Here is a 230,686-nt window from a genome sequence, read left to right on the forward strand (position 1 = left end):
TCGGTGATCTCCGAACCCTCCAACTCCGCCACGACCTTGCGGTATTCGTCCGCGGTGACCAGGCCGTCCCCGTCGAGGTCGTAGCGCTCGAAGACCTTCCGCGCCGCCGTCTCCATGATGTCCGCCATGTTCTCCGCCCTTCTGCGATCTTCGCTGACGGGCCCAGATTATCCGTCCGCCCGGAGCGGCGCGGAGGCCGCCCAAGGGCGGCGGTCAGACGCTTCTGGTCTTGCGAGGATCGTCGGCGCGGCGTTCCGGCTTGCCCGCGATGGTGACCTCGACGTCGGCGACCCCGAGCAGTGGGCCGCGGCACTGACCGCGGTGGTTCGCACCGCTGGATCTGACCGCCGCGTACGCCTCGACCAAGTCGGCCCTGCTCGGCCTGTCGAAGGCCGCGGTGGGAGAGCTGGGCCCGCTCGGCATCCGCGTGAACATGGTCCACCCCGGCGGCGTGGCCACCGAGATGGGCGCTCCGGGCGGCGCGGTGCCGCAGGAGTATTCCAAGGCGCCGCTGGGACGCATCGGCCAGGCCGAAGAAATCGCGTCGGTCGCCGCGTTCCTCGCGTCCGGATCGTCGTCCGTGTGAAGAAAAGAATTGGACCGGATGACGCCCGGGCTTGTAGCTTGCGATGGACCGCGACACCGCCCGAGGAGGTGAGACCCATGAACGCTGTATCCGTGTGGGTGCTCCCCCTTCCCGTCACGGTCGGGCGATTGAGGTAGGTGTCGCCGGGAGCGCCTCGACAACAGGCACTCCCGAAAGGCAACACCTCATGTTCGATGTGATCATTGCCGGATGCGGACCGACCGGTGCGATGCTGGCCGCCGAATTGCGGCTGCACGATGTGCGGGTACTCGTTCTGGAGAAGGAAACCGAGCCCGTGTCGTTCGTCCGCATCGTCGGTCTGCACATTCGCAGTCTCGAGCTGATGGCGATGCGCGGACTGCTGGATCGCGTCCGCGAACACGGAAGGCAGCGGCCGGCCGGCGGGTTCTTCGCCGCCATCAACAAACCCGCGCCCCAGGGCCTGGATTCCGCGCACGCCTATCTGCTGGGCATCCCGCAGCCGGTCATCGTTCGACTGCTCGAAGAACATGCGACCCAACTGGGTGCGCAGGTCCGGCGGGGTTGTGCGGTGGCCGATTTCGAGCAGGACGACGAGGGTGTGACCGTCGAGCTGGCCGACGGCGAACAGCTGCGTTCGCGCTATCTCGTCGGCTGTGACGGCGGGCGCAGTACGGTGCGCAAACTGCTCGGCGTCGGCTTCCCCGGTGAGCCCTCGCGAACCGAGACCCTGATGGGCGAGATGGAAGTGGGTGTGCCGCAGGAGGAGATCGCCGCCAAGCTGGCCGAAATCGGCCAGACCAATGACCGATTCTGGCTCAGGCCCTTCGGCGGAGGGGCATACAGCGTCGTGGTCCCCGCCGCGGGAGTCAGCGATCGCGCGGAACCACCCACCATCGAGGACTTCGGACAACAGCTGTGCACCATCGCCGGAACCGATTTCGGCGTGCACTCCCCGCGCTGGTTGTCCCGCTTCGGGGATGCCACCCGGCTGGCCGAACGCTATCGGGTCGGGCGGGTGCTGCTGGCGGGCGATGCGGCGCACATCCATCCACCCACCGGCGGACAGGGCCTCAACCTGGGCGTTCAGGACGCATTCAACCTCGGCTGGAAACTGGCCGCACAAATCCGCGGCTGGGCGCCGGAAACACTGCTGGACACCTACCAGGCCGAACGCCATCCGGTCGCCGAGGACGTGCTGGACAACACCCGCGCCCAGATGGAACTGCACTCCACCGAACCGGGCCCGCGGGCCGTGCGCAGGCTGCTCACCGAACTGATGGACTTCGACGAGGTGAACCGCCATCTCATCGAGAAGATCACCGCGATCGGCATCCGCTACGACTTCGGCGAAGGCCCCGACCTGCTCGGCCGCCGCCTGCCCGACATCGACGTGAAACACGGCCGCCTCTACGGTCTGCTGCATCGCGGCCGCGGCCTGCTGCTGGACCGCACCGAACGCCTGACCGTCGGCGGCTGGTCGGACCGGGTCGATCACCTCGCGGATCCCACCGCGGCACTGGATGTTCCCTGCGTCCTGCTGCGCCCCGACGGCCACGTCGCCTGGATCGGCGACGATCAGCAGGACCTGGACGGCCACCTAGCCCGCTGGTTCGGCAGGCCCACCGGCTGATTTCGCCCGAGCGACCGAGAAGGCCCGTACGGAGGGTCGGCCCCCGAGCGACGACCGGCAGACGGCGGTTGCCGCACGCACCCAGCGGGGGCCGCCCGGCGAAGTACGGCCACAGCGGGGTCCGCATGGTCAGTGCTTGGGCGACGTCGAGCGCCCGAAGGTGCGGCGGTAGGCGGTGGGGGTGGTGCCCAGTGCGCGCCGGAAGTGCAGCCGCAGGTTGGCCGGCGTGCCCAGTCCGCAGTCCCGCGCCACCCGATCCACCGGGTGGTCCGTGGTTTCCAGCAGCTCCCGCGCCCCGCTGAGGCGGGCGTTGAGCAACCACTGCAACGGGGTCGTGCCCGTCTCCTCGGTGAACCGGCGCATGAAAGTACGCTGCGAGAGACCCGCGTGCCGGGCGAGTACGCGCAGCGTGAGCGGCTCGCCGAGCCGGTCCAGGGCCCATTCCCGGGTAGCGGACAGCGACGCGTCACCGGCCACCGCGACGGGGGCCGGCACGTACTGGGCCTGTCCGCCGTCCCGGTGTGGGGCGGCCACCAGACCGCGGGCGATCTCGTTCGCCACCACCGCCCCCAGGTCGCGGCGCACGAGGTGCAGACAGAGGTCGATGCCGCAGCACACCCCGGCCGAGGTGAGCACGTCGCCCTCGTCGACGTAGAGCACGTCGCGGTCGACCGTGACGGCCGGGAAGCCCCGCTCGAACTCGTCGACGTGCTTCCAGTGGGTCGTGGCGTGCAGCCCGTCCAGCACGCCCGCCGAGGCCAGCGCGAAGGCGCCCGTACAGATCGACACCACACGTTTGCCCCGGTCGCGGGCCTCGGCCAGCGTGCCGAGCACGGCGTCCGGCAGCGGGAGGATCGGTTCGAATCCCGGCACGATCACGGTGTCGGCACCGCGCACCTGCTCCAGACCCCCGGCGGCGATCAGGGCGAAACCCGCGGTGGTGGCCACCTTCGCGTCCAGCGCGCACAGGGCCATCTCATAGGGGGTCTCCGGCCGGGTGGTGAAGATCTGCGTCGGGATCGCCAGGTCGAGCGGGGTGACCCCGTCCAGCGCCAGGACCGCGACTCGATGGACTGTCATGGCAAGATTCTATCGAAGTGAGGTAATTTTGCCTCTCGCCAGGTCAGGGCGGTCGCGGCCAGGCTGAAGACATGACCGGACCTACCCGCGAGGCGACCGCCGCCCTGATCACGCTGCCCGGCACACCGCTTGCCGGCGCCGTCATGGATCTCATCCGGCCGGTGGAAACGCCGTCCGTGTTCAACCACAGCATCCGCAGCTATCTGTTCGCCCGGCTGGTGGCCGGCCGCCTCGGCCTGGCCGTCGGCCACGACTACCACGACGACCTGTTGTTCGCCGCGTGCGCGATGCACGACCTCGGCGTGGCGCCGGACGGCCCGCACAGCCAGCGCTTCGAGGTCGAGGGCGCCGACCGGGCCGCCGCGTTCCTCATCGACCGCGGAGTGCCCGCGGCCGACGCCGACCAGGTCTGGCAGGCCATCGCCCTGCACACCTCGCCGGGTATCGCGGAGCGCCGCGGCACGCTGTGCGTGCTCGTCCGCCAAGGCGTCGCCCTCGACTTCGGCGGCCCACTGGGTGCCGACCACGTCGAAGCCGTCACCGATGAGCAGGCCGACGCCGTGCACACCGCCTATCCACGGCTGGACATGATCCGCTCACTCACCGACGCGATCGTCGCGCAGGCCGCGAAAAGCCCGAAGAACGCTCCCCGGTACGCGATTCCCGGCGAATTCCTCCGCGAACGCGAGACCTTCGGCCGGACCCGGCTGGAGCACGCCTGCCGTTCGTCCCGCTGGCGCGACTGACTCCACGGACTCCACGGCCCCATCAACAGAGAAAAGGAACCACCACAATGACCCTCCACACCGTCGAGATCCCCGAGGACAACGCGGTCTTCGGGCAAACCACCAGCGCCTTCGCAAGCTTCGGCTATTCCGCCGCGGTCCGCGCGCACGGCCTCCTGTTCATCGCCGGAACGATCGGTCGCCGCGCCGACGGAACCATCCCGGACACCATCGAGGAACAGACCGAGATCGCCATCCGGAAGATCGAAGAGATCCTTCGGCTGGAGAACCTCGATCTGTCCGCCCTCGTCGACGTCACCAGCTACCACGTCGACATCCGCCAGCACCTGCCCGGCTTCGTCGAGGCCAAGCAGCGCCTCGTCGAAGCGCCCTACCCGACCTGGACGATCATCGGGGTCAGCGGCCTCGCCAGCCCGGGACTCCTCGTCGAGATCCGCGCGACCGCCGCGCATCCATGATCAGTGTTCCGGCGGTGGCGGCTCCCGCACCGAATCGCGGGCGCCGTCTTCCAGGCGGGAGAGCCAGGTCGTGAGCAGCGCTTCGAGCGTCTCGGCCTCCGCGGGTGCCAGTAGGTTCAGCAGGTGGCGTTCGTTGCGCATATGGTCGGTGAACGCCTGGTCGATCAGTTCGCGTCCGGGTCCGGTGAGGGCGACGATCCTGCCACGCTGGTCGTCGTCCGAGCGGCGGCGGGTGACGAGTCCGGCTCGCTCGAGGCGATCGATCCGCTTGGTCATCGCACCGGTGGTGACCATGGTGTGCGCGGCGAGTTCGCCAGGAGCGCGTTCATAGGGTTCGCCGGCGCGGCGCAGTGCGCACAGGACGTCGAACTCTCCCTCGGTGAGGTCGTAGCGGCTGTATACGCGGCAGAGTTCTTCGGTGAGTTGGCCGGCCAGGCGGTGCAGCCGGCCGATCACTCCTTGCGGAGAGGTGTCGACGTCGGGCCGTTCGCGGCGCCAGTCGGCCTGGATGCGGGCCACGCGGTCCAGCGGTTGCCGATGTTCCATGGAAGACAAATATAGCTTCCCGGGAAGCTGTATCTGGCTATATTTACCTTCCATGGAAGCTAATGCGCGTTGGGTGGCGCTGACCGCGGTCGCGCCGGTGGCGTGGGGAGCCAACTACTTCGTCACCCACGAGTTCCTCCCCGCCGGGAGCCCGCTGTACGGGGCCGCTCTGCGGGCACTGCCCGCGGGGCTCGTCCTGCTGGCCTTGTGCCGGTGGCGTCGGCCGCACGGTGCGTGGTGGTGGCGGTCCGCGGTGCTCGGATCGCTCAATGTGAGTGTGTTCTTCGTCCTCGTCTACGTCGCCTCCCAGCTGCTGCCGACGAGCGTCGCGTCGACCGTCATGGCGGTGTCCCCGCTGACGATGACGCTCATCGCCTGGCCCCTGGTGTCCGAACGGCCCCGGCCCGCGCACCTGTCCGGTGCCGTGGTCGGGCTCGCCGGGGTGTGCCTCATGCTGCTCACGGGGGCGGAAGGGGTGAGCGTGCCGGGAGTTCTCGCTTCGGCCGCCGCCATGCTGGTGTCGTCCTTCGGTCACATCCTGACCAAGCGGTGGAGCGCCGGTACCGATGTACTCGCCTCGACCGCCTGGCAGCTGACCGCCGGAGGGCTGTTCCTGCTTCCGGCCGCCGCGGTGGTGGAGGGCCCTCCGCCCGCACTCTCCACACCGGCGCTCATCGCCTTCGGCTACGTCTCCCTGGCCGCCACCGCGCTGGCCTTCACCGCCTGGTTCACCGGGCTGCGGCACCTGCCCGCGGGGACCGTGGGTCTGATCGGGCTGCTCAACCCCGTCACGGGTGTGCTGCTCGGCACCACGGTCGCCGCGGAGGTCCTGACCGTTCAGCAACTGTGCGGACTGGTCCTGGTCCTGGCCGGAGTCGTCCTCGGCCGGCCCACCCGTGCGGGCCGACGTGGCACCGGCGGGACGCCCGGTCAACCTGACACACACCCGCACTCCGCACGGGATTCCTCACCCTCTCACCCCCAACACCGGTGAGGACACTGGGGGTTTGGCCAGGGTGCGCCCGAAAGGCAGCGCGGGGAAGCACTCATGAGGTACGGGTGGCCCCATGCCACGCACGTTGAGTTCAACGAAAACCCGCGCCGCGCTCCGCGTATCGGCGCGTATCTCTCTCGAATTGCTGCTGATCCTCGTCATGGCCGCGGCGGTCCTGTGGGCCCTGGGCCAGATGTGGTCGGTCATCTGGCCGCTCGTCGTCGGCCTGCTCCTCACGACGCTGACCTGGCCCCTGGCCCGCCTGCTGCGCGGGTGGGGGTGGCCTCCCGCGCTGGCCGCCTCGGTCGTGACCCTGCTGTTCCTCCTGGTCGCCACGGGTATCGTGGCGCTGATCGCGGTGCCCGTGGCATCCCAGTCCGGTGAACTGGCCGACGGTGTGACCGAAGGCATCCAGCGGGTGCGCGAATGGGCCGCCGGGCCGCCACTGAACATCGACGATGCCCAGATCGCACAGGCCACCGACACCGCGGCCGCCCGGCTGCAGAGCAGTGCCGGCAGCTTGGTCAGCGCTGTCGTCGCGGGTGTGAGCACGGTGGTCGACGGTGTGATCACCGCCGTCCTCGCGCTCTTCCTGATGTTCTTCTTCCTCAAGGACGGCCCGCGGTTCCTGCCGTGGCTCGCCCGTCAGCTCCCCGGCCGGCTCGCCACCGACATCCCCGCCGTGGCCGAGCGCAGTTGGGACACCCTCGGCGCCTTCGTGCGTTCCCAGGCGCTGGTCGGTCTGCTCGACGCCATCCTCATCGGACTCGGGCTGTGGGCTCTGGGAGTACCGCTGGTGCTGCCGCTGGCGGTCCTGACCTTCATCTCCGCGTTCATTCCCGTCGTGGGGGCCCTGTTCGCGGGTGTGGTCGCGGTGCTCATCGCGTTGGTGTTCAACGGTCCGACGGACGCGCTGATCGCGCTGGCGATCATCATCGTGGTGCAGCAGCTCGAGGGCAACGTGTTCCAGCCCATGATCCAAAGCCGGGGCCTCGGCCTGCACGCGGCGGTCGTCCTGCTGGCGGTCACGCTGGGCAGCAGCCTGGCCGGGATCGTGGGCAGTCTGCTCGCCGTACCGGTGGCCGCGCTGATCGCGGTGGCCTGGAACTACGTGCGCGAACAGCTCAGCCAGCCGCCACAGGAGCCGGAGAACGACGAGCAGCCCGCCGGTGGCGCCATCGTGTCGTAGCGCCTCGGCGTCGTGGGCCGCGGGGCATGGCCCCCGGCGCACGACGGTGAGCGTGGGAGCGGTTCACCATTCGCTGAGCCAGGACTCCCCGGTCATGACCCGCGCGCCTCGGCCGGGGAAGATTCGCGCCATGAGGAAGTCATGGACGTCCGCCTCGGCATCCGCGCAGGCGTCGCTCAGGACGGTGGCCCGGTAGTCGCGATCCAGGGCGTCGTAGAGCGTTCCCGCGACCATGGCGCTGGTCGCCACGCCCGTCAGCGCGATCGATTCGACGTGGTGGGCGCGCAGCACCAGTTCGAGTTCCGTTCCGGCGAACGCGCTGGTGCGGCGCTTGGTGATGACGACATCCTCGGGTTGCGGTGCCAGTTGCGGAATGATGTCCGTCTCCCCGGATCCCTCGTGAAACAGTGGGCCGGCTTGGTGAAACGCCGTGAACAGGGTGTTGTTCTCGGAGACGTCGGCTCCTGAGGCCCGCAGTTCTGTACGTACGAAGACAACGAGGATGCCGTGCGCGCGAGCCGCGTGTACCAGCGACCGCATGGGGGGCACGGGCGCTCGGCTGAACGCGTAGTTGGCGAGGATGCCTGTCTGCATGTCGCCGATGATGAGTGCGGTGTCGGTGCGGCCGGTCACCCGATCTTCTCCGTGTCGTGGGGCTGGGGCAGTGGATCCTGGGCGGTTGACTGTTCCGCCTTTCGCCCGGCCGTCAGCAGGATCACCAATCCGGCCGCGAGCATGAGGGCGATGGCCAGGAGGGCGTAGGTGAAGTCGCCGGTCGCGTCCGCGATGGCGCCGGTCATATAGGGGCCGATGAAGCCGCTGACGTTGCTCACCGAGTTGATCAGCGCGATACCCGAGGCCGCGGCGGCACCGGTCAGACACAGCGGCGGCAGTCGCCAGAACTGCGGCATGGCGGTGAAGACCCCGGACACGCTGACGCAGAACGCCCCGATGAACAGGACGTCGTTGCGGGTGAAGGTGGCCAGCAGCAGGCCCACGGCGCCGAAGGCCAGGGGTACCGCCGTGGAGAACACCACGGACCTGCGCGCCGCCACCTTGGCCCAGGCGAGCATGGCGACGATGGCGATGGCCGAGGGGATACCGGCGAGCAGCACACTGCTGACATCCGAGATCGTGGAGGCGTTCCCGGTGAGCGTGGAGATCATCGTCGGCAGGAAGAAGGCGATGGGGTACAGCCCGAAGACGATGGCGAAGAAGGCGAAGGACAGCATCCACACGCGGCCGCTGGAGAGCGCCTGGCGCATCCCGGTGAGCGCGCCATGTGCGTTCTGCTGGGCGGTTTCCAGGGTGAGCCGATGCTGGATGGCGTCCTTCTCCTGGGCTGTCAGCCACTTCGCGTCGGCGGGCCGGTCCGGCAGCAGGCCGTAGATCAGGGTTCCGGACAGGACGGTGAACAGGCCCTCGGTGAAGAACAACGACCGCCACCCGGCGTACCCGGTGAGCTGTTCACCCCAGGACAGCATGGCCGCGGCGAGGGGCGATCCGATGATGCCGGACAGCGGAATCATGATGAAGAAGATCGACATGGCCCAGGTCCGCTGTCTCCTGGGAAACCAGAAGGTCATGTACAGCAGGATTCCGGCGGCCAGCCCGGCCTCCGCGAAGCCGAGCAGGATGCGCATGAGGTAGAGCTGGCCAACGCTCTGCACGGCCGCGGTTCCCATGGTGACGAAGCCCCAGGAGACCAGGATGCGGGTGATCCATTTCCGCGCCCCGAACCGGCGCAGCATCATATTGCTGGGGATTTCCACCAGGATGTAGCCGATGAAGAACAGGCCGGAGGCCAGGCCCAGCTGTCCGGCGGTGATGCCGAGGCTCTTGTTGAGCGACTGTGCCACGTAGCCGAGATTGGCACGGTCGATATAGCTCATCACGTAGGCGAGGCCGATGAGCGGGATGATGCGGATGCCTACTTTGCGCCATACGCGGCGCATGTCATCGTCTGTCTTTGTCAGGGCGGTGACCTCGGCCATGACGGGGTCCTCTCGGTGAGCGGGGTCCGAGGATGGTGAGGTGGGGGGTGAGGTGCGTGGCGGGACGGTGCTAGTGGCGCCCGGCGGTGCGCCGGCGCTGTGTTGCCGCCGTGTCGATCTCGCCGTCGGGGGTGACGACGACTCCGTAGTCGCGGATCGCTCCGGAGGCGGTGACCTTCCCGTCGAGTACGTCCTGGAGGACCCGGCCGGGATCCCGGGTGAAGGGGTCCCCGTGGCCGCCTCCGCCGGCGGTGACGTGCCGGTGGCGTTCACCGGCGGCGAGGAGCTGGACGACCTTGGCGGGGAGTGTCTGCTCCCGTGGAGTGCCGGGGTTGAGGATGTTGGACGACGGCGTGCCCTGGGCTCCTCCTTGGAGGCCGTAGGGCAGGTGGGTGCGCCGGTCGGAGCGGATCTGCACCGAGACCGTGGGGGCGAGGACCGTCATGTCGCGGAAGGTCGACAGACCGCCGCGCCACCGGCCGGGGCCGCCGGTGTCGGGCAGGTAGCCGTAGCCGTCGATGCGCACATGGCCGGATTGTTCGAGTTCCTCCACCGGTACGTTGGCCAGGTTGGCGCCGAGCGGGCTGACGCCGTCCACGCCGTCGCGGTCCGGACGGGCTCCCCAGGCCCCGCACAGGATGTCCCACAGGACGTTGGTGGTTCCGTTCTCCCCGGTGATGCCGATGGCCACGGAGTCCGGGCCGCCGTCGCCCGCGGCCGGGACCCGGTCGGGGAAGACGGGAGCCAGCGCCCCGAGGACGGTGTCGATGATGCGGTAGGCGACCAGGCCCCGGGCGCCGCGGGCCGAGGGCCTTCGGCCGTTGAGGATGGAGGCCTCGGGGATGGTGAAGGTGAGGGGCCGGTAGAAGCCGCTGTTGGCCGGGATGTCGGAGCCCAGGGCGCCCTGGATGGCCGCGTAGGAGGCGGACCGGGTGAAGGACGCGGTGGCGTTGAGGGCCGAGGCGACCTGGGGGGAGGACCCGGAGAAGTCCAGGTGCAGGGTGTCCCCGCTGATGGTGACGGTGACGCGGAAGGGGATGGGCGGCGAGCCCATGCCGTCGTCGTCGATGAAGTCCTCGAAGGCGTAGGCACCGTCGGGGGCTTCGGCGAGCGCCGCGCGCAGCAGGGTCTCGGAGTGGGCGAGGAGTTCCTCGTTGAGTGCGGCCAGCCCGTCGGTGCCGTGGCGTCCGGCCAGCTCCTTGAGTCCTTCCCCGCCCGCGTGACACGCGGCGAGCTGTGCCTCCAGGTCGCCACGGAGAAGGTCCGGCTCGCGTACGTTGCGCAGGATGAGCGCGAGGAAGGTCTCGTTGAGCGTGCCCGCGTCGTACAGCCGGGACGGCGGTATCTGCACGCCTTCCGCGAAGATGCTGGTGGACTGCACCGCCATGGATCCCGCGGCCCAGCCCCCCACGTCCACGTGGTTGACGACGGTGACCGAGTAGCCGAGCAGCTCCTGCCCCGAGGTGAACACCGGGGCGATCGCGAAGATGTCGGGCAGGTGCATGCCGCCCAGGTCGGGATCGTTGAGAAGGTAGACGTCGCCCGGGCGGACGGTGTCGCCGAAGGCCGTCAGCACGGCGCCCATGGCCTCGGGGATGGAGCCGAGGTGCACCGGACAGGTGTTGGCCTGCGCGATCACCCGTCCCGAGGCGTCGCACAGCGCGGCCGAGAAGTCCATGCTGGAGGCGACGATCTGGGAGTGCGCGGTGCGCAGAATGGTGATCGCCATCTCGTCCGCGAGTCCGGTCACCGCGTTCCGGTAGACCTCGAACGTGGCGGCGTCGCTGATCGGGCGCGGGCTCATGAGGTTGCCTCCGGGGCTGTGGTCGTCCAGCTGATGACGATGTTGTTGAAGCGGTCGCGGTGGGCGGTGGCCGCCGGTGGTACGAGGGTGGTGGCATCCATGTCCTCGATGACGAAGGGGCCTTGCCGGGGCTCCGGTGACAGTGCGGCACGGGTGATGACCGGGGTCGGCTCGGTCCGGTCGAATCGGCACTCCCGAGTCGTTTCGGCACGGGGCGCCGAGGGCGGCAGGCTCAGGAGCCGCTCGACGCCGACGGGATTGCGCACCCGCCCGCGGACACGGAGGTTGACGATCTCCACAAGCTCGTCGGTACCGGCGCGGCCGTAGGTGCGGTGGTGCTCGGCGTGGAACCGCTGCCGCACGGAGGCCATCAGGCCGGAGTCCAGCTTCCCGTCGGGCACGGTGACGGACAGCTCGAACCGCTGACCGCGGTAGCGCATGTCGAGGACCCGCTGTACCTCGGTGTGCGCCGAGGGGGCGGCCTCCGCCAGGGCCTCGGTGACTTCCTTGGCCATCCGGTCGAACTCCGCGCCGAGCAGGTCGAGCGCGTCGAGGTCCGTCCGGTGGGGCACCACCGCCTGCCGTTCGGTGTCGGCGACGAGGAGTCCCAGACTGCTGAACAGCCCGGTGTGCACGGGGACGATGACGGTGTCGATGCCGAGTTCCCGGGCGATGGCCGCGCCGTAGAGGGGCCCGGCGCCGCCGAAGGCCACCATGACGGCCTCCCGCGGATCGCGGCCGCGTTCGCTGGTGACGGCCTTGACGGCCTTGGTCATGCTGGACACGGCGACTTCGTAGGCTCCGCGCGCGGCCGCCGGGATGTCCACGCCGAGGTCGTCGGCCACCGGGGCGATGGCCTGCCGGGCGAGGTCCGGCTCGATGGCCACCCGTCCCCCGGCCAGGGCCTGCGAGCTGAGGTAGCCCAGGACCACGTTGGCGTCGGTCAGCGTGGGGCTGGTCCCTCCGTTTCCGTAGCAGGCGGGACCGGGCCGGGAGCCGGCGCTCTCCGGTCCGACCCGCAGGGATCCGGCGACGTCGGTGGAGATGACGCTGCCCCCGCCCGCACCCACTTCGGCGATGTCGATGGAGGGCACGCGCAGCGCGTATCCCGCCCCCTTGCCCATGCCGCGGGTGATGTTCATGCCCCCGCCGACCTCGTAGTCACCGGCGACGAACGGTTCCCCGTTCTCGATGAGGGATGCCTTGGCCGTGGTGCCGCCCATGTCGAAGGCGACCACCGAGTCGATCCCCATGAGCTGGGCGAGTTTCCGTACGGCGATGACACCGGCGGCGGGCCCCGACTCGATGATCTGTACCGGGCGCGCCACCACTGAGGGGGCGTCGAGGAGGCCACCGCTGGACTGCATGATCATCAAGGGCGCGGAGACGCCCGCTTCCCGCAGATCCTCGCCGAGCGCCGTGACATAGTCATGGACCTGGGGGCCCACATAGCTGTTGACGACCGCGGTACTGGTGCGCTCGTACTCCTGCATCTGAGGCGTGATGTCGACGGAGGCGGTCACATACGTGCCGGGCAGGAGGGCCCGCAGTTCGGCGGCGGCCCGGCGCTCCTCCTCGGGACGGACATAGGAGTTGATCAGACACACCGCCACCGCCTCGATGCCCGCGGCCCGGATCTCGTCTGCCACCCGCGCCAGTTCAGCGGAGTCCACCGGGGGTTCGAGGTGGCCGTCGGCGGTGATGCGCTGGTCGATCTCGTAGCGGTGGCGCCGGGGAACCAGCGGGGTCGGCCGCTGCCAGGAGAGGTCGTACAGCAGGGGGCGGCGCAGGCGCCCGAGTTCCAGAACGTCCCGGAATCCCCGCGTGGTCACCAGGGCGGTACGGGCTCCCCGCATCTCCAGAATGGCGTTGGTGGCCACCGTGGTGGCGTGCAGCATCGCCGTGACCTGGTGCGGGAACGCGTCCGCCGCGGAGAGCGCGGCCCGGGTTCCGCCGAGGACGCCGCTGCCGAAGTCCGGCGGTGTGGAGAGGACCTTCACCGGGACGACCCGGCCGCCCGGGCCCAGGGCGATGACATCGGTGAAGGTCCCGCCGATGTCGGCGGCGACTCGCCAGCTTCCGTCGAGATCGGTCAAAGCGGGTCCTGGCATGTTCGGCTCCTTGAAAGGCGGCCCTGAAGGGGCTCCCTCGTGCCACCCCTCCGGCAGTTGCGATGACCATAAGGCAGATCTGAGATCTCAGCAATGGGTACGTAAGATCCTTACTCCCGGTCCCTGTTGCCCGCGCGACACCTCGCCGTACCGCGTGCGTCGGCTTCCGTTCCCGCTATTCCACGACGGGCGGGCGGGCCGCCACGCCGCCCCCGCTCCCCCGGCTCAACTCCCCGAGCCGCCGCCCCACTTCCTCGAGGTCGGCGGCGGATCCCCCGTACACCATGCGGACGTGTGTGTCCGGCCCCGCGAAGGCGTCTCCCGCGATGGCCGTCAGGCCGTGATCCAGCAGCAGCCGCTCCAACCGGCGGCCACGGAATCCGAGCGGGGCACAGTCGACGAAGACGAAAACGCCGGCGTCGGGGCGTACCGAGGCGAGACCGGCACGCTCCAGTCCGCCGCGGAGAATGTCACGCCGGGCCCGCATGGTGGCGAACTCTTGTTCGATCCAGTGTTGTGGACCGGTCATGACGGCACGCGCCGCGGCCTGGGCCACGTCGCCGACGTTGATGGCGTCCCATTCGAAGGCATGGTGTATCGGCTCCAGCAGGTGGGCGGGAGCGTGCACATATCCGACCCGCCAGCTGGTGAAGGCGTAGTTCTTACTGAGGCTGGTCACGGTGACCAGGTCCGGATGGTGATCGCGCAGCAGCATTTGCGGCACATAGCCGGGCCCGTCCCATACATACCGCTCGTAGGACTCGTCGGAGAAGACGGTCAGACCATGGCGCGCGGCGATGGCCAGGAGCTGACGCAGCCGCTCCCGGCCGGGCACATAGCCGGTCGGATTGTTGGGGTTGCAGATCAGCAGCGCCCGGGTGGCGGGAGTGACCGCGGCCTCCACAGCCGCCGGGACATGGTCCCAGCCGCGGCTCTCGTCGGACGGTACGTACACCGGGCGGGCACCCGCCAGGCGGATCATGCCGTCGAAGAAGTAGCTCGGAGCGGGGACCACGACTTCGTCGCCCGGTGACAGCAGGGCCCTCAGCGCCACGCTCATCCCGTGCTGGGCGCCATGGGTGATCAGCAGTTCGCGCCCCGGGTCCACCGCGAGCCCGTACGCGGCCCCGAGACGCGAGGCGATCGCCTGGCGGAGCTCTCCGGAACCGCGACTGCTCCGGGGGAACACCTCGCCCGCGGCGGTCCGCACCGCCTCCACGACGTGTTCCGGCATGGGCAGCGTCGGCACGCCGCGGAAGGGGACCATGGCCGCCCGGCCCGGCGGTGCCGTCCGGGCACGGTCGGCGAGTTCAAGGGCCGGCAGACGTTCCAGCTTCATCGGATTCCCTTCACGGATCTTGGTACGCCGGGCAGCCGGGCCCAGACGGTCTTGCCGTCGGGATGCCGTTCGGCCGTGAGGCTCCCGCCGAATTCGGTGAGCAGTGCGGCGACGATCGCCGTCCCGCGGCCATGGGTGGCCTCCGGGGAGGCGGCTGTCGGCCTCGGAACGTCGCGGGAGTTGTCGCGGACACCGAGTTCCAGCGTTCCGTCCTCGCCGATCCTGAGGATGACGACGATGCTCGGCGTACACACGCCGGCGTGATGCACGGCGTTGGTCACCAGCTCCGAGGCGATGAGGCCAACGCCGTGGACCAGTTCGCCGCCCTCGGGGATTCCCCACTCGAGGAGGGTCTCCACCAGGGCACTCCGGACCACGGGCACGTCGGCGGCGGAAGGCGGCAGGGAGAATGTCCGGTCGGCCCGGCAGAGCGCTGTGGTGTTCATAGTGATCATCTCGATGCGGCAGAAGGCGGGAGACTGAGATTCCACCCCCCATCTAGGATCTTAGATGTTCTCTACTGAGATCTTACACCTGCTCGGAAAATCGCTTCAACCCCCCGGGGAACGCGAAATGCGTCCGGCCCTCCGAGGTCAGGTGACGCTGATGCTGACCTCGGCGAGCGACGCATGGGACACGAGCTGGTCGATGATCTGTTCCTGGGCGGTCCGCGTCCTGGCGCCCATGGCCGCACGGGCCGCGGCCGGATCACGGGCCCGGATGGCGTCGAGGATCTCCCGCCGCTGATGCGCGGCAGGTTCCGAGAAGGGCAGGGACTTCAGCGTGATCCGCAGGACTCGCTCCAGCTCGTCGAAGACCCGGATGACCGCCTGCGCCAGCATGTCATTGCCGCACCGGTTGGCGATGATCGCGTCGAACTCGAGATTGGCGCGGAGGAACGCGTCGAGACTGGCCGGGTCCCCCGTCTCGTACGTGACCGACAGGAGCTCCGCCATCCGGGCGAGATCGCGCTCGGGGCAGCCGAGCTCCGCCGCGAGACCCGCCGCCTCGACCTCCAGCAGCCGACGGAAGGCACAGAGATCACGGGTCCCCTTGAGGGTGACCGGCAGGATGCGGTAACCCGAGCGGGGCAGCGCCTGCACCAGACCGTCCCTCTGCAGCCGGGTCAGAGCCTCCCGGGCGGGCATCGTACTGGCACCGGCCCGGCGCGCGAGGGTCGACTTGGTGACATGAGCGCCAGGCTCCAGTTCGAGTTCGATGATCTGGCGCTTGATGGTGGCGTATGCGCGCTCGGTGGCGCTGAGGCTCGGATGGTCTTCACCCAGGATGGCCGGCAAATACTTCACATGCCCATCCTAGCGCAATTGCGATCTCACACCTCCCCATCCGAGATCTCAGTCCGCTGGCCAAAGACCCGCCGCCACGCGGATCAGAGCGGCGACCCCATTGCCCATGGACCCAGGGTGAACCCGCCGCCTCCCGGCCGGACCTCCACGGCGCCCGCGGCACCGGCGAAATGCGCGGGAACGAGCAACTCCCGCTGATCGGCCGCACGTTGGAGGATGCGCAGGCGGCTCGCCACCGCTTGTTCCGAGTCCAGGCAGGCGTTGCTGTTGCAGCAGGGCCGGAGGATCTGCACGGGGCTGTGCAGCAGGTCTCCGACGAAGACGGCCCGGTCGCCGCCGGAGGCGAGCCGCAGCACGGACGAGCCGGGGGTGTGACCGGGCGCGGACTCCAGGGTGAGGTGCTCGTCGATGCGGTGGGAACCGTCCCACCGCACGGCCTGTCCGGCCCGGTGGATGGGCGCGACGCTGTCCTCGTAGATCAGTCGGCCGTCCGCCTGCGAGTCGTTGCCGTATCCGCCGTCCGGGCCGAAGTGGAAGTCGTCGGCGGCCGGGATGAGGTACTGGGCGTTGGGGAACGCCGGTATCCACTCCCCGTCCGCCTCGACGGTGTTCCCGCCGACATGGTCGATGTGCAGGTGGGTGTTGACGACGACGTCGACGTCCCGCGGGCCGACACCGGCCTTCGCCAGGCCGCCGAGAAGATCGCCCTGCCAGTGGTGGAACGGCGGCGAGCCCGGCCGTTCGCGCCCCTTGCCCACTCCGGTGTCGACGAGGACGGTCCGCCCGCCGCTGCGCAGCACCCAGGTCTGCAGCGCGATCACCACCCGGTCGGTATCCGGCTCCCAGTGGTCCGGCGCCAGCCAGCCCGCATTGTCCTTCCACACCTCGCCTGCGGTCTCCGCGACCAGGCCGGAGACGGGCACGAACGGGCCCTGCCATTCCACGACCCGGATGACCTCGACATCGCCCAGCACGAGGCGGTGCACACTCTCGTTCGTCATGCGCTCGACCCTAGGAAGGCCATAAGAGCCTCTCAATGCGCGTCCAGCTCACTAGGATACGCATCCGTCTCATCTCTCATACGGCGGATACCCTGCATGGATGGATGTGGTGAGCGACGCGATCTCCGCCATGCGTCTGGGGCAGCCCTCGTCCCACCGGTTGCGGGTGGACGGCGGTGGGCGCACACGGCTCGACCCGTTCGGCGGCGCGGGCTTTCACGTGGTGCTCAAGGGCGGTTGCCGGCTGCTGCCCGACGGCGGTGACCCGGTGTCCCTCGGCGTGGGTGACGCGGTGCTGCTCCCCCATGGCACAGGCCATGTGCTCGCCGAGTCCCCGGCCGAGACGGAGCTCCTCTGCGGCCAGTACCTGCTGGACTGCAGCCGCATCCACCCGCTTCTCGCGGAGATGCCCCGGGTCGTCCACCTTCCCAGCCGCGTGGGCGACCACCTCGAACTGCGCGCCGCGATCGACCTGCTCGCCGGTGAACTGGACGAACGCAGGCCCGGTTCCTGCATCGCGCTGCCGAACCTGCTCGACCTGCTCCTCGTCTACATGATCCGCTCCTGGATGACCGAGGCCACCAGCGGAGCCTGGCCCCGCGTCCTGGGTGATCCGGTGACGGCCGCCGCGCTGCGGGCGCTGCACTCGGATCCGGCCGCCCCGTGGACCACCGAGCGCCTGGCCGCGGAGGTGGACGTCTCCCGGCCCACTCTGGCGCGCCGGTTCAGCACCCTGGTAGGGCGCCCTCCGATGGCGTACCTCACGTGGTGGCGCATCATTCTCACCGCCACCCTACTCCGGGACACTTCGGACACTCTGGCCTCCATCGCCGGCCGAGTCGGCTACGGCAGCCCGTACGCACTCTCACACGCCTTCCAGCGGGAGTTCGGTACCACCCCGGGCCGGTACCGCAAGGCCACGGCCCGGGGTGGCGAGGGGCAGGGGGTCAGCGGCCGCAGTTGAGGGCGCGGAGGGAGATGGCGTCGCTCATCACGCGCATACCGGTGTCATTGGGGTGGAGGTGGTCGCCGCCGTCGTAGGCGGGGAGCATTCGGGTGGGCGCCGCGGGGTCCCTGACGGCCTCGTCGAAATCGACGACCGCGTCGAACTCGCCGCTGGTGCGGATGAAGGCGTTGACCTGTTGGCGGACCGTCTCGTCGGCGGGCTCGTACTCCCGCCAGCCCTCGTACGGCATGACGGTCGCCCCCACCACGCACACGCCACGCGCATGGGACCTGGCGATGATCTGCCGGTAGCCGGCGATGAGGTCGTCGGCCGTGGGGCCGGGCGTTGCCTTGATGTCGTTGATGCCCTCCAGCAGGATCGTCGTGCGCACTCCGGCCTGGGAGAGCACATCCCGGTCGAGTCGCTTCAGCGCGCTCTCGGCCGAGCCGTCGGCGAGGATCTTGTTGCCGGAGATTCCCTCGTTGGCGACGCCCTTGAGCCGGGAGCGGGGGTCGGCGAGCAGCCGGCCGGCGAGGAGGTCCGGCCAGCGGCGGTTGGTGTCCTGAGTGGAGGCGGAGCCGTCGGTGATCGAGTCGCCGAAGGCGACGACGGCGCCGGTGCGGGGCCGGGGCCGCACGACGGCCGCGTCCAGGTAGTACCAGGAGGTGATCTGCTGGGTGTAGGCGGTGGGACCCTCCTCCGCGGCGTGGTCGCCGGCCGGTGCGACGTATTGGGTCGCACGGGCCCCCTTGTGGCCGGTCGCGAGCGTGCCCGCACTGCGCACGTAGAGGCTGATGGCGAGGTCCGACTGGGGCCGGACGCGGCCCGGCAGCGGATCGCTGTACACGACGCCGCCCGCCGGTACGGTCACCGACGACGCGCCGCGGAAGGTCAGCCGTCCGTTGCTGCCGGGCACGACCGCCGCCCCGGACTCGCGTACCCCGGCGTAGGCGTGGCCGAAGGTCACCGGCTGGTCGCCGTAGGCGTTGGAGAGCCGGATGCGCAGGTCCCGGCCGCCGACGCTGGTGTGGACGACGAATCGGTAGGTCAGGTCCTGGGTGGCGGTTCCCGCCGGGTAGGCGCTGGAGGCCCAGGTGACGACGGAGGAGCGGGGGGCGGGGGGCGTCGCGGGCTGGGCGGCGTAGGACTCGGTTCCGGTGGCCACCAAGGCCCCGAGGGCGGCGGCGGTCGCGGCCAGGAGGCCGAAGGCGCGTGCGGATAAGCCCGGTCTCTGCATGATGCGGCCTTTCCTTCTCGACGGTTCAGTGATCGGATGAATTGATACGCAATTCCGACCCGGCTGTCGAGAGAGAACGCCAAACTGCCCGGGATTAGCCGCTCGTCACCTCATGGTCATCGGATCTATTCAATGGACGTATGTACGGCGTCGTCATCGCACGCGCGTGTACCGGTACACACCGCCGTCGTGGGCCGCCGTCACCTGCCCCCGCAGCACGAGGACATCCAGGTGCGCGGCCGTCTCATGGACCGCGAGCATCTGGTTGAAGTCGGTCAGCTCCCCGAACGGCACTGCCCGGCGCGTCCATGCGAGCTTCCGCGCCACCGCGTGGGCGTCGAGCGTGTCCTCGCCCAGCGCGGCCAGACTCCTGGCCAGCCGGTCGTCGTGGTGGGCGAGCAGTTCGGCGACCCGGGTGTGGGCGGAGTCGGCGACCGGTCCGTGGGCGGGCAGCAGGCTGGCGTCGGCGTAGCGGGTCATCAGCCGCAGCGAGTCCAGGTAGTCGGCGAGCGGGTGGCCGCCCGGCTCGGCGAGTTCGAAGCCGATGGACGGGGTGATGTGCGGCAGGACATGGTCCCCGGAGAACAGCAGTCCCCGCTGTTCGTCCAGGAAGACCACATGCCCCTTGGTGTGCCCGGGAGTGGGCACGACCCGCAGTTCGCGGTCGCCGAAGCGCAGGGCTCCGGCCCGCAGCCAGCGATCGGGGGCCTCCCATACGCTCGGGTCGTAGCCGCCGTGGTCCATCGCCTCGATGCGGTCGGCGAGTTCCCCGGCGCCCGCCGCGCGCAGGGTCCGCAGCGAGCCGACGGGCTGGTCGCTGCGCAGCCGGTCGAGCATCTCCAGGCCCGGGCGCTCGCCCGCGCCGAGGTAGACCCGCGAGCCGAGCAGCCGGCGCAGCTCCACCGCCTGGGTGTAGTGGTCGCGGTGGATGTGGGTGACCAGGATGTGGCTGATGTCGGTGAGGTCGCGGTCGATGGCGGCCAGGGCCTCCTCGAGCGCCTTGCGCGCCTCGGGGATCGCCCAGCCTCCGTCGATCATGACGATGCCACTGTCGGCCAGATCCTCCAGGAGGTAGACGTTCACGGCGTGCAGGCCGTCGTTGGGGAGCGGCAGCGGCACACGGTGCACTCCGGGCCGTACGGTCTGGATTCCGGCCTCCGCCCAGGGAGCCTGGTCGAACCGTGCCGTCATGATCCTCCTTCACGGGTGTGCAGCCGGACGGCCAGGTCCCGGGCCCCGCCCCGGTCGAGCTTGCCGACCTTCGTCTGGGGCAGCTCCTCGACGTCGTAGACGTACTCGGGCCACTTGGTCTTGGACAGCCCGACGCTCTCCAAGTGGCCGGTCATCTCGCCCAGTTCGATGTCGCCGCCGTCCTCGGCGACGACGAGCAGCGCCACGCGTTCGCCGAGGACATCGTCGGGGACCGGCGCGACACAAGCTCTGGCCACGCGTGGATGGCTGGCGACCGCGCGCTCTATCTCGGTGATGTCGATGTTGCGGCCGCCGCGGATGATGATGTCCTTCTCACGGCCCATGATGGTGAGGGTGCCGTCCTCGTGGACCATCAGCAGGTCGCCGGTGGGCAGGTAGCCGTCCTCCGTCAGCGCCGGTGGATCGGTTCTGCCCTCGCGGGCGTATCCGAGGAAGAGCGAAGGGCCGCGGACCTGCGCCCGGCCGGTCACGCCCGGACCGGCCACCTCGCCATCGGGGGTGAGCGCTCGCACGTCCGTGCCCGGGAAGGGGCGGCCGTCCCTGCCGAGCCGGATCTCCTCGGGGTCGTCGGGGCTCGGCGAGGTGTGGCCCAGACACTCGGACATGCCGAAGACGCGGAGGATCTTCGTGCCCAGCGACCGCTCGGCCCGGGCCAGTGCGCCGCGGTCCATGGGGCCGCCGCCCACGGTGATCGACCGGACGCCCCGGAGGATGCCGGAACCGGCCGCTTCCGCGCCCATCTGCAACGCCATGGTCGGTACGCACATGGTCCAGCGGACACCGGCGTCGGCCATCCGCCGCAGCGCGACCGCCCGGTTCCACTTGCCCGTGAGGACGAGCGGCCCGCGCAGCAGAAGGGAGAGATACGCCCCGAAGCAGTACGCCGCGGTGGACGACAGCGGCACGATCGCGGCGACGGCGTCACCCGGCGCCAGGCCGTTGGCGGCGATGGTACTCGTGGCGGCGTACCGCAGGGCCCGCTCGGACTGTACGACGCCCTTGGGCCGCCCGGTGGAACCGGAGGTCAGGCCGATGAGGACGCCGTCCGACCACCGCGACACCTCGCGCCGGTGGGGTGCCGACCGGCAGGTCCAGCCGTCGAGGACGGTCCGCGCCGGGCCGGGGAGCCGGGTGCGTACCTCCCACTCGTCCATCGCCGAGGGCTCGGCGACGACGGCGTCGGGGCGGATGTCCTCCCACGCGGCGGCGAACTCGACGGGGGTGGTGTGCCGATTGACCACCGCGAGGACCCCGCCCCGCAGGCCCACGGCGAGGGTGGCGGCGATGGTACGCCATGAGTTGTCGGCCTGGACCAGGACGGTGCCCACCGACCCGCCGCCCGCCGGTCCGTCCGGCGGCGCGTCGGGCGCGTCGGCGGACAGCGCCTCTGCCAGCCGTACGGCCTCCTCGAGCAGTTCCCTGGCCGTATGGCTGCCGGTGTCGTCGATCACGGCGATGAAGTCGGCTTCGTCCGCCTGCTGCTGGAACTCCCGCACTACCTGTCGCATCTGGCCCCTCGTCGCCCTGTGCCTACGCCGTCCACCCGGATGACCGGGAATCCTCAGGCGGTGAACATCTCCGCCTCGTGCCCCATGACCGCGATCCGGCGGCCCTTCATGTCGCCGACCTGGGCGACGGCATCGGCCCACTCGGCGCTCGCGAGGGCCTTGCTCAGGTCCTCGGGCGAGTCGAAGCCGAGCACGGACATCCCGTCCCAGCCTTCGGAGCGCGGCTCCAGGGCGGCGTCGATCTCGGTGTGCCGCCACGAGCGCAGCCCGGGCAGCCGGCGGGTCAGCTCCGCGTGGTCGCCGCGCCACCAGGTGATGAACCGCTCGTGGGTCCACTCCGGTGGCCGGGCCGCCAGCAGGACGAGGTTGTACATGACGGTGTTCTCCATGGGGTCGGGGGTCAGGTGAAGCGGATCTCGGACGAGCGCCCGATCAGCAGGCGCCGCAACCGGCCGTCGCCGTTCACCTGTCCGGCGGCGACGAAGCTGGCCTCGGGGACGCCCGCGCGTCGCACCTCGCCCAGGAAGAGCTCGTCCTGGCCGAGGGTGGTCGCCGACAGCAGATGGTGGGTGCGGGTGCCCTTCTCGCGCTGTTCGAGGTAGCCCACCAGGGCGGCACGGTCCCCGGCGAAGTCGGTGGCGTTGCCGTCGCCGGTGGAGAACAGGATGGAGAGCGAGAAGTCGTCGCTGATCAGGTCGAGGATACGGGACGGCTCGTCGCCGTCGAGGATCTCGAACCACGCGGTGAGGAAGGGGGCCGTGGCCGGGTTGTCCGTCATGCCCGGCCCCCGTCGCCCTGTCCGGTGTCCTGCCGGACCCAGTCGACCAGCTCGAACGAGGTGGTGAAGAAGGACTGGTAGCGCGACAGGAGCCCGCCGGGCGAGATCACCGCGGCGGAGAGGAAGGAGCCGGTGTACCGCCCGCCCTCCGTCACCACCCCGTACACGGTCTCGACGTCGCCGTCCCGGCTGTGGCGCAGGATCTCATGCGACCGGTCCTTGGGATTCCGGCCGGCGATGTAAGCGGCGAAGTCCTCCCTGGATTCGCCGGTGGCCTCACTGCCCGGCAGGGCGATGAGGAAGCGGAAGTCGGGTTCGAGCAGGTCCAGCGTCCGTTCCGGATGGTCGCTGTCCATACTGGCCATATACGTGCGCAACGTCATGACTGCGCCCTTTCGATTGGTGGCCGAGCGCTCCCGGGGACCCGGGGCCGCCACGACGACCCTCAGATCAACCTGAGTTCAGTTCAATTCAAGTTGGATGCTAATCCCGGGGAAACACAGCTGACAAGAGCCTGTACGAAACACGAAACGGCCCCCGGCGGATGTCCGCCGGGGGCCGGAAGCGGCAAGGGCCGCTCAGGGGGTCACGTGGCGACCATGCGCACGCAGGCACCCTCGATCAGTTCACTGACCTCTGACAGCGGCGTCGGCCCCGAGGGCCGGTACCACCGCCAGACGCTGACGATCAGGCCGAGCACGCCCGAGCCCAGCAGTTGCGCGTCCCGGAGCGGGAAAGCGCCCATGGACATGCCCCGGACCAGCAGATTCGTCCAGTTCCGCTCGACGAGCTGGACCAGCTTGCGGGCCTCGACGCGCTCGGCCTCCTCCCGCTTGGACTTGCGCGTGCCGGAGAGCAGATCCATGTGGTTGTGCAGGATCCGCATCTGCAGGACCTCTTGGTCCGAGACGTCGTAGGCCGCGCGGACGGCCGCCCGGAGCGCCTCCGTCGGCTCCTCGACGCCCTCCGTCGCCTCCATGAACTTGTCGTGGGAGCGCTGGAGCTCCAGCCGCATGATGGTCAGCAGGCAGTGCGTCTTGGACTCGAAGTAGTGGTACAGCGCCGTCTGCCCGATGCCGACCCGCTCCGCCACGGTGGACCACTTGGTGGCCTCGAACCCTGTCTCGCCGAAGCAGTCGACGGCGGCCGCCAGGATGGCGGCGCGCTTGGACCTCGGTCCCGCTTCCGGTTCAACGATTCTCGTCGCCATGCCTCGTCTCCTGGCTGCAGCCCACCGTGTCCGTACCCGAGAGTAGCCCCAAGCTGAACTCAGTTGCCAATCGACGTGAACAGGCCGAGGTCAAAGGCGCTCCAGCACGGTCGCATTCGCCATGCCGCCGCCCTCGCACATCGTCTGCAGACCGTAGCGCCCCTGGGTCCTGTGCAGTTGGTGGACGAGCGTGGTCATGAGCCGGGCGCCGGTGGCGCCGAGCGGATGTCCGAGCGCGATGGCGCCGCCGAAGGCGTTGACCCGCTCCGGGGCGACGCCGATCTCCTTCTGCCAGGCCAGGACGACGGAGGCGAACGCCTCGTTGATCTCCACCAGATCGATGTCGTCGATCGACAGCCCGGCCCGGTCCAGGACCTTCTCGGTGGCGGGGATCGGACCGGTCAGCATGTGGATCGGATCGGAGCCGACGACGGCCATGGTGTGCACGCGCGCGAGCGGGGTCAGGCCGTGGCGGCGCACCGCCTCCTCGGAGGCGATCAGCAGGGCGGCGGCTCCGTCGGAGATCTGGCTGGAGACCGCGGCGGTCAGCCGGCCGTCCTCGGTGAGGGTCTTCAGCCCGGCCATCTTCTCGAGGGTGGTATCGGCGCGCGGGCCCTCGTCGGCGGTGAGTCCGAAGGCCGGGGTGATCTCCTCGTCGAAGGCGCCGTCGGCCTGGGCGGCGAGGGCGCGCTGATGGCTGGTGAGCGCGAATTCCTCCATGTCCGCCCGGGAGACGCCCCACTTCTCGGCGATCAGTTCGGCCCCGCGGAACTGGGAGACCTCCTGGTCCCCGAAGTGCTCGCGCCAGCCGTCCCCCGCGTACGGGCTGCCCATACCGGCCTGTTCGCCGACGGTCATGGGGCTGGCGATGGGCACCAGGCTCATCACCTCCACCCCGCCGGCGACCACCAGATCGGCGGCCCCGGAGCCGACCGCCTGGGCGGCGAAGTGCACGGCCTGCTGGGAGGAGCCGCACTGGCGGTCGATGGTGGTGCCGGGGACGTGCTCCGGCAGCCCGGCCGACAGCCATGCGGTACGTGCGACGTTTCCGGTCTGCGCGCCGATCTGGCTGACGCAGCCGAAGTACACGTCGTCGACGGCGCCCGGGTCGGCCCCGGCGCGCTCCAGCAGGGCTCGCAGCGCATGGGCGCCGAGATCGGCGGGGTGCACGCCGCTGAGCGCGCCCTTGCGGCGGCCGACGGGGGTACGGACGGCTCCGACGATGAATGCTTCCGACACGATGGGGCTCCAGGGGTTTCAGGGGGAGTCAGGTGCTGGGGCGGCACGGGTGAAGTCGGGCGCCCGCTTGGCCAGGAAGGCGGCGACGCCCTCACGGCCGGCGGCGGAGGCGGCCGCGGCGGCGATCGCACGGGCCTCGCGGTCCAGGTGCGTGGCGAGGCCGTCGGTCTGCCCGGCGGCGACGAGACGGCGGGTGGCGCCGAAGGCGGCGGTGGGCCCGTCGCGCAGCGCCTCGGCCATACGCAGCGCCTCGGCGGCCAGCCGGTCGGCGGGGACGACCCGGCTCACCAGTCCGATGGTCTCCGCTTCCGCCGCCGCGATACGGCGGTTGGTCAGCAGCAGGTCCATGGCCCGCTTGGGACCGACCAGCCGGGGCAGGAACCAGCTCACTCCGGCGTCCGGTGAGTAGCCGATCCGGGTATACGCGGTGGTGAACGAGGCGTTGTCGGCGGCCAGGGTCATATCGGCGGACGCGGCCAGGCCGATGCCCGCACCGGCGACGGCTCCCTGCACGGCGGCCACCACGGGCGCGTCGCCCGCCGCGAACGTGCGCAGCGCGTCGTGGAGCGCGCCGGTCACCGCGATGAGGTGCCGCTCCAGCGGCTCTCCGGAGAGCCGGGAGAACTCCCCGAGATCGCCACCCACGCAGAAGGACTTCCCCTCGCCGGTCAGCAGCACGGCCCGGACGGACTCGGTGGCGCAGGCCCGCGCCGCGTGCAGCAGTCCGCGTGCCATGTCCAGGCCGATGGCGTTGCCCGCCGCGCCCCGGCGCAGGGTGACACGGGCCAGACCGTCGTCGATCTCGATGCCGACGCTCATCGCGCGGTCCATCCGCCGTCGACGGTCAGGACCTGGCCGGTGCAGTACGAGGAGGCGTCCGAGGCGAGGAACAGCAGTGCGCCGTCCAGTTCATGGGCCCCACCGCCGCGCCGCAGCAGGGTGTTGCGCTCGACCCAGCGGCTGGAGCGCTCGTCGCCGAAGAGGTCCGCGGTCATCTCGGTGCGAAACCAGCCCGGGGCGAGCGCGTTGACGCGGGTTCCGCTCGCGCCCCACTGCCCGGCCAGCTCCCGGGTCAGCCCGATCAGCCCGGCCTTGGACGCCGCGTAGCTCGCGCCGCCCAGCGGGGCGGCGGTGACCAGGCCGAGGATGGAGGAGACGTTGATGACGCTCCGGGGCGGGTCGCCGTCCACGGCGGGGGCCTCCGCCACCAGGCGTGCCAGGTGGAAGGGGGCGGTGAGGTTGACGCCGAGGACGTCGTCGAAGGCGTCCGGTGATTCGTCCTCGGCGCGGGTCTCCCCGGATGTGGCCGCGTTGTTGACCAGGATGTCGACGCGGCCGGTGGCGCTCAGCGCCGTCCCGGCCAGCCGCGCGCGGTCGGCGGCGAGGGAGACGTCGCAGGCGACCGGGTGGATGCGGGTGTCGGAGTCGGCGAGTTCGTTCAGTTTGTCGATCCGCCGGGCGGCGGCGAACACGGTGGCCCCGGCCTGTGCGAGGACGGTGGCGAAGCGTGCGCCGAGCCCCGCGGAGGCGCCGGTGACCAGGGCCGTCCTGCCCCGGAGCGAGAACAGCTCGGCGGCGGGTCCAGGCACACTCATCCCTCCACCCCGATCGGCAGGGCGGTCGCGCCGCCGTCGAGCACCAGGGTCTGGCCGGTCATCCAGGAGGAGGCGTCGGTGGCCAGGAACAGCGCCGCGTGTGCCACGTCCTCGACCGTGCCGAGGCGCCGCAGTGGCAGCTTGGCGGTGAGGATCGGCTCGCGGACCTCCCACACCGCCCGTGCCAGCTCCGTCTTGATCAGTCCGGGGGCGATGGCGTTGACGCGGGCGCGCGGCCCGAGTTCGTAGGCGAGTTGCCGGGTCATGTGCAGCATGGCGGCCTTGGTGGCGTTGTAGTAGCCGATGTGCGGATCGACGACGAGCCCGCCGACGGAGGCGATGTTGACCACCGCTCCCCCGTGCTCGGCCATCCAGGCCCGCCAGGCGCACCGGGTCCAAGCGATCATGCCGTACTGGTTGACCCGGGCGGTCTTCTCCGCGCGCGGCAGGTCCAGATCCAGCAGATCGCCGTGGTACGGGTTGGTCGCCGCGTTGTTGACGAGGACGTCGAGGCGGCCGAGGCGGGCCATGGTCTCCTCGACGCACCGCTCGGCCTGGTCCGGTTCACCGGCGTTCGCCACCACCGTGTGCACAGCGCCGTCGCCCTTGACGCGCAGCAACTCCTCGCGCGCCTCGGCCAGTCCGGCCGGTTTACGGGCCGCGATCACCACATGGGCACCGGCCGCCCGGTAGGCGGTGGCGATGCCGAGGCCGATGCCGCGGGATCCGCCGGTGATGACGGCCACCTTGCCGTCGAGGCTGCTGGCGCTCACGCCGCCCCCGTCTCCGAGTCGGTCTTCTTCTTGTATTTCGCGAGTTCCTGGCGGGCCACCGTCCGCAGATGTACTTCGTCGGGGCCGTCGGCGATCTGCAGCGCCCGTGTGATGGCGTACAGCCGGGCCAGTACGGTGTCGTCGCTGACCCCCGCCGCGCCGTGCGCCTGCACCGCCCGGTCGACCACCTTGTGGGCGACCTCCAGTGCCGCGACCTTGATGGCGGCGACCTCCATGCGGGCGGCGGCGTTGCCCACCGTGTCCATCAGCCAGGCCGACTTGAAGACGAGGAGACGCAGCTGCTCGATCTCGATGCGGCTGCGGGCGATCCACTCCCGGACCACTCCCTGGTCGGCCAACGGCCCGCCGAAGGCGGTGCGTTCGGTGACGCGTTCGCACATCAGCCGCAGGGCGCGCTCGGCGAAACCCACGGCGCGCATCGCGTAGTGCATCCGTCCGGGACCGAGCCGGCCCTGGGCGAGCGCGAAGCCCTCGCCCTCGCCGCCGAGGATGTTCTCCGCCGGCACGCGGACGTTCTCGAAGAGCACGTCACCGTGTCCGAGCCGGTCGGTGTAGCCGAACATCGGCAGGTCGCGCAGGACCGTGACGCCCGGGGTGTCCCGGGGGACGAGCAGCATGGACTGCTGCCGGTAGGTGGGCGCATCCGGGTCGGTCTTGCCCATCAGGATGATCAGCTTGCAGTCGGGGTCGAGGATCCCGGAGGTGTACCACTTGCGGCCGTTGACGACGTAGCTGTCGCCGTCGCGGGTGATGCGGGTGCGGATGTTGCGGGCGTCGGAGCTCGCCACCTCCGGCTCGGTCATGGCGAAGCATGAGCGGATCGACGCGTCGAGCAGGGGGCGCAGCCAGCGTTCCTGCTGCTCGGAGGTGCCGTACAGCGCGAGCAGCTCCATGTTGCCGGTGTCGGGCGCCGAGCAGTTGAACACCTCGGGGCCGATGATGGAACGGCCCGCCAGCTCCATGAGCGGCGCGTATTCGAGGTTGCTGAGCCCCGCGCCCCAGTCTCCGTGCGCCATGAAGAGGTTCCACAGGCCCTCGGCGCGGGCCTTCTCCTTCAGCTCGGCCATCACCGGCGGCAGGGCGTGCGGGTCGTCCCCTTCGGCCAGCTGCCGGTCGTACGTCGCCTCCGCGGGGAAGACGTGCTCGTCCATGAACGACCGCATGCGGTCCTGGAGTTCACTCGCCCGTGGCGAGTATCCGAAATCCACGAGTGCTCCTGTTCGGTGGGGGCGTACCGCTGCCGGGTCAGCCGAGGATGTCGCGTGCGGTGCGGATCATCGCGGCGATGGTGGGTGGCAGGCGTTCCTGGTCCGGGTCGTGGTGTTTGCCCTCGCGGTGGCGACGCAGGTTGTGGCCCATGATCGCGGCCATCTTCATGCGGCCGAGCGCCCGGAACCAGTCCATCGCGGGCAGCGCGGGCCGCCCGTCGAGGTAGGCGTCCAGCAGTTCGGCCTCACCGGGCAGGCCGGGCACCGGGTGTCCCAGCCGGGGGAAGTTGTGGTGGTCGGCGAAGAGCAGGAACCACCCCAGGTCGATGCGCGGGTCGCCGACGCTCCAGATCTCCCAGTCGACAACGGCCACGGCTCGCTCGCCCACGCACAGCACATTGCCGAGCCGGAAGTCCCCGTGCAGCAGCACCGGTGGGAGGCCGCGGGGTACGCCGTCGGCGAGACGCGCCAGCAACTCCTCTCCACCGGGCCGCAGTTCGGGGGGTACGGCACGCAGGGTGCGGCTCCATCGCTCCAGCTCGCCGGCGGCGTCCAACGGTGCGGGCGCGTCGAGCCCGGGTGTGTGCACATCGGTGCCGTGCAGTCGCCGCAGGACGGAGGCGATCTCCAGCATCCGGGCGCGGGCCGTCGCGGGGTCCAGCTCGTGGTCGTCCAGTACCGGCTCGACTGCCTCCCCGGCCGCGAAGTCCATGACGAACCACGCGGGTTGGGTCTCGTCGACGGCCAGGACGCCCGGTACCGGCACCGCGGACCCGGCCAGGGCGCCCAGCACCCGTGCCTGGCGCAGGACGTCGTTGCGTCCGACGGGCCGCTGTCCCGGTGGCACGGCCTTGACGACATACCGGGCGTCCCCGGCCGCGACCTGGTACGTCAGCCCGGAGTGGCCACCCGGCAGCACCTCCAACTCGCCGATGGCCGCGCCCGGGTGGTGGCGGGCGAGCCGGTCGCGGACCCGCGCGGCCAGCTCCGGTACCTCGGTGGCCATGCTCATCGGACGGGCTCCTTGGGCAGGCCGAGGACGCGTTCGGCGAGGATGGTGCGCTGGATCTCGTCGGTGCCACCCGCGATGCTGTAGCCGGGGGCGCCCAGCAGGTGCTCCGTCCAGGCGTAGGTGCCCCACTCCCCCGTGTCCGCCACGAGGCGCGGCCCCAGCAGCTCGGACACCAGGTCGCTGGTGCGCCGCATGGTCTCGGTGGCGTACAGCTTGCCGACCGACGCCTCCGCGCCGGGCTCACGCCCGGCGACGAGGGCGGCGGTCACCCGCAGTCCCATGAGCCGCTGGACGAGGGTGCGGATGTGCAGGTCGGCGGCCCGCTGCTGTTCGCCGCCGGTGAGGGGGCGCGACAGGTGCCCGGCCAGGTCCAGCGCACGGTCGGCGTTGTCCAGGCCGAGGCTGCCGGAGTCGAGCCGTTCGGCGGCCAGCACGCTGAGCGTGACCCGCCACCCCTGGCCGACCGGCCCGAGCCGGTCGGTGTCGGGCACCCGCACACCATCGAGGTAGACCTCGTTGAAGCTGGTGCCACCGGTCATCTGCCGGATGGGCCGTACGGTCACGCCCGGCGCGTCCATGCGCACCAGGAAAACGGTGATGCCGGCGTGCTTGCGGACGTCCGGATCGGTACGGCACACCGCGACGCCCCAGGTCGCCACGCGGGCCCCGGAGGTCCACACCTTGTGCCCGGTCAGCACCCAGCCCTCGCCCTCGCGCACCGCTCTGGTGCGCACCGCGGCGAGGTCGGAGCCCGCCTCGGTCTCCGAGAACAGCTGGCAGGCCAGCTCATCGGTGCGCAGCATGGGCAGGAGCCAGCGGCGCTTCTGTTCCTCGGTGCCCCACAGGCCGATCGCGGGGGCGACGAGCGCTTGCGTCACGGGGAAGATCTCGGGACGGTGCGGTACGTCGAAGGCCGCCTCCTCACCGCGGTAGAGCTGCTCGTAGTACGCGGGCAGGTCTCGTCCGCCGTACTCCTGCGGCCAGTTGATCGCGGACCAGCCCTGGTCGTAGCGGGTGCGTTCCCACTCCTGGACGCGGGCGGTGTGCTCGCGCTCCTGCTCCTCGGTCCAGTTCTCGAACACGGCGACGGAGTCGGAGCCACTGCCCCACTCCCCGTCGGCGGCGCGGGGCCGGGCCACGCCGGCGAGCCACCTCCGGGCCTCGGCGCGGAACTCATCGGGTTCCGGGATACCGCTCATCTCTTCCTCCACCTCCGATCGGGGGCCGTTCAACGGGACGTTCGGCGGGACTTTCAACGGGACAGGACCGTGCAGGCGCTCACGCCGGGCGCGCCGTACACATGCGTGAAGCCGATCCTGGGACGGTCCGGGACCTGGCGTTCGCCGGCCCGGCCGCGCAGTTGCTGGACGACCTCGTAGACCTGGCGCAGTCCCGAGGCGCCGATGGGCTCGCCGTTGGCGATGCAGCCGCCGTCGGTGTTGACCGGCAGTGTCCCGCCGATCCCGGTGGCACCGGAGGCGATCAGCCGTTCCTGCTCGCCGTCCTCGCAGAACCCGCACTCGGCCATGTGCATGACCTCGGCACCGCTCTCGGTGTCCTGCAGCTGACAGACGTCGATATCGCCGGGGCCGAGCCCCGCCTCCTCGAAGGCGGCGGCCGAGGCGTCACGGCTGACGCTGGTCAGTGTGCCCCCGGGAATCCACGGGCTGAACACCTCGAACGATCCGAAGCGCCGGGTGCGTACGGCCGCCGAGCGCAGGGTGACCGGCGTGCCGTCCATCGCGCCGGCGGCCTCGGGCGAGCAGAGGACCAGCGCCACCGCGCCCGCTCCCGGGGAGCAGAACATGTAGCGGGTCAGCGGATCGCTGACCATGCCGGACTCCAGGACCTCCTCGGCGGACAGCGGTTCGCGCCGCCATGCCTCGGGGGTCAGGGCGCCGTTGCGGTACGCCTTCTCGGCGACCAGGGCGAGGGTCCGCGGGGTGATGCCGTGGTCGTGCATATAGCGCTGGATCTTCATGCCGAAGAACTGGGTGGTCACCATCAGCCCGTCGCTGCCGTACTCCGCTCCCAGGCCCCAGTCCTCGGGCCTCGGGTCGAAGGCGCCGCGCGGGTGTTTGTCGAAGCCGACGGCGAGGACGACGTCCGCCATGCCGGAGCGGATCGCGTTCACGGCGGAGACCAGCGCGCTGCCACCGGTGGCGCAGCCGTTCTTGACATTGACGAACGGCAGCCCGGTCAGGCCGAGTTGGGCCACCAGGGTGTCCGCGAGACCCGCGCTGTCGCTGCCGCCGAAGGCGGCCCGCACCCGCGACCACGCGATCCCGGCGTCCGCCAGCGCGGCGTTCACGGCGGCGACGGCCAGCTGCCGGCCGGTCGTCTCCGACCGGCCGAACGGGGTGCGCCCCGCGCCGCAGATCAGCACATCGGTGCTCAAGAGCCCTCCTCGCTCAGGGGTGTGGGCCTGGCCCGGGGCACCCCGGGACCGGCGGTCACGGAGAGAGGCATGCCGATGCGGATCTCGTCGAGGTCGTCGACGTCGAGGACGGCGGCCACCCGCACGCCCTCCGCCAGTTCGACGTAGCCGAGCGCGAACGGCTCGAAGCCTCCGGGCGGGACCTGGTAGGGCGGCGACTTGGGGGCGTACCGCTGCACCGTCCAGGTCCACAGCGTGCCCGTGCCCTGGAGGGCCGCCGGATCGGCCGGCCCTCCGCAGCGCGGGCACGTGTCGTCCGCGGGATACACCGTCACCGAGCAACCCGGGCAACGTGCGCCCTGGAGCCCGCCGGCGGCCGGGCTCCGCGGATCCGTGGTCATCCGGATCAGCGCCCCTGCCACTTGGGTTCACGCTTCTCCAGGAACGCCGACACGCCCTCGTTGGCGTCCTCGGAGTTGAGCGCCACGCCCACGGCGAGGTGCTCCATCACCATCAGCGACTGGGTGTCGGCGTCCAGGCTGCGGTCGATCGTCATCTTCGTGAGCCACATCGTGAAGGGGCTCTTGTCGGCGAGGTGGCTGATGAACTCCTCGACCGTCGCGTCCAGCTCATCGGCCGGGGCCGACTTGTTGATCAGGCCGAACTCGGCGGCCTCGACGCCGGACAGGAGCTTGCCGGTGAGCATCAGCTCCTTGGTCTTGCGGATGCCGATCATGCGCGGCACCCGGTAGATCGGGCCGGCCCCGCCGAACAGCGCGCGACGGATGTGAAAGTCACCGATCTTCGCGTCGTCGGCGGAGATGGCGAAGTCGCAGGAGATCATGATCTCGAAGCCGCCGGCGGTGACATGGCCCTCCAGGACCGCGACCGAGGGGGTCTTCATCGAGTACAGGCGGTCGCACACCTTCGCGGACTTCACCGCGACGTCGATGGCGTTCGACTTGCCGACGTACTCGGCCTTCAGGCTGTCGAGGTCGAACCCCGAGCAGAACGTGCCGCCACGGCCGCGCACCACCAGGACCCGAAGCTCGGGGTCCTCGTCCACCTCGGTGATGATCTCGTCGAGCCGGTCCAGGATCGGCACGGTGACGCAGTTCTTCTTCCAAGGACGGTTGAGCCACACCCGGGCGACGTGTCCGTCGCGCTCGAACTGGATCTCTTCTTCCGTTGTCATCCCTCACCCCTTCGAAACTGAACTGAATTCATTACAACTTTGATTCCAGAGCCGCACGGTGTCAAGCCCTTGATCGAGACATACCTATTCGGGTTCAGGCAGCGGGGCGGATGGTGAGGCCGACGAGCCCGGCGAGCCGGGTCCGGTGCTGGTCCGCCGTGCCGAACAGGACCTCGGCGCCGCGCGCCCGGCGTACGTACAGATGAGCCGGGTGCTCCCAGGTGAAGCCGATACCGCCGTGCAGCTGGACATACTCGGCCGTCGCCAGGCGGAAGGTCTCGGAGCAGACCACGGCGGCGGCGCAGGCGGCCACCGGCAGCTGCGGTGAGGCGATGGCGGCGCAGGCGGTCGCGTACGCGGACCCCGAGCGCGCCGCCTCCAGCGCCACCAGCACATCGGCCAGCCGGTGCTTGACGGCCTGGAAGGACCCGATGGGGCGGCCGAACTGGTGGCGCTGGACCACGAAGGCGACGGTGGCCTCCAGCGCGTACCCGCTGCCGCCGACCTGTTCGGCCGCCAGCGCTGCCCGCCCGATGTCCAGCGTGGCCGAAACCGTACCCTCGGCCTCCTCCGCCGTGCCCACGGCAGTGCCCGGGGCACCCTCGAACTCCACCAGCGCCTGGCGCCGCGTCTCGTCCAGGACACGGCGCGGAGTCCGCCGGCAGGTGCCGGGGGCGGGCTCACAGGCGAAGAGCCGAGGCCCGGCGGGCGTTCCGGCCCGTACCAGGAGCAGATCCGCACAGGCCCCGTCGAGCACGAAGTCCGCCCGGCCGCGCAGCACCCAGCCGTTGCCCCCCTGTTCCGCGGTGACACCGGGCCCGCCAGGCCCACCGGGCGCATCGGGGCCGAACCCGGCCACGGTGGCGGTGAGCGTGCCGTCGGCGATCCGCGGCAGGTAGCGCTCGCATGCCGCACGGTCACCGCTGAACAGCAGGGCGTGTGCGGCCAGGACCACCGTGGGCAGCAGCGGCGCGCAGTACAGGGCGCGCCCGGCTTCCTCCAGGGCCACCGCCAGCTCGGCGAAGGTGAAGCCCGACCCGCCGTACTCCTCCGGAATGGCCAGGCCGTGGACGCCGATCTCGCCCGCGAGCCGCGCCCAGAGCGCCGCGTCGTATCCGCGCGGGGTGGCCAGATGCTTGCACACCTCCTCGACACCACTCGCCTCGGTGTAGAGGTCCCGCAGGACGGTGCGCAGTTGCCGCTGTTCGTCCGTTTCGGACAGCAGCTGGGGGTCGATCTCGGGGTGGCGAGGGTGCATGGGATCTCCATCGTGCCCGTACGACGGGCGAGGAATCAGAGAATTGAACTCAATTCATGACCGTAGGCATAGGGCTCCGGACAGGCAAGACCATCCAGCGCCAGGATCGGGGCGGACCCGGATCGGGGCCGGCCCCGGCGGGCCGCATGACCCGCACCGCGGCGCGCAGCACATGGAAGGTTCCGTCCAGGTTCACGCGCGGGACCCGCCGCCAGGAGGCGCCTTCGAGGGAGTCGGTCAGCTCGACCGAGCGACCCTCGACGGCCGCGTCCGCGATGCGCCGTTTCGCCTCGGGATCGCCGACCCCTTCCATGGCCGGCTGCCGAGCGACCGCCGCGCCCACGCCGGAACCGGCTCCCGCCACCATCGCGACACTGTCGGCGAAACCGCCCATCCGGACGTCTTCACGCGTCACGCCGAACCTCCTTCATTGCCCTGGGCATCTATTGAACTGACTTCACCTCTGTTACCGTGGCAGTCGCGGCGCTGACAAGACCCGGGACGGTGAAGATGAGGGCACTGCGGCTGACGGACTGGGGCGGGGCCCCGGCACTGGTCGAGGTCGAGCGACCCGTCCCTCACGGCGCCGAGGTGCTGGTGCGGGTCGAAGCCGCCGGGCTGTGCCGCTCCGATCTGCACGTCATCGACGCTCCTCCGAGAGCGCTCCCCTACCGGCTGCCGTTCACCCTCGGCCACGAGGTCGCCGGGCAGATCGCGGCCCTGGGGCCCGATGCCGACGGGGTGGAGGCAGGTGACCGCGCGGTGCTCTACGGGCCATGGGGCTGTGGCTCCTGCGCCCGGTGCGCCGCGGGCTCCGACAACTACTGCGACCGGCGGGACACTCTCGGCTGGCACGGGGCCGGACTGGGCCGGGACGGCGGAATGGCCGAGTATCTCCTCGTCCCCTCCGCCCGCCATCTGGTGCCGATCGGCGATCTGCCGGCCGACCAGGCCGCCCCGCTCTCCGATGCGGGCCTGACGTCCTACCACGCCGTGGCCGGGCTCCGGCACGCACTCGACGAGGGCACCACCGCCGTCGTCATCGGTGTCGGCGGGCTCGGCCACCTGGCCGTCCAGGCCCTCCGCGCGACCACCGCGAGCCGTGTACTGGCGGTGGACGTCCGGGAGGACGCCCTGGCTCTCGCGGACCGCTCCGGCGCGGACTTCGGCACCCTGATGCGACCGGACACCGCCCGCGTGCTGAGGGCACGCAGCGGTGGCGTGGGAGCGGACGCCGTATTCGACTTCGTCGGCGCCCCACAGACGCTGGAACTCGCGACCAGTGTCCTGCGCCCCGGCGGCGAACTCGCCATCGTCGGAAGCGGAGGCGGCAGCCTGACCGTGTCCAAGCCGGGGGTCCTGCCGCCCGGCTTCCGACTCTCGCTGCCCTTCTGGGGAACGCGCCAGGAACTGGCCGCGGTCGTCGCGCTGGCACATTCGGGGGCGCTTCACGTCGAGACGGAGCGCTTCCCGCTGTCCGCCGCTCCGGAGGCGATCGACCGGCTTCGCCGGGGCCGGGCGCGGGGCCGGACCGTGCTCGTACCGGACTGATCACCTTCGCGGTGGCCTGATGGCTCCGGCTCATGGACGCGGGGCTCACGGGCGCGCGGGCGTATGGGCGCGCGGGCTCACGGATGTCGGCAACTCACGGATGCGGAAGGGAAGTTCAGCATGCGCTTCGACGGGAAAGTAGCGATCGTCACCGGCGGTGCCCGGGGCATGGGTGCCACACACGCACGGGGGCTGGTCGCGGAGGGCGCCCGGGTCGCCGTCTGCGACCTGCTGGACGACGAGGGAACGGCCCTGGCCGATGAACTCCCCGACGCACGGTACTGCCACCTCGACGTCACCGACGAAGCGGAGTGGCGGTCCGTCGTCCGCACGGTCGAGGACACCCTCGGCCCCGTGGACGTCCTGGTCAACAACGCGGGGATCATGCACTACGGCGGGGTGGAGGAGCAGTCGCCCGAGCACTTCCGCCGGATCATCGACGTCAATCTGGTGGGCGCCTTCCTCGGCATGCACACCGTCCTGCCCGGCATGCGCGAGCGCGGCCACGGGGCCGTCGTCAATGTCTCCTCGGCCGCCGGCATGACGGGGTTCGCCGGTGGCATCGGCTATGTGGCGAGCAAGTGGGGGGTGCGCGGGATGACCAAGGCCGCCGCACTGGACATGGCGGGCAGCGGGGTGCGGGTGAACTCCGTCCACCCGGGTGTCATCCGTACGTCCATGGGTGAGACCGCCTCACCCGCGCTCTTCGCCCATCAGCCGGTGCGGCGCATCGGGGAGCCCGAGGAGGTCACCCGCATGGTGCTCTTCCTCGCGAGCGACGACGCCTCGTACACGACGGGCGGGGAGTTCCTCATCGACGGCGGTCAGACCATCGGCCACGGCAGCCACTCCGCCGCGGATTAGAGCGGCGCCGGGCTCGCGGCCGTGCGTGGCGGCCTGCCGCCGCCACGGCCGAACGCCTTCTAGACATCCTTGCGGACGGTGAGCAGGGAACCGATGCCGATCAGGCAGACCAGCATGACGAAGAACGCCGGGGAGAGCAGGTTCCCGGTCCGGTCGACCAGGAAGGCCGCGATGTACGGAGCCGTACCGCCCGCGAGGACGGTGCCGACGTTGTACCCGATCGCCATACCGGTGTAGCGGACCCGGCGTTCGAAGAGATGCGGCCACAGACTCGCCGCCGGGACCTGCACGAACGCACTTCCCAGCATCAGGAGCAGATACGCCAGACCGGCCAGCGCCAGACTGCCCTGGCCCATCAGCAGCATCGCGGGGTAGGCGGTCACCAGGAAGCCCAGCAGCCCGCCCATCAGGACGCGCCGACAGCCGTATCGGGCGGAGAGCCGGCCGGCCGGCACCATGAGCAGCACGGTGACGAGCACGACACCCGCGGACAGCCAGTACACCATCGTGGCGTCGTATCCCAGGTTGGTGGTCAAGTAGATGCCGATGTACGTCAGCCCGAGGAAGATGGCTCCGCCCTGTGCCATGGCCAGGCCGATGGACTGGAGCAGCGCCGTACGGTGAGTGGCCAGGACCTCTCGGATCGGAGCCGCTGGGATGTCGGCTCGCTGTGCGGCCTCCTTGAATTCCGGGGTGTCCTCGATCCGCAGCCGGGCCCACAGGCAGAGGAGGGTGAGCGGCACGGCCATCAGGAAGGGCAGCCGCCAGCCCCAGTCGCCCATCTGTTCCTTGGTGGTGAGGGCGGAGATCGCTCCGGCTGTCGTGGCCGCGAACATGAACCCGAGGTTGGACCCGATGGGCGTGACGGAGCCGAGGAAAGCCCTGCGCTGGGGTGGCGCCGACTCGTAGATGTAGGTGTAGGCGCCGACCGACTCGCCGCCCGAGGAGATGCCCTGCGCCAGCCTGGTGATGAACAGGAGCACCGCGGCGAACACGCCGATCTGGCTGTAGGTCGGCAGCAGTCCGGTGAGGCTGCTGGCCACCCCCATGCACAGTACCGAGGAGACCAGCGCCTTGCGACGCCCCCAGCGGTCGCCGATCCATCCGAAGAAGACACCGCCGATCGGCCGCACCACGAGGCCCGTGGCGAACACCGCGAGCGCCGCCAGCGTCGAGGCCGCCGGATCGTCGCCCGGGAAGAACTGCGGAGCGATCGCCACGGCGAGATAGCCGTAGACGCTGAAATCGAAGTACTCGATCAGGGTGCCGATGCTCCCGGCGAGCATCGCGCGCCGCACCGTACGCGGATCGTACGACGCCGACTCCTCCTGCGGCGCGGGCTCCTCCCCCGGCGGCGCGGGCTGCTGTGTGGTGCTCATGATCCGGCTCCCTTCCCCGCGGCACGGTCCGGTACCTTGCCGACGCCCGGGACGCTACAGAACTGAACTCAGTACAGCTAGCCGTCGAACACGAGTTTTCTCCGGGGCGCGGCAGAGACCATGGACGCGATCAGGCACACGGGCCGGAAGGGCTTCGTGCATACGGTGCACGACCTGCGGTTCAGTCGGCGGAGGAGCACCGTGCGAGAGAGTCACCGCATCGACACACGTCCGACCGGTTGATGATCTGAATTGGATTCGGTTTACTCGTAGCGGGCGGGGCGTGCCGTGTGCGGTGCCCGCGCTTCGGACCAGCTTCGCGCCGAGGGTACGCGGTCGCGCGCCCACAAAGCGAAGTGTCGCCGTACAAGTAGGCAGTAGCCAAGCTCGGGAGTGCAACGTGCCCATCGGGTTCGAGATCGAGGAACGGGTCGCCGGGATCGCACGGCGCACCACCGAGTTCGTACGGGAGGTGGTGATACCCGAGGAGCAGGCGTGTGACGGCAACGTCCATGCCGGGCCGGAGCCGCTGCGCCGCCGCCTTCAGGACGCGGCTCGCGAGGCGGGCGTGTTCGCCCCGCACGTCGGCACCGAATGGGGCGGACTCGGACTGGACCTGTGCGGACAGGCAGTGGTGTTCGAAGCGGCCGGGTACTCGCTGCTGGGGCCGCTCGCGCTCAACTGCGCGGCTCCCGACGAAGGCAACACACACCTGCTCGAGGTGGTGGCCACGAAGGAGCAGAAGGAGCGGTATCTGCGCCCGCTGGCGGCCGGTGAGGCGCGCTCGTGCTTCGCGATGACCGAACCCGCGCCGGGCGCCGGCTCAGACCCGCGTGCCCTCACGACGACCGCGACGAAGATCGACGGCGGCTGGCGGCTCGACGGTCGCAAGTGGTTCATCAGCGGCGCCGACGGGGCGGCCTTCGCCATCTGCATGGCCCGCACCAGCGGCGGCCCCGGCGACCCGGGCGGCGCCACGATGTTCCTCGTCGCCGCCGACAACCCCGGCATGAAGATCGTCCGGAATATCGACACCCTGGACCAGGGACTCTTCGGCGGGCACAGCGAAATCGCCTTCGAAGGCTGCGAGGTCACGGACGAGGCCGTACTGGGCGAGGTGGACCAGGGCTTCGCGTATGCCCAGGTACGCCTCGGGCCCGCGCGCATGACCCACTGCATGCGCTGGCTCGGCGTGGCCCGGCGGGCGCAGGACATCGCCCTGGAGCGCGCGGCGGACCGTTCGGCCTTCGGCAAGCCGCTGGCCGAACTGGGCATGGTGCAGCAGATGCTGGCCGACTCCGAGATCGACATCGAGACCAGCCGGGCGGTGCTGTGGCGGGCCTGCTGGGAGCTGGACCAGGGCCGCCCGGCCGCCCAGCACACGTCGATCGCCAAGACCTATGTCTCCGAGGCGGTGAACCGGGTGGTCGACCGGGCCGTCCAGATATGCGGTGCGCTCGGCATCTCGGGGGACGCCCCGCTGTCGCGGCTGTACCGGGAGGTGCGTCCGTTCCGCATCTACGACGGCCCCTCCGAGACCCATCGCTGGGCCATCGCCAAACGCGCGGTGCGGGCGGCGCGGGAGCGGAAGGCCACCCGATGACCAGCTCCGGGACGCCGGTGGCCGGTGTCGACGTAGCCGCGTTGCAGCGCTACTTCGAACGCCACGTACCCGAGTGCGCGGGCCCGCTCGGGATCACACTCCTCCAGGGCGGACGCTCCAATCTCACCTACGCGGTGACCGACGGAACACACCGGTGGGTGCTGCGCCGGCCGCCACTGGGGGTCCTGACACCGACCGCGCACGACATGGACCGCGAATACCGCGTCGTGGCGGCGCTCGGCGACACCGCGGTGCCGGTCGCCCGGACCGTACTGTCATGCACGGACCCGGAGGTGATCGGAGCGCCGTTCTGCGTCGTCGGCTTCGTGGAAGGCCCGGTGCTGCGCGACGGCGACGAGGCCGCCGCACTCCCGCCCGACGACGCGCGGCGCGCCGCCGACGCGCTGGTGGACGCCCTGGTCACACTGCACTCGGTGGACGCCGCCAGCGTCGGGCTCGACAACTTCGGCCGGCCCGACGGCTATCTGGAGCGCCAGGTGCGGCGATGGCGTGGGCAATGGGAAAAAGTCGCCACGCGGAGCCTGCCCGACCTCGACGAACTGCACGGCAGGCTGACCCGTTCCCTGCCCGCGAGCGGCGCCCCGGCCATCGTGCACGGCGACTACCGCCTGGACAACGTCATCCTGGCACCCGGCGACTTCGGGCGGATCGCCGCCGTCCTCGACTGGGAGATGGCCACGCTCGGCGATCCGCTGGCCGACCTCGGGATGCTGCTCATGTACTGGGACCGGACCTGCGAACCGGTCCTCGCGGCGCGCCACGTCCCGACGGCCAATTCCGGTTTTCCCTCGGGCCGCGAGGTGGCCGAGCGATACGCCGAGAAGTCCGGACGGGACATCGGCGGCCTGCCCTTTTACCAGGCGCTGGGTTGTTTCAAGCTCGCCGTCATCGCGGAGGGCATCCACGCCCGCTATTCGGCGGGACAGACGGTCGGAACGGGATTCGAGCGGGTCGGCTCCGCGGTGCCCGCGCTGCTGCGCTCAGGGCTGGAGCTGCTGTCGTGACGACTGACACACGAGACGCCGGGCGCGACACCACGCCAGGTATCACGCGAGACGGAGGAGAGCCCGTGCGAGACCGACTGTCCGGACAGATCGCCCTGGTCACCGGCGCGACCGGCGGCATAGGAGCCGCCATCTCACGGCGGCTGGCCATCGAGGGCGCCACGGTGGTGGTGACCGACGTGGACGCCGGCCGCTGCGACCAGCTGGCGGAGGAGCTGACGAAGGAGCTGGCGGCCGACGGAGCGCAGGCGCTGGGCCTCGCGCTGGACGTGAGCGACGAGGAGGCGTGGCGCGGCGCGGTCGAACGCGTGGTCTCCGAACTGGGCGGCCTGTCCGTGCTCGTCAACAACGCGGGTATCGCCCAGATGCGCACCGTGGAGACGGAGACCCAGGAGTCTTGGGACAAGGTCATCGCGGTGACCCAGGGCGGTGTCTGGCTCGGGATGAAACACGGTGGACCCGCGATCGAACGCTCCGGCGGCGGCTCGATCATCAACATCGCGTCGATCTTCGGCACGGTGGGGGGCTTCGGCAGTCAGTTCTCGTACCACGCGGCGAAGGGCGCGGTCCGGCTGATGACGAAGAACGCCGCGCTGCACTGGGCCACGCGCGGCGTCCGCGTCAATTCGATCCACCCCGGCTTCATCGAGACCCCGCTCTCCCGCGAACTCTGGCAGGGCACACCCCGTCACACCGCGATGGTCGAGGGCACCCCCATGGGGCGGCTCGGCACGCCGGAAGAGGTCGCGGGGGCCGTCGCGTTCCTCGCTTCCCAGGACGCGAGCTTCGTGACCGGCTCCGAGCTGTACGTGGACGGCGGCTGGACGGCACGCTGACGGGACACCATCCGCCACGGCGGATGAGCCAAGCGCCTGGGTCGTCCGCCGCGGCGGACGACCCAGGCGCTTCGTGGGTGAGCCCTCAGTCCGTCGCCGGTGCTGCCGTCGCGGTGGCGGTGTCCGCGGCGGTCAGCCCGAACACCAGGGCCGAGGCGATGCCGCCGGCGTAGGCGCGGTGCCACAGGCCACCGGTGTCCGACCCGGCCGCGAGGAGCCCGGGGAGCGGTTCGCCGTCCCTGCCCAGTACGCGGGCCCGGTCGTCGATACGGACACCGTGAAAGGGAAAGGTGATGGCCGGCACCGCCTCGATCACGTAGTACGGCGGTTCGTCGAGCGGGAGGCGGTCCAGCTCCCGGCCGGGCGCCGGCTCCAGCCCCGCCGCGGCGTGTTCGTTGAACAGCCTGACCGCGTCGCGCACGGCATCGCCCCGGTACCCCCATTCCTCCGGAAGGTAGGCCAGTTCGTCGAGGTCTTCGGCGAATCCCACCCGGCCGCCCCGCTTGCCGGCCAGAGCGAACTTGTCCACGGCGACCGCGCCCTCGACATACGAGCCGACGACCCAGTCACGGAACACCCGGGCGTCAGCGATGAGCAGGCCCCGGCCTTGGGGCTGCTCCAGCAGGGCCATGGCGGTGAGGTGGTCCCCCAGCGTCTCGTCGACGAACCGGTCGTTGTCCACGTTGAACAGCAGGGCGTGCTCGCTGTAGTAGAGCGACAGGTCGACGAAGTCCGCCGGGTCGGCGAAGGGGATGCCGCTGGGGATGAGATGGCCGTAGAAGCCCGCGTCATCGTGGCCGGTGGCGGCACCGGCCCCGGTGGCCAGACGGTAGCCACCGCCGCGGCTGAAGGGGTTGGAGCGGAGCCCCATGTCCCCGGCACGGGGGTGCACATGCGTGGCGCGGAGTTCCGTATCGCCCTGGAACCCACCGGTCGCCATGAGTGTGGACCCGGCGCGCATACGCATGTGGGTGCCATCGGCCAGTCGCAGCTCCGCCCCCGCCACGACACCGTCCTCGACCACCAGCCTTTCGGCGCGGGTCTCCAACAGCAACGTGCCACCGCCTCGGCGGATGGCCTGATGACAGGTGGCGACGTACTGATGGGTGTCGAACTGGTGCCCGCGGCCGAAACTGAGAACGCGCTGCGCGTCCTTGATGTCCACGCCGAGGGACCGGATCCATGAGATGCCCTCGGGGAACCGATCCACGAGGGCTCGCTTGAGCGCGGTGTCTCCGTACGGATTGTGCTGGTCCATGATGTCGTGGCTCGGCGCGGTCCATGCGTAGCCCGCGAAGAGCGCGGAACCACCGACGCCCGCACCGATCTCCACGACCGTGACGGACAGACCATTGCGAACCGCGCGGGCACCGGCGGTCAACCCCGCCATACCCGCACCGATGATGAGCAGATCGACTTCTTCCGCGCGCACGCGACTCCCCTCCGGTCATGGGACGACTCTCCCAGCAAAACCGAATCCAGTTCAAAGAACAAGCACTGCACCGACATCAGCCAGCCAGGGTCGACATCACCATGAACGAAGTGGGTTCGGCCATGGGTAGCTGACGCTGGAGCGCTGAAGGCGGTGGGGCGGGGCGCCGGGCACGCGGGGGCGCTGAGAGTGCGCGGGGGGCTCAGCGCTCCTGTAGTGCGGTCAGCGCGTGGACGGTCGCAGCGGTGTCCGGGTACAGCCGCCGGTAGAGGGCGTACAGCTCGTCGTAGCGTCCGGTGTGTTCGGCGCGCGGCGTCACCGTCTCGCGCACCGGGTTCCAGTCGTCGATGGAGGCGTCCCCGACGAGCTGGGCGGCCAGCAGCGCGTCACCGTAGCCCGCGCCGATGGTGATGGCGCGCAACTCCTGTGGGCGTCCGGTGATGTCGGAGACGATCTGTGTCCACAGCGAGCCCTGGGTGCCGCCACCGACGGCGACCACCCGGCGGATGTCGCCGCCGGCCGCCTCGATGACCTCGACGTTCTGGCGGACGGCGAAACCGGTGGCCTCGAGTGCGGCCCGGTAGAGGTCGCCGCGGGTGTGGGACAGGGTCAGCCCGGCGATCACTCCGCGGGCGTCGGGGTCCATGATCGGGGTGCGCTCGCCGGAGAAGTACGGGAGCATCAGCAGGCCGTTGGCGCCGACGCCCGACTCCGCGGCCAGCGCGGTGAGTTCGGCGTGGTCGCCGTCGGCGAACAGGTCCTTCAGCCAGTTGGCGACCGCGCCGGAGGTGGCCATGCCACCGGCCAGATTCCGGGTCCCGGGCAGGGCACCGACCGTGCCCCACAGGGACGGGCTGGTCAGCGGCTTGGGCACGGTGTGGATGAGGAACATGGTGGTGCCGTACATCAGCATCAGATCGCCGATGTTCTGCGCACCCACGCTCAGCGCCTCGGCCCAGGCGTCGATGGTGCCGGTCGTGACGGGGATACCGGCGGGCAGACCGGTCGCCGTGGCGGCCTCGGGGGTGAGGACGCCGGCCGGCTCGCCGGGCCAGCGCAGCGGCGGCAGTTCGATCCCGGGGGCGACCTCGGCGGCCCAGGGGGCGTACCACCCGCCGGCGAGCGTGTCGTACAGCGGAGTGCACTGGCTGGCCGAGTGGTGGTCCAGGACGTAGTTTCCAGTGAGCTTACCTACCAGCCAGGAGCTCGGCATGTACAGGCGCTTGGCCCGCGCGTAGAGCTCGGGTTCCGCCTCGGCGATCCACGCGATCTTCGGCCCGGCGGCCTGGGTGGTCAGGGCGGAGCCGCCGCGGCGGATGATCTCGTCGGCGCCGAGCCGCGTCTCGATGCGCTGGATCTGCTGGACCGAGCGGGTGTCCACACCGTAGAGCACGGCGGGGCGCAGCGGGGTGTCGTGCTCATCGGTCAGCAGGACGCAGGGGCCCATGCCGCTGACCCCGACGGCGACCACGGTGGTGTCCTCCGCGGCGGTCAGTTCGCGGGCGAGTTCGGTGAACTCGCGCCACCAGACGGCGGCGTCCATCTCGAAGTGGCCGGGACCCGGTCTCGCGGGGGTGTGCTCCCGGGTGGCCGAGCGGATCAGTGCGCCATCGAGACCGACGAGGACGCCCTTGGTGCTCGAGGTGCCGATGTCCACTCCGATGACTGCGTTGCGAGGCATGGCGAGCACGCTGGCAGAAAACGATTTCAGCGTCAAGGGCGACCACACGAATGGCCCTTGCCCTGGAGAAGAGGCATATCAGCGGCGCGCATCGGCACCCCGCGATCGACCGCATGACTAACCCTCTGCCTCCCCTGAAGCCCGCTCTACGTAGTGGTGAAATGGATTTCAAGCATGCTCACCATGGCGGTGCTGTTCTTTCACTCGACGGCCGCCTACGCACTGGCGCGGCTGCGCTTCCCGGGGCGCGAGAAGCTCTTCGGTGCCAGCTTCGCGACGCCGCCGGTCACCGTGCCGGTGGTGCTGATTCCGCGGTTCCTGGTCGCCCGTCGGCTGGGGGCTGCCGAAGGAGTTGGAGGAGGAGGTCATCGACGGCTGCGGCCACTGGCGGGTCCACTGGGACATCGTCCTGCCGATGTCCCGGCCAATCCGCCCGGCCTCGGCGATCTCCCTCATCCTCGCCAACTGGAACTACATCCTGGCGGCGACGCCTGCCCGACGGGTCAGGGGCCCCGTCAGGTCCGGGCAGGGCCGGCCGTGCTCTCCCTGACCTGCAGCTTTGTGCGCAGCACCACGGTCTGCACCGGCGACACGCTGCCGTCCATGCGCTGCAGGAGGAGGTCGGCGGCGGTGCGCCCCAGCTCGTACGAGGGCAGTTCGACCGCGGTGAGGGACGGCCGTACCAGCGACGCCCAGGGAACGTCACCGAAGGAGAGCACACCGACCTCGGGTGGGGTGCGGCCGGCCTCGCGGAGGGCGTCGAGGACACCGATGGTCATGAGGTTGTTGGCGACGAACACGGCATCGGGCGGCTCGGGCAGCGCCAGCAGTTCACGCATCGCCGCGCGGCCCCCGTCCACCCGGAAGTCGGCATGCCGTACGTAGGTGTCGTCGGCCGCGGCCGGACCGCCCTGGGCGGCCCGCAACGCCGTACGGTGGCCCGCGAGTCGTTCCTCGGAGGTGGAGGCCCCTTCGGGTCCGGTGATGCAGGCGATCCTGTGGTACCCGGCCGCCAGGAGGTGGCGGGTGGCCACCTCGCCACCGTGGTGGTTGTCCACCCGGACCGCGTCCACCTCGGCGTCGCGCGGCCGACGGTCGACGGCGACCACGGGCACACGCCGGTCGGTCAGCGGCCCCAGGTCCGTCTCGCCCTGGGACGCCGCCGCCACGATCACGCCCGCCATCTGCTCACCGAGAGCCACCTCCAGGTAGCGGCGCTCCTTGTCGGTGTCCTCGTCGGAGTTGCACAGGACGACGGAAAGGCTGGTGCGCTGCGCGGCGTCCTCGACGCCACGGGCGAGCGAGGTGAAGAACGGGTTCTCGATGTCCGGGATGATCAGCGCGATCACGCTGGACCGCTGCTTGCGCAGCGACCGCGCCACCCGATTGGGGGCGAACCCGAGGGCCGCCGCGGCCTCTTGTACGGAGAGGGCACGTGCCGGTGTGACCTTGCCGCCGTTGAAGACACGCGAGACGGTCGCCGGAGAGACACCGGCGGCTCGCGCCACGTCATGGATCGTCACCAACTGTGTCCGCATCCTTTCACCGTGTACGGTCAGCCTTCACCCTACCCCGGGCTGAAAAGGATTTCACCGGCCCCCGTCCGGACGTCAGTCGTGGGTGCGGGAGGCTTCCCGGTGGGGAGTGTTCCCATGAGTGGCGGGCCCGGGCCATGACGGCGGCGTATCGACGATGTGGCCGAGGAGGTGGAGCGGCGCGGCGCCGACCCCCGCCGCCTCGACCGCGTCCCAGTAGGCATGCGCATGGGAGGCGTCGACCAGCCCGTGGACCAGTGGCAGACCGGACACGGCGGTGTGCAGGAGGGATTCGAGGCGGCAGGAGGCGACCGTGCCCGGCAGCCAGGACCGTTCCGCGTAGCCGGAGGCGGCAGCCGGTGGCAGGTCGTCGGCGATGTACCGCTCGGTGCCGCCGACGGCGAGCAGTCCGCCCCCGACGGTCAGCACATCGCGCTGCCCGCGCATCCTGGCGAGGGCGCGTGCGGTGTCGAAGCAGTGCGGGAAGGAGTCGTCGACCACGACGGTGCCGGGGCGTAGCCGGTCGATGTCGAGAACGGCCGTGCCACCGCTGCCACCGCTGCCGCCACTGACGGCGCTGCCACCGCTGCCACCGCTCACGGCGGTGACGATCAGGTCGGCCTCGTACACCGCGGCGGGAAGGGCCGGTGCGGACTCGGCCGTCGCCACCGACCCGGCCGGCCCGTTCCCGCGCAACTCCGTGGCGAGCGCCCGCAGGCGGGCCGCGTTCCCCGCGACATCGCACAGCAGCAGGTGAGCGGGCGGGCGCGGAGCGCGGGTAAGGAGCAGGTTGAGGGAAGAGGTGCCGATCGAGCCGAGTCCGACCATGGCGACGGTCAGGTCACTCAGGTCGCGTCCGGTCGTGGCGAGCGCCGCGTGCACGGTCTTGACCACGGACACCGCTGTGGCGGCGTGGCCGGTGGTGACAGCCGGCGCCCCGTCGGTGGCGCGTACCACCTCGAAGCCGTAGCCGGTCAGCGCGGGAATCATGCCCGCCAGGGAGACACAGCGGGCGCCGAGGGAGGCGGCGTGGCTGACGGCGCGGGCGGTGTGGCCGGTGAGCCCGCTTCCCGCGGCCAGTTCATCCGCGAACAGCGGCAGCGCGACGAACGCGGAGCGGCCCAACGGCGTGCCGATCTCCTCCAGGAGGCGGGGACCGCCGTCCGGGAAGAGCAGCTGCCGCATGTGTTCGCGGGGCAGGTCCGCTTCCGGGATCCCGGCGAGCGCCGCGAGGTGGCCGGGGGCGGGGAGGTAGCCGATGAGGGCGGCGTCCGTACGGGATGTGCGCGGGGCAGGGGCCAGGGCAAGGCGCGGACGTGGGGTGGCCGCCTGGGTGAGCTCGTCCCGCAGGAGACGGGTGAACGCGGCGAAGGCGGGGGTGTCTAGGGCAGCGGCCGAGGCCCGCAAGGTGACCCGCAGCTCGTCCCCGACCGGCCGAACGGCCAGGAACACATCGGTTCCCACCGGCGGCGGGGCGAGTTCCGTGTCGTGATGGTCCCAGTCGAGGGTGAGGGTTGCTCCGGTGGGTGAGCCGAGGGCGGAGAAGTCCAGGTAGCTGAAGAGGAACTGGGCGGCCCTCGGCAGACCGAGCGGGGTGGGTGGCGCAGTCGGGACGGGCGTGCTGTCGGGGGGCTCACCGCCGGTGGCACGGCCGACACCGCCGTCCGCGCCGCCGGTTTCGGGGCCGGTGGCGCCACCGGTGCCGTACGTCCGTGCGGCCACAGCCTCCTCGGTGATCCGGAGCAGGTCCTCCCGGAAGGAGTGGAACGAACGGCCGGGCGTGGCCTCGGCACCCGCCTCCGCCGCGGCAGGGCGCAGCGGTACGGCAGCCGCCAGGGGGCCGAACAGTCGGCTGATGTCGGGCAGTTGGTGGTCGCGGCCGGTGACCACCAGGCCGAGGACGAGGTCCCGCCGGCCGGTGAGGTCCGCCAGGGCCCGGTAGTAGGCGGTCAGGACGGGGGCGTACGGCGTGGCGCGGACGGTGGTGGCGAGGTCGCGTAGCCCGGCGGTCAACTCGGCGTCGAGCGTGAACCCCGCCGACCTGAACTCCGCGGAGCCGGTCCCGGTGGCCCCGACGCCCACTGGCTCGCCGCTCCGTGCACCCGAGCGGCGCAGGTCGGGCCGCTGGTACGGGATGGCGTGGCGGGCCTGCCAGGTGATGGCCGCCGGGTCCGGGCAGGGGCCCGTATCCGGCTGCTGGAGCAGGTCGACGTAATCGCGGAAGGTGCCGCGCAGCGGTGGCAGCCCGATCGGCTCGCCACGGCTGAGCCGGTCGTAGATGGTGATCAGTTCCCGGCCGAACAGGGCCGCGCTGTAGCCGTCACCGATGAGGTGGTGGGCATGGACGACGAGCGTGTGCTCGTCGGGGTCCGTGGTCAGCACGCGCAGACGCAGCAGTGGCCACGCCCACGGTTCGAACCGACGACGGCGTTCGTCGGCGACCCGCTCCTGGACCAGGTCCGGCGATGCCAGCGTCTCGAAGTCGACCGGGAGCCGCAGCGCGGGCGGCAGTTCCTGTTGGACGGGCGGGCGGGCACCCGCGGGGAAGACGGTGCGCAGCATGGGGTGGCGGACGACGAGGGCATCGACCGCACGCTGAAAGAGATCAGCCCGCAGCGGACCACGCAGGCACAACTGAGCAAGCCACGCGGACCCGGAGCCCGGCGCGATGGCCTCGGCGACCAGAAAGCCGCGCTGGGTGGGGGTGAGGGGGTATGGCGTGAGGTCCGCACCGGCGAGGGCGGCGGCCTCGTCCGCGACGGATGCCTGACCAATCGCGGCGGTCTCGTCCGCAGTGACGGCCGCATCCACGCTGACGGTCTCGTCCACGCTGACGGTCTCGTCCACGCTGACGGTCTCGTCCGCGGCGGTGGCCGTATCCACGGCCGTGGCAAGGGCGGTGAGTGTGCTGTGGTCGTAGATGACCGTCGGCCTCGGCAGGACAGCCCCTGGCCGTTCCCCCTCGTACGCCTTCTCCAGTCGCGCGAACACTTCCAGGACCAGGATGGAATCGCCACCGAGCGCGAAGAAATCGTCCTCACGGCCGACCTCCCCGACGCCCAGCACCTCGGACCAGATTCGGGCCAAGGTGCGCTCGGTCGGTGTGGCCGCCAGGGTGTCACTGGTCGGCGGCGAGGTCGTACCCGTCCCCGCTCCCGTGTCCGCGTCACCGGCCGTCGCGTCGAGTCGGCGGCGGTCGACCTTGCCCGTGCCCGTGAGCGGCAACGCGTCCAGGAATCGGAATCGGCTCGGGAGCATGTAGTCCGGCAGGGTGCCGCGCAAGTGGGTGCGCAGCTGTGCCGGATCGGGGCCGAGGCCGCCCGGTAGGGGTTCCACGAAGGCGGTCAGGCGGCCGTCGCGGTGCAGTACGGCAGCCTGGGCGACCCGGGGATGGGTCTGCAGCACCGCCTCGATCTCCCCCGGTTCGACCCGGTGGCCGCGGATCTTCACCTGATCGTCGACACGGCCGAGGAACTCCATTACGCCGTCGGGGCGTTGGCGGACCCGGTCGCCGCTGCGGTACCAGCGTTTGCCGTCGCGCTCGGTGAACGCCGCCGCTGTGAGCGTGGGATCTCCGAGGTATCCCGGCGTCAGCCCCGTTCCACCGATGAGGAGTTCACCTGGCTCGTCGGCGGTGCGGGGGCGCCCGTCCTCGGCCACCACCGCGACCTCGGTGCCGGAGATGGGACGGCCGATCGGCAGCCGCCGCACCTCGTCGCCGGGGCGGTCCTCGATGAGGTGGCAGGTGGCGTTGATGGTGGTCTCCGTCGGCCCGTACAGGTTGGCGATGCGGTGGCCGGGCCCGAACAGGTCGTACCAGCGACGGACATGCGCGGCGGGCAGCGCCTCCCCGCCGACATGGATCCAGCGCAGTGCCGACAGATCGGGGCGGGGGGCGCCGCGCCGCACCCGGGTCTCGGCGGCGGTCAGCAGCCGTTCCCACAGCGTGGGCACCGAGCTCCACACGGTGATCCGGTCCCGTACGACCCGGTCCAGCAGCGCCTCGGGGTCACGGACCAGATTCCGCGGCAGGGTGTGAACGGTGGCTCCGACCAGCAGCGGTGCCAGCAGTTGGCGTACGGACGCGTCGAAGCACACGGAGGCGGTCTGGGCCAGCCGGTCGCCCGCGCGGTAGCCGAAGGTGTCCACGGCCCAGTCCAGGTAGTTCATCATCGCCCGGTGGGTGATCGGTACGGCCTTGGGGCGGCCGGTGGACCCCGAGGTGAAGATGACGTAGGCGACGGCGTCGGGGTCGGCTACGGGAAGTGGCGGCAGCTGCGGTGGCGGTGAGGGGTCGTCGGTGGCCACCGTCGTGACGTCGTCGAGCGTGTCGGCCGTCGCTCGGGTGGCCTCGTGGCACACCACGTGTCGGGCCGTCGACCGGTGGAGCTGGTCGGCCAGGCGCGCGGCGGGGTGGGTGACATCCAGCGGCACCCACCCGGCCCCGGCCCGCAGGATGCCGACGACACCGACGACGGTGTCGGCACCCGGCTCGGTCAGCAGACCCACCAGGTCCCCGGGAGCGACGCCACGGGCGCGCAGCCGGTCGGCGAGTGCGGCGGAGGCCCGGTCGAGTGCGCCGTAGGTCATGGTGGCGTCGCCGGTCGCGACCGCGATCTGGTCGGCGGCCGTCCGGAATCGTGCCGACAGGCGCTCGACGATCCCGCGCCCGGCTGCGCGGGCCGGGGTCGGTGTCGATGCCGGTGCCGGTGCCGGTGCCGGTGCCGGTGCCGGTGCCGGAATATCCGTTCGGGCGGGCGTGGCGAGTTCGGCCAACTCCACCAATTCGGCGAGGTGTTCGCGTGCCAGGCGCTCCACGGTGGTCCGGTTGAACAGCCGGGCCGGGAAGTTCCAGGAGAAGTGCAGGGCTCGTTCGCTCTCCCAGCACAGCAGCCCCAGGCGCGTGGCGGCGGACGCGGTACGCGCCGCTGCCGGGCGCACCGTCACCGGGCAGTCGGGGTCGGTCGTGGCGGGGAAGCGGGCGAAGCTGAACCCCGCCGGGGAGGCGGTACGCGGCCGGGACCCGGTGGTGGGGAGCAGCCGGGCGATGTCCACGCTGGTGAGCCGGGCGTGCCGCTCCGCGTCCAGCCAGATCGCGTGCAACCGCTGTGCCAGGGCGGGCACGGGCTCGTCCGGGTCGACGGTGGCCGACAGCGGCAATGTGTCGGCGAGCGGGCCGACCAGCCGCTCGATACCGGCCAGCCTGAGTTCGCGACGGGCGCGCGCCACGTTGACCGCGATGCCACGCTGCCCGCTCCACCGCGCCAGACAGCGCACGTACGCGGCCAGCAGCAGGTGAAAGAGCGAAACGCCGTGGGCGGCGGCGCACTCGCGCAGCGCGGCGGTGAGGTCGGGGCCGGTGGCCACCTGGTGTGCGGTGAGCGGCGCGGCGGGCGGCCCCTCCGGGTCGCCGTCCCAGGGCAGGTCCAGGGGCCAGGGGTTGGCGTGGGTGTGGGTGTGGGTGTGGGTGTGGGCGGTGAGTACGTCATGCCAGTACCGTCGGTCCTCGGCGAACTCCGGCGAGGAGCGTTCCGACTCGACGGCGGCGGCGTAGTCGGCGAAACCCGCTTCCAGCGGAGGCAGTTCGGGTGAACGGCCGTGCGCGAGGGCGGTGTAGACCGACCACAGCTCCTCGCCAAGGACGTTGAGGCTGAATCCGTCCGCGGCGGCGTGGTGCAGTACGAGCAGAAGGTGGGCGAGGTCGGGACGCTCGCGCACCAGCACCGCACGTACCGGCGCCTCGGTGGCCAGGTCGAAGGGGCGATTGCACAGCGCCTCCTCCAGGTCGGTCAGGGGGCCGTCGGCGTGGCGGATCTCGTACCAGAAGGGCATGGTGTGCGGTTCGGGCGGCGCCACGTTCTGGGCGGGCGCCGTGCCGTCGGTCTCGATCCTTACGCGCAGCATCGGGTGGCGCTCGGCGAGCAGCGCGAGCGCCCGGCCGAGCAGACCGGCGTCCAGGGGGCCGCTGATGGTCTGGCGCACATACGCGTACGCGGTGATCTCGGGGTGCAGCCTGCCGCTTGTGTGGAAGGCCAGTTGTACGGGTGTGAGGGGAAGCGGGACCCCGTCGCCGAACGCGGTCGCCCTGCCGGTGTCGGCAGGGTGCGGCTGAGGCGCGGGCTGCTCCGTCCCCACCTGGTCGGTCGACAGATGGGTGGCCAGCTCGCCGATCGTCCGGTACTCGAAGAACAGCGTGGGCGGCAGGGCCCGGCCCAGCTCCGACTCCAGCCTTCTGACGAGGTCCACGGCGGAGAGCGAGTCCAGCCCCATGGTCAGGAACTGCTCGTCGTCGCCGATCTCGGCGGGCGAGCGGTGCAGAGCCTCGGCAAGGAGGCGGCACAGAACGCCGGTGATGTGTGCGGGGGCGGGGTCGGCCGTGCCGGTCGCGGGGGCGGGAGCGGGGGACCCCGGCGCCGGTGCGGTGGTGGGGGACGGGTCGGATCCCGGCGCGGTGCGCCCCTGTGCGCCGGGGACCGACACGGAAGTTCCGGACCGGCGGGTGGTGGAGGCGCTGGTCCCGGACATGTCCGTGGCGGAGGCGACGTGCTCGGACCCGGCGGCGGTCGACGCTGCGGGCCCCAACCCGGCGGTCCCGGACACCGCGGCGCCGGGCCGGACAGTGGCAGACTCGGCGGTCATCTCGGCAGTCATCTCGGCAGTCATCTCGGCCGACAACTCAGCCGTCGTCTCGGCCACCACCAGCTGCGCGGCGTCGATGCCGCATGCCGCGTGCAGCGCGGCGAGGCCCGCGCCCGGCGGCAGTGGCGCTACGCCACGGGTCATGGCGGGGACGGTTCGCGACGGGGCACCGGCGGCCAGGCCGGTTTCGGCGAACGCGGCGAAGTTGAGCGATTGCCACGGGCGGCCTGTCGCGCGTTCGGAGGCGGCGAACGCGTCGAGGAAGGCGTTGGCCGCGGCGTAGTCGCCGAGCGCACCGGCCAGGCCGGGCAGTACCGAGGTGACCGAGGAGAAGGCCACGCACACCGCCGGGTGGTGACCGTGGCGCCACAGGGCCCGGGACAACAGGTGGCTGCCGCGCACCTTGGCGGCCATCACCTCGGCCATCTCCTCGAGCGACTTGGTCCGCAGCGTGCCGGGGCGCACCACTCCGGCGGCGTGGAACACCCCATCCAGCGGCGGCAGATCTCCGACCAGGGCCTCGACATCCGCCTCGACGGACACATCCGCCACCCGGTACGCCGCGGTGACGCCGAGCGCGTCGAGTTCGGTCATCAGGCTGTTCGGCGGACAGGCCGAGCGGCCGGCGAGGACCAGGGTCGGTTGGCCGCGTCCGGCCAGGTCGCGTGCGAGGGCGGCGCCGAGCCCGCCCGCACCGCCGGTGATCAGATAGGTGCCGTCGGGCGGCAGCGGCGAGGACGCGGGCGCCGCGTCGGTCGCCACCGCCACGGGGATACGGACCAGACGGCGGCCCGCCCGCCACGCCACAGCGCCGCCGCCCGGCGCGTTGTGCCCGAATGCCTCCCGCTCCAGGGCGTCGAGCCGGGCGCCCAGGGAGTCGTACGAGGACAGGTCGACGCCGTACGCGGTGAGGCGCGGGAACTCCTCGGGGAGCGCGAGCGCCAGGCCGGTGAGCAATGCCTGGGCGGGGCACAGCCGTTCGGTGGTGGCGCCGGTGGCGTGCACGTCCTCGGTGACCGCCAGCAGACGGCCACCGCCCTGGCCCATCGATGGGATCAGGTCCAGCAGGGTGGACAGTACGGTGTGGGTCGCGGCGTCGAGGTCCGCCACGGTCGGGCACTCGGCGGCCGGTCCTGCGAGCCAGAGGGTGAGTTGCGCGGGTGGCTCGGCGAGGGCGGCCTCACCGTCCCGGCGGACCCTGATACCGCGCCGCTCCAGGCGGTGGGTCAGCGCACGGGCCAGCTCCGAGTCCGGCCCGGCCAGCCGGACCGTGTCCGGTGTGTCCGGTGCGTTCGGTGTGCCCCCGTCCGGTGCGGGATCCGGTGCGGGAGGCGTCTCGCGCCAGGTGAGGCGGTGCAGTGGCGCTGACGCTGCGGGACCGGGGTTGTGCTTCTGGCGGTGCTCGGGCCCGTGCTCGTGTCGGTGCTCGTGTCGGTGCTCGGGCTGACGCCCAGGCCAGTGCTCCGGGCGGCGCTCTTGTCGGTGCTCCGGCCGGTGCTCGGGCCGGCCCTCGGGGCGCTGCTCGGGCCGGCCCTCGGGGCGCTGCTCGGGGCACTGCTCGGGCCGGTGCTCGGGCCAACGCTCTGGCCGGTGCTCGGGCCGGTGTTCAGTCCGGCACTCAGGTCGTAGCTCTGGCCAGTGGCGGCGGCGCTGGAACGGGTACGTCGGCACGGGCACGCGCGCCCGTCCCTCGCCCAGTGCCGAGTGGTCCAGGTCCACCCCGCGCGTCCACAGCCGCCCCAGGGCGGTCAGCAGAGCCTGTCCGGCGTCGGCACCAGTGTCGGCTCCGGTGCCCGGGGCCGCCAGCGCGAACACCTCCGGCGACGGATCGCGGTCGGCCGCCACGGCGCGGACCGGCCCCAGCAAGGTGGCTCCAGGCCCCAGCTCAACGAACGTGTCGTAGCCCTCGTCCAGCAGCCGCCCGACCGCGGCGCCGAAGCGCACCGGCCGCAGGGCGTGTTCGCGCCAGTGGTCCGGGGCCAGGGACGGCTGCCACTCGGCGGTCAGCGTGCTGAGCAGGGGGATCGCGGGCGGGAGCGGGGTCAGTTCGGCGGCCGCGGTGGTGAGCGGGTCGGCCACCGGGCGCATCGCCGGGGAGTGAAAGCCGTGGGATACGGGGAGTTCGCGGACCGTGACCCCGTCGGCGGCCAGCCGCCCGACTGCCCGGGCGACGGCATCCGCCGCTCCGGCGATCACCACCTGACCGGGGGCGTTGACCGCGGCCACGCACAGCGCACCGGCCGACTCGGCCACCACCTCGGCGACGGCGTCCTCACCGCCGCGTACGGCCGCCATGGCACCCGGTCCGGCCAGTTCGCGCATCAGACGGCCCCGTTCGGAGGCGAACCGCACCGCCTCGGCCAGGGTCAGCGACCCGGCGACGCAGGCGGCGGTGATCTCGCCGACGCTGTGCCCGGTGACGGCTTCCGGGGTCACGCCCCAGACCCGCAACTGTCGGGCGAGCGCGACGCCGAATGCCACGAGCAGCGGCTGGGAGACCTCGGTGTGGGCCAGATCGGCGGGCGAGGCGCCGGGGTCCAGGCACCACTGGGCCAGGGTGCGTCCGCGCACCTCGCCGACGAGTGCGGACGCCTCCTCCATCACACGGCGGAACTCCGGTGCGGTGCGGTACAGGGCGCGGCCGAGCCCAGGCCGCGCGGTGCCCTGGCCGGGCAGCAGGAACGCCAACCGGGGGCGGGAGCGGGCCACGGCGGGGGTGGTGTGGGCTTCGAGGCGCTCGGCGAGGTCGCCGCGGGACACCAGCGCCAGGCGGTGGGGGCCGTGGTCGCGGGCGGTGTTGACGGTGGCGCACACATCGCCCTCGTCGAGTTCCGGGTGAGCCCGCAGATGGGCCGCGAGGTCCCGGGCCGCGGCCGCCAAGGCGTCGGCGCCGCGCGCCGACAGAGTCAGCAGGTGCGGACCGTCCTCGACACCCGAGCCGCCGTCGCCCGCGGCGTCCGCGCCGCCCGCGGCATCCGGCTCACCCCGTCCGGCAGTGACCGGCCGCCCGCCACGACGTGGCAAGAGCCGGGGCGCCTCCTCGAGGATGGCGTGGGCGTTGGTGCCGCCGAAGCCGAAGGCGTTGATCCCCGCCACCAGCGGGCCGGTGGCCGTCCATGCGCGGTGCTTGGTGACCACCCGGAAACCGGCCGTGCCGTCGTCGGGGAGGGAGGCGGCGGGTGGGTCGTGGTGCAGTGAGGCGGGCAACTGGCGGTGGCCCAGGGCCAGGACCACCTTGACCAGGCTCGGCATGGCGGCGGCGTTGAGCAGGTGGCCGAGGTTGGTCTTCACCGAGCCCAGCAGTCGGGGGCGGCCGTCGGCGCGGGGCGGGAACGCCTGGGTGAGGGAGCGTAGTTCGACGGGGTCGCCGAGGGCGGTGCCGGTGCCGTGGGCCTCGATGTAGGACACGTGGTCGGGGTCGACGCCCGCGTCGCGGTACGCCTGGACGATGATCTCGCGCTGGGTGAGCGCGTTGGGGGCCAGCAGGCTCAGCGAACGCCCGTCGTTGTTCACCGCGGTACCGCGCAGCAGGGCCAGGACGGGGTCGTTCGCGCGGTGTGCGTCGTCCAGCCGGGCCAGGACGATCGCCGCGCCGCCCTCCCCGGGGACGAAGCCGTCGGCCGCGGCGCTGAAGGCGCGGCAGCGGCCGGTCGGCGAGAGTACGCCCGCCTGCTCCAGCAGCCGGTGGCCGGTCGGGGCCAGCGCGAGGTTGACTCCGCCGACCACGGCGAGGTCGCACTCCCCCGCCCGCAGACTGCGGCGCGCCAAGTGCAGCGCGACCAGCGCCGATGAGCAGGCGGTGTCGACGGCGAGGGCCGGGCCGGTCAGATCGAGGCTCTGCGCCACGCGGGCGGCGACGAGGTTGGGGAGGTTGCCGACCAACGCGGCGGGAGGCAGCCCGCCGTCCGGGCCGGAGGCCCGGGACAGCAGTTCGCGGTAGCCGCTCTCCCCGGTCGCGGCGAACACACCGATGCGGCGGCCCGTCCGCCGCGAACCCGCGTAGCCCGCGCGCTCCAGGGCCTCGTGGGCCAGTTCGAGGAAGATGCGGGCCTGGGGGTCGGTCGCGGCCGCCTCCTGGCCGTCCATGCCGAAGTACGTGGCGTCGAAGCGGGACGGGTCGTCCAGGAAGGCGCCCCACCGGGCGGTGGCCTCCGGCCGGGGCGTCCAACGGGCGGCCGGTACGGGGCCGACGGCGTCGTGGCCGGCCACGAGCCGGTCCCAGAAGGCGTCCGGGGTGTCCGCGCCGGGGAAGCGGCAGGCCATGGAGACGACCGCGATCGCTCCCGGGTCGGTGTCGCCCACGGCCGGGTCGGTGTCGCCCACGGCCGGGTCGGTGTCGCCTACGGCCGGGTCGGTGTCGCCCACGGTGTCGCGGGGCCGAGCGGCCTCCGGCGGCCCGGCGCGCCGCGCCGCCACCACGTGTTCGGTCAGGGCGGCCACCGTGTCACGGTCGCGCAGCACCGCCGGTGGCACGGTGACGGCGAAGGCGTCCTCCACCTCGGCGAGCACCTCCATCGCCTTCAACGACGAACCGCCGACGGCCAGAAACCGGTCATGCGGGCGGATGGCGTGCTCGGGCATGCCCAGCACCCGTGCCCAGATGGCGGTGACGGCCCGCGCAACCTCCCGCCGCGAGCCCAACGCCCCGGGGACGTCCCCGGCGGCCCCGGTAGCCCCGGCAGCCCCAGCGGTCGCAGCGGTCGCAGCGGTCGCAGCGGTCGCAGCGGTCGCAGCCAAACCCCCACGCCCCCACCGCCTCTCAACCTCGGCGTAGGCCCCCGCCTCATAGCGCTCGCGCATCGCACGTCGCCGCAGCTTGCCGCTTGTCGTTCGGGGAAACGCACCCGGTGGCAGAGGCAGCACCCGTACGTCGTCGTGGGCCAGGGCCTGCCGGACCCGCGCCGCCGCCTCCGCCAGTACGGTGGCCGCCGCGATCGGCGGACCGGGCCAGCGTACGAAGACCACCACGCGTTCCGTGCCGTCGGCAGGGTCGGTGGAGCCCACCGCCGCGGCCAGGGGCGGTGTCGGCAGGCCGGGGGTGGCCGCCGCCACTTCCTCCAGGTCCGGCGCGTGGAAGGTGCGGCCGGACACGAAGAGCACGTCCTTGTGGCGGCCGGTGACACACAGTCGGCCGTCGGCCAGGAAGCCCAGGTCGCCGGTGCGCAGCCAGCCACCCACGTACATGGCGGCGGTCGCCTCGGGGGCGTTGCGGTAGCCGCGCGCCACCTGGGGTCCGCGCACCTGGATGTGGCCCACCCGCCGGTCGTCCAGCGGACGGTCCGCGTCGTCCACGATGCGCACCTCGCACCCGGGCACCGGCAGACCGACGTCCATCAACTCCACGGCGTCCGGACCCCGGGCGGTGTCCACCGCGTGGCCTCGGCTGAGGGCCGCCCGGTCCAGTACACGCTCCACCGCCACCTCCTCCAGGGGCGGGAAGGTGACCGCCAAGGTGGCCTCGGCCAGGCCGTAGACCGGCAGCGGTGCCCGCTCGTCGAGCCCAGAGGCTCGGGTCTTCGCCACGAACCTCCGCCACACCGCCGGGGCGATCGGCTCGGCACCGACCAGGACCAGCCGCACGGAGGTCAGGTCGAGGCGGGCGAACACCTCATCCGGGATCCGCCGTACGGCCAGGGCCAGGGCGAAGTTCGCGGCGGACAGGAGCGTCGCCCGGTGGCGGGCCGCCGTCTCCAGCCACAGCGCCGGACGCTTGGCGAACGACAACGGCTCCAGCCGCACCTGCTTGGCGCGCGCGGCGAGCGGGGCCAGGTGGGTGCCGATGAGTCCCATGTCGTGGAAGTACGGCATCCAGCTCACCACCACATCGTCGGGCGTGATGGCCGCGGCGAGCCGCATCTGTTCCAGATTGGCCAGCACGGCGGCATGCGTCAGCTCGACGCCCTTCGGGGCTCCGGTACTGCCCGAGGAGAACTGGACGAACGCCATATCGCCTGGCGTGGCCTCCGGCAGCCGGGCGGGTGGGCGGCCCTGCCGCAACTCGTCCAGCCGCAACAGCCGCAACGGCTCGACACCGTCGGGCAGTTCGCCCAACCGCCTCTCCGACGTGGCCTCGTCCACCGCCACCGGCGGGCGGCCGAGCGATTCCCACACCGGCGCCACCCGCCGGACGTCGGACGCGAGCGGCACCGGGACGAGACCGGCCAGCGACGCACCCCAGAACAACGCCTGGAAGTCGTCGCCACGGTCGGCGAGCAGCGGGACACAGGTGCCGGGCGCCACCCCGGCCGCGAGATAGCCACCGGCGACGCACAGCGCCTCGTCCCGCAGCTCCGCGAAGGTGACGGTCCGCTCGCCACCGTCGCCTCGTACATGCACCAGCACCTGGTCCGGGGCCGCCTCTGCCGCGCCCATCAAGACCTGCGGGAGCGTGGTCTCGCCATTCGGTCCGGTCATCGAGCTCCCCAACTCACTTGCCCTCCTCTAGAGGGAGGCGCGGACGGAGCGGCGGGTTCCAGCGGAACGGCAATCCCTCACCTCGGCATTCGCCCCAGGCCGCTCAGCGTTCATGCCCTTCGCTCCCGGCCGCCACCTCGGTGAGCCGGTCCACCACGGCCTGGTAGTGGGTCAGGCCGTGGTCGACCCATTGCTGGGCGCTCTCGCGTCCCGTCCTGCCATAGGTGCCCGGCCGGTCACGCACCCCACGGCTCACCATGATGTCGATGAGTTCGACGAGGTAGTCGGCGGAGAGCTCACGCTCGTAGTAGCCCGTTACGGCGAGCAGAGAGTCCAGCGGATGGTCGTACGGCGCACCGGTGTCCAGCAGGAAGCGGACGTGATTGCGCAGGATGCGCAGCTCGTCCTCGTAGCCGTACGGCACCCTGCGGACGAGCCAGTCCACGGACACGTCGTTGAGTTCGCTGCTGACGGCTCCCCGTTCCCGCAGCAGGCGCACCTGTCGCTCCGGGTACGGATCGGCCCGGATGGCCAGGTCGAGCAGGGTCTGACCGCCGGTGCTCACGGCGTTGACGTCGGCGCCCGCGTCGAGCAGGGACCACAGGATGCTCCAGTGCTCCTCGCCTTCGACCCGGGGGGTGGGGGGGGGGGGGCGCCCGGGACCCGCGGCCGTGAACTGGGGTGCGTTGCCGAAGGCCGCCTGGGCGCGCGGATCGGCGCCCGCCGCGAGCAGCGCGCCGACGGCCGCGGCCGAACGCGCCGCCACGGCGTGGTGCAGGGGTGTGGCGCCGTACTCGTCGAGCGTGCCGACGTCAGCGCCCTCGCCGAGCGCGGCACGCAGCGCCCCCACGTCCCCGGCGGCACACGCCCGCAGCAGGGCACGGCCGGCCGGGTCGGGCGTACCGCGGGGCGGGAGTTCGAGGATGGCGAAGGCCACTTCCTGGTGGGGCGGTGCGGCGCTGGCCAGCATGACGAACCGTGCTCCGGGGAGCCGCGTCGCCACGCCGCCCAGATAGACGTCCTTCGCGAACTCCTCCGTAGGGAAGTCCATCGGGCCGAGGACACCACAGAGCAGCTGGACCACGGAGCGCCGACGGGGGTCCTGTATGCCTCGCAGGAGGCTTTCCGCAGCCGTGCCGAACACGTCCTCGCCGAACTCGGCCGCCTCCGCCGCCCACTCCTCCTCGTCGAGTTCCGTCAGCCACTCCTCGTCGGGGAGTTCGTCGCCGAGGAGGTCCAGCGCCTCGTACAGAGAGGGCGCGACACCGATCACGTCGAAGGAAGCGTCGTCCTCATCTTCGAGCTCCTCGAACTCCTCGCTCTCCCCGTCCTCCTCTTCCTCACAGTCTTCGTCCGCCGCACCGGCGGCGAGTGCGGGTGCGGGGGCACCGAAGAGTTCCGCGAGGTCCGCGTCGTCGAAATACGTCCCCTCGGGGTTGTACTGCACGACCACATAGCGCCCGCCGGTCAGCTCCTCCCGCAGCTCACCCGACTCGGCCTCCGCGAGACACCGCAACAGCTCGTCAAGATCCATGGCCGGAGTCTCGCAGGTGGGTCCGACAGCCACCGGGCCGCCGGACCCACCGCGAGCGACCGGCGTCTCAGGCGAACACCGACAGCAGCAGGGCCATCGCCAGGCCGAGCACACTGACCAGGGTCTGCACGGCGGTCTGGGTCTTGGTGGCCTGGGTGAGGTCCATTCCGAACGACTCCTTCACCAGCCAGAACCCCGCGTGGTTGACGTAGTTGAGGCCCAGCGAACCGGCGCCGATCGCGACCACGAGCAGGGATGCCTCCAGGCCCCCGCCGTCGCCGATCAGCGGGGCCACGATGCCGGTGGCGGAGACGATGCCGACGGTGGCGGAGCCCGTGGTCAGTGACAGCAGCAGGGCGATGAGCCAGCCCAGCAGGATCACATTGATGTGGGCGCCCTCGGCGGCCGACGCGATGGCATCGCCGATGCCCGAGTCCTGCAGCACCTGCTTGAACGCCCCTCCCCCGCCGATGATGAGCAGGATGGCGGCGATGGACTTCAGGCTGTCGGTCAGGGAGGCCCGGGTCTCCTCACCCGAGCGGCCGGAACCGCCGGAGCGGCCGGCGCGGGCGGAGCCGACCATCGTCACACCCAGGGCGAAGACGAAACCGGCGAGCATCGCCACCAGTGGCTCTCCGGCGAACACGAGCGCCGCGCCCAGCCCGCTCGACTCGTCCAGCACCGTCTCGGCCAGGGTGCGCAGCAGCATCAGGACGACGGGCACCAGCACGGCCGCCACGGCCAGCCCGGTGGGCACGCCGGTCCGGCGGGGCACCTCCGCGCTCGCCTGCGCACCGGGCGCCGAGGTGCGGGCTTCAGCGGGCTGCGGCTCGGCCCCCGTGAACTGCGCCACCAGTTCGGCGTCCGGAGCGACGTCGGGAAGCCGGGGTGCGATCCAGCGGGCGTAGACGGGCCCGGCCAGGATGACGGTGGGCACGGCGCAGACGATGCCGACGCCGAGGGTGAGGCCGAGGTCGGCGTGCAGACCGGTCATGGCGGTCAGCGGGCCGGGGTGGGGCGGCAGCATGCCGTGCAGGGTGGACAGCGAGGCGATGGCGGGCACACCGAGGAGTACGTACGGACTGCCCTTGGTCCCGCCGTGTTCCTCCATCCTGCGGGCGACGCTGAAGATCAACGGCAGCAGTACGATCAGGCCCACCTCGAAGAACATGGGCACGCCGATGACGAACGCGGCGGCACCCACCAGCCAGGGCAGCCTGCGGGGCTCGGCGCGGGCGACGAGGGCGCGGGCGATGGCGTCGGTGGCGCCCGAGTCGGAGAGCAGACGGCCGAGCATGGCGCCCAGGGCGAGGGTGACACCCACGTCGCCGAGGGTGCCGCCGGCGCCCTCCTCGATGGATCCGGCGAGTTTCGCGGCGGGCTCCCCGGCCGCTATCCCCGTGCCCACGCTGACCAGGATCAGCGCGACGAACGGATGGACCCGCAGCCGGGAGTTGATGAGATAGATCAGTGCTGCGATCGCCACCGTGAGGATGAGCAGCAGCCACCAGGTGTGTGCGGTCATGCGGTGCCTTTCCAGGACATATGGGTTCCTACCAGGGCATGCGGGGGGTTCGTACGCCACCAGGGCATGGGTGGGTCACGGATGGGAGCGGGGTGGTTCAGCGGCGACAAGGGCGTGCGGCGGCCGCCCCGGCGGAGTGTCCGGTCAGTCCAGTCCCAGGTGTCCGACCAGCTCCGCCACGTTCTTGTCCTGCCGGGCCAGATATGTGGCGAACGCGCCACCCGTGGTGAACGCGTCGGTCCAGCCGTGGCGGGTGAGCTCGGCCTTCCACTGCCGCGAGGTGTGCAGCGCGGTCAGCACCTCGATCCAGCGTTTGCGGTCCGCGGAGCTGATGCCGGGCGGGGCGACGATCCCCCGCCAGTTGTCGAAGACCAGGTCGATCCCGGCCGCCTTCAGCGTCGGCACCCCGGGGAGCGCGGCCACGGGCCGGTCGCTGGTGACCGCGAGCACCCTGAGCTGCCCGGCCGCGATCTGGTCGAGGAACTCGCCGATGCCGCTGGTGGCGAAGTCGACCCGGCCGTCCAGCAGGGCGGGGAGCAGATCGCCGCCACCGCCGTCGTAGGCGTCGTAGCGCACGGTCTTCGGCTGGATGCCGACGGCGCGGGCCAGCGCCATGGGCAGCAGGTGGTCCGGGCCGCCCAGCGACGAGCCGCCACCGACCGTGACGTCTCCCGGGTGCTTACGCCACTCGGCCACCAGGTCCGCGATGCCGCGGTACGGCGAGTCCTTGCGGACCACCACCGCCTCGGGCTCCTCGATCAGGCGGGCGATCGGGGTGGTCCGCGCCACGGTCACCTTGGCGTGGGCGACATGCGACGCGCCCAGCACGCCGAGGCCCATCTGGAGGGCCAGCCGTCCGTTGCCACGTTCGTCCACGGTGCGCTGGAGACCGACCGTGCCACCGGCCCCGGGCAGGTTGAACACCTCCATGTCCGAGGTGGTCCCGGTCTCCTCCAGCACCCGGGCCACGGTCCGGGCCGTGGTGTCGTAGCCGCCTCCGGGGGTGTTCGGCACCAGGATCCGCAGCCCGTCGTCCCGGGCGTCGCCGGTGCCCGGCCAGGTGCCGCAGGCGCCGATGAGCAGGGACAGCACGGCGGCCAGAGCGCCGGACAGGACGCGGGTGCGGGTGCCGTTGCCGGTGCGGCGTCTCATGGCACCTCCCTTTCGCTTCCCATACGGCGGACGCCATGATTGTGCGGCCTGGTGGACAATGCGCCCAGGTTGTGTCAGCAGGAGAGATTGAGTTCATTGTGGTCGCCGCGTTCCGTCGCCAAACACTCGCAGGCGAGATGCTGCTGCTCCAGCTCGCCATCGTCGTGGTGGTGCTGATGGCGGTGGCGGCGGTCTCGCTCGCGCAGTCGGAGGCCACCTTCAACCGGGTGGAGGGCCGCCGGGTCGGTGCGCTCGCCGAGCAGCTGGCCGCCCAGCCGCTGGTGCGCAGCAGGCTGGTGGGGCCGTCACCGGCGGAGGCGCTGGCCCCGCTGGTGTACTCGGCGCGGGTGCAGTCGCGGGTGACGTCCGTCACGGTGGCCGACCGCCGCGGGCGTGTCGTCAGCTCGACGAATCCCACCGTGCTCGGCGACCGGCTGCCCCTGGGCGAGGGGGTGGGCGCGGGCCGTGGCTGGTCGGGCACGCTGGCCTGGGACGGCAGCCGGGAGCTGGTGGCGCAGGTGCCGGTGGTCGGCGCGACGGGGGACGACCTGGGGCGGCATCTGGGCACCGTCATGATCGGCGAGGCGTCTCCCACGGTGTGGCAGCGGCTGAGCGGCGCGTCCTCGTACCTCCCCGTCTACCTCGGCGTGGCGAGCGCGCTCGGCGTCGTGGGCTCCTGGCTGCTCGCCCGGCGCGTCAAACGGCAGACGCTCGGCCTGGAGCCGCGCGAGATCACCGGGCTGGCCGAGCACCGCGAGGCGATGCTGTACGGCATCGCCGAGGGGGTCGTCGCCCTCGATCCGCAGCACCGGGTGACCCTCGTCAACGACATGGGCAGACGGCTGCTGGAGCTGCCCGAGGACTGTGTGGGCCGGAACCTCGCCGAGCTCGGCATCGAGGGACGGCTGCTGGACGTCCTGGCCGGGGCGCGGAGGGAGTCGGCGGACCCGAAGGACGAGGTCGTGGTCCGGCACGGCCGGGTCCTGGTCATGAACCGCATGACCGTGGTCAAGGACGGACGGCCGCTCGGGTCCGTCACCACCCTGCGGGACCGCACCGAGCTGGCGAGGCTGGAGCGCGAGATCGGCTCCTTCCGCTCCACCTCCGAGCTGCTGCGCGCGCAGACCCATGAGTTCGCCAACCAGTTGCACACCATCTCCGGGCTGATCCAGATCGGCGAGCAGGAGGAGGTGGTGCGCTACATCCGGGCGCTGAACCAGCGGCGTCAGTCGCTCGACATGTCCATCGGCCGCCGGGTCCGGGACACCGCCATCGCCGCGCTGCTGATGGCGAAGGCGTCCCAGGCCGCCGAGCGGAAGGTGGCCCTGCGCCTGTCGGACCGCACCGCGCTGGACCGGCTGACGCCCGAGGACGCCGCCGATGTGGCGACCGTGGTCGGCAATCTGGTCGACAACGCCATCGACGCCGCCACGTCCGAGCACGGCGGTGGGAACAAGGATGGCGACGGGGAGGGCGACGAGCCGTGGGTGGAGGTCGAGCTGCGGCAGGACCACACCAGTGTGGAGATCGTGGTGCGCGACTCCGGTCCCGGCGTCGCCCCCGGACTCGCCCAGGAGGTCTTCGCCCACGGCTTCACCACCAAGGCCGCCCGGGAGGGCGAGCGCGGCATCGGACTCGCGCTCACCCGGCTCGTCTGCGAGCGCCGCGGCGGCGAGATCGCGGTGACCAACACCAGCCAGGGCGCGATGTTCAGCGCCCGCATGTCCGTCAGCCACCCCGCCGGCGCGGTGGCGGAAGGAGCGACCCGATGACCGAGTCGGCCGGCACGATCGATGTGCTCGTCGTGGACGACGACTTCATGGTGGCGCGCGTCCACCGCACCTTCGTGGAGCGGGTGGCGCCGTTCCGCGTCGTCGGCACCGCCCACACCGGTGAGCAGGCGATCGAGGCGGTCGACGCGCTCCGGCCCGACCTGGTCCTGCTCGACCTCTATCTGCCGGACCTCTTCGGCCTGGACGTCATCCCCCGGCTGCGCACCGCCGGGCACGACTGCGACGTCATGGTGATCACCGCGGCCCGGGAGGCCGACGCGGTGCGCGGCGCCGTCCGCCAGGGTGTGGTGGACTACCTCCTCAAGCCCTTCGACTACGAGGACCTCCAGCCCCGCCTGGAACGCTATGCGACCCAGCGCGGGCGGCTGCTCACCACGGTCGTCCGTGGCCAGGCGGATGTGGACCGCGTCCTGGCCGGGGCGTTCGCACCCCCGGCGGGCGGCGCCCTCCCGAAGGGCCTGAGTGTGGAGACCGCCCAGCTCGTCGAGCGCGCCCTCCGCGAGGCGGACGGCACCGTCTCCGCCGCCGAGACGGCCACCGCCATCGGCATCTCCCGGGTCAGCGCCCGCCGCTACCTGGAGTACTTCCACACCACCGGCCACGTCGATGTCTCGCTGCGCTACGGCACGGCCGGGCGCCCGGAGCGCCGCTACAGCCGGCGGGCGTAGGCGGGCCAGTGGCGCGGGGCCCAGCGGCCGCTGACGGGTCCGCGGGTCCGGCCCGCTCCGGGCCGGGCGGGCGACCACTGGCTGAGACGGCCGAACGAGCCTTGTGAGAACTCTTGACTCGGGTGGGACCGTCTACCAAGATCCCCGCTGGAATCGATTCCATGGAATCGATTCCGAAGCCCGCCGTCCCTGCCGTCATTCCCCCAACCTCACCACCAGGGCGGCGACTTCGCCGTACCCGCACGAGCACGCCCCAGTGAAAGGCCGCATGTGGACGCCACCGTTACCCTCAAGGACGTCGCAGCCCGCGCGGGTGTCTCCGTGGGGACCGCGTCGCGGGTGCTCTCCGGCCACGCGGCCACCTCGCCCGCGGCCCGGGAACGGGTGCGGGCGGCGGCCACCGAGCTCGGCTACCGGGTGAACGCCCGGGCCCAGGCGCTGCGTTCGGCCCGCAGCCATGCGGTGGGGCTGCTCGTCTCCGACGTACGCAACCCGTTCTTCGCGGACATCGCCCACGGCGCCGAACAGACCGCGCTCGCCTCGTCGTGTGTCACGCTGCTGGCCAACGCCAACGAGGACACCGCACAACAGGACACCTACCTGGATGTGTTCCTCACCCAGCGGGTCGACGGCATCATCATCGCCCCCCAGGGTGAGGGCTGCGGCAATCTGCGCGCTCTGGAACAGGCGCGGGTGCCACTGGTCTTCGTGGACCGCACCGTCGACGGGTTCGATGTGCCGAGCGTGACCGCGGACAACGCACAGGGGGTCGAGCTCGCCGTCGCCCACCTCGCCGAACAGGGCCACACCCGCATCGGATACATCGGCGGACCGCCGTCCGTGTCCACCGGGCGGGCGCGGCTCAGCGCGTTCCTGGCGGCGATCGCCCGCCACCGCCTGGACGGCGACCCCGCGTTGATCACGGCGGGGGACTTCCGCCGGGCGAGCGGTGGCACGGCGGCCGCGAAACTCCTCGCGCACCACCGGCCGCCGACCGCGCTGCTCGCCGCCGACAGCCTGATGGCGGTCGGCGCCCTGACCGAGGTGCGCCAACGGGGCTTGCGGATCGGCGAGGATCTGGCCCTGGTCGCCTTCGACGACATCGAGTGGTTCGGCGAACTCGACCCCCCGCTCACGGTGGTGGCCCACGATGCCCGCGCCTTGGGAGCGACCGCGATGCGACTCCTGCTCGATGTCATCGAAGGCGGCACGGCCGAGTCGGTCGTTCTGCCGATGCGGCTGATCCCCCGCCGGTCATCGGCGGCGCGACCGCACATCACTGCCGGTCATCCGTCCACCTGACGCCCCGACCCCGACCCGTCCATAACCCGCGGTCCATAACCCGCAAACCACAACCCGCACACTCCGCGGACCCGCGCACCCGGCGGTCCCGCCGCCTCGGCGTGGCGTTCGCGGAGCGCCCTACCCTGCCCGACGCACAGACGAAAGGCTGACCATGCGCATCGCACTCGGCAACGACCACGCGGGGCTGACCCTCAAGGAACACGTCCGCCAGGTGTTGCGACGCCTGGGACACGAGGTGGTCGACTTCGGTCCCGACACCGACACCCCCGTCGACTTCCCCGACATCACCTTCGCCACCTGCGACGCCGTACGCACCGGGGAAGCCGACCGCGCCGTGCTGGTGTGCGGGACGGGCGCGGGGGCGCTGATGGCCGCCAACAAGATCGCGGGCATTCGATGCGGTCTCGGACATGACGTGTACTCCGCCCACCAGGCCGTCGAGCACGACGACGCCAACGCGCTCGCCATGGGCGCGTGGCTCATCGGACCCGCCATGGCCACGGAGGTCCTGGAGGCGTTCCTGGGCGCGACGTTCGACGACGACGCCGACACCGTACGCCGCGTGGCCAAGCTCCGCGAGCTGGAGCTGCGTTCGGCCCGCGAGCTCGCCGAACACCTCTGATGTCCGCCGACCGCGTCTGACCTCCCCGGAACACCCCTTCCCTGGCACACCTCCTCCCCACACACCACTTCCCCGGCACCTCGTCCCCGGCACACCTCCGCTCGAAGGGCACCGGTATGACCGCTCCTACCTCACCCTCGTCGTCCCCGCCCCCGCCTCCCGCACGAGGACGCGTCAGGACCGCCCTCGCGTCCGCCGTCGGCACCTGCGTCGAGAACTACGACTTCATCGCCTACGGCACCGCGTCCGCCCTGTACTTCGGCGACGCGTTCTTCCCCAACTCCGATCCCGTGGTCGGCACCCTGCTGGCCTTCGTCACCCTCGGCGTCGGCTTCCTGATGCGCCCGATCGGCGGGGCCGTCGGCGGCTACCTCGGAGACCGCCATGGGCGTAAACCGGTCCTGGTCGGCGCCCTGCTGACGATGGGCATCGCCACCGTCCTGATCGGCATGCTGCCCACCTATCAGCAGGTCGGAGTGGCCGCGCCGGTACTGCTGGTGGTCATCCGCTGCGTCCAGGGGCTGGCGTTCGGCGCCGAGTGGGGCAGCGCCGTGATGATGACGTACGAACACGCGCCCCGCACCCGCCGCGGCCTGTACTCGGCGATACCGCAGGCCGGTAACCCCCTGGGCATCGCGCTCGCCAACATCGCCTTCCTGCTCTCCTCCACCCTCGACTCCGACTGGGCCTGGCGGCTGCCCTTCCTGGCCAGCGCCCTGCTGATCGTGGCCGGAGTGGTCATCCGGATGAAGCTCACCGAGTCCCCGGAGTTCGAGGCGGCCCGGGCGAAGGGCACCACCGTGCGCAACCCGCTGCTCAGCGTGGTGCGCGAGGACTGGCGCAATATCCTGCGCATCATCGCCCTGCGCGTGGTGGAGTCCTGCGCCTACTACCTGACGGCCACCTACCTCCTCTCCTACATCACCGACCGCGACGACGGCGACCGTGGCGTGGCGCTCGCCGGTGTGGTCACCGCCAGCCTGCTCGCCACCGCCACCACCGTGCTCTCCGGCGCGCTCACGGACCGCGTGGGCCGCCGCACGGTGTACCTGGTGGCGTGTGTGCTGGCCGCGGTCTTCGGCTTCCCGATGTATCTGATGGCCAACACGGGCGCCCCGGTGCTCATCGTGCTGATCTTCCTGATCGGCATCGGGGTGATCCACGCGGCACTGACGGGCACCCAAGCCGCCTGGTTCGCCGAGCTGTTCAACACCGCTACCCGTACGTCCGGAGCTTCGCTGGGCTATCAGACGGCGGCGTCGGTGGCCGGTTTCGCGCCGTTCCTCGCCGTACTGCTCGCGGAGTCCTTCGGCTGGGCGGGCCCGGCCGGACTCTATGTGTGCATCGCGCTGGTGGGACTCGTCGGGGTGCTGTCCACCCGCGAGACCTGGAGCCCCGAACAGCGCACGGTCCTCCCGGCCGGTCAGCCACGGCGAGCGGCCGATCGCGAACGGCATCCCTCCCGCTGAGCCGAGGGGACGGCATCCCTCGCGCTGAGCCGAGGGAACCGTCCCCCTCCCGCTTGGCCCGAGGGGAAGTCGGCCGGTGGGCCCGGACACGGTGCCGGGCCCGCCGGCCAACGAGGTCAGGGCTTGCGGGCCACCGCTCCGTACATCGCGATGTCCTCGTCCTTGATGTCCTCGGTGACGGTGGCGTCCGGGCGCCACTTGTGGACCTGGGTGAGGCCGGGCTCGACCAGTTCGAGGCCGTCGAAGAACCGCTCCGCCTCGGCCTCGGTGCGCAGCCGCATGGGCATGTCGCGGGCCGCGTACTCACGGGCGACCCGGGCCACCTCGTCCGGTGCGAAGTCGGCGGTGCCGATGGACATCGCCAGGTAACTGCCGGAGGGCAGCGGCTCCAGGAGGCGGTCGACGATTCCGTAGGCGTCGTCCTTGTCCAGGACGAAGTGCACGATGGCGATCACCGTCAGGGCGACCGGCCGGGTCAGGTCGAGGGTCTCGCGGAGCTCGGCGGCCTCCAGGATGGTGGCGGGGTCGCACATGTCCGCTTCGACATACGCGGTCCTGCCCTCGGGGGTGCTGGCGAGCAGGCCCTGGGAGAGCGTGAGGACGATGGGGTCGTTGTCCACGTAGACGACCCGGGAGTCCGGGGCCACCGCCTGGGCGATCTCATGGAGGTTGGGCGAGGTGGGGATGCCGGTGCCGATGTCGAGGAACTGCCGGATGCCCGCCTCCTCGGCCAGGTAGCGCACGGCCCGGTTCATGAAGTCGCGGTTGGCCCGCATGTGGATCGGCAGGGCGGGCCACTCGCGGGACATGGCGATGCCCGCTTCCTTGTCGGCCGGGTAGTAGTCCTTGCCGCCGAGGATGTAGTCGTAGATACGTGCCGAATGCGCGCTCTCGGTGTCGATGCGGTCGGCCGACCATCCGTTGTCGCTCAAGGCGTCCCCTCCCAGTGGATCGTCAGTTCGCTGTTGATGTGCCCCCGGTCGCGCGGGCCGGGACGGGCCCGCGCGACCGGGAAGGATGCGGTGCCGTGGCGCTAGCAGAGGAAGTCGGCGTCGCCGTCCTTCACACCCGCCAGGAACCGGGTCATCTCGTTCGTGGTGAAAACCAGTGCGGGGCCGTCGGGGTCGGTCGACTGACGCAGCGCCACCCGTCCGTCGTACAGCTTCTTGGCCTCGACGCAGGCGCCGCCGGCGTCGTCGCTCCACGGCTTGGACCAGCCCAGGGTGCCGAGGACGTGGGAGGGCATGCCGCTGCGTATGTGGTGGTGCACTTCAGAGCTCCTTGCGAATTGCGCCGAGGACGGCCTCGGTTTTCCTGGCGGGCACCGACTGGGCGCCCATCCGGTCCAGGACCTCGCGATACACCACCACGTCGTCCTCCTTGTCCAGATACACCGCGCCAACCAGGCCGCTGAGGTAGACGATGTCGGGCAACTCCGGAGCCCTGAACCGGAAGACGTGAAAAGCACCGGCCCGCATGGCCGGATGCGGGCCGCTCCCGAACGGCATGATCTGCACGGTCACCTGGGGAAGGGCGCTGACCTCGATCAGATGGTCGATCTGGGCGCGCATCACGGCCGGGCCCCCGACCGGCCACCTCAGCACCGTCTCGTCCATCACGACCCACAGCCGGGGAGGGGATTCCCGGGACAGCAGTTCCTGGCGCTGCATGCGCAGGGCGACCCTGCGCTCGGTGGCCTCCGACGGAGCGTGCGGGTTCCCTGCGCTGAGCAGCGCACGCGCGTAGTCCTCGGTCTGCAGCAGCCCGTGCACGAACTGCGCCTCGTAGGCGCGGATCTGAAGCGCCGCCTGTTCCAGATTCAGATACGCGGCGAACCAGTCCGGCATCACATCGCGGTAGGTGTGCCACCAGCCGCGCTTGTTGGCCTCGCGGACCGACTTCAGGAAGGTGTCGAGCTCATGCCGGTCGGTGATGCCGTACGTCTGGAGCAGCTTCTCCACGTCCGCGAGCCTGAGCCGGGCCACCTTGGCGGCTTCCATCCTGCGAATGGTGGAGTGGCTGACCCCGATCGCCACGCCCGCCTGGTCGTAGCTCAGTCCGGCGCGCGTCCGCAGCTCCTCCAGCTGCCTGCCGAGGATCATGCGGAGGACAGAGGGGGCATCGCCCCATGCGGTTTCCGCCGCCAACGCTCTACCTCCCCATACCGGGCTACGGCTGCAGTCTGTCACGGTCGCCGGCCGCGCGAACGGCATCCCCCCGATGGCAACTTGCAATTTTCAACTTACCGCTTGCAAGTCGTTCGTTGCACCTGTCACAGTAGTCACACCGTCCGATCACGGTGGGAACGCTTGCGTGGGTACGTCCGTAGGCACTGCGCAGTGCGGGAACGGCACGGTCATGATGCGCAGGCAGACGAAAGGCGGCCGCTCGTGGCTCCCCTCGCCCTTCCCCTGACTCCCCTTCGGACGTCCCGGGAGCAGGACACCCACCCGGGATGTGCTTTACGGCTTCCGGCCACCGCCTCCTCGGTGAGCACGATCCGCGCGGCCGTGTTCGAGCGGCTGCGCGCCTGGGGCGTGAGCGCCCAAGTGTGCGACGACGCGCTCCTCGTGGTCTCCGAGCTGGTCACCAACGTGATCACGCATACGGTCAGCGATCACCTGGAGTGCAGGCTGAGCGTCGGCGCGGGACTGCTGCACCTCGAGGTCGAGGATCAGGTCCGGGCCCGCACCCTCCCCGCGCCACGCACCCCCGACCCCGATGAGCACTGCGGACGAGGGCTTCTGCTGGTCGGCGCGGTGAGCAGCGCCTGGGGCGTCAGGGACGCCCCGCACGGGCCGGGGCGGATCGTATGGGCCGAGCTGCCGTCGCGTACGGAAGAGTGTCACTGACTCATGGACCGACAGTTTGTTGCCCCCGAGGCACCTGAGGCACGTGAGATGCCCGAGGCCCCATCGCTCGGCGCGGCGAGCCTGTGGAGAGGCCACCGCGGACGCCTGCGGCTCCCCGACGGACTTCCCGCCAGACTGGGATACGACGCGGTCGGGATGCCCACGGACATCGGCAGGCGGGTCATGAAGTGCCTGCCCCGCATCGGCTGTGTCTTCGCCGACGACCAGCGGTGGTGGTGGATCGTGCCGTCGGGGTCGAACATCGATGTCGCCTGGCCGCCGTTCACCAGCTACGCGGTCGGGGCGCGGATGACCGACCTGAGCGGCGAGTACTCCGGGCGTTCCCGGCTCCCCCGCCTGATCCATCACCCCCAGGACGACTCGCCGTACACGCCGCCGATTCCGCTGTACTTCATGACCTGTCATATCGCGGGGATCCGGCCCCGCTGGTCACCCGGGGACGCCTCGGGGCCGTCCCAGGCCGTCTAGGACCCTCCCGCACGCTGCTGCTCCGCACGAGACCCTGCCCGGCCGACAACGTTGTCCCAAGGTATGGACAAACACTGGAGTGAGTGCTCTGGTAATGCGTGCAGCAAGTGTTCCCTGTGGAAGAGTTCCGCCGTCCTCCGGGCGGCGGCGCCAACCGGACCATGGAGCAGCAGCGTGCTGAGACACTTGTTCCTTCGCTTCCCGTCCCTCCTCCGCCCAAGACGGACCTGGCGGCGGCGGGTGGCCGCCGTCGTGGTCCCCGCGCTGGCCGCCACCGGTCTGCTCGTCTCCGGCGCCGGTCCCTCCCACGCCGCCCAGGCCTGGGATCCCAAACCCGCCCCGATGACGACCCCGTGGACGAACCAGGTCCCGGTCGACAACCCCCTGCCGGAGTATCCGCGTCCCCAGCTCACCCGGCCCGACTGGTCCCCGCTCAACGGGATTTGGGACTTCGCGGTCACCTCCCGCGACGCCGGGCAGCCGGCCACGTTCGGTGAGCAGATCAGGGTGCCGTTCGTGCCCGAGTCGGCGCTCTCCGGCGTCCAGCGCAAGATCACCCAGAATGACAAGCTCTGGTACAAGCGCACCTTCACGGTCCCCTCCGGCTGGAACGGCCGCCGTGTCCAGCTCAACTTCGGCGCGTCCGACTGGGAGACCACGGTCTGGGTCAACGGCAAGCAGGCCGGCGCCGCCCACCGCGGCGGCTACGACGCCTTCTCGTACGACATCACGCCCCTGCTGAACGGCGGCACCAACACCGTCGTCATCTCCGTGTACGACCCCACGGAGACCGGCGGTCAGGCCATCGGCAAGCAGCGCGTCCAGGACGTCACCCCGCACCCCGGCAAGAGCATCGTCTACACCGCCTCGTCGGGGATCTGGCAGACCGTGTGGCTGGAGCCCACCGCCCCCGCGCACATCACCCGCCTGGACATGGTCCCGCGCCTGGCGGACAACACCCTGCGGGTCACGGTGCGCGGCGCCGGAGGAGCCGACGGCGCGGGCGTCAAGGTCACCGTCTCCAGCGGCGGTACGACGGTCGGCAGCGCCACCGGCACCGTGGGCGGCGAGCTCTCCGTACCGGTGCCGAACGCCCGCCTGTGGACGCCGGAGGACCCGTTCCTGTACGACGTCACGGCCGAGCTCACCGGCGCCGCCGGAGGCGACAAGGTCGGTGGCTACACCGGTATGCGGTCGATCGCGGTGAAGGACGTGGGCGGGGTCCGGCGGCCGGTGCTCAACGGCGAGTTCGTCTTCCAGACCGGCACCCTGGACCAGGGCTACTGGCCGGACGGCATCTACACCGCGCCCACCGACGAGGCCCTCAAGTACGACCTGCAGAAACACAAGGACCTGGGCTTCAACATGGTCCGCAAGCACATCAAGGTCGAGCCGCAGCGCTGGTTCTACTGGGCGGACCGGCTCGGGCTGCTGGTGTGGCAGGACATGCCCTCGATGGACAGCGGCAAGACCCCGGACACCGCGGCCCGCGCCCAGTGGGAGAGCGAGTACCGCGCCATCATCGACCAGCACCGCAGCTCACCCGCGCTCATCCAGTGGGTGGACCAGAACGAGGGCTGGGGCCAGTACGACCAGGCCCGCATCGCCGACATGGTCAAGGCGTACGACCCCTCGCGGCTGGTCGACAACATGAGCGGCGTCAACTGCTGCGCCGCCAAGGACGGCGGCAACGGCGACGTCATCGACAACCACAACTACGTCGGGCCCGGCAACACCCCGGCGGAGCCGGTGCGCGCCTCGGTGCTCGGGGAGTACGGCGGCCTCGGCTACCGGGTGCCCGGCCATGAGTGGTATCCGGGCGGCGGATTCAGCTACGAGGACCAGCCGAGCATCTCCGCGCTCAACAACCGGTTCGTCGGCCTGCTCGACGGAATCCGGCAGAGCGGCATGCCCGCGGGCGGTCTGTCGGCCTCCGTCTACACCCAGATCACGGACGTGGAGAACGAGGCCAACGGGCTGATGTCCTACGACCGCCAGGTGGTCAAGGTCGACCAGGCCCGGGTACGGGCCGCCAACCAGGCCCTCATCGCGGCCTCCCGGTCGGCCGGCGCCACGGTGAAACTGCCCGTCGGGCAGAACGTGTCCATCCGGGTCACCACCCCCGGCTACACCGACCGCTACATCCGCCACTACGACGGGCTGGGCTTCACCGAGGTGGTGAACTCCGCCAGCGCCGATCTGCTGAAGCGGGACGCCACCTGGACGGTCAGGCAGGGTCTCGCGAACAAGCTCTGCTACTCCTTCGAGTCCCGCAACTACCCCGGTGAGTATCTGCGCCACCGCGACTTCCGCGTCCGGCGCGAGGCGGGCGACGGCTCCACCGTGTACAAGGAGGACGCCACCTGGTGTCCGACCCAGGGCAGCGGTGGCATCCGGATGTCGGCCGCCAACTTCCCCGGGCAGTATCTGCGGCACTTCAACGCCGAGCTGTGGCTGGCCCAGTCGGGCTCCACCCACGCGTGGGACAACCCGGCCGGCTTCACCGAGGACACCACCTGGGCGATCGAGTCGCCCTGGGCCCCGTAGCACGACCGCCGCGGGCCCTGATCGACGGGCTCGCGCCCTCCGGCGGCCGCCCCCGCGCGGGCGGCCTCCCGTCTCTTCTCCCCCACGCGTCAGCGCACGGCCCCCCACGGAAAGGCGGGTACGTCATGTCAGCGCGGCTCCACCGTGTCCTCCACGGACTCCTGACCCTGGCCATCGCCCTGGCCGGTCTGGTCGCCCTCCCCACGCCGTCCCGTGCCGCCACCCCGGTCTGCGCGCTGGCGTGCGACACCCTCGACCCCTCGAAGGCGCAGCGCGAGACCTTCCCCGTACCGAATGTCACCTTCTCGGCCGTGAACGGCCGAGCGTGTGCACTCGGTCGTTCACACCTCGTCGCGCTCCCGACTGCCCCCTACGACAGGACGGTCACGGGTCGCATCCACTCGTCCCCCCGGTCAGGGAGAGGGTGCGGGTGCGGTGACGAACACCCACGCCGAGCGCGCGCGGTCGCGCACGTTCACCCCGGCGACGACGTCGGCCGGGCCAGCAAGCCCGCACCGACGACAGCAGAAGTGGTTCCGGTCGGGCCGGTTGGCCCGCTCGGTGTGCCCGCAGCGCGGACAGCGCTGCGAGGTGTAGGCCGCATCCACCTCGAGGAACGGCACCCCGGCCTTCTTCGCTTTGTAGGCGAGGTGCTGCCCCAGCTGGTGGAAAGGCCAGGAGGAGAGGGTGCCCCGCTGGTCACGGCGTAGCCGTACCCGATCCCGGATCCCGCCGAGTTCCTCGACGGCGATTCCTCGACCGGTGCGTTGCGCGACGGACACGATCTCCTTGCTGATCTGGTGGTTCACGTGGGTGGCATGGCGCTTCTCTTTCTTCGCCCGGCGGACCAGACGGCGGGTCGCCGAACGGGTGTTCTTCTTCTGGAGGTCGGCGCGTTTGCGGGCCTGCCAGCGCCGGTAGCGGCCCAGACGGCGGCCCTGGTGGCTGGTGCCGTCGGACGTGGTGGCGAGGTTCACGATGCCCCGGTCCACCCCGATCCAGTCGACCGGCTCGTACACCTCGGGATCCGGAATGTCACAGGTGGCGATCAGATACCACGTGCCGCCGCGCCGGACGAGATCGCTCTCGCCCCTGCGGTAGATCACCAGCGTCTTGAGCTGGTCGGGGGAACAGGCGAAGCGGACACCCTTCATCCGCCCGTCCACCGTCCAGATGGAGACAGTGCGCGCGTCGTACTGCCAGGACAGGCAGCGGTCGTCGAACGGCTGGGCCGCCCCGGGCCGGAAGACGACCGGGGTGCCGACCGCCGTGCGGTACCGCTTCGATGTGGACGGGCCCAGATTCCCGGCCCGCAGATTGGCCTTCAGTGTCGCATAGGCGTCCACGACCTTCTTCACCACCCGCACCGCCGGCTGAGCCGACAGCCCGAAGTCCGCTTTCAGGCCCGCGTACACCTCCTTCTGCAGACCGTTGCGGTCCTTCAGGCCCTCGGCAAAGGCGACAGCGGAGGCATGGGTGGCGGCCCGGTTGCAGGCCCGCAGGGTCGCCTCCAGCGCCGACGCCTGTCCGGGCGTCGGCAGCAGTTTCACCTGGACCACCAGCTTCATGACATCGGACCGTAGTACGACCACCGCACACACGAGCACCCTTCACCCGGCGACCACCACAACCAGTGACCCACAGGACGATTGTTCGCATTCCCCGGCTCCACCGGGCAGCCGCGTGGGCGCTGCGCGCCCCACAAAGCCGATGTCGCGACGCTCCGCATCGCGACAACGAGAGGCGATTCCTCCCTGGCGTGAACCGCCGGGGCATCCTCGCCAGCCAGCGCTGGGCGGGCACCACCCCCAACCAGGTGGACTGGCGCACCCAGGCCAGTGCCCTGGGCGCGCTGACGGCCGCGGACGGCCTGTGACACCTCCCCGCAGACCAACCCCCACGAGCGCCGTACCCGCATCGACGCAAGGAAGCGCCCATGAGGCCTCGCACCGCCCGCCGCCACGCGGCACCGCTCACCGCCCTGCTCGCCATCCTGTGGGGCCTGATCTCCGGCCCGCCCGCCGCCACGGCGGCCCCGCACACCGCAGCCGCGGCCTCACAGACCGCCGCCGCGGCCCCGCACACCGCCGCCGCGGGCACCTTCCGCAACCCCCTCAACACCGGCCCCGACCCGTATCTGACCACCTGGAACGGCACCTACTACCTCACCACCACGCAGGGCGACAGCATCCGGATGTGGCGCTCCACCTCCCTGGGCACCCTGCTCGACGCCGACCCCATCACCGTGTGGACGGACACCGACGGCTCCCGCAACCAGCACATCTGGGCGCCGGAGTTCTACCGCTTCGGCAACCGCTGGTACCTCTACTACACCGCCGATGACGGGGTCGACGACCACCACAGGCTCTATGTGCTGGAGTCCGACCGCGACGACCCGGCCGGTCCCTACCACTTCAAGTCCCGTCTGACGCCGCCCAACCACACCGCCGACTTCGCCATCGACCCCGGCATCCTCGAGCACAACGGGCGTCTGTACCTCGCCTACTCCGGTATCAACCAGTACCAGCACAACGGCCTCAACATCGCCCCGATGTCCAACCCGTACACCGTCTCGGGCAACGCGGTCGCCATCAACGGGGCGGGCGGCTGCCCGGAGGTGCGCGAGGGCCCCGAGTTCCTCTACCGCAACGGCCGCACCTGGATGACGTACTCCACCTGCGACACCGGCAAGCCGGACTACCAGGTCTGGATGATGTCCCTGCCGTCCACCGCCGATCCGCTCGTGCCCGGCGACTGGACCCAGCACTCCGGTGCGGTGTTCTCCCGCGCCGACGACCACGGCGTCTACGGCCCCGGCCACCACGCGTTCTTCCGCTCGCCCGACGGCAAGGAGGACTGGATCGTCTACCACGCCAAGAGCACGTCCGTGAACACCTACAGCAACCGCACCACCCGCGCCCAGAAGATCACCTGGAACGCCGACGGCAGCCCGAACCTGGGCCGCCCGCTCGCCATGGGCGCCACCCAGGACCTGCCGTCCGGCGACCCGGGGGCGGGCACGTACTGGATCAATGACGACGGCCGGTCCAGCGGCGACGGAAGCGTGTCGTACACGGGCACCTGGAACTCCGGGACCGGCTGCGCCACCCAGTGCTTCTGGAGCGACGACCACTGGAGCGACCGGGCGGGCAACACCGCCACCTTCTCCTTCACCGGCACCCGGATCGCCCTGCTGTCGGTCCGCGACACCGGCAACGGCATCGCCGCCCTCAGCGTCGACGGCGGCCCCGAGCAACGCGTGGACTTCTACGGCGCGATCCGCACCGGCGAAACCTTGCAGTACCTCAGCCCCCGGCTCGCCTCCGGCCGGCACACCCTGCGCATCCGGGTGACCGGCGAGCACAACGCCCAGTCGGGCGCCTCGTTCGTGAGCGTGGACCGCGCCGAGGTGTACACCCGCTGACACCGGGCACATCCGCGGCCCCCGCCCGCCGGACGGGGGCCGCACACGCCGCGGGTCACCCGAGACATGACGCCGCGCGCAACCCCGCCCGGGCCTGCCTTACCGTGTCGCGGGTGGATCTCAACTTGCTCGTGGCGCTCGACGCGCTGCTGGAGGAGAACAGCGTGACCGCCGCGGCGGACCGGCTGAACCTCTCGCCACCGGCGATGAGCCGGACGCTGGCCCGGATCCGTCGCGCGACCGGCGACGACATCCTGGTACGGGCCGGCCGCACCATGGTCCCGACCCCGCACGCCCTGGAACTGCGCGAGGAGACCCGCGACCTGGTCCGGCGGGCCACCGCCGTGCTCACTCCCGTACGCCGACTCGACCTGGCCGCCCTCAACCGGCACTTCACCGTGCGGGGCCATGACGCGCTGCTGGCGGCCCTCGCCGCCCCGCTGATCGCCAGGGTCGGCGCCACCGCCCCGAACATCCGTCTGAGCCTGCTGGCCGAGTCCTCCGCCGACCGGCCCGACCTCGCCCGGGGCCAGGTCGACCTGGAGCTCGGCGCGAACGAGCCGCGCCGCCCGGAGCTCTCCTCCGAGGTGGTCGGCACCGACCGGGTGGTCCTGACGCTGCGGCGGGCGCATCCGCTCGCCAAGGGCCGGGTCGACCTCGACAAGCTCGTCCGCATGACGTTCGTGACCGTCTCACGCCGGGGCCGGCTGCACGACGCCATCGACGAAGCCCTCGCCGAACGCGGGCTGCGGCGGCGGGTGGTCGCGTCCCTGCCGACGAGCGCCGCGGCGCTGGACGTGGTGTCCCGTTCGGACACCGTGGCCGTGGTCGCCGAGCGGGTCTGCCGACCCGCCTCGGCGAGGCTCGGCCTCGTCACCCGGCGGCTGCCGCTGGAGCTGCCGCCGACCCAGATGGTCCTCACCTGGCATCACCGGCACGACAGCGACCCCGCCCACGCGTGGCTGCGCGGCCAGGTGCGGGCCGTGCTCCGCGAGGCGACCGACGGCACTTGACGCCTGCGGCGGGCTGTTCCCCTCCCCGCCCCTTCCCTCAACTGGGGCTCCGCCCCAGACCCCGCTCCTCAATCTCCCCCAGCTACCGCTGGGAGGTGCCCCCTGAGGGGTTGGAAGGCGGGAAGGGGCGGGGTGCGGCTCCGCCGCGTGGTCCGTCGGACACCCCCAGGTGAGTCGCTTGGCACACTATTCTTCGTATTGTCAGATGGCGAGGGTCGCGCGCAGCGTCGGTTGCAGCCACTCGCCGTGTGCGCGCACCATCTCGTCGCACAGCTCCCAGATCTGCTCGACGCGCAGGGCGGCGGCGGTCGCCGGGTCGGTCATGGCCGCGTGCCGGATATGGCGCGGTTCGTCCTCCAGGGCGGCGCGCACCACCAGGTCGTTCATGCTGAGGTAGGTGCGGTTGAGCGCGGCGAGCTGCGGGGGCAGCGCACCGGCACGGGTCGGCCGCACCCCGGACCGGTCGACCAGACACGGCACTTCGACCACGCCGTGGGCCGGAAGGTTCTCGATGAGCCCGTGGTTGGGCACATTGCCGTAGACGGTCCTGGGGGTGCCGGTCACCACGGAGTGGATGATCTGCGGGGCGTACTCCATGGTCCCCTCGACGTCGATATCGGCGCCGGTCGTGAGGGCGTCGCGGGTCCGTTCGTATTCGGCCACGTTCTCGTCCACGATGCCGAGGTACGCGCCGACGGGCAGCCGCAGCCGCTCGATCTCGCTCGCGTGGTGCAGATACCAGGGCACGTACTCGGAGGAGTGCTCGCTGGTCTCGGTCGGGTAGTAGCCGAGCCGCCGGTACATGTCGACGCGGACCCGCCGCCGCAGCTGCTCGTTCTCGGCGATCAGCGCGTCCAGCCGGGGGTACAGATCGGTGCCGTCGTGCTCCAGACGGAGCACCCACGCCTGGTGGTTGACCCCGGCGGCGCGGTAGGTGACCTCGTTGAAGGGGACCTTCAGCAGCTCGCACAGGTCATGGATGGTCCAGTGCACCGAGTGGCACAGGCCGACCACCCGGGTCAGCCCGGTGGCCGCCACGAGGTACTGCACGTTCATGGCCATCGGGTTGGTGTAGTTGAGCAGCCATGCCCCGGGGCATACGGCGGCGATGTCCTCGCCCAGCGCCTTGAGGAACGGGAAGGTGCGCAGGGCGCGGAAGATGCCGCCGACGCCGAGGGTGTCGCCGATGGTCTGCCGCACACCGTGGCGCGCGGGGATCTCGAAGTCGACGCGGGTGGCCTCCCCCATGCCGATCTGGACGAGGTTGATGACGAAGTCGGCGCCGTCGAGTGCCTCGCGCCGGTCGGCGTGTGCGGTGATGTGCGCGGCGGCGCCCCGCCGCCCGGCGATGTAGCGCGCGGCGGCCTCGGCGGTGGCCAGGCGTTCCGGGTCGATGTCGTGCAGGGCGATCCGCGCGGACTTCAGCTCCGGGAAGGCGAAGAGATCCGCCAGCAGGCCCTGGGTGAAGACGACGCTTCCCGCGCCGATCAGCACGATCTTGGGGTTGATCATGACGGGATGTCTCCGTTGGCGGTGAGGTGGGTAAGGGCTTCGTCCCAGGTGGGCTGGGCGGTGGTGCCGCCCGGGGCGCGGGTGGACAGCGCACCGCAGGCGGCGGCGAGGTCGAGTGCCTCGGCGATGGGCCGGCCCGTCAGCCGTCCGGCGAGGAAGCCGGCGTTGAAGCTGTCGCCCGCGCCGACGGCGTCCTGGGGTGTGACATGGATCCCCGCGGTGGTGAGCAGGGTCCGGCCGTCGTGGCAGAGGGCGCCGTCCGCCCCGTTCTTGACGGCCACCAGGGGGACCTGCCGTGCGAGGAGTTCGGCGGCGGCCGCGACGGACGTGCCGTCGGTGCCCGCCAGCCGGTGGGCCTCAGCGGCGTTGGGCAGCAGGAGGTCGGTCCGGGCGAGGACGGGCGCCAGCGCGGCGCGGTCCCATCGGCCCGAGGGGTCGTCGTTGGTGTCCAGCGAGGTGGTTGTGCCCGCAGCGCGGGCGGCGTCGAAGAGGTCCGGCAGATCGGCGGCGAGCCCCGGCATGAGGAAGTAGGACGCGGCGTGGAGGTGGCGGGCCGAGGTCAGCAGGTGTGGGGGTATGTCGCGGCCCGTGGTGGCGGCGAGCGTGCCAGGCGAGGTGAGGATGGCCCGGTCGTCGCCGCGGGTCACGATGACCGTGAGCGGTGTCGGCAGGGCGCTGTCCAGGTGCAGTCCTTGGACGTCGACGCCGTGCGCCGCGAGCCGGTCGCGCATGTAGTGTCCGGCGCCGTCGTCCCCGACACGTCCGGCGAAGGCCACGCGCAGCCCCAGCCGGGCGGCGCCGCACGCGGTGATCGCGGCGGATCCGCCGAGGGTGAGCGCGCCGCTGTCGACGAGCTGTTCGCGCTGGCCGAAGGCGAGCGGGGTGTCGAGCGGTCCGACGATGACGTCCGGGTTGGCGTCCCCGATGACGAGCAGGTCGAAGGTGGGTGGCATACGGGTTCCTGAAGGTGAGGGAGAGGCTGGGCGGTGCCGGTCAGCCCTTGAGACCGGTGGAGGTGATCGACCGGACGAAGGTCTTCTGGGCGGCGAGGAAGGCGAGCAGCACCGGCAGGACGGTGATGACGTTCCCCGCCATCACGGCCGACCACTGGGTGTGGTGCTGCCCCCGGAAGGTGGTCAGGCCCAGCTGGAGGGTGTAGTTGGCGTCGTGGTTCAGCGCGATGAGCGGCCACGACAGGTCGTTCCAGGTGGTGAGGAAGGTCAGGACGGCGACCGTGCTCAGCGCCGGGCGGGACAGCGGGACGACGATCTGGAACAGCACCCGCAGCCGCGAACACCCGTCGATCCAGGCGGCCTCCTCCAGCTCCCGGGGCAGCGAGAGGAAGAACTGCCGCAGCAGGAACACCGCGAACGGCGTCACCAGCGAGGGCACGATCAGCGCCCCGAGGGTGTCGACGAGCCCCAGCTTCCGCATCACCAGGAACGTCGGGATCATCGTCAGCTGGAACGGGATGGCCATGGTGGCCAGCATCAGCACCAGCAGCACCCGGGACCCGCCGAACCGCATCCGGGCGAAGGCGTATCCGCCCAGCGTCCCCAGCAGCAGATTGGACACGACCGCGACCGCCGAGACGATCAGGGAGTTGGCGAACCAGCGCGGGAACATCGCGTTGCCGAGCACGAGGCGGTAGCCGTCCAGGTGGATCCCGGAGGGCCAGAGCGCGGGCGGGAAGCGGTTGATCTCCGCGTCGCTCATCACCGAGCTGAGCCCCAGCCAGATCAGCGGTACGGCGAAGAGCAGCGCCAGTGGCGCGAGCAGCAGATGCCACGGGCTGAACGGCAGCCTCGGCCGCCGCCGTGGGGACAGGTCCGTCATGACGTGGCTCCCTCGATACGGCGGTCGCCACGGCGCCGGACCAGCCGCAGCGCGGCGGCGGCCACCAGCAGGGCGACGCCGAGGACATAGGCCGCCGCGGCCCCGTAACCGGCGGTGAAATTGCGGAACGCCTGCTCCCAGACGAAGTAGACGATCACGGTGGTGGATCCGAGCGGACCGCCCTTCGTCGTCACATACACCAGGTCGAAGACCTGTAGGGCGCTGATCGTCTGCCACAGCAGCAGGAACACGCTGACCGGCGCGATGGTGGGGAGGGTGACATGGCGCAGCACATGACGGCGTTCCGCGCCGTCCAGGGTGGCGGCCTCGATCAGTTCGCGGGGCACGTCCTGGAGGGCCGCCAGATAGATCACGACGCAGAAGCCGGTGCCGCTCCACAGCGAGATGCCCACCAGGACCAGCAGCGCCTGGCCCGGGTCGGACAGGAAGCCCTGCGGGGAGACCCCGAGACGGTGCAGCAGCGAGTTGGCCGCGCCGAACTCCGGGTCGAGGATGAAGGAGAACAGCACGCCCTGGGCGGCGGCCGAGACCACGAACGGCACGAAGAGCAGCGTGCGGTACAGACCGGCGAACCGGATCCGGCGGTTGAGGACCAGCGCGAGCACCAGCCCCAGACCGATGCTCAGCGGTACGTACAGCGCCGTGTACTCCAGGGTGTTGCGCACGGCCTGGGCGAACTGCGGATCGTCGGCCAGCTGGCGGTAGTTGTCCCAGCCCACCCAGACGCTCGGCGTGAGGAGGTCGCTGTACTGGAACGACAGCAGCAGGGACCACAGGACGGGGATGACGCTCAGGCCCAGGATGACCAGGACGGAGGGGAGGACGAACGCCCAGGCGGTCGCGGCCTCCCGGCGGCCCCTGCGGCGTGCGGGACGGGCCGGTGTGCGGGGCGCCGGACGGGTGATGGGGGTGGGCAGACGGGACATGGGGAACTCCTCAACGCACCTTGGCGATGGCCGCGTCGGCCTCGTCGGCGCACCGCCGCAGCGCCTTCGCCGGTGTGCTCCTGCCGAGCAGGACGGCGGTGATGGCCTCGCCGAACGGCATGGAGATCTTGGGGTAGGCACGGTCGACGGGCCGTACCCGGGCGGTCTCCAGCACCTCGGTGAAGACCGGCAGACCGGGCACCTCGGCCGCGTACGCCCGCCACTGCGGACGGCGTTCGGCCGGGCGGCTCTGCGGCAGGCTGCCCGCCTGGGTGTCCCACCGATACGCCTGCGCGGGCTCCATGAGCCAGCCGACGAACGTACGGGCGGCCTTCAGCCGCGCGGAGCCGTTGTCGAACACGCTCCAGGTGTCCGGGCCGGAGATGGTCACCGACCGGCCGCTGAAGCTCGGCAGCGGTACGACCTGATAGTCGATCTTCGCCTGGCGGATGTCGGGCAGTTGCCAGGGACCGGTGGCGACCATGCCCAGCCGGCCGGAGGCGAATGCCTGGTACATCTGCTCGCCGCCGGGTTTGGGATCGACGTAGACGCTTCTGTCCTTGGCGAGTGCCGCGAGCACCTCGAGGGATCGGACCCCGGGTTCACCCGCGAACCCGATCTCGCGCTTGCCCTCGGCGATGACCTCGCCGCCCAGATCCCAGATCATGGGCCACATCCGCCACACCGTGTCCTCGTCGCCCGCGGCGGGCCAGCCGGTGCCGAACGTGCCCCTGCCTCGGTCGGTCAGCTTCCTGGCCGTCTCGATGAAGTCCCGCCAGGTCCAGCCGGGGCCGGGCAGCTCGAGACCCGCCCGGCGGAAGAGGGCCTTGTTGCACACCACGGCGAGCGAGTCCAGCACCGCGGGCACCGCACGGACCACACCGTCGACCGTGACGCCCTCCCGGGCGGCGGGCCAGTACTGCTTCCAGGGCACCTGCCCGGATTCCACGACCGTCGTCAGATCCGCCAGTTGGGGGCTTCTGGCGACGCTGGCCAGGTCCGAGCCGAAGATGTAGGCGACATCGGGCGGGGATCCGGCGACGAGACCGGCCATCACCTTCTGCAGCATGTCGTCCGCCAGCACGCCGCCGCTCAGGTCGATCCGTATCTTCGGGTGGCCGCGGTGGAAGTCGGCCACGAGCCGTTTGACCGCTCGCAGGGCGGTACTGGTCTGCCCGTGCCACACCTCGATGTGCACGGTTCCGTGGGAATCCACCCCCAGGCCCGTCCCGCATCCCGCCACGGCGGCACCCATGGCGCCGGTGAGCGCCATCGCCCCGCCGCCACGCAACACCCCACGCCGGGACGGACCGCCGCGCACAGGTGGAGGGATACGCGAACGGTTCAGGCTCATCGCTGAGAGCTCCATGATCCGAGGGCACGGCCCCGCCTCGGTCACGGACCGCGACCTGGCGACTCGGGCCGGACTCACGGCGGAGCCGCATACCGGCTGGGCGTACCTCTGCCGCCGAGGATTCGACATCGGCGTGCCAGGGAGTAAACCGATCAGAACGAATCACGTCAAGAGCGTGAAACTGCTCAGTGTTGGCTTTGAACGCGCACAAGCAATCAGCGGGCGGGCGCCCTCCGGTGCACATCGCACACAGAAGTGGGCATACCGCCGCGCGGGGATCTGTCGATTCCCGCGCGGCGAAGCCGCTACGGGGTGTATCCGGCGGGCCTTTCCCCTCCCCGCCCCTTCCCGCAGCATCGATATGCGGCTCCGCCGCGTGGCAGGGGCTTCGCCCCTGGACCCCGGGGTCTGGGGCGGAGCCCCCCCCACGCGGCGGAGCCGCATATCGGCAGGTGTCGGGAAGGGGCGGGGAGGGGAGCAGCCCGCCGCGGGCGCCAAGCTCCGCCGGACACCCCCTAAATCCGCCGAAGCCCCACCAGCACGCGCTCCATCAGGGAGACGTCCGGTACGTCGCCCTCCTCGGAAGCCGTCCGGTGGACGGTGATCAGTCCGTGCTCGGCCATGTCGCCGAGCAGGACCTTGGCCACCCCCAGCGGCACCGAGAGCATGGCCGCCACCTCGGCCACCGACCGCGGCTCCTGACACAGCGCGATCACCGGCCGGTGGTCCGCCTGAAGGGTGTCCATCGAGCGGTGGCCCAGCTCGGTGGTGGTCACCAGCGTCTCGACCTCGAAGTGATGGTCGGACCTGGTCCGGCCGCCCGTCCACGAGTAGGCGCGCACCAGCGAGGCCGGGCCCTGGCTCCCGTCGTGCTCCGTATCCCAGACGCCCGACCGCTCCGGCTCCGACGACCCCCGTGGGAAGGGTCCCCCGGGCTCCTCGGGCCGGCCGTCCCCGCCCCGGCGGCGGGACCGGGCGCCCTCCGGCGCCCCGTCGGACCGCGGCGGCTTCCGCCCGCGTCGCCCTTTGCCGAAGCTGAAGGCGTTGAGCACGTCGGCGAAGGTCTGTTCGTCCTCCGCCCCCTGTTCTCTCCCAGGTCCCTGCCCGGAAGGGCCTTCACCGGTGCTCATCATCTCCCCGTCCGGCCTATTGGGCTGCTGTCCGCTTTATGCCCTGCAGATTCAATTCCTGCAGCTCGGCGCGGAGTTCCGGGGTCAGCATCTCGCCGACCTGATCGACCAGTACCGTCATCTCGTACGCCACCTGACCGATCTCGCAGTCCGGCGCCGCCAGCACCACGAGGCACGAGCCGTCCTTGACCGACATCAGGAGCATGTTGCCGAGCTCCATCTGGATCACGGAGGACCGCACATCACCGGTATCCATGCACTGGGCAGCGCCCTGGATCAGGCTGATGGCCCCGGCGGCAATGGTGGCGACCTGCTCGGCCCGATCGGCCGCCAGCCCGTCCGACGCGGTGAGCAACAGCCCGTCGGCCGAGACCACCACGGCGCACGCCACATTGGGCACACGCTCGGTGAAGTTGGTGACCAGCCATCCGAACTGGCTCACCTCCCGCAGCTGGGGTGAGGTCATTGGTTCTTCCTGTCCATCTTCGCTGAGACCTTATGTCTCGTCGCGTCCGTCGGGCTGAGCCCGCCGGATGCCCGACTGGTAATTGCTGAGGAACGAATGGGTGCGGCCGGCGGTCCGCCGCGCGGCGGCCTCGTCCGCGGTGGCGCGCGGCGCGGGCCGCTCTCCGGTGGCGCGCGGCTTGTCCCGGTCCGCCGCCTGGCCCTGGCGCGGCACCCGCCGGGGCAGCCCGGCCTGGGTGACCCCGCCCGCCTCCGCGGCGCCGGGCCGCTCGTGGACGATCTGGCCGGGCTCGTCCGCGGGGTCCGGCCGACTCTCGTCGGGGGGTCCGGACGGAGCGGGGTCGGGCCGCCGGGAGGCGGCGGCCGCTGGAAGGTCCGCGGGCTTACGGGCGTTGGGCGGCCCCTCGCCGTTGGAGCCCGCCGGTGCCGTCTCGTGCGACGCGAACCATGGCGAGGGGGCGTCGTCCGGGGCGGCCGGACGAGAACGCCGCGGTGGCACCGTGGGCCGGCCCGGCGGCTGTGCCGTACGGCGGTCCGCGAGCGGTCCGCCGTCGCCGGGCAGGGGGCCGGTCTTCTCCGGTGCGCCGTCTCCGGCCGGTACGCCGTTGCCAGCCGGTATGCCGTCGTCGGCCGGTATGCCGTCGTCGGCCGGTATGCCCTCGCCGACCGGGGCGGGATGGCCCGGCTTGGCGGGGTGGCCGGGTTTGGCGGGGCTCCGCCGCGGCAGTCCGCCGGTCTGCTGGGGATCCGTGAACGTCCGCGAGGAGCTGGGGCGGGTCGGCAGGGAGCGGCCCGCGTGCTCGGACGCGGCCGGGGCATCACCGGCGCGGAGCGAGCGGGGGCCGTCGGGCACGCGGCGCGGCAGAGGTGCCGCCGGGGCGGCGCCGAGCTCACGGCGCGGCCGCGCCGCCTCGGACGTCCTGGCGGCGGTCCTCCGGATGGGCAGCGAGCTCTCCCGGCCCGCGATGGCGGGCTTGTCGCCGAGCATCAGCCTGGCCGGCACCAGCACACCCGCGCGCAGTCCGCCACCGGTCTCCCGCTCCGAGATCAGTTCCACGGAGACGCCGTGGCGACGGGCCAGCTGACCGACGACGGTCAAGCCCATCTGCCGGGACGTAGGTACCTCCACGGATGCGTCCCCCGCTACGCGCCGATGAGCCTTGGCCAGTTCGGCACCGCTCATCCCAAATCCCTCGTCGCGGACCTCGATCAGTGCGGAACCGTCCAGCCGTAGTGTATTGCTGACGGTCACCTGGGTCTCCGGCGGGGAGAACGCGGTGGCGTTGTCCAGCAGCTCAGCGACCATTCGCGCCAGGTCACCGGCAGCGTACCCGATCACCTCGGCGGTGGGAACGGGCTCCACCACCACCCGCCGGTAGTGCTCGATCTCGGAGACCGCGGCGCGCAGCACACTGTCCAGCTGCACCCGCTGCTCGGAGGGGCGGACCGGAGTGCTGCCGCACAGGACCATCAGGTTCTCGTTGTTGCGCCGCATACGGGTCGCCAGGTGGTCCAGCTTGAAGAGGCTGGCCAGCTGGTCCGGGTCCTCTTCGTGCGACTCGAGCTGCTCCATCAGGCGCAGCAGCCGGTCCACCAGGCTCTGGCTGCGCCGGGAGAGGTTGACCAGGGTGTCGCGCAGATCGCCGCGGAGCGCGGCCTGTTCGGCGGCCAGACGCACGGCCTGACCGTGCACCGCGTCGAACGCCCTCGCGAGCTGCCCGAACTCCTCGGTGGTGTGGACGGGTACGGCGCTGATCGCGGTGCTGGACGCCTCGCCCTCGCGGATGCTGGACACCGCTTCCGGGAGCCGTCGCTCGGCCACGTCGAGCGCGGTGGAGCGCAGCACGGTCAGCGACCGCAGCAGATGCCGGGCGATGGCGATACCGATGGCGAAGGCGAGCAGGAGTACGGCGAAGAGCAGCACGGACTCCGCACCGGCCCGGTCGCTGGTCTCGTCCTGGAGCTCGGCGGAGGTCACGCGGAGCCGGTCGGCGAGCCGCTTCTCCACCTTGTTGATGAGGCTTCCGTGCGCCTCCGAACTGCGGTGCCAGGTGCGGTCGGAGAACGGCGGGGCATCGGCGCCGTTCTGCCCGGCGTTCAGCGAGCCCGCCTGGGACAGCACGCCGTCCAGCAGCTTGGTGCGCCGATCGACCTCCGGGCCGGTGACCGTGCGGTCGTAGGCGCGCTGGTCGCCCACGGTGGCCACGGCGCGGAAGTCGCTCAGCTTGTCCCGCATGCGGATGTCGGACTCCTGGAGCGCCCTGATGAGCTTGGGGTCCTCCAGCGTGCCGGGCCGGGGCGCCACCATGACGATCACATGCTGGAGGTGCACCTGTTCCTGGACCATCTCCAGGTCGTACAGCGCGCTGGCCGGTCCGGACAGCTGGGCGTCACCGAACCCGCTGCCCAGCGCCTGGTCCAGGTCGAGCAGACTGTTGATGATCTTGCTGTACTCGGTCATCGCGGTCCATGAGCCCAGGTCCTTGGACGTCACCCGCCCGCGCAGGCCGGGCAGTCCGTCCAGGAGCTTGGACGCGTCGCGGTAGCGGTTGGCCGAAACCCCCTTCAGACCTTGGGTCCGCTGCGTGATGCGGGCGACGGCGGCCTGAGCTCGGTCCACGCGCTGGGTCTGCCGGCGGAGCATGGCCGGATCGGCGGGCCCGCTCTCGCCGAGCCGCTCGGCCGACAGGGTGCGCTCCATCTGCAGGTCGCCGATCAGCGGCCTCAGTCCACCGCGCAGCTTGACCAGCCGCTGCACGTCCGCGTACGAGTTGGCGCGCTCGACGTCGCGCTGGATCTGTACGACGCCCAAGGCCACGGCGAGCAGAGCGGGCACCACCAGAACGGCACCCAGCTTCACCGGCAGCCGCCAGTTGCGCCACTCCACGACGCCGGCCCACCACGACGGCGAGCGGTCGCGCGCGGCCGCATGCCTGCCCGGGGTCATGAGGCGCGCTCCGCGCTCGGACCGGCTTGCCCACAGGGATGTATCACGATGCCGTTTCTCCTGGGATTTCCCCGGATGGGGAAAGTCGAACGCCCGGCGGGCGGGCCGGTCCATCGCTTCGGCGATGCGCCGGCGCGCCTGCCTTTACTCGAACAACTTGCTGCTTTTCTCCGCCAGTTGATAGAGGCCGTAAAGAAACGGCACCGCCACCCACAGCCATGCCACGACCATCACCACGGGGGAACCCGTCTTGGTCGCGTTCGGCGAAGGGCCGTCTGCGTCAGTCACCGGTTTACCGCCTCTCTGCCGGAATGGGATCGGGGGTTTCCTCCGGGGGTGCCGACTCCTCGCGGGCCGCCGGCTCCGGCTCATGGAACTTCGGATTCACCGGACGTACCAGTTCGTTCGCGATGAAGCCGATGACGAGCAGTCCCATCATGAGCGAGAACGAGAAGGTGTAGAGAGCCGGGCCGGAGCGCCCGTCCTCATGTGCGGAATCCGCGATGGAATCCACGATGAGCGGTCCGGCGACTCCGGCGACCGACCACGCGGTCAGCAGCCGGCCGTGGATCGCGCCGACCTGGTAGGTCCCGAACAGGTCCTTGAGGTAGGCCGGGACGGTGGCGAATCCACCGCCGTAGAACGACAGGATCACCATCGTCGAGCCGACGAACAGCGCGGTGCTGCCGTCCTTCTCGAGCATGATGGTGAGGTAGAGCAGGGCACCGGCGCCCAGGTACAGCCGGTAGATGTTCTTCCGGCCGACCACGTCGGAGACCGAGGACCACACGAAGCGACCGGCCATGTTGGCCAGGGACAGCAGCGCGACGAACCCGGTGGCGGCGCTCGCGCTCACCGGACTCGCCGTGTCGTGGAAGAAGTCCTGGATCATCGGGGCGGCCTTCTCCAGGATCCCGATACCAGCAGTAACGTTCATGCACAGTACGACCCAGAGCAGCCAGAACTGCGGCGTCCGCACCGCGTTCCTGGCCGATACGTTCGCGGTGGTGACCAGCCGCTTGCCCGCGTCGACGCGGGGCGTCCAGCCGGCCGGCCGCCAGCCCTCCGGCGGCACCCTCACCAGCACCACGCCCAGCGACATGAACACGGCGTAGGCCAGGCCGTGCACCAGGAACGTCTTGGCGATGCCACTGGTGTCACTGCCGAACGCCTTCAGCATCTCCGTCGACCAGGGAGAGGCGATCAACGCGCCACCCCCGAAACCCATGATCGCCGTACCGGTGGCCATGCCCGGCCGGTCCGGGAACCACTTCATCAGGGTGGACACCGGGGCGATGTACCCGATGCCGAGGCCGACTCCGCCGATGCCGCCGTAGCCGAGGACGACCAGCCAGTAATTGCGCGTGGCGACGCCGAGCGCGGCGACCAGGAAGCCGGTCGAGAAGGCCACGAGCGACACGAACATGGCCCAGCGCGGCCCTTTTCGCTCCACCAGCGTTCCCCCGAACGCGGCAGAAAGCCCGAGCACCAGAATGCCGATCTGGAACGGGAGGGCGCTAGCCGTTCCCGAGATGTCTAGGGAATCTTCCAGGGGTATCTTAAAGACACTCCAGGCGTACGCCTGGCCGATGGAGAAGTGGATCGCGAGCGCCGCCGGCGGAATCAGCCAACGATTCCAGCCCGCGCCTGCGACGATGCGAGAGCGGTCGAGGAAACCCACAGATCAACCTACCTCCGGCTTCTTGGGAGCACCCCCGCAGACTGCGTTCCTTGGCCTATCCAAACACCCCGGGGGAGGGAGTGGCGAGCCGGGAGCTGCCGTCATATGCCAATGGCAGACGCGCTGCCCAGACGGCACGCTCACCGCACTCATGCTCGCGCACGATGGGACGTTCTACCCGGTGAGGTTCTACCAGTGGCGACACTTGGGACACAACGCCGGGTGCCGAAATGTCCCCCAAGGCGCAACCCTGGGCAGCCGTCGCCAACCTGACACCAAGTCAAAATGGACAACACGGGAAGGTGAGACAAAGTATCGGTTCGGCGACCTCTCCCGTCATATTCGAGATGGCGCCGAAGCCGGACGCACCCCCTGACATGTGCCCACCTGCCCCGGTGAGGAGCAGGGTGCGACGTTGACTGCGTCCGGTGCCTTACTACACTTGCCGCGTCAAGGGCCCGCCGGTTGCCCTCCCCTGACGCCCGAGCGCGGGCGCCCCCGAACCGACGTTTTCGTCAGAAAAACCCCGGAGAAAACCATGAATAAATCGGTGCGATCACCCGCTTCCTTGCCATCCGAGCGGGCCACCGGAACGGGGTTCGCCGATCGCGGTGACGATATCGGGGAGCCCGACTTCGAGGCGATCCAGCAGAGCCCGGAGTTCAAGCTCCTGCGCAAGAGACTGCTCTGGTTCATCTTCCCGATGAGCGCGTTCTTCTTGTGCTGGTACATGACTTTCGTTCTCTTCTCGGCCTACGACCACGACTTCATGAGCCGCAAGGTGTTCGGCGCCGTCAACACCGGCACCCTTTTCGGTCTGCTGCAGTTCGTGACGACCATGGCGATCGTCCTGACATACCGGCGCTTCGCGCGCAAGAAACTTGATCCCCAGGTGGACACGATCCACGAGCTGGCGGGAGTCGGCAAGGAATGACAGTGCAGATCGCAGCCCGCGCGACCGGCAGCCCGATAATCAACCTGAGCGTCTTCTTCGCTTTCGTCGTCATCACGCTGTTCGTCGTCTACAAGGCCACCAACAGAAATTCGACCACCTCCGACTACTACGCCGCGGGCAGCGCCTTCAGCGGCGTCCAGAACGGCATCGCCCTCTCCGGCGACTTCCTCTCCGCCGCCTCCTTCCTCGGCATCTCGGGGGCGATCGCGGTCCACGGCTACGACGGGTTCCTCTACTCCGTGGGGTGGCTGGTGGCCTGGCTGGTCGCCCTCCTGCTGGTCGGTGAACGGCTGCGCAACACCGGGCGGTTCACGGTCGGCGATGTGATGGCCTACCGCATGAAACAGCGCCCGGTCCGCGCGGCGGCGGCCAACGCCACCCTGGTGATCACGTTCTTCTACATGCTCGCCCAGATGGCCGGCGCGGGTGGTCTGATCGCCCTGCTGCTCAATGTGCACAGCAAGGGCGGGCAGGCCCTCATCATCACCGGCGTCGGCCTCGTCATGGTCTTCTACGTCCTGGTGGGCGGCATGAAGGGCACCACCTGGGTGCAGATCATCAAGGCGGGCCTGCTGCTGATCTGCGTGACCTTCATGAGCGTGTTCCTGCTCGGCAAGTTCGGGTTCAGCCTCTCGGCGATCCTCGACCAGGCGTCGCAGAACAGTCCGCTGGGCGGGGAACTGCTCAACCCGGGCGGCTGGTACGGCAGGAACGCGATGGACCAGCTCGACTTCGTCTCGCTCTCCCTGGCGCTGGTCCTCGGCATCTCCAGCCTGCCGCACGTGCTGATGCGCTTCTACACCGTGCCGGACGCCAAGGAGGCCCGGCGCTCGGTGGTGTGGTGCTCCTGGTCGATGTTCATCTTCTATCTGTCGATCCTGCTCGTCGGGTACGGCGCCACCGCGCTGGTCGGTTCGGACAAGATCGTGAACGCGCCCGGCGGCGAGAACTCCGCGGCTCCGCTGCTCGCCTTCGAGATCGGCGGCGCGATGCTCCTGGGCATCGTCTCCGCGGTGGCCTTCGCGACGATCCTGGCGGTCGTCGCCGGGCTGACCCTGGCCGCCTCGGCCTCGTTCGCCCACGACGTGTACGCCAATGTGATCCGGAACGGAAAGGCCGATCCGCGGTCCGAGATCCGGGTCGCCCGGCTGACGGCGCTCGTGATCGGCTTCCTGGCCATCCTCGGCGGCATCGTGACCAACGGCCAGAACGTCGCCTTCCTGGTGTCGCTGGCCCTGGCGCTCGCCGCGTCCGCCAATCTGCCGACGATCCTCTACACGCTGTTCTGGAAGCGTTTCAACACGACCGGGACGCTGTGGAGCATCTACGGCGGGCTGGTGTCCGGCCTGGTGCTCATCATCTTCTCCCCCGCCATCTCCGGCAGCTCCACGTCGATCATCAAAGGCGTGGACTTCCACTGGTTCCCGCTCACCAACCCCGGCCTGGTGTCCATTCCGCTCTCCTTCCTCTGCGGCTTCCTCGGCACGGTCTTCAGCAAGGAGCCCGCGGACCCCAAGAAGCAGGCGGAGATGGAAGTGCGGTCGCTGACCGGCATCGGTTCGAAGGCGTAGCGCGACAGGGCCGTGGGCGGCCGGGGCCGCCTACGGCCGTCGCGTCGTTCCGGGGGTCGCTTCGGTGTCCTTCCGGACCTCCGACGGAACGACCCGCGCCGAGGAGCTCGGCGCCGCCGACCGTCCGCGGGCGGGCACCCTCGCGCCGTCCCGGGGGCTGGACGTCTCGCTCCCGGGCCCGCGCCCGGGGCGCTGAACGGCGGACTCGGACGGCGCCAAGGGGCTGGGCGACGCCGAGGGACCGCCGGAATCCGAGGGGAGCGGGGGCGTCGTACGGCCGGTCGCGGGCGGCGGGGCGAGCGGGACCGTAGGGCGCGCGGGGGGCTCGGGTGCCGCCGCGCGGAGCGGCAGCGCGATGAGGGCGGCCACGGCGCAGGACACCCCCACCCCGGCCGCGGTGCGGAGCAGCTTGCGGCGGACCGCGGCGCGGCGGACCGCCTCGTACCGGCCCGGGGGCGGGCCGAGGTAGTCGGAGGGGGGCCGCAGGATCACCGCGAGGGGGTCGTCGGGCTCCCGCTCGGGGCCGATGTGCTCCGGGCCGTCGTCACAGCGTGGGGTCAAGGCTTCTCCTCAGGTGGACGCGGAGCAGTTCCCGGGCCGCGTGGAGGTCGGCCTTGACGGTTCCTTCCTTGCGCCCGGTCAGTACGGACACCTCCCGGATGGGCATGTCAGCGTAGTAGTGCAGCAGGATCGGGACGCGCAGCCGTTCCGGCAGCGACTGTACGAGCAGGCGCACCGACGGGTCGGACTGTTCGGTGTGGGGGCGGACGGCGGCTTCCGTGGTGGCCCGGCGCATGGCCCTGCGCTCGCGCTCCACCTTGCGCCAGTGGTCCCGGACGAGATTGGCCGCGGTGACGTAGAGGAAGCCGCGGGGCTCCTCCACGGACGTCCAGCGGGCCCAGAGCCGGGTGAACGCCTCGGAGGCGATCTCATGGGCCGTCTCGTCGTCGTCGACGAGACGGCGGCACCAGCCGGCCAGGCGCGGGTAGAGGGCGGCGAACAGCTCGGACGCCGCCCTGTCACGGGACCGTTTCAACGCACTCCATGGTCGTGGCGGCACTCGGCCGTGCGGGCACTTCGTCAGAGGAGGATCCCGGGCCGCCGGTGTGGGTTCCATGGGCCCGGGATGCTGGGTGGGTCAGGGGCCGGCGGACGCCGGCGTGGCGAAGACGATCACATTGTCGAGGTAGCCGTCGCCGGAGCGGGGGCCGCCACAGGTGATCAGCCGCAGCTCCGGGCGGTCCACGTCCCCGTAGACCTCGTCCGCCGGGAAGTCCGCCTTGGCGACGGTCCGTACGGCGCTGACGCCGAACCGTGCCGCCGTGCCGTTCTCCAGGCGCGTCTCGACCCGGTCGCCCCGGCGCAGCCGCGCCAGGTGACGGAAGACCCCGTCGCCGTAGGCGCCGACCGTGACGTGGCCGAGGATGACCGACGGGCCGAGCTGCCCCGGTGTCGGCGAGTGCCGGTACCAGCCCGCGCGGTCGTGGGCCGTGACCGGCGGGACCGCCACGCTCCCGTCCGGCGCCAGCCCCAGCCGGATGACCGGGGTGTCGACGCCGATGGCCGGGATCCGCAGCCCGACCGGGACCGAACGCCCGAGGGGACGCGCCGCCTTCGCAGGGGTCGGCGGTGGCCTCCTCCCGGAGGTCGGTGCGGCCGTGGTCCGCCGGTCCGGGTGGCCGCCGCAGCCCGCGAGCAGCGAGGCCATCGCCGCGGTGGCGAAGGCGCGCCTGGAGAACGGGGTCATGCCCCGGTCGCCCGCCGGCGGCGGACGACGAGGACCGCCGCGCCGCCCGCGGCGAGCACGGCGGCGGCTCCCCCGCCGATCAGCGCGCTCTCGGTCCCGGACGACTCGGAGGAGTCGTCCGTCACTCCGGTGTTCGGCGCGCCCTTCGGTACGACGGCGACCTGGCCGCGGTCCCGCTTCTTGGCCGGTTCCTCCCTCGGGGCCTGGGCGGCGGCGGTGGGCTTGCGGGTCGGCGCCTCGCTCGGGACCGGGCTGGCGGAGGCCGCGGGGGTGCGGCGGGGGGCGGGGGTCGCGTCGTCGGCGAACGCGGGCACGGTGGTGGCCAGTACGGCGGTGCACGCGAGTGTCATCGCGCTGAGGACAGTGCGGCGCATGGAGTCGCTCTCTTTCGTCGGTCCGCCCGGCGGTTCGGCGGGCTGGGTTACGGATCGAGCGGAGAGACGAGGCAGCGGCGCGGCGCGTTGTAAAGAGATGGCAAAGCGTGTCCGTCGGCCCTGCCGGGGCCGGTCCCGGGGCAGAAAAGCGTCCAGGCCGGTCCGTGCGGACCGGCCTGGACGTGGTGCTCGGAGCGGATCAGACGAGGTCGAACCGGTCCAGGTTCATGACCTTGACCCACGCCGCGACGAAGTCGTGCACGAACTTCTCCTTGGCGTCGTCGCTCGCGTAGACCTCCGCGAGGGCGCGCAGCTCGGAGTTGGAGCCGAAGACGAGGTCGGCACGGGTGCCGGTCCACTTGACCGCGCCCGAGGCGTCACGGCCCTCGAACGTGGTCTGGTCCTCGGACGTGGACTTCCAGGTCGTGCCCAGGTCGAGCAGGTTGACGAAGAAGTCGTTGGTGAGCTTGCCCGGGGTCTCGGTGAGGACGCCGTGCTTGGAACCGTTGTGGTTCGCGCCCAGCACGCGCAACCCACCGACCAGGACGGTCGTCTCGGGGGCGCTCAGGGTGAGCAGGTTCGCCCGGTCCAGCAGCAGGTACTCGGCCGGCAGCCGGTTGCCCTTGCCGACGTAGTTGCGGAACCCGTCGTACGTCGGCTCCAGCGCGGCGAACGACTCGGTGTCGGTGTGCTCGTCGCCCGCGTCGACGCGGCCCGGGGCGAAGGCCACCTCGACGTCGACACCGGCGTCCTTGGCGGCCTTCTCCACGGCGGCGGAGCCACCGAGGACGATCAGGTCGGCCAGGGAGACCTTCTTGGCACCGGAGTTGAACTCGCCCTGGATGGTCTCCAGGGCGCGCAGGACCTGCGCGAGCTCGTCCGGGTTGTTGACCTCCCAGCCGCGCTGCGGCTCCAGGCGGATCCGGGCGCCGTTGGCGCCGCCGCGCTTGTCGCTGCCGCGGAAGGAGGCGGCGGACGCCCACGCGGCGCCGACCAGCTGCGAGACGGTCAGACCGGAGTCGAGGATCTTGGCCTTGAGCGCCGTGACGTCGGCGGCGTCGATGGCCTCACCCTGGGCCTCGGGCAGCGGGTCCTGCCACACCAGGGTCTCCTCCGGGACCTCCGGGCCGAGGTACAGCGACTTCGGGCCCATGTCGCGGTGGGTCAGCTTGTACCAGGCGCGGGCGAAGGCGTCCGCGAACTCCTGCGGGTTCTCGTAGAACCGGCGGGAGATCGGCTCGTAGATCGGGTCGAAGCGCAGCGACAGGTCGGTGGTGAGCATCGTCGGGCGCTGCTTCTTGTTCGGGTCGAAGGCGTCCGGGACGATCTCCGGGGCGTCCTTGGCCACCCACTGGTTGGCGCCGGCCGGGCTCTTGGTGAGCTCGTACTCGTACTCGAAGAGGTTCTTGAAGAACCCGTTGCTCCACTGGGTGGGGGTGGTGGTCCAGGTGACCTCGAGGCCACTGGTGATGGCGTCCTTGCCCGCGCCCGTGCCGTGGGTGCTCTGCCAGCCGAGGCCCAGCTGCTCCATCGGGGCGGCCTCCGGGTCCGGGCCGACGGCGTCCGCGGGGCCCGCGCCGTGGGTCTTGCCGAAGGTGTGGCCACCGGCGATGAGGGCGACGGTCTCCTCGTCGTTCATCGCCATCCGGCGGAACGTCTCACGGATGTCGCGGGCCGCGGCGATCGGGTCCGGGTTGCCGTTGGGGCCCTCCGGGTTGACGTAGATCAGACCCATCTGGACCGCGCCGAGCGGGTTCTCCAGCTCGCGGTCGCCGGTGTAGCGCTCGTCGCCGAGCCAGGTGGTCTCCGGGCCCCAGTAGACGTCCTCCTCGGCCTCCCAGACGTCCGCACGGCCACCGCCGAAGCCGAAGGTCGTAAAGCCCATCGTCTCCAGGGCGACATTGCCGGTGAGGACCATGAGGTCGGCCCAGGAGATGCTCTGGCCGTACTTCTTCTTCACCGGCCACAGCAGACGGCGGGCCTTGTCGAGGCTGGCGTTGTCCGGCCAGCTGTTGAGCGGGGCGAAGCGCTGCTGACCGGCACCGGCGCCGCCGCGGCCGTCGCTGATGCGGTAGGTGCCGGCGCTGTGCCAGGCCATACGGATCATCAGCGGGCCGTAGTTGCCGAAGTCGGCGGGCCACCAGTCCTGCGAGGTGGTCAGCACCTCGGCGATGTCCTGCTTCACCGCAGCGAGGTCGAGGGCCTGGAACGCCTCGGCGTAGTCGAACTCCGCACCCAGCGGGTTCGCCACCGGGGGGTTCTTGGCGAGGATCTTCAGATTGAGCCGGTCCGGCCACCACTGACGGTTGCCGCCGCCCTGCGTGGGGTGGGGAGCACGCCCATGCGCGACCGGGCAGCCCCCCGCTTCCTCTGTCTTCGGGTCTACGACGATTGCCTCATGGTTCTCGGACATGGAAATCCTTCCACGCTAGGGCGGATCATGGTGCTCAGGAACTGGTGGCGGTGGAACAGGCGGGGCACTGGCCCCAGTAGATGACCTCGGCCTCGTCAACCGAGAAGCCGTGGTCATCGGACGCGGTCAGGCAGGGTGCCTCACCGGCGGCGCAGTCGACATCGGCGACGGCACCACACGACCGGCATACGACGTGGTGGTGGTTGTCCCCGACGCGTCCTTCGAACCGGGCCGGGTTCCCGGCCGGTTCGATGCGGCGTACGAGGCCCGCCGCCGTCAGTGCGTGAAGGGCCTCGTACACGGCCTGGAGGGAGATGTGGCCGACACGGTCGCGTACCCCGGAGGCGATCGCCTCGACCCCGAGGTGATCACCGTCCCGGACGGTCTCCAGCAAGGCGACACGGGCGGCCGTCACCCGCAGGCCGACACCGCGCAGCTCCTCGGCAGTGGTCGGAGTCTGGGATGCGGTCATGGCGCAGAACCTACCCGCACTAACGCGAACGGTACAAGGAAACGAGCCGTTAAGGTCTAGCGCCGCGGGTAAAATTTTTGTCCTGGTTCAGCCCGATTTTCCTACTACCTCAGAGGCGCTTGGCGCTGCGGAAGAGCCCGGCGTAGAAGCCGTTGCCGTCGATCCGGGAGACACCGCCGTTGTCGCCGATGGTGGGGCCGTTCTGCTCCTTGCGGCTGGAGACGAACACGCGGTGGCCGTCGGTGTCCAGCCCCAGGTACAGGGCGACATGGTCCATATGGTCGCCGGTGCGGTGATCCATCTTGAAGAACAGCAGGTCACCGGGTTGGAGCACATCGATGTTGGTGGGCCGGGTGTACCAGGGGCCGGCGCCCTGGATCTTGATCACATCGACGCCGACCTTGGAGCGGGCCATGCCGTTCGCGGTGCGCGGCAGGCCGTCGCCGAGGGCGTTGCTCGCCATCAGGGGGTAGCGGGCGCGGTAGCCCATGACCATGCGGATGAAGCCGGAGCAGTCCAGCGCCCGGTAGCGCTCCTTGCGCGCGGCCATCGTGGTGCCGTCGCGGAAGGTGTAGGAGATGCCGAGGTAGTCGTAGAAGTCGTTCTGCTCCAGCCGGTCCACGCCGTCCGGTTTGAACGGCCCGAAGACCGCGTCGCCCGCGTACGGGATGCCCTGGGCGTCCTTCTTGACCGGCGCGCCCGTCACGTACTGGAAGGCGATCGCGAAGAGGTCCTCCTTCTTGCTGCCGTAGTTCTCCTTGAACCAGTCCTTGAACCACTGCTTCTTCTCGGCGCCCTCGGCCCACGGCTCCGGCATCAGCCGCACCCAGTCCTCGGTGATCACCTTGGACTTGGTGTTGGCGGGCTCGCTGAAGGTGCGGGAGGGGCCGCGCAGGGTGGCGGTGCGGGCGCGGTCGGTGAAGGTGGCGAGGATCTGGCCGTTGCCGCCGCGCAGGATGGTGCGGGCGGGGTTCTTCAGCCGCTCCCAGGTCTGCTTGCCGCTCTGCTGGCCGGTGCCGTTCTCCAGGTTCGGCTCGTCGATGACGGCCTGGGTGGCCGGCGTCTTGTCCTGCTCGTCCTTCCTGAGCTCCACGGTCAGATAGCCGCTGGCGCCGAGCAGCGCGAGCACGGTGACGGCGTGCAGTACGGGGCGTTTCTTCTTCGGTGGCATGGGATCGGCTCCGGTGGTGGGTCAGGCGGACGGCATGACGCCGAGGAGGATTCCGGCGGTGAGGACGACATAGGCCATCAGCGTCACCGACCCGGTGGACAGCAGGGTGGCCCCCCGGGGCTGGCGGACCAGCTGGTAGGCGATCAGGCCCGGGACGATGAAGCCGAGGGTCTGGTTCGCGTACATCAGCGGGAACTCGATCGACAGGATGATCATCACGGTCGCCTGGAGGGTCACGCCGAGCAGGACGACCGCGGCGAAGAGCCGCTTGCCGTAGAGGATCACGTACTTCTGCATCAGCAGCGTGCCCACGTAGGTCAGCACCGTGACGCCGACGACCATCGCGGCCCGCTGGAGATCCTCGACGAGGGTCAGCGCCAGCCAGCCCGGGGTGATCATGCCGCCGGGCGAGAGGTTGGTGGTCAGGTAGCAGACCAGCGAGAAGAGCAGCCCGATCGCGATGCCGATGGCGGCGATCTCAGGGGTGAGGACGGAGGGGATCAACGGTGCTGCTCTCCTGGGTTCTGCCACTGCTGGGAGTCGTCGGCGGGCGGGGCGGGCGGGACCCGCGGCTCGAACAGGCCGCGGGGCCGCGGGGCGTCGGAGGCCGGTGCGACGGCGGGCCAGGGCTCCCGGGAGCCCTGGTCGGGTGCCGTCTGCGGGTACGGCCGCTCGGGGGTGCGCTGATGCGGTACGTGCGCCTGGTGCGCGTACCGGGTCTCGTACGCCTCCGGGTAGCCCTGGTAGGGGTCCAGGCGGGGCGCGTACAGCTGGACCGTGTCCACGTGCTCGACATGGCGCTCGCCGCCCGCCGGTGCGGTCGGTGCCGCCGGGGTGTCATCGGCGCTCTCGTCGGGCGGCAGCTCGGCGAGGTGCTCCAGGAGGATCTCGCCCTGGCCGTGGATGTTGCCGATGGCGACCAGGGAGGAGTCGGGGCCGAGGCGGCCGAGCAGCTCGGCCATGAACTCCTCGGGATCCCGGCGGTCGCCGCCGAGGTCGACCGCGCGGTCCCGGTACTGGGCCGGGATGGCGTCGATGGCGGACTTGGCCGGGTGGCCGATGACGAAGACCTGCTCGGGGTCGAGATCGGGGATGATCTCGCCCATCTGGCCGTTGCGCTCGACCCGGTCGGGGCGGCAGTTGATGACCACGTTGAGCGGGCGGTGGATGGCGCCGAGGTCGAGCAGCTGGTTGATGTTCATCAGCGTCGACTCGGGGTCGTTGGCCGCGAAGACGTTGGCGAAGCGCAGCTTCTTGCCTTCCTCGGTGGCGTACCGCTCGACGGAGAGGACGCCGGGGTCCGGCGGGGCGTCGTACATGCCCTGGAGGGCGGTCGCGCGGTCGACGCCCACCAGCTCGGCGACGGTGAGCGCGATGGCCACGTTCTCCTTGAAGGTGAACCAGCTGAAGCCGCGCAGCTCCTCGTCGCTGACCGTCGCGGGGTCGGCGTAGATCAGCCGGCAGTTCCGGGCGTCCGCCTCCTCCTGGAGGATGTGGAAGCGGTCCTGCTCGGCGGTGACGCAGATGCCGTTCTCCGGCATGGACCGGCACAGCGAGCGCGCCACGTCGTCCAGCGTGGGGCCCATCTCGGCGAGGTGGTCCTCGCGGACGTTGCACAGCACGCCGATGGTGGAGCGGATCAGCTTGGACTGGTTGATCTCCTGGAGCGCCGGCATGACCGCCATGCACTCGATGACGAGCGCGTCCGGCTCGTAGGCGGCGGCGCGGCGCACGATGCCGATCTGCTCGACCACGTTGGCGATGCCGAACTTGCGGTAGACGGGCTCCTCGGTGGCGTCGGGGTGGATGAAGCGGGCCGCCGTTCCGGTGGTCTTGGCCACGGTGGTCAGCCCGCCGCCGCGCAGGGCGCCCGCGCACAGCCGGGTGATGGAGGACTTGCCGCGGATGCCGTTGACCAGGACCCGGGTGGGGATCACGTCGAGGTTGGTCTGGTGCCGCCGCTGTTCGACGATGCCGGCGATCAGCAGGACGGCCTCGCACACCACGAGCACGGTGTAGAGGAAGAGCACGGTGGGGCCTCAGTTCCTTCCGACGCCGGCGGGGGTCCGGCTGCCGCCGTCCCGTTTGCGGGGCTGCCCCTGGAGCTGCTGCCGGATCAGCTCCAGGCTCCGGACCACGGCGCCGACCTCGTCGTGGTGGCGTGGGAACAGCACGGTCTTGCGGTCGCCCGCGGCGAGCGCCTCGGCCTGTCCGGCCAGGGCGCGCAGGGGCCGTACGACGACGATGTGCAGCCAGCCCAGACAGGCGGCCGCGGCGGTCAGCCCCAGCAGTCCGGCCAGCACGGTCCGGTTCTGCAGGCTGTACTCGGGGATCGCCAGGCCCGAGGCGGGCTGCCAGCTGGCCAGGCTCCACTGGAGCGACTTGGCCGCGCCCCCGCCGCTGAACGGCGCGACGGCCGCTACCCGTACGGTGCCGCCGCGCTGGACGGTGGCGCTCGCCTGCTTCGCGGCGAGCAGCGAGCCCATGTACGAGGGCGCCTTCTCGAAGGCGATGTAGCCGGAGTCGCCGCCGATGACCCGGCCCTTGGCGTCCACGACGCGGACCTCGCCCAGGCCCTGGCGGCCCAGCAGCGCGTTGACGAACTCGATGCGGAACTCGCCGACGACGGCGGCGCCGCCGCGGCCGGGCGCCTGGGCGGTCGCGGTGACCACGGGCTTCTTGCCGCCCTCGCCGGTCACCTCGATGGCCTGCTTCGAGGGGCCCTTTCCGTCCTCGTGGTGGGGGCCGTCACCGGCCCGCGCGAGGATCTCGCCGTCGGCGCCGAGGACGTACATCGACTGGTAGCGGTCGTGGTCCTGCATGGTGCGCTCCAGGACCTTCTTCATGTCCTCGGGCGTGGTGCGGTCCCCGATCAGGGCGGCGACCGCGGACAGGTCGGCGTGGCCCTCGTTGAGCGCGCGGCGGACCCGGTCGCTGAGGGTCACGGTGCGGGACTTCTGGTCGTGGACGATCTGGGCCGGGACCTTGACGGAGGAGTCGGCGCGGTTGAGCACCAGCATCAGGGGGACCGACCAGACCAGCAGCAGGACGGCGCAGACGGCGAGCAGGGCACGGGCGCCCAGGCCCTTGCGCACGGCCGGGCCCGGGGCGTCCACGGGCTCGCCCTGGAGCTGCCGGCGCAGCCGTTCGAGGGCGGCGCCGACCCGGGCCGCCTCGCCCGCCCTGGGCACGCTCACCGGGCGGGCGAGGTCGCCGCGGGTGAGGCGGCGGCTCTCCAGAAACAGCCGGATCAGCGGGCGCTGCACGGTGCCCAGCAGCACCATCACCGCGAGCCCGCCGATGAGCAGCAGGGCACCGGCGGCTGCCACGCCGAAGGCGGGGCGGGTGATCTGGGAGACCTTGGCGGAGACGTCGACCTCGGTGACGACGGTCAGCCCGAGGCTGCTGGCGGTGGTGGGCTCACCGGGCTGGGGCGGGGTGAGCGTGGCGTAGCCGCCGACGGTGCGGACGTCCTCGGCGGCGCCACCGGTGAGGTGGCCGCTGACGCCGGTGTAGCCGCCCGCGCCGGGCTCCTTGGCCTTGATGGGGTGCTGCCGGCCCTTGCGCGCTGCGGTCTTGGCGAAGGAGGCGAGCTGCTCCCCGGCCCGCTCGCCGTCCAGGGCGCCGTGGCTGGAGAGCAGCCGGCCGGTGGAGTCGACGACGCCGATGGCGCGGCCCGGCCCGAGGTCGACACCGGGGAAGCTGAGGGTGCTGGAGGCGACGAGCAGTTGCTGCGGCCGGCCCTTCCAGGACAGCAGGGCAGGGATGATCAGCCGGGTCTGGCCGTTCTCCAGGCGCACCATGCGCGGGGCCAGCCCGTCACTGCGGGAGAGCTTGCTGAGATCGATCGCGGTCAGCGGGACGTTCTCGCCGCGGGCGGCGAGCATCTTGCCCGACTTGATCTCGATGACGGCGGTGCCACGCCACTTCTGGTAGACCTCGCCGACCTTGTCCAGGACGGTGTCGGCGGAGACCGGCTTGCCCTCGTTGAAGAGGGTCGCGGTGCCGGTGAGGTCGGTGACCGACTCGTCGAGCGACGCCCGCAGCGCGATGGCGCCGTCCTCGGCGACGTACTGCTGCGAGGTCAGGACCGCCTTGGAGACCAGGGCGTTGTCCGGTTTGCCCAGGGTGAGGGCGGTGATTCCCGCGAGGGAGAGAAGCAGAACCGACAGCACGGCTATGGGGGGACGGATACCGCCCACAAGCGACATGTCGGCCCTTCGGCGGACCTTGTGCCGCCGCTTCGAACGCGAAGCGGCCACGGATGGGCTCCTCTCATGCAACTCACACCACACAGAGCGCACTCGAGTGCGATCCGGACCGTCAGACAGCCAGACGGATCAAAGGGTTGCACATCTTAAAGAAAAAACGAGAAAACCTGTTTGGTCCCAATCAAGACTGGGCAAACAGCGGTCTTGCATTCTTTGCCGGTCGTTCACCCAGAGGTCATTCTTCGCCCGGCTCATCCTGATATGCCCCCGCAAAGCGGGTGGTTACGATGAGGCGGTCATGGCGAAGGTACGAGCGAAGGCGATCATCGTGGCGGCCGTCACGGTCGCGTTCGGCCTGCTCCTGGCGGCATTGAGCACGTATACGATCGCCCGGTCCTCCGGAGACGACAACGGCCGTACGTCGGACGGCGCGTGGGCCCCCGAGGTCCCGCTGGAGCGCCGGATCACCGACTTCACCGCCGGGCTCGACCCCGACGGCGACTACCGGGAGCCGCGCCGCGCCGAACGCCGGGACATCGCCCACGCGGTGGGCCTGATCCTCGACGGACACCCGGACCGCGCCCGCCCGCTGCTCGCCGACGTCGGCTTCCGCCTCCGTACGCTCACCGACACCGGCATCGGCCGCCGCTACGCCGAGCTGTCCGACCGCACCGGGGACGGGCCCGACCCTCGCGGCTGGGCCCGGGTCTACGTCGACCTCTCCGCGCCCGTCCGCTGGTCGGTCCAGGTGCCGCACCCGGTCTCCGACGCGGACACCGAACGGCTCGGGGCGCGCGTGCTCCTGGACTCCCCCGGCGGCGTCCTGGTGCTCGCGGGCGCCCACCGCAGGGCCGGGGACGACGATGCCGCCGACGCCGCCCACCGCACGGACTCGGTCTTCGACGCGGTCTGCGACGAGCTCGCCCGGCGCGGACTGCCCGGCGTCCAGCTCCACGGCTTCGCCGACGACTCCGCGCCGGGCCGGGACGTCGTCGCCTCCACCGGCGAGGGCCGGGCGGGCCGCCCGGACGCCCGCCGCCTCGCGGCCGCCCTGACCGCGCGGCACTTCTCCGTCTGCCGCGCCTGGGTCCGCGACTGCCCTCTGGAGGGGCGCGACAACGTCCAGGGCCGCAGGGCCGCCACCGGACATGTGCCGTTCCTGCACATCGAGTTCGCGCGGTCGGTGCGCGCGAGCGACAGACAGATCGGGCACGCGGTGGCGGCCATCGGCACGGTGACCGCGCGGTGGGCGAAGGACGATTCGGGCTGACCACCCGGCGGACCTTTTTTCCCCCCCACGCGGCGGAGCCGCATATCGTCAGGTGTCGGGAAGGGGCAGGGCGGGGAACAGCCCGCCGCAGGCGTCCTAACGGCGGGCCGCGGCCACCGTGAACGCGCTCTTCACCGTCTGCGCCACACTGTTGCCGTCCGCGTCGGTCCCGGTGACGCGCAGCGAGGCGTCCCGGCCCGCCGCGGTGTCCGGAGTGGTCCAGTCCGCGCGGAACCGGCCCTTGCCGAGCGCCGTGATCGCCGCCGCCGTCCACCGCTCGCCGCCGTCGAAGGACACCTCGACCCTCGCCTTGGTGACCGCGGGCGCGGCCGCCACGCCCGGCACGTGCCCGAAGCCGACCACGAGATGGTCGTCACCGGCCGGGCTGGTGCCGTCCGGCGCCGCGTCGAGCCGGTAGTGCGGGACGACGACCGGCAGCGCCGAGCACTCGGCGGGCCCGTCGTACTCGCCCGCCTCCGACACGCACGTCCAGTTGTCCGGCACGGTCTGGTCGCCCGAGTGGCCCGAGGCGAAGGTCCACTCGGTGTGCGTGGTCAGCGACTGGTGGAACTCGCCGTTCGTCCTGGTCTGGTCGTACACCACTGTGTACGGGGCCTTCCGCGGCGGCACGGTCAGGACGCCACCGGAGACGCCGTCGCCCTCGTACAGGGTCGTGCCGCCGGAGACCACCGCGAAGTGCGAGGAGGTGATGTCGGACGGGAACGCGAGGACGTGGTGACCGGCCGAGTCCACGACCGTGGCCAGGGAGAAGGTGAGGGCGTCGCCCTTGCGGCATGCCGCGCAGTACCACGTCTCGTCGGCGGCGGCGCCCCGCGCGGGCTCGGTGAAGCCCGGGGCCAGCGGGCCGCGCAGCCAGTCGACCGTGGTGGTCCGGCCGGGCCGGAGGGTCTGCTTCTCGGACACGAAGCGCCGCTCCCCGGCCTTGAGCCAGTCCTGGTAGGAGGCGCCGGGTGAGCCGCCCACGTACTCGATCCGCCGCGCCGGTGTCTTGAACGGCTCGGACAGCGCCTCGCCGCTCGATTCGTACGGCAGATACATCAGGCGTGCGACCTCCTGGGCGCGGCCGGGCGTATCGCTGTGGTAGGTGGTCCGCAGGGTGGTCAGTTGGCCGCCGGTGACCTTGTAGTGCTGGTTCTTCGCGATCACACCGGCGGGGTTGGCCAGCTTGAGGTCGTAGGAGTAGGGCGTGGCCGCCTCCGCGGGCGCCTTGCGGTGGGTGTAGACGTTGAAGCGCAGATCGCCGGTGGTGACGGGGCGGTTGGAGGGCTGGACGTAGACGGGGGCGCCGCTGGTGACGCCGACGCCGCCGTTGACCGCCACCTCACCCTTGGTGTCATCGCGCAGGTAGTGGAGGATCAGCTGGTGCTCCTCGGCCGGCCGCGGGGTCGAGAAGGTGACCCGCTCGGTGGCCTTGCGCAGGTCGAGCACCACGTCGGTCCCGGTGGCGCCGTCGGGGACGGTGAACTCGGCGGTGGCCATGCGGATGCCGGTCGACTCGCCCGCGCCGTCGAAGGTCGGGGCGGAGACCATGGCGCTGTAGCGGCCCGCGGGCACCTCGGCCTTCGCCTCGCCGTCGACGGCCTGGAGGGACGGCTCCCGGTAGAGGGCCGCGTCGTCGACGTTGGCCAGCGCGAACGGCGTGGTGCCCGGGAGGGGTTTGCCGTCCGTGCCGAGCACGGTGACCCGCACCGGGTGGTCGGCCCGGGTGTGGTCGGCCGGTGTGTCGCCCGCCCGCGTGTGGTCGGCCCGTGCGTCGTCCCCCCGCGTGTCGTCCGCGCGCGCCGGCGGGCGCGGGGCGGCCCGCCCATCGGCCGTGGCGACCGCCGGTACGACGGAGGTGACGCCGCCGAACAGCGGACCGCCGCCGACGGAGCCCTCCGCCGCCTCGCGCCCGGCCTGCTTCGCCAGCGCCGCGCCGAAGGCCGGGCCCGGACGCGGCGCAGCGGCGCCCCCGGTGGTCTCGACCCGTACCGGAGTGGTGGTCACCCCGGCCTCGGCGAGGGCGGAGACATTGAACAGGGCAGGGTCCAGGGTGCGGCCCAGATACGGCAGCGCGGTCAGCGGAATGACGAAGACATCGTTGTCCAACCGTCGGGTGACATAGTCCGCCTCCGCTCCCGGCCGTGGCGCCACGACGACGCTCCCGTCCGCGCCGAGCGTGACGCGCTCGCCCGTGACCAGCGTGACGGTGTGCGCCGTGGCGTCAGGAGCCGGTGCGGGCCCGGCGGTTGGGGTGCGCTCCGCAGGGGCGGCCAGGGCGCCGGGAGCCGGGCCCGCCGTCAGCCCGAGGGCGGCGAGGACGCATCCGGCCGCGAGGGCGCGGGCGCCGCGCGCTCCGGCTCCGCGCGCCGCGGTCCGTCTGATCTGTCGGTACCACATGAGGCAGATCCTTCCGTGACGGGGATCAAGGACGTTGACGCCCACAGGTTCGTCCCCAGAAGAGATCACTTACAGGTACGGACCAAAGCTGGCCGAGAAGTGCCCCTCTGAGGCGTTAACCGAGCGCCCGCCACCGCCCGGAGCCCGTCGCCGCCCGCGACCCCCGGCCACCTCGCGCCACCTCCCGAAAGATTCAACGCGGAGGAGCCACGCTGCTGAAGGCGGCCGGAGCTCGTTGCGTTCCCGCCCGCGAAAGGCTTCTTGACCCGCCTCCGATCCGGAACGCTGAGCTGACACCACGACTCGTGATCACCTGGCGGTTGGAGCCGCACATGCGGCTCACCATCAGGTTCAACGGGCCATCCGGCCTGCACCGCCTGGACGAGGTACGGCTGACCCTCCGTGACGACCGTGACCGAAGCCAGGATCCGGTTCTGGGCAACGGAGAGAATCAGGAAGAGGTACGGGCCACGACATGGGGGCCGGTGCGCTTCCGCCCGGGGATCGACGGCGCCGACCAACTGGGTCGCACCGTTGAGCCGTTTTCTCTGGAACTGAGTGAGCCACGGCCCTTCGCGCTTGATCCTTCGGTCCCACCGTCCTGGTATGAGGGGGCGGAGGGAAGGCAACGGTGGAGAGAGCTCAAGCTCGGATATCCGGCTCTGGATCGACATGCAGGACGCTGGCCACAAGCCCTGGCGGCTGGCCTGGGACGTTCCTCGACCCGGATCTACAGCGGTGTGAGATGGGCGGTGCGGACCAGGGCGTGCGGCAGCTCCGGTTCTCGTCCGGCGGGAAGTCGAGGGTCCCGAACCGGGCGACACCCGGAAAGTGACCCTGCCTGAGGCACCGTGGGGCGTGCGGGAGCAGGGCGGTCGACCGGCGCGGCGTTCCGGGGTCGGTCAGCAGGTCGCGGGCCGCGAGCCGACCCCACGGGTGGCGTCACTCGGTGTGGGCGGTGAATTGGTCGGTGCCCAGCACGGTGAGCAGGTCGAGTTTCTCGTGGCTCTCCGTACCCGGCGTTGCGGTGAAGACGAGAAGCGGGCGTTGCCGGTGTACTGGGTCTGGTCGCCGAGCAGTGCCACCGCGGACGGCGTCTGCAGCAATGTCTCGCCCAACGGGCCCATGACCTGGGCGGTGATGCCGGCCAAGCCGTCCATGACCCGCATCAGCCCGGGGCTCACATGCTGGAGCCGCAGGTCACGGCGGGCGGTTCGATAGCCGGCGAGGAGGAACAGATGATCGCGTTCATCCGGGGTCAGCCGCAGGCCGCGGGCGATGGCCGCGATCATCTGCTCCGAGGGTTGCGGCCCGTCGCCGCGTTCCAGCCGGGCGAAGTAGTCGGCGGACATGGTGCACAGCTCCGCCACCTCCTCGCGGCGCAGGCCCGGGGCGCGCCGGCGTTGCCCGCGGCGCAGTCCGACGTCCTCCGGTTGCAGCGCCGTACGCCGGGTGCGCAGGAAGGCGCGCCCCGAACCGCGAACCACGGAGCCAGGACCATGACCAGTTGCACGACGACCAGTTGGACGGCGAACGACCTCCCGGAGATGACCGGCCGTACGGTGGTGATCACCGGCGCCGGGCGTGGCCTCGGCCTGATCACGGCACGTGAGCTCGCTCGGGCCGGTGCCCGCGTCGTGCTGGGGGTACGCGACCCCGGCAAGGCCCGCCGGGCCGTCGTCGGCCTGCCCGGCACCTTCGACATCCGGCCGCTCGACGTGTCGGATCTGACCTCGGTACGCGCCTTCGCCGACTCCTGGTCCGGCGACATCGACATCCTGGTCAACAACGCCGGTGTGATGGACATCCCCGCCGCGCGCACCGCCGACGGCCTCGATCTGCAGACCACCACCAACCACACCGGTCCCTTCCTGCTGACCACCTCGCTGCTCGGGCACATCACCGACCGCGTGGTGCACGTCACCAGCGAACTGCACAAGCAGGGCAGGATCGATCTGGCCGACCTCGACTGGCGGACGCGCAAGCACAACGGGATGCGGGCCTACCAGGCGTCGAAGCTCGCCGTCGTCCTGTTCTCGCTGGAGCTCCAGCGCCGGCTGACCGCCACTGGCAGCCCGGTCCGCTCGGTGCTCGCCAGCCCGGGGATCGCCCGCACCACGCTGGCGTCCCACTCCCGGTCGAACGTCATCAACCGGCTCACCTTCCTCACCAACGACCCGGAGCGCGGAGCGCTGTCGCTGCTCTACGCCGCCACCCAGGATGTCCCCGGCAACTCCTACATCGGGCCGGACGGGCCTGGCGGCTTCCGGGGCTCCCCGGCCGTCCGCCGGCCGGGCAAGGCCGGTCTCGACCCGGCCATGGCCGGCCGGCTGTGGGAAGCCACCGCCGACCTCGTCGGGACGGTCGCCCGATGAGCTATCCGCAATGACCCGCTATCAGGGAGAGCGGCGGGATTTTCCAGTGCACCGTACACACCGGAAACTGCCGTTAACTGGACGGTATTCACAAAGGGTTTTTCTCAGGGCCACTCAGCGCAATGGACTGTGACTTCTCACAACACCGGCGACATTTGGCGTCGCGGCACTGTCCTCTTACGACATGACTGCTTTACGTTTCTCTTTTCTCGCACCACCACGCACAGCACCACCAGGCACACTTACAGGGGAACCGTGCTCACTCAGGACTCGACCACGCAAGGCGCCTCGAGCGCACCGGATACGGGGGCACCACAGACCGGTGAGCGGCCCAAAGCGCCCGCCCGGTCCAAGAGGGCCGCCATTCTCGGCTGGGCCGTCACGCTCAGCCTCAATGTCGTCGCACCGATCGTCACGTACAACGCACTGCGCGACCACGGCTACAGCGAATTCGCCGCGCTGCTGATCAGCAGCGCCTGGCCGGTGGTCGACGGCGCCGTCCACCTCGCCTGGCGCCGCCGTCTCGATGAACTCGCCATCGTCACCCTGGTGTTCATCGTGATCACGGCCGTGGTGTCGACCGTCGGAGCGCATTCGGCCCGCGCGCTGCTGATCAAGGACTCATGCGTCACCGGGCTGTTCGGGGTGGTGTGCCTGGCGACGCTGCTGGCGCCGCGCCCCCTGATGTTCTACCTGGGGCGCAAGTTCGCCACCGACGGCACCGAGGCGAGCACCGCCTGGTGGAACGGCCTGTGGCACGTCGACGGCTTCCGCAAGGCCATGATGACGATGACGACCGTCTGGGGCGTGGCCTACTGCATCGAGTCCGCGGTCCGGGTCGTGCTGTCGTACACCCTCAGAACCGACACCATGGTGGTCCTGAGCCCGGTCCTGATCTACGCCGTGCTGGGCTCCCTCGGCACGTGGACGGCCCTCTACGGCAAGCGGTCGCGCCGCAAGGGCCAGGCCCGCGCCGCCGCGGCGGCGGCAGCAGCGGCGGAGGCGGAGGCGGCAGCGGGGGCGACCGCGGACGCCGAGTCCAAGGCGGAGCCGGCAGCGGCGGCCGAGGGCTGACCTGGCCGTCCGACACCGGAAGGCCGGACGCGGAGAACTCCGGCGTCCGGCACCGGGGTTGGTATGGGAAGCTGTTCGCCAGTCGAACGCGGGCGGGGGCCGTGACGGTCGTCGAGAGGAGACTTGCGTTGACGGAGAACGGCTTCCGCGCCGAGGAGATCGATACCAGCAGGCCGCATCCTGCCCGGATCTACGACTACCTGCTGGGGGGCAAGAACAACTACGAGGTGGACCGCGAGGCCGGTGACCGGCTCGCCGCCGCGGCGCCCGAGGTGTGGAGCGGTGTACGGGCCAACCGCGACTTCCTGCGGCGCGCCGTGCGCCATGTGGTCGACAGCGGCATCCGGCAGATCCTCGACATCGGCACCGGGCTGCCCAGCTCCCCCAATGTGCACGAGATCGCCCGCGAGCTGGCGCCGGACGTGCGCGTCGCGTACGTCGACAACGACCCGATCGTCAACACGTACGCCAATGTGCTGCTGCGCGGCTCGGCCGCGACCAGCATCGCGCTCGCCGATCTGCGCGACCCGCGGGCCGTCCTGGACCACCCCGAGGTCCGCCAGGTCATCGACTTCGACCAGCCGGTCGCGGTGCTCCTCGTGGCCATCGTCCACTTCCTCACCGAGGCGGAGCGGCCCGAGCGGGTCGTCGCCACCCTGCGCGACGCGCTGCCCGCCGGGAGCTTCCTGGTGCTCTCCCACGCGACGGACGACTTCGCCGACCGCAGCGCGGCCTCGGCCGTGTACGACGATGCCACCGCCACCTTGAGCCTGCGGTCCCGCGACCGGATCGAGCGGTTCTTCGACGGCTTCACCCTGGTCGAGCCCGGTCTGACCGAGGTCCCGTTCTGGCGCCCGGACGCCCCGCCGCCGACCGGGCCCGGGGAGATCGGCTACTACGGCGGGGTCGCGCGCAAGACCGGCTGAACCCTCGCGGGCGGTCGGCGTCAGGAGGGGCAGGCGTTCTTGGAGCCGTTCCGGTAGGTGCGGTAGAGGCCGGGCGCGCCCGGATCGCCGGAGTGGACGCTCGGCGGGAACTCGACCACGGGCACGGGCTTGCACACGGCCCATTGGTCGTTCTTGCCCGGGCCCTCGAACCCGTACGTCCCTCCGGCGCCGACCAGGCAGGAGCTGCACTCGTCACCGGCGATGCTCGGAATGATGAGGGTGTTGTACACATCGTCCTTCGTCGGGATGCTCAACGCCTCCGGCGCCTTCTTGCCGCCCTCGTTGATCTCGGTGAAGGTGCGGTCCACGGCGCCCGCGAGCAGCGTGAAGGCATCGTGGTACATCACGGCGTAGCCGTCGTCGAGGGGCTTCTCCCCCAGCTTGTACTGGGTCCGGATCTCCTTGAAGCGGTCCAGGAAGCGGCCGAGCGCCTTCTTGGGCTCGCCCGCCCACCAGGCGGGGTCGACGGCGGAGGCGTCGACGATCGTGGCGCGTGCCTCGTCCAGCCATCGGCGGGGCGCGTCCCCGGTGAGCGTGGGCTCCAGGCCGATGCCGACCTTCAGGATGCGCAGCGTCGTGGTGCGCCCGCAGCTGCCCTCCTGCGCCATGCGCTCCATGAAGGCGGGGAGGTCCTGGTCGCGGCCCGCGAAGAAGACGGTGTCGGACTTCTCGTTGCAGATCTTCTGGACGGCGTCGGTGAACCGCTGGGGGATGCCCTTGTCGGTTCCGGAGGTGCCGGTGAAGTTCGAGTTGTGGTTGGTCAGGTCGTACGCGTCACCGAACTGCCGCTCGAAGACGCTGCGCAGGTTCTGGGAGTAGACGTCCTCGCTGCGGTTGTCCCAGACCAGGAAGCCTCTGTGCCGGGCGGGCTTGCTGTCCAGGTAGAGCTTGAGGGCGCGGGCGAACTGGTCGTTGTTGGGCGAGGTCTTGAAGAAGTACGGGGAGTTCATGTTGGCCGCGGTGATGACCGGGCCGACGGTGGGGATGCTGTGCCTGCTGAGCGCGGCGATCGCCTTACGGGTCTCCGGTGTGCTGCTGGGGATGCCCGTCACGCCGACCAGCGGCGCCCGGGTGTCCTTGGTCAGCTCGGCGAGACGGTCGACGACGGGCTCCCACTGGTCGAGGTTGCGGCCGTCGGGGGCGAGCAGCAGCTGGTAGTGCGGTCCGCCGAAGCGGTTGGCCTGCCGCTGGGCGGCCAGGGCGCCCGCGATGCCGCGGCGGATCATGTCCGCCGTCATGGCGCTGTGGTCGTCCGCGGTGAACGGCATCATCAGCGCGATCCGTACGTAAGGGATCCTGGGTCCGCTCGGCGGGTCCTCCCAGTCCCGCTTCACCCGGGCGTTCTCGTCCGCCACCGCCCCGATGAGGCCTTCGATGCCCGGGTCCGCCTCGAAGGCGTCCTCGGTGACGCCCACGCAGTCCCCGCCGATGTCCCGCAGGTCGTCACCGCACCTGCCGGGGCCCTGCGCCACGTTGACGGCGATGGTGATCGCGGCGGCGACCAGGGCGCCGATTCCGACGACGGCCAGCCATTCGAGCGGCCCCCACTCGCGAGGATGACGGCGGAACAGACGGAGCAGCATGCTTCCTCACTGACCGGAGATAGGAAAGGGGCGCTTCTTCCGCGCCGCCGCGGGCCAGTTGCGGGCCGCCTGGCCCAGGACGGCGTGCCAGGACGGATGGCGCGGTGAGAGGTAGGCCAGCTCCTCGCCGACCGCCTTGCACATGTCGGGGTCCGGCTCGGCGTGCGGCTCGGAGACATGCCACAGGGCGTGCAGCAGCCGGTTGACGCAGCGCTCGATCTCGTGCAGTTCGGCGTACCGGCCGTCGTGCGCGCCGAGGGCGATCTGCATCCGTTCGTCGGTCCACTCGTCGGCCGGTGGGGTGGGCGCGGTGGCGGCGTACTGGAGGCACAGCAGCCAGTGGGCGGCGGCGTGGGCGTCCTTCTCCGACTGGAACTCCTCCGTCAGCATGGCCACCACCGTCTCGGCGTTTCCGGCCGCGAGGGTGTGCCGCAGGGCGTCGGCCTCGCCGCTCTCACCGCGCTGGGCGTGGTGCATCCGCAGGAAGCGGTGGATGTCCTGCCAGCTGCGGCCGTCCTCGGCCCGCGAGGAGGTGCGGCGCGCCTCGTGCACCAGCAGGGTGCGCAGCAGCGCGTCGGTGACCAACGGCTGGTCGGGCGGGGTGAGTTGCTGCCACTGCTGCTCTTCGAGGTAGTCGGTGGCGGAGTTGGCGGGCAGCTGGTCCGGGCCCTGCAGCCGCAGATGCTCGGCCAGCGCCTCGGCCGCGGTGCTGTCGCGGGCGAGCGAGAGCAGGGTCAGCCGGTCGCGCTGGCGCCGGTCCGGGAGCAGCCGCTCCAGGAGCGCCTCGGTGACCGGGCGGCCGTCCTTCGCGTTCAGTTCGAGGAGGTCCCGCGGCTCCACGCCGCGGCCCCGCTTGGTGGCGTCCAGGACCGCGGCGCACAGCACGGTGGTCACCGCGGGGTGCCCGCCGGTCAGGGAGTGCACGGCGGAGGCCAGATAGGGGTGGAGCGGCCGGGCGGGCCAGCCGGGCACCAGGAGGGGCAGGATGTCGTCCCGGCTCAGCGGGGTGAGCGGGACGGCGAGCAGCCCGGCGGACGGGGCCAGGCCCCTGCGCTGCCAGCCGGTGGACTTCACCAGGTCGGGCAGGTCGCGGCGGACGGCGTCGGACGCGTCCTCCGGTAAACCGCCGAGGCGGGTGGCCACGACCACGAGCTCCTCGTGGTCGGGGCGCTCGGGCAGCGCGCGGTGTTCGAGCAGCAGATCGAGGAAGTCCTGCCCGGGCGGGCAGTGGGCGTCGTCGAGCAGGATCAGCGGCCACGGTTCGCGGTTCCACCGCTGGAGCCTGCCGTAGGAGGAGGCGACATCGTGGAGGAAGGCGGCCATCAGGCTCTGCTCGGCCGCGTGCCGGTAGTCGCCGCCCCGCTGGAACCACTCCCCCAGCAGCACCAGCGGATCCTGGCCGTCCGCGCCCCGCGGAAAGCGCCCCCGGTACCACTCCTGTGCCGCGGCCGGCTGGTGCCGGTCGGTGTACTCGGCCACCACGGCGGCGGTGACCGCGTCCCGGCCCCACTCCGCGTCGGCCTCCGCGTCGATGGTCTCCAGACGGCCTTCGACGGCGGTGGCCCAGGCGTGTCTCAGCGCGTTCTCGTCCCCGCCGGCGAGGCGGCAGGCGAGCAGCAGCCGGGCGAACCACAGACACGCGGCGTCCCGCTGCTCGCCGTTGCCGTGGTACCAGCCGGAGACGGCGAACAGGCCGGGCACCAGGACGGGGAAGCGGCGGCGCAGCGCGGGCGCGAGCCCGCACACCAGCTCCGCGAGGATCTCCACCAGGGTGGAGGCGGTGGGGGCGCCGCCCTCGGCCGGGGCGGACGGGAAGGGGGCGGACTCGGTGGCCACGGCCCGTACGTGGGCCAGCGGCAGCCGGTCCCGATAGCGCGCCGCCAGCTCCTCGAGGACCGCGCTGCGCCCCATGCCGTGGTACCCCGTCAGCAGCACCACGGGCAGATCGCCCTGGTGCTCCCGGCCGGCCCGGGAGCGCTCGTCGTAGGCCAGGCCGGTCAGCCGCGGAACGAGCGAGCGCAGCACCGGGTCCCGGCCATAGAGCGGTGACCCTTCCGATACGCCCATCCCGTTGCGACCCGCCTCAGTCGTCCTCTGCTGCCCGGCAGCCCTGACCTCGGAGACGGGCGGCACCGCTCCCCCGAGACATCAGCCGCTGACATCCGTACCAACTACGCCTACAATCCTGAATTTACCCCTTGGGTAAACATCCCACCAGGTGAACGCGGCACTGTCGGAGATAGTGCCGGTCAGGGGTGTGGATATATGTCGAGGTCGACGCTTTCGGGGAGCGAGTCCGCGCCGCGGACCTCGCCCGGGTAGACCAGCCGCACCCGGCGCAGCCGGCGCAGTCCGGCGAGGGAGGCGAGGTCCAGCTCCGCCACCTGCGACAGATGGATCTCCTCAAGTCCCGGTAGCCGCCGGGCGATCCGGCGCAGCGGAACCGCGACACCGGCCCTGGCCCACACATCCAGATGGGTGACCTGGGGTATCTCGGTGCGGGGCGCGAACAGCAGCATGCTCAGCTGCTGCGGGGAGAGCGTCAGCTTGCGCAGCTGGGGCAACTCGGCGATGAGGGCGCCCCATTCGTCCGGCGCCAGCCGTTCGCTGGCGTCCTGGAGTCGCAGCTCCTCCAGCTCCCGGCACTCCACGATGCCCGCGAGCTGCGCCGCCGACGACGGCAGTGAGAGCAGCCGCAGCTCGGCGGGGCGGGGCAGGTCGGACAGGCCGCGCCAGGGCACCTCCGGCCCGATGAGGAGCCCTTCGAGACGTGGGCAGTCCGCCAGCTTCAGCAGCGGCTCGAACTGTGGCAGGTCCCGCAGCTCCAGCCGCCGCAGCCGGGGCAGCCGGGCCAGCGGCCCGGGGTCCCGCACGTTCCGGCAGCCCTGGAGGGCGAGGGTCTCCAGCCCGGGGTAGGCGGAGAGCAGATCGAGGTCCTCCAGCTGGAGGGTGTTGCGCAGGCGCAGCTCGCGCAGGTGCCGCGGGTCGAGCGCGGCGCGGATCGCGTCGGGGGCGAAGTCGCCGTGCAGGCCGACGCGCTGATAGCCGGACATGGTGCGCAGGGCCTCCAGCTCGGCGTGGGAGCGCACCGTGACGATCTCCTCGGGCGCGGTGTCGAGGAGCGGCCGTACGATCTCCTCGGCGTACACCTTGGTGTCGAACCGGTCCCAGTGGGCGAGGAGTTGGGCGCGCACCGCGGGCTGGCCGGTGCCCAGGAACTCCCGGAGCCTGGGGATGGCGGCGTCCCCGCCGATCTGGCAGATCGCGTGGACGGTGGCCAGTTCCTCGTCGCCCCCCAGATCCTTGGCGTCGGGCAGCAGACCCAGCAACAGCGGGCCGGTCTGCGCCAGTGACCTGGCCTCCCGCAGGCTGCGCGGCGGAAGCAGCCGCGCGGCCCGGTCCTCGATGGCCTCGCGGACCGTGGGCTCCAGGCGGGTGGCCTGTTCGAGGGAGGCGAGCGCGAGGAGCCGTAACCGCGCCTGGACCGTCGCGTCCTGCTCCCGGTCACCGCGCTCACGCAAACGGGTCAGCAGGTCGGCACGCTCTTGGTGTCGAGCCTGTGCGACGGCCATCTGCACCACGTCCTCCCACTGGTCCAGGTGTGCGTTGTTCACCAGCATGCCCATATCGCGCTCTTCCAGCACGGCCCGGGCGCCCAGGAAGTCCTGGAAGGTGCGGTGGATGAAGTTGACCGCGCCCGGGGCGGGTTCGCGCAGCAGACCGGAGCGCTCCAGCAGGTGCTGAAGGGTCTCCTCCGCCGTGCCGACCTCGGCGAGGCGGGGCACGGAGGGCTGCAGCCGCCGCACCACGTTCACCGCGTCCGGGCGGTCCAGTTGGGTCCGCTCGTTGCGGATCAGCCAGTACGCGAGCCTCTGGAGCGGCTCCGTGGCCGACTTCTGGTCCAGGACGGGCTTACGGCTGCGCCCGTAGACCTCGCGCTCCAGGTCGCGCCGCTCCAGGAGCATGGACAGCGCCGCCTCGTACAGGGAGGCGCGGCCCTGGGGCAGGAAGCCGCGCCGCTCCCGGTGCAGGGCGCAGATCAGGCCGCACATCAGCGGATTGGTCGCCAGGCGGCTCAGCTCGGGGCTGCTGCGCAGCGACTGGGTGAGCGAATCGCCGAGTTCCTGCGAGGCCCCGGCGGCCGTGTGCCAGCGCCGGATGAACTGCTTCATGTCGGCGGGCCGCATCGCGGCGAGCGCGAACTCCTGGAAGCCCTCGCGGGCCAGCCAGCCCCGCTCGAGGGCGGCGGGGCGGGAGGTGAGCAGCCACAGATTGCCGGGGAAGACGGCGAGCAGCTTCCTCAGCCAGGCCCGTACGCGGGTGCGGTCGTCCTTCGGGATCTCGTCGGCCCCGTCGATCAGGAGCACTCCGCGCCCGTGCCGCAGCACCCGCGCGGCCCAGCCGTCGGGCTCGGTGCCCACCAGCGGGCAGCCGATCCAGCGCAGGAAGTCGTCGGGCATCGGCAGCTCGGAGTCCTTGCGCGCCAGGGTGCGCAGCGGCAGCACGAAGGGGACCCGCCCGAACAGCTGGGACAGCCCGCCCGGCACCCGCTCCTGCTGCGCGGTGGAGAGGGCCAGCCACTGGACGAGGGTGGTCTTGCCGGTGCCGGCGACGCCGCGCAGCAGGACCCGCTCCTGGGTGGCGAAGACCGCCTCGGCCGGGCCCGGGGCCCGCTCGGTCTCGGTGTCCCGGTCGGCGCCGGGCTCGCCGTTGACCACCGGCACCCGGTCGGTGCCATCGCGGTACGGCCTGGCCTGGAGGCTCAGATACGCGGTCTCCAGCGGCCAGTCCTGGCCGTCCGGTTCGCGCAGGTCCACGCCGTAGATGGTGAGCCGGCCGTGGCACTCGACGACGTAGCGCGCGTACTCCTCCTCGAACTGTTCGTCCTGGCGGCTGATGTCGGGCAGCCGCCGCAGGATGGCGTCCAATTTCTCGCTCTGCTCCCGGATTTCGCGGCTCTGCTCGATCTGGGCTCGGGCCGCGAACCCGGGCCGCTGGCTGAAGAAGCGCATGAGGTGGACGCAGGCCGTCTCCAGGAGCCGGTCGTGGAAGCGGGCGGCGTCGTCGCTGAGGAGCCTGCGGGTGTCGGGGCCCGCGCGCCGGGACAGCTCCGCGGCCAGCCGCTCCGGGCCGAGCGCGAAGGCGTGCACATCGTCCATGTCGAGATCGCCGAGCGCGTGCAGGGTGCGGGTCAGCGCCTGCCCCACGGAGTCGTGCTCATCGGCGCCGATCGGCGGATCGTGCGGCCCGGCGGCCCGCACGGCGCGGCGGACCAGCTCGCGGGCGAGCTTGTGCAGATCGTCCTCGGTGAGGGTGCGGTGCTCCCTGGCGAAGGAGACGAGCCGGCGGATCGGTACGGGCCGTTCGCCGTACTCCGCGCCGGGCGCGCTCGCGGGCGGCAGCAGCAGTCGTTTGACCACCGGCACGACCACTGCCGAAGCGATCCGCAGACCCACCGTGCCGCCGTCCACAGCAGCCCCTCCCTCGCGGCGCGGCGCGCGTCCCCCGCCGAGCCCGTGCACCCGCTCACATCCCGCTCACCATAGCCGCGAAGGCCCCTCCGGGGTCAGGGTTCAGGTCAGGGTCCGCGCGGCGCGAAGTGCCTTGGCACCGGTACGGTTCGGCCCATGGATGTTTCCGGAACAGGTTCCGCCGACGACAACTCCGGGGCGCGGGCGGTCATCACGGCCACCGCGCGCCAACTGCTGGTGAAACTGGGCGCCGGAGGACTGTCCCCGGCCGCCGTCGCCGGTGAGAGCGGTCTTCCCGTCAGCGAGGTGGAAGCCGTCTTCCCGCACCGGGACGATCTGCTGACCGCGCTGCTCATCGACGCCTACAACGACTCCGGTGCCGCGATGGAGGAGGCCGACCGGGCCGCCCGGGACGCGGGCGCGTCGGCGGGTGCGCGGCTGCTCGCGGTCACGCGGGCGCTGCGCCGGTGGTCCTTCGCCAGCCCCGGCGAGTTCACGCTGGTCTACGGCTCGCCCGTGCCGGACTACCACGCCCCGCAGGAGACCGTCCCGCCCGCCTCGCGCACCCCCGCGGTGCTGGCCGGCATCGTGCGGTCGGCGCTGGAGGCCGGTGAACTCACCGCGCCCCGGCGGGAGGTGCCGGGGCCGCCGCTGCTGCTGCCGGAGGCCGTGCACCTCTTCGGCGGCACGCCCGAGGCCCCGTTCTCGGACGTCATCGAGCGCGGCATCGTGCTGTGGAGCAGCCTGATCGGGCTGCTGGTGTTCCAGGTCTTCAGCCGCACCCATGACAGCGTCCGGGACGAGGCCGCGTTCTTCGACTACGCCGTCGCCGTCGCGGCCGAAGGGATCGGACTCGTGGTTCCCTTGGGCGACAACACCGACTGAATCGTTCGCCGCGTGCGCGGCACCTGTGGGGGAAAGGGCCGTGAACACCATCAAGACTCTCTGCTTCGTCATCGCGGCGCTGTCGTCGTACGCGGCGCTCGTCTACCGGCTGTTCCAGGTCAGACGCGGCTGGCGGGACAGCGCCTACCGCACGCTGTTAGTCACCCTGCTGCTGCAGTGCCTCACCTTCACGATGGGTGCCGTCGCCATGGGGAGCGATCGCTTCCTGGGCGTCGGCAACCTCGCGATCCTGGTGATGCACCTGTCGGCGGTCGCCTTCTGCGTCAGCGCGCAGATCATCCTGCTGCGCTGGGCGACCGGCGCCGAGGAGTCGGGGCGCAAGGCCCGCTACTGGCTGATCACCGGCATCGCCCTCAACGCGCTCCTTACGGCGCTCTTCCTCATCGCCGACGGCCCCGGCAGGCCGGCCGAGGACTTCAACACCGGCAGCGGCCGGCCGCTGATCCTCACCTACCTCCTGGTCTTCATGGTCTCCCAGGCGGTTCCGTGCGTCACCATCCTGCGCCAGTGCGGGCCCTACGCCCGTATGGCGAGCAAGACCTCGCTGCGGCAGGCCCTGCGGCTGCTCTCCGTCGCCGCGGTGATCCTCTTCCTGTACTGCCTGGCCCGGGTGGTCAACGTCGTCACGGCCGCGTGCGGGCTCGACATCGGCGCCTGGACCCTGGCCGCCTCCGTCTTCAGCGCGCTGGGCATCGTCACCCTCTCGCTCGCCCTGACGATCTCCTCCTGGGGGCCGTCGGCCACCAAGCTGCTGGAGTGGGCGCGCGGCTACCGGTCCTACCGGGCGCTGTATCCGCTGTGGCGGGACCTGTACGAGTCCTCGCCGGACATCGTCCTGGAGCCGCCCGGGGCCGCGGTCTCCGACCTCAACTACCGGTTACACCGGAGGGTCATCGAAATACGGGACGGATGGCGGGAGTTGCGCCCCTACATCGACCGCACCACGAACGGCGACGCCGGGGCGGGCCCCAGGGGGAGCGAGGAGTCCCGGCAGGCGTTCGCCGAGGCGGCTCAGATCAGGCAGGCCCTGCACGCCAAGCGCACCGGCACCATTCCCGACGACAACGCGGACACCGGTGACTTCGGGGACCGCGACACGGACAACTTCAGCGCCGAGGTCGTCTGGCTCACCAAGGTGGCCTCCGCCTACCGGCGGCTCGGCAAGGCGGGCTGACGGCCGGCGCAGCGCGCCGACCGTAGGCGCGTTCGCCGCCCAGGGTGGATCCCGCCCGGTCTGCCCCCGTCAGGCCGAGCGGGACTTCCCCCGTGTTTCCCCCGTGCCTCCCGTTTCCTTACTTCCGGGCCGAGTGGGTGGCCCCACTCGGTCCGGCCCGGGCCCGGCCCCGGAAGGCCGGGCCGGACCAGGCCGATAGGACTGGCAGCCAACTCGGCCACCCCCGTGAGCGGAGTTAGCTAGCAGCTATCGACGAGGTCCACGGTGGCGGAGTTACGTCTGATTGTCAACTGACCGCTAATCTGCGAAACTGACGATTAGCCGGGGGCAAAGCCGAGGAGGTGAGGGAGGGAGATTCGTATGTCCGAGACTGACGACCGGCCCATGCTGGCAGTGCGTCTGGACAACCTCTTCAAGACGGTTCGTCCCAAGGGCAAGCACTGGACCAACGCCGAGGTGGCGGAGGAGCTCAAGCGGGCCAACCCCGAATTGAAGGTCGGGGGTGTGTATCTGTCGCAGTTGCGGACGGGCAAGCGCTCCAATCCCTCCCCGGACCTGCTGGCCGCCCTGGCACGCTTCTTCGGCGTGTCGGTGGCCTACTTCTTCGACGACCAGGTCGCCGAGTCGGTGCTCAGTGAGATCGCCGGCATCGAGGCGCTGCGCCAGGCCGGGGTCCGTGCCGTGGCGATGCGCGCGGCGGGGATGAAGAAGGAGAACCTCGAGGCCATCACGACCATCATGGATCAGTACCGGCAGCTCCAGGGCCTTCCGCCGGTCAGCGACACCTCGGACTCGGAATGACACAGGCTCTGAGGGGTGCGGCTGGGTGAGGGGCGCAGGCAGGGGGCGGTCGGCCGATCACGACCGCCGCAGTCAGCTCAAGAAGCTCCGGAAGGCCGGTGCGCGGCGGATCGCCGACCTCGACCTGCCGGAGGTGGCCGATGTGGCCGAGCTCTGCCGCCATCTCGGCGAGGTCCGCGGCCGCCCGATCACGCTGGTCCCGATGCCGATGCCGGCGACGCACCCCTGCGGCATGTGGGTCGCCGCCCGCGACGAGGACCTCATCTTCTATGACGCCAACACGACCAGCGCGCATCAGGAGCACATCATCTTGCACGAGCTGGGCCACATCATCTGCTGCCATCGCGGGGCGGGTTGGCTGGACGAGGCGAGCGCCCGCCTCCTCTTCCCCAACCTCGACCCCGACCTCGTGCGTGACATGCTCCTGCGCGCGACCTACGACGACGTCCAGGAGCAGGAAGCGGAGATCATCGCCTATCTGCTCTCCCAACGGGTGGGCGGCACCGAGGAGCGGCACGGCGCGCCCGCGGCCGGGGACGCCGGGGCATCCGGGAAGGACGCCATGCTCAGCCGGATCGAACGCACCCTGATCTGAGGTTGATCCGACGGTGCCTCACTCATCCCCCGGTGGCCGCCACCTCCTCGGCCAGGATCGCCACGGTGCGCCGGATGTCGTCCTCGCGGTGCTCGCTGGTGACGAAGAACCGCAGCCTGGCGAGCCCCTCCTCCACTGCGGGGTGGAAGATCGGATCGGCGATGACACCGCGGTCGAACAGCCGGTCCGCGATGTGCAGGGTCCTCGCCGAGTCGCCGAGGAGACACGGCACGATCGGCGTGTGGGCGCTGGTGCCCGTCGCAAGGCCGGCCGACCCGGCCAGGCCGAGGAAGAGCTCGGCGTTGCGCCGCAGGGCGCGCACCCGGTGGGGTTCGGCGACGATCAGCTCGGTGGCGGCCAGCGCCGCGGCCGCGTTGGCCGGGGTCAGACCGACGCTGTAGACAAAGCCCGGCAGCGTGTGCCGCAGCCACCGCACCATCCGGGCCGAGCCGCCGAGATAGCCCCCGCAGCTGGCGAACGTCTTGGACAGGGTGCCCATCCACAGGTCCACATCGGTCCGGTCGACGCCGAAGAACTCGCCGACGCCACGGCCGCGTTCGCCCACGGTGCCGATGCTGTGCGCCTCGTCGACCATCAGCAGGGCGCCGTAGCGCCGCTTCAGCTCGATCACGGCGGGCAGGTCCACCAGGTCGCCGTCCATGCTGTAGGCGCCCTCGACGACGATCAGCACCCGTCTGAACCGGGACCGGTTGCGCCGCAGCGTGTCCTCCAGGGCGCCGACGTCGTTGTGGGCGAACGGGCGCCGCGCCGCCCCGGACAGGGCGCAGCCCTGGAGGATGCTGTCGTGGGCGAGCGCGTCGTGCACCACCAGGTCCCGCGCGCCGACGAGGTGCCCGATCGCGGTGACGTTGGTGGCGTGGCCGCTCACCAGCGCCAGGCAGTCCGCGGTGCCGAGGAAGTCGGCCAGCGCCCGCTCCAGCCGTACGGTCAGGTCCCGTTCGCCGGAGAGCACCCGGCTGGCCGAGACCGAGGTCCCGTACCGGTCCACCGCCTGGTGCACGGCCTCGTTGACCGCCGGGTGGCCGGAGAGCCCCAGGTAGTTGTAGCTGCCGAAGGACAGATACGGCCTTTCGCCGATCATGGTCGTATCGCGGATGGTGCCCTGGTGGACGCGGAAGTACGGGAAGTCCGCGCCGCTGCCGGTGATCGTGCTCAGGCGCTCCTCGAACTGCCGCACCTCGGGGAAGTCATCGGCGCACGCGGTCGCCGCGTCCCAGTCGGCCCGTGTCTCCCGGGGCGGTGGCTCGCCGAGGACGGGCTTTCCGGTGAGATGCGGATCGACCAGCCCGACCAGCCGTTCCACGGTGAGGTCGGGCGAGAAGATCTCCTCGGTGCGGAATCCCGGTATCCGCTTGCCGATGTTGACCTCCAGCTCCTGGAGCATCAGGGAGTCGAAGCCGAGGTCGGTCACCAGCTCCATCCGCTCGGTCAGATCGGCGAGCGGGAAGACACCGGTCCGCGAGAGCTCTTCGAGCACGATGGACGCGGCGGATCCGCCACCTGCCCGCGCGTCCACCGGCCCGGTCCGGCCCTCCCCCACCGCCGCGAGGGCGGGCGGGGCCTCCTCGGGCGCGCGCGCCGACTCGTCCACCGCCCAGTGGTGACGCGGGGCGAGCGGACTCGGTGGCAGGGTGCAGGGGGGTATGTGCTCCACCACCGGGCGGAGCCCCGCGCCGGTGACCGCCCGCTCGGCGAGCCGGGCCAGCGCGGCCGGACGCTCCCCGGCGGGCAGCGAGCCCGGCGCGGGCACGGCGGCCTCCGGCCGCTCACCGGGTGGTACCGTCCCGGCCATCTGCCCCGGCCCGAGCCGCCCGGTGCGGCCGGCCGCCCCCGCCTCGGCGGCGGCGGTCAGCTTGGTGACGGCGTCGGCGGTGTCCTCGGCCACCAGGGCGAGGCGTTCGGCGAGCGGAGCCCGGCGGGCCAGGGTCTCCGCCACCCCGGCCAGCGGCGGACGGTCCTCGGCGAGGGTGTCGGCCAGCTCCCGGGCGTAACGGACCAGCCCGGCCCGGTCGCGGGCGCTGAGCACCAGCAGCCGCGGCCCCTCCTCCGGTGCGGGACGGGCCGGTGCGGTGGCGCACTCCTCGACCACCAGATGGACACCGGTGCCACCGAAGCCGAAGGCGCTCACCCCAGCCCGGCGCGGCTGCCCGGACTCCGGCCATACGGTGGGCTTCGTCGGGACGATCAGCCGTGCGGCGTCGAGCCCGGAGCGGTCGGCGAGGTCGAACTCGGGCTGCGGCGGTATCACTCCCCGGTGCACGGCCAGCACCGTCTTGACCAGACCGGCCATCCCGGCGGCGTTGAGCGCGTGTCCGACCACCGCCTTCACCGCGCCGAGGAAGGCGGGCGCGCCCCGCTCGCCCCGCAGTTCGCCCAGGACACCGACCTCGACCGGATCGCCGACCGTGGTCCCGGTGCCGTGCGCCTCGAGGTAGCCCACCGAGTCCGGGGTCAGATCGGCGTCGCGGTAGGCCCGGCGCAGGGCCCTGAGCTGACCGGCCGCCTGGGGGTGCATCCCGCCCTGTACGGTCCCGTCGTTGGCCGTGCCCACGCCCCGGATCACCGCGTAGACCCGGTCGCCGGCGGCCAGCGCGTCGGCCAGGGGGCGCAGCGCCAGGACCCCGGCGCCCTCCCCCAGGACGAAGCCATCGGCCTCGGCGCCGAACGGCAGGCATCTGCCGCTGCGCGAGATGGCGCCGATCCGACACAGCCCCACCAGCAGGTCGGGGGCGAGGATCAGCTGGGCGCCGCCCGCGAGGGCGATGCGGCAGCGCCCCGCGCGCAGTGCGAACACGGCGTTGGCCACGGCCATGAGGCCACCGGAGCACGCCGAGTCCAGCGCGTAGCTCTCGCCGTGCAGATCGAAGACCGAACTGACGGTGTTCGGCCCCATGTTGAGCAGCAGTCCGGCCACGGACGAGCCGTGCAGCCCGTCCACCGCGCGGACCGTCTCCGGCCACCGGGGATCGGTGGCCCGCGCCCCGAACTCGCCGCCGGTCAGCTGGCGCATCCGGATGCGCATCGTGGTGATCTCGCGGTAGCCGCTCTCGGTGAGCGCCGTGATCACCGAGGTCTCCTCGCGGTCGAAGCCCTCGGCCTCCCATCCGGCGTCCTGGATCGCCTCCCGGGTCAGGTCGATCAGCAGCCGCCCTTGCGGGTCCATCGATCTGGCCCGGCGGGGTGGGATGCCGTAGTGCGCCGCGTCGAAGTGGCCCACGTCCGGCAGCAGAGCCATGGTGTCCGTGTAGGTCGAGGATGTGTCACGTAAGTTGTCGCTGAGGAAGGTGGCGGTGCGCCATCTCGAGTCCGGGACGGTGGCGAACTGCGCCCGCGGTTCATTGAGGAGCCGCCAGTACTGGTTGACGTTCCACGCCCCCGGGAACCGGCAGGCCATTCCCACGATCGCGACGTCATCGCGCCGCGTTCCGCTTGCGCCCACTGTGGATTCCTTCGCTGTCACGGCCGTCACCGGGCGGTGGCCAGTCGCTCGCGCCACCACTCCACCGTCGCCTTGACCTGCTCGTCGACGGGGGTGGCGCGCACCGCGAACTCGGCTTCGTAGGCACTCGCGTCCATGATGAAGGGCCGGTCGAACTGGTACCGGACCTCCTTCAGTTCGCGGAGCAGCGGGGAGACCAGCGACGCGAGTCCCAGCACGGCCGACGGCAGCCTGCGCACCGCGACCGGCCCGGTCTCCGCCTCGGTGGCGAGGCGGTCGACCATCTCGCGGGTGGACAGCGCGGGCGCCGTCGGCACGTGCCAGGCCCGCCCCCAGGCCCGCTCCTCGCCCGCCACCTCGGCCAGGGCGGCGGCCACGTCGGGGATATAGCTCCAGCTGTGCGGGGTGTCGGGGTCCCCGAGCGAGGAGACCGACTTGCCGCGCAGCACAGCCGGCACGACCCGCCCGGCAAGGTGTCCGCCGTCGGTGACCCCGGGCCCGAAGAAGTCCGACGCCCGCACCTCGACCGCCTTGATACGGCCCTGCTCATGGAGGGCTCGCGCCTGCTCCCACCCGGCGGCGCGCACCCGCCCCTTGGTGCCGGTGGCGGCGAGCGGCAGCTCCTCGGTCATGGGGCCGTCCACCGGGCCGTACCCGTAGAGGTTACCCAGCATGACCAGGACCGCCCCGGTGGCCTCGGCGGTCGCGCGGAGCGACGAGGCCAGGGACGGCCATTCACTCGCCCAGCGGTGGTAGGGCGGTGCGCCGCAGCTGTAGAGGGCGACCGCGCCCCGCACGGCCTCGGTCAGTCGCTCACTGTCCGTCGCGTCCAGCGCGACATGCTCGATACCCGGTTCCGGGCTGCGGCCCGACCTGGTGATGACACGTACCGTATGGCCTCTTTCGGCGAGCAGCCGAGCAGTGGCCGCCCCCGCGGGCCCGAATCCTATGACGACATGAAGGTTCACGCGCGCACACTAGCGCGAGTATCTGTGGCTTTTGCGGCAGACGTTCCGATGGGCCGGTCACCGGGAGGCGTCGGTTTGCGCTGACGGCAGGTAGCGCGGCGCTCGCCAGGCGTGAAGCCGGCGCTCCACCGCGGCGCCCAGCGACAGCAGTTCGGTGTCCTTGCGGTCACCGGCCATCAGGAGCACACCCACGGGCAGCTCGTCCACGAACCCGGCGGGCACCGACAGGGACGGGTATCCGGCCACCGCCGCGGGGGTCGAGGACGGGATCACATCATTGTCGCCGCGTGCGCAGTCGGTGGTCCAGGCGGGCGGGTTCGTCGGCGAGGCGATGGCGTCCAGTCGATGGGTGGCCATGGTCTCGTCGAGGGAACGCCGCGAAAGGTCCTTCAACTCGGCGCGCATGGCCCGGTATTCGGGGTCGGTGGTGGGAGGCGCGGCAAGCGCCTGCTCGAACAGCTCCTGGCCCGCGAAGCAGCTCTGCTCCGCCGGGTGGGCGCGGTTGAATTCGATCAGCTCGGCGAGGTCTCGCGGGCCCTTGCGGGTGGCGAGGTAGGCGTCGATGTCCCGGTGGAACTCGCTCAGCAGCGCGGGGAACTCCAGCTCGGCCAGCCGGTCCTGGTACGGCGGTGTCACCTCGACGACCTCGGCCCCCGCCGTACGCAGTCGCTTCGCGGTACGGGTCATCACGGCGTCCACCTCGGGCCCGAGCGAGGGCAGCCGCCACAGGCCGATGCGCTTGCCGCGCAGACCGGACGTCTTCGGAAGGGCGGCGGGATCGCCTGGGAGTGCGGTGTCGCTGAGCACCGAGAAGGTGAGCGCGGTGTCGATCACATTGCGCGCCATCGGCCCCGCGGTGTCCTGCTCGGCGGAGATCGGGACCACTCCGGACTGGCTGACGAGGCCGAGGCTGGGCTTGTGGCCGACCACCCCGTTCATCCCGGCCGGGCACACGATGGAGCCGTCGGTCTCGGTGCCGATCGCAACCTGCGCAAGCGACGCGGCGAGCGCGGCGCCCGAACCGGCGGACGACCCGCAGGGATTCCGGTCCAGTACGTAGGGGTTGCTGGTCTGCCCGCCCACCGCCGACCACCCCGAAGTCGGCTTGGCAGCACGGAAGTTGGCCCACTCGGACAGGTTGGTCTTGCCGAGGATCACCGCCCCCGCGTGGCGCAGCCGCGTCACCAGGGCGGCGTCCGCGTCCGGCGGACTTCCGGCCAGCGCCAGCGAACCGGCGGTCGTGGGCAGGTCGCGGGTGTTCACATTGTCCTTGAGGAGGACGGGGATGCCGTCGAGCGGGCCACGGGTGTGGCCGTCGCGGTGCCTGGCGTCGCTGGCGGCCGCCTGCCGCAGGGCGGTGGGGTCGGTGCGCAGCACCGCGTGGATCGTGGGGTCGATGGCCTTGATCCGCCGCAGATAGGCGATGGTCAGGGCGGCCGAGGTCAGCGAACCGTTCGCCATCCGCGTCTGGAGTTGCGGGATCGTCACCGTGTCGAGGTCGAAGCCGAGTTCGGTGGGGGAAGCGGCCGACGGCGACGGGATGCCACCGCCGGTATCGGCGGCCTCGGCCCGCGGTTGCGGTGCGCCCGCGCAGAGGGAGCCCGCCACCAGGGCGGCGACCAGCGTGGCAAGGCTCGGCTTCCTCATGACCCTCATGCTCCTCATGACCCTCATGAGGGTCAGCGCACTACAGGCCGGTGACCCCGCGCAAGGGGCTTACGCGCCGAGCTTGGGCCCGGGGGCCCCGGGGTGCCCGGCGGACCGCGCGGCGGAGCCGCACACCGAGGGCTTTCCCCTCCCCGCCCCTTCCCGATACCAGAGGCTCCGCCCCTGGACCCCGGCCCCCGGGCCGGAGCCCCGCCACGCGGCGAAGCCGCATACCGATGCCGCGGGAAGGGGCGAAGCCCTGGGCCGGGGCCTGGAGCGGAGCCCCGCGCCGGAGCCCCGGGCCGGGGGCTGGGGCGAAGCCCGCGCCGGAGCCTGGAGCGAAGCCCCGCGCCGGAGCCTCAGGCGAAGCCCCTCGCTGGGGCCTCCGACCCGAGGCCCGAAGCGGAGCCCCAGCCCGAGGCCTGGGGCGAAGCCCCACGCCGGAGCCCCGGGCCGGGGGCTGAGGCGAAGACCCGCTCCCGGGTCTCGGGCGAAGCCCCTCACCGGGGCCTCGGGCGCAGCCCCGCGCCGGAGCCTCAGGCGAAGCCCCGAGCCGGGGTCCGGGGCGGAGTCCCGGTTTCGGGGGCTGGGGCGGAGGCCCGGTTTCGGGGGCTGGGGCGGAGTCCCGGTTTTGGGAAGGGGCGGGGAGGGGAATCGCTCGCCGCAGGCGGCATGGTCCGTCCGCGGACATACCCCCTAGCCTCGGCGCAGGCTCGCCAGGAAGCGCCAGAGCGCGGAGCGGGGCCGTTCCGGCTGGGCGGGAGCTGGCGTCGTGTGGGCGGATGGCGCGGGCTCCGGCAGCGGCGGGGGCGCCGCGGCTCCGGCGGCCGGGGGCATCGGGGCCTGCCCCGTCCGCATCCGGTACCGGACCGGGAAGGACTTCAGGCCGCGTACATGTGTGGACGAGCGCCACGGCAACTGGTCCACGGGCAGACCCAGTTCGAAGTCACAGCGCTCGAACAGCTTGCCCACCGCCGTGGTGACGATCATGTCGGCGAGCCCCCGGCCCGGGCACTGGTGCGGCCCCGCGCCCCAGGCCAGATGGGCGCGCGAACTCACCGACGCGTCCTGGCTGCCGGGCGGGGCGAACATCGGATCGCCGTGCGCGGCGGCGATGGAGGGCACCACCACATCGCCCGCGGCGAGCCGGAAGTCCCCCAGGTCGGTGTCGACCGCGGGGAAGCGGAAGGTGAGGTTGACCCACGGCGGCGAGGCGATGTGCACGCGGTTGACCAGCTCCTCGACCGGCCCCGCCATCAGCCCGGCCCGCGTCCCGGACTCCCCGGCCAGCACCTCCAGCACGCTGTTGGTGATGGCGTGGCTGACCAGCTCCGACAGGATGACGATGATCGCGTACAGCTCCAGGCCGATCTGCTCAACCGTCAGCGGGGGCTCGACGGCGAGCAGCCGGGTGGTCAGGTCGTCACCGGGGTGCTGCCTCTTGTACGCGGCGAGTTCGGACGTCGCGGCCACGAGTCGGCCCACGGCGGCCGCGGCGTCCGGGCCGCCGTCCACCATGCGCCACGAGTCCATGAACACGTCGTCGCCCTGTTCGACGGGGAAGCCGAACAGCCGGTTGACGGCCATCAGCGGCAGCGCCCGCGCGAACTGCGCGCCGAGGTCCACCCATCCGCTCTCGCTGCCGTCCGCGAAGAAGGTGATCAGCTCGTCGGCGTGGCGGGAAACGGCGTTCGCCAACTCCCAGGACTGGGGCGTGTCGGAGTCCTGGAAGGGGGCGAGTGCCCCCTCCACGGCGGCGCGTGTCGCCTTGTGCCGCTGGTCGTCCTGGACCAGCAGATGGCTGACCTGGTAGCCGGGCAGATGCGGCCAGTCGGACGGCACCCGGCCCTCGCGCAGCCACCGCCAGTTCTGGACGTCCTTCTTCCACGCGCTCTCGTCGCGCAGCACCTCCCACACCTCGCGGTAGCCGAGCACCAGCCAGACCGGCACCCCGTGCAGATCGACGGGTGCCACCGGCCCGTACCGGGCCCGCAGGCGTGCGTAGACCGCGGCGGGCCGGGTCTCGAAGTCCCGTGTCATCAGCGGCTCGACCGCCAGGGACTCCAGCTCGGACGGCGCGGAGGCGGGAAAGTGCATTTCGATGTCCTTAGTGCGACAGCTGGGCCATTCCGGCCGGGCCGCGGGGTCCGTGTGGGGGAAGCCACACGGCATCTGACGCGCGGCACGGAGCGAGAGTCGGCCCGCTACGGCGCAGGCCACACTAGCGGCCGTTCGGCGGGCTGAACAGCGTCACCAACTTCTCCGGACAGCACAGTTAGAGCGTGGAGCGGGCTAAGGCTTGTGGCCGACCGCCTCCGCGTAGAACGAGCGGTCCACGACCCGGTCCTCGGGCAGGGGGTCGCCCTCGACCACCCCGGCGGTGGCGTACGCCTTCTGCAGGCGGTCCACGGTGCCCGCGCGAATCTCCCAGTCCATGCGCAGCGACGGCACGGCGGCCAGCGTGTCCGGCTCGGTCTTGAGCACGTCGCCGAGGTCGTCGAGGAATGCCTTGTCCTTCTTGTAGTCCCCGGCGAAGTAGGTGTTGACGGTGCGGATGTAGGCGCGCAGGAACGCCACCCCCGCGTCCGGGTCACCGGTCAGCAGATCGGGTCCGAACAGGAGCCCGCCGAGCGGTTCGCCCTTCGGCTGACCGCCGAGGAAGGCGTAGCCCGCGTCGCCGTCCACCTGGCGCCACACCGGGTCGAGCAGCCAGGCCGCGTCCACTCCGCCGTTCTTCAGTGAGGCGAGGACCTCGGCCGGGCCGAGCTGCTGGAAGCGGACGCTGTCCACGTCGGCCTTGTGTGCGGAGAGCACCTCCTCCATCGGGTACGTGATGACCGAGCCCTTGCCGATGAGGGTGCCGACCGTACGGTCCTTGAGGCTGACCCCGCCCGCCGTTTCCCCCGGCCGCAGCCTGGCCCAGAATCCGCTCTTGGAGCCGGGCGCGGGCGTGAAGTTGCCGGCGACCCAGCGAATGTCGAACCCCTGCCGGATGCCGTTGAGCACGGCGGCCTCCGGCGCCGCGTACTGGACGTCGATATCGCCCTTGGCGAGCAGCGGAAGCGCGTCCGGGGTGGGCAGCAGCTTCACTTCGACGTCGAGCTTCTCCTTGCTGAACTCGCCCTTCGCCACGCCGATCCGCAGGGGTGCCAGATACTCGGCGGTCAGCGTGGAGGCGGAGACGACGACCTTCGTCCTCTTCTGCAGCGGCTTCGGCGCGGGCGCGCCGGGCGCGCAACGGGCGGGCCTGCGGGCGGCGGACGTGTCGGAGGGGTCGGTCCAGCCCTTGGCACAGCCCGCGACGGGGGTGATCGGGCGGGGCTTGCTCCGCTTGCCCGGGCCCGCCGAGTCCGAGGTCTGCGCGTCGCAGGCGGCGAGGGAGCCGAGGACGCCCAGCAGGGTCACGCCCGTGAGCAGGGCGCGGGCGAGGGAGGGAGTCCGTGCCATGGGTGCCGCCTTCCGGGCCATGGGTGCCGCCTTCCGGGGGCCGGGGGTCGGAGCCGAGGTGGGGGTCAGGACTGGGGCCGGCCGCGGTCCCGCGGCGCCCAGGGGGTGAGCCGGCGGCCGATGAACCGGACGAGTTCGGAGAAGACCACGCCGAGCACGGCCACGCAGACGATGCCGACGAACATCACGTCGTTCTGGAACAGGGTCCGCGAGTCGAAGATGAGGTGGCCGAGGCCGTCGTTCGCGGCGATCTGCTCGGAGGCGACGATGACGAGGACGGCCACTCCGGCCGCGACCCGCATGCCGACGAGGACCTGCGGCAGCGAGGCGGGCAGCAGGACATGGCGGAACATCTGCCAGGGGCCGGCGCCGAATACCTGTCCGGCCTCCCGGTGGCCCTCGGCGACGCCCATCACGGCGGCCATCGTGGAGATCCACACGAAGAAGAAGACGGTGGTCGCGACGAGCGCGATCTGCGGTCCCTCGCCGAGGCCGAACATGTTGAGGAACACGGGGAGCAGTGCGAGCTTGGGCACGACGTACAGGGCGTCGAGCAACGGTTCCAGGGCCGCGCGGACCATCCGCAGCGCGCCCATCAGCAGCCCGAAGAGATAGCCCGCGGCGGTGCCGAGAGCGTATCCGGCGATCACCCGCTTGAGCGTGGCCCATACGTCAGGCCACAGCTTGCCGTCGGCGGCGCGCTGCCAGCCGTCCGCCGCGATCGTGGACGGCGCGGGGTAGATACGCGAGTCGATCCAGCGCTGATCCGCGGCGAGCTGCCACAGCAGGATCAGCGCGGCGGGCACGGCGAGGGCGAGGGAGAGTTCGATGGCGCGGCGACGCCGGTGGGCGCGGACCGGATCGCGCTCCCCCGGTCCGGGGCGCCGCACCAGCAGCGTCGTCTCGCCGGACCCGGCATCCTGTCCACCTTCGCCGAGGGGTTCACCGGGCCGCGCGGCCGGGGCCGAGGCCGCGGTGTTCTCGCCCTTCATGAGGGCTTCCCCACCGGGTCCGCCGGAGCGGCGGCACCGGCCCCGCCCCGCTGGACCTCGTCGCGCAGGAGTTCCCACAGCTCGGACCGCAGGGCGGCGAACTGCGGAGCGTGGCGCATCGCCCCGGTGCGCGGGCGTTCGAACGGCGGGTGCCGTTCGGCGATCACCCTGCCGGGTCTGGCCGACATCACCACCACCCGGTCCCCGAGCACGATCGCCTCCTCCAGACTGTGGGTGACGAACAGCGCGGTGGTACGGGTCGCCTGGCACACCGCGAGCAGCTCGTCCTGGAGGATGGTGCGCAACTGGGCGTCGAGCGCGGCGAACGGTTCGTCCAGGAGCAGCACCTCCGGCTCCACCGCGAGCGCGCGGGCGATCGCCACCCGCTGCCGCATCCCGCCCGACAAGGTGGCCGGGTAGGCGTCGGCGAAGTCGGAGAGACCGAGCCGGGCCAGCCAGTCCCTGGCCCGCGCGTCGGCGGCCTTGCGTGGCACACGCCGCACATCGAGTCCGAAGCGGACGTTGGCCAGCACGGTCTTCCAGTCGTAGATGCCGTAGTCCTGCGGGATCATCGCGGCCGGGTGCCGGCGACGCGCGCGAATCTCGACCTCGCCACCGCTGGGGCGGGCGAGTCCGGCGACGATGCGCAGGAACGTGGACTTGCCGCAGCCGGACGGGCCGACGATGCAGCAGAACTCCCCGTGTCGAATGTCCATGTCGAGTGGTCCGAGGGCGTGCACCTGCCGGGCTCCGTGCCCGAAGGTGCGGGTCACCGCGCGGGCACGTACTTTCGGCGCGGCCCCGGGTGTGGTGTGCGGCTCCACCCCGTAACTCCTGATCCGGTTGAGCGGGTGTCGTGCGACAACGGCTGCGCGCACCGCTTCAGAATATGACGGACCGTCAGATCCGGGCAAGGGTCGCGGGGCGACTGGCGGCTCAGGGGCAGGTGGCGGCGCGGGACGGCGGACGGCTCAGGACAGGCGGCGGCACAGTAGCGCGTCCGGGCCGCCGGAGCTGCCCACCCGCGTGGTGAAGGCGATACCGGCGGCGTACTCGCCGTCCGCGCACTGGCCCTTGTAGGCGCCGTGGGCGAAATCGCCACCTGCGGCGTCGGCGGGCCGGTTGTCGGAGCGGTCGAACCAGACCGTACGTCCCGTCGCGCCCAATGGGGTGCGGGCCGGAGCGCACAGCGCGGCGGACACCCGGCTGCCGCGGCGGCTGTAGCCGATGAGGAACTGGTCCGAGGGGCACTGGAACTTGGTGTAGCCGGAGGCCCAGTCGCCACCTGCGGGTACGTACCGTTCATCCGTGACGACCGTATGGGCGGTACCGGGGGCGCGCGGATCGTCGGCGCCGGTGTCGGTGCACAGTCCGCGTCCGGCGGTGTGGCTGAGGCCGATCAGCCGAAGCCCGTCGGGGCAGGCCGCCTTGTAGGCGCCCTGATCCCAGTCGCCCCGGCCCCGCTCGATCAGCGACTGCACATGGTCGCCGTGGTCGGTGACGAGCATGCGCCAGGCCGGGACGCGGTCGACGGGACCGGTGTGTTCGGGCGCGGTCATCAGCCGCTGCCACGCCGTACCGCGCCAGTCGCCCTGGTCGAGGATTCCGAATCTGCGGCCCGTGGAGTCGTAGCGCAGCAGCGCCCAGTTGTCGTGGCGTTCCCATCCCACGAGTGGCCAGTAGGCGAAGTCGGCGTCATGGTCGGCGAAGTAGTCGGTGATGTTGGTGAACCAGGCCCGCGGCGCGGCGCCCGCCTCGGCCGATCCGATGCCGAACTCGCTGATCCACACGGGCGCCGTGTAGTGCCGCCCACTGTCCTCGGCGACGAAGAACGCCTGGTCGGTGAGGATTCGATACAGCTCATCCCGGCTGAGGTCCTGGTACCGGGGGTCGTGTGTCTCGCCGACGCCGGTGGCGCCGCTGTGGCGCGGGCCGGTGTATCCGTAGAAGTGGGCCGAGTACACCAGCTTGTGGGTGTTGACGAGGGTGTGCGAGAGGGTGCGTGCGGGGGCCAGGGTGGGGCGCTCATGCGGCAGCCCGTCCACCGGAATGCCGGTCCAGTTGATGCCCTCGATCACGATGAGGAGGTCGGGGTCGGCCTCGGTGAGGATGCGGTCGGCGGCGCGCTGCGCGGCGGTGTACCAGTCGTGCTCATCGCCGAGACCCCAGTTGGGGTCGTCCAGGACATCGCGGCGCACCTCGTTGTAGAGGTCGGCGCCCACGACGCGTGGTTCGACGGCGTAGCGGCGTGCCATGAAGACCCAGTCGTCGATCCACGCTTGCGTGGACTGGCCGCTGTTCCACCGTTCGTTGCCGTCGATGCCGCAGCACCACCGGGTGGTGTTGGTGTGGTTGTTGAGGATGACGGCGAAGCCGTCCCGGCTGAGAGCGGACACCACGGCGTCGAAGACCTGTAGGGGTGTCTTTCCGCGCAGTTGGGTGTTGGCGGCCACGGCGCTGTCCGAGACGGTCGCGGTGGCGTGGATCATCTCGTTGGAGAACGGCAGCCGGATGCTGTTGACGCCGAGCCGATGGAAGTCGGCGAGCAGCGTCGGCAGGGGAACCCGGTCCAGGCCGAGGGGGATGCCGGAGGAGTTCTGCCCGGAGTGGTGGTTGGCGGGGTCGTCGACACTGCCGCTCCCCGTCCACGAGCCCTGCGCACCGTCCCAGTTGGCCGACTTGAGCCGGAAGCGGTCGCCCTTGGCGTCCACGATGTACCGGCCGCGGGTCGACAGCGGCGGCTGCCAGGTGTCGGCCGTGGGGGCGGTGGCGTAGTCGGCCGTGGCAGAGGTGGCGGGGGCCGTCGGCGCGGCGGGCTGCTGGGCGGTGGCGACCGGTCCCGGCGCCGTGGCCAGCAGGGCGAGGATCGACGCGATTCCCGTCAGGTACCCGAGTGTTCTCCTGGTCGGCATGCGGCCTTCCCGTGGGTGAGCGATGGTGCCCGAACGCGGCTCCGCCGGACCCGGCGCGCCCGGGCACCATACTGACGGCCCATCACATAACCGTCCAGACGGCGTGCGATCAGCCCGGCGGCTCGATCACCAGCCGTGCCCCCTGCGTTTCGCCGGACGAGGGCCCGGTTTCCAGCAGCAGTTCGCCGGGTTCGACGGCGAGGCCCAGGTCCCGGGTGACGGAGGCGAGGGTGTCGGCGTCGATCGCGAACACGGCGTCGGCCTCCTCCCCCGGCCGCAGATCGAGGCGGACGAAGCCGCGGAGCTCGCGGACGCGGGGCCACGAGTGGCCGCCCGACAGCCGGCGCACGTAGAGCTGGACCGTCTCGCGCACCGGCCGCTCACCCGTGTTGCGCACGGTGACCCGGCAGACGAGGGTCGGGTCGTCCGGGGCGAGGCGGGCGCGCGAGAGCCGTGGCGGCGCGTAGCCGACCGTGGTGTACGACAGTCCGTGGCCGAAGGCGTAGCGGGCGGTGGCGGGCTGGTCCACATAGCCGCGGTACCGGTGGTCCTTGGCGTTGTAGAACACCGGTAGCTGCGCGGCCGACCTGGGGATGGACACCGGCAGCCGCCCCTGGGGCCCGGCCGCGCCGAACAGTACGTCGGCGACGGCCCGGCCGCCCCACGGACCCGGGTACCAGGCGCTCAGCACCGCCGCGGCCTTCTCCGAGAGGTCGGGCAGGGCGTGCGGACGCCCCTGGACGAGGACCACGACGACCGGCACACCCGTGGCCGCCACCGCGCCCAGGAGTGCCAACTGCCCGTCGGGCAAGCGTAGTTCGGCCAGGTCGACACCCTCGCCACAGGTCATACCGGCGGGGTTGGCGGAGCTCACGACGGCCGCGCCGTTGGTGTCGAAGGTGGTGTCGCCGGATCGGGCGCTGGACCCGCCCAGGACGAGCACCGCGATGTCCGCCGCCGCCGCCAGCGCGACCGCCTCGGGGACGCCGGAGAGATCGCCGCCGACCAGTTCGCACCCTGGCCCGTAGGTGACCTCGGTGTCCGGCGGGGCGGCCGACCGGATGCCGTCCAGGATCGTGACGTGGTGGGAGCCGGGGCGCTGTGGCGCGGTGTAGTCGCCGATCTGCTGGGCGATGGAGTCGGCGTTCGGGCCGAGGACGGCGATCCGGCGGGCCGAGGGCGTCAGCGGCAGCACGCCCCCGTCGTTGGCGAGCAGTGTGATGGACGCGCGGGCCACACGTTCGCTCAGCTCACGCGGGTCGGAGGGCCGGTCCGCGGCGGGTGCGTAGGGCCGTTCGAAGAGGCCCAGGCGGAACTTCAGCGCCAGCACCCGGGCCACGGCGGTGTCCAGGGTCCGCTCCGCGACGAGCCCCTGGGCCACCGCCTCGGCCAGCCGCGGAAAGCAGGCGTCCCAGAGGCTCAGGTCGCATCCGGCGTTGAGGGCCAGGGCGCCCGCGGCCACCGGGTCGCCCGTGAGCCGGACCAGACGGTCGATGGCGCCGCCGTCCGCCATGACGATGCCGTCGAACTCCAGCCGCTCCCGGAGGAGTTCGGTCAGCAGCGGCCGGCTGGCGACACAGGGCAGACCGTCGAATTCGTTGTAGGCCGCCATCACCCCGGCCGCACCGGCGCGTATCCCGGCCCGGGCCGCCGCCAGATGGATCTCGTGCAGTTCACGCGCGCCCAGTTCGGTGGCCGCGCTGTTGCGTCCGCCGACCGTGGCCCCCTGCCCGGCGAAGTGCTTGAGCACCACGGCCACGTCCGCCGTGCGCATCCCCCGCACCAGCGCCTCGGTGAGCCGGGCCGCCAGATACGGGTCCTCGCCGAAGCACTCCTCCGCGCGGCCCCAGCGCGGGTCGCGCACCAGGTCGAGGGCGGAGACCAGCGCCACGTGGCCACCGCGTGCCCGCACCTCCGCGCCGACCGCGGCCACCGCGGCCTCGTAGAGCCCGGGGTCCCAGGTGGCGCCCACGGCGAGGTTGACCGGCAGCACGGTGCCGTCCAGGGCCTGGTGGCCGTGCGGAACCTCCTCCACGAACAGCACGGGTATGCCAAGACGGGTGTTCTCCACGACATGCCGCTGTACGGCATCGGCGACCCGCGCCCCGTCCGCCGCCGTGATGCCGTCGGCGAAGCCGACACCGGACCAGGCGTCGGCCCGCTGGAGCCCGTACAGGGCTCCCATCCCGCCGTACGTGGCGACCTCGGCGCGGAAGGCGTCGGTGAGCCGGTGGCCGCTGTCGGTGCGCTCGTAGGCGTGCCAGCCGTACATGCGCTGGTTGACCTGGCCGACCTTCTCGCTGAGCGTCATGCGCCCCAGCAGATCGCGGACCCGCTCCGCCACCGGCGCGGTGGGGTCCCGGTAGGGCTGGCCGGTCACGTCAGCTCCAGGACGCGCACACCGTACGGGCCGAGGGTCACATCCGCCGTCGCCGCGCCGGACGCCAGGTCGCGCAGCGTCCCCTCGGCGACGGGGCGGACGGTGACCTCCTCGGGGCTCTGGCTGACCAGCCATACGAAGCGGCGCCCGTCGTCGTGGACGAGGAGGTCCGCGCCGACGTGGGGGCTGTCGACCGTCACCGGGCGGTGGACCCCGGCCACGTCGGCGAGCGCCGCGTACAGCCGGTGGGTCTCCTCGGGGTTGGCGCGGGCGGTGCGGGCGGCCATGTGCTCCAGGGGGTAGGTGGCCAGGACGGTGCGGCCGCGCCCGGTGTCGCGTACCAGGAGGGCGGGCCGCCCGTGGGCGTCGACGGCCACCACCCGGGCGTCACGCGGGACGACCGGCAGATACGCCCGGCTGTCCTCGTTGCCCGCGACCGGGAAGCGCAGCGAGGTCCCGGCCGTCAGCCCGCCGAAGTCCTCGGTGAACGTCATCTCCAGGACGTCGTCCTCGATGGGCTCGGCCACGCCGTAGGACAGCTGCAGTTCGACGCCGAACAGCCCGTCCAGGTCGTCGAACCACGGGCCGCGGGTCCCCGGGTGCTCGCCGGAGCAGAACGAGAGGTAGACGGTGGCGCCCGCGTGGGCGCGGCGTTCGAGCTCACGCCGGGTGCGCGTGGTGAGCTGGCGGGTGGCGGGGAGCAGATACAGGGCCGCGTCGCCGGGCAGCCCGTCGGCTTCCCGGGTGAAGCCCACCGGCAGGTCGGCGGCGCGCGTGGCCACATAGCCCTGATGCAGCGATGTGAAGATCAGCGGCCGGTCGGCGGGCCTGCTGTAGGGGTAGCCGCGCTCCAGGAAGGCGGGCACGACCAGGGCCGCGTCCGCGTCGGCGCGTCGGCAGTGTGCGAAGTCCACGGCCTTCAACACCTCGGCGAACGCGGCCAGTTCGAGCAGCGGGGCCTTGGGGGCGCCGGTGTGGTCGGTGATGCCGAAGTGCATCTCGAAGGGGTGGTGGTCGTACGGCGAGCGGTCCCACAGGTCGTCGTAGTCGGTGTTGTTCCAGGCCATCCAGCCCGTGGCCCCGCCGAGCAGCGAGTTGTGCAGGGTCTGCCGGTAGTAGACCGCCGCGTTCCGATCGGACACGGTGTCCGTGGAGAGCCCGAACTCCTCCAGGACGACGGGCTGTCCGGTGACCGACGCCAGTTCGCATTCGAAGGCGGCGCGCAGGTGCTGACGCGGCCGGTCGGTGTCCGAGCGGTAGACGTGCGGTCCCACGAAGTCCACGTACTCGGCGGTCTCGCGCAGTGAGAAGCCGTTGTCGCGCCCGGTGACCTCGATGCCCCACGCGCCGTCCCCGAGGGAGACGGGCTGGGTGCCGCCGGCCGCCCGTACGGCGTTGCACATGGCCTGCGCCCAGGCGGTCACCACCTCGGAGGAGGGCGGATCCACCTGGTAGACGCGGCCGTAGCCGGGCATCTCATTGGTGATGAGCCAGCCGGTGACCGCCGGGTGGTCCTTGAAGCGGCGGGTCATCTGGGACACGAACCAGGCCTGGCGGCCGACCATCCACACGTCCTCGTAGAGGTCGCGGCCGCCGCGCCAGACGGGGTCCCAGTTCTCGCCCGACATGTGGCCGACGATGAAGGTGGGCACCGTGCCCATGCCCGTCTCGGTGTGGGCGTCGAGGAAGTCGCGGAAGCGTTCGCACAGCGTCTCGTCCACGCGGTCGGGCTGTGGGTGGAAGTCGGGCCAGTAGAAGAACGACCGGGTCATCGTCAGGCCGTGCTCGCGCAGCACCCGCAGTTCCGCGCGGACCGTCTTCGGGTCGTAGTCGCGCCACATCAGGGGCCCGCCGGTGCGGGACCAGAAGTTGGCGCCGAGCCAGGGCAGGACGGCGGGGTGGTGGGTGAGCTGGGCGCTGTGGCGTCGCATGGTCCTTCTCGGATGTCGGTGGTACGGGTGGGGGGTGGCCCGGCACGGGGCCGGGATTTCGGCGTCAGCGGGAGGGCGTCAGCCAGGGGCGGGTCCGGTGGACTCACGGACGACCAGCCGCGGCCGGTCGTCGAGCGCCGCCTCCTCGACGTCCTCGCCGCAGCGCGCGAGGAGCAGCCGCGCGGCGGCCGCGCCGACCCGCTGCACCTGCTGGTCCACCGTGGTCAGCCGGGGGTGCAGCCAGCGGCCGAGCGGCAGGTTGTCGTAGCCGACGACCGACAGATCGTCGGGGACGCGCAGCCCGGCGCGCTGGGCCGCGCCGATACCGCACATCGCCATGGAGTCGTTGGCGTAGACGATCGCGGTGGCGCGGTCGGCGGCGTCCAGCAGGGCCTGGGTGGCGGCGACGGCGGACACTTCGGTGAAATCGGTGTGCAGGACCGCGTAGGGCCGCAGGCCCGCCTGCCGGAGGGCGGTTTCGAAGACACCGCCGCGCAGCCGGGTGTGCTTCAGGTCCGCGGGGCCCGCCACATAGGCGATCCGCCGGTGTCCGAGCCCGAGCAGATGGCGGACGACCTCCTCGACGGCGGCGGCCTGGTGGCCGAGGCCGACGCGGGGCACGGCGGCGGCCCGGTCAGGGGGACCGAGCAGCACGGCGGGCAGGCCGAGGCGGGCCAGCAGGGCGGGGCGCGGGTCGTCGGCGCGGGCGTCGGTCAGGACGGCGCCGTCGACGCGGCCCTCGGCCGCCAGCCGCTTGTAGAGGGCGTTCTCCTCCTGGGCCCCGGCCACCAGGTGCAGCAGCAGACCGTAGCCGCGCGGGGCCAGTTCGCCCTCGATTCCGGTGATCAGCTCGCTGAAGTGCGGGTCCGCGCCGAGCACATCGGTGGGGCGCCGGACGACGAGGGCGAGGGTGCGGGTGCGGGCGCTGCGCAGGGCGGCGGCGGACGCGCTCGGCGACCAGCCGAGCTCCGTCGCGGTGTCGAGGATGCGCTGCCGGGTGGCCTCCGACAGCCGGCCCTTGTCGTTGAACGCCTGGGACACGGCGGCGGTGGACACACCGGCGGCGGCCGCCACCTGTTTGATGGTGGGGCGCCGTCCGGGTTTCGCGGCGGTCGTGCGCACTCCCTGACCGGTGGTCGTGCTCACTCCTTGACCGGTGGTTGCGCTCACGCCTTGACCGCCCCGTTGATGAGCGCCTGCTGCATGCGCTTCTGGAGCACCGTGTAGACGACCCATACGGGGATCAGGGTCAGGACGGTACCGGCGGTGAGGACCCCGTAGTCGGTGCCGGTGATGGCCTTGAGAGTGGGCAGGGCCACCTGCACGGTGCGCTGTTCGGGATCGGGGCCGATGATGATCAGCGAGTACAGGTATTCGTTCCAGAAGGTGAGGAAGTTCAGCAGGAGCACGGTGGCGATGCCGGGCAGGCACATCGGTATGTAGATGTGGCGCAGCACCGTGTAGGTGGACGCCCCGTCCATCCGGGCGGCCTCCTCCATCTCCCTGGGGATGGTCCGCATGAACTGCACCAGGATCACCACCGACAGTGGCATCGCCGTCGCGGGCAGGAAGAAGACCATGAACAGCCGGGTGTGGAACAGCCCGGTGGCGGCGGCGAGCAGGAAGGTGGGGAAGAGCGCCGCGAACGTGGGGATCAGGAAGCCCAGCGAGAAGACCTGCTCCATCGCCGAGGCGAGCCGTCCCGTCGAGCGGGCGAGCGCGAACGCCGCGGGCAGCGCCAGCAGCAGGGTCAGCGCCAGGGCGAGGACCGTCACCAGGGCGGAGTTGACGACGGCCGTGCCCAGGTCGGCGCTGTCGTAGGCGGTGCGGAAGTTGCCGAAGCCGAACGACTCGGGCAGTGCGAAGGGATGGGCGAAGATCTCCTCGTTGCTCTTGAACGCGGAGGCGAGGAAGTAGTAGAGCGGCACGATCAGCAGTACCGCGTAGGTCCACACCAGGATGTGTGCGGGCAGCCAGCGCTTGCCGAGTTTCATGGTGAGCCGCCTTAGGATCAGTAGTTCTGGCGGAACGCGCGGCGGATGGCGAGCAGTCCGACGAGCCCGGCCAGGAAGAGGATGACGCCGACGGTCTGGCTGTAGCCCAGGTCGGCCGCGATGAACGCCTTCTGGTAGACGAGGAACGACAGCGTCGTGGACGAGCTGCCGGGGCCGCCCTGGGTGAGCAGCAGCACGTGCTGCGCCGAGCCGAAGAGGGTCCACAGGAACTGCAGCATGGTCACGACGCCGACGTAGTCGCGGATCACGGGGAAGTGGATGCGCCACATGGTCCGCCAGTGCCCGGCCCCGTCCAGCTGGGCCGCCTCGCCGAGGTCGTCGGGGACGCTGTCGAGCCGGGCGGCGAACAGGACGGCGGTGAAGCCGATCCCGCTCCACACGTCCAGGGCGATGAGACAGGCCAGCGCCGTGGATGGCGAGGCGAGCCAGGCGTCGGTGAGCGAACCGAGCCCCACCGACTGGAGCGCGCCGTTGGCCAGCCCGTCCGGGGAGAGCGCCGCGTAGAACACCATGGCCTTGGCGGGGGTGGAGATCAGTCCGGGGATGAACAGCAGATAGCGGATCACCCGGTGTCCGGGCGGCTTCTGCGCCACGTAGTAGCCCAGCATATAGGCGCACACGATCATGATCGGCAGCGCCACCGCCAGCTGGACGGCGGTGTTGCGCACCGCGTCCCAGAAGACGGGGTCGTCCAGGACGGTGCGGACGTTGCCGAGCCCGGCGAACGACACCGGCTGGAGCATGCCCGGCCAGTGCAGGGCGGCGATCACGAAGATGGCGATCACCGGGCCGATCATGAAGACCGCGTACCAGACCAGTGCCGGGATGGCGAGGATCGTGCCGCCCTGCCTGGGTGTGCCGGTACGGCCTGTGGTGGCGGGCGGTGCGGGGTGGCGGATCGCGGCCCCGCCCGGGGGTGACGTCAGCGTCGTCATGAGGTGGCTCCCGTGGAGTCGGGCTCGGGATATGAGCGAACGGGCGGGCGGTTCACGCGGAGCGGTACGCGGTCTCGAGCGTGGCGCGGACCTTCGCGGCGCTGGTGCCGCGGGTGAAGGAGGTGCTGGTGGCGGTGATCAGCGGCTGGGCGGCGGCGGGCGGGACGTACACGTCGGGCAACAGCGCCTGGCTCACCGTCGAGCCCAGCCGCTGGGCCGCGGCGACCAGCGGGAAATCGGTGCTGACGGTGTCGGAGCGGAGCGCCATGTCGCGGCCGCTCTCCTTGATGAACCGGGCGACGGTGTCGGGCCGGTACATGAAGCGCAGGAACTTCTCGACGGTGTCGATCTTCTTGGTGCCGTTCGGGCTGATCCAGAACCCGATCAGGGTGTAGGTGCGCAGGATGGTGGGCTTGTCGTGCGCGGCGCCATCCGCCAGCGGCCACCCGCCGACCTCGGTGTGCCGGGCCACCTTCGGCGGCACCTTGGCCAGCGCCGAGGACATCGCCGACTCGATCGCCGCGGCCTGCGTGTTGAACTGCGTCATCATCGTGTCCGAGATGAGGCCCTGCGCCTTGTCGGCGAAGACGCCCGCGTCCCGCAGCGTCACGAAGTACTCGATGCCCTCCCGGGCGCCCCTGCTGCCGAAGTCGCCGGTGGTGTAGGTGTGCCGGGCCTCGTCCTCGGTCAGGAAGGTCTGGATGATCTGGGCGAGCAGCTTCTGCCCGGTCCAGTCGTTGCCACCGACGGTCACGGGCGCGATCCCCTTGGCGCGCAGCTTGCGGGCCGCGGCGATCAGCTCGTCGCCCGTGGTGGGTATCGCGTCGACGCCCGCACGGTCCAGCAGGGCCCGGTTGTAGGCGATCGGCCAGTTGGTGGCGAAGTAGGGGAAGGCGCGCACCCTGCCCTTGGCGTCGGTCCAGTCGGCGAGCGCCTGCGGGAGCACCCGCGTCCGCAGCCCCCAGTCGTCCAGATAGCCCTTGACGTCGACCGTGGCGCCGACGTCCGTCCACGCCAGCGTCTTGTCGTAGAGGTTGACCATGACGACGTCCGGCTCCTTGCGGGCCAGCCGCGAGGTCTCGTAGACCTGCGCGAGGTCGTCGCCGTTGATGAGGTTCTTGACCTTGAGTCCCGGATTCTCCTTGCGGAACCGGTCGAGGGCCGCGAGGTAGGTGGGCGATCCCGGCGCGGTGGTGCCCAGCTGGCTGTGCACCACGAGCGTATCGGGATCGGAGTCCGCCCCGGTGAGTGCGGAGCAGGCGGAAAGGCCGGGCAGGACGGTCGCGGCGGCGAGGCCGGAACCGGCGGCGAGGAAGCCGCGCCGAGTCAGCGGTGAGTGCACTGCGGGGGTCTCCAACCAGGCGGTTAACGAGTGGTTAATCGATCTACCTCGAGGGTGTGAGGAATGTAGGAGCCACTTCGCCTCCGGTCAAGCCCTTGCCGGGGCCCAAAACACATCGGACCCGCGGAACCCCATCCGCCGCCGAGAGCGGATGGGGTGCGGGTCGTCCGTGGTGGTGGGCCCGTGATGACGCGCCCGTGATGGCGCTATTCCCAGGCCAGCCGCACCCGGGCGCCGGGGTCCGCCACCTGCGTCCATGTCTCGGCGATGCGCATGGTCGTCCTGCGCGCGCCGTCGTACGGCGGCCAGCCGGGGTCGCCCGTCCTCGCGAACCGGATCCAGGTGGAGTGGACCCGGGAGGCGAGTTCGGCGGGCGGGTCGGCCGGGCCGAGGATCGCCTCGGGACCGTGCAGCCGCGCCGGCCCGGTGCGGTCGAACACGAACGGCAGCTCCATGACGTGCGAGGCGCCGAGCCGGCCGTCCAGCGCCGCCGACCGCCACGCGAACTCGTAGACGTGCGTACGCGACGAGGGGTGCTGGGCGTGGGCGGTCGCGAGCCGCCGGGTGCCCGCGCCGAACAGGGCATCCGTCATGATGGCGGCCCGCAGCTCGCCCGGGGACGCCCCGGGCCGTTCCCGGCGGTAGACCTCCACCAGCTTCTCGGGGGCGGGGTGGGAGCGTGCCGCCGTGGTGTGGACGTCCTCCTCGGTCGAGGATGTGAGGTGGCCAGACGGGACCAGATAGAGGTTGCCCTCCTCGGCGGTCGTGCCGAGCAGCAGATCGATGCCCGCGCCACGTCCGGCGGCCACGGCCTCGGCCGGCTGCTGGTCCAGGACGAGGCTGAACGCGCTCAGGCCGATCAGCGGGTCGAAGCGCCCGTCGGCCGTGAGGTCGATCCCGGCGAGTTGGGGCATGGCCTCGACGAAGCGCTCGTCGGGGACCGGCGCCAGCGCCTCCGCGGTCGCGGCGGTCCCCAGGAGACGGGCCAGGGCCTGGGTGACCCGGCTCGCCTGGGCGCGGCTGAACGCCCCCAGGCCGCTGCCGCTCTGGATGATCGCCCGCCGGAAGAGCCCTTCGGCCCGTGGGTCGGCCACCACCGCGCCCACGATGGTGGCACCCGCCGACTGGCCGAAGAGCGTCACCCGGGACGGGTCGCCCCCGAAGGCCGCGATGTTCTCCCCGACCCAGCGCAGCGCAGCGATCACATCCAGCAGGCCCCGGTTGTCGGGGGCGTCGGGGAGATGCAGAAAGCCGGGTATCCCGAGCCGGTAGTTGAGGGTGACCAGGACGACGCCGTCCCGGGCGAAGGCGGTGCCGTCGTAGAGCTCCGACCGGGTGGACCCGGCCACGAAGCCGCCGCCGTGCACGAACACCATCACGGGCAGGTCGTCGCGTGTGGTGTCGGGCGTCCAGATGTTCACCGCGAGGTAGTCCTCGCCCGGGACCCAGCCCTCTCCGAAGTACGGGGACATGTCGAGGCGGCCGAACGCGTCGCGCCTCGGCTGCGGTGCCGTGGGGCCCGCGGCGGTGGCGTCCCGGACACCGTCCCAGGGCGGGTGCGGTGCGGGCGGGGCGAACCGGGCCGCGCCACGTGGCGGGGCGGCGTACGGGATGTGCCGGAAGACGGCGGCGTGCTCCTCCTGGCGGCCGCGGACCGCGCCATGGGAGGTCGCGACGACGGGGGCGGTGGTGTGGTTCGTCATGCGTGGTCTGTCTCTTCCTCAGGTTAGCTCCGGCCGCCGGTCACAGGCGTGCGAAGGCTGCCCATTCCTTGACGGCGAACGTGCCGCCCTCGCGCCGTACCTCGGCGGCGCCGTGGCCGCCCAGGTGGGCCGGGAAGACCAGGGCGTGTCGATCGGCTGCCCGGCCGAGGACCCGGCGGCGGGTGGCGCGGGATTCGGCGGGGTCCTCGCAGAAGCAACTGTTGGTGTCGGGGTCCGCGATCTGCACCGGGCTGTGCAGCAGGTCCCCCACGAAGAGCGCGCGATCGCCTCGGGAATCGAGAGCGAGCACGGAGGATCCCGGTGTGTGTCCGGGGGCGAGCTCCAGACGCAGATTGGCGTCGATATCGAGGCTGCCGTCCCACAGCAGCGCCTTGCCCGCTTCCCGGATGGGGGCGACGGAATCCTCGAAGACGTTCTGATTGCCCCTGCCGAGCAGTGGCTTGTGCTCATTCTCCGGATTCCAGAACTCGAAGTCACGCTCGGGGATGAGATACGTGGCGTTCGGGAAGGTCGGCACCCACTGCCGACCGTCGAGACGGGTGTTCCAGCCCACGTGGTCCACGTGCAGATGGGTGTTGACCACGATGTCCACGTCCTCCGGCCGCACCCCGGCCCTGGCGAGATTCCCCAGGAAGTCGGTGTTCAGATAGCTCCACACCGGTGCGTAGGGCCGGTGCTTGTGGTTGCCCACCCCGGTGTCGACGAGAATGGTCTTGCCCTCGCTGCGCAGGACCCAGGTCTGGATCGCGGAGCGCACGTTATCGGTGCCCGGGTCGTAGAAGTCCGGGACGAGCCAGGAAGCGTTGTCCTCCCAGAGCTCCTCAGAGCTTTCCGGAAAGAAGGTCCGGAACGTCAGGTCGACGGATCCGAAGTATTCCTCGACGCGTGTGACGGTGACGTCGCCCAAGGTTATCTGCTGCATGGATATTCGCCTTGCTCATGAGAAGTCCGATTCACAGCAGAATCCTCGTCGGGGTGGGTCGAGGACGGTATCCGTCACCTGACTGCAGTCACTGACGGTGGCGGGCAGCACGCCCGAAAACACGTCATCACGACACCGAAAACTTTTCGGAGACTGGTGAGGTGAGATCCTTTGTGCTGTCGATGACCACGTACGCTCACTGAAACGTCGCAGATCAAAGCCGAAGCGCCATCAGCATCAGCGAGAGTTTCTACCGGAATCATTCCGGAAGAAGCGTTGACGTTGCGTCGGCCGCGCAGCATACTCCGCATCGATCGTTGCCCATCGGCACACCACTGCCACCCGCCCCCGGAGAAGGGACAGCAATGGTCATCGATTCCCGTCAGGCCCGTCAGGAGCGCGGAGAGCGCCGACCTCGGTTACGCGTCCGAAGGGCGTTCAGCCTCGGTGTCGTCGGCCTCCTCACCGCGGCCGGTGTCCTGGCCCTGTCCGGTCCCGCCAGCGCCGCGAGCACCCTCGGCGGCGCGGCGGCGGCCAAGGGCCGCTACTTCGGCGCCGCCGTGGCCGCCAACCACCTCGGCGAATCCCCGTACGCCGGCACGCTGGACACCGAGTTCAACGCCGTCACCCCCGAGAACGAGATGAAGTGGGACGCCGTCGAAAGCTCCCGGAACTCGTTCAACTTCGGCAGCGCCGACCAGATCGTCGGCCACGCCCAGGGCAAGGGCATGAAGATCCGCGGCCACACCCTGGTCTGGCACTCCCAACTCCCCGGCTGGGTGGGCGGTTTGAGCGCCACCGAGCTGCGCTCGGCGATGAACAACCACATCACCAAGGTGATGCAGCACTACCAGGGCAAGATCTACGCCTGGGACGTGGTCAACGAGGCGTTCCAGGACGGCAACAGCGGTGCGCGGCGCAGTTCGCCGTTCCAGGACAAGCTCGGCGACGGCTTCATCGAGGAGGCGTTCCGCACCGCGCGTGCGGCCGACCCCGGTGCCAAGCTCTGCTACAACGACTACAACACCGACGGCCAGAACGCGAAGAGCAACGCCGTCTACAACATGGTGAAGGACTTCAAGGCGCGCGGTGTGCCGATCGACTGCGTCGGCTTCCAGTCGCACTTCAACAGCCAGTCCCCGGTCCCCGGTGACTACCAGCAGAACCTCCAGCGCTTCGCCGACCTCGGCGTCGATGTGCAGATCACCGAGCTGGACATCGAGGGCTCCGGCTCGGCCCAGGCCGACAGCTACCGCCGGGTCACCCAGGCGTGTCTGGCCGTGTCCCGCTGCACCGGCATCACCGTATGGGGGGTCACCGACAAGTACTCATGGCGCGCCAGTGGCACCCCGCTGCTGTTCGACGACAACTACGCCAAGAAGCCCGCTTACACCGCGGTGCTCACCGCGCTGGGCGGCACCAGCGGTGGCGGCGGTGGCGGAGGCGGCCAGTCGTGCACCGCGTCGTACTCCGAGACGCAGCGGTGGGGCGACCGTTTCAACGGCAAGGTGACGGTGACGGCCGGATCCTCCGCCATCAGTGGCTGGACGGTGACGGTGACCGTGCGTTCCGCGCAGACCGTCTCCACCACCTGGAGCGGCACTCCCAGCTGGGACAGCGGCGGCAAGGTCATGACGATGCGGCCCAACGGCAACGGCAACCTGGGCGCCGGAGCGGCCACCAGCTTCGGCTTCACGGTCATGGCGAACGGGGACTGGTCGGCCCCCACCATCGGCTCGTGCACCGCCTCCTAGCCAACCGGCAGGGAACCACACCCGCACTTCAGGAGGGACCATGACCGGACGCGGAAAGACCGCTCCAAGACGAGCGGGGACACGGAGCACCGGGAGAGCGCGGCGGTTCGCGCTCGTCGCCGCGGCCACGGCCGCCCTCGCGGGGTTCTCCGCCGCCCCGTCGCCCGCGGCCACCCACGGCGCGGCGCACACCGAGCGGGCCTGGGCCGCCTGCCCCAATGGCTACGTGGGTCTGACGTACGACGACGGGCCGAATCCGGGGTCGACGCAGGCGCTGCTCAACGCCCTGCGGGCGGGTGGCGCGAAAGCCACCTTCTTCATCTGGGGGCTCCACGCCGACCAGTATCCGGACCTGCTCAGGGCCGAGCAGGCGGCGGGTATGTGGATCGCCAACCACACCACCTCACACGCCCATCTCACCCAGATCGGCGAACCGGCGGCGTACAACGAGATCTCGGGCGCCCAGAACACCATCCGGCGCATCACCGGACAGACACCCACCCTGTTCCGGCCGCCCTACGGGGAGACCAACGCGCAGGTCAGGACCGATGAGGCCCGTCTCGGGCTGACCGAGGTGCTGTGGAGCGTGGACTCCCAGGACTGGAACGGGGCCGGCACCCAGCAGATCGTGCAGGCCGCCGCCACCATGCGGGCGGGCAGCATCATCCTCATGCACGACGGCGGATACCAGACCACGGTCGCCGCCGTGCCGCAGATCCTCAGCGGGCTCGCGGCACGCGGACTGTGCCCCGGCAGGATCACGGCCGGAGCGGGTGGCGGCGCGGTCGTCACGGCTCCCTGAGCGCGGTATCCGGCTGACCGCTTCCGGCCGCGTCGCGCGGCAGCGGCCGCGGACCCGCCCCGGCATCCGCCGCGCCACCGGCGCCCCCGTGTTCGCCACCGCGGTAGGCGGTGCGTGACGGGGGCGCCGGCAACAGGCGCTGCAGCAGCGGGCCGGTCATCATCGTGGTGACCACGGCCATGGCCACCATCACGGTGAAGACGCGGCCGTCGATGACACCGAGGCCCAAACCCACGTTGAGCAGGACGAGTTCGGTGAGCCCGCGCGCGTTCATCAGCACGCCGAGGGTGATGGCCTGCCGTGGAGTGGCCCCGGTGAGCCGGGCGGCGGCCGCGGCGCCGATGAACTTGCCCGCGCAGGCCGCGACGAGCACGGCGAGCAGCATGGCCAGGCCCTGGCCGCCGAGCCCCTGGAAGTTGACGGACAGCCCGGTGACGGTGAAGAAGACCGGGAGCAGCAGCAGGCTCGCCTGCTCGATGCGCGCGGGCACCTCCGGGGTGTGCGCCTCGAGCAGGCGGCGCGGTACGACGGCGCCGAAGACGAAGGCGCCGAACACGGTGTGCAGTCCCATCGCGTCGGTGGCCCAGGCCGACAGCAGCAGACCGCTGAAGACCACGCCTTGGACCACTGTGCTGTCCCGGTTCCAGGACCGCTCGGCCGCCAGCATCCGATGCAGCGCGGGCTTGACCACATACAGCATGGCGAGGACGAAGAGGGCGGACAGCAGCGCCATCCGGGCCAGCGGCCAGGAGCCGTCGGCGTTCACCACGACGACCACGACCGCGAGGATGCCCCACGCCAGCAGGTCCTGGAGGGCGGCGCAGGCGAGCGCCATGGTGCCGATGCGCTCCCGCGCCAGACCGTGGTCGGTCAGGATGCGGGCGAGCACCGGGAAGGCCGTGATGGACATGGCCGCGCCCAGGAACAGCGCCGGGCCGAGCAGCCCCATCCGCCCCCGCTCGGTGAGACCCCAGGACGCGAAGGCGACGGCCAGGCCCGTGCCCAGGGCGAACGGCAGGGCGACGGAGCTGAGCGAGACCGACACCACCTGACGGCCCCGGCCGCGCAGTTGCGCCACGTCGAGGTGGTATCCCACGCCGAACATGAAAAGCACGAGGCCCAGTTGGGCCAGCAGCTGGAGGAAGGGCCGGGCCTGGTCCGGGAACAGGACGGCGGTCGGATTCCCGGGCAGCAGCCCCAGCAGACTGGGCCCCATCATCAGGCCCGCGGCGATTTCCCCCAGCACCGCCGGCTGCCGCAGCCGCTGGGCGATCCGCCCGCAGACGACGGCCGCGGGTACGACCACGGCAAGGCCGATCAGCACATCACGGATGGTCTCTTCCAGCGCACTGCCACTCATGGCCATGGCCCTCCCCCGTCACCGGCTCCGCCCAGTCTCGGTGAGCCAACTCCCATGCAGAAATGCGCACTTGGACGATTGGACATAGCGGGCCAACGCCGGGCACGGTTGCCGTGGACGTACGTGTTTCCCCCGTACCGGGCAGCCCGAAGCCCGGCACCGGGACGGGGGATCCACGGTGCCGGGCGGCTCGGTTCAGACCGTACGCAGCGCCTCCGTCGGTGGCATCCGGGCCGCCCGCAGGGCGGGCAGCAGCCCGGCGATGGCGCCGATGGCCACGGCCGCGCCGAGTCCACCCGCCCAGGCGAGCACCGGGACGACGGTCTCCCAGCCCTTGACGCCCGCGTAGACGAACGTCGCCAGCGTGCCCAGCACCACCCCGACCGCGCCACCGAGCATGGCGAGCAGGATCGCCTCGGAGAGGAACTGCAGCCGGATGGTGCCACGGGTGGCGCCGAGCGCCCGCCGCAGGCCGATCTCCGAGCGGCGTTCGAGCACGGAGATCACCATGGTGTTGGCGACGCCGATGCCCCCGACGAGCAGGGCCACCGCCCCCAGCCCGAGGAAGAGTCCGTCCAGCGCCGACCGCGCGGCGGCCCGGGCCTCGAGCGCGGCCGACGGCTGGGTGACACTGACCTCGCTGGGGTTCTGCGGATTGGCCGTGGCGGCCAGGACGTTGCGGACCTCCTTGACCTGGTCGGTGTCCGACCGTACGTACACCGTGGAGGGGTGGCCGTCGAAGTCCAGGTACTTCTCCGCGGCCTCGTAGCCCACCAGCACCGCCGAGTCGATCTCCGGTGTCAGCTTGGCGGGCTTGAGCACCCCGGACACGTAGAACCACTGGCCGCCGACCCAGACGCGCATGCCCGGGTGGATGCGGGAGATGCCCAGCCGGCTGGCGGCGTCCCAGCCGAGGACGGCCACCGGCTGCCGCGCGGTGGCGGCGTTGAGGTATCTGCCCTGGGCCATCGAGGTGCGCACCGCGGCCGGGAGGCGCAGGCTGGCGGCGTTCACCGAGAGCGAGTTGGTGTTGAGGCTCGGGATGTGCGGGCTGCGGTACGCCTCGGCGTCGGTCTTGCCGGTGCTCTGCACCGCCTCGACCGGGCCGATCCGGGAGATCATGCCCGGCGCCTCGACGGGGAGCTTGGCGTCCCCGCCGCCCAGCGACTGGCCCGGAGTGACCTTCAGCAGATTGGTGCCCAGCTTGTCGATCTCGGCGAGCAGTCCGGCCTGCGAGGAGGACGACAACCCGAGCACCGCCACCATCGCGGCGACGCCGATGGCGATGCCCAGCGCCGACAGGGCGGCCCGCATCCGGCGGGTGCGCAGGCCCACGCTGGCGGTCCGGCTCAGGTCGGCGGGGTGGAGTCGGCCGGGGGCGGGGGCCGTGGAGGTCATGGCAACCGCCTCTCGACGTCCAGCGGGTCCTCCGCCGACATGACGTCCGCGACGATATGGCCGTCGAGCACCTCGATCCGGCGCGGCAGCCGGGCGGCCAGCTCCCGATCGTGGGTGATCATGACGATGGTGGTGCCCTCGGCGTTGAGCTCCTTGAACAGCTTGAAGATCGCGGCACCCGCGACACTGTCGAGGTTGCCGGTGGGCTCGTCGGCCAGCACGATCGCCGGGTCACCGGCCAGGGCACGGGCGATCGCGACCCGCTGCCGCTCGCCACCCGACAGCTGCGACGGCCGGTGGTGGATCCGGTGGCTGAGGCCGACCCGGTCCAGGGCCACGGCGGCCGCCGACAGCCGGGCCGGGCGCCGGACGCCCGAGTACAGCATCCCGTCGGCCACGTTCTCCAGCGCCGTGGCGTGTTCGGCCAGGAAGAACTGCTGGAAGACAAAGCCGATCCGGGTGGCGCGCAGCCCGGCCAGCGCCCGGTCGGACATCGCGGCCACATCCTCCCCCACGACCCGTACCGTTCCGGAGGTCGGCCGGTCCAGGGTGCCCATGACCTGCAGCAAGGTCGACTTGCCGGAGCCGGAGGGGCCAACGATGGCCACCAAATCGCCCCGGTGGATGGTGAATCCGGCCGCGTCCAGCGCCACGACCGGGGAGGCGCCCGGATAGACCTTGGTCACGTCCTCCAGTTGCAGCACCGCCTCGCCGGTGGTCCGCACGTCGACCGGCCGCGTCTCGGTCTCCACGCCGGTCATGACGCGGGCACCGCGATCTTCTGGCCGACCTCGAGTCCGGCGCCGCTGACCTCCACCTTGCCCTCGCTGTCGTCGAAGATCCCGGTGCGCACCGAAATCAGCTTGTGTTTGCCGCCCGCGTCGACGGTCTCGACGGCGTAACCGCCTCCGGCGAGCGCCAGCAGCGCGTTCACGGGCACCGACAGCACGTCCTTCACCGTGTCGGAGACGATGGCCACCTGGACGGGCGCCTGGTCGAGCCCGCCCGTCGCCTTCGGGTCCTTCGGCTTGATCTGCACCTCGATCGTGGTCTTGTCGTCGACCTGTTTCGCCACCTTCCCCACCGACGACACCTCGCCGTCGGTCGACTTGCCGTTGGGGAGGGTGACGGTCACCTTGTCGCCGACCGCCACTCCGGTCTGCTGACTGGCGTTGAGCTCGACGGTGACCTGCCGCTTGGTCGAGGAGACCTGAAGGACGTTCTGCCCCTGCCCGGCCGGGCCGCCGCGTACGGCCCCGGACTTGATGACCCGGACCTCCTCGGCGGGCAGGAACACCGCCTGCCCGAGCGACAGTTCACCCGTCTCCTTCAGCCCGACGTCCTCCTGCAGCTCTTTGAGGGCGTAGAAGGTCTGCATGCTGAAGTAGTCCGAGTCGGGGTCGATCTGCGTCTTGGTGGCGTACTTGAGGCTGACGAGCGCGGCGTTGAGCTGCCGCACATCGGAGCCCTCGGCGCCGTAGGCCAGATCGCGGTACACCGGCTCGGCGGCGCCCTGGAGCATCACCACCGGCTTGCCGCTCACGCGGTAGAGCACCTCGCCCTGACTGATCACATCGCCCACGGCGGGCAGCCTGGTGATGGTGCCCTTGGCGTTGTTGACGACGTCGTACGAACCCGCGTAGCCGAGCGTCCCGTTCTCCAGGGTACGGGCCGACAAGGACCCCTGGGTGACCTTCGCCAGCCCGGTGGGGGCGCTGGTCCTGGCCGACGAGTCCTTCTCGGACTTCTTGAACGGATCGGCCACGACGACGCCCGCGCCCGCCGCGACCACGATCGCCACGACGACGACCGCGGTCAGCCCGCGCCGCTTGCGCCGCGCCGGTGGCGGCGCGCTCTGCCGCTCCGGGGGGCTCGCTTCCTCGTCCTCGGTCGGGGTCTGCGTCGCACTCACGCCGAGCCCCCACCGGGCTTGTTGGGCTCCATGTTGCGCAGGGACTCGGGCTGGTACTGCTTGCAGGCGTCCTCCGCCTTCTTGAACTGCGGAGTGGTCGGGTCGACCTCCAGCTTGAAACCACCGCTCTCGTCGGGATCGGGGAAGCTGGGCACGCCGTTCTTGCGCATGCACTTGGCGTACTTGAGCTTGTCCTCGGTCGGCCACACATCGCCCGGACCGCCGCCACCCTCCTGCGGGGGCGGGGCCGGCATGTACTGCTTGCAGGCTTTCTCGGCCTTCTGGAACTCCTGTGACTGCGGGTCGATTCCGGCGCCCATGCCCTCACCGGGCTTCGGGTCCTTGAAATCGGGCAGACCGTTCTTCCGCATGCACTCCGCGAATTTCAGCCCGTCCCCTTGTGTACCGGCCTCGGGCTTCTTGGACTGCGAGCCCTTCCCGGAGCCCACGCTGGCCACGCTCTTATCGGGTTCGTCGCTGTCGCCACAGGCAGTGGCGAGCAGGGCGACCCCGGTCAGCAGCGCCGCCAGTGCGGTGGTGCGCCGCAGCCTCTTCTTGGGTGCGGCACTGCCATCCGACGGCCGCTCCGTGATAACCACCATGCCACTGTCCCCATTCCTTCGGGATTTCCTGTACCTCCTGTTTTAGCGAGGGGGCGGTTTCGCTGAGGTTTCAGTGGGGGTTACGGCCCGAGGTGTAGAGGTCCCGGCGCGCCGGGCATGCGGAAGCCCGGTCTGACGGGCATGCGGAAGCCCCGGGCTACCGGGCGTACGGAAGCCCCGGGCCGCCGGACGGGTGGTCCGGCGGCCCAGGGCAGAGGCGGCCACCCGGCAGGGCACCGCGCGCGGCACGCGCAGAGGGCCGACATGGGCCTACGCGAGGCCGGGCGGGACCGCCCGGGGTTACGCCGGGCCCGGCGCCCCCGCGGGCAGGTGCCGCTCGCAAGCCTTGTGCGCGTCCCGGAACTCGGGCGACTTGACGTCGATCCCGGCCTCCTCGGGGGCGAAACCGCCGCCCTTCGGATCGGGGAAGTCGGGCACGCCATTCTTCCGCATGCAGTCCACATACTTCGTCAGATCGGGCATCCCACCGGGCGGCGGGGAAGCCCGGCGCCCTTCGGGCATCAGCCGCTCGCAGACCTTCTCCGCCTTCTTGTACGCATCGCCCTTGACATCGATACCGCTGCTGGGGTCGAGCAGAATCGAACCGTCCGCGGCGGGATCGGGAAAGTCCGGCACACCATTGTCCCGAAGGCATTCGACGAAGGCCATGCTTTGGGCCCTCTTGTCCCCCGCCCCGGCGCTGCCGGAGGACTTCGGGGAATCGTCGGAGCCGAGCGCGAAACCCAATCCGCCGGCCACCATCGCGATCGCCAGAGCAGCCCCAAGTGAAACGAGCAGAATGACTAATCTGCCCTGTCGGCGCGTGCCCTCGGGCGGCCCGACCGCTGCCGCGTTCTCCTTCTCGTCCATACTCTCTCTCCACCCTCTCCCTAATTCTTCGTCAGCAGCTGCGCGGAAATGAGCCGACCGATCGTTTCGAGGGGCTCTCCGGTGAGCATCCCGTCGTGATCGGAGGCGATCCGGACCGGCTCGACATGCCCGTCGACGTACGGCGCCCAGCTGTCCGGAGCCAGCTGCGCCGGGGTCGACGCGGGCCGACCCTCCGTGGCGACGAGGAGCAGCAGTTCTCCGCGGAAGACGCCGGGCGCGTGGTGCTGGAGCAGGCGGTTGTTGTTCGCGTTGACCCTCTGGATCTCGGAGAGCATCCGCACCCGCTTGCGCCGCCCGCCGCGGGGACCTTCGGCGGGCTCGCCGGGCTTGTCGGGCTCGGCGGACGCCTCGGCGGGCTTGGCGGCCTCGGCGCCGGGTTCGGCGGCCTCGTCGGCGGGCTCCCCGGTCGGTTCCGCCTCGGCGGCGCCCGGGTAGCCATCGAGGCTGACCAGGAGGTCCACCGTTTCGCCCTGCTGCTGCAGCAGCGCCGCCATCGCATGGGCCACGGTGCCACCGAACGACCAGCCGAGCAGGTGATAGGGCCCGGCCGGCTGCACCGTCCGGATCCTCGCCACGTAGTCCGCGGCCATCTCCTCGACCGTCCGCGGCAGTGACTCATCCATGCCGAAGCCGCGGGCCTGCAACGCGTAGACCGGGCGGTCCGGCGGCAGGTGGTCCGTGAGTTCCGCGTAGCAGCGCCCCAGCCCGGTGCTCGGGTGGACGCAGAACACGGGCGACCGGTCGCCTTCGGTCCGGAGCGGCAGCAACAGGCCGGTGTCGTCGGAGTCGGTGCGGGCGGTGTCGTCCTCCGAACTGTCGAGCAGCCGGGCCACGTCGGCCACCGTCGGGGCGGTGAACAGCGCACGGATGCTGACCTCGGCGCCGAGGACGGCGCGGATCTGGGCGATCAGCTTCATCACGAGAATCGAATCGCCACCGAGCTCGAAGAACGACGCCTCGGCACCCACCTCCTCCAGGCCCAGCACCTCGGCGAAGAGGGCACACAGGCGCTCTTCGGTGGGTGTCTCCGGACCACGTCCCGCCGTCGCCACGCCGGTGAAGTCGGGAGCGGGGAGGGCGGCGCGGTCCAGCTTGCCGTTCACCGTGATGGGCAGCGCGTCGAGCGTCACAAACGCGGCCGGGACCATGTAGTCGGGCAGTCGGTCAGCGAGGAACGTCCGCAACTGGGACACATCCAGCGAGTCATCCGGCACGACGTAAGCGACCAGCCGCTTGTCCCCGGTACGGTCCTCCCGAGCGATCACCGCCACCTGGCCGACGCTCGGGTGGGCGGCGAGAGCGGTCTCGATCTCACCCGGCTCGACCCGGAAGCCACGCACCTTCACCTGGTCATCCGCACGGCCACCAAAGACGAGCTGTCCGTCCGCGGCCCACCTGGCGAGGTCACCCGTGCGATACATCCGCCCACCCGAGAAGGGGCACGCGACAAAGCGCTCCGCAGTCAGCCCGGGACGGCCGAGGTAGCCACGCGCGAGGCCCGGACCCGCGACATACAGCTCACCCAGCACACCCACGGGGACGGGGTGAAGACGCTCATCGAGGACGAACGCCCGGCTGTTGGTGATGGGCCGCCCGATGGGCACCGGGCCCGATCCGGACGCTTCCAAGGGCTCGCTCATCGTCGCGCACACGGTCACCTCGGTCGGACCGTACGCATTGACCATCCGCCGCCCCGGCGCCCACCGCTCCACCAACCCCGGCGGGCACACCTCGCTGGCCACCACCACCGTGCCCAAGCCCTCCGGCAACTCCCCCACCGTGGCCAGCACCGACGGCGACACCGTCACATGCGTGACACCCAGAGCCGTGGCCGTCGCGCCCAGCGAACCGTTGGGCGGAAGCCTGTCCGGGTCCGCCACCACCAGCGCGGCACCCGAGAGCAACGCCATGAACAGCTCCCACACCGAAGCATCGAAGCTCAGCGACGCCAACTGCAAAACCCGCGCACCAGCACCCACCCCGAACCGCTCGATCTGAGCACCGACGAGGTTCCCAATGCCGCGATGCGTCACCGCCACGCCCTTGGGACGGCCCGTCGACCCCGACGTATAGATCACATACGCCACGTCGTCCACGCTCACGGAGACCACCGGGGCCGGGGCCGGGGCCGGAGCCGGAGCCGCGTCCGCGGATTGAGCTGCGGACGGATCCCACATCAGGCACTCCACCCCGACCGGGACAGACCCCCGTGTCTCCTCGGAGCACACCACCAGCACCGGCCCGGCATCCTCGACCATCCACCCGATCCGCTCCACCGGATACGCCGGATCCACCGGCACAAACCCCGCCCCGGCCTTGGCAATCCCCAGCAACACCGCCACCACATCAACCGACCGCTCCAACACCACAGCAACCAGGTCACCGCGCCCCACACCCCGCGCGGCCAACACCCCCGCCACCCGCTCCGACCGCACCCTCAGCTCCGCGTACGACCACACCTCACCACCCGCCGCAACCACCGCCACCGCCTCCGGCGACAGCTCGGCCCGCTCGTCGAACAACTCCGCCAACGGCCGCACGGGAACATCCCGTTCGGTGTCGTTCCATCCCTCCAGCACCCGCTCCCGCTCCGCGCCATCGAGCACCTCGAACTCGCTCACCCGAGCGGAAGGGTTGGCCGCCACCTGCCCCAGCAACCGCACCAGCCGCTCGGCCAGCGCCTCCACCGTCCGCTCGTCAAAGAGGTCGGTGGCATAGAGGAACGCGCCGCGGATCCCGCCCGGATTGCCGTCGCCATCGCGGTGCTCGGCCAAATCCAGCGCCAGATCCACCCGTGCCGAGGCCTCCGCGCCCGACTCCAACGGACGCACCCGCAACCCCGGCAAATCCCACAACCGCCCCTCCCCCGCAGACGCCCCCTGAAGCCCCAACGACACCTGAAACAGCGGATTACGCCCCAACGACCGCGCAGGATTCAAGTCCTCCACCAGCCGCTCGAACGGCACATCCTGATGGGCATACGCATCCAGATCCGCCTCCCGCACCCGAGACAACAACTCCACGAAACTCGGGTCGCCACTCACATCGCTCCGCAACACCAGCGTGTTGACGAAGAACCCCACCAACCCGTCCAAGGCCGCATCCCCACGCCCCGCCACCGCCGTACCGACCGGAATGTCCTTCCCCGCACCCATTCGCGACAGCAGTGCGGAGATGGCGGCGTGCATCACCATGAACATCGTCGCCCCGCCCCGTTGGGCGAGCTCCGTGAGCCGGGAATGGGTTTCCGCGGTGATGGCGACCGGCACTTCACCACCGCGGAAGGACGACACCGCCGGCCGGGGCCGGTCCGTCGGCAGGAGGAGTTCCTCCGGCGCACCGGCCAGCGCATCACGCCAGTAACCGAGCTGGCCACTGATCACACTGTCCGGGTCATCGAGAGAGCCCAGCACCTCACGCTGCCACAGCGCGAAATCCGCGTACTGCACCGGCAACGGCTCCCAGCCAGGCGCACGACCCGCCCGCCGCGCCCCATACGCCACCCCGATCTCCCGACCCAACACCCCCATCGACCAACCATCAACCGCGATGTGATGCGCCACGATCAACAGCACATACTCCGACGGACCCGTCTTCAACAGCCGCACCCGCCACGGCAGATCAACGCTCAGATCAAAGCCCCGGGCGGCATAGCCGCCGAGTACCTCCCGCAGGTGTTCCTCCGCGGTCTCCACCACGATCAGCGGCGGCCGACCCGCCTCGCCCGTCAACACATGCTGGCGCGGTTCACCATCGGTCTCGGGAAAGACCGTACGCAGACTCTCGTGCCGGTCGGCGACATCCCCGAGCGCCGCCTCCAGAGCAACCCTGTCGAGCTCGCCGGAAAGCCGGAGCGCCAGCGGAAGGTTGTACACCGCACCGTCGCCGACGCCTTCGAGGCGGTTGAGGAACCACATCCGCCGCTGGGCGTACGACAGCGGCAGCACCTCCGGGCGCGGCCGAGCGGTCAGCGCCTGCTGTGCGGTGCCGTCCTCCGTACCGTCGAGCAGCCGGGCCACGTCGGCCACCGTCGGGGCGGTGAACAGCGCACGGATGCTGACCTCGGCGCCGAGGACGGCGCGGATCTGGGCGATCAGCTTCATCACGAGAATCGAATCGCCACCGAGCTCGAAGAACGACGCCTCGGCACCCACCTCCTCCAGGCCCAGCACCTCGGCGAACAGCGCGCACAGGCGTTCTTCGGTGGGTGTCTCCGGACCACGTCCCGCCGTCGCCACGCCGGTGAAGTCGGGAGCGGGGAGGGCGGCGCGGTCCAGCTTGCCGTTCACCGTGATGGGCAGCGCGTCGAGCGTCACGAACGCGGCCGGGACCATGTAGTCGGGCAGTCGGTCAGCGAGGAACGTCCGCAACTGGGACACATCCAGCGAGTCATCCGGCACGACGTAAGCGACCAGCCGCTTGTCCCCGGTACGGTCCTCCCGAGCGATCACCGCCACCTGGCCGACGCTCGGGTGGGCGGCGAGAGCGGTCTCGATCTCACCCGGCTCGACCCGGAAGCCACGCACCTTCACCTGGTCATCCGCACGGCCACCAAAGACGAGCTGTCCGTCCGCGGCCCACCTGGCGAGGTCGCCCGTGCGATACATCCGCCCACCCGAGAAGGGGCACGCGACAAAGCGCTCCGCAGTCAGCCCGGGACGGCCGAGGTAGCCACGCGCGAGGCCCGGACCCGCGACATACAGCTCACCCAGCACACCCACGGGGACCGGGTGGAGACGCTCGTCCAGCACATAGACAGCGGTGTTGAGGTTCGGCCGCCCGATGGGCACCGGGCCCGATCCGGACGCTTCCAAGGGCTCGCTCATCGTCGCGCACACGGTCACCTCGGTCGGACCGTACGCATTGACCATCCGCCGCCCCGGCGCCCACCGCTCCACCAATCCCGGCGGGCACACCTCGCTGGCCACCACCACCGTGCCCAAGCCCTCCGGCAACTCCCCCACCGTGGCCAGCACCGACGGCGACACCGTCACATGCGTGACACCGAACTCCGCCACCACCCCGCTCAACGACCCATTGGGCGGAAGCCTGTCCGGGTCCGCCACCACCAGCGCGGCACCCGAGAGCAACGCCATGAACAGCTCCCACACCGAAGCATCGAAGCTCAGCGACGCCAACTGCAAAACCCGCGCACCAGCACCCACCCCGAACCGCTCGATCTGAGCACCGACGAGGTTCCCAATGCCGCGATGCGTCACCGCCACGCCCTTGGGACGGCCCGTCGACCCCGACGTATAGATCACATACGCCATATCATCGACGTCCACCGAAACCGCAGGCGCGGGCTCCGCCACCGCATCCGACGGATCCCACACCAAGCACTCCACCCCGGCCGGGACAGACCCCCGTGTCTCCTCGGAGCACACCACCAGCACCGGCCCGGCATCCTCGACCATCCACCCGATCCGCTCCACCGGATACGCCGGATCCACCGGCACAAACCCCGCCCCGGCCTTGGCAATCCCCAGCAACACCGCCACCACATCAACCGACCGCTCCAACACCACAGCGACCAGGTCACCGCGCCCCACACCCCGCGCGGCCAACACCCCCGCCACCCGCTCCGACCGCACCCTCAGCTCCGCGTACGACCACTCCTCACCACCCGCCGCAACCACCGCCACCGCCTCCGGCGACAGCTCGGCCCGCTCGTCGAAGAGCTCACCCAACGGCCGTACGGGAACATCCCGTTCGGTGTCGTTCCACTCCTCCAGCACCCGCGCCCGCTCGCCCGGGCCCAGCACGGCGACCTCACTCACCCGAGCCGCAGGATCCGAGGCAACCTGCTCCAACACCCGCACCAGCCGCTCGGCCAGCGCCTCCACCGTCCGCTCGTCAAAGAGGTCGGTGGCATAGAGGAACGCGCCGCGGATCCCGCCCGGATTGCCGTCGCCATCGCGGTGCTCGGCCAAATCCAGCGCCAGATCCACCCGTGCCGAGGCCTCCGCGCCCGACTCCAACGGACGCACCCGCAACCCCGGCAAATCCCACAACCGCCCCTCCCCCGCAGACGCCCCCTGAAGCCCCAACGACACCTGAAACAGCGGATTACGCCCCAACGACCGCGCAGGATTCAAGTCCTCCACCAGCCGCTCGAACGGCACATCCTGATGGGCATACGCATCCAGATCCGCCTCCCGCACCCGAGACAACAACTCCACAAAACTCGGGTCGCCACTCACATCGCTCCGCAACACCAGCGTGTTGACGAAGAACCCCACCAACCCGTCCAAGGCCGCATCCCCACGCCCCGCCACCGCCGTACCGACCGGAATGTCCTTCCCCGCACCCATTCGCGACAGCAAAAGCGCCAGCGCCGCCTGGACGACCATGAACATCGTGGCCCGCCCGCGCTGGGCGAGCGCCACCAGCCGGGCGTGAACCTGCGGGCTCACCCGGACCGGCACGGATCGGCCGCGGAAGGAGGAGACGACCGGCCGGGGCCGGTCCGCGGGCAGGAGGAGTTCCTCCGGCGCACCGGCCAGCGCATCACGCCAGTAACCGAGCTGGCCACTGATCACACTGTCCGGGTCATCGAGAGAGCCCAGCACCTCACGCTGCCACAGCGCGAAATCCGCGTACTGCACCGGCAACGGCTCCCAGCCAGGCGCACGACCCGCCCGCCGCGCCCCATACGCCACCCCGATCTCCCGACCCAACACCCCCATCGACCAACCATCAACCGCGATGTGATGCGCCACGATCAACAGCACATACTCCGACGGACCCGTCTTCAACAGCCGCACCCGCCACGGCAGATCAACGCTCAGATCAAAGCCCCGGGCGGAATGCGCCGCCAGGGCCTGCGGCAACTCCTGCTCCGCCGTTTCCACGACCACGAGCGACGGTCGGCCGGCGCCACCCGCCAGCACGTACTGGCGCGGCTCGCCATCGGTCTCGGGAAAGACCGTACGCAAACTCTCGTGCCGGTCGGCGACATCCCCGAGCGCCGCCTCCAGAGCAACCCTGTCGAGCTCGCCGGAAAGCCGGAGCACCAACGGCAGGTTGTAGCCCGCGCCTTCCCCCACGCCTTCGAGGCGGTTGAGGAACCACATCCGCCGCTGGGCGTACGACAGGGGTACGGAGTCCGGCCGGGGGCACGGCACCAGAGCGGGGCGGGCCTGACCGTCCGCGTTGCCTGCTTCCTCGATACGGCGGGAGAGGAGGGCGACCGTAGTGGCGCTGAAGAGCTCACGGATGGTGATCCGGGTGTCGAGCACCGCCCGGACCCTGGCAATGAGCCGCATCGCCAGGAGTGAGTCGCCGCCGAGCTCGAAGAACGAGGCATCAGCGCTGACCCGCTCCACGCCGAGCACCTCGGCGAAGAGCCCACAGAGGATCTCTTCGGTCGGGGTGGCCGGACCCCGGCCCGCCACGGTGGCTGTGGCATCCGGCGCCGGGAGCTTCGCCCGGTCCAGCTTGCCGTTGACCGTCAACGGCAGCGCGTCCAGCAGAACGACGGCCGGGACCATGTATTCCGGCAACCGGTCCGCCGCGAACTCCCGCACGACCGCCACGTCCAGCTCCCCGCCGGGGACCACGTACGCGACCAGCCGCTTGTCCCCCGGCCCGTCCTCGCGGACCACCACCGCAACCTGACCCACACCCTCACAGGCGGCCACCACGGCCTCGATCTCGCCGGGCTCGACACGGAAACCACGGACCTTGACCTGCTCATCGCCCCGACCAGCGAAGACCAGATCACCCTCGGCGGTCCACTTGGCCAGGTCCCCACTGCGATACATCCGGCCGCCCGGGGCGGCGAACGGGCAGGCGACGAACCGCTCCGCCGATAGCCCCGGCCGACCGATATAGCCCCGGGCCAGACCCGCACCGGCGATATGGACCTCGCCGATCACGCCAACAGGCACCGGCCGGAGGAACGGATCCAGCACAAACACCTTGTTGTTGGGCAGCGGCCGACCGATAGGCGGCGCAGCCTCCAGCCCGGTCTCCAGTGCGGTCGTGGTAGCGGTGGTGATGACGGTGGCCTCGGTCGGCCCGTACGTGTTCCACACCCGCGCACCAGCCGACCACCGACCAGCCAGCTCCGCACTCAACCGCTCCGCGCCCAGCACCCAATTGCTCACCCCGGGCACGGCATCCGGATCCAGCACCCCCAACAGCGACGGAACCACACTCGCCACCCGCACGCCACACCGGCCGATCATCTCCGCCAGCGCCTGCGGATCCTTACGCTCCGCCGCACTCGCCACCGCCAAAGTGCCCCCAGCGGCCAGCGTCACGACGACGTCGAGAACGGCGGCGTCGAAGCTGAACGAGGCGAACTGCAACGCCACCACACCCGCGTCCATGCCCAGCACCGGACGCATCGCCTCGGCCAGATTCACCACGCCACCATGGGCGACGGCCACGCCCTTCGGCCGTCCCGTCGAACCCGACGTATAAATCACATACGCCAACTGCTCCGGAACGACGACCGTCCCCAGCGCCTCCGCCGAGAACGCCTCGGCACCCTCGAGAAGGACCCCACGCGCACCGCCGAGCGGAACACCATCAAGGCAATCGACCGTCCCCAGGACCACCTCGGCACCACTGTCCGCGATCACAAACCCCAACCGCTCCGCCGGATACTCCGGATCCAACGGAACGAACGCCCCACCCGCCTTCCACACCGCCAACTCCGCCACCACCATGTCCACCGACCGCGCCAAACACAACGCAACCCGCGACTCCCGACCGACACCAGCGCCGCTCAACAACCGCGCCAACCGATTCGCCCGCCGATCCAACTCCCCATACGACACCGACTCACCACCACACCGCACCGCCACCACATCCGGCGCCACCCCCACCCACGCCTCAAACCGCTCGACGATCGAACCACCAGACAGCGCAGCCTCCGTGGCATTCCACTCCGCCACCACCCGAGCCCGCTCCACCTCCCCCAACACGTCCAGCCGACCGACCAACGTCTCCGGATCGGCCGCCATCTGCCCCAGCACCCGTAGCACCTGGTCGACCAGTCCCTGGGCCGTCTCCTCGTCGAACAGGTCCGGCCGGTAGCTCAGCCGCATGCCCAGGCCGCCACTCGGGCCGACCACCAGGCCGAGCGGGTAATTGATCGACTCCCGGAGTGCATGCTCGGTGAACTTCAGGCCGCCCGGTCCGCGTCGTTCGGCCTCATCGCCCGATGGCTTGCCGCCCGGCGGCTTCCGGGCGTTCGTGCCCGAGGGGAAGCTCTCGAAGGCCATGATGGTGTCGAACGTCGCCCCGGGCCCGGCCTGCCGCTGGATGTCGCTGAGGCTCAGGTACTGGTAGTCCACCAGCGTCGCCTGCTCGGCCTGCAGCTCCGCCAGCAGTTCGGCCACCGACCGTGCCGGGTCGAAGCGGACGCGTACGGGCACGGTGTTGATGAAGAGCCCCAGCATGCTCTCCATGCCCGGCAGGTCCAGCGGCCGTCCGGCCACACTGGCGCCGAACACCACATCCCGTCGGCCCGTCAGCTTGCCGACGACGAGAGCCCAGGCGGCCTGAACGACGGTGTTCAGCGTGAGGCCGTGGAAGCGGCGCGTCAGGTCGCGCAGCGCCTGGTCCAGCTCCTCGCTCGCCCTGCCGGACACCATGGCGGAGTGGGCCGGCGCCCCGTTGTACTCGGCCGGGGCCACCAGCGTGGGCTCTTCCGCCCCGGCCAGCGTCTTCCGCCAGGCCGCCATGGCTTCTTCCTTGTTCTGGCGGGCGAGCCAGGCCAGATACTCGCGGTACAGGGTGACGGGCGGCAGCCCGTGTGCGCTGCCCCCGGCCTCGTAACACGTCCACAACTCCCGCATCAGCACCGGAAGCGACCAGCCGTCCAACAGGATGTGATGCAGCGTGACCATCATCCGGTACTCATCCGGCCCGACCTTGACCAGAAGCACTTTCAGCAACGGCGGCACCGCCAGGTCGAAACGCCGCTCCCGCTCCTCGATCCCCAACCGCTCCGACTCCGCACGGGCGGTATCCGCGTCCAGCCCGGACAGATCCTCCTCCCGCCACGGCAGGGTCACCCGGCGCATGATGAGCTGGACCGGGGCTCCGGAGGCGCGCCGCTGGAATCCGGCGCGCAGGCTCTCGTGGCGGTCGAGCAGCGCCTGCCAGGACGCCCGCAGCGCCGCGGAGTCCAGCTTGCCCTCCAGGCCGGTGATCATCTGCTCGACGTAGACGTCGATGCCCTCTTCGTCGTACACCGCATGGAACAGCAGGCCCTCCTGCAGCGGCGACAGCGGCCATACCCCTACCAGAGCGGAGTCGGTCATCTCAAGCTCCTTCGTCCATCTGCTGCGCTGTCGCTTCGAACTCGTCCAACTCGCTCTGGCTGATGTCCACCAGCGGGAAGTCGGAGGGGGTGTAACCACCGATACCGGTATCGGCGTCGACGTCCGTGGTGTGCGTGGCCAGTCCGGTGAGCATCGCGGCCCAGCCGTCCAGCAGGTTCCGGGCGGCCGACTCCGCCAGCAGTTCGGACGGCCAGGACACGATGAGGGTGAGCTGCGGGCCGTCGGGCAGGTCGTGGACGACGCCCATGACCTCCAGGGCGTGCATGACCGGGATCCGGTCGTTGGCGCCACCGCCTCGACCGCCATCGCCGACGGTCTGCCAGGCATGTTGTTCGACGCGCTGCTGACCCTGTTTGCCCTGGTTCTGCCGGCCGGGGAACCGACCCAGGTAGTTGAAGCCGATCTGGGCGGCGGGCAGGGAGGCGAGCGCGGGCGCGGTCTCGGGGTTGAGATACCGGAGCATCCCGTAGCCGAGCCCATCGCCGGGGACGGCGCGGAGCTGTTCCTTGATGCGCTTGATGGCCCGTCCCGCCACGGCCCCGCCGGAGCGCAGCTCCATGACGTCGGCGACGCCGACGTCCAGCCGCACCGGGTAGCTGCTGGTGAACCAGCCGACCGTGCGCGTCAAATCCACGCCCTCCGCCAGCGGGACCCGGCCGTGGCCTTCGAGATCCAGCAGTACCCCGGCCGTGTCCTGGCCCTGGCGGCGGCGCCACTCGGCCAACGCCGCGGTCAGGCCGGTGAGCAGTACGTCGTCGACGCCCGCGTGGAACGCCGTCGGCACGCGGGTCAGCAGCGCCGATGTGACCTCCGTGGACACCTTCACCGACAGCTGCCGGACGGTGGCGCCGAGGTCCCGCTCCGGGTCCACGGGCCGCGAGGTGAGGAGGGGGTCGTGGCCGTCCAATTGTTCGGTCCAGGCGGGGAGTTCGGCCAGCCGTTGCCGACCGGTGGCTTCGGTTCGCAGGGCGCGGGCCCAGTGCCGGAAGGATGTGGGCACCGGCTCCAGCACGACCTCACGACCGGCGGCCAGCTCGGTGTACGCCTCGGCCAGGTCCGGCACGAGGACGCGCCAGGAGACACCGTCCACCACCAGGTGGTTGAGGAGTATCAGCAGCCGTCCGGGTGTGTCCGGGCCGAGGTCGAACCAGACCACCTGCAGCATCACACCCGCTCGCGGATCGAGCCGCTCCGCGGCCGCCCGCGACTGCTCGGCAATCAGGCCCTCGAGGTCAACCCCGGCCGCGCCGGCATCGATCCGGTGCACCCAAGGGGCCGCGGACACGGTCGAGGGGACGAGGAGGCGGGCGGCGGGCTCGGTCTCCAGCCGCGCCCGCAGAATGTCGTGGTGATCGACCACCGCCTGAACGGCAGCGGTCAGCGTCTCCAGCCGCGTCCCCGCCGGGGCCGCCACCACCGTGGACTGGAACACCGCGCCTATACGCTCTGCTCCGGCCCGGTCCAGCAGCTCATGCATCACCGGGGTCAACGGCGCCTCACCCGTGCCCGGGTCGCCACTCCCCTCCAGGCCACCGGGAGCAGAAGCATCACGGGCCACCAGCGCCAGCTCGGCCGGGGTCCGTCGCTCGAACACCTGCCGGGCGCTCACCACCAGACCGGCCTTACGCGCCCTCGACACCAGCAGCATCGACATGATCGAGTCACCGCCGAGCTCGAAGAACGACGCATCGGCACTCACCTCATCGAGGCCGAGCACCTCGGCGAAGAGCCCACAGAGGATCTCTTCGGTCGGGGTGGCCGGGCCCCGGCCCGCCACGGTGACTGTGGCGTCGGGGGCGGGGAGCGCGGCGCGGTCCAGCTTGCCGTTGACGGTGAGCGGCAGCGCGTCCAGCAGGACGACGGCCGGGACCATGTATTCCGGCAACCGGTCCGCCGCGAACTCCCGCACGACCGCCACGTCCAGCTCCCCGCCGGGGACCACGTACGCGACCAGCCGCTTGTCCCCCGGTCCGTCCTCGCGGACCACCACCGCAACCTGACCCACACCCTCACAGGCGGCCACCACGGCCTCGATCTCGCCGGGCTCGACACGGAAGCCACGGACCTTGACCTGCTCATCGCCCCGGCCCGCGAAGACCAGATCACCCTCGGCGGTCCACTTGGCCAGGTCGCCACTGCGATACATCCGGCCGCCCGGGGCGGCGAACGGGCAGGCGACGAACCGCTCCGCCGATAGCCCCGGCCGACCGATATAGCCCCGGGCCAGACCCGCACCTGCGATGTACACCTCGCCCGTGACGCCTACGGGCACCGGCTTGAGGAACTGGTCCAGCACATAGACACGGACATTGGGGAGGGGACGGCCTATCGGCGGGGCCGTGCCCAGTCCGGGATCGAGAGGCATGGCGGTGGCCGTGGTGATGACGGTGGCCTCGGTCGGTCCGTACGTGTTCCACACCCGCGCACCAGCCGACCACCGCCCGGCCAGCTCCGCACTCAACCGCTCCGCGCCCAACACCCAATTGCTCACACCCGGCACGGCATCCGGATCCACCACCCCGAGCAGCGACGGAACCACACTCGCGACGCGTACCCCACACCGGTCGATCATCTCCGCCAGGGCCTGCGGATCCTTACGCTCCGCCGCACTCGCCACCGCGAGAGTGCCACCGGCGGCAAGGGTGACGACGACGTCGAGAACGGCGGCGTCGAAGCTGAACGAGGCGAACTGCAAAGCCACTACGCCAGCGTCCATGCCCAGCACCGGACGCATCGCCTCGGCCAGGTTCGCCACGCCGCCATGGGCGACGGCCACGCCCTTCGGCCGTCCCGTCGAACCCGACGTATAAATCACATACGCCAACTGCTCCGGAACGACGACCGTCCCCAGCGCCTCCGCCGAGCAGACCTCGGCATCCTCGAGAAGGACCCCACGCGCACCGCCGAGCGGAACACCGTCAAGGCAATCGACCGTCCCCAGGACCACCTCGGCACCACTGTCCGCGATCACAAACCCCAACCGCTCCGCCGGATACTCCGGATCCAGCGGAACGAACGCCCCACCGGCCTTCCACACCGCCAACTCCGCCACCACCATGTCCACCGACCTCGGCAGACACAGTGCGACCCGCGACTCCGGACCGACCCCCACTTCGGTCAAAAGCCGCGCCAACCGATTCGCCCGCCGGTCCAACTCCCCATATGACAACGCCTCTTCACCGCAACGCACCGCCACCACATCGGGCGTCGCCGCGACCCGCGCCTCGATGCGCTCCACGATCGAACCGCCGGGCAGCGTGGTCCCGGTGGCATTCCACTCCGCCACCACCCGAGCCCGCTCCACCTCCCCCAACACATCGATCTCACTGACCCGCACCCCCGGATCCGCCGCCACCGCCTCCAACACCCGCACCAACCGCCCCACCAACCCCCGCGCCGTACCCTCATCAAACAAATCCACCGCATACAGCAACGCCCCACCCAACCCCGCCGGCGCCCCCACACCATCACGATGCTCGACCAGCGTGACCGACAGATCGAAGCGGGCCACGGGGTCCGCGGTCGACGGCAGCGTGTGGACCTCCAGGCCGGGCAGCTCCCACGTCTCCGGCGCGGCGCTCTGGAGCGCCAGCATGACCTGGAACAGCGGGTTGCGCGCCAGCGACCGCTCCGGGCTCAGCACATCCACCAGCCGCTCGAACGGCACATCCTGATGGGCGTACGCGGCCAGATCGGCCTCCCGCACCCGGGCCAGCACCTCGCTGAACGTCGGGTCGGCGCTGACGTCCGTCCGCAAGACGAGCGTGTTGACGAAGAACCCGGCCAGGGCGTCCATGGCCTCGTCACCACGGCCGGCGATCGCGGTGCCGATGGGGATGTCCGTGCCCGCGCCCAGCCGAGTCAGGAGCACGGCCAGTGCGGCCTGGGCGACCATGAACATGGTGGCGTTGCCCTGCTGGGCGGCCGCCACCAGCCGGGCATGGGTCTCGGGGTCCACGTGCAGGGGCACCGTGCCGCCCCGGAAGGAGGACGCGGGCGGGCGCGGCCGGTCGGTCGGCAGCGTCAGCTCCTGGGGCGCGTCGGCCAGGGCCGCGCGCCAGTAGTCCAGCTGGCCGCTGATCACGCTTCCCGGGTCCTCGATGTCGCCCAGCACCTCGCGCTGCCACAGCGCGTAGTCCGCGTACTGCACCGGCAACGGCTCCCACCCCGGCGCGCCACCCGCCCGACGGGCGGCGTACGCCACGCCGATGTCCCGGGCGAGTACGCCCATCGACCAGCCGTCCACCGCGATGTGGTGCGCCACGAGCAGCAACACGTACTCCATGGGCCCGGTCGCCAACAGCCGGATGCGCCACGGCAGATCGGCGCTCAGCTCGAAGCCACGCCCGGAGTGCGCCGCCACGGTCGCGCCGAGTTCGTCCGGTGTGGTCTCCACGACGATCAGCGGCGGCCGGCCCGCGTCGCCCTCCAGCACCTGCTGCCGGGGCTCGCCGTCCGTCTCAGGGAAGATCGTGCGCAGGCTCTCGTGCCGGTCGGCGACATCGCCCAGCGCGGCCTCCAGGGCGGCGATGTCCAGGTCTCCCGATATCCGTAGCGCCAGCGGCAGGTTGTAGCCCGCGCCTTCGCCGACGCCTTCGAGCCGGTTGAGGAACCACATCCGCTGCTGGGCGTACGAGAGCGGCAGCACCTCCGGCCTCGGCCGTGGCGTCAGCGCGGCCCGGGTGGTGCCGTCCTCGGGGGCGTCGAACAGCCGGGCGACCCCGGCCACCGTCGGCTCCGTGAACAGCCTGCCGATCCCGATGTCGGTGTCCAGCACCGACCGGATCCGGGCGATCAGCCGCATGGCGAGCAGAGAATCGCCGCCCAGCTCGAAGAACGAGTCCTCCGCGTCGACCCGCTCCAGGCCCAGCACCTCGGCGAAGAGCCCGCAAAGGATCTCCTCGGTCGGAGTGGCCGGGCCCCGGCCGGAGGTGGTAGCGGCGAAGTCGGGGGCGGGGAGGGCGGCGCGGTCCAGCTTGCCGTTGGCGGTGACGGGGAGGGTGTCGAGAGGGACGAGAGCGGCCGGGACCATGTACTCGGGCAGCCGCTCGGCCACGTACTCCCGCAGCCCTGCCAGACCACTTTCGCCATCGCCATCGCGTACGACGTAGGCCACCAGACGCTTGTCGCCCTGCCGGTCCTCACGCACGACGACCGCGACCTGACCCACGCTCTCATGCGCGGCGAGCACGGCCTCGATCTCACCCGGCTCCACCCGGAAACCACGGATCTTCACCTGCTCATCCACCCGACCCGCGAACACCAACTCACCACCGGCCGTCCACCGCGCAAGGTCGCCCGTGCGATACATCCGCCCACCCGTGAACGGGCACGCTACGAAGCGCTCCGCCGACAGCCCCGGCCGACCGAGATAGCCGTGAGCGAGTCCGGCTCCGGCGAGATAGAGCTCTCCCTTGACGCCCGGGGGCACGGGGCTGAGGTACTCGTCGAGGACGAACGCCTTGGTGTTGTCGCGCGGCCGACCGATCGGCAACACCGCCGGAGCCACCGACCCTGGAGCCACCGCGTACGTCGTGGCACACAAGGTGGCCTCCGTAGGCCCGTACAAATGCCGGACGACAATCCCCGGGCAAGCGGCCTTGACCTGGGCCACCGCACCCGCGGGCACCACATCGCCACCGGTCAGCACCTCCGCCAGCCCCGACAGACACTCCGGCGACTCCTCCGCCAACACACCGAACAAACCAGCCGTGACATGCACAGCCGTCAACCCATGCGCCTTCACCAAACCCGCCAACACCGTCGCGTCCACCTGGCCCGGCGGCGCCACCACCACTCGACCACCACTGACCAACGGCACCCACACCTCAAACACCGCCACGTCAAACGCATGCGGCGCATGCATCAACACACGACCCCGCGCCGCCTCACTCCAACACCCATCCGCCACCAGCGCGGCCACCGCACCATGACTGACCGCCACACCCTTCGGCACCCCCGTCGAACCAGACGTGAACATCACATACGCCACATCCCCCGCCGAAACCACCACCTCCGGCGCACCCTCCCTCCCACCGAACAACTCATCCACCACCACCGCACCCGGCACACCCAACCCCCGATCCGCCACCACCAAACCCACCTGCCCCAACACCAACCCCCGCCGAGCCACCGGCCACCCCACATCCACCGGCACAAACCCCGCCCCCACCCTCACCACACCCAGCCACACCGCCACCAACTCCACCGACCGCTCCAACACCACACCCACCAGATCCCCCCGCCCCACACCCCGCGCAGCCAACGCACCCGCCACCCGATCCGCACGCTCGGCCAACTCCCCGTACGACCACTCCCGGCCGTCCGCCCCCACCACCGCCACCGCACCCGGACAAGCAGCCACCCGCGCCGCGAACAACTCCACCAACGACACCCCGGACACCGAACGCCCAGTGGCATTCCACTCCCCCACCACCCGCGAACGCTCACCCTCACCCAACACATCAATCCCGCTCAGCCGCACCCCAGGATCAGCCGCCACCTGCTCCAACACCCGCACCAACCGCCCCGCCAACAACCGCACCGTGCGCTCATCGAACAGATCGGTCGCGTACAACAGCCCACCCACCAGCCCGGCCGGATCGCCTTCGCTGTCGCGCCGTTCGGCCAGGGTCAGCGACAGGTCGAATTTCGCGGTGGACTCCTGCGAGGTGGCCTCCAGCGGCCCGACCCGCAGTCCGGGCAGATTCCAGCGGCCCTGGGACGCGGGCAGGTTCTGGAGGACGAGCATGATCTGGAACAGCGGGTTTCGGGAGAGCGATCGGGTGGGGTTGAGGTCCTCGACCAGCCGCTCGAACGGCACATCCTGATGCGCGTACGCCGCCAGATCGGCCTCCCGCACCCGGGCCAGCAGCTCATCGAAGCCCGGGTCGGCGCTCAGATCGGTGCGCAGCACCAGCGTGTTGACGAAGAAACCGGCCAGCCCGTCCAGCGCCGCGTCACCGCGACCCGCCGTCGCCGTGCCGACGGGGATGTCCGTACCCGCACCCATCCGCGACAGCAGAACCCCCAGCGCCGCATGGACGACCATGAACATCGTCGCCCGGCCGCGCCGCGCCAGCTCCACCAGCCGGGCGTGGGTCTCCGCGTCCACCTCCACCGGCAGGGTGCGCCCGCGGAACGACGGCGCGGCCGGTCGGGGCCGGTCGGTCGGCAGGTCCAGCTCCTCCGGCGCACCGGCGAGCGTCCGCCGCCAGTGGTCCAGCTGCCCGCTGATCACACTCCGCGGATCGCCGAGGTCACCGAGCACCTCACGCTGCCAGAGCGCGTAGTCCGCGTACTGCACGGGCAGTGGCTCCCAGCCCGGGAGTCGGCCCTGGTGGCGTGCGGTGTAGGCGGTCTCCAGGTCTTGTCCGAGGACGCCCATCGACCAGCCGTCCACCGCGATGTGGTGCGCCACGATGAGCAGGACGCAGTCCGTGGGGCCGGTCCTGAGCAGCCGGATCCGCCAGGGCAGATCGACGCTGACATCGAAGCCGCGGCCCGCATGAGCCGTGAGGGCGTCGGCGAGCTCGTCCTCGGTGGTGTCCACCACGGCCAGCGGCGGCCTGCCCGCGGCGCCTTCGAGTACCTGCTGACGCGGGACGCCTTCGCTCGCCGGGTAGATCGTGCGCAGGCTCTCATGACGGTCGGCGACGTCGCCCAGCGCGGCCTCCAGCGCCACGAGGTCCAGTTCGCCGGACATCCGCAGGGCCAGGGGGAGGTTGTACGCCGCGCCCTCGCCCGCGCCTTCGAGCTGGTTGAGGAACCACATGCGCTGCTGCTCGAACGACAGCGGCAGCACCTCCGGCCGGGGCCGCGCCGTCAGTGCGGCGGCGTGCGGCCGGCCGGTTGCCGCGTCGACCAGCCGGGCCAGGCCGGCGGCCGAGGAGGCGGCGAAGAGCTCCCCGATGGTGAGCTCCGCCCCCAGGACGGCGCGGATACGGGCGATGAGCCGCATGGCGAGCAGGGAGTCGCCGCCCAGCTCGAAGAAGGACGCCTCCGCGTCCACCCAGTCCAGCCCGAGCACCTCGCCGAAGACCCCGGCGACGATCTCCTCGACCGGGGTAGCGGGGCCACGGCCGGAGGTGGCGCCGCCGAACTCCGGGACAGGGAGGGCGGTGCGGTCCAGCTTGCCGTTGGCGGTGACGGGGAGGGTGTCGAGAGGGACGAGAGCGGCCGGGACCATGTACTCGGGCAGCCGCTCGGCCACGTACTCCCGCAGCCCGGCAGCATCCACATCCCCGTCGGGGACGACGTAGGCCACCAGACGCTTGTCGCCCTGCCGGTCCTCACGCACGACGACCGCGACCTGACCCACGCTCTCATGCGCGGCGAGCACGGCCTCGATCTCACCCGGCTCCACCCGGAAACCACGGATCTTCACCTGCTCATCCACCCGACCCGCGAACACCAACTCGCCGTCAGCCGTCCACCGCGCAAGGTCGCCCGTGCGATACATGCGTGCGCCCGGGTCGGCGAAGGGCGCGGCGACGAAGCGCTCGGCCGTGAGACGGGGGTGTCCCGTGTACCCACGGGCGAGTCCGGCTCCGGCGAGATAGAGCTCGCCCCTCACCCCGACGGGTACGGGCTTGAGGTACTCGTCGAGGACGAACGCCTTGGTGTTGTCGCGCGGCCGACCGATCGGCAACACCGCCGGAGCCACCGACCCTGGAGCCACCGCGTACGTCGTGGCACACAAGGTGGCCTCCGTAGGCCCGTACAAATGCCGGACGACAATCCCCGGGCAAGCGGCCTTGACCTGGGCCACCGCACCCGCGGGCACCACATCGCCACCGGTCAGCACCTCCGCCAGCCCCGACAGACACTCCGGCGACTCCTCCGCCAACACACCGAACAAACCAGCCGTGACATGCACAGCCGTCAACCCATGCGCCTTCACCAAACCCGCCAACACCGTCGCGTCCACCTGGCCCGGCGGCGCCACCACCACTCGACCACCACTGACCAACGGCACCCACACCTCAAACACCGCCACGTCAAACGCATGCGGCGCATGCATCAACACACGACCCCGCGCCGCCTCACTCCAACACCCATCCGCCACCAGCGCGGCCACCGCACCATGACTGACCGCCACACCCTTCGGCACCCCCGTCGAACCAGACGTGAACATCACATACGCCACATCCCCCGCCGAAACCACCACCTCCGGCGCACCCTCCCTCCCACCGAACAGCTCATCCACCACCACCGCACCCGGCACACCCAACCCCCGATCCGCCACCACCAAACCCACCTGCCCCAACACCAACCCCCGCCGAGCCACCGGCCACCCCACATCCACCGGCACAAACCCCGCCCCCACCCTCACCACACCCAGCCACACCGCCACCAACTCCACCGACCGCTCCAACACCACACCCACCAGATCCCCCCCCCCCACACCCCGCGCAGCCAACGCACCCGCCACCCGATCCGCACGCTCGGCCAACTCCCCGTACGACCACTCCCGGCCGTCCGCCCCCACCACCGCCACCGCACCCGGACAAGCAGCCACCCGCGCCGCGAACAACTCCACCAACGACACCCCGGACACCGAACGCCCAGTGGCATTCCACTCCCCCACCACCCGCGAACGCTCACCCTCACCCAACACATCAATCCCGCTCAGCCGCACCCCAGGATCAGCCGCCACCTGCTCCAACACCCGCACCAACCGCCCCGCCAACAACCGCACCGTGCGCTCATCGAACAGATCGGTCGCATAGAGCAACGAACCCATCAGCCCCGTCGGCGTGCCCTCCTCGTCGCGGCGCTCGGCCACCGTCGCCGACAGATCGAACCGGGCCGCCGGAGAGGCAGCCGGGAGACCGCTCACCTCCAGCCCGGCCAGCTCCCACGGCCGACGGCCCTGCGGCAGGTTCTGCATGGTGAGCGACACCTGGAACAGCGGGTGCCGGCCCAGTGACCGGGTGGGGTTGAGGTCCTCGACCAGCCGCTCGAACGGCACATCCTGATGCGCGTACGCGGCCAGATCGGTCTCCCGCACCCGGGTCAGCAGTTCGGTGACCGTCGGGTCGCCGCTCAGATCGGTGCGGAGCACCAGGGTGTTGATGAAGAACCCGGCCAGCCCGTCCAGCGCCGCGTCACCACGGCCCGCCGTCGCCGTGCCGATGGGGATGTCCGTACCCGCACCCATCCGCGACAGCACAACCGCCAGCGCCGTGTGCATCACCATGAACATCGTCGCCCGGCCACGCTGGGCGAGCTCCACCAGCCGGGCGTGGGTCTCCGCGTCCACCTCGAACGGCATTTCGCAGCCGGTGAAGGAGGACACCGCGGGTCGGGGCCGGTCCGTCGGCAGGTCCAGCTCCTGCGGGGCACCCGCGAGCGCCTGCCGCCAGTAGTCCAGTTGCCCGCTGATGACACTCCGCGGATCGCCGAGGTCGCCCAGCACCTCGCGCTGCCACAGGGCGTAGTCCCCGTACTGCACCGGCAGCGGCTCCCAGCCGGGCAGTCGGCCCGCGCGCCGGGCCGCGTAGGCGGTACCGATGTCGCCCGCGAGGATGCCCATCGACCAGCCGTCGGCGGCGATGTGGTGGACGGCGCCCATGAGGACGTACTCGGCGGGGCCGGTCACCAAAAGCCGTACGCGCCAGGGTAGTTCGGCGCGGACGTCGAACGGCTGGTTCGCGTACGCCGCGAGCTGCCCGGGCACCTCGTCCGCGGCGGTGTGCACCACCGTCAGCGAGGGACGGCCCGCCGCTCCGTGCAGGATCCGCTGGCAGGGGACGCCCGCGGTCTCCGGGAAGATCGTGCGCAGGGTCTCGTGCCGGTCGGCGACATCGCCGAGGGCGGCTTCCAGCGCGGGGATGTCGAGGTCGCCGGAGAGGCGGAGGGCCAGGGGGAGGTTGTACGCGGCTCCCTCTCCGGTGGTTTCGAGCCGGTTGAGGAACCACATCCGCTGCTGCTCGAACGACAGCGGCAGCACCTCCGGCCGTGGCCGCGCCGTCACCGGCGCCCGGGACTCGCCGCCGAGCTCGCCCACCAGCTGGGCGACGCCGGCGACGGTGGGGGTGACGAACAGATCGCCGATGCTGACCTCTGCGTCGAGGACGGCGCGGATGCGGGCGATGAGCCGCATGGCGAGCAGGGAGTCGCCGCCGAGCTCGAAGAAGGAGGCGTCGGCGCCGACCCACTCCAGGCCGAGGATCTCGCCGTAGAGGCTGCTGAGGATCTCCTCGGTGGGAGTGGCCGGGCCACGCCCTTCGGCCGCGTCGGTGAAGTCCGGTGTGGGGAGGGCGGCGCGGTCCAGCTTGCCGTTGACGGTCACCGGGAGCGTGTCCAGGGCGACGACCGCGGTGGGCACCATGTACTCGGGCAGCCGCTCGGCCACGTACCCCCGCAGCCCGGCAGCATCCACATCCCCGTCAGGGACGACGTAGGCCACGAGCCGCTTGTCGCCGGGGCGGTCCTCCCGTACGACGACTACGGCCTGTCCGACGCTCCGGTGTCCGGCGAGGACGGCCTCGATCTCACCCGGCTCCACCCGGAAGCCACGCACCTTCACCTGCTCGTCAGCCCGGCCACCGAAGACGAGTCGGCCGTCCCCGGTCCACTTGGCCAGGTCACCGGTGCGATACATCCGCCCGTCCGTGAACGGGCAGGCCACGAACCGTTCCGCCGTCAGCCCCGGGCGGCCGAGGTAACCGCGCGCGAGCCCCGGCCCCGCGACATACAACTCACCCAGCACACCCACGGGGACCGGCCGCAGTTGCTCGTCCAGTACGTAGACAGCGGTGTTGGCGATGGGCCCGCCGATCGGCACCGGCCCGGACGGCTCCAGCGGCGCACTCATCGTCGCGCATACGGTCACCTCCGTCGGCCCGTACGCATTCACCATCCGCCGCCCCGACGCCCACCGCTCCACCAACCCCGCCGGACACACCTCACCCGCCACCACCAACGTCCGCAAACCCTCCGGCAACTCCTCCACCGTCGCCAACACCGACGGCGGCACCGTCACATGCGTAACCCCGAACTCCGCCACCACCTCACTCAACGACCCCCGCGGCGGCAACCTGTCCCCACCCGCCATCACCAACACAGCACCCGACAGCAACGCCATACAGATCTCGGACACCGCCGCGTCGAAACTCAACGACGCCAACTGCAACACCCGCGCACCAGCACCCACCACAAACCGCTCGATCTGCGCAGCCGCCAGGTTGCCAATACCACGATGCGTCACCACCACACCCTTCGGCCGACCCGTCGAACCCGACGTATAAATCACATACGCCACCTCATCGACACCCACCGAAACCGCAGGCACGGGCTCCGCCACCACCTCAGACGCACCCCACACCAAGCACTCCACACCAGCCGGAACCAACCCCCGCGTCCCCTCCGAGCACACCACCAGCACCGGCCCCGCATCCTCAACCATCCACCCAATCCGCTCCACCGGATACGCCGGATCCACCGGCACAAACCCCGCCCCCGCCTTCACCACCCCCAACAACACCGCCACCACATCCACCGACCGCTCCAACACCACACCCACCAGATCACCCCGCCCCACACCCCGCGCAACCAACGCACCCGCCACCCGATCCGACCCCCCCTCAACTCCGCATACGACCACTCCTCACCACCCGCCCCAACCACCGCCACCGCCTCCGGGCACCCAGCCGCCCGCGCATCGAACAACTCACCCAACGACCCCACCGGCACCACCCGGCCAGTGGCGTTCCACCCCTCCACCACCCGCTCCCGCTCCCCACGCCCCAGCACCTCGACCTCGCTCACCCGCCGCGCCGGGTCCGCCGCCATCTGCTCCAGCACCCGAACCAGCCGCTCCGCCATCGCGTTCGCGGTTGCCTCGTCGAAGAGGTCCGTGGCATAGAGCAGATCGCCGTCGATTCCCGCCGGGTTGCCCTCGCCGTCCCGGTGTTCGGCCAGGGTCAGTGACAGGTCGACCCGGGCCGCCGCGGCCCCGGGTGTCATCGGCCGCACCTCGACGCCCGGCAGTTTCCACTGCTGGGGCGGCATCGTCTGCACGGAGAGCATCACCTGGAACAGCGGGTGCCGGGCCAGTGAGCGGGTGGGGTTGAGTTCCTCTACGAGGTGCTCGAAGGGCAGGTCCTGGTGTGCGTAGGCGGCCAGGTCGGTCTCCCGCGCCCGGGACAGCAGCTCCGCGAAGGTCGGGTCACCGCTCACATCGGTCCGCAGGACCAGCGTATTGACGAAGAAACCGGCCAGCCCGTCCAGCGCAGCGTCGCCACGCCCCGCGACCGCCGTGCCGATCGGAAGGTCCTTCCCCGCGCCCATCCGCGACAGCAGCATCGCCAGCGCCGCGTGGACGACCATGAACATCGTGGCGTCGCCACTTCGGGCGAGCTCCACGAGCCGGGCATGGGTGGGCACATCGATCCGTACCCCGCCCGCCCCGCCACGGTGCGAGGACACGGCGGGCCGGGAGCGGTCGACCGGAAGTGCCAGCTCCTGGGGCGCGTCGGCCAGCGTCCGCCGCCAGTGGTCCAGCTGGGCGCTGATCAGGCTGTCGGGGGTGTCCAGGTCGCCGAGGAGACGGCGTTGCCAGAGCGCGTAGTCGGCGTATTGCACCGGCAGCGGCTCCCACACCGGCGCCCGCCCCTCCCGACGGGCGGCGTACGCCACTTCCAGATCCCTGAGCAGCAGGTCCATCGTCCAGCCGTCCACCGCGATGTGGTGTGCCACGATCAGCAGGACGTACTCCGCGGGAGCGGTCTTGAGCAGCCGGATCCGCCACGGGAGGTCGGCGCTGAGGTCGAAGCGCTCCTCGGTCTGCTCGGCGAGCACCTGCTCGACCCGGTCGGCGGGGGTGTCGAGGACGGCCATGCGCGGGCGCCCGGCCGAGGGGTCGAGGACGTGCTGGCGCGGCACGCCGTCCGTTTCGGGGTAGACCGTGCGCAGGCTCTCGTGCCGGTCGGCGAGGTCGCCCAGGGCGGTTTCGAGCGCGGGCAGGTTGAGGTCGCCGGAGACGCGGTGGCGCAGCGGCAGGTTGTACGCGGCCTCGCCACCCTCTTGGGCCTCCTCCATCTGGTTGACGAACCACATCCGCCGCTGCCCGAACGACAGCGGTACGACCTCCGGCCGGGGCTGTGGCGTGAGCGGAAGCCGCACACCGCCCTCACCGGTGAGCTGCCGGGCGACCCCGGCGACGGTCGGCTCGGCGAACAGCTGCCGGATGCTCAGCTCGGTGTCCAGGACGGCGCGGATCCGGGCGATCAGCCGCATGGCCTGCAGCGAATCGCCACCCAGCGCGAAGAACGACGCGTCGACGCCGACCTGGTCGAGGCCGAGGATGTCGGCGAACAGTCCGCACAGCGCCTCTTCGACGGGAGTGGCGGGGGCGCGGCGACCGGTCAGACCCGCGTAGTCGGGGGCGGGCAGGGCTTCGCGGTCGAGCTTGCCGTTCACCGTGACGGGGAGGGAGTCGAGCGTCATCACGGCGGCCGGAACCAGGTGGTCGGGCAGCCGTTCCGCCACGTACTCCCGCAGTCCGGCCGTGTCCGCGTCCTCGCCGGGGACGACGTAGGCGACGAGCCGACGGTCCCCGGGGCGGTCCTCGCGGACCACGACGGCGGACCGGCGGACGGCCGGGTGGGTGGCGAGCACGGCCTCGATCTCGCCCGGCTCCACCCGGAAGCCGCGGATCTTGATCTGGGTGTCGGCCCGTCCGACGACGACGAGTTGGCCGTCGGGGGTCCAGCGGGCCAGGTCCCCGGTGCGGTACATCCGCCCGCCGGGGGCGCCGGGTTTATCGGCGGCGGCGAACGGGCAGGCCACGAAGCGCTCGGCGGTCAGCGCCGAGCGGCCGAGATAGCCGCGGGCCAGGCCGGGACCGGCGAGGTAGAGCTCTCCCGTGACCCCGGCGGGGACGGGCTGCAGGAACTCGTCCAGGACATACGTCCGCCCGTTCTCGAGCGGCCGCCCGATCGGCACCGGGGCGTCGGCGTCGGCCGGGGTGAGCGGGTCGCTCAGGGTGACGCAGACGGTGGCCTCGGTGGGGCCGTACGCGTTCAGCATCCGCCGCCCCGGCGCCAGCCGTGCCACCAGCGCGGGCGGGCACACCTCGCCCGCGGCGGCGACGGTGCTCACGGTGGCGGGAAGCTCGTCGGCGGCGAGCACGGACGGCGGCGCGGTCAGATGCGTGACGCCGAACTCGGCGGCGACGCCGGCCAGCGACCCGTACGGCGGCAGCATGTCCCGGTCCGCCATGACGAGGGTGGCCCCGGCGGGCAGGGCGGTGCAGAACTCGGCGAACGCGGCGTCGAAACTGGGCGAGGCGAACTGCAGGACGCGTGCGCCGGGCCCGGACCCGAACCGGGTGATGTGGCTCGCCGCCAGGCTGCCCACTCCGCCGTGGGTGACCACGACGCCCTTCGGGGTGCCGGTGGAGCCGGAGGTGTAGATGACGTACGCGGGGTGCCCAAGCCGCTGCGGCCGGACGCGGTCGGCGTCCGCGGGGGCGGTGGCCGGGCGTGTCGCCAGCGCGGCGGTCACCTCCGGGGCGTCGAGAACCAGGCGGGGCGGCGTGTCGGCGCCCAGCACCGCCTGGCTCTCGCCAGTGCCCAGCACGGCCTGGCTCTCGCCAGTGCCCAGCACGGCCTGGCTCTCGCCAGTGCCCAGTACGGCCTCAGGTTCACCGACGCGCAGCACGGCCTCGGTCCCGCCCGTGCACAGCACCAGCTTCGGCCGGGCGTCGGCCAGCATGAAGGCGATCCGCCGCGCCGGATACCGGGGGTCTATGGGCAGATAGCCCGCGCCCGCCTTGACCACGGCCAGCAGTACGGCCATCAGCTCGACGGACCGCTCCATGGCCACGCCGACCAGATCCTCGGGGCCGATGCCACGGGCGATCAGCTCGTGTGCCAGCCGGTTGCCGCGCTCCTCCAGCTGTGCGTACGTCAGGCCACGCTCCGCCGCTCCGACGACGGCCAGGGCATCGGGGGTCCGCCGCACCTGTGCCTCGAACAGCTCGGCCAACGTGCCCTCCGGCACGCTGCGGGCCGTGTGGTTCCAGTCCTGGACGACGGTCGCCCACTCGGCCGGGTCGAGGATCCGCAGCCGGCTGAGGGACACGGTGGGATCGGCGGCGATCTGCTCCAGCACCGCCGCCAGCCGCCGGGCCAGGGCCTGGGCGGTGGCCTCGTCGAACAGTTCGGTGGCGTAGAAGATGTCGCCGCCGATTCCGGCCGGGCTGCCGTCCCGGTCGCGGTGTTCTGACAGGTCGACGGACAGGTCGAAGCGGGCGGCGAGGGAGCCGGGCGGCGTGGGCCGGACCTGGAGGCCGGGCAGGTCCCACTGCGCGGGCGGCACGTTCCGCAGCGACAGCATGACCTGGAACAGCGGGTTGCGGGCCAGCGAGCGCGAGGGCGCGAGGTCCTCGACGAGCTGCTCGAAGGGCACGTCCTGGTGGGCGTAGGCGGCCAGGTCGGTCTCCCGCACCCGGGCCAGGAGTTCGGTGAAGGCGGGGTCGCCGCTCAGGTCGGTGCGCAGCACGAGCGTGTTGACGAAGAAACCGGCCAGCCCGTCCAGCGCGGCGTCGCCACGCCCCGCGACCGCCGTGCCGATGGGGATGTCCGTGCCCGCGCCCATCCGGGCGAGGAGCGCCGCAAGCGCGGCGTGCACCACCATGAACACCGTGGCTCCGCCGCGCTGGGCGAGCCCGACGAGGCGGGCGTGGGTGGGGGCGTCGATGCGGACGGGGACCAGGCCACCCGCGTACGACGACACCGCCGGGCGCGGGCGGTCGGCCGGAAGCGCCAGCTCCTGCGGCGCGTCGGCGAGGGCGTGGTGCCAGTAGGCGAGCTGGTCGCTCAGCAGGCTGTCCGCGTCGCCCCGCTCCCCCAGCAGCCGCCGCTGCCAGATGGCGAAGTCGGCGTACTGCACCGGCAGCGGCTCCCACACCGGCGCCCGGCCCTCCCGACGGGCGGCGTAGGCCGTGCTGAGGTCCCGCGCGAGGACACCCATCGACCAGCCGTCTGCGGCGATGTGGTGTGCCACGATGAGCAGCACGTACTCGGTGGGCCCGGTGACCAACAGTCGTGCCCGCCAAGGCAGTTCGGTGCTGAGCTCGAAGCCGCGGCCGGCGTGCGCGCTCAGCTCCGCCTCGACTTGGTCCGCGGGGAGGTCGACGACCACGAGTGGCGGATGCGCCGCGGGGCCGTCCAGCACCCGCTGCCGCGGTATGCCGTCGGTCTCCGGGAACACCGTGCGCAGGCTCTCGTGGCGGTCGGCGACGTCGGCGAGGGCGGTTTCCAGCGCGCCGGTGTCGAGGCGGCCGGAGAGGCGTAGCGCGAGGGGCATGTTGTAGACGCCCGCGGCGGCCCCTCCATCCTCCGTCCCCTCGGCACCCCCGGCGGCCTCCGCCCCTTCGGCATCCCCGGCGTCCCCTGCGCCCTGGCTGGTGGTCACGAGCCGGTTCAGGAACCACATCCGCTGCTGCCCGTACGACAGCGGCAGGTGCTCGGGGTCCTTGGGGCGCGGCTGTGGCTCCAGCGGTGGCCGTGCGTCGCCGTGCTCGGCGTCGATCCGGCGGGCGGTGTCGGCGACGGTCGGGGTGGCGAACAGATCGGCGATGCGCAGTTCGCTGTCGAGCACGGGGCGGATGCGGGCGATGAGCCGCATGGCGAGGAGGGAGTCGCCGCCGAGTTCGAAGAAGGAGGTGTCGGCGCCCACCTGGTTCAGCCCGAGGACTTCGGCGAAGAGCCCGCAGAGGATCTCCTCGGTGGGGGTGGCGGGCGCGCGGCCCTCGGGGGCGCCCGCGGTGTCGGGGGCGGGGAGTGCGGCGCGGTCCAGCTTGCCGTTGACGGTGAGCGGCAGCGCGTCCAGCACGACGACCGCCGGGACCATGTACTCCGGCAGCCGGTCGGCGGCGAGGCGGCGCAGGGCCGCCGGGTCGAGTTCGCCGGTGGGGATCACATACGCGACGAGGCGCCGGTCCCCGGGACGGTCCTCGCGGATGACCACGGCTGCCTGGGCCACGGCCGGGTGGCCGCTGAGGACGGCCTCGATCTCGCCGGGCTCGACGCGGAAGCCACGGACCTTGACCTGCTCGTCAACCCGGCCCGCGAAGACCAGATCACCCTCGGTGGTCCACTTGGCCAGGTCGCCACTGCGATACATCCGGCCGCCCGGGGCGGCGAACGGGCAGGCGACGAACCGCTCCGCCGATAGCCCCGGCCGACCGATATAGCCCCGGGCCAGACCCGCACCTGCGATATAGACCTCGCCCGTGACGCCTACGGGCACCGGCTTGAGGAACTGGTCCAGCACATAGACACGGACATTGGAGAGGGGACGGCCTATCGGCGGGGCCGTGCCCAGTCCGGGATCGAGAGGCATGGCGGTGGCCGTGGTGATGACGGTGGCCTCGGTCGGCCCGTACGTGTTCCACACCCGCGCACCAGCCGACCACCGCCCGGCCAGCTCCGCACTCAACCGCTCCGCGCCCAACACCCAATTGCTCACACCCGGCACGGCATCCGGATCCACCACCCCGAGCAGCGACGGAACCACACTCGCCACCCGCACACCACACCGGCCGATCATCTCCGCCAGCGCCCGCAGGTCGTTGCGCTCGGCGGTGGTGGCGACGGCGAGGGTGCCACCGGCGGCGAGGGTGACGGCGACATCGAGGACGGCCGCGTCGAAGCTGAACGAGGCGAACTGCAACGCCACCACACCCGCGTCCATCCCCAGCACCGGACGCATCGCCTCGGCCAGATTCACCACGCCACCATGCGCGACAGCCACACCCTTCGGACGCCCCGTCGAACCCGACGTATAAATCACATACGCCAACTGCTCCGGAACCACGACCGTCCCCAGCGCCTCCGCCGAGAACGCCCCGGCACCCTCGAGAAGAACCCCACGCGCATCACCGAGCGGAACACCGTCAAGGCAATCGACCGTCCCCAGGACCACCTCGGCACCACTGTCCGCGATCACAAACCCCAACCGCTCCGCCGGATACTCCGGATCCAGCGGAACGAACGCCCCGCCCGCCTTCCACACCGCCAACTCCGCCACCACCATGTCCACCGACCTCGGCAGACACAGTGCGACCCGCGACTCCGGACCGACCCCCACTTCGGTCAAAAGCCGCGCCAACCGATTCGCCCGCCGGTCCAACTCCCCATACGACACCGCCTCTTCACCGCAACGCACCGCCACCACATCGGGCGTCGCCGCGACCCGCGCCTCGATGCGCTCCACGATCGAACCGCCAGGCAGTACAGCCTCCGTGGCATTCCACTCCGCCACCACCCGAGCCCGCTCCACCTCCCCCAGCACATCGAGCCGACCGACCAACGTCTCCGGATCGGCCGCCATCTGCGCCAGCACGCGGACCAGGCGGTCAAGGAGCCCCTGAGCCGCCTCGGGGTCGAACAGGTCCGGGCGGTAGTCCAGCCGCAGCCGCAGCTCCTCCGTCGGGTGGACGCCCAGCGAGAGCGGGAAGTTGGTGGACTCGCGCATCGCCGTGCCGGTGATCCGCAGCCCAGCGGCCGCCGCCGTGGAGTCGCGCGTGCCGATGGGGTGGTTCTCGAACGCCATGATGGTGTCGAAGGTGGCGCCGGGCCCGGCCTGCCGTTGGATCTCGGTGAGGCTCAGATGCTGGTGGTCCAGCAGCGCCGACTGCCGTTCCTGTAGCTGCGCGAGCAGCTCGGCGACCGTACGGGCCGGGTCCAAACGCACGCGTACGGGCAGCGTGTTGATGAAGAGCCCCAGCATGCTCTCCATGCCGGGCAGGTCGGCGGGGCGCCCCGCCACCGTCGCGCCGAACACCACATCGCGGCGGCCGGTGAGCCGACCGAGCACAACGGCCCAGGCGGCCTGGATCACGGTGTTCAGGGTCAGGCCATTGCGGCGGGCGAGGTCCCGCAGTCGGCCGGCGAGTTCCGCTCCGGCGTCGGTGGCCGCCTTGCCGGAGGCGACCGGGGCGGTGGACGGTCCGCCCGGTGCCACCAGCGTCGGTTCGTCCGCGCCCGTCAGCTCCTGTCGCCATGCGTCCCGCGCGGCTTCCTTGTTCTGGCGGGCGAGCCAGGCGAGGTAGTCGCGGTACGGGGTGACGGGCGGGAGGCCACGGGCGCTGCCCCCGGCCTCGTAACACGCCCACAACTCCCGCATCAGCACCGGCAGCGACCAGCCGTCCAGCAGGATGTGATGCAGCGTCACCATCATCCGGTACTCATCCGGCCCGACCCTGACCAGAAGCACCTTCAGCAACGGCGGCACCGCCAGGTCGAAACGCCGCTCCCGCTCCTCTATCCCCAACCGCTCCGACTCCGCACGGGCCGCATCCGCGTCCAGCCCGGACAGATCCTCCTCCCGCCACGGCAGCTCCACGCCCCGGGCGATGACCTGCACCGGCTGCGCCACCCCGGCCAGCTGCCGAAAGCCCGCGCGCAGGCTCTCGTGCCGGTCGAGCAGGGCCTGCCACGCGTCGCGCAGCACCGCGGGGTCCACCTTGCCCGCCAGATCCAGCACGAGCTGCTCGACATAGACATCGATGCCACGCTCGTCGTACACCGCGTGAAAGAGCAGGCCCTCCTGCAGCGGCGACAGCGGCCAGACGTCCTGGACTCGCATCTGAGTCATCGTGCTCCCCCCTTGTCCGCGAGTTCCGCTTCGAGCGCGTCGATCTGGCTCTGGTCGAGCGTGATGAGTGAGAAGTCCGACGGTGTGTGGCCGCCGCCGGAGCCGGTGGTGTGGGCGGCGAGGCCGGTGAGCATCGCCAGCCAGCCGTCGACGAGCCGTCGCATGTCGTCCGGGTGGTGGAGGTGCTGGGGCCAGGCGAGTGTCAACGTGAGCAGCGGGCCGTCCGGCAGGTCGCGGACCAGGCCGACGGCCTCCAGGGCGTGGGCCAGCGGGACCTCGTCGCCCACTCCGCCGCCGAGGCCGCCTTCGGGGGCGGCGGACCAGGCGGCAGCCGTCGGCTTCGGTACAGCCGTCCGCTCCGGTGCAGCCGTCCGCTCCGGTGTCCCGTCGGCGAGGCGGCCCAGGTAGGTGAAGCCGATCTGGGCGGTGGGCAGGGTGGCGAGGGTGGGCGCGGTCTCGGGGTTGAGATGGCGGAGCAGGCCGTGGCCGCGGCCGTCGCCCGGGACGGCGCGGAGCTGTTCCTTGATGTGCTTGACGGCCCGTCCCGCCACCGGCCCGCCACCGCGCAGCCCGGCGAAGTCCTGTGTCGCGGCGTCGAGTCGTACGGGGTACGTGCTGGTGAACCAGCCCACCGTACGGGCCAGATCGAGACCGCCGGACGTCCGGCCATGGCCTTCCACATCCACGAGGACCCCGCCCTCCGTGCTCTGCCCGCGGTGCCGCCGCCACTCGGCGACGGCGGAGGCGAGGGCGGTGAGCAGCACATCGTCGATCCCGGCGTGGAAGGCGGCCGGGACCGCGGTCAGCAGGGTCGCGGTGAGCTCCGCCGACGCCGTCACGGAGACCCGCCGCAGCGTGGCGCCCACGTCGCGGGCCGGGTCCAGGGGGTGCGCGCCGAGTGGCGCGTCGGAGCCGCGCAACAGTCGGCTCCAGGCCGGGAGTTCGGCGAGCCGCGGTTGGCCGGTGGCCTCGGCCAGCAGGGCGCGGGACCAGTGCCGGAAGGAGGTGGGGACGGGCTCAAGCACGACCTCACGGCCGGCGGCCAGGTCCGCGTACGCCTGGGCGAGGTCCGGGATGAGGACGCGGAGGGAGAGCGTGTCCACGGCGAGGTGGTGGACGGTGAGCAGGAGCCGTCCGGGGGTGCTCGGGCCGAGGTCGAACCAGACCACCTGCGCCATCACCCCGGCCCGCGGGTCGAGCCGGTCCGCGGCGGCCCGCGACTGCTCGGCGATCACGCGCTCGAGGTCAACCCCGGCCGCGCTGGCATCGATCCGGTGCACCCACGGGGCCACGGACACTGCCGGGGGGACGAGGAGGCGGGGTTCGGGCTCGATGTCCAGTCGGGCCCGCAGAATGTCGTGCTGATCGACCACCGCCTGAACGGCGCCGGTCAGCGTCTCCAGCCGCGTCCCCGCCGGAACCATCACCACGGTCGACTGGAACACCCCACGTATGCGCTCCGCTCCCGCCCGGCCCAGCAGCTCATGCATCACCGGGGTCAACGGCACCTCGCCGGTGCCCGTGTCGCCGCTTCCCTCAAGGCCATCGGCGGTGGCCACATCACGGGCCACCACGGCCAGCTCCGCCGGAGTGCGCCGCTCGAACACCTGCCGGGCGCTCACCACCAGACCGGCCTTACGCGCCCTCGACACCAGCAGCATCGACATGATCGAGTCACCACCGAGCTCGAAGAACGACGCATCGGCACTCACCTCATCGAGGCCGAGCACCTCGGCGAAGAGCCCACAGAGGATCTCCTCGACGGGCGTCTCGGCGGCCCGGCCCGCCACCATCTCGGCGGTGTCGGGAGCGGGGAGCGCGCCGCGGTCCAGCTTGCCGTTGACCGTGAGCGGCAGCGCGTCCAGCGCCATGACGGTCGGGACCATGTACTCCGGCAACCGGTCCGCCGCGAACTCCCGCACGACCGCCACGTCCAGCTCCCCGCCGGGGACCACGTACGCGACCAGCCGCTTGTCCCCCGGCCCGTCCTCGCGGACCACCACCGCAACCTGACCCACACCCTCGCAGGCGGCCACGACCGCCTCGATCTCACCCGGCTCGACGCGGAAACCACGGACCTTGACCTGCTCATCGCCCCGACCAGCGAAGACCAGATCACCCTCGGCGGTCCACTTGGCCAGGTCCCCACTGCGATACATCCGGCCGCCCGGGCCAGCGAACGGGCAGGCGACGAACCGCTCCGCCGATAGCCCCGGCCGACCGATATAGCCCCGGGCCAGACCCGCACCTGCGATATAGACCTCGCCCGTGACGCCTACGGGTACCGGCTTGAGGAAGGTGTCGAGCACGAACACCTTGTTGTTGGGCAGAGGGCGGCCTATTGGCGGGGCCGTGCCGAGTCCGGGGTCGAGGGGCATGGCAGTGGCGGTGGTGATGACGGTGGCCTCGGTCGGCCCGTACGTGTTCCACACCCGCGCACCCGCCGACCACCGCCCAGCCAGCTCCGCACTCAACCGCTCCGCGCCCAACACCCAATTGCTCACACCCGGCACGGCATCCGGGTCAAGCACTCCCAACAGCGACGGCACCACGCTCGCCACCTGCACCCCGCACCGGCCGATCATCTCCGCCAGCGCCTGCGGATCCTTACGCTCCGCCGCACTCGCCACCGCGAGAGTGCCACCGGCGGCAAGGGTGACGGCGACATCGAGAACGGCGGCGTCAAAGCTGAACGAGGCGAACTGCAACGCCACCACACCCACGTCCATGCCCAGCACCGGAAGCATCGCCTCGGCCAGATTCACCACGCCGCCATGCGCGACGGCCACGCCCTTCGGTCGTCCCGTGGAGCCCGACGTATAGATCACGTAGGCCAACTGACCGGGGACGACGACCGTCCCCAGCCGCTCAGCGGAGAAGCCGTCCGCCTCCTCCATGCGCACCACACGAGCACCACCGACCGGCACCTCGGCCAAGCTCCCCGACGTACCGAGGACCACTTCGGCACCACTGTCCGCGATCACAAACCCCAACCGCTCCGCCGGATACTCCGGATCCAGCGGAACGAACGCCCCACCGGCCTTCCACACCGCCAACTCCGCCACCACCATGTCCACCGACCTCGGCAGACACAGTGCGACCCGCGACTCCGGACCGACCCCCACTTCGGTCAAAAGCCGCGCCAACCGATTCGCCCGCCGGTCCAACTCCCCATATGACAACGCCTCTTCACCGCAACGCACCGCCACCACATCGGGCGTCGCCGCGACCCGCGCCTCGATGCGCTCCACGATCGAACCGCCGGGCAGCGTGGTCCCGGTGGCATTCCACTCCGCCACCACCCGAGCCCGCTCCACCTCCCCCAACACATCGATCTCACTGACCCGCACCCCCGGATCCGCCGCCACCGCCTCCAACACCCGCACCAACCGCCCCACCAACCCCCGCGCCGTACCCTCATCAAACAAATCCACCGCATACAGCAACGCCCCACCCAACCCCGCCGGCGCCCCCACACCATCACGATGCTCGGCCAGGTCCAGCGACAGATCGAAGCGCGCCGGGACCTGGGCGGCCGCCGGTATCCGCCGGACCCGCAGCCCCGGCAGGCCCCATTGCGGCGCCGGTACGCTCTGCAGGGCCAGCAGGATCTGGAACAGCGGGTTGTGGGACAGCGAGCGTGACGGGTTCAGGTCCTCGACCAACCGCTCGAACGGCACGTCCTGATGCCCGTACGCGGCCAGATCGGTCTCCCGCACCTGGGCCAGCAGCTCGGTGAAGGACGGATCCTCGCTGAGATCGGCGCGGACGACCAGGGTGTTGACGAAGAACCCGGCCAGGTCGTCCAGCGCCGGGTCGCCACGGCCCGCGATCGGCACACCCATCGGAATGTCGTCGCCCGCACCCACCCGGCTCAGCAGCACGGAAAGGGCGGCGTGCACCACCATGAACATGGTCGCGCGGCCACGGCGGGCCACGTCCAGCAGCCGGGCGTGGGTCTCCGCGCTGATCCGGATCGGCACCTCGCCACCGCGGAACGAGGACACCGCGGGCCGGGGCCGGTCAGTCGGCAGCGCGAGCTCCTGGGGCGCACCGGCCAGCGCCCCACGCCAGTAGCGGAGTTGGCCGCTGATCACGCTGTCCGGGTCCTCGGGGTCGCCCAGCACCTCGCGCTGCCACAGCGCGTAGTCCGCGTACTGCACCGGCAGCGGCTCCCACACCGGCGCGCCACCCGCCCGACGGGCGGCGTACGCCGCCCCCAGGTCCCGCGCCAGCACACCCATCGACCAGCCATCCACGGCGATGTGATGCGCGACGATCAGCAGCACATACTCCGACGGCCCCGTCTTCAACAGCCGTGCCCGCCACGGCAGATCGACGGTCACGTCAAAGCCACGGTCCGCGTGCACCCCGAGTTCGGCCGCGAGGAGTTCCTCGCTGGTGTCCACGGCGACGAGACGCGGTCGGCCCGCCTCGCCCTCCAGCACCTGCTGGCGCGGCTCGCCATCGGTTTCCGGGAAGACCGTGCGCAGGCTCTCGTGCCGGTCGGCGACATCGCCGAGGGCGGCTTCCAGCGCGGTGACATCCAGATCGCCGGAGAGCCGCAGGGCCAGCGGCAGGTTGTAGACCGCTCCGGCTCCCGGGTTGGTCTCCTCCAGCTGGTTGAGGAACCACATGCGCCGCTGGGCGTACGAGAGCGGCAGCGTCTTCGGCCTCGGCCGTGGTGTCAGCGCGGCCCGGGCGGCCGTACCTCCTGCCGCCGCGACGAGGCGGGCGACTCCGGCCACCGTGGGGGCGGCGAACAGCTCGCCGATGTTGAGCTCGGTGTCGAGGACGGCGCCGATCCGGGCGATGAGCTTCATGGCGAGGATCGAGTCGCCACCGATGGTGAAGAACGACACCTCGGCGCCGACCCGTTCGAGCCCGAGAACCTCGCAGTACAGGCCGCAGAGGATCTCCTCAGTCGGCGTGGCGGGGCCACGCCCGGTGGCATCGGAGAGGTCCGGTGTGGGGAGGGCGGCGCGGTCCAGCTTGCCATTGACGGTCACCGGGAGCGCGTCCAGGGCGACGACAGCGGTGGGCACCATGTACTCGGGCAGCCGCTCGGCCACGTACTCCCGCAGCCCGGCAGTATCCACATCCCCGTCAGAGACGACGTAGGCCACGAGCCGCCGGTCCCCGGGGCGGTCCTCCCGTATGACCACGGCGGCCTGTCCGACCCTCCGGTGTCCGGCGAGGACGGCCTCGATCTCACCCGGCTCCACCCGGAAGCCACGCACCTTCACCTGCTCGTCAGCCCGGCCACCGAAGACGAGTCGGCCGTCCCCGGTCCACTTGGCCAGGTCACCGGTGCGATACATCCGCCCGTCCGTGAACGGGCAGGCCACGAACCGTTCCGCCGTCAGCCCCGGGCGGCCGAGGTAACCGCGCGCGAGCCCCGGCCCCGCGACATACAACTCACCCAGCACACCCACGGGGACCGGCCGCAGTTGCTCGTCCAGTACGTAGACAGCGGTGTTGGCGATGGGCCCGCCGATCGGCACCGGCCCGGACGGCTCCAGCGGCGCACTCATCGTCGCGCATACGGTCACCTCCGTCGGCCCGTACGCATTCACCATCCGCCGCCCCGACGCCCACCGCTCCACCAACCCCGCCGGACACACCTCACCCGCCACCACCAACGTCCGCAAACCCTCCGGCAACTCCTCCACCGTCGCCAACACCGACGGCGGCACCGTCACATGCGTAACCCCGAACTCCGCCACCACCTCACTCAACGACCCCCGCGGCGGCAACCTGTCCCCACCCGCCATCACCAACACAGCACCCGACAGCAACGCCATACAGATCTCGGACACCGCCGCGTCGAAACTCAACGACGCCAACTGCAACACCCGCGCACCAGCACCCACCACAAACCGCTCGATCTGCGCAGCCGCCAGGTTGCCAATACCACGATGCGTCACCACCACACCCTTCGGCCGACCCGTCGAACCCGACGTATAAATCACATACGCCACCTCATCGACACCCACCGAAACCGCAGGCACGGGCTCCGCCACCACCTCAGACGCACCCCACACCAAGCACTCCACACCAGCCGGAACCAACCCCCGCGTCCCCTCCGAGCACACCACCAGCACCGGCCCCGCATCCTCAACCATCCACCCAATCCGCTCCACCGGATACGCCGGATCCACCGGCACAAACCCCGCCCCCGCCTTCACCACCCCCAACAACACCGCCACCACATCCACCGACCGCTCCAACACCACACCCACCAGATCCCCCCGCCCCACACCCCGCGCAACCAACGCACCCGCCACCCGATCCGACCACCCCCTCAACTCCGCATACGACCACTCCTCACCACCCGCACCCACCACCGCCACCACACCCGGGGAGACGGCCGCCCGCGCATCGAACAACTCACCCAACGACCCCACCGGCACCACCCGGCCAGTGGCGTTCCACCCCTCCACCACCCGCTCCCGCTCCCCACGCCCCAGCACCTCGACCTCGCTCACCCGCCGCGCCGGGTCCGCCGCCATCTGCTCCAGCACCCGAACCAGCCGCCGTACCACGCCCCGGGCGGCGTCCTCGTCGAACGCGTCCGGGCGATGGTCCAGCCAGAACTTCAGCTCGTCCGCCGGGTCCACCCCCAGCGTCAGCGGGAAGGTGGTCGCCATCCGGGTCGTGCTGGCGCTCAGCCGCAGGGGGGCGGCCGGTCCGGTCTCGCCCGCGTGGAAGTTCTCGAAGGCCATCAGGGTGTCGAACGTGGCGCCCGGCCCGGCCAGGCGCTGGATCTCCTTGAGGCCGAGGTGCTGGTGGTCGAGCAGCGCCGACTGCTGGGCCTGCACCACCGTGAGCAGGTGGGCGATGGAGTCTGCCGGGCGCAGCCGGACCCGTACGGGGATCGTGTTGATGAAGAGCCCCAGCATGTCCGCCATCCCCGCCAGTTCCGGCGGGCGTCCGGCCACCGCGGCGCCGAACACCACATCGCTCCGGCCGGTGAGTTTGCCGACGACCTGGGCCCAGGCCACCTGTAGCACGGTGTTCAGCGTGACGCCGTGGGCGCGCGCGAGCTCCCGCAGCGCACCGGCCAGATGGTCGCCGGTCTCGGCGAGAACCTTGCGGGTGAGGACGGGTTCGGCGGTCGGGTCGAGCGCGGCGACCGTCGTCGGTTCGGACACGCCGTCCAGCGCCCGCTGCCAGGCGGCGCGCGCCGCCTCCCGGTCCTGGCGGGCGAGCCAGGCCAGATACTCGCCGTAGGGCGTGGTCGGCGCCAGTTCGCGGGTGACGCCGCCGGCCGTGTAGGCGGCCCACAGCTCGCGGATGAGGATCCGCAGCGACCAGCCGTCGAGCACGATGTGGTGCAGGGTCACGACCATGCGGTGGCGGTCGGGGCCGGTCTTCACCAGCAGGATTCGTGCCAGGGGCGGGGCCGCGAGGTCGAAGCGGCGGGCCCGTTCGGCGCTCTCCAACCGGTCCGCCCGGTCCCGCGCCGCCTCCGTACCGAGGTGCGACAGGTCCATCTCGCGCCAGGGCAGGGTGACGCGGCGGGCGATCACCTGGACGGGTTCGTCCACGCCGACGAGGCGGCGGAAGCCGGTGCGCAGGCTCCCATGCCGCTCCACGAGCGCCTGCCAGGTGGCCCGCAACTTCCGTGCGTCCAGAGGCCCTTCGAGCTCCAGGACCTTCTGCTCCACATAGATGTCCCGCTCCCGCTCATCGAACATCGCGTGGAAGAGCAGGCCCTCTTGGAGCGGTGACAGCGGCAGTACGTCGACCACGCCGCCCGCCACCTCGGCCTCCAGCTCCTCGATCTGGGTCTGGTCGAGCGCCATCAGCGGGAAGTCGGACGGCGTGTGGCCACCGCCGGAGTGTGCGGCGAGGCCGGACAACGTCTCCGCCCACGCTTCGAGCAGTCGCCGGGCGGCCGGTTCGGTGAGGAGGGGCTCCGGCCAGTCCAGGCTGATGACCAGTTCGGCTCCCTCGACGCGGGCCGCCGCTTCGAGCGGGTGGGTGGGTGGCCGGTCGTCGTCGCCCGGGGCGGTGAAGCCTAGCTGCGGGGTGGGCAGGGTGGCGAGCGTGGCGGCGGTGTCGGGGTTGAGGTGGCGCAGCAGGCCGTAGCCGAGTCCATCGCCGGGGACGGCCCGCAGCTGTTCCTTGATCCGCTTCACGGCCCGGCCCGCGGCAGGCCCGCCGAGGCGGATCTCCGCGAGGTCGGCGGCCCCGGTGTCGAGCCGTACGGGGTGGTGGTGGGCGAACGAGCCCACGGTGCGGGAGAGATCGGTGCCGCTGCCCAGGGCGCCACGCCCGTGGTCCGGCACGGCCACGTCCACGAGGAAGCCACCGGTCCGGTCCTGACCGTCGCGCCAGGCGGCGAGGGCCGTGGTCAGCCCGGTCAGCAGGACGGTCTCGGCGCCGGTGTGGAACGCGTCCGGCAGGGCGGTCAGCACCGCCGCCGTGGTGTCGGCCGGGATGCGTACGGAGGCGCGGAGCACCGGGGCGTTCGTGTCGCGGGCCGGGCCGGCGGGCCGGGTGGTGAGCAACGGGTCGCCTGCGGCGAGGAGTTCGGTCCAGGCGGACAGCTCCGCACGCCGCCGCGCGCTGTCGGCCTGCGTGGCCAGGGCCCGCGTCCAGTGGCGGAACGACGTCGGGACCGACGCGACCTCCCGCCCTGCGACCGCGGCGGCCATGTCCTCCAGCAGGATCCGCCAGGACATCGCGTCGACCACCAGCCGGTCCGCCACGACGAGCAGCCGTCCCGGCGCGTCCGGCCCGTGGTCGCACCACACGGCCTGGGCCATCACCCCGGCCCGCCGGTCCAGCCGCCGTCCGGCCTCGGCCGACTCGGCGGTGAGCAGTTGCTGGAGCTGGTCGGCGTCCATACCTGCCGTCGCCACCCGCCGCGTCCACGTCCGGACGGACACCGACCCCGCCGGAGGTACGGTCAGCCGCCGCTCCGGTGTGGCCTCCAGCCGGGCCCGCAGCATGTCGTGGCGATCGACGACAGCCTGCAGCGCACGGGCGATGTCGTCCAGGTCCAGCCCGGCCGGGAGGTCGAGTCCGGCCGGGAGGTCCAGCACGGCCGACCGGAACCCCGCGGCCACCTCGGGTTTCCCGTGCCCCTGAAGTCCCTCCCGGTCCAACAGTTCGTGCATGGCCGGGGAGAGCGGCAGATGTCCCGCGCCCCGCGCCCGGTCACCTGTCGCGGCGCTCTCATCCAGCGGCTCGGCGACATCGGCGAGGCGGGCCGGAGTGGCGAGCTCGAACACCTGGTACGGGGCGATCACCAGCCCGGCGCGCCGGGCCACCGACACCAGCAGCATGGTCAGAATCGAATCGCCGCCGAGCTCGAAGAAGGACGCCTCCGCGCTGACCCGCTCCAGGCCGAGGGTCTCGCCATAGAGCCGGCAGAGCAGCTCCTCGGTGGGCGTCCGCGGACCACGGCCCTCCGCGGCGTCGGTGAAGTCGGGGGCCGGGAGGGCGGCGCGGTCCAGCTTGCCGTTCACCGTGACCGGGAGCGCGTCCAGGGCGACGACCGCGGTGGGCACCATGTACTCCGGCAGCCGCTCGGCCACGTACTCCCGCAGCCCGGCAGTATCCACACCCCCGTCGGCGACGACGTAGGCCACGAGCCGCCGGTCCCCGGGGCGGTCCTCCCGTACGACCGCGGCGACGTGGCCGACACCACGATGTCCGGCGAGTACGGCCTCGATCTCACCCGGCTCCACCCGGAAGCCACGCACCTTCACCTGCTCGTCCGCACGCCCGCCGAAGACGAGCTCACCGTCCGCCGTCCGCCGGGCGAGGTCGCCGGTGCGATACATCCGCCCGTCCGTGAACGGGCAGGCCACGAAGCGTTCCGCGGTCAGTCCCGGGCGGCGCAGATAGCCCCGCGCGAGCCCCGGTCCCGCGACGTACAGCTCGCCCAGCGCGCCCTCGGGCACCGGCCGCAGACGCTCGTCCAGCACGAACACCCGTGTATTGGCGATCGGTCCACCGATCGGCACCGGCCCGGACGGCCCCAGAGGCGCGCTCATCGTGGCGCATACGGTGACCTCGGTCGGGCCGTACCCATTGATCATCCGCCGTCCGGGGGCCCAGCGCTCCACCAGCCCCGGAGGGCACACCTCACCCGCCACCACCAGTGTCCGCAGACTCTCCGGCAACTCCTCCACCGTGGCCAGCACCGACGGCGGCACGGTCGCATGCGTGACGCCGTACTCGGCCACCGTCTCGCTCAACGACCCCTGCGGCGGCAACCTGTCCGCGTCCGCCATCACCAACGCGGCACCCGACAGCAACGCCATGCAGATCTCGGACACCGCCGCGTCGAAACTCAACGACGCCAGCTGCAACACCCGCGCGTCGGCGTCCACCGCGAATCGCTCGATCTGCGCAGCCGCCAGGTTTCCGATGCCACGATGGGTCACGAGCACGCCCTTGGGACGGCCCGTCGAACCCGACGTGTAGATCACATACGCCACGTCATCGGCGCCCACGGACACCGCGGGTGCCGATTCACCCTCCGCGGCCGGATCCCAGACCAGGGGCTCGACCCCGGACGGAACCAACGCCCGTGTCTCCTCCGAGCACACCGCCAGCACCGGCCCGGCGTCCTCGACCATCCACCCGATCCGCTCGGCCGGATACGCCGGGTCGACCGGAACGAACCCCGCCCCGGCCTTCACCGCCCCCAGCCACACCGCCACCAGCTCGGCGGACCGGCCCAGCACCACCGCCACCAGGTCACCGCGTCGGACCCCGCGTGCGGCCAGCGCCCCGGCCACCCGGTCCGCCCGCGCCGCCAGCTCCGCGTACGACCACTCCAGACCGTCCGCGCCGATCACCGCCACCGCGTCCGGCGACTCGGCCACCTGGGCGTCGAACAACTCGCCCAGCGGTCGCCAGGATTCGGTCGTGCCATGCATGGATGTCTCCCTCTGCTGCGGTGCGCGATGGCGGTGGTCGGAGCTCCGTGCCCAGCCGTGCTCAGCCGTGTCCGGGCGTGCTCAGCCGTGTCCGGGCGGCGGGCCGCCGGGCATCGCCCGCATTCCCGGATGAGGTCCCGGCCCCGGAAAGGGCGCAGGGCCGGGCCCCGGCCCCATACCCGGCCCAGGGAACGGACCAGCCCCCGGGCCCGCCGGATACGGCCCACGAGGAGGCCCGGCCGGCGCATGCCCATTGCCCACCGGCCCGTGGCCATGAGGCGGCACCGGCCCACGCCCATTGGGCGCCGCATCATGACCACCCGGTTCGCCACGCCCCGCGAACTGCGTGCGGTACAGCTCCGCGTAGAGCCCACCCAGGGCGAGGAGTTCCTCATGGGTGCCGCTCTCCCGCACCCGGCCGCCGTCGATCACGAGGATCTGGTCGGCGTCGCGGATCGTGGACAGCCGGTGGGCGATCACCAGCGAGGTGCGCCCCGCGAGCGCGGTCTCCAGCGCCCGTTGCAGCGCGGCCTCGGACTCGGAGTCGAGGTGTGCCGTGGCCTCGTCGAGGACGACGACCGGTGGCGCCTTGAGCAGCAGCCGGGCCATGGCGATGCGCTGTTTCTCGCCACCGGAGAGCCGGTAGCCGCGGTCGCCGACGACGGTGTCGAAGCCGTCGGGCAGGGACTCGATCAGGCCCCAGATCTGGGCGGCCTTGCAGGCGTCGGCCATCTCCTGCTCGGTGGCCCCCGGGCGGGCGTAGCGGAGGTTGTCGCCGATGGTGGCGTGGAGGAGGTAGGCGTCCTGCGTGACGACGCCGATGGTGTCGTAGAGGGACTCCAGTGTGAGGTCCCGGAGGTCGTGTCCGTCGATGCTGACGGTGCCCTCGCCGGGGTCGTACAGCCGGGGTACGAGATGGGTGATGGTGGTCTTGCCGGCGCCTGAGGGGCCGACGAGGGCGGTGAGCTTCCCGGCGGGCAGCCGGAAGCTCAGCTCGCGCAGGGTCCAGTCGTTCCTGGCGCGCTCCGTGCGCGGTATGGCGATCGATTCGAGGGAGGCGAGCGAGACGTCGGCGGCGGCCGGGTAGGAGAACGAGACGCCGTCGAAGACGATTTCGGGCGCGCCGTCGCGGGGCAGGGCGAGCGCGTCGGGCTTCTCGGAGATGAGCGGCTTGAGGTCGAGGATCTCGAAGAGCCGGTCGAAGCTGACGAGGGCGGTGACCACGTTGGCCTGGGCGCTGGAGATCTGGTTGATGGGGCCGAAGAGCCGGGTGAGCAGGGTGGCCAGGGCGACCAGGGTGCCGATCTCGAAGGCGTGGTCGATGACGAGGCGGCCGCCGACGCCGTAGACCACGGCGGTGGCGAGCGCGCTGAGGAGGACCATCGACAGGAAGAGCAGCTTGCCGTTGACGGCGGTCAGGACGCCGAGGTCGCGGACCTTTCCGGCCAGCTTGGTGAACTGGCGCAGCTCCCGGCCGGGCCGGCCGTACAGCTTGGCCAGCAGAGCCCCGGACACGTTGAACCGCTCGTTCATCAGCGCGCCCATTTCGGCGTTCTGCTCCATCTGGGAGCGCATGAGCCGCTGCAGCCGACGCCCGACGACCTTGCCGGGGAGGATGAAGAAGGGCAGCACGACCAGGGAGATCAGGGTGATCACCCAGGACAGGTAGAACATCGTGATGAGGACGAAGAACAGGGTGAGCGCGGCCGAGACGACCGTGGACAGCAGTGAGGTCAGGGCCTGCTGGGCCCCGACCACATCCGCGTTGAGCCGGCTGACCAGGGCGCCGGTCTGGGCCCGGGTGAAGAACGCCAGCGGCTGGCGCTGCACATGGTCGAAGACCTCGGTGCGCAGCTCGTAGACGAGCCCTTCGCTGACCCGGGCCGAGTACCACGCCTCGCCGAACCCCAGCAGCGCGCCGAGGACCGCGAGTCCGCCGACCGCCATGGCGATACCCACGACGACATCGGAATCTTGTTCGGCGATGCCGTTGTCGATGAGGTATTTGAAGAGGATGGGGACGGCCACCACAATCGCGGCGTTCGCCACGGTCATGAGCAGCAGCAGACAGATGCTGACGCGGTACGGCCGGGTATACGGAAGTATCCGTTTCGCGGTCCCGGCTTTTATTTTCTGCTTGGTCACGGATGGGTCGGGGCCCACCGCGCGAATCATCATCGGCCCTGGGCCGCCTATGGACACGACGCTCTCCTCGGCTTGGGTCGTTCCGACCTATGTGAGCTGGTCGATGAGGCTCTTGGGGCGCATGTCGCGCCAGTTCTCCTCGATGTAGTCCAGGCAGTTCTTGCGGGCGTCCTCGCCGAATACGACGCGCCAGCCGGCCGGTACCTCGGCAAAGGCGGGCCACAGCGAATACTGGCCCTCGTCGTTCAGCAGGACCAGAAAGGAACCGTTTTCGTCGTCGAACGGATTGGTCATCTTCACTCCTTCCAACTTCCCCGGAGCGGGCGGGAATTCAAGGTAACGAGGGCCCATCGGGGGCGGCAAGGTCGACTATTGAAGTGGCGTCCAACCGCGTATTCTCTGCACTTGGACAACGGGTGAAACCCCGCGGAAACCGGAGCCGGGGCATTCTGGATCCCGCTGTCCAGGGGGCAGGGCCGGGCAGGGCCGGTTGGACAGACCGAGGAGGGGGAACGGGTGCGCGTACTCGTGGTGGAGGACGACCAGGAAATGGCGCAGGCGGTGGCCGTCGGCTTACGGCGGGCGCAGCTGGCCGTCGATGTGGCGTTCGACGGGGAGAGCGGGCTGGAGCGGGCCCTGCTCAGTGACTACGACGTGATCGTGCTGGACCGGGATCTGCCGGGGATGCACGGCGACGAGATCTGCTCCGAGCTGATCGCGTCCGGCTGCCGCAGCAGGGTGCTGATGCTGACCGCGGCGGCCTCGGCGGAGGATCTGGTCGACGGGCTCAATCTGGGGGCCGATGACTATCTGGCGAAGCCGTTCGACTTCCCGGTGCTGATCGCCCGGATCGGAGCGCTGGCGCGGCGGGCGCATCCGGCCGTGCCGCCGGTGGTGCACCACGGTGATCTGGTGGTGGACACGGCGCGCCGCAAGGCCGCCCGGGCGGGCCGGCCCCTGGAGCTGGCGCCGAAGGAGTTCGGCGTGCTGGAGCTGCTGCTGTCGGCCAAGGGGCGGGCGGTGTCGGCGGAGGAGCTGCTGGAGCGGGTGTGGGACGAGGCGGCCGATCCGTTCACCAGCGCCGTGAAGATCACCATCAGCAGGCTGCGGGCCAAGCTGGGCGATCCGCCGGTGATCGAGACCGTCGCCAAGCGCGGCTACCGGATCTGAGGCCGCCGATGCCTTCGCTGCCCCGGCTCAGGTCTCCGCTGTCCCGGCTCACCGCCCGGCTCGCGCACTCGGCGCTGCCCCGGCGCACGGTCCGGCTGAAGCTGACGCTGCTGTACGGGGCGCTGTTCCTGCTCTCGGGGGCGGCGCTGCTGACGATCACGTATCTGCTGGTGCTGGGCTCCAACGGCGGTTCGCTGTCCGGCGGGCAGCCCGCGCCGGACGGCGGTGGGCCGCGGGCGGGCGAGACCGGCGGGCACTCTCCGCCGGTGCCACCGCCACGGGGGCGCATCGGGGAGAGCACCCGCGACGTCCTGCCCGCCGCGGCGCGGGAGATCATGGAACTGCAGCGGGACGCCGTACTGCACGACCTGCTGGTGCAGTCCGCGATCGCGCTCGGACTGATGTCGGTCATCTCGATCGCGCTGGGCTGGGTGGTCTCGGGGCGGATACTGCGCCCGCTGCGCACGGTCATCGGCGCCGCCCGGGAGATCTCGGCGACCAGCCTGCATCAGCGCCTCGCCCTCGAGGGCCCGAGCGATGAACTCAAGGAGCTGGGCGACACGTTCGACGGTCTGCTCGGCCGGCTGGAGACATCCTTCGAGGCACAGCGCCGGTTCGTCGCCAACGCCTCGCATGAGCTGCGCACTCCCCTCGCCCGGCAGCGGACGCTGGGACAGTTGGCCCTGTCGGATCCCGACGCGGACGTGACATCGCTGCGCGCGGCACACGAACGGATCCTCGCCGCGGGCGCCCAGCAGGAGCGCATGATCGAGGCGCTGCTGACCCTGGCCCGTAGCCATGCGGGGATCGAGGTGCGCAGGCCGTTCGACCTGGACCGGCTGGCCCGGGAGGTCGTGGCGGCCCGCCGGACGGACGCGGAGCAGCGGCGGGTCACGCTGCGCTGTGCGCTCGCGGCCACGGTCGCGGCGGGCCATCGCCCGCTGGCCGAACGGCTCGTCATCAACCTGGTGGACAACGCGCTGCGGCACAACGAGCCGTACGGCTGGGTGGAGGTGGCCACGGCGGACGAGCCCGGCCGGGCCGTCCTGACCGTGGCGAACTCCGGTCCGGTGGTGCCGCCGAGCGCGCTGGACCAGATGTTCCAGCCGTTCCAGCGGCTCGGCGACCCGCGGACCAACAAGGAGGGCTTGGGACTTGGGCTGTCGATCGTGCAGGCCATCGCGGTGGCGCATGACGCCACGCTCGCCGTGGAGGCCCGCCCGGAGGGGGGCCTCGTCTTCACGATCGGCTTTCCGCACCCACCGGGCCACCAGCCGGGACCGCCAACGGACCACCGGCAGGAACGGCCACCGGCCCACCGGCCGGGACCGCCACCGGGCCACCGGAAGGAACCCTCACCCGCCCACCGGCCGGGGCCGCCACCCCAGCGGCGAGGGGAGCGGTGAAGAAGTCGACGAGCGCGGCGTTCACCGCGGCCGGCTTTTCCAGGTAGCCGTAGTGTCCGCAGCCGGGGATCTCGGTGTAGCGGGCGCCCGGGATGGCGTCGGCGACCTCCCGGGTGAGCTGCGGCCGTACGATCAGGTCGTGCTCGAAGCCCAGGACCAGGCACGGGCAGCGGATGGCCGCGTACGCGGGCAGCCGGTTGGGGATCAGTTGCAGGCCGAGCTGGCCGCGGACCGAGGCCAGGTCGACGGCGGAGATCTCGAAGATGTCCAGCCAGTCGCGCAGCCGCCGCTCATCGGCCAGGGTCTGCGGGGACAGGCTCTGCAGCGCGTTGACATAGGCGGCGTAGCGGGGCGGCAGCTTCACCCCGCTGTCGGCCAGGTCCATCTCCGCGATCGCCTGGGCGGTGGCGAAGGTGTCGGCCCGGCCGCTGGTCGCCATCAGCACTGCCGACCGGACGAGTTCGGGCCGGGCCAGGAGCAGCTCCTGGACGATGATGCCGCCCAGGGAGAAGCCCACGACCCGGCACGGGCCCGCGCCGAGGTGCTCGATGAGGCCCGCGATGTCCGCCGCCATGTCGTCGAGGGTGAAGCCCTCGGCGCAGGGATCGCTCGGCGGGATCCCGCGGTTGTCCACGGTGACCACCTTGAAGCCGGCCGCCTTGAGCGCGGGCACCTGGTGGGTGCGCCACATCCGGCCGGGGGCCCCGGTGCCGGTCACCATGACGACCGGGTCCCCCGTTCCGTGCTCCTCGTAGTTCAGCTGAATCCCGTTGATCCGGACGACAGGCATCGTCAGGCCGGCCCCGGCTGCCAGAGCATGCCGTCGTCGGAAGTGATGAGCCCGCCGGGGAACATCGGCACATCGGGGCCGAGGTCCTCGCCGAGGAAGGCCCGGCTCTGCACCTGCGCGCCCTCCTGCATCGCCTGGCGCACCGCGGAGGAGCGGAACAGCGGCGTCATGTTCCCCTCCGCGTCGGCGGACATCTCGTCGATGGCGGAGACGAACTCGGCCGACTTGGACTTCATGCGCAGCGCGGCCGACTCGGCCCCGTCGAGGTCGAACTCCGAGGACGACACGCCCGCCACCAGCTCGACGAACGACTCCAGCTCGGTGTGCTGGTTGCGAGTGACCTTCTTGGCCGACCAGAAGTAGGAGTCCTCGTCCACGTGCATGTCGTAGAAGGACATCAGGAACTCGTAGAAGACGCCGTACTCCCGGCGGTAGCGGGCCTCGAACTCGGTGAACGCCGCCTCCTCGGAGACGATCCCGGCCAGGCTGCTGCTGATCGAGCGGGCCGCCAGCAGGGCGCTGTAGGTGGCCAGGTGGACGCCGGAGGAGAAGACCGGGTCGACGAAGCAGGCGGCGTCGCCGATGAGCACGAGGCCGGGCCGCCAGAACTTGGTCTGGTGGTACGAGTAGTCCTTGCGCACCCGCAGCTGGCCGTACTGGCCGTCCGTCACCCGGGTGGCGTCCGACAGGTACTCCTTGATGAGCGGGCATTCGTCGATGAGCGCCAGCAGGGCCCGCTCCGGATCGCCCTGGATCTTGTCGGCGTTCTCCCTCCGGACGACGGCGCCCACGCTGGTGAGGTCGGGGGTGAGCGGGATGTACCAGAACCAGCCGCTCTCGAACGCCGCGGACAGGATGTTGCCCGAGTTGGGGGCGGGCAGCCGCTTGCCGCCCTCGAAGTAGCCGAACAGCGCGAGGCTGCGGAAGAACTGCGAGTACTCCCGGGTGCCGCCCACCCGCTTGTGCAGCCGGCTGCCGTTGCCCGATGCGTCCACGACGTAAGCGGCGCGCACCTCGTGCTCGGTGCCGTCCGCGTCGGTGTACCGCACGCCGGTGACCCGTTCGGCGTCCTCGATCACATCGGTGACCGACACCCGGAAGCGGACCTCGGCGCCCTTCTCCACCGCGTGTTCCAGCAGGATGTTGTCGAACTTCGAGCGCTCGACCTGGTACGCGTGCGAAGTGGCACCCGCGATCTTCGGGGACACCGAGAAGGAGAACGTCCACGGCTCGGCGTTGGCACCCCAGCGGAACGTGCCGCCCTTCTTCGGGGTGAACCCGGCGGCTGCCAGCTTGTCCGCCACCCCGGTCATCCGGCAGACGCCGTGGATCGTGGACGGCAGCAGCGACTCGCCGATCTGATACCGCGGAAACGTCTCCTTCTCCAGAATCAGGACCCGGTGGCCCCGCATGGCGACGAGCGCGGCCAGCGTCGACCCACCGGGACCGCCCCCGACCACCACGACGTCGTACTGCTCACGATCCTCATTGCTCATTGCTTCCCCCTCCTGGCGTTCATTGCTCTTCTCGGTAGCGGTAGCGGCAGCGCGCCGGGGCGCGGCCGCGGTCATGCGCCCCGCCCCGCGAACCGGCCGACCTTGCCGATGACGTCCTCGCCGTACAGGCGCAGCGCCTGCTGCAGCGCGAACTCGGCCATATAGCGGCGGAACTCCCCGACCGGCTCCTCGGCCCCGCCCAGCATCCGCCGGTTGGGCACGACCGCCGGGCCGCCGAGCCGCTCCACCGCACCGGCCACGGCCGTGTCCATCTCCTCCGGCTCGACGACCTCGTCGATCAGCAGCCGGGCGTCGGGTTCGGTGGCCCGGATCCGGCGGCCCCCCAGGATGACCTGCCGGGAGATCCTCGGTCCGGTGTGCCGGCCGAGCCGGAAGTTCGCGGCCCCCGGCACGATGCCCTCCCGGGCCGCGGGCAGGCTGAGATAGGCGTCCGACGCGGCGAGCACATGGTCGAAGACGAGCAGCAGCTGGGTGCCGCCGCCGATGGCGAACGTCTCGACGGCCGCCACCCACGGCTTTTCGACCGTCGGAGAGTGCCAGGGCGCGGTGTCGGTGCGCACTCCCCTGACCAGCTTGTGGAGATAGCCCAGCTCGCGGCGGAGCAGAAAGCCGACCAGCGAAATGGCCCCGGCGTGCAGGCTCTTGAGGTTGATGCCCGCGCTGAACACCCTTCGGCCCCGATAGCGGGGATGGCTCATCGGGCCGCCGCGCACCACCCCGACCCGCACCTCCGGGTCGAGCAGCGCGAGGTCGACGGCGGTCTCCATGTCCTCGACCTGCTGCTCGTCCTCGGCGTTCAGGCAGTCGTCCCGGCACATCGTCAGATAGGCCGCGCCGTCGCGCCGCTCCATCCGCACCGACGTCGTCTCGAGGACGCCGGTCCTGGTGAACTCCGGCAGCAGCCGCAGCGCCCGCGGTGTCGGCCGCAGCATCGCGTCGAGCAGATGCGGCCCGGACCGGGGCGAGCCCAGCACGGCGCGCAGGAAGATGCCCTGATCAATCTCGTATCCCTCCTTGTCCGCCTGCCGCCGGGCGCGGTCGGCCGCGAGCTGTCCGGCCGTGGGCAGCAGCGCGGGGAAGGCGGCCGCGGCGGCGCCGACGAGTTCGGCGATGCGGAGCTCGTCGGCGCCGCCGCTGGTGAGGTGGTCGTACACGGCGTCGGCGTGGGTGTGCAGATAGCGCGTCCGCATCGCCCGGGCGGTGTCCTTGGCCGCGGCCAGCTCGGCCCGCTCCTCCGGTCCCCGGGCGCCGGGGTCGGGCAGTTCCGCCACCAGTTCGTCGACGCGGTGTGCCGCCTGCCGCAGCTCCGGCCAGAGCGGGACGGTCATGACGCCTCCACCACGGGCGGCCGCAACGCCCGGTCGCAGGCGGCCAGATGGGGGCCGAGGGCGTCCTCGAAGCTGGTCGTCGCGGCGTCGAAGAGCAGCTGTCGGCGGATCGCGACCTCCTTCCCGGCCAGCCCGCTGACCAGCCCGGCGGCGGCCGCGACCGCACCGGCCGGGTCGTCGGCCAGCTCGTCGGCCACCCCGAGGGCGACCGCCTCGGGAGCCTCGATGGGCACGCCGAACAGCAGCGCCCGGCGGACCCGCGCGGGTCCGGCCAGCTGGACGAGCCGGTAGCCGGCCATACCGGGCCAGGTCGCCGTGGAGTCGCCGTGGACGAGCAGCCGGGTGCCCGGGGTGACCACCCGGACGTCGCAGGCGAGGAAGGCGTCCAGGGCCGCGCCGCCGCAGTCGCCCGAGGCCACCGCGACGGTGGCGCGGGGCAGCCGCTCCAGGCGGCGCAGTGTCCGCTCCCACTTGCTGACGCGCATCACATCGAGGCCGCCGGTCCAGCCCGCCGCCGGGGCCCCGCCGACCTGTACGGCGACGACCCCGCAGCCGGGGCGGTCCTCGGCCTGGTCGCACACGGCCTGTACGGCGTTCACGGTCGCGGCGGTCGGCGGCTCGGTCCCGTCGATCGCCACGGTCAGCAGTTCTTCCATGCCACCCTCCGCGCTCACCACTGGACCAGCGCCGTCTCGATCGTGGAGCCGGGCCCCATGGTCATCAGCACGCCGTACTCACCCGGTTCGGCGACTCCCTCGTCCAGGAGCCGTTCGTAGGAGAACAGGAACGAGCCGCTGGACACGTTGCCGTAGTCCCGCAGCACACCGACGGTGTGCCGGACGTCGTGCCGGGTGAGCCCCAGGTTGACGACGACGGCGTCGATGACCTTCTTGCCGCCCGAGTGCACCAGCCAGTGGGAGATGTCGCTGCGGCGCAGCCCGGTGTCCGCCAGCAGCCGGTCCACGACCAGTTCGGCGTGGGCCCCGACCACATAGGGGATCTGCGGATCCAGGTAGAAGCTGAAGCGCCCCTGCTCGCGGTCCCAGTCGTAGCGCATCGCGTCGGATGCGTCCGGGATGATGCAGCTGGCGAACTTGAGGATGCGCGGCCCCTCGGGGTCGGCCACGCCGTCCGGTCCTGAGCGGAGCGCGATCGCGCTCGCGCCGTCCCCGAAGAGGCTGTTCACGACGGCGGTGCGCATCGTGGAGTCGATCGCGTACGCGGCGGAGCAGGCTTCGGCGCAGAGCACGACGGCGAGTTCGCCGGGGTGGGCGGCGGCCCAGCCCGCGACCACGCCCAGGGCGTTCAGCCCGGCGTTGCAGCCCATGCCCACGATGTCGGAGCGGCTGCAGTGCCGGTCGATGCCGAGCTCCTTGATGAGCAGGGCGCTCAGCCCCGGGGTGAGCAGTCCGGTGGAGGTCACACAGCACAGGTGGCGCAGCTCGGCCAGCTCGGCACCGGCCCGCTTGAGGCAGGCGCGCAGCGCCTCGGCGCCCATCTCGATGGCCTTGGCCTTGTGCTTGTCGAGCAGATCGCCCTGCGGTTCGGGGACGCGACCACCCTTGCCGTCCGGTGGCGGGAGCGTCAGATGGCGGCGGTCGATGGCGCTGTTGAGGAAGACCGAACGGATCTTGGGGTCGGTGATCTCGAAGGCGTCGAGCACCTCCTGCTGGGTGTACGACGTGGATGTCACCGCCGTGCCCACGCCGAGGGCGCGGGGCCGTAACTCGGCTGCCAGGTTCATCGGAAGGTCCACCCCCACATACGCGGCTTGCTCCGGGGGCGGCGACTGCGACTCAGTCCGGACACGTTGCCTCACCTTTCTCACTGGGATCCGCTGGTGTTGTGGTGCGAGGCGCTGTGCGCCTCGATGAAGCGCGCGAGCCTCGCCGTGCCCTCGTCGATCTCGGCGGGCGTCAGATAGCTGATGGACAGTCGGATGCCGTGGTGGCCGCCGGTGCCGGGGTAGAAGTGCGCCATCGGCGTCCAGATCACGCCGAAGTCCTGTGCGGAGGTGGTCAGTACGGTGTTGTCCACCCGGAACGGGACCCGCATGGTGAGGAAGAAGCCACCGCTGGGCTCGTTCCAGCGCACCCCGAGGGCCTCCCGGCGGGCGGCGGGCAGCCGGGCGTTCAGCCGCCGCAGCACCTCCCGCATCGCCTCGCCGTAGTACGCGGCCGCCTCGGCGTTCAGCTCCGACAGCCGGCCCCGGGCGCCGAGCAGCGCGCCCGCCACGGCGGCCTGGCTCAGCGACGAGGTGTTGACCGTCACCATGCTCTTGATCTTGGCCAGTTCGTCCGCAAACAGCCGCTCACCGCCCATGGCGTCCCGGACCCGCTGGTCGGCCACGACGAACCCGACCCGGGCGCCGGGGAAGACCGTCTTGGAGTACGAGCCCAGGTGCACCACGCGGCGGGCCCGGTCCCGGGACTTCAGCGTCGGCAGCGGGGTGCCGGGGCTCACCTGCCGGTACGGGCTGTCCTCCAGCACCAGGAAGTCATGGCGCTCGGCGAGCTCCAGCAGCTCCTCCCGGGCCTTCGGGCCCATCGTGTTCCCGGACGGGTTGGAGTGGTCCGGCACCACGTAGAACGCGCGGGGGCGGCGGCCGCGCGCCCGCTCCGCCAGCACCGCGGCCTCCAGATCGGCGGCGTGGAACCCGTCCTCGCGCTCCTCCACCGGGCGCACGGCCACATCCAGCAGCCGGGCCGCGCCGGTGATCCCCACATAGCAGGGGCTGGAGACCAGCAGGACGTCGTCGGGGCCCGCGAAGAGCGCGCGCAGCACCAGCAGCATCGCCTCCTGGGCGCCGACGGTCACCACGATGGACTCGGCCGGCACATCGGTGTCCTCGTCCGCGCGCAGCGAGTCGGCGATGATCTGCCGGATCTGACCGGCGGTCGGCCCGTACTGGTACAGCGCGGTGCGGATGTCCGCCGGTGAACTCCCCTGCTCCGCCAGGTGGTCCAGATAGCGGCGGATGTGGGTGAAGACCTGCTCGGTGTCGAAGAAGCCGTCGTACGGCCGGCCCGGGGCGAAGGAAATCGCGTCCGGATAGCGATGGGTCACCTCGTTGAGGAAGTTCATCGTGTCCAGCACCGGCTCGGAAACGCTGCCGTGCAGCTGTGCCATTTCGAGGTATTCCCGTTGACGGGTCTGCGCGGCGACGGTGGTTCCTGCCATGAATTCCCCCGGGCGGCAAATGAATGAGAGCGGCTGTATGAGGGCGGCTCGGATGCTTCAGCATCACACGCCCGTCGGCCTTTCGACAACGCCGTCCAATTGCTCGAACCGCGCACTTGGACGGGCTTGTCGACAGCCTTGTGCGGCGCTATCCCACGGGCATCGATTCAGCCGGGGCCCGGTCCCATCCGTCGGCGCCCAGCTTGGCCCCGATCCGCTCGGCGTCGGCCGTGGGAACGGGCACGCGCACCCGCAGCCCGCTCTCCTCCGCGGCCTCCACCGCGACGTCGTCCACGGCGATGCCGAGCGCCGCGACGGCTCCCAGCAGCCGGGCCAGCTCCCCCGGACGGTCCGGAACCAGGATCCGCAGGCCCGCCTCGGCCACGGGCGGGCCGGCGCCAGGGCGCGGCAGCCCGGCGAGCCCGGCCACGCCCCGGGCCAGCAGGTCCTCCAGGGTCCGTACGCCCTGGTCATGGCCTCCGCCGTGGTCCTCGGCGAACCCGTCCTCCTCGGCGAACCCACCTCCCCGGGCGAACCCGTCCCCCTCGGCGAGCACGTCGAGCGCCGCCGCCACCCGGGCCAGATCGGCCCGCAGCTCCTTCACCACCCCGGCCATGGCTGACGCGTTGGACCGCAGGATGTCGCTCCACAGCCGGGGGTCCCCGGCGGCGATCCGGGTCACATCGCGCAGCCCCTGACCGGCCAGCAGCGGCACCCCGGCCGGGCCGTCGCGCAGCCGGGCGGCCATCACGCTGGCCAGCAGATGCGGTACGTGCGAGGTGAGCGCCACCACCTCGTCATGCTCCCGGCCGCGCATGACCACCGGGGCGGCGCCGCACAACTCCGCGAGCTCCAGGCCACGGTCGAGGGCGGCGCGCGAGGTCAGCCGGTGCGGCGTCAGCGCCCAGGGCCGCCCCCGGAACAGCTCGGCCCGCGCCGCCAGCGGCCCCGATCGCTCCCGGCCGGCCAGCGGATGGCCGCCGACGTAGCGGGAGGGCTCGGGGGCACGGGCGAGCACGGCGCGCTCCGGGCCGGCCTTCACGCTCGCCACATCGGTGTAGGCGCGGGCCAGACCGCGTTCCTGGGCCGCGATCAGCACCTCGGCGATCCGGCTCGGCGGCACCGCGAGCACGGCCAGGTCGACCGGCCCCGGCGGGTCCTCCGCCCGTCCCGCGCCGAGTGCGGCGGCGGTCCTGGCGGCGGCCCGGTCCCGGTCGGAGAGATACACCGACACGCCCTGCCCCGCGGCGGCGAGCGCGACCGACGTACCGATGAGGCCGGTGCCGATGACAGCCATCGTCTGCATCACAAGACATCACCCGTCCAGGAGGACCGCGACCCGGAAACACAAAACACGGCACAGCTTATGGAGGAGGCCCGGCGTCCACGAGTTCCGTTAACCGCCGGAATGGCGCCGATGGCTGGACGCGCTTATCGCCGCCTAGAGTTCTGCGGGCTCGGTTTTCTTCCGCACATGGGGGCCTTCATGAGGAATTCATCAAAAGCCGCGGAGCCGCTCGCGGATCTCGCCATCGACTATGTCGAGTTGTATGTGGAGAACCTGGATTCGAGCGCGTTCCAGTGGGTCGACCGGTATGCGTTCGCCATCGTCGGCAGCGGCGGTTCCGCGGACCACCGCAGCCTGGCGCTGCGGCACGGGGAGATCACGCTGGTGCTCACCCAGGCGACCTCCGACCGCCACCCCGCCTCGGCGTATGTACTCAGCCACGGCGATGGCGTGGCGGACATCGCGCTGCGCACCGCCGATGTGCGGGCGGCCTTCGAGGCGGCGGTGGCGAACGGCGCCGGTGTCCACCGGCAACCGGCCCGGCACACCGGTGACGGCCCGTCCGTCACCGCCGCGGTGCACGGCTTCGGGGACGTGGTCCACACCCTGGTCCAGCGCGCGCCGGACGCGGGCCCCGGGCTGCCCGCGGGTTTCGTCCCGGCGGACGGCCAGGAGCGGCCCGACGGGCCGGGCGGCGAGGTGGGTCCGGCCGAGGTGGGTCTGCTCGGCATCGACCACATCGCGGTCTGTCTCGGCACCGGCGGCCTCGGCCCGGCCGTCGCGTACTACAAGCAGGCACTGGGCTTCCGGGACGTCTTCGCGGAGCACATCGTCGTGGGCGCCCAGGCGATGCACTCGAAGGTCGTACAGAGCCCGTCCGGCACCGTCACGCTCACGCTCATCGAGCCCGACGACACGGCCCTGCCGGGGCAGATCGACGAGTTCCTGAAGAGCCACCAGGGCTCGGGCGTGCAGCACCTGGCCTTCTCCTCGCACGACGCCGTCGGGTCCGTGCGCGCCCTGTCCGACCGTGGCGTCACCTTTCTCACCACGCCCGACGCCTACTACGACCTGCTGGGTGAGCGGATCGACCTCAGCCCGCGGCGCCTGGCCGATCTGCGCGCCACCGGGGTGCTCGCGGACGAGGACCACGACGGGCAGCTGTTCCAGATCTTCACGGCCTCCACCCACCCGCGGCACACCCTCTTCTACGAGGTCATCGAGCGGCAGGGCGCCCAGACCTTCGGCAGCGCGAACATCAAGGCGCTGTACGAGGCCGTGGAGCTGGAGAGGACCGGGCAGCGTGACTTCCGGCGCTGACCGCACCGTTCGCGGTACGGCCGGGGCGGACGCGGCCGGGGCCGACGCTGACGCCGTCGACGGTGTCGAGTGCCTGGCCGACCTCGAGCGCGCCGCCGCTGCCGTCCTGCCGCCCGGCGTCCGGGACTTCGTGGCGGGCGGCAGCGGTGACGAGCTGACGCTGGCCGCCAACCGCGCGGCGTTCGACCGTACCTTCCTCGTGCCCCGGGTGCTGCGGGACGTCTCGCGGTGCACGACGGACGCCACGCTGCTCGGCCGCCCGGCGGCGCTGCCGCTGGCGGTGGCCCCGGTGGCGTATCACCGGCTGGTGAGCGAGGACGGTGAGCTGGCCACCGCCCGGGCGGCGAAGACCGCGGGGGTGCCGTTCGCGGTCTCCACGCTGAGCAGTGTGCCGATCGAGGAGATCACCGCGGTCGGCGGGGCGGTCTGGTTCCAGCTGTACTGGCTGCGCGACGGGGCCCGGACGCTGGAGCTCGCCCGCCGGGCGGAGGACGCGGGCTGTGAGGCGCTCATGCTCACCGTGGACGTGCCGTGGATGGGCCGCCGGCTGCGGGACATCCGCAATCGGTTCACGCTCCCGGCCGAGGTGCGGGCCGCCAACATCGACGCGGGCGGAACGGCACACATCCGGCCCGCCGGTGCCTCGGCCGTGGCCGCGCACACCAGCGAGGCGTTCTCCCCGGCGCTGACCTGGGCCACGGTGGACCGGCTCCGGGAACACACGCGGCTGCCGCTGGTGCTCAAGGGCGTCCTGGCACGCGAGGACGCGCTGCGCGCCGCCGAGTCCGGCGTCGACGCGCTGGTCGTCTCCAACCACGGCGGCCGTCAGCTCGACGGCGCCGTGCCGGGATTGGACGCGCTGGCCGATCTGGCGCCCGTGCTCGACGGCCGCTGCGAGCTGCTGCTCGACGGCGGCGTCCGCAGCGGTACGGACGTCCTCAGGGCCCTGGCCCTCGGCGCGGCCGGGGTGCTGGTGGGACGGCCGGTGATCTGGGGTCTGGCCGCGGCCGGTGAGGCGGGTGTGCGGCGGGTGTTCGAGCTGCTGGCCACCGAGCTGCGCATATCGCTGGGGCTGGCGGGCTGCGCCGATGTCACCGAGGCCGGGAGCCTGCGCACCGTACGGTGAGCGGCATCGGGCGATGCGAATCCGGCCAGGACGGGCCCCTCGCCCTGGCCGGATCGCCGTGTCGGCATATGGGTTCGGCGGGAGTGTCCAACCAGGGATCCCCGCTGGTTGGACGGGCCCGGGCGGGGTGGCCGCGGTCGGGAGGGAGCCGGACCCGTACTGGCGCGGATCACCAGCTCGGGGTCGAACAGCAGCTCACCGGTGGGCACATCCCGATTGCTGACCAGGGCCAGCACCGTACGGCCGACTTCCAGCGCGAGCCGGTCGGCGGGCTGACGCACCGTGGTGAGCGGAGGGTCCACGAACTCGGTGATCATCGTTCCGTCGTACCCCACCACCGAGATGTCCTCGGGCACCGAGCAGCCCTGGCGCCGCACCCCGCGGATGGCGCCGAGCGCCATGTAGTCACTCGCCGCGACGATCGCGGTGGCACCGAGCCCGAGCAGGGGGTGGCTGCCGGCTGACCGCCCTCGACGGTGTACGACGGCACCACCTCCTCCGCCCTCGCCCACACCTCCGGAGACGCCGTCTACACCTGGGGGCCCGATTCCCCGGCAAGCACGGCCGGATCACCGTCGACGGGAAGAAGCACACGGTGCGAACCAGGCCTTCCTCGTCTGCACCCTCGCCGCGACGGGTGTCTTCGCCCACGCGTTCCTGCACGCCCTCGGTGTGACGTCCACGGGCCCCTCGCCACCAGTCGTTCGACCTGTCGGTGTCACACCCGGCGCCGCCACCTACGGCGCCGTGATGACCGCGACGGTCTTCGCCTTTCTGTCCTGGGCCGGGTTCGAGGCATGCGCGTCCCTGGGCGAGGAGACCGACGACCCCCGGCGCAACATCCCGCGTGCCCTGGCGGGCAGTGTGTTGCTCACCGGTGTTCTCTACATCCTGATGATGTTCGTCCAGACCATCGGCTTCGGCACCGACGACAAGGGGGTGAGCGAGTTCGCCGGTACGGAGTCAGCGCTGGTGACGCTCTCCGACAGCTACATGGGCACCTGGTTCTCGCTCGTCGTCGCCTTCACCGCGGTGGCCTCCGCCTTCGCCGCCGCGCCGTCCTCCTCCGCCGCGGCGTCCCGCATGGTGTTCGCCCTGGCACGCGACGGCTTCGGTCCGCCGGCGCTCAGCCGGTCCGATCCCGGCACCGGCGCCCCCACCAGGGCCCTGTGGCTGTGCGGCGGTGTGGGAATCACCTTCACCCTGGTCATGTACGGCGTGGGCACCTCCGCGTTCGACACCTACTACTGGTACGCGACCATCGGAGTGCTGTGCGTCCTGGTGGTCTACGCCCTCGCCGGATTCGGCGTGATTCCGCGGCCTGGTGCCTGACCGGCGTCGCCATCATCCTCCTGGCTCCCTCGCTCGCACGGCGCATCGGCACCCGCCTCACCAGTGAGCTGCACGGGGACACCGCCGTCGGGCCTGAACCGTGCCCGACGGCCGAGGGGCGGCCCGGAAGGACCGCCCCCGACGCGCCACCGGCCAACTACGCCCCCACCGATGTCGCTGACCAGGCCGGATAGCGAAACGCCGCTGGAGTGCTAGGCGAGCTGGAGGTCCACCCGCACCGCGATCTCGTCCCACATCCCCGCGCATTCACGGGCGAGGCTGGCGACGATGCCGCTGCAGTGCGGCGGCACGTTCGCGATGATCTCCTGCCACTCCTCCGCGCTGAGCATGTTGATGTTGAGCAGCCGGAGCAGCCTGCGGCCCGTTTCGTTGAACCGCAGGGCGGGGTCCGAGGTGAGGCGGTGCACGGCCGCGAGGCGGTCGGCCATCGGGACCACCTCGGCGGTGGCCGCGCCCGCCGTGGACCGGCTCAGCGCCTCGGTCCGCCGGCCCCCGGCCTTCGCCGTGCCGCGCGCCTTCGGAAGGGGGTCCTCGCCCCTGCTCATACGGTTCCTGACGTCCCGTGCGGTCTCCGGGGAGATGCCCGCGGCCCGGGCGATCTGGCGCAGCGACAGACCTGGGTTCGCCGTGATCAGCCTGCTCGCCAGTTCGCGCCCGGCGGCGCTGTTGATGGGACGGACCCGGCCGTCCTGGCCGATCCGGCTGCCACTGGCCGTCTCCTCGGCCGATGTCCGACGCCGGATCTCCGCGACGGTACCCGCCGAGATACCGGAGACCGACGCGATCATGCGGTCCGACCACTGGGGGTGCGACACGATGATGCGCGCGGCCGCGGACTTCCGGTCCGCCATCGACAGCGGCAGGCCATGGGTGATGTTGGAGCCGACGGCCAGGACGAACGCGTCGGCCTTGCTGCCGTCGAAGAACTTGACGCTGATCTTCTCGGCGCCGCGGAGCTCCGCGGCCCGTAGCCGGTGGGCACCGTCGACCACCCGCATCGTGGACCGGTGAACGATGATGGGCGGTAAGGTGACTTCCGTCTCCGCCAGCGCTTGGATGTGCTCCGGGTCCTCCCCTGAACTCCGCGGTGACTCCGCCGTCGAAATCGACGCGATGTCGACTTCGACGACCACTTCCTCAAGTTGCTGCTCGAACATCGCCAACCCCCCGCTCCAAGGCGAGCTCGCCTCGAAAGGAATTTCTATCCGGGGGGCGGCAGGCACACTTTGCACACCACTTCGAAGATCGCCGATCGTGGCCGATCAATATCGACCACCCCCCGTTGCCCCACTTCGCGAAATCGCGAAAGGCCGTTCAATCTTTCGACGCAGACTCTAACAGCGGTCAGGCGGTTTGACACCCCGTATCCGCGCGCGGCGCGCCGCGGTTACTCAACTAGAACTCATGGTTTCGGATCGGGCGATCACCAGCGGGAGCCATGGCGTTCTGTACGTGCTCACTGATACCAGCGGGACGATACGCGTCACATGAGGTGAATGCGGCTCCGTTCAGCCACTCACCTGGCCTTTCGCGTTCGTTCCCGGAGCCCTGGAGGGTGCATGAAATGCTTTCATGGGGCATGCGGGAACGCCAAATCGGGGGAATCGCGAGAATGTCGCTCGGGAATCCATGCGGCGTCCCGCCGGCGGGACAGAAAGCATTGGCTAGAGGTTCTACGGAGCGCTGTTTACGCCCCCAGGGCAGGCGGGTCGGCGGCGGGTCCGGGAATATGCGGGACCGGGTCGTCGGCCGCCTCGTCCAGCATTTGAACGATCCAATCCATAAGCCCGAGACCGGCGATCTCCGCCGCGCGCTCCCAGCGGATTCTGCGCTCGGCGACCACGTTCACCTGTACAACGCCCGGCTCCTGTGCGGCTTCCGGCGACTGACGCCGCATCCGTATCTGCCGGCGTAACGCATTGCGGGTCCAGCCGCCCTCCTCGGCCCGGGTCAGCCACTCGTCCTGCTCGGCCTCGGGGAGGGCGGCCACTTCCGCGTGGTGCTGAAAGCTCAGCTTGCCCCGCCGCCTGCCCGGCTCGAACTTGCGTGCCACCCAGGCGTAGTTGCGCAGCGTCTGATAGTCGAGCGAGGTCTGCTTCAGCGCCTGGCGGTAGCGGTCGGGGTAGTGCTCCTGGCCGAAGATGAGCCAATCGCCCAGCCACCACGTGGAGGAGTCGGCGATGACGTGGATCTGCTGGCCGAGGTGGCGCCACTCGGACAGCGGCAGATCGGGAGGGAGTGACAATCCCGTTCGCCGGGTGGTCGTCCGCCCGTTCGCGGGGATGGACATCGTGCACACCTCACCTGCCCTCGTCTTCGGCGGCCTCATCCTCCACAGCGGGGGGTTTCGGCGAGGTTTCATCGCACCTGGCCGGTTTCCACCGGCCGAGAACCACGTGACACACGGGCAACGGCGGAGGGCGTTACGGTTCCGAAACCCACGCACCGATCTACTGGGCGGATGGACGCGGAATCAGTCTCACCGCGAGCCGGCAGAGGAGGCTACATGGACACCGCAGCCCGGCGGTGTGCCGAATGCGGCGCCGAGTTCACCTGGACCAGCAGGAACCCGACGCGCAGGTTCTGCGGCTCCAGATGCAAGACCCGGTGGTGGCGGGCCCACCGCCGCGGCACGGCCACCGCGGACACCGCGGACCGGCCGCACCACCGGTCGCAGGCGGCGCCGGTGCCCCCGCTCAGCACCGGCCATGAGTGCCCGAACTGCGGTCAGCACATCACCGTGCTCAACCTGATCGTCGCGTCCGACGGCGGTTCCGGCTCCGGTACGCTCACCGGCTGACGTCCGGCCGCAGGGCGGGCAGCACCGCGGAGCCGACGCTCTCGATCAGCTCGGTGGGCGGATCGTAGGAACCGACGTGCTGGAGGAACACATCGGTCACCCCGTCGGCGTGCAGCGCGATGAGCCGTTCGGCGATCTCCTTGGCGGTTCCGAAGAGGCAGAACTCCTGGGCGAAACGCAGGGCCGTCTCGTCGCTCACCCAGGCCGAGCAGATCTCGACGGCCGCGTCCCAGTCCTCGGCGTGGACGAGGTCCGGATAGACCCCCTCCACCCGCGCCGGGACGTCCAGTTCGATCCCGGCCAGGGCGAGGAAGGGCGCTCCGCCGTTCTGGGCGATCGACGCGCAGATCGGCTTGAGCAGCCGGGCATCGGCCGCCACGTCGTCGGTCACCGCGCAGAACGCCGAGACGGTCAGCGGGATCGCCTCCGTGGTGCGCCCCGCGGCCCCGGCGCCCTCCCGCACCCGGGCGGTGGCACTGGCGAGCGTCGTCCGCGAGACACCGCTGAGCAGGATGACACCATCGGCGATCTCCCCGGCGAGCCGCAGATTCCGGGGGCCGCTGGCGGCCACGTGGAGCGGTACGTCCGGATCCGGGTCCCGGAGCCGGGACCGTACGCCGTTGAAGTCACACTCCTGCCCCTGGAGAAGCGCCCGCAGGGTGGCGATCCCGGCGCGCAGCTCGGCCCCCGTACTGGAGCGCATGCCGATGGGGCCGACCGAGCTGTTGCCCACGCCGAGGCCGAGGGTGAACCGGCCGGGGGCCAGCTCGGCGACGCTGCGCGCGGCCGAGGCGACGACGGCCGGGTGCCGGGTGACGAGGTTGGTGACCGCGCTGCCCAGACCGATCCGTTCCGTGCCCAGCGCGGCGGCGGTCAGGGCCATGAACACATCCCGCCACAGCAGCTGGGAGTCGGGGAACCACACCTGGTCGAAGCCCAGTTCCTCCGCGCGCCGGGCGGTCCCGGCCAGCCGGTCCACCCGGTCGCACGGCGGTATGCGGACACCGACTCGTATCCCGCTCTTCTCGTTCACGCTCTCCTCCTGAGGGGTTGGTGTGAGTGCTTGGTACGGCACGACGCAGGCTCAACCCACCTGCGCGGTATCGCTGTCGGCCACCTGCGGAGCCGGAAGGCGCGGTGACTCCTCGGTGTCGTCCGCTTCCCGCAGGAACAGGCCCGCCACCACCGAGACGGCCGACATCGCGGCCATGTACACCGCGATGCCCACCCATCCGCCGGTGGTGTGCAGCAGATAGGTGGCGATGTCGGGAGAGAACGCGTTCCCGGCGATCAGCCCGACGGTGAAGCCGATCGACATGCCGGTGAACCTCAGCCGCGCCGGGAAGACCTGTGAGAAGTACGCCGGGACCACGCCGTAGTTGGCGGAGTAGCCGATGAACAGCAGGGTGAAGCCCAGCAGCATCAGCCCGTAACTCCGCGTCTGGAGCAGCGCCAGCCAGACGAACGGCAGCACGATCAGCGAGGCGGCCCCGGCGATGAAGACCCTGCGGTTTCCGAACCGGTCCGCCAGCTTTCCGGCGAGCGGCACGCAGACGATGATGACGAGGGTGGCCGGCAGCAGCACGGCGATCATGGCGTCCTTGTCCAGGTGCAGCCCGGTGCGGGCGTACTCCAGGCTGTAGACGGTCGCCAGTGTGAAGGCCACCCCGGCACTCAGAATGGCGGCGGCCATCAGCACGACCCGCCCACCGCACTCGCGGAACACCTCGACCACGGGCAGCCGGTCCACCGCGTTCCGCGCCTTGACCGCCTCGAACTCGGGGCTCTCCTCCAGACCGAGCCGCACGAACAGACCCACGCCGACGAGCACCGCGCTCAGCAGGAACGGAACCCGCCAGCCCCATGAGTGCAGCTGGTCGTCCGGAAGCTGGAGCACCCCGAGGAAGACGAGGTTGGCCAGGAGCAGCCCGGCCGAGGTCCCGGTATTGATCAGCGAGCCCCGGAACCCGCGTTTCTCACGCGCACCGTGTTCGATGGTCATCAGGACCGCCCCGCCGTATTCGCCACCGACGGAGAACCCCTGGGCGAGCCTGGCGACGATCAGCAGGACCGGCGCCGCGATCCCCACCTGACGGTAGGTGGGCAGCAGACCCACCGCGAAGGTGGCGATGCCCATCAGCCCCAATGTGGCCACCAGCGTGGACTTCCGGCCCAGGCGGTCGCCGAAGTGGCCGAACACCACCGCGCCGACCGGCCGGGCCAGGAAGCCGATGGCGAAGGTCGACAGCGAGAGCAGAGTGCCCGTCACCGGGTCCGAGGTGGGGAAGAAGAGCTTGGCGAACACCACGGACGAGGCCAGTCCGTAGATGGAGAAGTCGTAGTACTCGACGGTGGTGCCGATCCAGCCGGCGACCAGCGCTCTGGTGCTCTGGTCCCGGCCGGGTTCACGAACATCGGTTGCTGTCATGAGGGTCCTACCTTTCAAGGGTGGTTGCTCTGGTCATTCGTAAGATCGGAGGGCCCAGGGGTTCTGGGTATGGCTGGCATGTGGGCGCCGTTGGCAAGGCTCAAAGGACTTGGCCGCCCGGGACCCCGCGACGACTCGACCGCCAATTGGGAGACGCGACTCGATCGCTGCTGTAGGACAACGTCGGCGAGGTCGTCTGCGGGTGACATGTGAGACGGCGAGCTGGCGGAGGTGGCCGTGCCCGAGATCTGGGCCGGAGTGGACATCGGCAAGGAACACCACCACTGCGTGGTGATCAACGCGGACGGCGAACGGCTGCTGTCGCGCCGGGTCCTGAACGATGAGACCGAGTTGCTTCACCTCATCGGCGATGTCCTGGCGATATCCGCGGACGTGCTGTGGGCCGTCGATCTCAACCACGGCGGAGCTGCCCTGCTGATCTGCCTGCTCCTCAGCCACGATCAGCCGATGGCCTATCTGACCGGCCTGGCAGTCCACCGTGCCTCGGCCACCTACAAGGGCGAAGGCAAGACGGACGCGAAGGACGCCTTTGTCATCGCCGACCAGGCCCGCGTTCGCCGGGACCTCGGGCTGCTGAGGCCCGGTGACGAGATCGCTGTCGACCTGCGCACGCTGACCAACCGGCGCCTTGACGTGGTCTTCGACCGCACCCGGCAGATCAACCGGCTCCGCGCCCAACTGCTGGAGATCTTCCCCGCGTTGGAGCGGTCGCTGGACCTGGTCAATAAAGGCCCGGTGATGCTGCTGACCGGCTACCAGACCCCGGCCGCGATCCGCCGCGCCGGCGTCCAGCGGATCGAGACCTGGCTGAAGAACCGCAAGGTCCGCGGTGCCGCGGCGCTGGCGAAGACGGTTGTGGAGGCCGCCCGGGCCCAGATGACCGCACTGCCCGGCGAGAAGCTGGCGGCCGCCATGGTGGTCCGCCTCGCGAAGGGGGTGATGGCCCTTGATGAGGAGATCGTCGGGCTTGACGCCCTGATCGAGGCCACGTTTCGCGAGCATCCGCACGCCGAGGTGATCCGTAGCCTGCCCGGTATGGGCCCCAAGCTCGGCGCCGAATTCATCGCCGCGACCGGCGGTGACATGGACGCCTTCGGCAGCGCCGACCGCCTGGCCGGCTTCGCCGGCCTTGCCCCCAGGCCCCGTGACTCCGGCCGCGTCAGCGGCAACCTGCGCCGCCCCCGGCGCTACCACCGCGGACTGCTGCGGTCGATGTACCTCTCGGCGATGGTCAGCATCACGACATGCCCCGCGTCCAAGGCGTACTACCAGCGGAAGAGAAGCGAGGGTAAGGGCCACAAGCAGGCCCTGCTCGCGCTCGCCCGCCGCAGGCTCAACGTCCTGTGGGCGATGATCCGTGACGGACAGTGCTACCAAGGTTCACCTCCCGTCACGACTGCGGCTTGACATCACGATTGGGAAGTCCTTTGTCCTTCAGAAGCGGTCCGTGGGGACGGGAGAGGGACGAGAAAGGGACGGGCGGGGCGACGCCTAGGGGTGTCCGGCGGTACGCGTACGCCTGCGGCGGGGCTGCTCCCCTCCCCACCGGACACCGGGCCGAGGCAAGGTCGGCTCAGCGATCGCAAGTGGGTCGTACTATGTACCGTTCGCTGTATGACGTCAAGGTCGCTGACAACGGCGCCCTGAAGGGGCGCGGGGAACTGCGCGACCAGCCACGACGGCGCCGCAGACGATCGACGGCGTCTCGGGGCACTTCCAGCGGAGTGCTCAGGTGGCGCGGCTCAGTCGCCGGTGTGCCGCAGTACGCCGTCGATGAGGCAGTCGAGCCCGAAGAGGAACTGCTCGTCGCTGGGCAGCGTGGTCATCTCCTCGGCGAGCTCCACCATGTGGGGGAAGTCCTCACGTGGCAGGGTCCCGTAGAAGTGCCTGCGCTGACGCCGCAGCTCCTCGGCCTCGGGATGGTCGGCCTTGCCCCACGGGCGGGGCGCCTGATAGCTGGCGAAACCCAGGCTGTACTGCACGATCAGCCCGTAGACGCGCACCGCGTCCCGGTCTGCGAACCCCGCCTCGCGCAGCCTCCCGATGACCGCCTCGAACGCGCCCCGCATGGACCGCGGGCCGGTGCTCACCCGGGTGGAGAAGAGCCGCACGATGCTGGGGTGCTCCCGCATCATCTCGAGGAAGGCCAGCGCCAGGGCCCGCACGACCGCCTCGGGCGAGGTCTCCTCGGCGGTGGGCAGCCGGAAGTTTCCCATGACGTAGTCGGCGATCCCGTCGAGGATCTCCTCCTTGCCACGGAAGTAGCTGTAGAGCGTCATCGCGCCCACGCCGAGATCCGCGGCGAGCCGCCGGATCGTCAGTACGTCGATGTCCTCCTCGTCGCAGATCCGGGTGGCCACCTCGATGATCCGCTCAGCGGTGAGCGTCCTGCCACGCGACCGCTGACCCGCCACTGGGACTCTCCTCTTCGCACACCACCGGGGACCGGCGACACCGACGCCGTCGTACACCACACCGTACAGGCGTCCCGCCGATCGGGCGGCGATCAGGAGGTGTTGTCCGGGCCGGAGGTGTTGTCCGGGCGGGCGGCCAGGTCGAGCGCGATGTCCGTGATCATGTCTTCCTGGCCGCCGACCATCCCACGGCGGCCGACCTCGACCAGGATCGCGCGGGTGTCCAGACCGTGGCGGACCGCGGCGGCCTCGGCGTGGCGCAGGAAACTGGAGTACACGCCCGCGTAGCCGAGGGTGAGGGTCTCTCGGTCGACGCGCACCTCGCGGTCCTGGAGGGGCCGTACGAGGTCGTCGGCGGCATCCATGAGGGGGAACAGGTCACAGCCGTGCTTCCAGCCCATCAGGTCGGCGACGGCGATGAACGCCTCCAGCGGGCAGTTGCCCGCCCCCGCGCCCTGGCCCGCGAGCGAGGCGTCGACGCGGGTGACGCCGTTCTCCACGGCCACCACGGTGTTGGCCACGCCGAGGGCGAGGTTGTGGTGGGCGTGGATGCCGAGTTCGGTGCCCGGGTCGAGCACATCGCGGTAGGCGCGGAAGCGATCGCGGACACCGTCCATGGTGAGCCGGCCGCCGGAGTCGGTGACGTACACGCAGTGGGCGCCGTAGGACTCCATCAGCCGTGCCTGGCGGGCGAGTTCGGCCGGTTCCGTCATATGCGACATCATCAGGAACCCGGCCACGTCCATGCCCATCTCGCGGGCGGCGGAGATGTGCTGGGCGGAGATGTCGGCCTCGGTGCAGTGGGTGGCGATGCGCACGGAGCGGATGCCGAGGGCGTGGGCCTGCTTGAGGTCGTGCAACGTGCCGATGCCCGGCAGCAGCAGGGTGGTGGGGATCGCCGTGCCGGTGGCCCCGACGACGGCCTCGATCCAGTCCCAGTCGGTGTGCGCGCCGATTCCGTAGGTGACGCTGGAGCCGGACAGGCCGTCGCCGTGGGCGATTTCGATGGCGGCCACCCCGGCGGCGTCCAGGGCGGCGGCGATGGTGCGGGCCTGCTCGACGGTGTAGCGGTGGCGGATGGCGTGCATGCCGTCCCGCAGGGTCACGTCCTGGACGTACAGGGCGGGCGGGACGGGCGGGGTGTCCGCGGTCGTGCCGGCGTCGGTCGTGGTCATCGTGCGGTCTCCTCGCCGGAGCGGTGTGCGGCCAGGCGCTCCGCGGTGCGCAGCGCGGCCGAGGTCATGATGTCGAGGTTTCCGGCGTAGGCCGGGAGGTAGTGGGCGGCTCCCTCGACCTCGAGGAAGACCGAGACCTTCACCGCGTCGGTGTGCGCGGCATCGGCGGGCAACAGGGAGCGCATCGGATCGCCGGACGCCACCTGGTCGAACTGCACCTTCTGCTTGAGGCGGTAACCGGGCACATACGCCTGGACGCGGCCGACCATCTCCTCGACGGAGGCGGTGACCTCCTCGGTGGCGCAGCCCGAGACCAGGCAGTGCACGGTGTCGCGCATGATCAGCGGTGGTTCGGCGGGGTTGAGGACGATGATGGCCTTGCCGCGGGCGGCGCCGCCGACGCGCTCGATGGCGGCGGCGGTGGTCTCGGTGAACTCGTCGATGTTCGCGCGGGTGCCGGGGCCCGCGGAGCGGGAGGAGATGGAGGCGACGATCTCCCCGTAGTGGACGGGGGTGACCGCGCCGACGGCGGCCACGATCGGGATCGTGGCCTGGCCACCGCAGGTGACCATGTTGACGTTGGGTGCGTCGAGGTGGGCGTCGCCGTTGACCGGGGGCACCACATAGGGGCCGATGGCGGCCGGGGTGAGGTCGACGAGGGTGCGGCCGAGGGGGCGCAGCACCTCCTCGTGGCGCTTGTGGGCACCGGCGGAGGTGGCGTCGAAGACGATGTCAACGTCGGCGAACTCGTCCATCGCCACCAGCCCGTCCACGCCCTCGTGGGTGGTGGCCACCTTCAGGCGGCGGGCGCGGGCCAGGCCGTCGGAGGCGGGATCGATCCCGGCCATCGCGGTGATCTCCAGGGTGTCGGAGAGCCGCAACACCTTGATCAGGAGGTCGGTGCCGATGTTGCCGGAGCCGATGATCGCCACTTTGGCGCGGCTGCTGGTCTCGCTGCTCACCGGTGGTCTCCTTCCGCGGCGAAGCCGACTCCTACGGAGCCGAGGTTCGAGATACGGGCGTGGAACACATCGCCCGGGGCGGCCGGGACCATCGGCCCCAGGGCCCCGGTCAGGACGAGGTCGCCCGCGCGCAGCGGGTCGCCCCGCTCGGCGAGGGCCGAGGCCAGCCAGACGGCCGCGTTGAGGGGACCGCCGAGGCAGTCGGCGCCGGTCCCGTGGGAGGCCATCTCGCCGTTGCGCGTCATGGTCATCTGTACGGAGCGCAGGTTGAGCCCGGAGAGTGGCACCGGGGAGGCGCCGAGGACGTACAGCCCGCAGGAGGCGTTGTCGGCGACGGTGTCCACGATGGAGATGTCCCAGTCCCGCACCCGGCTGTCGACGATCTCCAGCGCGGGCAGCGCGAAGTCGGTGGCGCGCAGCAGGTCCACGACGGTGCAGTGGCGGTGTGGCAGATCGCTGCCGAGCACGAGCGCCACCTCGGCCTCCACCTTGGGCTGGAGCAGCCGCCCGGCGGGCACCTCGCCGCCCTCCGGCACGGCCGTGTCGGCGAACAGCGCTCCGAAGTCCGGCTGGTCCACGCCGAGTTGGCGCTGTACGGCCGGGGAGGTCAGGCCGATCTTCCGGCCGGCGATCCGGCGGCCGGTGGCCTGTTCGCGTCGCAGGTTGAGCCGCTGCACCGCGTAGGCGGCCTCGATGTCGCCGTCGTCCAGGAGCGTGCGCACCGGCGCGCAGGCGATCCCGGCGCGGGCGGCGCCCGCGAGTGCGTCGGCGGCCTTGACCACGGCCCCGGGGAGGGAGTCCGTCGGGACGTGGTCGGGAACATTCGGCACGGGCTACCTCCTGGAGAAGAACATGGGGCCGGGGCCCGGCGCTCCCGATGTGGCCTCCGGTATAGACGCGCCGCCCACCACTCGCCAACTTTCGTTCCGTCACACGGAACGGGGCGCATGGCGACGTGCCGGACGAGGCGACACTGACCTCGCGCACCCGGATCCGTCCAGCGCCCCGTACCGCCTGACGGAACACCCCCGAGCGATGGCCCGTCCCCGCCGGACGCCTCTTGACGGCACCCGAGGAGTTCCGTACAAAGTACGACCAGAAGTGCGGGCTCGCCGCCCCGCCACGTCAGGAGAGTGCATATGCTGACCGCCCACTACGCCCCCAGCCGGTTCGGCCAGCTGCACTACGTCGAGTGCGGCGAGGGCGAGCCGGTGCTGCTGCTCCACCAGACCCCGCGGTCCTGGGCCGAGTACCGCGATGTGCTTCCACTGCTCGGCGCCACGCACCGGGCGATCGCGATGGACACCGTCGGCTACGGGGCCTCCGCGAAACCCGCGGACGACCAGAGCGTCGAGATGTTCGCCGACGGGGTCGAGGACCTGGTGGACGAGCTCGGGCTCGACACGTTCCACCTGGTCGGACACCACACCGGCGGAGTGATCGCGGTGGAGGTGGCGGCCCGCCTGGGCTCCCGGGTGCGGAGCCTGACGCTCTCCGCGACCCCGTTCATCACCCCGGAGAAGCGCGCCCGCGCGGTGTGGAAACGCCCGGTCGACTGGGTGCGGCCGAATCCGGACGGCTCCCACCTCCTGGAGCTGTGGAACCGGCGCAGACACTTCTACCAGCCGGGGCAGGAGGCCGCGCTCAACCGCTTCATGGCCGACGCCCTGCGGGTGCTGGGCCGGGCGGAGGACGGCCATATCGCCATCCGGCTCTTCGCCATGGACGAGCGGCTGCCGCGGATCGCCGCCCCGGCCACGGTCATCTGCGGACAGGACGACGACCCGTCGATGCCCAGCTTCGAGCCGATGGTGCGGGCGCTGTCGGCGAAGGGGCACATCGTGCCCGGGGCCGGTGTGCCGTTCCCCGAACAGCGGCCGGAGGAGTTCGCCCGGCTCGTACGGGAAGCCGTCGCCTCCGCCGAGGTGGCGGACGGCTGACGATGGCGCGGCTTCAGGGCCCGCCGGGCCCGGGGAACAGCGAGCGGTAGAAGGGGGTCGCGCGGAAGCCGTCCCCGTGGTGGGTCGAGCTCCAGCTCAGTGTGACCGCCGGAACGCCGGCCCGGTGCAGCTCGCCGGTGAGCGCGTAGTCGGGGTGTACGCCGTCGTCGCTGATCGTCGTGGTGAAGTCGAAGGTGAACCGGTCGCCCGGCCGCACCGGCAGGCCCTCCTCCGCCAGCGGCGCGTAGACCGGGGTCCAACTGCTCGACTGCACCAGCGAGTCGATGGGCTCGTCGTCCTCGGCCACCCACAGACGCACGCCCAGCGCGAGCCCGGAGAACTCGCCCTCTGCGGTGAACGTCAGCTCGGCGCCGTCGATGCCCTCCGGGTCCAGATCGCCGTTGAACTCCAGCGGCTCCACCTCGACCGGGCCCGACAGATACGACCGCTCCCGCACCTTCGGATTGTCCTGCAGCCCCTCCAGGACCACCCGCAGGTCGAAGGGGCGGCCCACCGAGGCGAACACCTCCTCCACATAACGGAAGACGAACGGCGGAAATCCGAGCGGCTCACCGCGACCCGCGCTGCCCAGGTCCAGGGCGACAGCCGTGGTGACGCTGCGGTGCGGGATGAACACCCCACCGGGCTTCACCAGCCGCTTCCGCGCGTCCCGCAGCACCGAGCCCGCGCCCTCGGAGCCGCCGAGCGTGCCGATGATCTCCGAGACACACATCTCGACGGGCTCGGGGAGCTCGATCTCGGTGGAGAGTCCCTCGACGACCGTGATCCGGTCGGCGAACCCCGCCTCCTCGATGGTCTCCCTGGCGATCCGCGCCGACTTGGGGATGACCTCCACCGCCCACACATGCCGCGCCCCGGCGCGGGCGGCGGCCAGCGCCCACACCGCGTCCTTTCCCGTGCCGATGTCGAGCACCGTCCGGCCGGGGGCGTAGCGCCGGACGGCCTCGGCATACCGGCTCATCCGGCGCTCGTCCTTGATCATCACTTCGTACGCGACGTCGTCGTACACCGGGTACTCGCCGATCGAGGCGAACAGCCACACCGGGGCCGACTCCGGATCGCATGCCCGCACCGGCACCTTGCGCCCCGGCGCGGCTAACTCCGTGATGAAGGAATACCGCATTCTTCAACCTTTCCCTGGGTGTCTTTCCAGGGCCAGCATGCCAGGCCGGAAAACCCGGAATTCCCTAGGAATAGAATGCACCATGAACGAACAAAGTCTGAACATAGCACAGTTAAAGGGATGCAAAAGCACCCAAGTGCACCCGGACAAACACCCCATGCCACACCCCGTTCGGACGCCGCGCGACAGGGCCATGACGCAGACGCGACCCGGGAAATTGGCATGTTCGCGATAATGCGAGGGTTGCCTCGGGAAGTGCATTCGGCTGAATTTCGCGGATGGGCCGCCGGGCCGTCCGAAAATAGTCGTCACTAATATTATTAGCGCGACAACCTCTTCACGGGAAATTGCGTCCGGAAGACGGGGCCGACGCCGGGCCGGTGACACCGGCGGCGCGGCCCGCCAAGTCGGCTCCGCCGTCCGGCCGTTCCGCGCGTTCCGCGCGTTCCTCCCTCAACGGATCAGGTGCCGTTCATCTGGCCGCGACGACGTTCGGGACCATCCACGGCAAGGTCCCCTACAGTGGACGGCCTCATCCGCGGCAACGACCAGATCTTCCTCGCGCCGGGCGGGCACTCCTGGCCACGGCAACGACCTCCGGCCACGCCTGGATGGGCATCCGACTTCATGACCTCGGCGACGTGAGTCTGTCACGGAGTTCGTCGGCGGCCGGGTGGCCGATCTCCTCGGCGATCTCAAGAGCCTGTCGCCAGACCAGCCGGGCCGCTTCATGATCACCCGCGGCGAAATGGGTGTCGCCCAGATGATTCAGTATCTCCGTCTCGTTGAACCGGTCGCCGACCCCCCGGACAATGTCGAGGGCCCGCTCGTAGCAGCCGGTGGCATCCGCGTACTGAGCGAGGTGGTGATGTGCGTAGCCGAGGCTGTCCCACGCCCCCGCCTCCGCGTGCCGGTCGTCGATTTCCCTGTTGAGGGCCACCGCCTGTGCGCAGTAATCGAGTGTCCGCTGGTACTGACCGAGCATGGCGTGCAGCCACCCGGCGTTGTTCAGCGCCATGGCCTGTCCGCCCCGGTGTCCGATCCGCCGGTACAGGCTCAGCGCCCGTTCGTTGTGGTCCAGCGCCTCCCGGGGCCGGCCTTGCCGGTCGCACACCCACCCCAGACCCCGGTAGGTGTGCGCCTGCCTGACCCGGTCGCCCAAGCGGTCGTACAGTTCCAGGGCCTGGTGGAAGTGGGTGTGGCCCTCGTCGAGGCGGCCCATCTGGGTGTAGGCCATGCCGAGGCTGCGATGTGCGCCGGCCTCCCATGACCGCTCGCCCAGCCGTCGCGCCGCCTCGAGCGCGGTACGTTGGCTGGCCGCCCAGTCGTGCCAGTGCCCCCGATAGTCGAAGAATGTCTCGAGGGCCCAGGCCAGCTGCCAGGCGTGCGCGTCGAGACCCAGACCGGCCGCCAGATCAACGGCCGCGTACAGCATCCGGTGCTCAGCGGTGAACCAGTCGAGAGCCGCACCGTGGTCCGCCATCTCCTCCGGCACGACCCCCGGCTGGGTGGCGGCCAGGGGGATCTGGTCCCGGTGTGCGTCCAGCAGCCCCGCCGCGGCATGGGCGGTATGGACGTAGAAGTCGGCGAGCCGGTGCAGTGCGGCCTCGCTGACGGAGACCGATTGACCGTGGCCCTGTTCGGTGGCGTAGAGGCGGATGAGGTCGTGCATGCGGTGGCGGCCGGGGGTGTGTTCCTGGATCAGGTGAGCGGCCCGCAGTTTGCGCAGGAGGACACGCACTCGTGCCACGGGGAGTCCAGTGAGGCTCGCGGTGGCGGGCACGCTGATGTCGGGGCCCGGCGCGAGGCCGATCAGCCGGAACGCCTGTGCGGTGTCCGGGTCGAGTGCGTGGTAGGAGGACGCGAACACGGCACGCAGGTCCGCGGCCATGTCGCCGGTGTCCAGGGCGTCGAGTCGGGTGGCGGCTTCCTGGACTTCCTCGGCCAGGGCCGACAGCGGCAGCTCCGGGCTGGCCGCCGCGCGGGCGGCCAGGATGCTGATGGCCAGGGGCAGGCCCGCGCAGTACGTCAAGAGCGTGGCCACGGCCTCGGGTTCGGCGGCCGTCCTGCGATGGCCGAGATGGCGGACGAGTAACTGGTGTGCCTCAATGTCCGGGAGTACGTCGAGGTCGAGGGGGCGGGCTCCATGGCTGACGGTCAGGCCGGTCAACTGGCGGCGGCTGGTGATGAGCACGGTGCAGGTGGGGCTGCCAGGAAGCAGGGGCAGGAGCTGGGTGGTGTCGCAGGCGTTGTCGAGCACGATGAGCAGGCGCTTGTCCGACGTCAGGCTCCGGTAGAGCCCGGTCTGCCCGTCCAGCTCCGCGGGGATCTCGGCGGGATCGACGCCGAGGGCGTCGAGGAAACCGCGGACCGCCACCGCGGGCGGGACCGGCTCGCCGGAGGGGTCGAAGCCGCGCAGGTTGATGTAGAGCTGCCCGTCGGGGAAGTGTTCCAGGCGGTTGTGGGCCCAGTGAAGGACGAGCCAGCTCTTTCCGACGCCGCCGACGCCACCGATCGCGGACACCATCACCGTGCCGCCAGGAGCGGCTTGGGAGTCCAGCAGGCGGTCCAGGTCGGCGAGCTCCGGGTGCCGCCCGACGAACACCGGTGGAGGTGCGGGTAGTTGCCGCGGTACGGGAACGGCGCGTCGGCTCGCACCGCCTGAGGAGAGAGTCGTCGGGGCGGTCAGCGCCGGGTCGGCGGTGAGGATCCGCTGGTGCAGATCTTGCAGTGCCGGACTCGGGTCGGTGCCCAGTTCCGCTGCCAGTCGACACCGGATTTCCTGGTAGTGGTGCAGGGCCTGGGCAGGGCGGCCGCTGCGATACAGGGCGACCATGAATTGCCCGGCCAGACGCTCGTCCAGCGGATGCGCCGCCGAGCGGGTGGGCAGCTCGGCCAGC

Annotated in this window: 153 protein-coding genes and 3 pseudogenes (2 of these 156 only partly in view); 42 read left to right on the forward strand and 114 right to left on the reverse strand. The window is 71.2% G+C overall.

Features of this window, described 5'->3' with window-relative positions; genetic code table 11:
• Together LIV37_RS08555 and LIV37_RS08560 are read right to left on the reverse strand one after the other, a co-directional pair.
• Positions 1–128 carry the 5' portion of an EF-hand domain-containing protein gene (locus LIV37_RS08555; protein ID WP_020866705.1) on the reverse strand. The gene continues 91 nt to the left of window position 1, outside the view, so the window shows 128 of its 219 coding nt (coding positions 1–128); its start codon is at positions 126–128; the stop codon falls past the left edge of the window.
• 85 nt (positions 129–213) lie between these two features.
• A complete protein-coding gene (locus LIV37_RS08560) occupies positions 214–423 on the reverse strand; it encodes a hypothetical protein (RefSeq protein WP_148717865.1) in 210 nt (69 codons plus the stop codon).
• Between LIV37_RS08560 and LIV37_RS08565 the strand changes: the two genes are divergently transcribed.
• Together LIV37_RS08565 and rox are read left to right on the forward strand one after the other, a co-directional pair.
• Positions 383–586, forward strand: coding sequence for an SDR family oxidoreductase (locus LIV37_RS08565; protein WP_243146471.1), 204 nt, complete (start codon positions 383–385; stop codon positions 584–586). The two genes, LIV37_RS08560 and LIV37_RS08565, sit on opposite strands and share 41 nt — an antisense overlap.
• A gap of 187 nt (positions 587–773) precedes the next feature.
• Positions 774–2,198, forward strand: coding sequence for a rifampin monooxygenase (gene rox, locus LIV37_RS08570; RefSeq protein ID WP_020866708.1), 1,425 nt, complete (start codon positions 774–776; stop codon positions 2,196–2,198).
• Positions 2,199–2,327: 129 nt separating this feature from the next.
• Here the strand turns inward: rox and LIV37_RS08575 are convergent, their stop codons facing one another.
• On the reverse strand, positions 2,328–3,278 hold the full coding sequence (locus LIV37_RS08575) for a GlxA family transcriptional regulator (protein ID WP_020866709.1): 951 nt from the start codon (positions 3,276–3,278) through the stop codon (positions 2,328–2,330).
• 71 nt (positions 3,279–3,349) lie between these two features.
• Between LIV37_RS08575 and LIV37_RS08580 the strand changes: the two genes are divergently transcribed.
• On the forward strand, positions 3,350–4,024 hold the full coding sequence (locus LIV37_RS08580) for an HD domain-containing protein (protein WP_020866710.1): 675 nt from the start codon (positions 3,350–3,352) through the stop codon (positions 4,022–4,024).
• Positions 4,025–4,071: 47 nt separating this feature from the next.
• Positions 4,072–4,482, forward strand: coding sequence for a RidA family protein (locus tag LIV37_RS08585; RefSeq protein WP_020866711.1), 411 nt, complete (start codon positions 4,072–4,074; stop codon positions 4,480–4,482).
• Here the strand turns inward: LIV37_RS08585 and LIV37_RS08590 are convergent, their stop codons facing one another.
• A complete protein-coding gene (locus LIV37_RS08590) occupies positions 4,483–5,028 on the reverse strand; it encodes a MarR family winged helix-turn-helix transcriptional regulator (RefSeq protein ID WP_020866712.1) in 546 nt (181 codons plus the stop codon).
• Between the two features lie 52 nt (positions 5,029–5,080).
• On the opposite strand from LIV37_RS08590, the gene LIV37_RS08595 reads away from it, so the two are divergent.
• Entirely contained in the window at positions 5,081–6,022 is a 942-nt protein-coding gene (locus LIV37_RS08595) for an EamA family transporter (protein ID WP_121825682.1), read from the forward strand.
• A gap of 73 nt (positions 6,023–6,095) precedes the next feature.
• Complete coding sequence (locus tag LIV37_RS08600; RefSeq protein WP_121825681.1) at positions 6,096–7,211, forward strand: AI-2E family transporter; 1,116 nt, start codon at positions 6,096–6,098, stop codon at positions 7,209–7,211.
• A 63-nt stretch (positions 7,212–7,274) separates the two neighbouring features.
• Here the strand turns inward: LIV37_RS08600 and LIV37_RS08605 are convergent, their stop codons facing one another.
• The 8 genes from LIV37_RS08605 to LIV37_RS08640 form a co-directional block, all read right to left on the reverse strand.
• Complete coding sequence (locus tag LIV37_RS08605) at positions 7,275–7,844, reverse strand: cysteine hydrolase family protein (protein WP_020866715.1); 570 nt, start codon at positions 7,842–7,844, stop codon at positions 7,275–7,277.
• On the reverse strand, positions 7,841–9,205 hold the full coding sequence (locus LIV37_RS08610) for an MFS transporter (protein WP_020866716.1): 1,365 nt from the start codon (positions 9,203–9,205) through the stop codon (positions 7,841–7,843). The genes LIV37_RS08605 and LIV37_RS08610 overlap by 4 nt, the downstream gene beginning before the upstream one ends.
• Positions 9,206–9,275: 70 nt before the next feature.
• Positions 9,276–11,009: a hydantoinase B/oxoprolinase family protein gene (locus LIV37_RS08615; RefSeq protein ID WP_020866717.1), complete on the reverse strand. Its 1,734-nt coding sequence runs from the start codon at positions 11,007–11,009 to the stop codon at positions 9,276–9,278.
• Positions 11,006–13,120 (reverse strand): hydantoinase/oxoprolinase family protein, encoded by a 2,115-nt coding sequence (locus LIV37_RS08620; RefSeq protein WP_121825680.1) that lies wholly within the window; start codon positions 13,118–13,120, stop codon positions 11,006–11,008. The genes LIV37_RS08615 and LIV37_RS08620 overlap by 4 nt, the downstream gene beginning before the upstream one ends.
• 175 nt (positions 13,121–13,295) lie before the next feature.
• On the reverse strand, positions 13,296–14,459 hold the full coding sequence (locus LIV37_RS08625) for a pyridoxal phosphate-dependent aminotransferase (RefSeq protein ID WP_020866719.1): 1,164 nt from the start codon (positions 14,457–14,459) through the stop codon (positions 13,296–13,298).
• On the reverse strand, positions 14,456–14,905 hold the full coding sequence (locus tag LIV37_RS08630) for an ATP-binding protein (RefSeq protein WP_020866720.1): 450 nt from the start codon (positions 14,903–14,905) through the stop codon (positions 14,456–14,458). The genes LIV37_RS08625 and LIV37_RS08630 overlap by 4 nt, the downstream gene beginning before the upstream one ends.
• 147 nt (positions 14,906–15,052) lie before the next feature.
• Positions 15,053–15,766: a GntR family transcriptional regulator gene (locus LIV37_RS08635; RefSeq protein ID WP_020866721.1), complete on the reverse strand. Its 714-nt coding sequence runs from the start codon at positions 15,764–15,766 to the stop codon at positions 15,053–15,055.
• Between the two features lie 83 nt (positions 15,767–15,849).
• The gene (locus LIV37_RS08640; protein WP_020866722.1) at positions 15,850–16,767 is read right to left on the reverse strand and encodes an MBL fold metallo-hydrolase; all 918 of its coding nucleotides are present in this window, start codon (positions 16,765–16,767) and stop codon (positions 15,850–15,852) included.
• Between the two features lie 100 nt (positions 16,768–16,867).
• Between LIV37_RS08640 and LIV37_RS08645 the strand changes: the two genes are divergently transcribed.
• Positions 16,868–17,731, forward strand: coding sequence for an AraC family transcriptional regulator (locus LIV37_RS08645; RefSeq protein WP_020866723.1), 864 nt, complete (start codon positions 16,868–16,870; stop codon positions 17,729–17,731).
• Here the strand turns inward: LIV37_RS08645 and LIV37_RS08650 are convergent.
• The 19 genes from LIV37_RS08650 to LIV37_RS08740 all read right to left on the reverse strand — a co-directional run bounded on the left by LIV37_RS08650 (position 17,715) and on the right by LIV37_RS08740 (position 34,751).
• On the reverse strand, positions 17,715–18,950 hold the full coding sequence (locus LIV37_RS08650) for an SGNH/GDSL hydrolase family protein (protein ID WP_020866724.1): 1,236 nt from the start codon (positions 18,948–18,950) through the stop codon (positions 17,715–17,717). The genes LIV37_RS08645 and LIV37_RS08650 overlap by 17 nt on opposite strands.
• A gap of 153 nt (positions 18,951–19,103) precedes the next feature.
• A complete protein-coding gene (locus LIV37_RS08655; protein ID WP_020866725.1) occupies positions 19,104–20,141 on the reverse strand; it encodes an MBL fold metallo-hydrolase in 1,038 nt (345 codons plus the stop codon).
• Entirely contained in the window at positions 20,138–21,670 is a 1,533-nt protein-coding gene (locus tag LIV37_RS08660) for a class I adenylate-forming enzyme family protein (protein ID WP_020866726.1), read from the reverse strand. The genes LIV37_RS08655 and LIV37_RS08660 overlap by 4 nt, the downstream gene beginning before the upstream one ends.
• Before the next feature lie 53 nt (positions 21,671–21,723).
• Positions 21,724–22,044 carry an EthD family reductase gene (locus LIV37_RS08665; protein WP_121826156.1) on the reverse strand — a complete coding sequence of 107 codons (321 nt, stop codon included), beginning with the start codon at positions 22,042–22,044 and terminating at the stop codon, positions 21,724–21,726.
• 26 nt (positions 22,045–22,070) lie between these two features.
• On the reverse strand, positions 22,071–22,448 hold the full coding sequence (locus tag LIV37_RS08670) for a hypothetical protein (protein ID WP_020866728.1): 378 nt from the start codon (positions 22,446–22,448) through the stop codon (positions 22,071–22,073).
• Positions 22,445–22,831, reverse strand: a complete 387-nt coding sequence (locus LIV37_RS08675; RefSeq protein WP_121825679.1) for a nuclear transport factor 2 family protein — start codon at positions 22,829–22,831, stop codon at positions 22,445–22,447. The genes LIV37_RS08670 and LIV37_RS08675 overlap by 4 nt, the downstream gene beginning before the upstream one ends.
• A gap of 203 nt (positions 22,832–23,034) precedes the next feature.
• Entirely contained in the window at positions 23,035–23,658 is a 624-nt protein-coding gene (locus LIV37_RS08680) for a TetR/AcrR family transcriptional regulator (protein ID WP_020866730.1), read from the reverse strand.
• A gap of 90 nt (positions 23,659–23,748) precedes the next feature.
• Positions 23,749–24,897, reverse strand: coding sequence for an acetyl-CoA C-acetyltransferase (locus tag LIV37_RS08685; protein WP_020866731.1), 1,149 nt, complete (start codon positions 24,895–24,897; stop codon positions 23,749–23,751).
• Positions 24,898–24,915: 18 nt separating this feature from the next.
• A complete protein-coding gene (locus LIV37_RS08690) occupies positions 24,916–25,716 on the reverse strand; it encodes an enoyl-CoA hydratase/isomerase family protein (protein ID WP_243146379.1) in 801 nt (266 codons plus the stop codon).
• Positions 25,713–26,492, reverse strand: a complete 780-nt coding sequence (locus LIV37_RS08695) for an SDR family NAD(P)-dependent oxidoreductase (RefSeq protein WP_020866733.1) — start codon at positions 26,490–26,492, stop codon at positions 25,713–25,715. Before LIV37_RS08695 ends, LIV37_RS08690 begins: the two co-directional genes overlap by 4 nt.
• Positions 26,489–27,265, reverse strand: a complete 777-nt coding sequence (locus LIV37_RS08700) for an SDR family oxidoreductase (RefSeq protein ID WP_020866734.1) — start codon at positions 27,263–27,265, stop codon at positions 26,489–26,491. Before LIV37_RS08700 ends, LIV37_RS08695 begins: the two co-directional genes overlap by 4 nt.
• On the reverse strand, positions 27,262–28,494 hold the full coding sequence (locus LIV37_RS08705) for an acyl-CoA dehydrogenase family protein (protein ID WP_020866735.1): 1,233 nt from the start codon (positions 28,492–28,494) through the stop codon (positions 27,262–27,264). The genes LIV37_RS08700 and LIV37_RS08705 overlap by 4 nt, the downstream gene beginning before the upstream one ends.
• A 37-nt stretch (positions 28,495–28,531) precedes the next feature.
• Positions 28,532–29,506 carry a phosphotransferase family protein gene (locus LIV37_RS08710; RefSeq protein WP_020866736.1) on the reverse strand — a complete coding sequence of 325 codons (975 nt, stop codon included), beginning with the start codon at positions 29,504–29,506 and terminating at the stop codon, positions 28,532–28,534.
• The gene (locus LIV37_RS08715) at positions 29,503–30,705 is read right to left on the reverse strand and encodes an acyl-CoA dehydrogenase family protein (RefSeq protein WP_020866737.1); all 1,203 of its coding nucleotides are present in this window, start codon (positions 30,703–30,705) and stop codon (positions 29,503–29,505) included. Before LIV37_RS08715 ends, LIV37_RS08710 begins: the two co-directional genes overlap by 4 nt.
• Positions 30,706–30,758: 53 nt before the next feature.
• Positions 30,759–31,904, reverse strand: a complete 1,146-nt coding sequence (locus tag LIV37_RS08720; protein WP_020866738.1) for a thiolase family protein — start codon at positions 31,902–31,904, stop codon at positions 30,759–30,761.
• A complete protein-coding gene (locus LIV37_RS08725; RefSeq protein WP_243146378.1) occupies positions 31,901–32,218 on the reverse strand; it encodes a Zn-ribbon domain-containing OB-fold protein in 318 nt (105 codons plus the stop codon). The genes LIV37_RS08720 and LIV37_RS08725 overlap by 4 nt, the downstream gene beginning before the upstream one ends.
• Before the next feature lie 71 nt (positions 32,219–32,289).
• A complete protein-coding gene (locus LIV37_RS08730) occupies positions 32,290–33,078 on the reverse strand; it encodes an enoyl-CoA hydratase/isomerase family protein (RefSeq protein ID WP_020866740.1) in 789 nt (262 codons plus the stop codon).
• A 94-nt stretch (positions 33,079–33,172) separates the two neighbouring features.
• Positions 33,173–34,336 carry an acyl-CoA dehydrogenase family protein gene (locus tag LIV37_RS08735; RefSeq protein ID WP_020866741.1) on the reverse strand — a complete coding sequence of 388 codons (1,164 nt, stop codon included), beginning with the start codon at positions 34,334–34,336 and terminating at the stop codon, positions 33,173–33,175.
• Positions 34,337–34,385: 49 nt separating this feature from the next.
• Entirely contained in the window at positions 34,386–34,751 is a 366-nt protein-coding gene (locus LIV37_RS08740) for a Rossmann-fold NAD(P)-binding domain-containing protein (protein ID WP_020866742.1), read from the reverse strand.
• A gap of 95 nt (positions 34,752–34,846) precedes the next feature.
• On the opposite strand from LIV37_RS08740, the gene LIV37_RS08745 reads away from it, so the two are divergent.
• Together LIV37_RS08745 and LIV37_RS08750 are read left to right on the forward strand one after the other, a co-directional pair.
• On the forward strand, positions 34,847–35,887 hold the full coding sequence (locus LIV37_RS08745; RefSeq protein WP_020866743.1) for an NAD(P)-dependent alcohol dehydrogenase: 1,041 nt from the start codon (positions 34,847–34,849) through the stop codon (positions 35,885–35,887).
• Between the two features lie 120 nt (positions 35,888–36,007).
• Positions 36,008–36,751 carry a glucose 1-dehydrogenase gene (locus tag LIV37_RS08750; RefSeq protein ID WP_020866744.1) on the forward strand — a complete coding sequence of 248 codons (744 nt, stop codon included), beginning with the start codon at positions 36,008–36,010 and terminating at the stop codon, positions 36,749–36,751.
• Positions 36,752–36,810: 59 nt separating this feature from the next.
• On the opposite strand, the gene LIV37_RS08755 is transcribed toward LIV37_RS08750, so the two are convergent.
• Positions 36,811–38,130 carry an MFS transporter gene (locus LIV37_RS08755; RefSeq protein WP_020866745.1) on the reverse strand — a complete coding sequence of 440 codons (1,320 nt, stop codon included), beginning with the start codon at positions 38,128–38,130 and terminating at the stop codon, positions 36,811–36,813.
• 400 nt (positions 38,131–38,530) lie between these two features.
• Between LIV37_RS08755 and LIV37_RS08760 the strand changes: the two genes are divergently transcribed.
• From LIV37_RS08760 to LIV37_RS08770, 3 genes are all read left to right on the forward strand, one after another.
• Positions 38,531–39,733, forward strand: coding sequence for an acyl-CoA dehydrogenase family protein (locus LIV37_RS08760; protein WP_020866746.1), 1,203 nt, complete (start codon positions 38,531–38,533; stop codon positions 39,731–39,733).
• A complete protein-coding gene (locus tag LIV37_RS08765) occupies positions 39,730–40,758 on the forward strand; it encodes a phosphotransferase family protein (protein ID WP_020866747.1) in 1,029 nt (342 codons plus the stop codon). The genes LIV37_RS08760 and LIV37_RS08765 overlap by 4 nt, the downstream gene beginning before the upstream one ends.
• 65 nt (positions 40,759–40,823) lie before the next feature.
• Positions 40,824–41,594 (forward strand): SDR family NAD(P)-dependent oxidoreductase, encoded by a 771-nt coding sequence (locus tag LIV37_RS08770; RefSeq protein WP_020866748.1) that lies wholly within the window; start codon positions 40,824–40,826, stop codon positions 41,592–41,594.
• Positions 41,595–41,679: 85 nt separating this feature from the next.
• On the opposite strand, the gene LIV37_RS08775 is transcribed toward LIV37_RS08770, so the two are convergent.
• The 7 genes from LIV37_RS08775 to LIV37_RS08805 all read right to left on the reverse strand — a co-directional run bounded on the left by LIV37_RS08775 (position 41,680) and on the right by LIV37_RS08805 (position 63,506).
• Positions 41,680–43,026 carry an FAD-dependent oxidoreductase gene (locus LIV37_RS08775; RefSeq protein ID WP_020866749.1) on the reverse strand — a complete coding sequence of 449 codons (1,347 nt, stop codon included), beginning with the start codon at positions 43,024–43,026 and terminating at the stop codon, positions 41,680–41,682.
• A 202-nt stretch (positions 43,027–43,228) separates the two neighbouring features.
• Entirely contained in the window at positions 43,229–44,707 is a 1,479-nt protein-coding gene (locus LIV37_RS08780) for an FGGY-family carbohydrate kinase (protein WP_121825678.1), read from the reverse strand.
• A gap of 515 nt (positions 44,708–45,222) precedes the next feature.
• Positions 45,223–46,245: a LacI family DNA-binding transcriptional regulator gene (locus LIV37_RS08785; RefSeq protein WP_243146377.1), complete on the reverse strand. Its 1,023-nt coding sequence runs from the start codon at positions 46,243–46,245 to the stop codon at positions 45,223–45,225.
• 72 nt (positions 46,246–46,317) lie between these two features.
• A complete protein-coding gene (locus LIV37_RS08790) occupies positions 46,318–59,295 on the reverse strand; it encodes a hybrid non-ribosomal peptide synthetase/type I polyketide synthase (protein WP_020866752.1) in 12,978 nt (4,325 codons plus the stop codon).
• A gap of 103 nt (positions 59,296–59,398) precedes the next feature.
• On the reverse strand, positions 59,399–60,829 hold the full coding sequence (locus LIV37_RS08795) for an ankyrin repeat domain-containing protein (protein WP_254807096.1): 1,431 nt from the start codon (positions 60,827–60,829) through the stop codon (positions 59,399–59,401).
• A 67-nt stretch (positions 60,830–60,896) separates the two neighbouring features.
• Positions 60,897–62,354 (reverse strand): GntP family permease, encoded by a 1,458-nt coding sequence (locus tag LIV37_RS08800; protein ID WP_020866754.1) that lies wholly within the window; start codon positions 62,352–62,354, stop codon positions 60,897–60,899.
• Positions 62,355–62,498: 144 nt separating this feature from the next.
• Positions 62,499–63,506 carry a Bug family tripartite tricarboxylate transporter substrate binding protein gene (locus LIV37_RS08805; RefSeq protein ID WP_020866755.1) on the reverse strand — a complete coding sequence of 336 codons (1,008 nt, stop codon included), beginning with the start codon at positions 63,504–63,506 and terminating at the stop codon, positions 62,499–62,501.
• A 98-nt stretch (positions 63,507–63,604) separates the two neighbouring features.
• Between LIV37_RS08805 and LIV37_RS08810 the strand changes: the two genes are divergently transcribed.
• From LIV37_RS08810 to LIV37_RS08830, 5 genes are all read left to right on the forward strand, one after another.
• A complete protein-coding gene (locus tag LIV37_RS08810; protein ID WP_020866756.1) occupies positions 63,605–65,278 on the forward strand; it encodes a sensor histidine kinase in 1,674 nt (557 codons plus the stop codon).
• The gene (locus tag LIV37_RS08815) at positions 65,275–65,967 is read left to right on the forward strand and encodes a response regulator (protein WP_020866757.1); all 693 of its coding nucleotides are present in this window, start codon (positions 65,275–65,277) and stop codon (positions 65,965–65,967) included. Before LIV37_RS08810 ends, LIV37_RS08815 begins: the two co-directional genes overlap by 4 nt.
• Before the next feature lie 270 nt (positions 65,968–66,237).
• Positions 66,238–67,269, forward strand: coding sequence for a LacI family DNA-binding transcriptional regulator (locus LIV37_RS08820; RefSeq protein WP_020866758.1), 1,032 nt, complete (start codon positions 66,238–66,240; stop codon positions 67,267–67,269).
• Between the two features lie 154 nt (positions 67,270–67,423).
• Complete coding sequence (locus LIV37_RS08825) at positions 67,424–67,894, forward strand: RpiB/LacA/LacB family sugar-phosphate isomerase (protein WP_020866759.1); 471 nt, start codon at positions 67,424–67,426, stop codon at positions 67,892–67,894.
• A gap of 116 nt (positions 67,895–68,010) precedes the next feature.
• Positions 68,011–69,363, forward strand: coding sequence for an MFS transporter (locus LIV37_RS08830; protein ID WP_020866760.1), 1,353 nt, complete (start codon positions 68,011–68,013; stop codon positions 69,361–69,363).
• Between the two features lie 116 nt (positions 69,364–69,479).
• Here LIV37_RS08830 and LIV37_RS08835 read toward each other — a convergent pair whose 3' ends face one another.
• From LIV37_RS08835 to LIV37_RS08845, 3 genes are all read right to left on the reverse strand, one after another.
• Positions 69,480–70,295, reverse strand: coding sequence for an SAM-dependent methyltransferase (locus LIV37_RS08835; RefSeq protein ID WP_020866761.1), 816 nt, complete (start codon positions 70,293–70,295; stop codon positions 69,480–69,482).
• A gap of 101 nt (positions 70,296–70,396) precedes the next feature.
• The gene (locus LIV37_RS08840) at positions 70,397–70,609 is read right to left on the reverse strand and encodes a DUF397 domain-containing protein (RefSeq protein WP_121826152.1); all 213 of its coding nucleotides are present in this window, start codon (positions 70,607–70,609) and stop codon (positions 70,397–70,399) included.
• A gap of 25 nt (positions 70,610–70,634) precedes the next feature.
• The gene (locus LIV37_RS08845; RefSeq protein ID WP_121825677.1) at positions 70,635–71,510 is read right to left on the reverse strand and encodes a helix-turn-helix domain-containing protein; all 876 of its coding nucleotides are present in this window, start codon (positions 71,508–71,510) and stop codon (positions 70,635–70,637) included.
• 264 nt (positions 71,511–71,774) lie between these two features.
• On the opposite strand from LIV37_RS08845, the gene LIV37_RS08850 reads away from it, so the two are divergent.
• From LIV37_RS08850 to LIV37_RS08860, 3 genes are all read left to right on the forward strand, one after another.
• Complete coding sequence (locus LIV37_RS08850; protein ID WP_373920769.1) at positions 71,775–72,215, forward strand: ATP-binding protein; 441 nt, start codon at positions 71,775–71,777, stop codon at positions 72,213–72,215.
• Positions 72,216–72,263: 48 nt separating this feature from the next.
• Complete coding sequence (locus LIV37_RS08855; RefSeq protein ID WP_020866765.1) at positions 72,264–72,704, forward strand: hypothetical protein; 441 nt, start codon at positions 72,264–72,266, stop codon at positions 72,702–72,704.
• Positions 72,705–72,944: 240 nt separating this feature from the next.
• On the forward strand, positions 72,945–75,251 hold the full coding sequence (locus LIV37_RS08860) for a glycoside hydrolase family 2 (RefSeq protein ID WP_020866766.1): 2,307 nt from the start codon (positions 72,945–72,947) through the stop codon (positions 75,249–75,251).
• A gap of 413 nt (positions 75,252–75,664) precedes the next feature.
• Here LIV37_RS08860 and LIV37_RS08865 read toward each other — a convergent pair whose 3' ends face one another.
• The gene (locus tag LIV37_RS08865; protein WP_020866767.1) at positions 75,665–76,819 is read right to left on the reverse strand and encodes an RNA-guided endonuclease InsQ/TnpB family protein; all 1,155 of its coding nucleotides are present in this window, start codon (positions 76,817–76,819) and stop codon (positions 75,665–75,667) included.
• Positions 76,820–77,187: 368 nt separating this feature from the next.
• Here LIV37_RS08865 and LIV37_RS08870 point away from each other — a divergent pair, with 368 nt between their 5' ends.
• Both LIV37_RS08870 and LIV37_RS08875 read left to right on the forward strand, forming a co-directional pair.
• Complete coding sequence (locus tag LIV37_RS08870; protein WP_020866769.1) at positions 77,188–78,675, forward strand: glycoside hydrolase family 43 protein; 1,488 nt, start codon at positions 77,188–77,190, stop codon at positions 78,673–78,675.
• A gap of 113 nt (positions 78,676–78,788) precedes the next feature.
• Entirely contained in the window at positions 78,789–79,688 is a 900-nt protein-coding gene (locus tag LIV37_RS08875; RefSeq protein ID WP_121826149.1) for a LysR family transcriptional regulator, read from the forward strand.
• Positions 79,689–79,889: 201 nt separating this feature from the next.
• On the opposite strand, the gene melA is transcribed toward LIV37_RS08875, so the two are convergent.
• The 10 genes from melA to LIV37_RS08925 all read right to left on the reverse strand — a co-directional run bounded on the left by melA (position 79,890) and on the right by LIV37_RS08925 (position 91,560).
• Positions 79,890–81,200, reverse strand: a complete 1,311-nt coding sequence (gene melA / locus LIV37_RS08880; protein WP_020866771.1) for an alpha-glucosidase/alpha-galactosidase — start codon at positions 81,198–81,200, stop codon at positions 79,890–79,892.
• Positions 81,197–82,153, reverse strand: a complete 957-nt coding sequence (locus LIV37_RS08885; protein ID WP_020866772.1) for a carbohydrate kinase family protein — start codon at positions 82,151–82,153, stop codon at positions 81,197–81,199. The genes melA and LIV37_RS08885 overlap by 4 nt, the downstream gene beginning before the upstream one ends.
• A gap of 40 nt (positions 82,154–82,193) precedes the next feature.
• Entirely contained in the window at positions 82,194–83,036 is an 843-nt protein-coding gene (locus LIV37_RS08890) for a carbohydrate ABC transporter permease (RefSeq protein WP_020866773.1), read from the reverse strand.
• On the reverse strand, positions 83,033–83,983 hold the full coding sequence (locus tag LIV37_RS08895) for a carbohydrate ABC transporter permease (RefSeq protein ID WP_020866774.1): 951 nt from the start codon (positions 83,981–83,983) through the stop codon (positions 83,033–83,035). Before LIV37_RS08895 ends, LIV37_RS08890 begins: the two co-directional genes overlap by 4 nt.
• A gap of 10 nt (positions 83,984–83,993) precedes the next feature.
• Positions 83,994–85,337 (reverse strand): ABC transporter substrate-binding protein, encoded by a 1,344-nt coding sequence (locus LIV37_RS08900; RefSeq protein WP_121825675.1) that lies wholly within the window; start codon positions 85,335–85,337, stop codon positions 83,994–83,996.
• Positions 85,338–85,852: 515 nt separating this feature from the next.
• Positions 85,853–86,467 (reverse strand): DUF742 domain-containing protein, encoded by a 615-nt coding sequence (locus LIV37_RS08905; protein ID WP_243146376.1) that lies wholly within the window; start codon positions 86,465–86,467, stop codon positions 85,853–85,855.
• A gap of 16 nt (positions 86,468–86,483) precedes the next feature.
• On the reverse strand, positions 86,484–86,933 hold the full coding sequence (locus tag LIV37_RS08910) for a roadblock/LC7 domain-containing protein (RefSeq protein ID WP_020866777.1): 450 nt from the start codon (positions 86,931–86,933) through the stop codon (positions 86,484–86,486).
• A gap of 30 nt (positions 86,934–86,963) precedes the next feature.
• The gene (locus LIV37_RS08915) at positions 86,964–89,879 is read right to left on the reverse strand and encodes a sensor histidine kinase (RefSeq protein ID WP_158634932.1); all 2,916 of its coding nucleotides are present in this window, start codon (positions 89,877–89,879) and stop codon (positions 86,964–86,966) included.
• A 144-nt stretch (positions 89,880–90,023) separates the two neighbouring features.
• Complete coding sequence (locus LIV37_RS08920) at positions 90,024–90,167, reverse strand: MFS transporter small subunit (protein ID WP_158634931.1); 144 nt, start codon at positions 90,165–90,167, stop codon at positions 90,024–90,026.
• A 4-nt stretch (positions 90,168–90,171) separates the two neighbouring features.
• Positions 90,172–91,560, reverse strand: coding sequence for an L-lactate MFS transporter (locus LIV37_RS08925; RefSeq protein ID WP_121825673.1), 1,389 nt, complete (start codon positions 91,558–91,560; stop codon positions 90,172–90,174).
• A gap of 538 nt (positions 91,561–92,098) precedes the next feature.
• On the opposite strand from LIV37_RS08925, the gene LIV37_RS08930 reads away from it, so the two are divergent.
• Both LIV37_RS08930 and LIV37_RS08935 read left to right on the forward strand, forming a co-directional pair.
• The gene (locus LIV37_RS08930) at positions 92,099–92,494 is read left to right on the forward strand and encodes a DUF485 domain-containing protein (RefSeq protein WP_121825672.1); all 396 of its coding nucleotides are present in this window, start codon (positions 92,099–92,101) and stop codon (positions 92,492–92,494) included.
• Positions 92,491–94,086, forward strand: coding sequence for a solute symporter family protein (locus LIV37_RS08935; RefSeq protein ID WP_121825671.1), 1,596 nt, complete (start codon positions 92,491–92,493; stop codon positions 94,084–94,086). The genes LIV37_RS08930 and LIV37_RS08935 overlap by 4 nt, the downstream gene beginning before the upstream one ends.
• Before the next feature lie 30 nt (positions 94,087–94,116).
• Here LIV37_RS08935 and LIV37_RS08940 read toward each other — a convergent pair whose 3' ends face one another.
• The 10 genes from LIV37_RS08940 to LIV37_RS08985 form a co-directional block, all read right to left on the reverse strand.
• Positions 94,117–94,647, reverse strand: coding sequence for a hypothetical protein (locus LIV37_RS08940; RefSeq protein WP_020866783.1), 531 nt, complete (start codon positions 94,645–94,647; stop codon positions 94,117–94,119).
• Positions 94,631–95,122 carry an RNA polymerase sigma factor gene (locus LIV37_RS08945; RefSeq protein ID WP_020866784.1) on the reverse strand — a complete coding sequence of 164 codons (492 nt, stop codon included), beginning with the start codon at positions 95,120–95,122 and terminating at the stop codon, positions 94,631–94,633. Before LIV37_RS08945 ends, LIV37_RS08940 begins: the two co-directional genes overlap by 17 nt.
• A 102-nt stretch (positions 95,123–95,224) precedes the next feature.
• Positions 95,225–95,833 carry a class F sortase gene (locus LIV37_RS08950; protein WP_020866785.1) on the reverse strand — a complete coding sequence of 203 codons (609 nt, stop codon included), beginning with the start codon at positions 95,831–95,833 and terminating at the stop codon, positions 95,225–95,227.
• Positions 95,830–96,207, reverse strand: a complete 378-nt coding sequence (locus LIV37_RS08955) for a hypothetical protein (protein ID WP_020866786.1) — start codon at positions 96,205–96,207, stop codon at positions 95,830–95,832. The genes LIV37_RS08950 and LIV37_RS08955 overlap by 4 nt, the downstream gene beginning before the upstream one ends.
• 199 nt (positions 96,208–96,406) lie before the next feature.
• Positions 96,407–98,620: a catalase/peroxidase HPI gene (gene katG / locus LIV37_RS08960; protein ID WP_020866787.1), complete on the reverse strand. Its 2,214-nt coding sequence runs from the start codon at positions 98,618–98,620 to the stop codon at positions 96,407–96,409.
• Between the two features lie 34 nt (positions 98,621–98,654).
• On the reverse strand, positions 98,655–99,092 hold the full coding sequence (locus LIV37_RS08965) for a Fur family transcriptional regulator (RefSeq protein WP_020866788.1): 438 nt from the start codon (positions 99,090–99,092) through the stop codon (positions 98,655–98,657).
• A gap of 109 nt (positions 99,093–99,201) precedes the next feature.
• Complete coding sequence (locus LIV37_RS08970) at positions 99,202–100,263, reverse strand: NlpC/P60 family protein (RefSeq protein WP_020866789.1); 1,062 nt, start codon at positions 100,261–100,263, stop codon at positions 99,202–99,204.
• A gap of 21 nt (positions 100,264–100,284) precedes the next feature.
• Positions 100,285–100,767 carry a poly-gamma-glutamate biosynthesis protein PgsC/CapC gene (locus LIV37_RS08975; protein WP_020866790.1) on the reverse strand — a complete coding sequence of 161 codons (483 nt, stop codon included), beginning with the start codon at positions 100,765–100,767 and terminating at the stop codon, positions 100,285–100,287.
• Positions 100,764–102,293, reverse strand: coding sequence for a poly-gamma-glutamate synthase PgsB (pgsB, locus tag LIV37_RS08980; RefSeq protein ID WP_020866791.1), 1,530 nt, complete (start codon positions 102,291–102,293; stop codon positions 100,764–100,766). Before pgsB ends, LIV37_RS08975 begins: the two co-directional genes overlap by 4 nt.
• 9 nt (positions 102,294–102,302) lie before the next feature.
• Entirely contained in the window at positions 102,303–104,474 is a 2,172-nt protein-coding gene (locus tag LIV37_RS08985) for a HAMP domain-containing protein (protein WP_167525918.1), read from the reverse strand.
• A 298-nt stretch (positions 104,475–104,772) separates the two neighbouring features.
• Between LIV37_RS08985 and LIV37_RS08990 the strand changes: the two genes are divergently transcribed.
• Complete coding sequence (locus LIV37_RS08990) at positions 104,773–105,744, forward strand: hypothetical protein (protein WP_020866793.1); 972 nt, start codon at positions 104,773–104,775, stop codon at positions 105,742–105,744.
• A gap of 96 nt (positions 105,745–105,840) precedes the next feature.
• Here LIV37_RS08990 and LIV37_RS08995 read toward each other — a convergent pair whose 3' ends face one another.
• Together LIV37_RS08995 and LIV37_RS09000 are read right to left on the reverse strand one after the other, a co-directional pair.
• Positions 105,841–108,144 carry a molybdopterin-binding protein gene (locus LIV37_RS08995; RefSeq protein ID WP_121825670.1) on the reverse strand — a complete coding sequence of 768 codons (2,304 nt, stop codon included), beginning with the start codon at positions 108,142–108,144 and terminating at the stop codon, positions 105,841–105,843.
• A gap of 1,040 nt (positions 108,145–109,184) precedes the next feature.
• Positions 109,185–109,631, reverse strand: a pseudogene (locus LIV37_RS09000) (helix-turn-helix domain-containing protein); the annotation flags it as partial.
• Positions 109,632–109,643: 12 nt separating this feature from the next.
• Between LIV37_RS09000 and LIV37_RS09005 the strand changes: the two are divergent.
• The 3 genes from LIV37_RS09005 to LIV37_RS09015 all read left to right on the forward strand — a co-directional run bounded on the left by LIV37_RS09005 (position 109,644) and on the right by LIV37_RS09015 (position 112,519).
• Positions 109,644–110,519: an SDR family NAD(P)-dependent oxidoreductase gene (locus LIV37_RS09005; RefSeq protein WP_121825669.1), complete on the forward strand. Its 876-nt coding sequence runs from the start codon at positions 109,644–109,646 to the stop codon at positions 110,517–110,519.
• 255 nt (positions 110,520–110,774) lie between these two features.
• Positions 110,775–111,593: a VC0807 family protein gene (locus LIV37_RS09010; protein WP_020866798.1), complete on the forward strand. Its 819-nt coding sequence runs from the start codon at positions 110,775–110,777 to the stop codon at positions 111,591–111,593.
• 128 nt (positions 111,594–111,721) lie between these two features.
• On the forward strand, positions 111,722–112,519 hold the full coding sequence (locus LIV37_RS09015; RefSeq protein WP_020866799.1) for an SAM-dependent methyltransferase: 798 nt from the start codon (positions 111,722–111,724) through the stop codon (positions 112,517–112,519).
• A 20-nt stretch (positions 112,520–112,539) separates the two neighbouring features.
• On the opposite strand, the gene LIV37_RS09020 is transcribed toward LIV37_RS09015, so the two are convergent.
• From LIV37_RS09020 to LIV37_RS09030, 3 genes are all read right to left on the reverse strand, one after another.
• Positions 112,540–114,123, reverse strand: coding sequence for an ABC transporter substrate-binding protein (locus LIV37_RS09020; RefSeq protein WP_020866800.1), 1,584 nt, complete (start codon positions 114,121–114,123; stop codon positions 112,540–112,542).
• Positions 114,124–114,129: 6 nt separating this feature from the next.
• Positions 114,130–116,190, reverse strand: a complete 2,061-nt coding sequence (locus LIV37_RS09025; RefSeq protein ID WP_020866801.1) for a P-loop NTPase family protein — start codon at positions 116,188–116,190, stop codon at positions 114,130–114,132.
• A 182-nt stretch (positions 116,191–116,372) separates the two neighbouring features.
• Positions 116,373–119,594 (reverse strand): NACHT domain-containing protein, encoded by a 3,222-nt coding sequence (locus LIV37_RS09030; RefSeq protein ID WP_020866802.1) that lies wholly within the window; start codon positions 119,592–119,594, stop codon positions 116,373–116,375.
• Positions 119,595–119,750: 156 nt separating this feature from the next.
• Here LIV37_RS09030 and LIV37_RS09035 point away from each other — a divergent pair, with 156 nt between their 5' ends.
• The 4 genes from LIV37_RS09035 (at position 119,751) to LIV37_RS09050 (ending at position 123,070) form a co-directional block, all read left to right on the forward strand.
• Entirely contained in the window at positions 119,751–120,479 is a 729-nt protein-coding gene (locus tag LIV37_RS09035; RefSeq protein WP_020866803.1) for a TetR/AcrR family transcriptional regulator, read from the forward strand.
• Positions 120,480–120,519: 40 nt separating this feature from the next.
• Positions 120,520–121,674, forward strand: a complete 1,155-nt coding sequence (locus tag LIV37_RS09040; RefSeq protein WP_020866804.1) for an MAB_1171c family putative transporter — start codon at positions 120,520–120,522, stop codon at positions 121,672–121,674.
• Between the two features lie 360 nt (positions 121,675–122,034).
• Positions 122,035–122,475, forward strand: coding sequence for a helix-turn-helix domain-containing protein (locus LIV37_RS09045; protein WP_020866805.1), 441 nt, complete (start codon positions 122,035–122,037; stop codon positions 122,473–122,475).
• 25 nt (positions 122,476–122,500) lie between these two features.
• Complete coding sequence (locus tag LIV37_RS09050; RefSeq protein WP_020866806.1) at positions 122,501–123,070, forward strand: toxin; 570 nt, start codon at positions 122,501–122,503, stop codon at positions 123,068–123,070.
• 22 nt (positions 123,071–123,092) lie between these two features.
• Here the strand turns inward: LIV37_RS09050 and LIV37_RS09055 are convergent, their stop codons facing one another.
• The 16 genes from LIV37_RS09055 to LIV37_RS09130 form a co-directional block, all read right to left on the reverse strand.
• Complete coding sequence (locus LIV37_RS09055; RefSeq protein ID WP_276063773.1) at positions 123,093–126,530, reverse strand: aminotransferase class I/II-fold pyridoxal phosphate-dependent enzyme; 3,438 nt, start codon at positions 126,528–126,530, stop codon at positions 123,093–123,095.
• Positions 126,531–126,556: 26 nt separating this feature from the next.
• Positions 126,557–127,498: an NAD-dependent epimerase/dehydratase family protein gene (locus LIV37_RS09060; RefSeq protein WP_020866808.1), complete on the reverse strand. Its 942-nt coding sequence runs from the start codon at positions 127,496–127,498 to the stop codon at positions 126,557–126,559.
• Positions 127,499–127,555: 57 nt separating this feature from the next.
• A complete protein-coding gene (locus LIV37_RS09065) occupies positions 127,556–129,145 on the reverse strand; it encodes an amidase family protein (RefSeq protein WP_020866809.1) in 1,590 nt (529 codons plus the stop codon).
• Between the two features lie 696 nt (positions 129,146–129,841).
• Positions 129,842–131,242, reverse strand: coding sequence for a cytochrome P450 (locus tag LIV37_RS09070; protein WP_020866810.1), 1,401 nt, complete (start codon positions 131,240–131,242; stop codon positions 129,842–129,844).
• Positions 131,243–131,437: 195 nt separating this feature from the next.
• On the reverse strand, positions 131,438–132,592 hold the full coding sequence (locus tag LIV37_RS09075) for an ABC transporter substrate-binding protein (RefSeq protein ID WP_121826147.1): 1,155 nt from the start codon (positions 132,590–132,592) through the stop codon (positions 131,438–131,440).
• A 65-nt stretch (positions 132,593–132,657) separates the two neighbouring features.
• Positions 132,658–133,584 (reverse strand): ABC transporter permease, encoded by a 927-nt coding sequence (locus LIV37_RS09080; RefSeq protein ID WP_020866812.1) that lies wholly within the window; start codon positions 133,582–133,584, stop codon positions 132,658–132,660.
• Entirely contained in the window at positions 133,581–134,408 is an 828-nt protein-coding gene (locus LIV37_RS09085) for an ABC transporter ATP-binding protein (RefSeq protein WP_020866813.1), read from the reverse strand. The genes LIV37_RS09080 and LIV37_RS09085 overlap by 4 nt, the downstream gene beginning before the upstream one ends.
• A 147-nt stretch (positions 134,409–134,555) precedes the next feature.
• Entirely contained in the window at positions 134,556–136,496 is a 1,941-nt protein-coding gene (locus LIV37_RS09090) for a glycoside hydrolase family 5 protein (protein WP_020866814.1), read from the reverse strand.
• Positions 136,497–136,605: 109 nt separating this feature from the next.
• Positions 136,606–138,876 carry a glycoside hydrolase family 3 N-terminal domain-containing protein gene (locus LIV37_RS09095; RefSeq protein WP_020866815.1) on the reverse strand — a complete coding sequence of 757 codons (2,271 nt, stop codon included), beginning with the start codon at positions 138,874–138,876 and terminating at the stop codon, positions 136,606–136,608.
• Complete coding sequence (locus LIV37_RS09100; protein WP_020866816.1) at positions 138,873–140,807, reverse strand: cellulase family glycosylhydrolase; 1,935 nt, start codon at positions 140,805–140,807, stop codon at positions 138,873–138,875. Before LIV37_RS09100 ends, LIV37_RS09095 begins: the two co-directional genes overlap by 4 nt.
• 78 nt (positions 140,808–140,885) lie before the next feature.
• Positions 140,886–141,953 (reverse strand): LacI family DNA-binding transcriptional regulator, encoded by a 1,068-nt coding sequence (locus tag LIV37_RS09105; RefSeq protein ID WP_243146375.1) that lies wholly within the window; start codon positions 141,951–141,953, stop codon positions 140,886–140,888.
• A gap of 20 nt (positions 141,954–141,973) precedes the next feature.
• The gene (locus tag LIV37_RS09110; protein ID WP_020866818.1) at positions 141,974–142,801 is read right to left on the reverse strand and encodes a carbohydrate ABC transporter permease; all 828 of its coding nucleotides are present in this window, start codon (positions 142,799–142,801) and stop codon (positions 141,974–141,976) included.
• A 17-nt stretch (positions 142,802–142,818) separates the two neighbouring features.
• The gene (locus LIV37_RS09115) at positions 142,819–143,757 is read right to left on the reverse strand and encodes a carbohydrate ABC transporter permease (RefSeq protein ID WP_020866819.1); all 939 of its coding nucleotides are present in this window, start codon (positions 143,755–143,757) and stop codon (positions 142,819–142,821) included.
• 52 nt (positions 143,758–143,809) lie between these two features.
• Positions 143,810–145,099, reverse strand: coding sequence for an ABC transporter substrate-binding protein (locus tag LIV37_RS09120; protein ID WP_020866820.1), 1,290 nt, complete (start codon positions 145,097–145,099; stop codon positions 143,810–143,812).
• A gap of 206 nt (positions 145,100–145,305) precedes the next feature.
• The gene (locus LIV37_RS09125) at positions 145,306–146,802 is read right to left on the reverse strand and encodes a carboxylesterase/lipase family protein (protein WP_020866821.1); all 1,497 of its coding nucleotides are present in this window, start codon (positions 146,800–146,802) and stop codon (positions 145,306–145,308) included.
• A 40-nt stretch (positions 146,803–146,842) separates the two neighbouring features.
• The gene (locus tag LIV37_RS09130; RefSeq protein ID WP_020866822.1) at positions 146,843–147,745 is read right to left on the reverse strand and encodes an MBL fold metallo-hydrolase; all 903 of its coding nucleotides are present in this window, start codon (positions 147,743–147,745) and stop codon (positions 146,843–146,845) included.
• Positions 147,746–148,110: 365 nt separating this feature from the next.
• Here LIV37_RS09130 and LIV37_RS09135 point away from each other — a divergent pair, with 365 nt between their 5' ends.
• Positions 148,111–149,499, forward strand: a complete 1,389-nt coding sequence (locus tag LIV37_RS09135; protein ID WP_020866823.1) for a glycoside hydrolase family 10 protein — start codon at positions 148,111–148,113, stop codon at positions 149,497–149,499.
• 40 nt (positions 149,500–149,539) lie between these two features.
• Positions 149,540–150,301 (forward strand): polysaccharide deacetylase family protein, encoded by a 762-nt coding sequence (locus tag LIV37_RS09140; protein ID WP_020866824.1) that lies wholly within the window; start codon positions 149,540–149,542, stop codon positions 150,299–150,301.
• On the opposite strand, the gene LIV37_RS09145 is transcribed toward LIV37_RS09140, so the two are convergent.
• The 12 genes from LIV37_RS09145 to LIV37_RS09205 form a co-directional block, all read right to left on the reverse strand.
• A complete protein-coding gene (locus LIV37_RS09145; protein ID WP_243146374.1) occupies positions 150,288–151,661 on the reverse strand; it encodes a cation:proton antiporter in 1,374 nt (457 codons plus the stop codon). The genes LIV37_RS09140 and LIV37_RS09145 overlap by 14 nt on opposite strands.
• Positions 151,662–151,856: 195 nt before the next feature.
• Positions 151,857–153,059, reverse strand: a complete 1,203-nt coding sequence (locus LIV37_RS09150; protein WP_020866826.1) for an ABC transporter permease — start codon at positions 153,057–153,059, stop codon at positions 151,857–151,859.
• Positions 153,056–153,820 (reverse strand): ABC transporter ATP-binding protein, encoded by a 765-nt coding sequence (locus tag LIV37_RS09155; protein ID WP_020866827.1) that lies wholly within the window; start codon positions 153,818–153,820, stop codon positions 153,056–153,058. Before LIV37_RS09155 ends, LIV37_RS09150 begins: the two co-directional genes overlap by 4 nt.
• Positions 153,817–154,971, reverse strand: a complete 1,155-nt coding sequence (locus tag LIV37_RS09160) for a peptidoglycan-binding protein (protein ID WP_020866828.1) — start codon at positions 154,969–154,971, stop codon at positions 153,817–153,819. The genes LIV37_RS09155 and LIV37_RS09160 overlap by 4 nt, the downstream gene beginning before the upstream one ends.
• Positions 154,968–155,573 carry a hypothetical protein gene (locus tag LIV37_RS09165; protein ID WP_020866829.1) on the reverse strand — a complete coding sequence of 202 codons (606 nt, stop codon included), beginning with the start codon at positions 155,571–155,573 and terminating at the stop codon, positions 154,968–154,970. The genes LIV37_RS09160 and LIV37_RS09165 overlap by 4 nt, the downstream gene beginning before the upstream one ends.
• Positions 155,574–155,873: 300 nt before the next feature.
• Positions 155,874–156,443 carry a hypothetical protein gene (locus LIV37_RS09170; protein WP_148717863.1) on the reverse strand — a complete coding sequence of 190 codons (570 nt, stop codon included), beginning with the start codon at positions 156,441–156,443 and terminating at the stop codon, positions 155,874–155,876.
• Positions 156,444–156,463: 20 nt separating this feature from the next.
• The gene (locus LIV37_RS09175) at positions 156,464–166,744 is read right to left on the reverse strand and encodes a non-ribosomal peptide synthetase (protein ID WP_020866831.1); all 10,281 of its coding nucleotides are present in this window, start codon (positions 166,742–166,744) and stop codon (positions 156,464–156,466) included.
• A 1-nt stretch (position 166,745) separates the two neighbouring features.
• Positions 166,746–179,294 (reverse strand): non-ribosomal peptide synthetase, encoded by a 12,549-nt coding sequence (locus LIV37_RS09185; protein ID WP_254807097.1) that lies wholly within the window; start codon positions 179,292–179,294, stop codon positions 166,746–166,748.
• Entirely contained in the window at positions 179,237–187,378 is an 8,142-nt protein-coding gene (locus LIV37_RS09190) for an amino acid adenylation domain-containing protein (protein WP_254807098.1), read from the reverse strand. The genes LIV37_RS09185 and LIV37_RS09190 overlap by 58 nt, the downstream gene beginning before the upstream one ends.
• The gene (locus LIV37_RS09195) at positions 187,375–198,279 is read right to left on the reverse strand and encodes a non-ribosomal peptide synthetase (RefSeq protein WP_121825663.1); all 10,905 of its coding nucleotides are present in this window, start codon (positions 198,277–198,279) and stop codon (positions 187,375–187,377) included. Before LIV37_RS09195 ends, LIV37_RS09190 begins: the two co-directional genes overlap by 4 nt.
• 81 nt (positions 198,280–198,360) lie before the next feature.
• Entirely contained in the window at positions 198,361–200,457 is a 2,097-nt protein-coding gene (locus tag LIV37_RS09200; RefSeq protein ID WP_020866835.1) for an ABC transporter ATP-binding protein, read from the reverse strand.
• Between the two features lie 54 nt (positions 200,458–200,511).
• On the reverse strand, positions 200,512–200,718 hold the full coding sequence (locus tag LIV37_RS09205; RefSeq protein WP_020866836.1) for an MbtH family protein: 207 nt from the start codon (positions 200,716–200,718) through the stop codon (positions 200,512–200,514).
• Positions 200,719–200,940: 222 nt separating this feature from the next.
• Between LIV37_RS09205 and LIV37_RS09210 the strand changes: the two genes are divergently transcribed.
• Both LIV37_RS09210 and LIV37_RS09215 read left to right on the forward strand, forming a co-directional pair.
• A complete protein-coding gene (locus tag LIV37_RS09210) occupies positions 200,941–201,594 on the forward strand; it encodes a response regulator transcription factor (protein WP_020866837.1) in 654 nt (217 codons plus the stop codon).
• Between the two features lie 8 nt (positions 201,595–201,602).
• Entirely contained in the window at positions 201,603–203,000 is a 1,398-nt protein-coding gene (locus LIV37_RS09215) for a sensor histidine kinase (protein WP_020866838.1), read from the forward strand.
• Here LIV37_RS09215 and LIV37_RS09220 read toward each other — a convergent pair.
• From LIV37_RS09220 to LIV37_RS09250, 7 genes and pseudogenes are all read right to left on the reverse strand, one after another.
• A pseudogene (locus tag LIV37_RS09220) lies at positions 202,999–203,790 on the reverse strand (alpha/beta fold hydrolase); the annotation flags it as partial. The gene LIV37_RS09215 and the pseudogene LIV37_RS09220 overlap by 2 nt on opposite strands.
• A gap of 2 nt (positions 203,791–203,792) precedes the next feature.
• Positions 203,793–205,286: a tryptophan 7-halogenase gene (locus tag LIV37_RS09225; protein ID WP_020866841.1), complete on the reverse strand. Its 1,494-nt coding sequence runs from the start codon at positions 205,284–205,286 to the stop codon at positions 203,793–203,795.
• A 71-nt stretch (positions 205,287–205,357) separates the two neighbouring features.
• Positions 205,358–206,635, reverse strand: coding sequence for a (3,5-dihydroxyphenyl)acetyl-CoA 1,2-dioxygenase DpgC (gene dpgC / locus LIV37_RS09230; protein WP_020866842.1), 1,278 nt, complete (start codon positions 206,633–206,635; stop codon positions 205,358–205,360).
• The gene (dpgB, locus tag LIV37_RS09235; RefSeq protein WP_020866843.1) at positions 206,632–207,291 is read right to left on the reverse strand and encodes an enoyl-CoA-hydratase DpgB; all 660 of its coding nucleotides are present in this window, start codon (positions 207,289–207,291) and stop codon (positions 206,632–206,634) included. Before dpgB ends, dpgC begins: the two co-directional genes overlap by 4 nt.
• A gap of 14 nt (positions 207,292–207,305) precedes the next feature.
• Positions 207,306–208,379: a 3,5-dihydroxyphenylacetyl-CoA synthase DpgA gene (dpgA, locus tag LIV37_RS09240; RefSeq protein ID WP_020866844.1), complete on the reverse strand. Its 1,074-nt coding sequence runs from the start codon at positions 208,377–208,379 to the stop codon at positions 207,306–207,308.
• Between the two features lie 80 nt (positions 208,380–208,459).
• Entirely contained in the window at positions 208,460–209,815 is a 1,356-nt protein-coding gene (locus LIV37_RS09245; protein ID WP_243146373.1) for an aminotransferase-like domain-containing protein, read from the reverse strand.
• A 148-nt stretch (positions 209,816–209,963) separates the two neighbouring features.
• On the reverse strand, positions 209,964–211,121 hold the full coding sequence (locus tag LIV37_RS09250) for a prephenate dehydrogenase (protein ID WP_020866846.1): 1,158 nt from the start codon (positions 211,119–211,121) through the stop codon (positions 209,964–209,966).
• 180 nt (positions 211,122–211,301) lie between these two features.
• Between LIV37_RS09250 and hppD the strand changes: the two genes are divergently transcribed.
• The gene (hppD, locus tag LIV37_RS09255; RefSeq protein WP_121826144.1) at positions 211,302–212,423 is read left to right on the forward strand and encodes a 4-hydroxyphenylpyruvate dioxygenase; all 1,122 of its coding nucleotides are present in this window, start codon (positions 211,302–211,304) and stop codon (positions 212,421–212,423) included.
• The gene (locus LIV37_RS09260) at positions 212,407–213,549 is read left to right on the forward strand and encodes an alpha-hydroxy acid oxidase (protein ID WP_020866848.1); all 1,143 of its coding nucleotides are present in this window, start codon (positions 212,407–212,409) and stop codon (positions 213,547–213,549) included. The genes hppD and LIV37_RS09260 overlap by 17 nt, the downstream gene beginning before the upstream one ends.
• A 215-nt stretch (positions 213,550–213,764) precedes the next feature.
• Here LIV37_RS09260 and LIV37_RS09265 read toward each other — a convergent pair.
• Positions 213,765–213,950: pseudogene (locus LIV37_RS09265) on the reverse strand (substrate-binding domain-containing protein); the annotation flags it as partial.
• A 349-nt stretch (positions 213,951–214,299) separates the two neighbouring features.
• Between LIV37_RS09265 and LIV37_RS09270 the strand changes: the two are divergent.
• Positions 214,300–214,881, forward strand: a complete 582-nt coding sequence (locus LIV37_RS09270; RefSeq protein WP_020866850.1) for an APC family permease — start codon at positions 214,300–214,302, stop codon at positions 214,879–214,881.
• 212 nt (positions 214,882–215,093) lie between these two features.
• Here LIV37_RS09270 and LIV37_RS09275 read toward each other — a convergent pair whose 3' ends face one another.
• Positions 215,094–216,059, reverse strand: a complete 966-nt coding sequence (locus tag LIV37_RS09275; protein ID WP_020866851.1) for a ParB/RepB/Spo0J family partition protein — start codon at positions 216,057–216,059, stop codon at positions 215,094–215,096.
• A 530-nt stretch (positions 216,060–216,589) separates the two neighbouring features.
• Entirely contained in the window at positions 216,590–217,192 is a 603-nt protein-coding gene (locus LIV37_RS09280) for an LmbU family transcriptional regulator (protein ID WP_020866852.1), read from the reverse strand.
• Positions 217,193–217,408: 216 nt separating this feature from the next.
• Here LIV37_RS09280 and LIV37_RS09285 point away from each other — a divergent pair, with 216 nt between their 5' ends.
• Positions 217,409–217,702 carry a DNA gyrase inhibitor YacG gene (locus LIV37_RS09285; RefSeq protein WP_020866853.1) on the forward strand — a complete coding sequence of 98 codons (294 nt, stop codon included), beginning with the start codon at positions 217,409–217,411 and terminating at the stop codon, positions 217,700–217,702.
• Here LIV37_RS09285 and LIV37_RS09290 read toward each other — a convergent pair.
• Positions 217,692–218,735: an LLM class flavin-dependent oxidoreductase gene (locus tag LIV37_RS09290; RefSeq protein ID WP_020866854.1), complete on the reverse strand. Its 1,044-nt coding sequence runs from the start codon at positions 218,733–218,735 to the stop codon at positions 217,692–217,694. The two genes, LIV37_RS09285 and LIV37_RS09290, sit on opposite strands and share 11 nt — an antisense overlap.
• A gap of 51 nt (positions 218,736–218,786) precedes the next feature.
• Positions 218,787–220,130 (reverse strand): MFS transporter, encoded by a 1,344-nt coding sequence (locus tag LIV37_RS09295; RefSeq protein ID WP_020866855.1) that lies wholly within the window; start codon positions 220,128–220,130, stop codon positions 218,787–218,789.
• Positions 220,131–220,361: 231 nt separating this feature from the next.
• On the opposite strand from LIV37_RS09295, the gene LIV37_RS09300 reads away from it, so the two are divergent.
• Positions 220,362–221,558 carry an IS110 family RNA-guided transposase gene (locus tag LIV37_RS09300; protein WP_167525894.1) on the forward strand — a complete coding sequence of 399 codons (1,197 nt, stop codon included), beginning with the start codon at positions 220,362–220,364 and terminating at the stop codon, positions 221,556–221,558.
• A gap of 335 nt (positions 221,559–221,893) precedes the next feature.
• Here the strand turns inward: LIV37_RS09300 and LIV37_RS09305 are convergent, their stop codons facing one another.
• The 4 genes from LIV37_RS09305 to LIV37_RS09320 all read right to left on the reverse strand — a co-directional run bounded on the left by LIV37_RS09305 (position 221,894) and on the right by LIV37_RS09320 (position 225,532).
• The gene (locus tag LIV37_RS09305; RefSeq protein WP_020866856.1) at positions 221,894–222,565 is read right to left on the reverse strand and encodes a TetR/AcrR family transcriptional regulator; all 672 of its coding nucleotides are present in this window, start codon (positions 222,563–222,565) and stop codon (positions 221,894–221,896) included.
• A 92-nt stretch (positions 222,566–222,657) separates the two neighbouring features.
• A complete protein-coding gene (gene dmpG, locus LIV37_RS09310; protein ID WP_020866857.1) occupies positions 222,658–223,740 on the reverse strand; it encodes a 4-hydroxy-2-oxovalerate aldolase in 1,083 nt (360 codons plus the stop codon).
• Positions 223,737–224,702, reverse strand: coding sequence for an acetaldehyde dehydrogenase (acetylating) (locus LIV37_RS09315; RefSeq protein WP_020866858.1), 966 nt, complete (start codon positions 224,700–224,702; stop codon positions 223,737–223,739). Before LIV37_RS09315 ends, dmpG begins: the two co-directional genes overlap by 4 nt.
• Entirely contained in the window at positions 224,699–225,532 is an 834-nt protein-coding gene (locus LIV37_RS09320; protein ID WP_020866859.1) for a 2-keto-4-pentenoate hydratase, read from the reverse strand. Before LIV37_RS09320 ends, LIV37_RS09315 begins: the two co-directional genes overlap by 4 nt.
• Before the next feature lie 309 nt (positions 225,533–225,841).
• Here LIV37_RS09320 and LIV37_RS09325 point away from each other — a divergent pair, with 309 nt between their 5' ends.
• On the forward strand, positions 225,842–226,642 hold the full coding sequence (locus tag LIV37_RS09325) for an alpha/beta fold hydrolase (RefSeq protein WP_020866860.1): 801 nt from the start codon (positions 225,842–225,844) through the stop codon (positions 226,640–226,642).
• Between the two features lie 13 nt (positions 226,643–226,655).
• Here the strand turns inward: LIV37_RS09325 and LIV37_RS09330 are convergent, their stop codons facing one another.
• Together LIV37_RS09330 and LIV37_RS09335 are read right to left on the reverse strand one after the other, a co-directional pair.
• Positions 226,656–227,786, reverse strand: coding sequence for a 50S ribosomal protein L11 methyltransferase (locus LIV37_RS09330; RefSeq protein ID WP_020866861.1), 1,131 nt, complete (start codon positions 227,784–227,786; stop codon positions 226,656–226,658).
• Between the two features lie 625 nt (positions 227,787–228,411).
• Positions 228,412–230,686: the 3' portion of an AfsR/SARP family transcriptional regulator gene (locus LIV37_RS09335; RefSeq protein ID WP_309471141.1), read on the reverse strand. The gene runs 548 nt beyond the window's last position; 2,275 of the gene's 2,823 nt are visible here — the last part of the coding sequence; its start codon lies off the right edge, out of view — the gene reads right to left on this strand; its stop codon occupies positions 228,412–228,414.

This window comes from Streptomyces rapamycinicus NRRL 5491, from assembly GCF_024298965.1.
Classification (GTDB): domain Bacteria; phylum Actinomycetota; class Actinomycetes; order Streptomycetales; family Streptomycetaceae; genus Streptomyces; species Streptomyces rapamycinicus.

Excerpts from the sequence above, each read along its gene's own strand:
- LIV37_RS08855 (WP_020866765.1), top strand. The coding sequence starts at position 72,264 with ATGCCCGAGGCCCCATCGCTCGGCGCGGCGAGCCTGTGGAGAGGCCAC.
- LIV37_RS08710 (WP_020866736.1), bottom strand. The coding sequence starts at position 29,506 with ATGAGCATGGCCACCGAGGTACCGGAGCTGGCCGCGCGGGTCCGCGAC.
- LIV37_RS08805 (WP_020866755.1), bottom strand. The coding sequence starts at position 63,506 with ATGAGACGCCGCACCGGCAACGGCACCCGCACCCGCGTCCTGTCCGGC.
- LIV37_RS08965 (WP_020866788.1), bottom strand. The coding sequence starts at position 99,092 with ATGACCGCATCCCAGACTCCGACCACTGCCGAGGAGCTGCGCGGTGTC.
- LIV37_RS08950 (WP_020866785.1), bottom strand. The coding sequence starts at position 95,833 with ATGACCCCGTTCTCCAGGCGCGCCTTCGCCACCGCGGCGATGGCCTCG.
- LIV37_RS08730 (WP_020866740.1), bottom strand. The coding sequence starts at position 33,078 with ATGACAACGGAAGAAGAGATCCAGTTCGAGCGCGACGGACACGTCGCC.
- LIV37_RS09280 (WP_020866852.1), bottom strand. The coding sequence starts at position 217,192 with ATGTCCATCCCCGCGAACGGGCGGACGACCACCCGGCGAACGGGATTG.
- LIV37_RS09270 (WP_020866850.1), top strand. The coding sequence starts at position 214,300 with ATGACCGCGACGGTCTTCGCCTTTCTGTCCTGGGCCGGGTTCGAGGCA.
- LIV37_RS08745 (WP_020866743.1), top strand. The coding sequence starts at position 34,847 with ATGAGGGCACTGCGGCTGACGGACTGGGGCGGGGCCCCGGCACTGGTC.
- LIV37_RS08650 (WP_020866724.1), bottom strand. The coding sequence starts at position 18,950 with ATGCAGAGACCGGGCTTATCCGCACGCGCCTTCGGCCTCCTGGCCGCG.
- LIV37_RS09155 (WP_020866827.1), bottom strand. The coding sequence starts at position 153,820 with ATGACCGGCGTGGAGACCGAGACGCGGCCGGTCGACGTGCGGACCACC.
- LIV37_RS08830 (WP_020866760.1), top strand. The coding sequence starts at position 68,011 with ATGACCGCTCCTACCTCACCCTCGTCGTCCCCGCCCCCGCCTCCCGCA.
- LIV37_RS09035 (WP_020866803.1), top strand. The coding sequence starts at position 119,751 with ATGGATGTTTCCGGAACAGGTTCCGCCGACGACAACTCCGGGGCGCGG.
- LIV37_RS08630 (WP_020866720.1), bottom strand. The coding sequence starts at position 14,905 with ATGAACACCACAGCGCTCTGCCGGGCCGACCGGACATTCTCCCTGCCG.
- LIV37_RS08615 (WP_020866717.1), bottom strand. The coding sequence starts at position 11,009 with ATGAGCCCGCGCCCGATCAGCGACGCCGCCACGTTCGAGGTCTACCGG.
- LIV37_RS08590 (WP_020866712.1), bottom strand. The coding sequence starts at position 5,028 with ATGGAACATCGGCAACCGCTGGACCGCGTGGCCCGCATCCAGGCCGAC.
- LIV37_RS08620 (WP_121825680.1), bottom strand. The coding sequence starts at position 13,120 with ATGCCAGGACCCGCTTTGACCGATCTCGACGGAAGCTGGCGAGTCGCC.
- LIV37_RS08930 (WP_121825672.1), top strand. The coding sequence starts at position 92,099 with ATGAATAAATCGGTGCGATCACCCGCTTCCTTGCCATCCGAGCGGGCC.
- LIV37_RS09075 (WP_121826147.1), bottom strand. The coding sequence starts at position 132,592 with ATGGCACGGACTCCCTCCCTCGCCCGCGCCCTGCTCACGGGCGTGACC.
- LIV37_RS08585 (WP_020866711.1), top strand. The coding sequence starts at position 4,072 with ATGACCCTCCACACCGTCGAGATCCCCGAGGACAACGCGGTCTTCGGG.
- LIV37_RS09020 (WP_020866800.1), bottom strand. The coding sequence starts at position 114,123 with ATGCTGCTCCGTCTGTTCCGCCGTCATCCTCGCGAGTGGGGGCCGCTC.
- LIV37_RS08905 (WP_243146376.1), bottom strand. The coding sequence starts at position 86,467 with ATGAGCACCGGTGAAGGCCCTTCCGGGCAGGGACCTGGGAGAGAACAG.
- rox (WP_020866708.1), top strand. The coding sequence starts at position 774 with ATGTTCGATGTGATCATTGCCGGATGCGGACCGACCGGTGCGATGCTG.
- LIV37_RS08645 (WP_020866723.1), top strand. The coding sequence starts at position 16,868 with ATGGATGTGGTGAGCGACGCGATCTCCGCCATGCGTCTGGGGCAGCCC.
- LIV37_RS08785 (WP_243146377.1), bottom strand. The coding sequence starts at position 46,245 with ATGCGGACACAGTTGGTGACGATCCATGACGTGGCGCGAGCCGCCGGT.
- LIV37_RS08610 (WP_020866716.1), bottom strand. The coding sequence starts at position 9,205 with ATGGCCGAGGTCACCGCCCTGACAAAGACAGACGATGACATGCGCCGC.
- LIV37_RS09175 (WP_020866831.1), bottom strand. The coding sequence starts at position 166,744 with ATGACCGACTCCGCTCTGGTAGGGGTATGGCCGCTGTCGCCGCTGCAG.
- dpgC (WP_020866842.1), bottom strand. The coding sequence starts at position 206,635 with ATGACCGTCCCGCTCTGGCCGGAGCTGCGGCAGGCGGCACACCGCGTC.
- LIV37_RS09145 (WP_243146374.1), bottom strand. The coding sequence starts at position 151,661 with ATGAGTGGCAGTGCGCTGGAAGAGACCATCCGTGATGTGCTGATCGGC.
- LIV37_RS09250 (WP_020866846.1), bottom strand. The coding sequence starts at position 211,121 with ATGCAGACGATGGCTGTCATCGGCACCGGCCTCATCGGTACGTCGGTC.
- LIV37_RS08640 (WP_020866722.1), bottom strand. The coding sequence starts at position 16,767 with ATGACGAACGAGAGTGTGCACCGCCTCGTGCTGGGCGATGTCGAGGTC.
- LIV37_RS08790 (WP_020866752.1), bottom strand. The coding sequence starts at position 59,295 with ATGACCGGACCGAATGGCGAGACCACGCTCCCGCAGGTCTTGATGGGC.
- LIV37_RS09150 (WP_020866826.1), bottom strand. The coding sequence starts at position 153,059 with ATGACCTCCACGGCCCCCGCCCCCGGCCGACTCCACCCCGCCGACCTG.
- LIV37_RS08955 (WP_020866786.1), bottom strand. The coding sequence starts at position 96,207 with ATGCGCCGCACTGTCCTCAGCGCGATGACACTCGCGTGCACCGCCGTA.
- LIV37_RS08815 (WP_020866757.1), top strand. The coding sequence starts at position 65,275 with ATGACCGAGTCGGCCGGCACGATCGATGTGCTCGTCGTGGACGACGAC.
- LIV37_RS09225 (WP_020866841.1), bottom strand. The coding sequence starts at position 205,286 with ATGAGCAATGAGGATCGTGAGCAGTACGACGTCGTGGTGGTCGGGGGC.
- dpgB (WP_020866843.1), bottom strand. The coding sequence starts at position 207,291 with ATGGAAGAACTGCTGACCGTGGCGATCGACGGGACCGAGCCGCCGACC.
- LIV37_RS08660 (WP_020866726.1), bottom strand. The coding sequence starts at position 21,670 with ATGCGACAGGTAGTGCGGGAGTTCCAGCAGCAGGCGGACGAAGCCGAC.
- LIV37_RS08560 (WP_148717865.1), bottom strand. The coding sequence starts at position 423 with ATGCCGAGCGGGCCCAGCTCTCCCACCGCGGCCTTCGACAGGCCGAGC.
- LIV37_RS09275 (WP_020866851.1), bottom strand. The coding sequence starts at position 216,059 with ATGTTCGAGCAGCAACTTGAGGAAGTGGTCGTCGAAGTCGACATCGCG.
- LIV37_RS08750 (WP_020866744.1), top strand. The coding sequence starts at position 36,008 with ATGCGCTTCGACGGGAAAGTAGCGATCGTCACCGGCGGTGCCCGGGGC.
- katG (WP_020866787.1), bottom strand. The coding sequence starts at position 98,620 with ATGTCCGAGAACCATGAGGCAATCGTCGTAGACCCGAAGACAGAGGAA.
- LIV37_RS08935 (WP_121825671.1), top strand. The coding sequence starts at position 92,491 with ATGACAGTGCAGATCGCAGCCCGCGCGACCGGCAGCCCGATAATCAAC.
- LIV37_RS09190 (WP_254807098.1), bottom strand. The coding sequence starts at position 187,378 with ATGACTCAGATGCGAGTCCAGGACGTCTGGCCGCTGTCGCCGCTGCAG.
- LIV37_RS09045 (WP_020866805.1), top strand. The coding sequence starts at position 122,035 with ATGTCCGAGACTGACGACCGGCCCATGCTGGCAGTGCGTCTGGACAAC.
- LIV37_RS08800 (WP_020866754.1), bottom strand. The coding sequence starts at position 62,354 with ATGACCGCACACACCTGGTGGCTGCTGCTCATCCTCACGGTGGCGATC.
- LIV37_RS08580 (WP_020866710.1), top strand. The coding sequence starts at position 3,350 with ATGACCGGACCTACCCGCGAGGCGACCGCCGCCCTGATCACGCTGCCC.
- LIV37_RS08575 (WP_020866709.1), bottom strand. The coding sequence starts at position 3,278 with ATGACAGTCCATCGAGTCGCGGTCCTGGCGCTGGACGGGGTCACCCCG.
- LIV37_RS08895 (WP_020866774.1), bottom strand. The coding sequence starts at position 83,983 with ATGTCCCGTCTGCCCACCCCCATCACCCGTCCGGCGCCCCGCACACCG.
- LIV37_RS08680 (WP_020866730.1), bottom strand. The coding sequence starts at position 23,658 with ATGGCGACGAGAATCGTTGAACCGGAAGCGGGACCGAGGTCCAAGCGC.
- LIV37_RS09325 (WP_020866860.1), top strand. The coding sequence starts at position 225,842 with ATGCTGACCGCCCACTACGCCCCCAGCCGGTTCGGCCAGCTGCACTAC.
- LIV37_RS08970 (WP_020866789.1), bottom strand. The coding sequence starts at position 100,263 with ATGCCACCGAAGAAGAAACGCCCCGTACTGCACGCCGTCACCGTGCTC.
- melA (WP_020866771.1), bottom strand. The coding sequence starts at position 81,200 with ATGATCAACCCCAAGATCGTGCTGATCGGCGCGGGAAGCGTCGTCTTC.
- LIV37_RS08625 (WP_020866719.1), bottom strand. The coding sequence starts at position 14,459 with ATGAAGCTGGAACGTCTGCCGGCCCTTGAACTCGCCGACCGTGCCCGG.
- LIV37_RS08755 (WP_020866745.1), bottom strand. The coding sequence starts at position 38,130 with ATGAGCACCACACAGCAGCCCGCGCCGCCGGGGGAGGAGCCCGCGCCG.
- LIV37_RS08870 (WP_020866769.1), top strand. The coding sequence starts at position 77,188 with ATGAGGCCTCGCACCGCCCGCCGCCACGCGGCACCGCTCACCGCCCTG.
- LIV37_RS09285 (WP_020866853.1), top strand. The coding sequence starts at position 217,409 with ATGGACACCGCAGCCCGGCGGTGTGCCGAATGCGGCGCCGAGTTCACC.
- LIV37_RS09195 (WP_121825663.1), bottom strand. The coding sequence starts at position 198,279 with ATGCATGGCACGACCGAATCCTGGCGACCGCTGGGCGAGTTGTTCGAC.
- LIV37_RS09125 (WP_020866821.1), bottom strand. The coding sequence starts at position 146,802 with ATGACGAACCACACCACCGCCCCCGTCGTCGCGACCTCCCATGGCGCG.
- LIV37_RS09005 (WP_121825669.1), top strand. The coding sequence starts at position 109,644 with ATGACCAGTTGCACGACGACCAGTTGGACGGCGAACGACCTCCCGGAG.
- LIV37_RS09205 (WP_020866836.1), bottom strand. The coding sequence starts at position 200,718 with ATGACCAATCCGTTCGACGACGAAAACGGTTCCTTTCTGGTCCTGCTG.
- LIV37_RS09130 (WP_020866822.1), bottom strand. The coding sequence starts at position 147,745 with ATGCAGCAGATAACCTTGGGCGACGTCACCGTCACACGCGTCGAGGAA.
- LIV37_RS08735 (WP_020866741.1), bottom strand. The coding sequence starts at position 34,336 with ATGCACCCTCGCCACCCCGAGATCGACCCCCAGCTGCTGTCCGAAACG.
- LIV37_RS08890 (WP_020866773.1), bottom strand. The coding sequence starts at position 83,036 with ATGACGGACCTGTCCCCACGGCGGCGGCCGAGGCTGCCGTTCAGCCCG.
- LIV37_RS09295 (WP_020866855.1), bottom strand. The coding sequence starts at position 220,130 with ATGACAGCAACCGATGTTCGTGAACCCGGCCGGGACCAGAGCACCAGA.
- LIV37_RS09135 (WP_020866823.1), top strand. The coding sequence starts at position 148,111 with ATGGTCATCGATTCCCGTCAGGCCCGTCAGGAGCGCGGAGAGCGCCGA.
- LIV37_RS09140 (WP_020866824.1), top strand. The coding sequence starts at position 149,540 with ATGACCGGACGCGGAAAGACCGCTCCAAGACGAGCGGGGACACGGAGC.
- LIV37_RS08695 (WP_020866733.1), bottom strand. The coding sequence starts at position 26,492 with ATGAGTGTGCCTGGACCCGCCGCCGAGCTGTTCTCGCTCCGGGGCAGG.
- LIV37_RS08995 (WP_121825670.1), bottom strand. The coding sequence starts at position 108,144 with ATGTGGTACCGACAGATCAGACGGACCGCGGCGCGCGGAGCCGGAGCG.
- LIV37_RS08655 (WP_020866725.1), bottom strand. The coding sequence starts at position 20,141 with ATGACGGCACGGTTCGACCAGGCTCCCTGGGCGGAGGCCGGAATCCAG.
- LIV37_RS08600 (WP_121825681.1), top strand. The coding sequence starts at position 6,096 with ATGCCACGCACGTTGAGTTCAACGAAAACCCGCGCCGCGCTCCGCGTA.
- LIV37_RS09165 (WP_020866829.1), bottom strand. The coding sequence starts at position 155,573 with ATGGTGGTTATCACGGAGCGGCCGTCGGATGGCAGTGCCGCACCCAAG.
- LIV37_RS08915 (WP_158634932.1), bottom strand. The coding sequence starts at position 89,879 with ATGACCCCGGGCAGGCATGCGGCCGCGCGCGACCGCTCGCCGTCGTGG.
- LIV37_RS08715 (WP_020866737.1), bottom strand. The coding sequence starts at position 30,705 with ATGAGCGGTATCCCGGAACCCGATGAGTTCCGCGCCGAGGCCCGGAGG.
- dpgA (WP_020866844.1), bottom strand. The coding sequence starts at position 208,379 with ATGAACCTGGCAGCCGAGTTACGGCCCCGCGCCCTCGGCGTGGGCACG.
- LIV37_RS08900 (WP_121825675.1), bottom strand. The coding sequence starts at position 85,337 with ATGAGCCTGAACCGTTCGCGTATCCCTCCACCTGTGCGCGGCGGTCCG.
- LIV37_RS09090 (WP_020866814.1), bottom strand. The coding sequence starts at position 136,496 with ATGCCGACCAGGAGAACACTCGGGTACCTGACGGGAATCGCGTCGATC.
- LIV37_RS09070 (WP_020866810.1), bottom strand. The coding sequence starts at position 131,242 with ATGCACTTTCCCGCCTCCGCGCCGTCCGAGCTGGAGTCCCTGGCGGTC.
- LIV37_RS08690 (WP_243146379.1), bottom strand. The coding sequence starts at position 25,716 with ATGAGCGTCGGCATCGAGATCGACGACGGTCTGGCCCGTGTCACCCTG.
- LIV37_RS08795 (WP_254807096.1), bottom strand. The coding sequence starts at position 60,829 with ATGGATCTTGACGAGCTGTTGCGGTGTCTCGCGGAGGCCGAGTCGGGT.
- LIV37_RS09065 (WP_020866809.1), bottom strand. The coding sequence starts at position 129,145 with ATGAGGAAGCCGAGCCTTGCCACGCTGGTCGCCGCCCTGGTGGCGGGC.
- LIV37_RS08595 (WP_121825682.1), top strand. The coding sequence starts at position 5,081 with ATGGAAGCTAATGCGCGTTGGGTGGCGCTGACCGCGGTCGCGCCGGTG.
- LIV37_RS09245 (WP_243146373.1), bottom strand. The coding sequence starts at position 209,815 with ATGGCAGGAACCACCGTCGCCGCGCAGACCCGTCAACGGGAATACCTC.
- LIV37_RS08670 (WP_020866728.1), bottom strand. The coding sequence starts at position 22,448 with ATGACGGACAACCCGGCCACGGCCCCCTTCCTCACCGCGTGGTTCGAG.
- LIV37_RS08990 (WP_020866793.1), top strand. The coding sequence starts at position 104,773 with ATGGCGAAGGTACGAGCGAAGGCGATCATCGTGGCGGCCGTCACGGTC.
- LIV37_RS08780 (WP_121825678.1), bottom strand. The coding sequence starts at position 44,707 with ATGCCTCGCAACGCAGTCATCGGAGTGGACATCGGCACCTCGAGCACC.
- LIV37_RS08665 (WP_121826156.1), bottom strand. The coding sequence starts at position 22,044 with ATGTACAACCTCGTCCTGCTGGCGGCCCGGCCACCGGAGTGGACCCAC.
- LIV37_RS09115 (WP_020866819.1), bottom strand. The coding sequence starts at position 143,757 with ATGACGACGCTGACGTCACCCCCGGGCGGGGCCGCGATCCGCCACCCC.
- LIV37_RS08765 (WP_020866747.1), top strand. The coding sequence starts at position 39,730 with ATGACCAGCTCCGGGACGCCGGTGGCCGGTGTCGACGTAGCCGCGTTG.
- LIV37_RS09170 (WP_148717863.1), bottom strand. The coding sequence starts at position 156,443 with ATGGACGAGAAGGAGAACGCGGCAGCGGTCGGGCCGCCCGAGGGCACG.
- LIV37_RS09330 (WP_020866861.1), bottom strand. The coding sequence starts at position 227,786 with ATGCGGTATTCCTTCATCACGGAGTTAGCCGCGCCGGGGCGCAAGGTG.
- hppD (WP_121826144.1), top strand. The coding sequence starts at position 211,302 with ATGAGGAATTCATCAAAAGCCGCGGAGCCGCTCGCGGATCTCGCCATC.
- LIV37_RS09200 (WP_020866835.1), bottom strand. The coding sequence starts at position 200,457 with ATGATGATTCGCGCGGTGGGCCCCGACCCATCCGTGACCAAGCAGAAA.
- LIV37_RS09215 (WP_020866838.1), top strand. The coding sequence starts at position 201,603 with ATGCCTTCGCTGCCCCGGCTCAGGTCTCCGCTGTCCCGGCTCACCGCC.
- LIV37_RS08885 (WP_020866772.1), bottom strand. The coding sequence starts at position 82,153 with ATGCCACCCACCTTCGACCTGCTCGTCATCGGGGACGCCAACCCGGAC.
- LIV37_RS09025 (WP_020866801.1), bottom strand. The coding sequence starts at position 116,190 with ATGGGCGTATCGGAAGGGTCACCGCTCTATGGCCGGGACCCGGTGCTG.
- LIV37_RS09100 (WP_020866816.1), bottom strand. The coding sequence starts at position 140,807 with ATGCGACGCCACAGCGCCCAGCTCACCCACCACCCCGCCGTCCTGCCC.
- LIV37_RS08985 (WP_167525918.1), bottom strand. The coding sequence starts at position 104,474 with ATGTCGCTTGTGGGCGGTATCCGTCCCCCCATAGCCGTGCTGTCGGTT.
- LIV37_RS09110 (WP_020866818.1), bottom strand. The coding sequence starts at position 142,801 with ATGAAACTCGGCAAGCGCTGGCTGCCCGCACACATCCTGGTGTGGACC.
- LIV37_RS08825 (WP_020866759.1), top strand. The coding sequence starts at position 67,424 with ATGCGCATCGCACTCGGCAACGACCACGCGGGGCTGACCCTCAAGGAA.
- dmpG (WP_020866857.1), bottom strand. The coding sequence starts at position 223,740 with ATGACCACGACCGACGCCGGCACGACCGCGGACACCCCGCCCGTCCCG.
- LIV37_RS08840 (WP_121826152.1), bottom strand. The coding sequence starts at position 70,609 with ATGCCCTCCCACGTCCTCGGCACCCTGGGCTGGTCCAAGCCGTGGAGC.
- LIV37_RS09080 (WP_020866812.1), bottom strand. The coding sequence starts at position 133,584 with ATGAAGGGCGAGAACACCGCGGCCTCGGCCCCGGCCGCGCGGCCCGGT.
- LIV37_RS08865 (WP_020866767.1), bottom strand. The coding sequence starts at position 76,819 with ATGAAGCTGGTGGTCCAGGTGAAACTGCTGCCGACGCCCGGACAGGCG.
- LIV37_RS08910 (WP_020866777.1), bottom strand. The coding sequence starts at position 86,933 with ATGACCTCACCCCAGCTGCGGGAGGTGAGCCAGTTCGGATGGCTGGTC.
- LIV37_RS08675 (WP_121825679.1), bottom strand. The coding sequence starts at position 22,831 with ATGACGTTGCGCACGTATATGGCCAGTATGGACAGCGACCATCCGGAA.